At 72.3% G+C, this 213,522-nt stretch carries 164 protein-coding genes, 2 tRNA genes, 1 rRNA gene and 1 riboswitch (2 of these 168 cut by a window edge); of the genes, 99 read left to right on the top strand and 68 right to left on the bottom strand.

All coding sequences use genetic code 11. The features are described from left to right. Positions 1-47: ribosomal RNA gene (gene rrf, locus WMF27_RS19870) — 5S ribosomal RNA — on the top strand (it extends 70 nt beyond the left edge of the window). Between the two features lie 467 nt (positions 48-514). After that, the gene (locus WMF27_RS19865) at positions 515-5,410 is read left to right on the top strand and encodes an Lhr family helicase (protein WP_437767319.1); all 4,896 of its coding nucleotides are present in this window, start codon (positions 515-517) and stop codon (positions 5,408-5,410) included. Positions 5,411-5,658: 248 nt separating this feature from the next. Here the strand turns inward: WMF27_RS19865 and WMF27_RS19860 are convergent, their stop codons facing one another. Beyond that, a complete protein-coding gene (locus tag WMF27_RS19860; RefSeq protein ID WP_437767320.1) occupies positions 5,659-5,973 on the bottom strand; it encodes a KGG domain-containing protein in 315 nt (104 codons plus the stop codon). A gap of 742 nt (positions 5,974-6,715) precedes the next feature. On the opposite strand from WMF27_RS19860, the gene WMF27_RS19855 reads away from it, so the two are divergent. The 3 genes from WMF27_RS19855 to WMF27_RS19845 all read left to right on the top strand — a co-directional run bounded on the left by WMF27_RS19855 (position 6,716) and on the right by WMF27_RS19845 (position 10,539). Next, positions 6,716-8,056, top strand: a complete 1,341-nt coding sequence (locus tag WMF27_RS19855; protein ID WP_437767321.1) for a hypothetical protein — start codon at positions 6,716-6,718, stop codon at positions 8,054-8,056. 452 nt (positions 8,057-8,508) lie between these two features. After that, entirely contained in the window at positions 8,509-9,972 is a 1,464-nt protein-coding gene (locus WMF27_RS19850) for a M57 family metalloprotease (protein ID WP_437767322.1), read from the top strand. A 339-nt stretch (positions 9,973-10,311) separates the two neighbouring features. Further along, positions 10,312-10,539: a hypothetical protein gene (locus tag WMF27_RS19845; RefSeq protein ID WP_437767323.1), complete on the top strand. Its 228-nt coding sequence runs from the start codon at positions 10,312-10,314 to the stop codon at positions 10,537-10,539. An 87-nt stretch (positions 10,540-10,626) separates the two neighbouring features. Here WMF27_RS19845 and WMF27_RS19840 read toward each other — a convergent pair whose 3' ends face one another. Then, positions 10,627-11,265, bottom strand: a complete 639-nt coding sequence (locus WMF27_RS19840; RefSeq protein WP_437767324.1) for a response regulator — start codon at positions 11,263-11,265, stop codon at positions 10,627-10,629. Between the two features lie 353 nt (positions 11,266-11,618). Between WMF27_RS19840 and WMF27_RS19835 the strand changes: the two genes are divergently transcribed. Further along, positions 11,619-12,545: a lysophospholipid acyltransferase family protein gene (locus WMF27_RS19835; RefSeq protein ID WP_437767325.1), complete on the top strand. Its 927-nt coding sequence runs from the start codon at positions 11,619-11,621 to the stop codon at positions 12,543-12,545. Positions 12,546-12,722: 177 nt separating this feature from the next. On the opposite strand, the gene WMF27_RS19830 is transcribed toward WMF27_RS19835, so the two are convergent. From WMF27_RS19830 to WMF27_RS19820, 3 genes are all read right to left on the bottom strand, one after another. After that, positions 12,723-13,460 (bottom strand): ABC transporter ATP-binding protein, encoded by a 738-nt coding sequence (locus WMF27_RS19830; RefSeq protein ID WP_437767326.1) that lies wholly within the window; start codon positions 13,458-13,460, stop codon positions 12,723-12,725. Between the two features lie 77 nt (positions 13,461-13,537). Continuing rightward, the gene (locus WMF27_RS19825; protein ID WP_437767327.1) at positions 13,538-15,133 is read right to left on the bottom strand and encodes a hypothetical protein; all 1,596 of its coding nucleotides are present in this window, start codon (positions 15,131-15,133) and stop codon (positions 13,538-13,540) included. 251 nt (positions 15,134-15,384) lie between these two features. Continuing rightward, the gene (locus tag WMF27_RS19820) at positions 15,385-16,638 is read right to left on the bottom strand and encodes an alpha/beta fold hydrolase (protein ID WP_437944389.1); all 1,254 of its coding nucleotides are present in this window, start codon (positions 16,636-16,638) and stop codon (positions 15,385-15,387) included. A gap of 87 nt (positions 16,639-16,725) precedes the next feature. Between WMF27_RS19820 and WMF27_RS19815 the strand changes: the two genes are divergently transcribed. Continuing rightward, positions 16,726-16,851 (top strand): hypothetical protein, encoded by a 126-nt coding sequence (locus WMF27_RS19815; RefSeq protein ID WP_437944388.1) that lies wholly within the window; start codon positions 16,726-16,728, stop codon positions 16,849-16,851. Here the strand turns inward: WMF27_RS19815 and WMF27_RS19810 are convergent. Next, entirely contained in the window at positions 16,848-17,261 is a 414-nt protein-coding gene (locus WMF27_RS19810; RefSeq protein ID WP_437767330.1) for a type II toxin-antitoxin system VapC family toxin, read from the bottom strand. The genes WMF27_RS19815 and WMF27_RS19810 overlap by 4 nt on opposite strands. Further along, a complete protein-coding gene (locus WMF27_RS19805) occupies positions 17,258-17,728 on the bottom strand; it encodes a hypothetical protein (protein WP_437770008.1) in 471 nt (156 codons plus the stop codon). The genes WMF27_RS19810 and WMF27_RS19805 overlap by 4 nt, the downstream gene beginning before the upstream one ends. Here WMF27_RS19805 and WMF27_RS19800 point away from each other — a divergent pair. After that, a complete protein-coding gene (locus WMF27_RS19800) occupies positions 17,624-17,860 on the top strand; it encodes an addiction module protein (protein ID WP_437767331.1) in 237 nt (78 codons plus the stop codon). The two genes, WMF27_RS19805 and WMF27_RS19800, sit on opposite strands and share 105 nt — an antisense overlap. 560 nt (positions 17,861-18,420) lie before the next feature. On the opposite strand, the gene WMF27_RS19795 is transcribed toward WMF27_RS19800, so the two are convergent. After that, positions 18,421-21,186 carry a metallophosphoesterase gene (locus WMF27_RS19795; protein WP_437767332.1) on the bottom strand — a complete coding sequence of 922 codons (2,766 nt, stop codon included), beginning with the start codon at positions 21,184-21,186 and terminating at the stop codon, positions 18,421-18,423. A gap of 609 nt (positions 21,187-21,795) precedes the next feature. On the opposite strand from WMF27_RS19795, the gene WMF27_RS19790 reads away from it, so the two are divergent. From WMF27_RS19790 to WMF27_RS19765, 6 genes are all read left to right on the top strand, one after another. Beyond that, positions 21,796-22,050, top strand: coding sequence for a hypothetical protein (locus WMF27_RS19790; protein ID WP_437767333.1), 255 nt, complete (start codon positions 21,796-21,798; stop codon positions 22,048-22,050). A 208-nt stretch (positions 22,051-22,258) separates the two neighbouring features. After that, positions 22,259-24,019 carry a serine/threonine protein kinase gene (locus WMF27_RS19785; protein WP_437767334.1) on the top strand — a complete coding sequence of 587 codons (1,761 nt, stop codon included), beginning with the start codon at positions 22,259-22,261 and terminating at the stop codon, positions 24,017-24,019. Then, the gene (locus tag WMF27_RS19780; RefSeq protein ID WP_437767335.1) at positions 24,012-24,626 is read left to right on the top strand and encodes a hypothetical protein; all 615 of its coding nucleotides are present in this window, start codon (positions 24,012-24,014) and stop codon (positions 24,624-24,626) included. Before WMF27_RS19785 ends, WMF27_RS19780 begins: the two co-directional genes overlap by 8 nt. A gap of 108 nt (positions 24,627-24,734) precedes the next feature. Then, positions 24,735-26,096, top strand: coding sequence for a glutamine synthetase family protein (locus tag WMF27_RS19775; protein ID WP_437767336.1), 1,362 nt, complete (start codon positions 24,735-24,737; stop codon positions 26,094-26,096). Continuing rightward, entirely contained in the window at positions 26,093-27,247 is a 1,155-nt protein-coding gene (locus tag WMF27_RS19770) for an iron-containing alcohol dehydrogenase (protein ID WP_437767337.1), read from the top strand. Before WMF27_RS19775 ends, WMF27_RS19770 begins: the two co-directional genes overlap by 4 nt. A 195-nt stretch (positions 27,248-27,442) precedes the next feature. Next, a complete protein-coding gene (locus WMF27_RS19765; protein ID WP_437767338.1) occupies positions 27,443-28,081 on the top strand; it encodes a sterol desaturase family protein in 639 nt (212 codons plus the stop codon). A gap of 252 nt (positions 28,082-28,333) precedes the next feature. Here WMF27_RS19765 and WMF27_RS19760 read toward each other — a convergent pair whose 3' ends face one another. Continuing rightward, on the bottom strand, positions 28,334-28,654 hold the full coding sequence (locus tag WMF27_RS19760; protein WP_437767339.1) for a hypothetical protein: 321 nt from the start codon (positions 28,652-28,654) through the stop codon (positions 28,334-28,336). 278 nt (positions 28,655-28,932) lie between these two features. Here WMF27_RS19760 and WMF27_RS19755 point away from each other — a divergent pair, with 278 nt between their 5' ends. From WMF27_RS19755 to WMF27_RS19735, 5 genes are all read left to right on the top strand, one after another. After that, a complete protein-coding gene (locus WMF27_RS19755) occupies positions 28,933-29,481 on the top strand; it encodes a hypothetical protein (protein ID WP_437767340.1) in 549 nt (182 codons plus the stop codon). Positions 29,482-29,663: 182 nt separating this feature from the next. Continuing rightward, positions 29,664-29,736, top strand: a tRNA-Gly gene (locus tag WMF27_RS19750). 369 nt (positions 29,737-30,105) lie between these two features. After that, the gene (locus tag WMF27_RS19745) at positions 30,106-31,554 is read left to right on the top strand and encodes a flippase (protein WP_437767341.1); all 1,449 of its coding nucleotides are present in this window, start codon (positions 30,106-30,108) and stop codon (positions 31,552-31,554) included. A 385-nt stretch (positions 31,555-31,939) separates the two neighbouring features. After that, positions 31,940-33,316, top strand: coding sequence for a serine/threonine-protein kinase (locus tag WMF27_RS19740; RefSeq protein ID WP_437767342.1), 1,377 nt, complete (start codon positions 31,940-31,942; stop codon positions 33,314-33,316). 135 nt (positions 33,317-33,451) lie between these two features. Further along, positions 33,452-34,273, top strand: coding sequence for a hypothetical protein (locus tag WMF27_RS19735; RefSeq protein WP_437767343.1), 822 nt, complete (start codon positions 33,452-33,454; stop codon positions 34,271-34,273). On the opposite strand, the gene WMF27_RS19730 is transcribed toward WMF27_RS19735, so the two are convergent. Further along, positions 34,234-34,497, bottom strand: coding sequence for a GlsB/YeaQ/YmgE family stress response membrane protein (locus WMF27_RS19730; RefSeq protein ID WP_437300957.1), 264 nt, complete (start codon positions 34,495-34,497; stop codon positions 34,234-34,236). The genes WMF27_RS19735 and WMF27_RS19730 overlap by 40 nt on opposite strands. A 497-nt stretch (positions 34,498-34,994) precedes the next feature. Next, positions 34,995-36,839: a protein kinase domain-containing protein gene (locus WMF27_RS19725; protein WP_437767344.1), complete on the bottom strand. Its 1,845-nt coding sequence runs from the start codon at positions 36,837-36,839 to the stop codon at positions 34,995-34,997. A gap of 252 nt (positions 36,840-37,091) precedes the next feature. Here WMF27_RS19725 and WMF27_RS19720 point away from each other — a divergent pair, with 252 nt between their 5' ends. Further along, positions 37,092-38,171, top strand: coding sequence for a tetratricopeptide repeat protein (locus tag WMF27_RS19720; RefSeq protein ID WP_437767345.1), 1,080 nt, complete (start codon positions 37,092-37,094; stop codon positions 38,169-38,171). 76 nt (positions 38,172-38,247) lie between these two features. Here WMF27_RS19720 and WMF27_RS19715 read toward each other — a convergent pair whose 3' ends face one another. Beyond that, positions 38,248-39,759: a serine/threonine protein kinase gene (locus tag WMF27_RS19715; RefSeq protein WP_437767346.1), complete on the bottom strand. Its 1,512-nt coding sequence runs from the start codon at positions 39,757-39,759 to the stop codon at positions 38,248-38,250. Between the two features lie 265 nt (positions 39,760-40,024). On the opposite strand from WMF27_RS19715, the gene WMF27_RS19710 reads away from it, so the two are divergent. Continuing rightward, the gene (locus WMF27_RS19710) at positions 40,025-42,556 is read left to right on the top strand and encodes a hypothetical protein (protein ID WP_437767347.1); all 2,532 of its coding nucleotides are present in this window, start codon (positions 40,025-40,027) and stop codon (positions 42,554-42,556) included. 25 nt (positions 42,557-42,581) lie between these two features. Further along, complete coding sequence (locus tag WMF27_RS19705) at positions 42,582-44,768, top strand: ATP-binding protein (protein WP_437767348.1); 2,187 nt, start codon at positions 42,582-42,584, stop codon at positions 44,766-44,768. Positions 44,769-44,805: 37 nt separating this feature from the next. Here WMF27_RS19705 and WMF27_RS19700 read toward each other — a convergent pair whose 3' ends face one another. The 4 genes from WMF27_RS19700 to WMF27_RS19685 all read right to left on the bottom strand — a co-directional run bounded on the left by WMF27_RS19700 (position 44,806) and on the right by WMF27_RS19685 (position 48,178). Then, positions 44,806-45,996, bottom strand: a complete 1,191-nt coding sequence (locus tag WMF27_RS19700; RefSeq protein WP_437767349.1) for a phosphodiester glycosidase family protein — start codon at positions 45,994-45,996, stop codon at positions 44,806-44,808. A 159-nt stretch (positions 45,997-46,155) separates the two neighbouring features. Next, the gene (locus WMF27_RS19695) at positions 46,156-46,647 is read right to left on the bottom strand and encodes a hypothetical protein (protein ID WP_437767350.1); all 492 of its coding nucleotides are present in this window, start codon (positions 46,645-46,647) and stop codon (positions 46,156-46,158) included. Further along, complete coding sequence (locus WMF27_RS19690) at positions 46,644-47,150, bottom strand: hypothetical protein (protein ID WP_437767351.1); 507 nt, start codon at positions 47,148-47,150, stop codon at positions 46,644-46,646. The genes WMF27_RS19695 and WMF27_RS19690 overlap by 4 nt, the downstream gene beginning before the upstream one ends. 245 nt (positions 47,151-47,395) lie before the next feature. Then, positions 47,396-48,178: a hypothetical protein gene (locus WMF27_RS19685; protein WP_437767352.1), complete on the bottom strand. Its 783-nt coding sequence runs from the start codon at positions 48,176-48,178 to the stop codon at positions 47,396-47,398. 136 nt (positions 48,179-48,314) lie between these two features. Between WMF27_RS19685 and mutY the strand changes: the two genes are divergently transcribed. Both mutY and WMF27_RS19675 read left to right on the top strand, forming a co-directional pair. After that, positions 48,315-49,622 carry an A/G-specific adenine glycosylase gene (mutY, locus tag WMF27_RS19680; RefSeq protein WP_437944386.1) on the top strand — a complete coding sequence of 436 codons (1,308 nt, stop codon included), beginning with the start codon at positions 48,315-48,317 and terminating at the stop codon, positions 49,620-49,622. 381 nt (positions 49,623-50,003) lie between these two features. Next, on the top strand, positions 50,004-50,159 hold the full coding sequence (locus WMF27_RS19675) for a hypothetical protein (RefSeq protein ID WP_020736650.1): 156 nt from the start codon (positions 50,004-50,006) through the stop codon (positions 50,157-50,159). 78 nt (positions 50,160-50,237) lie between these two features. Here WMF27_RS19675 and WMF27_RS19670 read toward each other — a convergent pair whose 3' ends face one another. Beyond that, positions 50,238-50,801 (bottom strand): hypothetical protein, encoded by a 564-nt coding sequence (locus tag WMF27_RS19670; RefSeq protein ID WP_437944385.1) that lies wholly within the window; start codon positions 50,799-50,801, stop codon positions 50,238-50,240. Between the two features lie 188 nt (positions 50,802-50,989). Here WMF27_RS19670 and WMF27_RS19665 point away from each other — a divergent pair, with 188 nt between their 5' ends. The 3 genes from WMF27_RS19665 to WMF27_RS19655 are packed head-to-tail and all read left to right on the top strand — an operon-like array spanning position 50,990 to position 53,105. Further along, the gene (locus tag WMF27_RS19665; protein ID WP_437767355.1) at positions 50,990-51,667 is read left to right on the top strand and encodes a hypothetical protein; all 678 of its coding nucleotides are present in this window, start codon (positions 50,990-50,992) and stop codon (positions 51,665-51,667) included. After that, complete coding sequence (locus WMF27_RS19660; RefSeq protein WP_437944384.1) at positions 51,664-52,074, top strand: hypothetical protein; 411 nt, start codon at positions 51,664-51,666, stop codon at positions 52,072-52,074. The genes WMF27_RS19665 and WMF27_RS19660 overlap by 4 nt, the downstream gene beginning before the upstream one ends. Next, positions 52,071-53,105, top strand: a complete 1,035-nt coding sequence (locus WMF27_RS19655) for a hypothetical protein (RefSeq protein WP_437944383.1) — start codon at positions 52,071-52,073, stop codon at positions 53,103-53,105. Before WMF27_RS19660 ends, WMF27_RS19655 begins: the two co-directional genes overlap by 4 nt. Positions 53,106-53,145: 40 nt before the next feature. Here the strand turns inward: WMF27_RS19655 and WMF27_RS19650 are convergent, their stop codons facing one another. Continuing rightward, positions 53,146-54,657: a sulfatase gene (locus tag WMF27_RS19650; protein ID WP_437767357.1), complete on the bottom strand. Its 1,512-nt coding sequence runs from the start codon at positions 54,655-54,657 to the stop codon at positions 53,146-53,148. 77 nt (positions 54,658-54,734) lie between these two features. Here WMF27_RS19650 and WMF27_RS19645 point away from each other — a divergent pair, with 77 nt between their 5' ends. Further along, positions 54,735-55,832, top strand: coding sequence for a hypothetical protein (locus WMF27_RS19645; protein ID WP_437767358.1), 1,098 nt, complete (start codon positions 54,735-54,737; stop codon positions 55,830-55,832). Between the two features lie 24 nt (positions 55,833-55,856). Next, positions 55,857-57,935: a hypothetical protein gene (locus WMF27_RS19640; RefSeq protein ID WP_437767359.1), complete on the top strand. Its 2,079-nt coding sequence runs from the start codon at positions 55,857-55,859 to the stop codon at positions 57,933-57,935. An 87-nt stretch (positions 57,936-58,022) separates the two neighbouring features. Here the strand turns inward: WMF27_RS19640 and WMF27_RS19635 are convergent, their stop codons facing one another. Beyond that, positions 58,023-59,909: an aconitase family protein gene (locus WMF27_RS19635; RefSeq protein ID WP_437767360.1), complete on the bottom strand. Its 1,887-nt coding sequence runs from the start codon at positions 59,907-59,909 to the stop codon at positions 58,023-58,025. A gap of 617 nt (positions 59,910-60,526) precedes the next feature. Here WMF27_RS19635 and WMF27_RS19630 point away from each other — a divergent pair. From WMF27_RS19630 to WMF27_RS19610, 5 genes are all read left to right on the top strand, one after another. Then, entirely contained in the window at positions 60,527-60,886 is a 360-nt protein-coding gene (locus tag WMF27_RS19630; protein WP_012236555.1) for a roadblock/LC7 domain-containing protein, read from the top strand. Next, complete coding sequence (locus WMF27_RS19625) at positions 60,883-61,350, top strand: type II 3-dehydroquinate dehydratase (protein WP_437769833.1); 468 nt, start codon at positions 60,883-60,885, stop codon at positions 61,348-61,350. Before WMF27_RS19630 ends, WMF27_RS19625 begins: the two co-directional genes overlap by 4 nt. A gap of 57 nt (positions 61,351-61,407) precedes the next feature. Continuing rightward, a complete protein-coding gene (accB, locus tag WMF27_RS19620; protein ID WP_437944382.1) occupies positions 61,408-61,914 on the top strand; it encodes an acetyl-CoA carboxylase biotin carboxyl carrier protein in 507 nt (168 codons plus the stop codon). 21 nt (positions 61,915-61,935) lie between these two features. Further along, entirely contained in the window at positions 61,936-63,282 is a 1,347-nt protein-coding gene (gene accC, locus WMF27_RS19615) for an acetyl-CoA carboxylase biotin carboxylase subunit (protein WP_437767362.1), read from the top strand. 211 nt (positions 63,283-63,493) lie between these two features. Further along, the gene (locus WMF27_RS19610) at positions 63,494-67,333 is read left to right on the top strand and encodes an FAD-dependent oxidoreductase (RefSeq protein WP_437767363.1); all 3,840 of its coding nucleotides are present in this window, start codon (positions 63,494-63,496) and stop codon (positions 67,331-67,333) included. A gap of 135 nt (positions 67,334-67,468) precedes the next feature. Here WMF27_RS19610 and yhbY read toward each other — a convergent pair whose 3' ends face one another. Next, a complete protein-coding gene (yhbY, locus tag WMF27_RS19605; protein WP_012236550.1) occupies positions 67,469-67,771 on the bottom strand; it encodes a ribosome assembly RNA-binding protein YhbY in 303 nt (100 codons plus the stop codon). Between the two features lie 373 nt (positions 67,772-68,144). Between yhbY and WMF27_RS19600 the strand changes: the two genes are divergently transcribed. From WMF27_RS19600 to meaB, 3 genes are all read left to right on the top strand, one after another. Beyond that, a complete protein-coding gene (locus tag WMF27_RS19600; RefSeq protein WP_437944380.1) occupies positions 68,145-68,939 on the top strand; it encodes an arginyltransferase in 795 nt (264 codons plus the stop codon). A gap of 62 nt (positions 68,940-69,001) precedes the next feature. Continuing rightward, the gene (locus WMF27_RS19595) at positions 69,002-69,289 is read left to right on the top strand and encodes a hypothetical protein (protein WP_437944379.1); all 288 of its coding nucleotides are present in this window, start codon (positions 69,002-69,004) and stop codon (positions 69,287-69,289) included. A 68-nt stretch (positions 69,290-69,357) separates the two neighbouring features. Beyond that, complete coding sequence (gene meaB, locus WMF27_RS19590; RefSeq protein WP_437944378.1) at positions 69,358-70,434, top strand: methylmalonyl Co-A mutase-associated GTPase MeaB; 1,077 nt, start codon at positions 69,358-69,360, stop codon at positions 70,432-70,434. 41 nt (positions 70,435-70,475) lie between these two features. Here the strand turns inward: meaB and WMF27_RS19585 are convergent, their stop codons facing one another. The 3 genes from WMF27_RS19585 to WMF27_RS19575 all read right to left on the bottom strand — a co-directional run bounded on the left by WMF27_RS19585 (position 70,476) and on the right by WMF27_RS19575 (position 73,176). After that, complete coding sequence (locus tag WMF27_RS19585) at positions 70,476-70,757, bottom strand: hypothetical protein (RefSeq protein WP_437718824.1); 282 nt, start codon at positions 70,755-70,757, stop codon at positions 70,476-70,478. Positions 70,758-70,913: 156 nt separating this feature from the next. Continuing rightward, positions 70,914-71,675: an endonuclease III gene (gene nth, locus WMF27_RS19580; protein ID WP_437944377.1), complete on the bottom strand. Its 762-nt coding sequence runs from the start codon at positions 71,673-71,675 to the stop codon at positions 70,914-70,916. A gap of 160 nt (positions 71,676-71,835) precedes the next feature. Beyond that, complete coding sequence (locus tag WMF27_RS19575; protein WP_437944376.1) at positions 71,836-73,176, bottom strand: Fic family protein; 1,341 nt, start codon at positions 73,174-73,176, stop codon at positions 71,836-71,838. On the opposite strand from WMF27_RS19575, the gene WMF27_RS19570 reads away from it, so the two are divergent. Then, positions 73,142-74,056: a hypothetical protein gene (locus WMF27_RS19570; RefSeq protein WP_437767371.1), complete on the top strand. Its 915-nt coding sequence runs from the start codon at positions 73,142-73,144 to the stop codon at positions 74,054-74,056. The two genes, WMF27_RS19575 and WMF27_RS19570, sit on opposite strands and share 35 nt — an antisense overlap. Here WMF27_RS19570 and WMF27_RS19565 read toward each other — a convergent pair. Further along, on the bottom strand, positions 73,993-79,290 hold the full coding sequence (locus WMF27_RS19565) for a protein kinase domain-containing protein (protein ID WP_437944375.1): 5,298 nt from the start codon (positions 79,288-79,290) through the stop codon (positions 73,993-73,995). The two genes, WMF27_RS19570 and WMF27_RS19565, sit on opposite strands and share 64 nt — an antisense overlap. 311 nt (positions 79,291-79,601) lie before the next feature. Between WMF27_RS19565 and WMF27_RS19560 the strand changes: the two genes are divergently transcribed. The 4 genes from WMF27_RS19560 to WMF27_RS19545 all read left to right on the top strand — a co-directional run bounded on the left by WMF27_RS19560 (position 79,602) and on the right by WMF27_RS19545 (position 85,226). After that, entirely contained in the window at positions 79,602-79,901 is a 300-nt protein-coding gene (locus tag WMF27_RS19560; RefSeq protein ID WP_437944374.1) for an FtsB family cell division protein, read from the top strand. Between the two features lie 304 nt (positions 79,902-80,205). Further along, positions 80,206-81,843, top strand: a complete 1,638-nt coding sequence (locus tag WMF27_RS19555; RefSeq protein WP_437944373.1) for a hypothetical protein — start codon at positions 80,206-80,208, stop codon at positions 81,841-81,843. 489 nt (positions 81,844-82,332) lie between these two features. After that, positions 82,333-83,892 (top strand): pre-peptidase C-terminal domain-containing protein, encoded by a 1,560-nt coding sequence (locus WMF27_RS19550; RefSeq protein ID WP_437944372.1) that lies wholly within the window; start codon positions 82,333-82,335, stop codon positions 83,890-83,892. A gap of 170 nt (positions 83,893-84,062) precedes the next feature. Then, positions 84,063-85,226, top strand: a complete 1,164-nt coding sequence (locus WMF27_RS19545; protein ID WP_437767376.1) for a DUF1566 domain-containing protein — start codon at positions 84,063-84,065, stop codon at positions 85,224-85,226. Positions 85,227-85,320: 94 nt separating this feature from the next. On the opposite strand, the gene WMF27_RS19540 is transcribed toward WMF27_RS19545, so the two are convergent. The 3 genes from WMF27_RS19540 to WMF27_RS19530 all read right to left on the bottom strand — a co-directional run bounded on the left by WMF27_RS19540 (position 85,321) and on the right by WMF27_RS19530 (position 90,602). Then, positions 85,321-86,199 (bottom strand): class I SAM-dependent methyltransferase, encoded by an 879-nt coding sequence (locus WMF27_RS19540; protein WP_437767377.1) that lies wholly within the window; start codon positions 86,197-86,199, stop codon positions 85,321-85,323. Between the two features lie 45 nt (positions 86,200-86,244). Next, complete coding sequence (locus WMF27_RS19535; protein WP_437944371.1) at positions 86,245-87,831, bottom strand: protein kinase domain-containing protein; 1,587 nt, start codon at positions 87,829-87,831, stop codon at positions 86,245-86,247. Between the two features lie 368 nt (positions 87,832-88,199). Next, a complete protein-coding gene (locus tag WMF27_RS19530) occupies positions 88,200-90,602 on the bottom strand; it encodes a DEAD/DEAH box helicase (RefSeq protein WP_437767379.1) in 2,403 nt (800 codons plus the stop codon). Between the two features lie 609 nt (positions 90,603-91,211). On the opposite strand from WMF27_RS19530, the gene WMF27_RS19525 reads away from it, so the two are divergent. The 5 genes from WMF27_RS19525 (at position 91,212) to WMF27_RS19505 (ending at position 94,842) form a co-directional block, all read left to right on the top strand. After that, a complete protein-coding gene (locus tag WMF27_RS19525) occupies positions 91,212-91,565 on the top strand; it encodes a DUF4398 domain-containing protein (protein ID WP_437767380.1) in 354 nt (117 codons plus the stop codon). A 27-nt stretch (positions 91,566-91,592) separates the two neighbouring features. Continuing rightward, the gene (locus WMF27_RS19520) at positions 91,593-92,060 is read left to right on the top strand and encodes a DUF4398 domain-containing protein (protein WP_437767381.1); all 468 of its coding nucleotides are present in this window, start codon (positions 91,593-91,595) and stop codon (positions 92,058-92,060) included. A gap of 207 nt (positions 92,061-92,267) precedes the next feature. Beyond that, entirely contained in the window at positions 92,268-92,951 is a 684-nt protein-coding gene (gene lspA / locus WMF27_RS19515) for a signal peptidase II (RefSeq protein WP_437767382.1), read from the top strand. 272 nt (positions 92,952-93,223) lie between these two features. Further along, positions 93,224-93,901: a signal peptidase II gene (gene lspA / locus WMF27_RS19510; RefSeq protein ID WP_437767383.1), complete on the top strand. Its 678-nt coding sequence runs from the start codon at positions 93,224-93,226 to the stop codon at positions 93,899-93,901. A gap of 2 nt (positions 93,902-93,903) precedes the next feature. Beyond that, on the top strand, positions 93,904-94,842 hold the full coding sequence (locus tag WMF27_RS19505) for a prolipoprotein diacylglyceryl transferase (protein ID WP_437767384.1): 939 nt from the start codon (positions 93,904-93,906) through the stop codon (positions 94,840-94,842). Between the two features lie 227 nt (positions 94,843-95,069). Here WMF27_RS19505 and tatC read toward each other — a convergent pair whose 3' ends face one another. Genes tatC through rlmN form a run of 3 tightly spaced genes read right to left on the bottom strand, consistent with a single transcriptional unit; the run spans position 95,070 to position 97,962 of the window. Continuing rightward, the gene (tatC, locus tag WMF27_RS19500) at positions 95,070-95,960 is read right to left on the bottom strand and encodes a twin-arginine translocase subunit TatC (protein WP_437767385.1); all 891 of its coding nucleotides are present in this window, start codon (positions 95,958-95,960) and stop codon (positions 95,070-95,072) included. Next, a complete protein-coding gene (tatB, locus tag WMF27_RS19495) occupies positions 95,957-96,661 on the bottom strand; it encodes a Sec-independent protein translocase protein TatB (protein ID WP_437767386.1) in 705 nt (234 codons plus the stop codon). The genes tatC and tatB overlap by 4 nt, the downstream gene beginning before the upstream one ends. Before the next feature lie 44 nt (positions 96,662-96,705). Beyond that, positions 96,706-97,962 carry a 23S rRNA (adenine(2503)-C(2))-methyltransferase RlmN gene (rlmN, locus tag WMF27_RS19490; protein WP_437767387.1) on the bottom strand — a complete coding sequence of 419 codons (1,257 nt, stop codon included), beginning with the start codon at positions 97,960-97,962 and terminating at the stop codon, positions 96,706-96,708. Positions 97,963-98,579: 617 nt separating this feature from the next. On the opposite strand from rlmN, the gene WMF27_RS19485 reads away from it, so the two are divergent. After that, positions 98,580-100,043, top strand: a complete 1,464-nt coding sequence (locus WMF27_RS19485) for an alkaline phosphatase D family protein (protein WP_437767388.1) — start codon at positions 98,580-98,582, stop codon at positions 100,041-100,043. Between the two features lie 399 nt (positions 100,044-100,442). Further along, positions 100,443-101,465 (top strand): hypothetical protein, encoded by a 1,023-nt coding sequence (locus tag WMF27_RS19480; protein ID WP_437767389.1) that lies wholly within the window; start codon positions 100,443-100,445, stop codon positions 101,463-101,465. A 61-nt stretch (positions 101,466-101,526) separates the two neighbouring features. Here the strand turns inward: WMF27_RS19480 and WMF27_RS19475 are convergent, their stop codons facing one another. The 3 genes from WMF27_RS19475 to mxcG are packed head-to-tail and all read right to left on the bottom strand — an operon-like array spanning position 101,527 to position 108,595. Continuing rightward, entirely contained in the window at positions 101,527-102,780 is a 1,254-nt protein-coding gene (locus tag WMF27_RS19475) for an MFS transporter (RefSeq protein WP_437767390.1), read from the bottom strand. A 10-nt stretch (positions 102,781-102,790) separates the two neighbouring features. After that, positions 102,791-104,113 carry an aminotransferase class III-fold pyridoxal phosphate-dependent enzyme gene (locus tag WMF27_RS19470; protein WP_437767391.1) on the bottom strand — a complete coding sequence of 441 codons (1,323 nt, stop codon included), beginning with the start codon at positions 104,111-104,113 and terminating at the stop codon, positions 102,791-102,793. Positions 104,114-104,158: 45 nt separating this feature from the next. Then, entirely contained in the window at positions 104,159-108,595 is a 4,437-nt protein-coding gene (gene mxcG / locus WMF27_RS19465) for a myxochelin non-ribosomal peptide synthetase MxcG (protein ID WP_437767392.1), read from the bottom strand. Positions 108,596-109,194: 599 nt separating this feature from the next. Between mxcG and WMF27_RS19460 the strand changes: the two genes are divergently transcribed. From WMF27_RS19460 to WMF27_RS19445, 4 genes are all read left to right on the top strand, one after another. Further along, positions 109,195-109,407 carry a hypothetical protein gene (locus WMF27_RS19460; RefSeq protein WP_437944370.1) on the top strand — a complete coding sequence of 71 codons (213 nt, stop codon included), beginning with the start codon at positions 109,195-109,197 and terminating at the stop codon, positions 109,405-109,407. Positions 109,408-109,579: 172 nt separating this feature from the next. Beyond that, a complete protein-coding gene (mxcH, locus tag WMF27_RS19455; protein WP_437767394.1) occupies positions 109,580-112,180 on the top strand; it encodes a TonB-dependent siderophore myxochelin receptor MxcH in 2,601 nt (866 codons plus the stop codon). Between the two features lie 49 nt (positions 112,181-112,229). After that, positions 112,230-113,498 carry a hypothetical protein gene (locus WMF27_RS19450; protein ID WP_437767395.1) on the top strand — a complete coding sequence of 423 codons (1,269 nt, stop codon included), beginning with the start codon at positions 112,230-112,232 and terminating at the stop codon, positions 113,496-113,498. A 98-nt stretch (positions 113,499-113,596) separates the two neighbouring features. Continuing rightward, positions 113,597-114,493, top strand: coding sequence for a PepSY domain-containing protein (locus WMF27_RS19445; protein WP_437767396.1), 897 nt, complete (start codon positions 113,597-113,599; stop codon positions 114,491-114,493). Between the two features lie 144 nt (positions 114,494-114,637). Here WMF27_RS19445 and WMF27_RS19440 read toward each other — a convergent pair whose 3' ends face one another. From WMF27_RS19440 to dhbC, 5 genes are all read right to left on the bottom strand, one after another. Further along, a complete protein-coding gene (locus WMF27_RS19440; RefSeq protein ID WP_437767397.1) occupies positions 114,638-115,414 on the bottom strand; it encodes a 2,3-dihydro-2,3-dihydroxybenzoate dehydrogenase in 777 nt (258 codons plus the stop codon). Positions 115,415-115,426: 12 nt separating this feature from the next. Continuing rightward, entirely contained in the window at positions 115,427-116,272 is an 846-nt protein-coding gene (locus WMF27_RS19435) for a siderophore-interacting protein (RefSeq protein ID WP_437769834.1), read from the bottom strand. Between the two features lie 46 nt (positions 116,273-116,318). Next, positions 116,319-117,311 (bottom strand): isochorismatase family protein, encoded by a 993-nt coding sequence (locus WMF27_RS19430; protein ID WP_437767398.1) that lies wholly within the window; start codon positions 117,309-117,311, stop codon positions 116,319-116,321. A gap of 95 nt (positions 117,312-117,406) precedes the next feature. Beyond that, entirely contained in the window at positions 117,407-119,077 is a 1,671-nt protein-coding gene (locus WMF27_RS19425; RefSeq protein WP_437767399.1) for a (2,3-dihydroxybenzoyl)adenylate synthase, read from the bottom strand. Next, entirely contained in the window at positions 119,074-120,342 is a 1,269-nt protein-coding gene (gene dhbC / locus WMF27_RS19420) for an isochorismate synthase DhbC (protein ID WP_437767400.1), read from the bottom strand. Before dhbC ends, WMF27_RS19425 begins: the two co-directional genes overlap by 4 nt. Positions 120,343-120,584: 242 nt before the next feature. After that, positions 120,585-120,811, top strand: a riboswitch (cobalamin riboswitch). A gap of 157 nt (positions 120,812-120,968) precedes the next feature. Between dhbC and WMF27_RS19415 the strand changes: the two genes are divergently transcribed. From WMF27_RS19415 to WMF27_RS19405, 3 genes are all read left to right on the top strand, one after another. After that, positions 120,969-123,047, top strand: coding sequence for a TonB-dependent receptor domain-containing protein (locus tag WMF27_RS19415; protein WP_437767401.1), 2,079 nt, complete (start codon positions 120,969-120,971; stop codon positions 123,045-123,047). Then, on the top strand, positions 123,041-124,270 hold the full coding sequence (locus tag WMF27_RS19410; protein WP_437767402.1) for a hypothetical protein: 1,230 nt from the start codon (positions 123,041-123,043) through the stop codon (positions 124,268-124,270). The genes WMF27_RS19415 and WMF27_RS19410 overlap by 7 nt, the downstream gene beginning before the upstream one ends. 116 nt (positions 124,271-124,386) lie before the next feature. Beyond that, entirely contained in the window at positions 124,387-125,253 is an 867-nt protein-coding gene (locus tag WMF27_RS19405) for an NAD-dependent protein deacetylase (protein ID WP_437767403.1), read from the top strand. Positions 125,254-125,295: 42 nt separating this feature from the next. On the opposite strand, the gene WMF27_RS19400 is transcribed toward WMF27_RS19405, so the two are convergent. Then, positions 125,296-125,871, bottom strand: a complete 576-nt coding sequence (locus WMF27_RS19400) for a prolyl hydroxylase family protein (protein WP_437767404.1) — start codon at positions 125,869-125,871, stop codon at positions 125,296-125,298. A 123-nt stretch (positions 125,872-125,994) separates the two neighbouring features. Between WMF27_RS19400 and WMF27_RS19395 the strand changes: the two genes are divergently transcribed. Both WMF27_RS19395 and traA read left to right on the top strand, forming a co-directional pair. After that, positions 125,995-128,808, top strand: a complete 2,814-nt coding sequence (locus WMF27_RS19395; protein WP_437767405.1) for a helix-turn-helix domain-containing protein — start codon at positions 125,995-125,997, stop codon at positions 128,806-128,808. Between the two features lie 196 nt (positions 128,809-129,004). Further along, entirely contained in the window at positions 129,005-130,306 is a 1,302-nt protein-coding gene (gene traA / locus WMF27_RS19390; protein WP_437767406.1) for an outer membrane exchange protein TraA family protein, read from the top strand. Positions 130,307-130,362: 56 nt separating this feature from the next. On the opposite strand, the gene WMF27_RS19385 is transcribed toward traA, so the two are convergent. Further along, on the bottom strand, positions 130,363-130,851 hold the full coding sequence (locus WMF27_RS19385; RefSeq protein ID WP_437767407.1) for a type II toxin-antitoxin system RatA family toxin: 489 nt from the start codon (positions 130,849-130,851) through the stop codon (positions 130,363-130,365). A 49-nt stretch (positions 130,852-130,900) separates the two neighbouring features. Between WMF27_RS19385 and WMF27_RS19380 the strand changes: the two genes are divergently transcribed. The 6 genes from WMF27_RS19380 (at position 130,901) to WMF27_RS19355 (ending at position 139,770) form a co-directional block, all read left to right on the top strand. Beyond that, positions 130,901-131,494: a Uma2 family endonuclease gene (locus tag WMF27_RS19380; RefSeq protein WP_437767408.1), complete on the top strand. Its 594-nt coding sequence runs from the start codon at positions 130,901-130,903 to the stop codon at positions 131,492-131,494. 398 nt (positions 131,495-131,892) lie between these two features. Further along, positions 131,893-132,780 carry a hypothetical protein gene (locus tag WMF27_RS19375; RefSeq protein WP_437767409.1) on the top strand — a complete coding sequence of 296 codons (888 nt, stop codon included), beginning with the start codon at positions 131,893-131,895 and terminating at the stop codon, positions 132,778-132,780. Between the two features lie 329 nt (positions 132,781-133,109). Next, positions 133,110-134,618 carry a metallophosphoesterase gene (locus tag WMF27_RS19370; RefSeq protein ID WP_437767410.1) on the top strand — a complete coding sequence of 503 codons (1,509 nt, stop codon included), beginning with the start codon at positions 133,110-133,112 and terminating at the stop codon, positions 134,616-134,618. A 242-nt stretch (positions 134,619-134,860) separates the two neighbouring features. Beyond that, positions 134,861-136,945, top strand: coding sequence for a hypothetical protein (locus WMF27_RS19365; RefSeq protein ID WP_437767411.1), 2,085 nt, complete (start codon positions 134,861-134,863; stop codon positions 136,943-136,945). A gap of 9 nt (positions 136,946-136,954) precedes the next feature. Beyond that, the gene (locus WMF27_RS19360) at positions 136,955-137,941 is read left to right on the top strand and encodes a hypothetical protein (protein WP_437767412.1); all 987 of its coding nucleotides are present in this window, start codon (positions 136,955-136,957) and stop codon (positions 137,939-137,941) included. Continuing rightward, complete coding sequence (locus tag WMF27_RS19355; protein WP_437767413.1) at positions 137,938-139,770, top strand: ArnT family glycosyltransferase; 1,833 nt, start codon at positions 137,938-137,940, stop codon at positions 139,768-139,770. The genes WMF27_RS19360 and WMF27_RS19355 overlap by 4 nt, the downstream gene beginning before the upstream one ends. Before the next feature lie 6 nt (positions 139,771-139,776). On the opposite strand, the gene WMF27_RS19350 is transcribed toward WMF27_RS19355, so the two are convergent. From WMF27_RS19350 to WMF27_RS19335, 4 genes are all read right to left on the bottom strand, one after another. After that, positions 139,777-141,270, bottom strand: a complete 1,494-nt coding sequence (locus WMF27_RS19350; RefSeq protein WP_437767414.1) for a hypothetical protein — start codon at positions 141,268-141,270, stop codon at positions 139,777-139,779. 64 nt (positions 141,271-141,334) lie between these two features. Next, positions 141,335-141,550, bottom strand: a complete 216-nt coding sequence (locus WMF27_RS19345; protein WP_437767415.1) for a hypothetical protein — start codon at positions 141,548-141,550, stop codon at positions 141,335-141,337. Positions 141,551-141,668: 118 nt separating this feature from the next. After that, complete coding sequence (locus WMF27_RS19340; protein WP_437767416.1) at positions 141,669-142,685, bottom strand: tetratricopeptide repeat protein; 1,017 nt, start codon at positions 142,683-142,685, stop codon at positions 141,669-141,671. 163 nt (positions 142,686-142,848) lie between these two features. Then, positions 142,849-143,301, bottom strand: a complete 453-nt coding sequence (locus WMF27_RS19335) for a hypothetical protein (RefSeq protein ID WP_437767417.1) — start codon at positions 143,299-143,301, stop codon at positions 142,849-142,851. Between the two features lie 182 nt (positions 143,302-143,483). On the opposite strand from WMF27_RS19335, the gene WMF27_RS19330 reads away from it, so the two are divergent. Continuing rightward, positions 143,484-143,816 (top strand): hypothetical protein, encoded by a 333-nt coding sequence (locus WMF27_RS19330; RefSeq protein ID WP_437767418.1) that lies wholly within the window; start codon positions 143,484-143,486, stop codon positions 143,814-143,816. Positions 143,817-143,940: 124 nt separating this feature from the next. Here the strand turns inward: WMF27_RS19330 and moeB are convergent, their stop codons facing one another. Both moeB and WMF27_RS19320 read right to left on the bottom strand, forming a co-directional pair. Further along, complete coding sequence (gene moeB, locus WMF27_RS19325) at positions 143,941-145,104, bottom strand: molybdopterin-synthase adenylyltransferase MoeB (protein ID WP_437767419.1); 1,164 nt, start codon at positions 145,102-145,104, stop codon at positions 143,941-143,943. A 202-nt stretch (positions 145,105-145,306) separates the two neighbouring features. Beyond that, a complete protein-coding gene (locus WMF27_RS19320) occupies positions 145,307-146,857 on the bottom strand; it encodes a hypothetical protein (RefSeq protein ID WP_437767420.1) in 1,551 nt (516 codons plus the stop codon). Between the two features lie 97 nt (positions 146,858-146,954). Between WMF27_RS19320 and WMF27_RS19315 the strand changes: the two genes are divergently transcribed. Beyond that, positions 146,955-147,668, top strand: a complete 714-nt coding sequence (locus tag WMF27_RS19315; protein ID WP_437767421.1) for a cob(I)yrinic acid a,c-diamide adenosyltransferase — start codon at positions 146,955-146,957, stop codon at positions 147,666-147,668. Between the two features lie 19 nt (positions 147,669-147,687). On the opposite strand, the gene WMF27_RS19310 is transcribed toward WMF27_RS19315, so the two are convergent. The 3 genes from WMF27_RS19310 to WMF27_RS19300 form a co-directional block, all read right to left on the bottom strand. After that, positions 147,688-148,485, bottom strand: a complete 798-nt coding sequence (locus WMF27_RS19310) for a CDP-alcohol phosphatidyltransferase family protein (RefSeq protein WP_437767422.1) — start codon at positions 148,483-148,485, stop codon at positions 147,688-147,690. Positions 148,486-148,726: 241 nt separating this feature from the next. Further along, positions 148,727-149,893: a hypothetical protein gene (locus tag WMF27_RS19305; RefSeq protein WP_437767423.1), complete on the bottom strand. Its 1,167-nt coding sequence runs from the start codon at positions 149,891-149,893 to the stop codon at positions 148,727-148,729. Positions 149,894-150,249: 356 nt separating this feature from the next. Further along, a complete protein-coding gene (locus tag WMF27_RS19300) occupies positions 150,250-150,732 on the bottom strand; it encodes a MarR family winged helix-turn-helix transcriptional regulator (RefSeq protein ID WP_437767424.1) in 483 nt (160 codons plus the stop codon). 277 nt (positions 150,733-151,009) lie between these two features. Here WMF27_RS19300 and WMF27_RS19295 point away from each other — a divergent pair, with 277 nt between their 5' ends. Further along, positions 151,010-153,757, top strand: a complete 2,748-nt coding sequence (locus tag WMF27_RS19295; RefSeq protein ID WP_437767425.1) for a transglycosylase SLT domain-containing protein — start codon at positions 151,010-151,012, stop codon at positions 153,755-153,757. Between the two features lie 197 nt (positions 153,758-153,954). Further along, complete coding sequence (locus tag WMF27_RS19290) at positions 153,955-155,328, top strand: hypothetical protein (RefSeq protein ID WP_437767426.1); 1,374 nt, start codon at positions 153,955-153,957, stop codon at positions 155,326-155,328. A gap of 99 nt (positions 155,329-155,427) precedes the next feature. Here the strand turns inward: WMF27_RS19290 and WMF27_RS19285 are convergent, their stop codons facing one another. Beyond that, on the bottom strand, positions 155,428-159,846 hold the full coding sequence (locus WMF27_RS19285) for a protein kinase domain-containing protein (RefSeq protein WP_437767427.1): 4,419 nt from the start codon (positions 159,844-159,846) through the stop codon (positions 155,428-155,430). 258 nt (positions 159,847-160,104) lie between these two features. Here WMF27_RS19285 and WMF27_RS19280 point away from each other — a divergent pair, with 258 nt between their 5' ends. Further along, complete coding sequence (locus WMF27_RS19280; RefSeq protein ID WP_012236479.1) at positions 160,105-160,551, top strand: response regulator; 447 nt, start codon at positions 160,105-160,107, stop codon at positions 160,549-160,551. Positions 160,552-160,654: 103 nt separating this feature from the next. After that, complete coding sequence (locus tag WMF27_RS19275) at positions 160,655-161,425, top strand: carbon-nitrogen hydrolase family protein (protein WP_437767428.1); 771 nt, start codon at positions 160,655-160,657, stop codon at positions 161,423-161,425. Between the two features lie 130 nt (positions 161,426-161,555). Here WMF27_RS19275 and WMF27_RS19270 read toward each other — a convergent pair whose 3' ends face one another. Continuing rightward, positions 161,556-162,497, bottom strand: a complete 942-nt coding sequence (locus tag WMF27_RS19270; protein ID WP_437767429.1) for a pyridoxal-phosphate dependent enzyme — start codon at positions 162,495-162,497, stop codon at positions 161,556-161,558. Between the two features lie 72 nt (positions 162,498-162,569). Then, on the bottom strand, positions 162,570-163,817 hold the full coding sequence (hemW, locus tag WMF27_RS19265; RefSeq protein ID WP_437767430.1) for a radical SAM family heme chaperone HemW: 1,248 nt from the start codon (positions 163,815-163,817) through the stop codon (positions 162,570-162,572). A 269-nt stretch (positions 163,818-164,086) separates the two neighbouring features. On the opposite strand from hemW, the gene WMF27_RS19260 reads away from it, so the two are divergent. After that, positions 164,087-166,261: a RelA/SpoT family protein gene (locus WMF27_RS19260; protein WP_437767431.1), complete on the top strand. Its 2,175-nt coding sequence runs from the start codon at positions 164,087-164,089 to the stop codon at positions 166,259-166,261. A 10-nt stretch (positions 166,262-166,271) separates the two neighbouring features. Here WMF27_RS19260 and WMF27_RS19255 read toward each other — a convergent pair whose 3' ends face one another. Continuing rightward, complete coding sequence (locus WMF27_RS19255) at positions 166,272-166,874, bottom strand: YkgJ family cysteine cluster protein (RefSeq protein ID WP_437767432.1); 603 nt, start codon at positions 166,872-166,874, stop codon at positions 166,272-166,274. A 303-nt stretch (positions 166,875-167,177) separates the two neighbouring features. On the opposite strand from WMF27_RS19255, the gene amrB reads away from it, so the two are divergent. Continuing rightward, the gene (gene amrB, locus WMF27_RS19250; protein WP_437767433.1) at positions 167,178-168,446 is read left to right on the top strand and encodes an AmmeMemoRadiSam system protein B; all 1,269 of its coding nucleotides are present in this window, start codon (positions 167,178-167,180) and stop codon (positions 168,444-168,446) included. Positions 168,447-168,558: 112 nt separating this feature from the next. Here the strand turns inward: amrB and WMF27_RS19245 are convergent, their stop codons facing one another. Then, entirely contained in the window at positions 168,559-169,788 is a 1,230-nt protein-coding gene (locus WMF27_RS19245; RefSeq protein WP_437301585.1) for an FHA domain-containing protein, read from the bottom strand. Between the two features lie 412 nt (positions 169,789-170,200). Here WMF27_RS19245 and WMF27_RS19240 point away from each other — a divergent pair. Next, positions 170,201-170,275, top strand: a tRNA-Gly gene (locus WMF27_RS19240). A gap of 187 nt (positions 170,276-170,462) precedes the next feature. Further along, entirely contained in the window at positions 170,463-171,626 is a 1,164-nt protein-coding gene (locus WMF27_RS19235; protein ID WP_012236471.1) for an AAA family ATPase, read from the top strand. Here WMF27_RS19235 and WMF27_RS19230 read toward each other — a convergent pair. The 3 genes from WMF27_RS19230 to WMF27_RS19220 form a co-directional block, all read right to left on the bottom strand. Then, positions 171,538-172,677: a pseudouridine synthase gene (locus tag WMF27_RS19230; protein WP_437767434.1), complete on the bottom strand. Its 1,140-nt coding sequence runs from the start codon at positions 172,675-172,677 to the stop codon at positions 171,538-171,540. The genes WMF27_RS19235 and WMF27_RS19230 overlap by 89 nt on opposite strands. Before the next feature lie 226 nt (positions 172,678-172,903). Beyond that, positions 172,904-173,683, bottom strand: a complete 780-nt coding sequence (locus tag WMF27_RS19225) for a hypothetical protein (RefSeq protein WP_437767435.1) — start codon at positions 173,681-173,683, stop codon at positions 172,904-172,906. Between the two features lies 1 nt (position 173,684). Further along, positions 173,685-174,533, bottom strand: coding sequence for a hypothetical protein (locus WMF27_RS19220; protein ID WP_437767436.1), 849 nt, complete (start codon positions 174,531-174,533; stop codon positions 173,685-173,687). 143 nt (positions 174,534-174,676) lie between these two features. Here WMF27_RS19220 and WMF27_RS19215 point away from each other — a divergent pair, with 143 nt between their 5' ends. The 12 genes from WMF27_RS19215 (at position 174,677) to WMF27_RS19160 (ending at position 188,108) form a co-directional block, all read left to right on the top strand. After that, on the top strand, positions 174,677-174,814 hold the full coding sequence (locus WMF27_RS19215) for a hypothetical protein (RefSeq protein WP_437944368.1): 138 nt from the start codon (positions 174,677-174,679) through the stop codon (positions 174,812-174,814). A gap of 80 nt (positions 174,815-174,894) precedes the next feature. Next, positions 174,895-175,104 (top strand): ribbon-helix-helix domain-containing protein, encoded by a 210-nt coding sequence (locus tag WMF27_RS19210; RefSeq protein ID WP_437767437.1) that lies wholly within the window; start codon positions 174,895-174,897, stop codon positions 175,102-175,104. 266 nt (positions 175,105-175,370) lie between these two features. Beyond that, a complete protein-coding gene (lepA, locus tag WMF27_RS19205) occupies positions 175,371-177,173 on the top strand; it encodes a translation elongation factor 4 (RefSeq protein ID WP_437767438.1) in 1,803 nt (600 codons plus the stop codon). 80 nt (positions 177,174-177,253) lie between these two features. After that, the gene (locus tag WMF27_RS19200; protein WP_437767439.1) at positions 177,254-177,895 is read left to right on the top strand and encodes a hypothetical protein; all 642 of its coding nucleotides are present in this window, start codon (positions 177,254-177,256) and stop codon (positions 177,893-177,895) included. 23 nt (positions 177,896-177,918) lie between these two features. Further along, on the top strand, positions 177,919-179,361 hold the full coding sequence (locus WMF27_RS19195) for a M16 family metallopeptidase (protein ID WP_437767440.1): 1,443 nt from the start codon (positions 177,919-177,921) through the stop codon (positions 179,359-179,361). Next, positions 179,358-180,722, top strand: coding sequence for a M16 family metallopeptidase (locus WMF27_RS19190; RefSeq protein ID WP_437767441.1), 1,365 nt, complete (start codon positions 179,358-179,360; stop codon positions 180,720-180,722). The genes WMF27_RS19195 and WMF27_RS19190 overlap by 4 nt, the downstream gene beginning before the upstream one ends. Positions 180,723-181,056: 334 nt before the next feature. Continuing rightward, complete coding sequence (locus WMF27_RS19185) at positions 181,057-182,052, top strand: collagen-like protein (protein ID WP_437767442.1); 996 nt, start codon at positions 181,057-181,059, stop codon at positions 182,050-182,052. Between the two features lie 65 nt (positions 182,053-182,117). After that, positions 182,118-182,639 carry a hypothetical protein gene (locus WMF27_RS19180; RefSeq protein WP_437767443.1) on the top strand — a complete coding sequence of 174 codons (522 nt, stop codon included), beginning with the start codon at positions 182,118-182,120 and terminating at the stop codon, positions 182,637-182,639. Between the two features lie 100 nt (positions 182,640-182,739). Continuing rightward, positions 182,740-184,140 (top strand): tetratricopeptide repeat protein, encoded by a 1,401-nt coding sequence (locus tag WMF27_RS19175; protein ID WP_437767444.1) that lies wholly within the window; start codon positions 182,740-182,742, stop codon positions 184,138-184,140. Between the two features lie 174 nt (positions 184,141-184,314). After that, entirely contained in the window at positions 184,315-185,877 is a 1,563-nt protein-coding gene (locus tag WMF27_RS19170; RefSeq protein WP_437767445.1) for a protein kinase domain-containing protein, read from the top strand. Between the two features lie 36 nt (positions 185,878-185,913). Beyond that, positions 185,914-186,903, top strand: coding sequence for a hypothetical protein (locus WMF27_RS19165; protein WP_437767446.1), 990 nt, complete (start codon positions 185,914-185,916; stop codon positions 186,901-186,903). Next, entirely contained in the window at positions 186,903-188,108 is a 1,206-nt protein-coding gene (locus tag WMF27_RS19160; protein ID WP_437767447.1) for a lipoprotein receptor, read from the top strand. The genes WMF27_RS19165 and WMF27_RS19160 overlap by 1 nt, the downstream gene beginning before the upstream one ends. 158 nt (positions 188,109-188,266) lie before the next feature. Here WMF27_RS19160 and asnB read toward each other — a convergent pair whose 3' ends face one another. The 7 genes from asnB to WMF27_RS19125 form a co-directional block, all read right to left on the bottom strand. Further along, entirely contained in the window at positions 188,267-190,279 is a 2,013-nt protein-coding gene (asnB, locus tag WMF27_RS19155; RefSeq protein ID WP_437767448.1) for an asparagine synthase (glutamine-hydrolyzing), read from the bottom strand. Position 190,280: 1 nt separating this feature from the next. Next, positions 190,281-191,870, bottom strand: coding sequence for a class I adenylate-forming enzyme family protein (locus tag WMF27_RS19150; protein WP_437767449.1), 1,590 nt, complete (start codon positions 191,868-191,870; stop codon positions 190,281-190,283). Positions 191,871-191,889: 19 nt separating this feature from the next. After that, a complete protein-coding gene (locus WMF27_RS19145) occupies positions 191,890-192,150 on the bottom strand; it encodes an acyl carrier protein (protein WP_012236454.1) in 261 nt (86 codons plus the stop codon). Between the two features lie 351 nt (positions 192,151-192,501). Beyond that, complete coding sequence (gene nadE / locus WMF27_RS19140; RefSeq protein ID WP_437767450.1) at positions 192,502-193,476, bottom strand: NAD(+) synthase; 975 nt, start codon at positions 193,474-193,476, stop codon at positions 192,502-192,504. Between the two features lie 198 nt (positions 193,477-193,674). Beyond that, positions 193,675-194,640: an aspartate carbamoyltransferase catalytic subunit gene (locus WMF27_RS19135; protein WP_437767451.1), complete on the bottom strand. Its 966-nt coding sequence runs from the start codon at positions 194,638-194,640 to the stop codon at positions 193,675-193,677. 8 nt (positions 194,641-194,648) lie between these two features. Then, a complete protein-coding gene (pyrR, locus tag WMF27_RS19130; RefSeq protein ID WP_012236451.1) occupies positions 194,649-195,212 on the bottom strand; it encodes a bifunctional pyr operon transcriptional regulator/uracil phosphoribosyltransferase PyrR in 564 nt (187 codons plus the stop codon). Positions 195,213-195,379: 167 nt separating this feature from the next. Then, positions 195,380-196,714, bottom strand: coding sequence for a hypothetical protein (locus WMF27_RS19125; protein ID WP_437767452.1), 1,335 nt, complete (start codon positions 196,712-196,714; stop codon positions 195,380-195,382). A gap of 106 nt (positions 196,715-196,820) precedes the next feature. Here WMF27_RS19125 and WMF27_RS19120 point away from each other — a divergent pair, with 106 nt between their 5' ends. The 9 genes from WMF27_RS19120 to ribD all read left to right on the top strand — a co-directional run bounded on the left by WMF27_RS19120 (position 196,821) and on the right by ribD (position 204,118). Next, a complete protein-coding gene (locus tag WMF27_RS19120) occupies positions 196,821-197,558 on the top strand; it encodes a YceD family protein (RefSeq protein ID WP_437767453.1) in 738 nt (245 codons plus the stop codon). Positions 197,559-197,562: 4 nt separating this feature from the next. Beyond that, on the top strand, positions 197,563-197,757 hold the full coding sequence (gene rpmF, locus WMF27_RS19115; protein WP_012236448.1) for a 50S ribosomal protein L32: 195 nt from the start codon (positions 197,563-197,565) through the stop codon (positions 197,755-197,757). A gap of 91 nt (positions 197,758-197,848) precedes the next feature. Continuing rightward, positions 197,849-198,844 carry a beta-ketoacyl-ACP synthase III gene (locus tag WMF27_RS19110; RefSeq protein WP_437767454.1) on the top strand — a complete coding sequence of 332 codons (996 nt, stop codon included), beginning with the start codon at positions 197,849-197,851 and terminating at the stop codon, positions 198,842-198,844. Between the two features lie 158 nt (positions 198,845-199,002). Beyond that, positions 199,003-199,944 (top strand): ACP S-malonyltransferase, encoded by a 942-nt coding sequence (gene fabD / locus WMF27_RS19105; RefSeq protein ID WP_437767455.1) that lies wholly within the window; start codon positions 199,003-199,005, stop codon positions 199,942-199,944. Positions 199,945-199,950: 6 nt separating this feature from the next. Further along, the gene (gene fabG / locus WMF27_RS19100) at positions 199,951-200,697 is read left to right on the top strand and encodes a 3-oxoacyl-ACP reductase FabG (protein ID WP_437767456.1); all 747 of its coding nucleotides are present in this window, start codon (positions 199,951-199,953) and stop codon (positions 200,695-200,697) included. A 146-nt stretch (positions 200,698-200,843) separates the two neighbouring features. Then, a complete protein-coding gene (acpP, locus tag WMF27_RS19095; RefSeq protein WP_012236444.1) occupies positions 200,844-201,098 on the top strand; it encodes an acyl carrier protein in 255 nt (84 codons plus the stop codon). Positions 201,099-201,225: 127 nt separating this feature from the next. Continuing rightward, a complete protein-coding gene (gene fabF / locus WMF27_RS19090; RefSeq protein WP_437767457.1) occupies positions 201,226-202,470 on the top strand; it encodes a beta-ketoacyl-ACP synthase II in 1,245 nt (414 codons plus the stop codon). A 24-nt stretch (positions 202,471-202,494) separates the two neighbouring features. Beyond that, positions 202,495-202,956: a transcriptional regulator NrdR gene (gene nrdR / locus WMF27_RS19085; RefSeq protein ID WP_012236442.1), complete on the top strand. Its 462-nt coding sequence runs from the start codon at positions 202,495-202,497 to the stop codon at positions 202,954-202,956. Between the two features lie 16 nt (positions 202,957-202,972). Then, a complete protein-coding gene (ribD, locus tag WMF27_RS19080; protein WP_437767458.1) occupies positions 202,973-204,118 on the top strand; it encodes a bifunctional diaminohydroxyphosphoribosylaminopyrimidine deaminase/5-amino-6-(5-phosphoribosylamino)uracil reductase RibD in 1,146 nt (381 codons plus the stop codon). Positions 204,119-204,136: 18 nt separating this feature from the next. Here ribD and def read toward each other — a convergent pair whose 3' ends face one another. Both def and WMF27_RS19070 read right to left on the bottom strand, forming a co-directional pair. Further along, positions 204,137-204,649 (bottom strand): peptide deformylase, encoded by a 513-nt coding sequence (gene def, locus WMF27_RS19075; RefSeq protein ID WP_437300843.1) that lies wholly within the window; start codon positions 204,647-204,649, stop codon positions 204,137-204,139. Positions 204,650-204,784: 135 nt separating this feature from the next. Then, positions 204,785-206,995, bottom strand: coding sequence for an ATPase, T2SS/T4P/T4SS family (locus WMF27_RS19070; protein WP_437767459.1), 2,211 nt, complete (start codon positions 206,993-206,995; stop codon positions 204,785-204,787). Positions 206,996-207,956: 961 nt separating this feature from the next. Between WMF27_RS19070 and WMF27_RS19065 the strand changes: the two genes are divergently transcribed. Beyond that, positions 207,957-208,163, top strand: coding sequence for a cold-shock protein (locus tag WMF27_RS19065; protein WP_012236438.1), 207 nt, complete (start codon positions 207,957-207,959; stop codon positions 208,161-208,163). A gap of 176 nt (positions 208,164-208,339) precedes the next feature. On the opposite strand, the gene WMF27_RS19060 is transcribed toward WMF27_RS19065, so the two are convergent. Together WMF27_RS19060 and WMF27_RS19055 are read right to left on the bottom strand one after the other, a co-directional pair. Further along, the gene (locus WMF27_RS19060; protein ID WP_437767460.1) at positions 208,340-209,284 is read right to left on the bottom strand and encodes a metallophosphoesterase family protein; all 945 of its coding nucleotides are present in this window, start codon (positions 209,282-209,284) and stop codon (positions 208,340-208,342) included. 128 nt (positions 209,285-209,412) lie between these two features. Then, a complete protein-coding gene (locus WMF27_RS19055; protein ID WP_437767461.1) occupies positions 209,413-210,366 on the bottom strand; it encodes a formylglycine-generating enzyme family protein in 954 nt (317 codons plus the stop codon). Positions 210,367-210,603: 237 nt separating this feature from the next. Between WMF27_RS19055 and WMF27_RS19050 the strand changes: the two genes are divergently transcribed. From WMF27_RS19050 to fxsT, 3 genes are all read left to right on the top strand, one after another. After that, a complete protein-coding gene (locus WMF27_RS19050; protein WP_437767462.1) occupies positions 210,604-212,106 on the top strand; it encodes an SIR2 family protein in 1,503 nt (500 codons plus the stop codon). 26 nt (positions 212,107-212,132) lie between these two features. Then, a complete protein-coding gene (locus WMF27_RS19045) occupies positions 212,133-213,209 on the top strand; it encodes an ATP/GTP-binding protein (protein ID WP_437767463.1) in 1,077 nt (358 codons plus the stop codon). 147 nt (positions 213,210-213,356) lie between these two features. Then, positions 213,357-213,522 carry the beginning of an FxSxx-COOH system tetratricopeptide repeat protein gene (fxsT, locus tag WMF27_RS19040; protein WP_437767464.1) on the top strand. Its footprint extends 2,705 nt past the window's final position, so 166 of the gene's 2,871 nt are visible here — the first part of the coding sequence; its start codon is at positions 213,357-213,359; its stop codon lies beyond the right edge, outside the window.

Below are 213,522 nucleotides of genomic sequence, written 5' to 3'. Positions count from 1 at the left end.
ATGGTACTGCCAGGGCAACCTGGTGGGAGAGTAGGACGCCGCCGGGATTTTCTTCGAACCTGCGCATGGCGCGAGCCATGCGCAGGTTTTTTTCTTTTGTACGCCCTTTCGCCAGGCGTCCGAGCCTTGCCCAGGCGTTCCCTTGGAGCTGGCGGCGGTCGCCACGGCAGCGTTCTCCGGACCTCGGAGAGGCCGCTCCAAGCTGCGCCCGAGAGCGGATGTTCCGAGCAGCCGGGCAGCCTGACCTCCGTCGAGGCGGCGAGGGAAGCGTGAACTCCTGCTGAGCCGAACGCGTGCGGGCGGCGTTCGGAGGGGGTGGCCATCCCGCCAGACGGACGCGCTCGCCGTGCGGTCCCATCTCGATGACCCCGCCCGGAGCGAGCGGTTGCGTCGGGTTCCCCCGTGAGGGATGGCTCTTGCATCGTCGGCGGCCTCGCAAGGAGGGGCCGCGCGGCGAAAGGCGCACCGGAAGAAGCGCCGCGCACCGGCTCCACAGGCCACGGAACCGCCGCCGATGGCGAAGAGACGCCCCCCCGCATCCGATCCGCTCGACCGCTTCCACCCCGCTACCCAGGCGTGGTTCCGCGCGGCTTTCGCCGCGCCCACCCCCGCCCAGGTGCAGGGCTTCCCGCCCATCCTCGACGGCGCCTCCACCCTGCTGCTCGCCCCGACCGGCTCGGGCAAGACGCTCGCCGCCTTCCTTGCGGCCATCGACCGGCTCATGGCGTCGCCCGAGCCCGAGGCCGCCGAGCGCTGCCGCGTCCTCTACGTATCGCCCCTCAAGGCGCTCGCGATCGACGTCGAGCGCAACCTGCGCGCGCCGCTCGCCGGCATCGCCGCCGCGGCCGAGCGCCTCGGCCTGCCCTACCGCGTCCCCCAGGTCGGCGTACGCTCCGGCGATACCGCGCCCGAGGACCGCGCCCGGCTCGCCAGGAAGCCGCCGGACATCCTCATCACCACCCCGGAGTCGCTCTACCTCCTGCTCACCGCGGCCGCGCGCGATCGGCTGCGCGCCGTCGAGACCGTCATCATCGACGAGATCCACGCGCTCGTCGCGACGAAGCGCGGGGCGCACCTCGCCCTGTCCCTCGAGCGGCTCGAGGCGCTGCGATCCGCGCCGCGACCGATGCAGCGCATCGGCCTCTCCGCCACGCAGCGGCCGCTCGACGAGGTCGCGCGGCTGCTCGGCGGCGGCGAGACCGACGGCGCCGGCGGGCGCTTCGCGCCGCGGCCGGTGACCCTCGTCGACGCGAGCGCCCCGAAGGCCCTGGAGCTCCGCATCGAGGTGCCCGTCGAGGACATGACCAAGCTCGGCGAGGCCGCCCGCGCGGGCGAGGGCCCGAGGGGGGCGCCCGCCGAGCCGGCGCAGCGCTCGATCTGGCCGAGCATCCACCCGCGCCTCGTCGAGCTCGTCCACGCCCACCGCACCACGATGATCTTCGTGAACAGCCGGCGCCTCGCCGAGCGCCTCGCCGCGGCGCTCAACGACACCGCCGGCGCCGAGATCGCGCTGGCGCACCACGGATCGATCGCCCGCGAGCAGCGGCAGCAGATCGAGGAGCGGCTCAAGGCGGGCCTCCTGCCGTGCATCGTCGCGACCTCGTCGCTGGAGCTCGGCCTCGACCTCGGCTCCGTCGACCTCGTGATCCAGCTCGAGGCGCCGCCCTCGGTCGCCGCCGGGCTCCAGCGCGTCGGGCGCGCGGGGCACGAGGTCTCCGGCACGTCGCGCGGCATCGTCTTTCCGAAGCACCGCGGCGATCTGCTCGCGTGCGCCGCGGCCGCGTCCCGCATGCGCGAAGGCAAGGTCGAGGCGACCCTGTACCCGAGGAACCCGCTCGACGTCCTCGCCCAGCAGATCGTCGCCATCGCCTCGATGGACACCCTCCACGTCGACGCGCTCTTCTCGCTCGTCCGCCGGGCGGCGCCCTTCGCCGAGCTGCCCCGCGCGAGCTTCGAGGGCGTGCTCGACATGCTCTCCGGCCGCTACCCCTCCGACGAGTTCGCCGAGCTCCGGCCCCGCATCGTCTGGGACCGGGTGGGCGGCGCCGTGCGCGCCAGGAAGGGCGCGAAGCGCCTCGCCGTCGTCAACGCCGGCACCATCCCCGACCGCGGCCTCTACGGCGTCTTCCTGGACACCGGCGGCGACGCCGCGCGCCCCGGCCGGCGCGTCGGGGAGCTCGACGAGGAGATGGTCTTCGAGGCCCGCGAGGGCGAGGTCTTCCTCCTCGGCGCCTCCTCGTGGCGCATCACCGACATCACCCACGACCGCGTCCTCGTCGTCCCCGCCCCGGGCGAGCCCGGCAAGATGCCGTTCTGGCGCGGCGACCAGGCCGGGCGCAACGCCGAGCTGGGCGCCTCCATCGGCGCCCTCGCGCGGCGCCTCGCCGCGCTGCCCGACGGCGAGGCCGAGCGCGCGCTCGCGGACGAGCACGGCCTCGACGAGCGCGCTGCCTCGAACCTCGTCCGGTACGTGCGCGACCAGGCCGCGGCCACGGGCGACGTCCCGAGCGACCGCACCCTCGTGATCGAGCGGTTCGTCGACGAGGTCGGCGATCACCGCATCTGCCTCCTCTCGCCGTTCGGCGGCCGCGTCCACGCGCCGCTCGCGACCTGCATCGCCGAGCGCTGCCGCCTCGAGCTCGGCCTCGCGGTCGACACCGTGTGGACCGACGACGGCATCGTCCTGCGGCTGCCCGAGTCGGAGTCGCCCCCCGACGCGAAGCAGCTCCTGCCGCAGGCCGACCAGGTGGAGGAGCTGCTCGTCCGCGGCCTCGGCGACACCGCCCTCTTCGCCTCGCGCTTCCGCGAGTGCGCGGGCCGGGCGCTGCTCCTGCCGCGCAAGTTCCCCGGCAAGCGCTCGCCGCTCTGGGCCCAGCGCAAGCGCGCCGCCGACCTGCTCGCCGTCGCGTCGCGCTACGGCTCGTTCCCCATCCTGCTCGAGACCTACCGCGAGTGCCTGCGCGACGTCTTCGACCTCACGGCGCTCGAGGATCTCCTCCGGCAGATCGCCGCCCGAAAGGTCCGCGTCGTCACGGTCGACGTCCGCGCGCCCTCGCCGTTCGCGGCCACGCTGCTCTTCACCTACGCCGGCAACTTCATCTACGAGGGCGATCTGCCGCTCGCCGAGCGAAGGGCGCAGGTGCTCACCATCGATCACAGCCGCCTGCGCGAGCTGCTCGGCGAGGCCGAGCTGCGCGAGCTGTTCGACGCGGACGCCGTGCTGGCCCTCGAGGCGTCGCTCCAGCGCCTCGACGGCCGAGCGCCGCTCAAGCACGAGGACCAGGCGCACGATCTCCTGCTCTCGCTCGGCGATCTCACGCGCGACGAGATCGCCCGGCGCGCGGTCGCTCACGACGCCCCGCCCGAAGCGGCCCGCGAGCGCGCCGCCGCCTGGATCGACGAGCTCGTCCGGGACCGGCGCGCCATCGAGGTCCAGATCGGCGGCGAGCGCCGCGTCGCCGCCGCCGAGGACGCGGGGCGGCTGCGCGACGCCCTCGGCGTGGTGCCGCCGCTCGGCCTGCCGATCGCGTTCCTCGAGCCCGTCGCCGACCCGCTCGGCGAGCTCGTCGCCCGCTACGCGCGCACGCACGGGCCCTTCCGCGCCGACGACGCGGCCCGGCGCTTCGGCCTCGGCCCTGCGCCGGTGCTGGCCGCGCTCGCGCGCCTCGCCGAGCGAGGCCGCGTGATCGAGGGCGAGTTCCTCCCCGGCGGCCGCGGCCGGGAGTTCTGCGACGCCGAGGTGCTGCGCTCGCTGAAGCGCCGCTCGCTGGCCCGGCTGCGCGCCGAGGTCGAGCCGGTCCCGCCCGAGGCCTACGCCCGCTTCCTCGCCGACTGGCACGGCCTGCACCGCCGCCGGCGCGGCCTCGACGGCTTGCTCGCGGCGCTCGAGCAGCTCCAGGGCGCGCCCCTCTCGGCCTCCGCCCTGGAGTCCGAGATCCTGCCCGCCCGCGTCGAGGGCTACCGGCCCGGCGATCTCGACGCGCTCTGCGCGGCCGGCGAGGTCCTCTGGCGCGGCGTCGAGCCGGTCGGCGACGGCGACGGCCGCGTCGCGCTCTACCTGGCCGAGGCCTTTCCGTACCTCGCCCCGCCGCCTGGCCGCGCCGAGGGGGCCCTCGCCGAGGGCATCCGCGCCGCGCTCGCGCGCCGCGGCGCGCTCTTCTTCTCCGACCTGTCGCGCGAGACGGGCGCCTTCGGCGCGGACCTGCTCGCCGCGCTCTGGGATCTCGTGTGGGCCGGCGAGGTCACGAACGACACGCTCGCCCCGCTGCGCGCCCTGGGCCGCGCGTCCGGATCGAGCGCCCGCCGGCGCGACCGCGACCGCGACCGCGCCGCGCCCGGCCGCGGCCTCTCGGCGCAGCGGGCGCGCCGGATCGGCCCGCCGGGGAGCGAAGGGCGCTGGTCGCTGCTGTCGTCTCCCGGCGCGTCCGGCGCTGCTGGCGGCGCGTCCTCCGGCGCGCCCGGCGAGACCGAGCGACGCGCGGCGCTCGCCCGCGCGCTGCTCGAGCGCCACGGGGTGCTCACGCGCGAGGCGGCGGCGGTCGAGGGGCTCGCTGGCGGCTTCTCCGCCGTCTACGACGTGCTCCGCGCCATGGAGGAGGCCGGTCAGGCGCGGCGCGGCTATTTCGTCGCCGGGCTGGGCGCCGCGCAGTTCGCGGTGCCCGGCGCCGACGATCGCCTCCGGGCCTGCCGCGAGCCGTCCGACGATCCGCGGACGCTCGTCCTCGCGGCCACGGATCCGGCGAGCCCCTGGGGCGCCGCCGTCCGCTGGCCCGAGCTGCCCGCGCCCGCCGGCGGCGGCACCGAAGGCGCTGTCCGCGGCCCGGTCCGGCCGCAACGGGCCGCGGGCGCCCTGGTGATCCTGCGCGACGGCCGGCTGCTCGCCTGGATGGGCCGCACCGAGCGGAGCCTCACCACGTTCCTGCCGGAGGCCGAGCCGGAGCGCGGCGACGCGATCCGGGCCGTCGCGTCGGCGCTCGGGGCGCTCGTCGACGAGGGGCGGCGGCGCGCCGTGCTCGTGGCCACGATCGACGGCGAGCCTGCGCACGGCTCCCCCCTCGCGCGCGCGCTCTCTGACGTGGGCTTCACCTCCGGAGCGCACGGCTACCTCAAGCGGGCCATCACGCCCGAGGGGGGCGGGTGGCGGCCGCGGCACGTGCCGCCCGCGAACGCCCCCGACTGGGCTCGCCGCGCGGCGGCGGCGGGCCTCGATGCGCCGGAGGACGAGGCAGACGGCTTCAGGCCGCCGCCCGGGCTCCGCTCATGGCCCTCCGGGCCTCCGGCGGGTGGATGGAGGATGTCGCCCGCCGGCGCGACCGAGGGTGGCGCGCAGCCGGCGAACGAGAGCGACCTCGACGACGACGACCCGGCGATGTTCGAGGACGGCGCGGGGATCGACGACGGATCGGCGTAGCCACCGGCCGGGGGCTGGAGTGGCCCTCTCCGAACCGGTGATCCCGGGTCCTGGCGTCTGCGTTCCAGCCATCACCCACCGTCGCCCGCGCGGCGGGCGCGGCGGAGGGAGCGCTGCGGCGTCGCGCGTGTCGACAGCGCCAAAGAAGGACCGCCGAGCAGCCGTGAAAGGGCGACCTTTCGTGGTTCCTCGGCGGCTCTTCGTGGTCCTCGCGCCCTCGGGGATGCCGAGCGGCGCGCGGGGACGGTTCAGCCCTGCTGGGTGTGCTCGTCCACCTTCACATGCTGCTCATGGCTTCCGCCGCGGCCCTTCCGGCTCCGGGCCTCGCCGTTCGTCGCCAGGCTCCGCGCCTCGGCGCCCTTGCGCCCGATCTCGGCCATGTGTTCGCGGTTCTGACTCACGGCCTCGCCGCCCTTGCGGCCCGCTGCGCGCGCCTCTTCGGACGTGAACTCGTGCGCCGTGCCCTTCTCATGAGCTGCCTTGCCGCCCTGACTCGCGATCTGGCGCTGCTGCTCCGCGTTCATCGCTGCGAAGCCTCGCTTGCTCTCGCTGGTCTGTCCCATGAATCACTCCTCGGATGGATTGCCTCGTGAACGCCACTCGACGACCGTGGCTACCTGCTGCTGCTTGGCCACATCAGGCCGGCGATGCCGGCGGTGCCGGCGACGCCGGGGCCATGCTGCAACGCGGGTGCCAGGCCGGGGAGCTCGGACGAATCTGCCGATGTGTTGAGGCCGGACAATTGATTGACCATCGGGTCGCCAGGGGTGCCGCCTCGAGGGTTCACTGTGGCAAATTGTCTCACTGTGCGCTCCGCCGTGTCTGGTCGCCCCAGTCTGCGGGTTCCATCGTGACAGGCTCACTGGACGTGGCCGGTCGTCCGGATCGCCCTCTGTCTCTCTCCTCCGATCGAACGAACCAGCGAGACGACTGCCATCATCGCGCTACACAGGAGCTCACGGTGGCCCTTTCAGGGTTCACCTGCGCGGCCGCCGCTGTTCACGATCGAGCGTCCGGCATCGCCGATGGCTCCCTTGCCCTCTGTCCACTCAGGCGGCCCCTCTGGTTCTTGTGCGGTCGGTATTTTGCCGTGACATGGCTGAATCTGGATGGCCGAGGGGCCACCTTGACGGTCCTGTGACGGCAGCCTTTCGGCGGGGCGTCGGAGGGCTGCGGCGCTGGGGCGTCGCGTCTTGACAACACGACGCCGCTGCCGCTCTCGTTGCACTGCATCGTCACCTCCAGCGCTCGGCCCGACGACGAGGCTTCCGGGCGGCCGGGGTGACGACATTGCAGGAGATCCACATGGCGCTTGCGATCCAGGGGGCCCGTCTCGACGGGGGCCAGCTCTGCTCACCGAACATGACATCATGGCCGCGCCGCGCGCGCGGCCGCGCTCCGGGCCACGCGCGTGGCGCGGGCCTGGTCGCGCTCTCGCTGGCGCTCCTCGCGGGCTGCGGCGGCGCCAGCGGCGCGGCGCCCGCGGAGGGCCCTGGGCCCGCGCCGGCGCCCGCGCCCGCGGCGAAGGCGCCTTTCGACATCGAGGAGGCGCTCGCCCGCGAGGCAGGCGAGCTGCCCGCCCGGGAGCTCCGCGCCGCGGACTGGTCGGCGCGCGCGTTCGGCGCAGGGGAGGCGAAGATCGAGCCGAAGGAGAAGCTCGTCGCGATCTCCATCCCCCTCGGCACGGACACCCATGTCGAGTGCTTCGTCTACAACACGATGCTCGACTCGGGCGAGGTGATAAGGAACTTCATCGAGCTGCTCGACCCTGCGAAGGTGGAGGTCGCTCGCGTCGTCCCCTGGGAGGTGAGCGTTCACCGGGAGAGCCCCGCGGTGTTCGTGCAGGCCCTCTACCTCGTCCCGACCGCCGGCGGGAAGGCGGCCGGCCTGCTCAAGATCGCGCTGCACGCGGACAGGGCGCGCCCCATCGCCTGCCTGCATGACGAGGTCGGGTATGTCCGCACGTTCGAGCGGCTCGCGAAGGGGCTCTTCGACTCGTTCGAGTCGAAGAGCGCCGCGCCGAAGCCCGAGTACACGGACACCGTCATCCTGCGCCTCGACAAGGTCCCTGTCGGCTTCGAGACGAGCGATCTGCTCAAGGACGAGGGCGGCCAGCGACGATGGTTCTCCCGCTCGGCCACCTTCGTGCCGCGTGACCCCAGATCGCTGCACATCGAGGATGAGGCGTCGAACGTGCTCATCGACCCTCAGGGGCAGATCAAGGAGGGCGTCTGGATCGAGACGTCGGGAGGCAAGGCGAACCACCGTATCGAGCTGTCCCAGAAGAAGAACTTCGAGTACGCGTACTCGGGAGAGGTCGAGGGCAAGAAGGTCCAAGGGACGTTCACGCCGGCGGCCAAGGCGTGGCTCGCCTCGCCCGTCGCCACCGCCTCGGCGCTCGCCCGGCTCCTCAAGAAGAAAGGCTCCTTCGACCTGAAGCAGCAGGAGTACATGCCCAGCGTCGATCCGACGAAGCCCGTCGACGTCCAGTACCTCCGCGACGCCTCGGGCGCCGTCACGGTCTCTCTGAAGACGATGCGCCTCGTGGGCAGCCTCGCTCCGGACGGCCGTCCGGAAGCGTTCGAGATCTCCGCCGGTCCTCCCAAGCTGACGATCCAGCGAGCCTACGTCAGGGGCAAGCTGTAAAACCGCCCGCGGATGCGCTTCCGGGCCTGTCCGGGAGCGCCAAGGCGCTCGCCGACGGCCATGCGCGGTGGGCCTTGCTGGTCGGACACCGTCGAGCGCAATCGCCGGCCGGCACCGTCGCAGAGGCCGGTTTCTGTGAAGCTGGAAAAATTTCATGCCGACGAAATATTATCGGGGGCGCTGGATGGCTGCAGCGCTTGAGTATCGTCGTCATTTTTATTGATTCATGACGATTTGGTGATCCTGCCCCGCTCGGGTCAGGTTATATATCTTCCCGGCCGGCCGAACGACTCTTCGCTGGAACAAAGAATCATTTTTTCGAGCGGAAGGAGCTCTCAATGCGCTCTGTGAGATCGCGTGGATCGCGTGGATCGCGTGGATCGCGTGTCTGCGGCCCGGCCAGCCTCAAGCTTGGCGTAATGACCGCGGGTGTATTCGCGCTTACGGCCTGCGTGTCGAATCTCGAGGACGAACCGGTCGAGGACGTCGCCAGCAGCCAGGATAGCTTCGAGGCGTTCGAGAGGGCCGCGTTCCGCGAGCCTGGCTCTGGTGTCTACATCGTCGATGGCGACACGTCCGTCGCCGACATCAAGCATCTCCGGGAGTTCTGGGAGACGTACGTACGAGATGGCGCCCTCATCGTGCAGCGCAGCGGCGGCAGCGATGTCGTCTGGTCGGCGGTCCAGAAGAAGAGCATCACCTACTGCGTGAGCACGACCTTCGGCGCGCGCCATGCCGCCGTCGCGGCGGCCATGGCTGCCGCCACGGCTTCCTGGGAGAGCGCCGCGGATGTCGATTACGTCTACCAGAGCGCTCAGGACGCGAGCTGCACTGCCGGCAACAGCAACGTCGTCTTCGACGTGAGGCCGACGAACTCCGGCGGCCAGTACATCGCGCGGGCGTTCTTCCCCAACGACGCGCGATCGGTGCGGAACGTGCTGATCGACGTCAACGAGCTCGAGGTCTCCGGCGTCGCGCTCGAGGCAGCCCTGCGGCACGAGCTTGGCCACACGCTCGGCTTTCGGCACGAGCACACGCGCCCCGAGGCGGGCGTCTGCTTCGAGGACAACGCGTGGCGCGCGCTGACCACCTATGACTCGGACTCCGTCATGCACTATCCCCAGTGCAACGGCACCGGCGACTGGAACTTCGCGCTGACCGCAAGAGACATCCAGGGCGCCCAGGCGCTCTACGGCCCGCCTGGCGGCGGCGGCAGCGGCGGCGCTGGTGGCGGCGGCAGCGGCGGCAGCGGCGGCAGCGGCGGCAGCGGCGGCAGCACGACGGTGACCGAGAGCTTCAGCAGCAGCGTCAACGCAGGTGCGTTCGTGGACATCGGACCGAGCGCCGGTTTCGCTGTCACGCCGGGGACGGGCCTCACTGTGGTGATGACCGGCACCGGCGATCCCGACCTCTACGTGAAGTTCGGATCGGCGCCGACGACGGCCTCGTACAGCTGCCGCCCGTACCTCTCCGGGGCATCCGAGACGTGCACGTTGACCGTGCCGACAGGGCAAACCAAGGCGTACGTCAAGGTCAGAGGGTACACCGCGGCCACCTGCAACGTGGCGGTGACCTATACCCGGCCTGGCGACCCCAGCAGCAGCGGCGGCGGCACGGCCACGTCGGCCGCCTTCAGCGGCAGCCTCGCGGCGGGCGCATCGGCGTCGCACGGGCCCCTCTCGGTGGTTCCTGGCACGAGCCTCCGGCTTGTGATGACCGGCACCGGCGACCCTGATCTCTACGTGAGGTTCGGCGCCGCGCCGACCCTGACCTCGTACGACTGCCGTCCGTACCTGGACGGCGCCGCGGAGACCTGCAATCTGACGGTCCCGGCGGGGCAGACGCGGGCCTTCCTCTCGGTGAACGGCTTCGCTGCCAGCACCTATCAGCTGAGCGCGACCTACACGGCCCCTTAGCTGGAGCGGGCCCCGCTGACGCGCCGAGCCATTCGCCGGAATGGATTGGCCGGATGGTCGCCCAACCGGGTGTGTTCGCAGCCATCGAGGGCGTCATTTCGACGTGACGCGACGCGCCCCAGCGCGCGGCGACCTGGACACCACCGCGGACGAACCCTCGATACGGGGAGGTGGGTATCAGGCACAGGATGAGCAGAGTAAGGAGAGCCCATCGTCCAATCTGCGCGCGACATTTCTCGAAAAATTGTCGCCGAAAATTGGGCACCTCAAGGGAACCCTTCCTAGGGTGCTCTCATGGACAAGAAAATTTTAGCCGCAACTCTCCTGCAGGCGCTGGCCATGGCTCAACGCGAAGGGCGCTCCGAGACACTCGATACGCTGGTCGAGAGGCTGCGCGTTCGCCGCCGGGATATCCGCGGCACGCTGACCCTGCTCCACCGCCAGGGCATGCTGGACGTGCTCCACATGCGACTCACGCTCTCCGGGTTCGCCATCGGCTCGGCGCTCATCGGAAAGACGCTGCCGGCGCTCCGGGCGGCGCCGCGGGCGTCCACCGCGGCGGCGTGAGCCGGCGCCGCGCTGCACGCCGCGCGCGGTGAGGGCGGGCGCGCGAGCTCCCAGAGCTCGCCGGGCGCTCCCGCGCGACGGCGCCGCCTAGGCCTCGACGAGGCCCGCTCGCACCGCGAGGCGGGTCAGGTCGGCCACGCTGTGCGTCGCCACCTTCGCGCAGAGGCGCGCCCGGTGCGTCTCGACCGTCTTCACGCTGATCGAGAGCTGGGCGGCGACCTCCTTGGCCGAGAGGCCCATCGCGAGCAGCCGGAGCACCTGCCGCTCCCGGTCGCTCAGCGCGGCCACCATGTCGCCCCTGGCGGCGGCGTCGCGCCGCTGGAGCGCGCGCACCATCGCGGCGCTCACGTCCGGCGAGACAGCCGTGCGCCCCCGGACGACGGTGCGCAGCGCCTCCACGAGATCGGCGAGCCGGCTCTGCTTCGAGAGATATCCATCGGCGCCGGCCCGCATCGCCTCGGCTACCCGGAACTCGTCGCGGTGCATCGAGAGCACGATGACGCGGAGCTCCGCGACGCCCTTGAGCTCACGGATGAGGTCGACGCCGCTGCGGTCCGCGAGGCCGAGCTCGATCACCGCCACCTGACAGCGGTGGATCTCCTGCGCTCGGCGCGCCTCCTGCCCGCTTCCAGCCTGAACGACCGCGCTCACCCCCGGCTGCGACGTCAGCGCGTACGCCAGCGCTTCCCGGACGACGTTCTGGTCATCGACGAGCAGGATATTCATGTCGAAGGCCCCCCTGTCAAAGGGCCTTGTAACAGACTACTTTGAGCTCCATGAACCTGTTTTCTCGGTAAGGATTCGCCTGGCGACGGCGATTCGGTTCCTGTGATGCTGGACTGGGCTCCTCGCAGAGCGCCTTGGACGAGCGCAGGAGTGCAATCGACATCGGGACGATGGCCCTGGAACGTCGTTTCATCCGAGCGGGGCGTCGTGCCTCGGCGGGGGCGCATGCGCTCCAGGAGCCCGCAGCCCGCGCGTCTCGTGACGAGCCCTCGGCAGGCCTCGCCTGGGCGGCGCGGGGCCCGCGCTCGAGGGCTCTCCCTTGGCCGTTATGTTTGCGGTAGATAGGCTGCCGCATGCCTCGCCCGCGCGGAGCGCTCTTCTCCGGTCTACGCCATGACTCGGCCTTCTGGCGCCGCGCCCTCGCCGCGGGGGTCAGGCACGGGCCGGAGCCCTGGGTGCGCCATAGCCCTCCGGTCTTCGGCGTGCTCTTCGCGGCCGCGCTCCCCGAGCTGCGCCGGCGCGTCGAGCAGAACCTCCGCCGCGTCCGCGGGCCGCGCTCGCGCCTCGTCGACCTGCTCGACAGCAGCGCGGTGTTCGCCGCCTACGGAAGCTGCATCACCGAGGCGCTGCTGCTCGCGAGCGATCGCGGGTACACGGTGGTGCGGCGCTCCCGGGGCGTCGAGCACTACCACGCGTGCGCTGCAGCAGGCCGGGGGGTCATCATCGTCACCGCGCACACCGGGGGCTGGGACATCGCCGGCCAGATCCTCGGCGCGGTGCATCCGGCGGGCGTCATGCTGGCGATGCAGCGGGAACGGGACGCCGAGGCGCGCGCGATCCAGGATGCGGCGCGGCAGCGCGCGGGTGTCCAGGTGGTGCACATCGGCGATGGGCCGCTGGACGCCCTGCCGCTCCTCAAGCACCTGCAGCGAGGCGGCGCGGTCGCGATGCAGATCGATCGCGCGCCGCCCGGGATGCGCAGCCGGGAGGTCACCTTCCTCGGCGGCCGCTGGCGAGCGCCCGAGGGGCCCATCGCGCTCGCCGCGATGAGCGGCGCGCCGATCTTGCCCGTGTTCACGCACCGCCTGGGCTTCCTCGACTACGAGGCGGTCGTGGCGCCGCCGATCCGGCTCGCCCGCCGGGCGACCGAGGAGGAGCGGGACGCGGCCGCGGCCGCGATGATGGGCGCCCTGGAGCGCTTCGTCCGGGCTCACCCGACACAGTGGTTCCACTTCACCGGCGACGGCCCGGCCGCGCCGGCGGAGGGCGGGACGGGTTGAGCTGAACAGCGGAGACCGCAAATGGGCCGATCCGCGCAAAGGCGGAGAGGCCGAGAGGCGGAGAGGCGGAGGCGAGCCGGAGGAACGCCAGAGACATCGAGAGCAGAGATTTCTCTCCGTGTCCTCTTGGTGTCTTTGTTTCTTGTTCCAGGGCGCCTTGCGCGGCGCGGCGCCGCTCTACAGCGGCCCTTCGGTCAGCCCGTGGACGAACTGCCTCACGCGCGGGTCGTCGCTCGCCTTCGCTTCTGCGGTGGTGCCGTCGAAGATGAGCCGTCCGCGGTAGAGCATCCCCACCCGGTCGGTGACCGTGAGCAGCCGGTCGAGATCGCTCGAGACCATCACCACGGTCGCGTTCATCGCCCTCTGCTCGGCGCGGAGCAGGTCGAAGATGCGCTGCGACGTGACCGGGTCGAGGCCGGCCGCGGGCTCGTCGTAGAGGACGATCTCGCCGCGCGCGATCGTGGCGCGGGCGACGCCCACGCGCTTCTTCTGGCCGCCGGACAGCCCCGCCGGCGTCCGCCCCTCGAAGCCCGCGAGAGACACAGCGCGGAGCCGCTCCGCGACCCGCTCCTCGATCTCGTCCTCGCTGAGATCGTAGAGCCGGCGCAGAGGGAACGCGATGTTCTCCCCGACGGTCATGTAGTCGAACAGCGCGTTGTTCTGGAACAGCATCCCGAACTTGAGACGGAACGTCTGGAGCTCGAGCTCGCTGAGCGCGTGGACGTCCTTCCCATCGACGAGCACGCGCCCGTGATCCGGCCGCAGGAGCCCGGTGAGCATCTTGAGCAGCACGCTCTTGCCCGAGGCGCCCGGCCCGATGAGCCCGTAGAGGCAACCGGCAGGCACGTCGAGGTCGACGCCCCGGAGTACCGGCATGCCCCCGAAGCTCTTCGTCAGCTGTTCGATCTGGATCATCGGTCGGGTGGACACGGTCGCCGCGGAGGGGCGCGCCGGCCTCGTTGCTCGGCCGGGGAGGGGCGCGCCGGCCTCCTTTACTTGAACGTCGTCCGGGCGACGTCGAGCCGCGGGTGGGACGGGAACGACATCCCGCGGATTTGCCCGGAGATGCACGAAGCGACGCTCGGGTTCGACGGGCTCGTCGTGACGGTGACCCCCACGGCGCGGCCGTTCTGCACCGCGGCGCAGACGTTCACCTCCATGCTCGAGGGCACGTTGCACGCATTCAGGTACGTGCCGCGGTTCAGCACGTTGCCGTAGGCGCCCGCCGTGAGATCGGCCGGGCCGTTGTTGCCCATCTTGTACTCCTCGACATAGCGCGCCTGCGCCGCCTCACAGCTCAGGCCACCGCCGAGCGTCGGGTAGCGGCCGCCGCCGCTCGGCCGCGCCCCGCCCCCGGCGCGCCCCGTCTTGCCGCTGCCGAGGCCGGCGTCGACCTCGATCGCGACGCGGTCGGTGGCGCCCTGCACCGCGAGCTCCTGCTCCTTGTGGCTGCGCTCGCGGTACCACCAGCCCGCGCCCGCGGCGAGGATGACGCCCATCAGGGCGAGGCCGAGCAGCGCCTTGTACTGCGTGCCCTGCTTCTCGGCCGACACGACGGCGTCGAGCGCGCGCTTCTCCTGCACGATGTCCCGGTTCAGCTTGGCCTGCTCGGCGAACGGGGCGAACTCCTCCCAGTCCTGGATCGCGCGCTCCTCCGCGGAGAACGTGTCGCGCAGCACCTGATCCCCCGTGAAGGAGCCGGACGCGACCTGCTGGAGCAGCTCCACGGACGAGAACGGCCCATGGTCCATGCCGTCCTTGATGACGACGTACCGCGGCCGCGGATCGGACTCGAGCGCGGCCTTGAGATCCGCGAGCTTGCGGGTCGGATCGTTGCCGTGCAGGCGCTGCGGCTGGTTGACCGGGATGGCGACCGCGAACGGTCCGTCCCCGGAGACCGCCTGGATCCTCGGCACGGACGGCGCCGACGGGACGCGCGCCTCCTCCTGGTGCCCGGTCGGCGGCATCATCGAGAGGTTGACGTCGACCTCGAACTCGCCGTCGGCATCGAGGTGCGACGTGTCGGCGCTCGGGGGCTGCTCCGAGGCGCTGGGGACGATCTGATAGAGCGCCTGCGCGAGGGCGGCGAGATCCGCCGGGCGGTGCTTCGGATCGGCCACGAGCGACTTGCCGAGCACCGTTTCCAGCGCGGGCGGCAGGTCCGGGATCACGTCCGCCGGACGCCGCATCCCCGGGCCGACGCTGCTGTTGGTGAGCATCTCGTAGAGGATGGCCCCCACCGCGAAGACGCTCGCGCGCGCGTCGCCTTCGTTGCCCTTGCGCTCCTCGGGCGCCAGGCAGGCGCGGTCGCGCGGCAGGAGAGGAGGGGTGTGGGCGAGCTCCTCGATCAGCTGGATCGTGCCGTTCGCGCCCTGGCCGAGGCACGAGGGGTGCACGAACATGGTCCGCCCCTGCGCGTGCAGCTCGTGCAGCTGGGTGCAGAGCGGCACGGCGAGGCCGACGGCCTCACGGATGTCGAAGCGGCGACCGGTCGCGCGGCGCGACTCCATCTCGGCGCGGAGCGTGCCGGCGGGGATGGACATGCCGGCCGGCAAGGGGGTGAGCAGGGGCTGGACCTGAGCGGACATCGGGGACGAACACTACGACAACACGCCGGGTCCGCTCAACGCCGCACCGCAACGTTGCAGTGTCGACGTGCGGCGAAGCCAGGTGCACGCGTGGGACGAGCAGTGCGGGCGTGCGCTTGCGGCGTCAGCGTTCGCCGGCGCGCCTTCAGCGCGTTTGCGCTGGTCTGCGCCCTGGTGTCGATCTGCGTCCGTGCGCGTCCGCCGGCGCGCGTTCGCGCTGGTCTGCGCCCGGGTGCGTCGGCCGGCGTCCGTCAGCGCGCGCGGGTGTCGGTCTGCGTCCGGGGGCGCTCGGCGGCACCGGCTGCGGCGGCGTTCGCGCCGAGCGCCAGGACGTGCCCTGCGAAGAAGCGGAGCAGGTCGGCCTCGCGCGACTTCGGCCAGCGGGCGTGGTTGATGGCGCCCTTCTTGGCGGAGCAGCGGTTCCGGAGCGCGCAGTGGGGCTCGTCCCTGCTGGCCGCGTCGAGGCGCAGGAACGAGGTGTGCGCGGAGAGCGCGTCGCGCGCGCGCAGCCATCGCTCGACCGACTCACACGGGAACATGTCGTCGCACGCGCGGTAGACCGCCATCGCGGGCGGGGGAGGGCCGGGGCACGCCCACTCGGCGGGCGGCGCGTTGCTGCCGAAGGTGGCGAACGCCGCGACGCGGTCCGCGCGCATCATGGCGTACGTCGCCGCCATGTGGCCGCCGTAGGAGCCGCCGAGCGCGTAGATGCGCCGCCGGTCGACGAGCTTCTTCTCGAGCAGCTGGTCGACGAAGGCGTCGGTGGTCGCGACGTCGACGTTGCCCTCGCCGGTGAACTCGACGTCGAACGGCGCGGTCGGCGTGTACATCTTCGTGCCGCGCTCGCGCTCGGCCTGGCTCGGCGTCTTGAAGGCGCGGCCCTGGGGCGCGAGGACGATGAAGCCCGCGTGGGCCGGGTCGCCGGTCAGGTTCCACGTGGCGCCGAGCTTGCGCAGGCCCGTCTCCTTGTCGACGCTCGTCGGGTTGTCGCCGTCGGCGTGGAAGAAGACGATGAGCGGCAGCGGCGCGCGCGTCTCCACGCCGCTCGGCGCGATCACGCAGGCGTAGCGGGGCGACCCCTCGGCGTCGCGCGTCTCCAGCACCTGGGCGCCGCGGCACGGCGGCCTGCCGAGCGTCTTGCGGAGCTCTCGCCCGGGGCGCCCCTGCTCGGCGACGCAGCTCCCTTCGTTGGGAAGCCTGGCCTCGGGCGGCTTCGCCGGCGGCGCGGCCGCGCTGGCCGGACCGGCCGCGCGGGCGCCCGCGTCCTGCCGGGCCGCCGACGGCCGCGGCTGCCCGCCGTCGGCCGCGGCTGCGCCGGCGTCCTGCTCGAAGACGCCGAGCAGGTCGCCGCCGTCGACCCCCGACGACGGCGTGGAGCACGCGGCCGCGAGCCACGCCGCGGCGGCGGTGAGCGCCGCGGCGAGGAGGACCCGGCCGCGCAGAGGGACGGGGAGGTCGGGCGTCGAGGTGCGTCGCGGGCGGGTGCCGGGTCGAGGTCGAGGCACGCGCGCACTCTAGTACGACGTCGGCGGAGCTCCGCCCGGGATTTCTCCTTGGAGACCGCCGGTGAGCTCCGGGATCGCGCTTGCGCGATGCGCCGCGGCGCTGCCGGCGACGAGGTGCTGCCCGCTGCCGGCGGCGGGCTCGGCTGTACCGCTGGCAGCGAGTCGATCCCGCGCGTGCGGCAGTGGCGTCCCTCGGCAGCCCCGAACGGCTAGGAGTCCCAGAGGGTGGTGACGAGCGCTGACTGCCGGATCACCGAATCTTTCGAGATGAGCGGTGTCCCTCGATGGATCGCCTCGGCGACGATCAGCCGATCGAAGATGTCCGGGATCGCGCTCAACGTGTGGCTCGCGAGGACGACCTCCGGAAGCAGCGACGTCAATCTGTAGTTGTCGCTGGTGCGCATCGCCTCCAGGCGCGGCAGCAGGTGCGCCAGCGCGATTCCCGGCAGGCGTCCACGTTCGACCACCATGATCGTCTCGGCGATCACCACGGCGGGCACGTAGATGCGCGCGGAGCCGGCGTCGGTCGCCGCGAACGCCTGCTTCGCCGCGCTTCCGAGGCGGGAAGGGGCGTACATGCTCCATACGAGCGCGTGGGTGTCGGTCACATGCTCAGCGATCACGTCTCTGTCTCGGGCTCCTCGGCCGCATCGAATCGCCGAGCGCGCTCGCTGCGAAGCTCGGCGAGCGCTCCGGCGACCGGGTCATCCTCGACCGACGCTGGGGCCGCGCCGCCGAGCGACCCGAGCACCCGCACAAGCCTCCGCTCCGTGGGCGTCACGGCGAGGACGATCACCTCAGCCGGCCCCGGAGGGAAGTCTTCTGGAAGCTCGACGGCTATCCGGTGGTCATCCGCCACGTTCACGTTGAGCTTGTATGCATGCATGGCGATCCCTTCGCCGGAGCATACCACGGCCCCTCGGGGCACAGCGGCGGCTTGCGGGCGGCCAGGTTTCCGGTATGGAACGCGTCGCTGGACGCGCTCATGGCCCATCGTACCCAGGACGTCCTCGCTGCCGCTCTGTGCCTCCCCGAAGGAGAACGCCTCAAGCTCGCGTCCGAACCGCTCGCCAGCGTCGAGGAACCGCACGACGACTCCTGGAACGCTGCGTGGCTCGAGGAGATCGAGCGCCGAGAGCAGGCGGTGCGCGATGGGGGGAGCGCGGGGGACGCGTGGGCGGAGGTTCGGGCGCGGGTCGTCGCGCGATTGGGCGCTCGTTGACCCGGCCGATCATCGTTCGCGTCGATGCGCAGGCGGAGCTGGATGAAGCTGCGGGCTGGTAGGAGCGGCGCCGTGCTGGGCTCAGGATCGAGCTCGTGAGATCCATCGAGGTGGCCCTCGACGCGATCGCCGGGGCGCCCGAGTCATGGCCTCGATGGCAGACTGGCTACCCGTACCGAAAGTATGTCTTGCGTCGTTTCCCTTTTATCGTGTTCTTCACGGCCGCAGGCGCTGGGGTCCAGATCGTCGCGTTCGTTCACACGAAGTGCCGGCCCAGGTACTGGAGGCGACCGTCGAGCCAGTGAGCGGCCTCGTGATTTCCACCTGTTCGCGGCCCTATGCTCAGATGTCCCGCTGGCAGCGAGCCGAGCGCGGTGCGCCTTGAAGAGGCGTGCCTCTGATCCCCCAAACGTTCCTGCGGCTCAGCTGGGTTCGGTAGCCGCTTCCATGCCGAAGACTGGCGTCGTGGGCATCGGGGACCTGCGCGAGAGCTCCTCGGATGTGGGGGACGGGTCGCGCACGGACGCCCCGGGAGCGCTTGGATCCGGCTGGTAGCGAACTCAGGTCGGAAGGCGGTAGTGCTGCTGGATCCGGCGGATCTGGTCGGCCTCCGGAATGCGTAGGTCGAACGCGGCGGAGTACGCGAGCTCGAGGAGGGCGGTGGCATCGCCTCGGTCGCCAGGGGCGTTGCGAGCGAGGAGGTTGAGCGCAATCTTGACGCGCGCGACGAGAATGTCCCGCGTGGCCCCGAGCCGCTCGAAGACGGGAAGCTGGTCTTCTCGTCGAATGCGCAGCGCCTCGTCGAGTTGGCCTCGCACCTCAAGGATGTCGGCTCGACAGCCCTCGGCGAGCGCGGCCTCCCGCTCGTCCCCCCTGGCTCGGTCTACGGCCAACTTCTGCTCTGCCGCCGCCCAGGCAGTGTCCATGGCGCCCATTTGCCGTGCCACGGTCGCCAGAGTCCAGAGCAGTTCGGACCGTTCCTTCGGGTCGCTCCGCTCCTCGAGCCCCCGCGCGCAGAACTCCATCCACACGTGGAATGGGCCATTGTGCATGGCGTACCACGACCCTGCCCGCTCTACCCGCACCACATCCTCCCCACTCACCCGCCTGAGCCACGCCGAGAGCGCCCCCTCTTCGCGTGTCACCTCTTTCCACGGTTGCTCCGCCTCTTCTTGCAACCGTTTCACGAACCATTCTGTCATTCGACCTAGCACCGCGGTCTCCTCCGCGCCCCGTCGCAGCCACGCCGCGAGCAGCGGGTGGATCCGCCAGGCATCATCGTCCCGCTCATCCGCCGCCATCACCAGGGAGAGTTTGCCCGCCGCGTTCATCAACTTGCCAAAATCCACGGCGGAGAGCCCGGCGAGCGCCTCACCGAGGCTTCGTCCGAACCCGCCTAGCGGCGCATGCCCGAGCGCGTACAACCCCGCGACGAGCGCGTCCGCGTCAGCCTTGAGCGTTCTGCCGAGTAAGGCCAGCGACAGCGAGAACGTCCGGTGCAGGTTCGCTCGCCGCGGATCCTCCTGGAGCAGGCTGTCGTCCGGATGGTTCGGGTCGAGATCGAACCCGCTGCGCCGCAGCTCCTCGAGGAACGTCCCCACATCGTATCCGCCCTCGCGCAAGTACCCGGCTGCGAGATGCAGCGCCAGCGGCAAACGTCCGAGCTCCCGCACGAGGCGCCGGAGCTCGTCGGCCTTGCCCCGTACGCGCTCGGGTGGAAGCTCGGCCTCGAGCTGCTCCAGTGCCGTCGCCTCGTCGAGTTCCGCTACCGGAACGCGCGCCCAGCCGGCACCGTTTCCGAGCCCCGTGTAACGGCCTGTCACGATCATCGGACAGCCCCTGAGCCACTTCTCGAGCCGCACGACCGCGCCGGCCGCCGCCTCGCTGTCCACGTTGTCCACGTGCAGGAGCGTCAGCGGCGCACGCAGCCGGTCGCGCACGCGCGCAGCCATCTCCTCCGGTGGCGCGCGCAGGGACAACCGATCCGCGATCTGTCCGAGCCAAGCGACCGAGAGCGGATCCGCCGCACGGCTCTCTTCGGGCTGGAGCGCGACGAGCACCGTCCCACCCGGGAAGTCCGCGGCCCTGTCGATCCGGAACTGCTCCGCGAGGTACGACTTGCCCACGCCCGGCATCCCCTGCACCGCGCAGATCGCTGCAGGCTTGCGCTCGCCCGCGCTGGGCAGGAGCGCCTCGGCGATACGTTGCAGCTCCTCCCGCCGCCCGACGAAGACGCGGCCCCGCGCGGACGGCGGGGGCGGAGGCACGGACGGAGGGCGCAGCACCCACGTGAGGCGGCCGTGCGGCGCCTCTGCGTACAAGCCTCCATCATCGAACCAGAAGCCCGTCTGGCGATCGGAGAACCCGCGCAGCCGCACGTCATAGCGCTTCGGCCGTCGCGCTCCGTCCAGCGTCACGTCGAAGAGATGGCAGGCGTTCCGCCACGTATTCCCCTGGCTCCCCTCGTAAAGGCACCCCGCCGCGACCTGCCGCAATATCTGGCCGGGGCCCACCCATGCGGCGAGCTCTTCACGATGCAGGTGCCCGCGCAGAACCAGATCCACGTGCTCGGCAAGCAGGTCGCGGCAGCTGTCGGCGTCTCCGAGATCCGTGAGCGGATGGTGCATGAGCGCGAGGCGGAAGCCCGGCAGGGTCTTGCCGTCCGCGTCCATGACGAGACGCGCCACCTGATCCTCGGTGAGCAGGAGGTTGCCGCTATCCGCGTTGTCGCCGCAGAGCCACGCCGAGTCGAGACCGATGACCTGTACGTCGAAAGGCAAGTCAGGTACGCATACGCGGTAGCCGAGTCGCCCGTGCGGCGAGCGATCCGGCAAGAGGGCGTCACGCCCGATGGACGACAACCACGCACGGAACGCGGCCCCTCGCTCGAGGACCTGCTCGCGCTGCTCGTCCTGCAACCCGCGGGGTGTCTTGCCGCCCCCTAGCCAGCGTGACCTCTCGATCGCAGGTACGTCGGGCAGCTGGGCGCGCAGCTGCTCCCACGCAGCCTGGTTCGTCCTGCGATGGACGTCGTGGTTCCCTGGCACCACGAAGAACCGCTCTTTCGGCACGTGGAGCCGCGCGAGCGTCGCTTCCACGAACTCCGTCGCTGGCCCGTACTCCTCCGGGGTCCCGTGATCGGCGACATCGCCCGTGAAGCAGACGAGATCGATCGGGATCCCATCCTTCACGAGATCATCGAGGTTCCTCTCCCACGCCCCACCGAGCACGCGCCGCCGGCGCCAGCCCTCCGTTTCGCGCGGTCCGCGCACGTGGAGATCCGAGATGTGAAGGACCCGCAACCTGTGCTCGCGCTCGTGGACCATGCTCGCTCCGACGAGGGTATCAGGTCCGGCGGATTGGCCCCCTTGTCTGGATACGGTCGGAAGGAGCAGGCGGCGGGTCGCGGGGGGAGGCAGGAAGTGCCCCCGGAGGCGATCGGGGGTAGTTGGAATGCGCCGAGGCGCCGCCGGGCGGCGATCGAAGTAAGATGTCTTACTTCGAAGCGCCGCCGTGAGGCGATCGGGGGTAGTTGGAATGCGTCAAGGCGCCGCCAGGCGGCGATCGAAGTAAGATGTCTTACTTCGAAGCGCCGCCGTGAGGCGATCGGGGGGTAGTTGGAATGCGTCGAGGCGCCGCCAGGCGGCGATCGAAGTAAGATGTCTTACTTCGAAGCGCCGCCGTGAGGCGATCGGGGGTAGTTGGAATGCGTCGAGGCGCCGCCGGGTGGCGATTGAAGTAAGATGTCTTACTTGGAAGTGCCGCCGTGAGGCGATCGGCGCGAGCTGGAACGTGGCGAGGCGCCTTCGGGTCGGGTTGCCCGCCCGCCGGTGCGTCGGCTCCGTGCCCGCCCGTGGCCGCCGGTGCGTCGGCTCCGTGCCCGCCGGGGACGAAATCGCGACGGCAGGCCCCGCTGCCTTGCAGGGAGGCCCTTCGTGGCTAGGCTGGTCCGCGGCCCACCCATGACGCACTTCGATATCCTCGTCGGCGCCGCGATCGCGGCGGTCCTTGCTTTCCAGGTCTACGTCACCGTGCGCGTCTTCCGGAGTCGCGTCTACGAGCCCAAGCAGAAGGTCTGGCAAGCGCAGCTCGTCTGGCTCCTGCCGATCATCGGCGCCGGGCTTGTGTTCTCGATCCTCCAGGAGGAGGACCGGGCCCACCGCGACGCCTCCTCGCACCTCCGGAGCTGAGCCGGCGCCTCCGGGCCGCGCGGCCGCCTCGCGGCCACGTGCGGTCACGTTGAACGGTCGACCTCGCCCCCTTCTCCGTCCTCTACGCCCATCTGGTCACCCCGGCGCCCCTTCGCCTTCGATGGCCCGGTGGACCTGGGACGATCGAACAGGAAAAGTAGGTTTCACCCTTCGGTCCAGCGGCCCCGTGCGCTATGGCTCAGGGAGCATGGCGGACGACGTCTTCGGCATCGTCGGGACCACGCAGGCGGGTAATTTCCACGTCGAGCAGGTGGTCGCGGAGGGAGGGTTCGGCGTGGTGTACCGCGCGCTCCACGCCGGCTTCCGCGCGCCTGTCGCCTTGAAATGCCTGAAGGTGTCCGAGGCGAAGACCCCGCGCGAGCGGCAGCTCTTCCTCGAGAAGTTCCGCGAGGAGGCCCAGCTGCTCTTCCGGCTCTCGGCCTCGATCCCGGAGGTCGTCCGCCCGCTCCACGTCGACGTGCTGCACCTGAAGCGAGGGGAGTTCGTCCCCTTCCTGGCCCTCGAGTGGCTCGAGGGCGAGTCGCTCGACAAGGTCATCGATCGACGGAGGCTCAAGGGAGAGCCGCCCATCCCGCTGCACAGGCTGATGAAGATGATGCGCCCCATCGCGCAGGCGATCGCGCGCGCGCACCGCTTCCCGAGCCCGAACGGCACGGTGTCGATCATCCACCGCGACCTCAAGCCCGAGAACATCTTCATCACGACGCAGGAGGGGACGGAGCGGCTCAGGATCCTCGACTACGGCATCGCGCAGGCGAAGACGCTGGCCGAGCAGGCCGTCGGACGGGTGACGAACGGCGACCCGCTGAACGCGTTCTCCCCGGCGTACGGCGCCCCGGAGCAGTGGGCGCCGAAGCGGTTCGGACAGGCGGGAACTTGGACCGACGTCTGGGGTCTCGCGCTCACCATGGTCGAGGCGCTCGTGGGGCGGCAGGTGATCGACGGCGAGGCGCAGGCGATGATGGGGACGGCGCTCGACGTGAAGCGCCGGCCCACGCCCCGGACCGAGGGCGCCAACATCCCGCCGGAGGTCGACGCGGTGTTCGAGCGCGCGCTCGCGGTGAGCCCGCGCGACCGCACGCGCGACATCGAGGCCTTCTGGACGGAGCTGGAGGCGGCGATGGGGCTCCCGGCGACGTTCGGGCGGACCTCCGCGCAGGACGACGCGTACTCCGTTCCGCCGCCGCCGTCGTCGTCGATGCGCGCGGCCCCGCAGGTGAAGCGCGCCGCGCACGTGTGGCTCGACACGCCCAGCGACGCCGGGTCGCTCGAGCTCGATCTCGACGTGGCCCCGGCGTCGATGCGCTCGCCGAGGGGAGGGCGCCGCGAAGGTCCCGCGAGCAGCGTGCGCCCGCCGCCGCCCTCGGATTCGGCCGGGCTCGAGATGGATCTCCCCGAGGCGCCGCAGAGCCCGCACAGCAGAGGCATGGGCACGCTCGTCCCGGAGAGCGTGCCGACGAGCGCGCGAGGCCGCGCCGGCTTCGCGGAGGCGACGCCCGTGGGCGCGCTCCCGCGCGGCGGCGGGATGGAGAGCGCCCCGCCGAGCATGCTCGCGCGCGGGGGCGGGATGATGGAGAGCACGCCGCCGCTGGAGATGGCGCTCAGCGTCGCGCCGCGCACGACGTCGGTCATGCCGGCCGCGATGCGCGCGCTTTCGGACATGCCGTCGAGCAGGTACCGGCCGACGGCGCGTCCGCCGGCGGACGGGCGGCCGCGCCCGCCGGACCCGAAGCCGCTCGGCGGGCCGACGCTCGTCCAGCAGCTCGGGTTGCCCGTGGCCTGCATCGTGTTCGCGTGCGTGGTCACGGTGGCCGACCTCATCATGAAGCAATCGGGCGAGGCGCTGAGCTTCGGCCCGGTGCGCTCGTTCTGGGTCGCCGGCGTGCTGCTCCTGTTCGGCGTCGGGCTGTTCTTCTGGCGCATGCTCGGAGATGCTGGAGATGCCTGATCCGACGCACGGGGGCGCCGCCGCGGGCGAGCGCGCCGATCAGAGCGTGTCGGCCCGCTTCACGCGGCTGATGAACGCGTCGACCTCGCGGTGGGGCGTGCTCACCGATCCCCCGCTCGTGGCGCTCGCCTCCGGCGTCTTCCTGCTCGTCTTCCTCGGGGCGCTCGGCCGCGACGCGGGCCCCGAGGTCGCGCGCGCGCTCGGGGTCCTCGTGTTCGCGCCGATCTCGGTCGCGCTCGCCGTCAGCGTGGCGCTGCGCGGCGCGCGCCGCGCCGTCGTCGCGTGGCTCGCGCGCCAGCCGTTCCCGGTGGAGAACCTGAACGCCGTGCTGAACGGCCTGGGCGAGGCGCTGGAGGTCACCTTCGTCGGCGCGGCGCCGGAGGCGGCGGAGCTCAACGTCGAGCTCGACAAGGTGCACCCGGACGCGTTCGTGACGGGCGGCGTCGAGGACGCGCGCACGCTGGACATCCGCATCGGCGTCGTCGACTCGAAGCGCAATCCGGCCGCGACGAACCACCAGCGCTACGCGCGCGTCCGCGAGCTCGTCGAGCGCGTGCTCGTGCCGCTCTCGGAGCGCTATCCGATCCAGGTCGTCCGGGTGAAGTGAGCGCGCGCCGGACGCGCGCATCCAGGCGGCGGGGCGCCGTGCGGTCGTCGCGCGCCTCGCGCGGGCGGCTTGCCAGGTCGCCCGGTTCCCCTGCTATCGTCGCGGCCCATGACCGCCTCGACCCCCGAGAAGCTCCTCTCCGATCTGGAAGCGCGGGGCATCACCCGCGCGAAGATCGGCGGCTTTGACATCGACGGCATCCTCCGCGGGAAGTACGTCTCCATCGAGAAGCTGAAGAGCGCGCTCAACAGCGGCTTCGGCTTCTGCGACGTCATCTTCGGCTGGGACATCGCCGACGTCCTCTACGACAACGCCAAGGTGACCGGCTGGCACACCGGCTACCCGGACGCGCACGCCGTCCTCGATGCGAGCACGCTGCGCGACCTCCCGTGGGAGCCGGGGACGGTCGCGATGCTCGCCGACTTCCGCGACGAGCGCGGCGGCCCGCACCCCGCGTGCCCGCGCTCGCTCCTCCGGAGCGTCATCGCGAAGGGCGAGCGGATGGGGTTCTCGGCGAAGTTCTCGTGCGAGTTCGAGTTCTTCCTCTTCGAGGAGACGCCGCGCTCGCTTCACGAGAAGCGGTTCGCCGGCCTGACGCCGCTCAGCCCCGGCATGTTCGGCTACTCGTGGGTCCGCGAGGGGCAGAACAAGAAGCTCATGGCCGCCATCCTCGATCAGATGCAGGCCTTCGACGTCGAGATCGAGGGCCTGCACACCGAGACCGGCCCGGGCGTGTACGAGGCGGCGATCCGCTACGACGACGCGCTCCGCGCCGCGGACAAGGCCGCGCTCTTCAAGGTCGCCATGAAGCAGATCGCCCACGAGCACGGCCTGTCGGTCACGTTCATGGCGAAGTGGAACGCCGATCTCCCCGGATCGAGCGGCCACCTGCACCAGAGCCTCTGGAAAGACGGCCGCAACGTCTTCGAGGATGCGTCGTCGCCCGATCGGATCCCGGCCGCGCTGCGCCACTACGTCGGCGGCCAGATCGCCCTGATGCCCGAGCTCACGGCGATCTACTCGCCGACGATCAACGCCTACAAGCGGTACGTGCCCGGCGTCTGGGCCCCGCTCACCGCCAGCTGGGGCGTCGAGAACCGCACGGCCGCGATCCGCCTCATCGGCCTCGGCACGCCCGGCGCGCGCGTCGAGTACCGGCAGACGGCGGCGGACATCAACCCGTACACCGCGATGGCCGCGTGCCTCGGCGCGGGGCTCTACGGCATCGAGAACGGCGTCGAGCCGCCGGCGCAGGCCGCCGGGGACGCGTCGTCCGCCGAGTCCTCGCGCCTGTCGCTTCCCCGTACGCTCTCCGACGCGACCCGGATGCTCGCGGGCAGCAAGGGGGCCCGCGAGATCCTCGGCGAGAGGTTCGTCGAGCACTATGTCCTGACGCGCGACTGGGAGGTGCGGCAGTACGAGCGCGCGGTCACGGATTGGGAGCTGAAGCGTTACTTCGAGGCGGTGTGATCATGAGTCAGTTCACGGTTTGGAGCTTTCCCACACGCATCCTCTTCGGCGCCGGCGTCGTCGAGCAGACAGGCGCCGAGGCGCGCCGGCTCGGCGCGGCGAGGGCGCTCGTCGTCACGGACAAGGGCGTCGTCCGCTCGGGTCTGCTCGAGCCAGTCGCCGCGTCGCTGCGGAAGGAGGGCCTCGAGGTGGCCGTCTTCGACGACGTGCTCGGCAACCCGGTCGAGAAGAACGTGCACGACGGCGTCGGCGCGTTCCGCGCGGCCCGCGCCGATCTCGTCGTCGCCCTCGGGGGCGGCTCGCCGCTCGACGTCGGCAAGCTGGTGCGCCTCGGCGTGAACCACGATCGGCCGCTCGTCGACTACGACGACGCCACGGGCGGCGATCGCTTCATCACGCCCGACGTCCCGCCGATGCTCGCGATCCCCACGACGGCCGGGACCGGCAGCGAGGTCGGCCGCTCGGGCGTCGTGACGCTCGACGTGAACCACCGGAAGACGGTGATCTTCTCGCCGCACCTGCTCGCGAACGCCGCGCTGCTCGATCCGGTGATGACGCGGTCGATGCCGGCCTTCCTCACGGCGGCGACGGGCTTCGACGCGCTCACCCACTGTATCGAGGCGTACGTCGCGAAGGGCGATCACCCGATGGCCGACGGCATCGCGCTCGAGGGGATCCGCCTCGCCGCCGCGCACCTCGCGCGGGCGGTCACGCACGGCGACGATCTCGAGGCGCGCGGCGGCATGATGAAGGCGGCGATGATGGGCGCGGTCGCGTTCCAGAAGGGGCTCGGCGCGTGCCACTCGCTCGCGCACCCGCTCTCGAGCGAGTGCGGCCTGCACCACGGCCTCGCGAACGCCCTCTGCCTCCCGCCGGTCGTCGAGTTCAACGTCGCCGCGGCCGCGCCGCGCCTCGCGCGCGTCGCGGCCCTGCTCGGCGCGCCCGAGGACGCCGCCGCGTGCGCCGACGCCATCCGCGCCCTGCGCGCCCGGATCGGGCTCGCGGCCGGCCTCGAGAAGGCAGGCGTTCCCCGCGACAAGCTCGACGCGCTGGCCGACCTCGCCGCCCAGGACGCGTGTCACACGAGCAACCCGCGCCCCTGCTCGCGCGACGATCTCCGCCACCTCTACGAGGCGTCCTTCTCGAGCTGATCGCGCGCCAGCCCCGGGCGGGGCGCGGCTCGCGGTGGACGCGGGGCCGGCGCGAACGCGTCGCCGCCGCGGAAGGATCGCGCCGGCGAGCGCCTGCCGTGACGGGATCATGGTCATTTCCCGGTGTCCAGCGGGCCGCTGGGCGCCGGCCTACCGCTGGCCGACAATGGATAAATGCGGTACCAGGGGGGCACGATGACCGTCACCTCCACCGAGCGCACCGCGCGTCCAGCGACATGCCAAATGTTCGAGACGCCGCTCATCGAGCGGTTTTCGCGGATCCATCCGATCACACCGTTCGTCTTCTGGCTGCCGGTCTACGGCTATCTGGGCGTGCGCGCCGCCCGGCATGGTGTCGGCCTCCTGACCGGGCTCGGGCTCGCGCTGGTCGGCCTGTTTCTATGGACGCTCGCCGAGTATGTCCTGCACCGATACGTGTTTCACTACGTGGGGCCGCGCCTATGGCAGCGCCGGATGCATTTCGTTCTCCACGGGGTGCACCATGATTTCCCGCAGGACGCCGACCGGCTGGTGATGCCGCTCGGCGCGAGCATCCCCCTCGGCATCGCGTTCTACACGCTGTTTCGCGTCCTCTTTGGCCCTGTTCCGGCGGATCCGCTGTTCATCGGCTTCGGCCTCGGATACCTGGCGTACGACGGTACGCACTATGCCATTCATCACTTCCGGATGAGCTCGCGCTGGGCGAAGTGGATCAAGCGCCATCACATGGTCCATCACCACACGGGAGAAAATGCCCGGTGGGGCGTGTCGTCGCCGCTCTGGGACTGGGTCTTCGGCACGATGGGCACGTCGCAGGCGGGAAAAGGCAGCTGAGCGAGACAGCGGCGCGCGCCGGAGCGCGCCGGCGCTGATCGCCGACAGGGTGGGAATGGGCCCGGAGCGCGGCGGGTTGAGGGGCCATGAAGCGGTCGCGCCCGGACGCTCGCGCCTGCGCGGGAGATGCGGAGCAGCAGCGCCGCGCGGGGCCGCGCGGCCGCGATCGCACGGCGCCTGCCCAGGCTCAGGCGCGCAGCGGATGGATCGGCTCGACGCGCGGACCGAGGAGGTCGCGGCGCATCGGGGGCCTCACGGCGAGGAGGTGGTGCCGGGAGGAACGAGCCCTGCCGCAGGCGAGGCGCTCGCCGCAGGCAGCCGCCTCATGGCGCCCGCATCGAAGGTGCGGAGCGTGTTGCGCCCGCAGTAGGGGCACAACCACGCCACGTCGAACCGGTCGAGGTGAGCGTTGATGCTGTGCGCCGGCGCGATCTCCTTGTCGGCTTCACCGGCGGCCGACCGGTCGCGGGGACTCCGGGTGGCCCACCCGGCGGTGACGTGCCGGTGCTCGTCCAGGGTGGCTGACAGGCTTGCCTGGCACTCGCAAGGAGTGGAGATGAGAAACCGACTCATGCGTGACCGTCCTTCGTAGATGTTTCCGTAGACCTTGCTGGCATGCCGCGTCGCGGCGTGCTTGCGGGCGCTGCGCCTGCGAATCGAGACGCGACGAACGAGAACCGAGACGCGACGAAAATCGAGACGAATGAGAACCGAGACGAACGAGAACCGAGACGAACGAGAACCGGCGACGAGGAAAGAAGCGCGCCCTCATATAAAGGTTGGTCAGTTTGAGCTCAAGGGGTGTTAGCCTGGGGCACGGTTGCCCTGATGTAGCTGAGGAAGGGGAGTCCATGACCGTTCGACGTGCACCTCGTGAGCGCGAGACGCCGCCCTCGGGCAGGTTGCAGGTCGTCGAGGCCCGCCGGCCTGGGCCGCGCTCGGTGCGCGGGCTCAGGCTCCTGCTTGCGCACGACGCCCGCGCCGCGACCTGCGACGCGCTCGCCCGCGCGATCGAGGGGGCGCTGACGAACGTCGAGATCGTGGACGCCTCGTCGATCGACGACGCCCTGCTCGCGTCGGCGACCGAACGGTTCGACGCGTGCCTCATCTGCCTGGATCTTCCGCCGGCCCCGCTCGGCGGTGCGCGCCTCGCGAGCGAGCTCGTGGACAGCAACCACCCGGTCGTGCTCGTCACGCGGAGCCTGCGCTGGCTGCCGCCGGACAGGCCCATCCTGCACGAGCTGCCCTGGATCCCGCCGGACGCGGGCAAGATCGAGATCTCCAGAGCGATCGCGGCAGCGACCAGCGACTGCGACAGCGCCATCCGCGCGCGCTCGCCGCTGCCGGGCGAGACGCTCGGCGCGCCCACGCTCCGCGCGCGCGCGCGCCGGTACCGGTAGGCGCCGGTCGCGGCGCGGCTTGGGATGCGCGCCGAGCCCCGGCTCCGGGCGAACCCGGGCGAACCGGGGCGAACCGGGGCGAACCGGGGCGAGACATGACGACGTGGCGACGTCGGAATCGAAAACGAAATGAAGGGGTTGCTAAGCGGCCCCGGATTCGGTAGAAGCTTCCTCCACCTCGCGCGGGACTAGCTCAGTTGGTAGAGCATCAGCTTCCCAAGCTGAGGGTCGCGGGTTCGAATCCCGTGTCCCGCTCCGAGGATCGCCGACCCCCTTTTGCGCTGGCGATCCTCCTGCACCTCGGGTGCTTCGAGGTTGAAGGGCTCCTCGCGTTCTCGCGCTGGGGCGCCGTCTCAAACGGCGCTTCGTGATCGAGCCGCGCCTCGGACGGCGCTTCTTGCTGAGCTCGGGCGACGGCGCTCGCTGAGCGAGCGCCTGCGCTCGCGCCACCGGGCAGCGCTCGCGCCACCGGGCAGCGCTCGCGCACCGGGCAGCGCTCGCGCCACCGGGCAGCGCTCGCTGCGCGAGACGGACGCGCTCTGGGGGCGCACGACGCTCGAATCGGGGCCGGTACCGCTGCGCGGACAGCGGTGCCGGACAGCATGGGGACACCGGGAGGTGTTCATGAAGGATGGCCGGCGCATCGCGCTGAACGCGGCGCTGATGCTCCTGAAGCAGGCGATCATGGCCGTCCTCGGCGTCGTGTTCGTCGGCTATCTCGCGCGGAAGGTGGGCGTCGCCGCCTGGGGGGAGTTCCAGGCGTCGCTCGCGATCGCGGGGATCGTCACGATCGCCGCCGGCGTCGGGGTGAGGGGGTACCTGGCCCGGGAGGTCGCCGTGAAGCCCGAGCTCGGGCCGCGTCACCTCGGCGCGGCGCTCGCCATCCGGGGCGTGACCGGGACGGTGGTGCTCGGCGCGACCGTGGCCGTCGTGCTGGCGACGCGCTCGGGGCTCGGCGCGCAGCTCATCGTGCTCGCCGCGGCTTCCCAGCTGGCGACGCTGCTCTACTCGACCATGTGGCTCTCGTTCGAGGCCCACGAGCGGTTCCAGTACATCCTGTACGCGGAGCTCGGCGCGCGGCTGTTCGTCATCGCGCTCTCGGCGGCCTTGCTCGCGCTCGGCTTCGGCGTCGTCGCCGCGGCCGTGGCGTTCCTGCTCGGCAACGTGCTGGAGCTCGCCATCACCTCGTACTACCTCCGCGCCCGCCTCTACCGGCCCGAGCTCACGACGCCGCCCGCCGAGCTCTGGCAGATCGCGAAGCGCAGCCTGCCGATCGGCGTGCTCGGGGCGCTCTCGAGCGCGCTGCTCCAGATCGACCGCGTCATGCTCCGCGCGCTCTGCGACGAGGAAGCCGTCGGGGTGTTCAGCGCGGCCTGGGTGCTGAGCGAGAACTTCAGGATGCTCCCCGACGTCCTGCTCGGCGCTGCCTTCGCGGCGGGGATGCGCCTCTACGTCCAGGATCGCGACGCGTTCGGGCGCCTCTACGGCGGTTGCATGCTCGTCGCCGCGCTCTTCGGGCTGCCCGTCGCCGCCGGCGTCTTCCTGCTCGCGCCAGACGTCATCCAGCTCGTCTACGGAGGGACGCGCGACTACGCCCCGGCGGCGGACGTCCTCCGGGTCCTCGCGTGCGGCGTCCCCGTGACGTTCGCGTTCCAGGTCGTGACGCTGCCGCTGCTCGCGGCGAAGCGCGAGGTCGCGATGGTGAAGCTGCTCGCGCTGGCGCTCGTCGCCGACGTCGCGCTGAACCTGCTCCTCCTGCCGCGCTACCGCGCCATGGGCGCCGCGTGCGCGACGCTGGCCGTGAGCGCCGGCGCGCTGATCGCGTCGTGGGGCATCTCCGCGCGCTGGGCCCACGTCGTGGAGCTCGGCCGCATCCTCGCGGTCCTCGCCGCGACGGCGGTCATGGTCATCGCGGCGTACACCGCGCGCGTCCTCGCCGGCATGTGGGCGTCGATCGCGGTGGGCATCGCTGTCTACCCCGTCCTCCTCCTCGCGTTGCGCGTCGTCTCCTTCCGCGAGCTTCGCGCGCTGCTCGCGCGCCGCGTCCGCGCCTCACCCGCCACCGTGGCGTGACCTGCGTTCCATCGCGGGCGGGCCCGGCGCTGCGCGCTCCTCTGCGCCGCTGTGTGGAACACGGGGCCATCGAGTTTCCGCATTTTCCGCCGGGAGCAGCGCTCGCCGTGGGTCTCTGCGGCTGCCGACATGCGCTCTCATCCGGCGGGATCCACGCAGAACCGCGCGATGCCCATGGCTCGGAGGTGACGCTGCCGCGGCACTTTCCGTGGCATGCAGCGTGAATAGCGAAGGCGCGATGTGGCGGCGCGGGCAAGTCCGGGGGCTGGCCGGGGTGGGGCGACTCCGGCAGTGGATGGCGCGGCGGCCGTCCTCGCTTCGCGCGTTCGGGATGCCGGCGCGAAGCGAGGGGGGCGCGGCAGGGCTGCCGTGGAGATACCGAGAGATGGACCTGCCCATGGGCGACGGCGGCTATGCGTTGCTCGCGCGCCTGTCGGCAGGCGGCATGGCGGAGCTGTTCCTCGCGTGCCGGCGCGGGCCGGCAGGTATCGCCCACCCCGTCGTCGTGAAGCGCCTTCGCCCCGAGGCGAGGCGAGATCCGTCGATCGTGCGGATGTTCCTCTGGGAGGCCTGGATCAGCGCCCGGCTCCAGCACCCCAACGTGATCCGGTTCCACGACTTCGTCGTTCACGAAGGACGCCATCACCTCGTGATCGAGTACGTCCCGGGCTGCGATCTGGCCGCCGCCGCGCGCTCTCTCTTCGCGGAGGGGCGGTCGTTCCCGCTCGAGGCGGCCATCGAGATCGGCCTGGGCGTGCTGCGGGCGCTCGGGCACGCGCACGGGCTCCGCGACGACGGCGGGAAGCTCGTCGGCCTCGTGCACCGCGACGTGAGCCCGCAGAACGTGCTCCTCTCGCTCGAGGGGGAGATCAAGCTCATCGACTTCGGCGTCGCGCAGATGACGGGGATGAGCGGCGTGGAAGAGGCCGGCCCCTTCGGCTCTCCGTGCTCGTCCGGCGACGCGGCCCCGTCGAGCGGCGGCGGCACGGTGAAGGGAAAGCTCGGCTATGTGGCGCCCGAGCAGCTGCGCGGGCAGAGGGTCGACGCGCGGGCCGATCTCTTCGCGGTCGGCGTGATCCTCTTCGAGCTGCTGACGGCGCGTCGCCTGTTCCACCGCAAGGACGACGGCGCGACGATGGGCGCGGTGCTCTCCGGCGAGGTGCCGGCGATCGCGCCGCTCCGCCCCGCGTGCCCGGCGCTGCTCGAGGGGGCGATCCGGCGCGCGCTCGCGCGTGATCCCGAGGGCCGCTTCGAGACCGCGGCGCAGATGGAAGAGGCGCTCGCCGAGGTGCTCGCCTCGCTGCGTCGAGCGCCGAGCGGCGGCGACGAGCCGAGCTCGAGCGAGCGCGGGCTGCTCGCGGGTCAGGAGATCGCCGCGCTCGTGCGCGAGGTCGCGAGCGGGCGCGATCGGCACCGGTCGCTGCTCGTGCGGGGCTGCCGGAGATCCGCCGGGCCTCGCGGGCGCACGGGCGCGCGGCGGATCGCCGCGGGCCGCTCAGGGGACGATCGCGGCGAGGTGACGCCAACGCTGCGCGGGACGGACGCACGCCCCTCTGCGCCGGAAGAAGAGAGCGAGCGCAGCGAGGCCAGGAGCGCCGTCACGCCGGACTGGAGGGACGCGCGCCCGCTGCGGCGCGCTCGACTCCTGCCCTGGCTCGTGATCGCGGCGGTGACCTTCGCCGCAGGGGCGCTCGCGGGCAGGGCGATCGGCGCGTTCGACGGCGGCGTCGCGCCGGCGAGCCGCGGCGCGCCCCGCGACTGACGAAGCGCTCCAGCGCCGGCGCCGCGGCGCGGAGAGCCGCGAGACCTGGGAGATCTCCATTCGGCGCCGCGGCCGTGAGGCGTCGAACGCGAACGGCCGTTGGTGTTGGCGCGGATAGCGACGGGCTCGCTAGCCTTGTCCGCCCTGATGCCCGTCCGGGATCTCCTGAGCCGTTCCCTCCCGATCGCCGCGCTGGCTGTCCCCCTCCTCGCGCGCTTCGCGAGCAGCAGCGCGCTGCCGTGCCCGGTCGCCGGTGCGCCGGCGGAGCCGACGGAGCTCGGCGCGGCCATCGAGCGGCAGCCGATCTGCGTCGGATCGACGGTCGCGAGCGCGGGCGAGCTCGGCGATGTCCTGTACTACCGCAGCTCGGTCGGAGAGCGCGGCGAGGTCTCCGTCGGTTATTACGCGTTCTTCTCGGAGGAACGGCCGTGGGGCAACAACTGGCTGACCTGGACCGTGCTGCCCGCGCTCGCGGTGGACCTCGTCTACACGCACGCGTTGCTCCTCGCTCCGGGAGTCCAGCGCGCCGTCTACGGCAAGGGCGATGTCGAGGGGTTCAGGATCGTCTACAGCGTCGGGGAGGGGGGGCGGCTCACCGCCAAGCACGGCGCAGCGGACCGCGGTGATCACGGCGAGGTGCGGCTCGAGCGCTCGGATCTGCTCTCGATCGATCCCGAGCGCCCCACCGTCTACTCGCGGTGGTGGAGCCACCAGCTCGGCGGGCGGGGCGCGGGGCCGGGCGATCTCGTCGATCACCGGTGCTTCGGCGCGGGCGCCATCCGGCCGCTGCCGCCGGACGTCGCGCTCGATTTCCGCCTGGATCGGCGCGCCGCGCCGGCCCGCGTGGTGCCTGCCGCCGCGCTGCTCGGGCAGCTCTCTGCCTCGCGGCGGGGCGAGCCCGTCGATGGCGAGAGCGATCAGGGCCTCGTCGCTCGCCGGCCGATCGTCGCGTTGTAGATGGCGAGGATGACGATGGCGCCCAGGATCGACGTGAAGAAGCCGCCGCTCGACTGATACGACGGATAGAGCCCCAGCGCCCGGCCGACGAAGCCGCCGAGCAAGGAGCCGGCCACGCCCAGCAGCGCTGTGATCACGAAGCCACCCGGGTCGCGGCCAGGGGTCAGCAGCTTGGCGATGACGCCGACGATGAGGCCAAACAGGATCCACAACAGCACGGACATGGTTCGCTCCTCTCGACACCGCGTGACGCCGAGGCCCGTCCTCCCGCGTCGATGTGGAGGCCAGCGTCCAGCGTTTCGTCCGGCTCAGCGTCTGCAGACGACGTGCCGCGCGCGGTGAGCTCCGTTCGCACCGCCGTGAAGCGGAGACCCGGTGGCCAGCGTGAACTGCGTCGCCATCGGGCGCGCTGCGCTGGGCATCGGCTGTACATCGGCGCGCAGCGGCGCGGGCGAGATCGAGGATCGCGGCGCGCTCGGCGCGCTCGGGGCGCGGGGTGAGCGCTTCGTTCGCACAGCGCGCGCCTCAGCCCTCGCCGTCGGTCTGCTTCTCGTCTTCTCGTCGTTCCTCGATCGCTCCGAGCTCGATCCGGGCGTCGCGTGGGCAGGCGCCGGCGCGTCGCCCGGGCCCGCTGGCCCGCCGTGTCCCGGTGCGTATCCGCTCCCGCAACGCGCGCACACGAGCGGCGCCGCGGACCCGGCGTGCGGCCCGGCTGGGGCGTTCACCGTGGCGGTCCCGCAGGGCGGGTGGGCTCCGGCTCCGGGGCGCGCGCCGGCCATGCGCGCCCCTCGGCGGCCGGGGGCGCCTCGCCGTCGCGCTCCGGCGATGGCGAGGTGAGCGTGGCGAGCGCGGCGCTCGCAGCGTTGAAGAGCAGGCACAGCGATCCGCCGAGCACCGTGGCAGCGACGGTGCCGATCACGACCGGAGCGAGGCGCCCGCGCCGGCGTCGGCGCAGCGCGACGAGGCTCCGCGATCCGCTGGATCGGTGCGCTCGAAGCAACAAGAGCGGCTCGAGCGCCGGAGTGCGCTGGGCGCTGGCCGGAGCGTGCGCGGGAGGCGCCACCTCGGCGGGCGGGGGGGCCGCGTCCACCGGCGGCGCGCCGTCCGGCGCCGGGGGTGAGGCCGCCTCGACGAGCGCAGCCGGGGGGCAAGGCGTGGAGCGATGGCCCACCCACGTCGGGGCGGACGAGTCGTCTCGCCGCGTGGCCGGCGGAGCGCAGGGCCGATCGGGGGGCGCGCTCTCCGGCAGAGACGGCGAGCGATAGCCCACCCATGTCGAGGCTCCCGCGGAGCGCGCCGCGGCGGCGTCCTCCGCGGAGGAGCTCCAGGGCGACGAGGACGCCGTCGCCGGGCGCGCGCCCTCCGAGGGGCGCGGAGAGCGGCTGGCCGCGGCGCGCTCGTCGGCGGCGGAGCGCGCCTGGCGAAGCGCGATGTACCCGAGCGCCTCGCGCAACGCGCGCGCGCTCTGCGGGCGATCATCTGGATTTTTGCGCAGGCACTGGAGGATCAGCGCCTCCAGATCCGGATCGAACGCCGGATGGATCGCGCTCGGTCGGGGCGGCGGGGACTCGACGTGCGCGGCGGCGAGCGCGACGGGCGTCGGGCGCTCGAAGGGGAGCCGCCCCGTCGCCATCTCGAAGAGCAGCACGCCGCACGCGTAGACGTCGCTCCGCGCATCGACGCGCTGCCCTGCGGCTTGCTCCGGGCTCATGTAGGCGGGGGTTCCGATGACGAGCCTGCCGCCGTCCTCGTCGGGCACGGGGAGCAGGGGCGAGCCGCCGAACGCGCCGGAGCGGTCGCCGTGGAGCAGCTTTGCCGTCCCGAAGTCGAGGAGCTTCACCTGCTCGAACGGCGCCCCGTCGTCGTCGATGCGGGGCACCAGGCGGATGTTCTCGGGCTTGACGTCGCGGTGGATGACGCCCGCGTCGTGCGCGTGCTGCAGCGCGGAGCACAGCTGGCGCATGATCGAGGCGATGCGCTCCGGGGGCAGGATCGGCGCGGCGTTCAGGAGGTCGATGAGGTCCTCGCCGTCGAGGTGCTCGGTGACCAGGTACCAGAGGCTGGGCGGGGCCGCCTCGTGTCCGTCGGCGCTCGCGCCGAGCGCGCCGTGCAGGCTCACCGGCTCGCAGCCGAAGTCGAGGACGCGCACGATGTTCGGGTGATCGAGCCGGCTCGCCGCCAGCGCTTCGACATGGAACCTCAGCACCGCGTCTCCGGCGCGGGCGCCGCCGGAGCGCGACCTCTCGTCGGAGCACGACCTCTCGCTCACGCCGCTCGATCCTCGGTGGCCGGCGCCCTCTCCGCGCGGCGACGCCGCGACGCGCGTCGTGCAGAGGCGGTGGCTCGCTCTGCCGCCCGCGCGCGGCGCGGCGACGCGCTCGTGGATGACCTTCACCGCGCACGCGCGCCCGAGCCCGAGGTGCCGCGCGCGGTAGACCCGCCCCATCGCGCCGGCGCCGATCATCTGCTCGACGAGGTACCGCCCCCCGAGGAGGCGTCCCCTGAGGAATCGCTCCGAGGACGGGAGTCCCGCGTCGAGGGGCGCGGAGGCGCGGAGGCAATCCATGGCGCGTTCCACGCAGCAGAATGGGTGCCATCGCGCTGTGCGGACGGTTCACAGCGGCCGCGAGACGGCGCGTCGGGCGCGGCCGCGCCGCGGGCGCCCTGCGCCGGCGCTCGCGGCGCGGCTCCGAGCGGCCCGCACGCCGCGCGCATCTCGCCCGGGAAAACCCCGTCTACGCCCGGGCAGCGGCGCCGCGAGGGCTGATTTGTTCCGTTGTCGACGGCGTGTGATAGCGTGGCGCGCGAGGAGGCCTGAGTGCTCTTGAGACGATGCGTTCCGTTCGCTGCGGCGCTGTTCCTGCTGCTCCCGACAGGCGAGGCGCTTGCGCAGTCGGACCAGGACAGAGCCGCGGCCCGGTCGCTGGCCACGCAGGGCGCCGAAGCGTTCACGTCCGGCCGCTTCGAGGAGGCGATCGATCTGTTGGGTCGCGCCGAGGCGCTCGTGCACGCTCCGACACACCTCCTGCTGATCGCGCGCGCGCAGGTGCGCCTCGGTCGGCTCGTCGCCGCGAAGGAGACCTACCTGAGGATCGTCCGCGAGGAGCTCCCGCCCACCGCGCCGTCTCCCTTCAAGAGGGCGCAGCAGGACGCGAGGGAGGAGCTCGCCGCGATCGAGCCCAGGATCGCGTCGCTGCGCATCGCGCTGGAGGGCGCCGCCGGCAGGAAGATCGGCGTGAAGCTGGACGGCCAGCCGGTCGCGGACGCGCTGCTCGGCGTGCATCGCCCGATCGATCCGGGGAATCACGTGGTCACCGTGGTTCCGCCGGGCCTCGCGCCGATCGAGCAGGGGCTCACCGTCGGCGACGGGGAGCGGAAGGAGCTGAAGATCCCGGTCCCGGAAGGCCCGGCCGTGGTCCCCCCGCCGGGAGGCTCGGTCGAAGGGCAGGGCACCTGGGGCGGCGGGCAGACCGAGGTCCCCCCTGTCGCCCCGCCTGGCACCCCGGAGCGAAAGACGAACGCGGCGATGCTGGGCGGAGGCATCGCGGCCACGGCGCTCGGGCTCGGCGGTGTCGTGGTGGGCTCGGTGTTCCTGGCCAAGAGCAGCGGGACGCAGAAAGAAGCGAACGACCTCAGCGCCGCGCGTGGGTGCGAATCGCAGAGCAGCGCCGGCGCGGAGTGCGGCCCGGCGATCCAGGCCCAGATCAAATCGCTCGACGCCGATGCTGCGTCACAGCAGACGATCGGCGCGGCCGGCCTCATCGGGGGCGGCGTGCTGCTCGCCGGCGGCGTGACGCTGCTCGTACTGGAGCTGACGTCCAAGCCGGAGCCCTCGAGCTCCGCCTGGATCGCCCCCTACGTAACGCCGACCGGGCTCGGGGTGCGCGGCGCGTTCTGAGCGGCAGGCTCCGCGTGACGCGCGCGGCCTGATGCCGCCCCCAGACGAGCCCCGAGCGCCCTGCGTGGCGCCGGCGTCAGTAGCCGAAGTCGCCCGGCACCCCCGGCTTTTGCGGCTTCTGGGGCGACGTGCTCGGCTTCGTCGACGGCGGCTTCGTCTGCGGCGGCTTCGTGACGGGCAACGGCTTCGTCTGCGGAGGCTGCGGGGGCGGCTTCACCTGGGCCGAGGAGGCCGTCGGCGCCGCGACGGGCTCGGCGGTGACGAGCGGAGCAGGCGCTGCGGCCGTGGCGCTCGCGGTGACGATCGGCTCGGACGGCGGGGCGGCCGGCGGGGCGGTCGGCGGCGCGGGCGGAGGGGGCGAGGGCGACGGGATGGCCGTCGCGCTGAGCGCGCTCGGATCCGCGGTCGCCGCGCCCGTCGTCCCGCTGTGTCCGAAGGCGAGCCAGACGGCGACGCCCGCGCCGAACAAGCTGGCCGCCCCGGCGATCGCGGCGAGGAGCGGCATCCTGGACGGCGGGCGCGTCGAGCGGCCCGTGACCCCTGACGAGGCGCCCCACGAGTTCGCGGTCAGCTGCGGCGTCTGGCCCATGCCGGGCACGGCCGGCGCATTCTGGCCACCCCACGGCGGCTCGGCGCGGGTGGGCGGCGGGGTGGCCGTCTCGGGCTGGGACGGCAGCGACAGCCGGGGGAAGGACGTCCGCCCCGTGGTCAGCAAGGCCAGGCTGGGCCGCGCTGCGGCCCAGGCGAGGAGCGCGTTCTTGAACTCCGCGCAGCTCTGGAAGCGGCCCCCCGGCTCGCGCGCCATCGCCTTCTGGATGATCCCGGAGAACTCGGCGTCGAGGTCGGGCACGAGCTGCTGGGGCAGGGGGGCCGGCTCGAGCACGATCTTGAAGAGCAGCTCGTTGAAGGTCGCCGCGTCGAACGGCACCTGACCGGTCGTCGCCTGAAAGAGCAGAACGCCCATGGCGTAGATGTCGGTCCGCTGATCCACGGGGCTCGAGCCGCGCGCCTGCTCGGGCGACATGTAGTACGGCGTCCCGACCACCGCGCCCGTGCGCGTCATGCTCATCTCCGCGCCGGCGAGCGGCGAGAACTTCGAGACGCCGAAATCGAGCACCTTCACGAAGTTGCTGAGGCCGGCCTTCGACGGGACGACGAAGATGTTGTCGGGCTTCAGATCGCGGTGGATGATCCCCGCGGCGTGCGCGGCGCCGAGCGCCTCGAGCACCTGCACCATGATCGGCACGGTGATCTCGGGCCCGAGCCGCCCCATCCGCTCGATCTTGGCCCCGAGGGTCTCTCCCTCGAGGTACTCCATGACCATGTACCGCGTGCCGTCCGGCAGCACGCCGAGGTCGAGCACCTCGCAGATGTGATCGGAGCCGATGCGCGCCGCGGCCTGGGCCTCGCGCTCGAAGCGCGCGACGGACTCGGCCTGGCTCGAGATGTTCGCGTGCAGCAGCTTGATGGCGACGCGGCGCCGGATGCGCAAGTTCTCGCCTTCGAAGACCGCGCCCATGCCCCCCTGGCCGAGCAGCCGGACGATCCGGTACTTGCCGTCGATGATCTCGCCGACCAACGGATTCATGACAGCGTTCCCGGTCCGGAGAAGCAAATCACGCCGCCAGGCTAGCACGGTCGCCCGAGGCCGGCCTACGCCCTCGCAGGGCGACGACGGGCGTCGCCCTCACCCGCCGCCGTGCGGCGTGGACGCCCCACACGAGGGAGGAGCGATGGCGTGGCGCGCGGCCGCCTGAGCGCCTGAGCGCCTGAGCGCCTGACAACGAACGAACACCCCGCTCCCGCGATCCCCGGGCCGGCGCAGGGGATCTTCGTGATAATGTCGCCCACGTATGCCGGTTTACGAGCTGTCCGTCGATGGTGCGCTGGTTCGCGAGGCGGAGAAGATCGTCTCCCTCGAGGGCCGCGCGTTCCCGACGCTCGTCATGCGCTGGGAATCGCGCCTCTTCGACCAACCTTGGCTCACGACGCTGGTGCTCGATTACGTGATCGCGTTACCGCCGCTCATCGTCGGGCAGGCGACGTTCAACGAGGTCAGGATTGCCGCCTTCACCGGGGGCGCCGGAACGAAGTTCATGTACTTCGGCACCGAGATGAGCGCGAGCGTGCCTCGCATCGCGCCCGAGATGGAGAACACGATCGCCCCGACCCCGCTCTACCAGGAGTTCCGCCTGGACGAGCAGACTTGCCCGATCCCCTATCTGAAGCTGATCCAGGTCAGTCCGCGCATCTACGGTGAAGGGCTCCAGAACTACTACTCGCCGCCGATCAAGGTCGAGCGCTACGACGGGGTGGCCTCGCCGGAGCACATCGCGGACTTCTTCCCGAAGGTCGTCGCGAACCTCGATCCGGTGAAGGGGACGGCGCTGGTCGATCCCGCGCAGGGCTTCTGGACGGGCGCGCGCTTCCTCGGCGCGACGTCCATCGCCATCCTCCGACAGGGCCGCGTGGTCGGGCTGCACCGCCGCACCGGAAAGACCGACAAGGACCCGATCCCGCCCGAGGTGAAGCGGCGCGATCCCCGGCTCGACGTGCGCGCCGACTGGGTCGCCGTGGACGTCGGCGCGGCGTCGACGGTCGTCGCCGTCCGGGGCGAGCGCGGGGGCGCCGAGTTCGTCCGGATCGGCGCCGACGCGCCGCTCCGGGTGTCCGCCGACAACGAGAACCCGAGCGAGGTGGCGTTCGAGGCGCTGGCCCGGACGACGAAGGCCTGGCGCGATCGGGTGATCCTGCCCATGACGCGCTGGGGCGACGTGCTCGTCGGGCACGCAGCGCGCGACATGCGCGTCCGGCCGGGCGCCGACGTCCACGAGCGCGCCGCGGCCTCGCTGCCGGCCCTCCCGCTCCTGCGCGAGCGGACCGAGCGCGGCGAGCCGTTCCGCCTCCGGGGCAGGAGCGACCCCGACACGACGGAGGCGCTGAAGAAGCCGGCGCCGCCCATCATCGACGAGGAAGGGATCGGCGCGCACGACCCGTTCGATCCGCTGGAGCTCTACGCCTACTACGTCGGCCTGCACCTGAACCAGCGCTCGCGGGGGCTCTCCGTGCGCTACGCGATCACGATGCCGACGGGCTGGTCGCGCGAGCGCCGCGAGAGCGTGCTCGTCGCCTTCCGCCGCGGCATGTTCCGGAGCCTGCCGGCGGGCCTCTGCGAGTACCACGACCTCGACGGCCTGCAGGTCGTCGACGGGGGGCCGTCCGCGATCGCCTATGCGGTCCAGGCGTTCCGGATGTTCGGGATCCAGCCGCGGGAGGGCGGCGTCCCGTTCTGCGTCATCGACGCCGGGGCCAGCGAGGCGGGGCTCGCCTTCGGCATCCTGCGGAGCGCCAAGGGGCACGAGACCGCGCAGGGGCTGGAGCGGATGGTCGAGTACCTCGAGCCCACGGCGATCCCCTGGCTCGGGGGCGAGCGGCTCCTCCACCGGATCGCCTACAGGGTGTACTCAGCCAGCCAGGCCGCGATGCGCGATCGCAGGATCCCCTTCGAGCGCCCGCCCGAGGAGGAGCCGCTCGACGGCGCGGAAGATCTGCTCGTTCCGTCCCCTGACGGGCGCGCCAATGCGTGGGCGCTCAAGGAGCTGCTGCGGCCTCTCCTCGAGGGGGGGCCGAGCGCGACCGTCGCGGAGCAGCTCTCGCTGGTCGGGCTCGACGGGGCGCCGGTCGTCGTGCCGCTCTCGATCGATCGCGGCGCGCTGGGCGGGGCGATCGACGCGTGGTTCCGGGACGGGGTCGAGGTGGTGCGCCGGCACCTCGAGGGCGCGGTGGCGAAGATCGGGCGGGAGCCGGATCCTTACCAGGGGCTCCGGATCCTGCTCGGCGGGCGCCTCGGGATGAACCAGCGCTTCGCGGAGCTGCTCGCCGGCGTGCTGCCGGCGGGCGTGCAGGTGCACCGCTTCAAGGAGCCGGACAAGGCCAACCTGGGCGCGCCCACCGTGAAGATGGCGGCCGCGCTCGGCGCGCTGTCGCTCCGGTTCGATCGGATCGGGGCCACGCTCCGCGCGGAGAAGCGCGACGCGTTCCGCTACCGCGTCGGGCGCGCCCGCCACGGGCAGCTCGCCGACGTCCTGGATCCGTCCGTCGACTACGACGTCTGGCGGGAGGTCGGCGCTTGCTTGAAGCCCGAGGTCGAGCTCCTGTTCATGGCCGCCGACGACGAGGGGGAGGTCGCGGCGGACGATCCGCGCGTGCGCCGCGCGGTCTGCGCGCTCGGGCGCGGCGCCGTCGGACAGCGGCTCTATGTCCGGGCCGTCGGGCCGGCCCGCGCGGAGGTCAGCGTGGGGCCGCCCGGCGGTGAGCCGGCCTCCGGCGCCGTCTGCTGGACGGTCCACCTCGAGAGCGGCGCCGCAGAGAAGACCGGCGGCTGAGCGCATGGGGGCTCCGCGGCTTCACGTGCCACACGACGATCTCGATCCCGAGGGAGAGGTCCACGCCGGTGCAGCGCCGGGCGGCCCGGCCGAGGTCCATCAGGCCGAGGCCCGGCTGGCCGCGCACCTCGCGACGACGAGCGCGCTGTGCGAGGCGGCCTCGCTCGCGGAGGCCGCTCCGCGCGTGCTCGCCGCGCTGATCGAGCACCTCGGCTGGGACGTCGCCGCGCTCTGGCTCGCGGAGCCGGAGCCGAGCGCCGCGGGCGACGCGCCGCGGTCCGCGGCGAGAGCGAGCGCGCTCCGCTGCGTCGAGGCCCGGTCGGCGGCGCACGTCGATCGCGAGGCGCTCGCGGAGGTGCTCCGCCAGGGGCCGACCCTCGCCGCCGAGTCCGATCTCGTCGGCGAGGCCTTCCGGCGCGGCGCGCCGGTGTTCCGCGCCAGCGCGGGCGGGGTCGTCGACGTCGGCGAGCATGCCGCGCCCGCGCCGGGCTGGGAGCGCGCGGCGTGCGCCGTCCCGATCCCGTGCGGCCCCCGCGTCGCCGGGGTGATCGAGCTGAGGAGCCGCGCCCCGCACGGCGGCGACGAGCAGCTGCTCCGCGTCCTTGCGTCCGTGGGCAGCCAGATCGGGCAGAGCATCGAGCGGTGGCGCGCCGAGCGGGAGAGCGCGCGCGCCGCGGGCGAGCTCCGCGCGCTGTTTCACGCCATCCCCGATCTCTGCTTCCGCCTCGACGCCGAGCTGCAGATCGTCGACTACAACCAGCCGCGGCTCTCCGAGCTCCACGTCGCGGCGGAGGCGCTGCCGGGCAAGCGCATGACCGAGGTGCTCCCCCCGGAGCTCGGGCAGCGGCTCGAGCGCGCGAGCCAGGAGGCTCACGCGGCGGGCGCCGTGGTCGCGCTCGAGCACGCCGTCGCGAGCGCCGACGGAGAGCGGCACGTCGAGGCGCGGGTGATGCCGTTCCTCGAGGGGCACGTCCTTGTCCTCGTCCGCGACATCACCGAGCGGCGGCGCACCGAGGAGGCGCTCCGGCAGCGCGAGGAGCGCTCGCGCGAGTCGCAGAAGATGGAGGCGCTCGGCCGGCTGGCCGGCGGCATCGCGCACGACTTCAACAACATGCTCATGGTGATGCTCGGCTACGGCGAGCTCCTCGTTCGCCGCCTCGGGCCCGACAGCGCGCTGCGGCGCGACGCCCTCCAGGTCACGAAGGCCGGGGAGCGCGCCGCGGCGCTCACGCGGCAGCTCCTCGCGATGAGCCGCCGCAAGGCGCTGCAGCGCGAGGTGCTCGACATCAACGCGGTGGTGCTCGACCTGCAGACGATGCTGCAGCGCCTCATCGGCGAGGACATCGACCTGCAGACGAACGTCGGCCGGGATCTCGGCTCGATCAAGGTCGACAAGAGCCAGCTGGAGCAGGTCGTCCTGAACCTCGTCGTGAACGCGCGCGACGCGATGCCGAGGGGCGGCAAGCTCGTCGTCGAGACCTCCCTGGGCGAGCCTGGCGAGAGCCCAGCGGCGAGGTCCTTCGCGCCAGCGGAGCGCGACGAGGACGACGCGCCCGCCGCTGGAGGCCCCCCCTACGTCGTGCTCTCGGTGACCGACAGCGGCAACGGGATGGATCACGACACGCTCTCGCACCTGTTCGAGCCGTTCTTCACGACGAAGGCGCGAGGCAAGGGCACGGGGCTGGGCCTCGCCACGGTGTACGGGATCGTGAGCCAGAGCGGCGGGCTCATCGAGGTCGAAAGCGAGCTCGGGCGCGGCACGACGTTCCGCGTCTACCTCCCGCGCGTCGAGGAGCGCGCCGAGGTGGCGCCAGCTCGCGCGCGGCCGTCGCCCGCGGGCGGCGACGAGACGGTGCTCGTCGTCGAGGACGACGACGCCGTCCGCAAGCTCATCGTCGATGTGCTCGAGCGGCGCGGCTACGGCGTGCTCTCGGCCGCGAGCGGCGAGGAAGCGCTGGCGATGCTCGCGCGGGAGGGGGAAGGCGCGGTGGACCTCCTGCTCACCGACCTCGTGATGCCGGGCATGAACGGTCGCGAGCTCGCCGAGCGCGCCGTCGCGATCCACCCGCGCGCCCGCGTGCTGTACATCTCCGGCTACGCCGAGGACGTCCTCGCGGGCGCCGAGCCCGATCGCGAGCTCGCGCTGTTGCAGAAGCCGTTCACCCCCGAGACCCTCGCGCAGCGCCTGCGCGACCTGCTCGAGCGCCGCTAGCGGCGCGCGCCCTTCCGGGCGCGGCGAGGGCCGATGCTCACCGCCCGCCGCGGGCGAGGGCGTCGCTCTCGGGCGCCGGATCGGCGATCCCGAGCGGCGCCGACGCCCGACGGCGTCGCAGGTAGAAGAAGTCGCGCTGCGCCGGCTCCGCGACGTACTCCTCGGGCTTGAACTGCACGTCCGGGATCAGCGCCGAGCTGGCGCGCGGACCCGCGCCGTCCGCGCCGCGACCGTACAGGAGGAAGCGCGGGTAGGCGTGGTTGACGTCGAGCTCCGCCACGTCGTGCGCGCCCGCGGCCTTCATCCCGCGGGCGAGGCTGCGGGCCGTGACGGCCTCGCCGAGCCCGTAGAAGAGCAGCTTGCCCGTCGCGTCGACGCCGAGCGCCGAGCGCCGGATCACCGTCTCGCCGCTCACCGTCGCGCCCCAGTCCCGGTTCGAGTCGTACAGCGCGCTGTGGAGCTCGCCCTGCTCGACCAGGCACGGCGGCGTCTGCCGGTACGCGGCCATGCGCGCCTCGCCGTCGCGCAGCTCGGGCCAGGTGCGGATCCGCACCGCGCCGCTGCGGTAGAGCGCGATCGTGCACGCCCTGTCGCGCGGCGGAAGGAACGTGTCGCCGTCGAGCATCATCCCGTAGTGGCCGTGCATCGCCTTGAAGCCCCCGTTGAAGGCGGCGACGAGCTCCGCGGCGTGGCCTCCTGGCACGAGGCCAGGGCGCCGCTCTGCCGGGATGTCCGGCGAGAACGGCTCCTTCGTGCCCGCGACCAGACGGAGGTCGACGCGCCCGAGATCGATCGCCACCACCGCGATGGCCGCGAACACGCGCTTCGGGTCGGGGTGCACGGCGCTCTTCCAGAGCACCTGCGCCTCGCCGGGCCGGGCGGCGCTGTCGGCGATCGGCGTCCAGACGCCGTCTCCCGTGGCCGCGACCTCGGGGAAGGGCGGCTGGAACGAGGCGGGCGACGTGACCGCCTCGGCCTCCGGGCCCTCGGCGCTCTTCATGGCCTCCGCGGCGGCGGCGGGCGGGGGCTCCCAGAACGTCTTCGGGGCCGCGTCGCGGTAGATGGTCCGGTTCAGCCGATCGGCGACGCCGTAGGCCACGTCCTCGGCCCACGCGACAGGCGCAGGACCGACAACGGCGCGCACGCCGTCGGCGAGGGCCGGGCCGAAGCCGCGGACCTCGTGGATGCCGTACCAGAGCGCCTCGACGGCGATCGCGCAGATCGCCACGCAACGCAGCGCGCGCTCGGGCAAGCGAGCGCGGGATCGCCGCCTGCGCAGGGACCCGCTCGCAGAGGGGGGCGAAGGGTTGTCCAAGGCGATACCGAGGCTACCCGATCGCGCGGGCAGCCCCAAGTTTCGGGCTTCGAGCGAGCGCGGCGGTGCTCGTTACGGCTGCCCGTGCGCCATCGTCCGAGGGCCGTCCTTGAACAGGATCTCGATCTTGCCCCGATCGATGACCTTCGCGACCACGCCGTCGCCGAACTTGCTGTGGTGGATCAGCTCGCCCTCGCCGAAGGTCAGCGTGACGCGGTACGGCTTGAACGCCCCGGACGGCTGCCCGGCGATGGCGCGCTCCCACGCGAGCGTCTGATCGCGCTCGGCGCGCTGCGCGGCCGTGAGGCGCTCCGAGCCGCCGCCGCGCGGCGAGCTCGACGCCGCCCGCGGCTCGCTGCTGCTCCGAGCGGAGGCGCGCGCCGCCGCGCGGTTCTCCCGCTCGCTCTTCGGCTGGCGGTAGAGGTGGTGCGACATGCATGTCTTGCACTCGACCTTCTTCACCACGTCGCCGACCATCGCGATGATCCGATGGGTAAGATCGAGGCGGCACTTGGTGCACCAGGCGTCGACTTCGCCGCCCGTCCTAAGCTTTTTCGTCGTCACTTCTCCTCACGGCGCCGGTCTCGCCCGGTCTCTTTGCTTCGGTCTTTGACGTTCACCTGAGCGGTGACCTCCGGCTTCGGCAACCCGGTCCTCGGCTCGTCCTGGCCGTCGTCTCTCTTGGCCGCTTCGTTGGGAATGAAGCGGATCTCGGTCTTGATCTCGAAGGAGAGCTTCGTCAGCACCTTCGTGATCTCGTCCGCGAACTGGGTGTGCTCGAGCACATCCCGGATTTCCTTCGCGACGACCCGGTACAGACCGTTCTTGGTCTCGTCGATCTGGGTATAGAGGTAATGGAGGACCTCTTTGGGCAGCTTGAGGTCGCCCACGAAGTGTCGAAGGTTCTCGGGCCCCTCGCTGAGCTTGTCGATGCCGCTCTCGACGGCCCGCTCGACCACGCGCTTGAAGATCTCCGGGATAGCGCGCTCGAAGAGGCGTTTCTTCTCGCCTTCGCCTTCCACCTTGTCCCCTTCGTCCTCGCGGAGCGGCTCGGTGTCGTCGGCCATGGCTCGGGCTCCCCTAGCGGGACGGGGCGGCCACGTCAATGCAGGGGTGCGTGCAGGGTGCCGGCGTCGCGCCATGGTCCATGGATCTGCCGGATTTTGATGACGATGGGGAGCCTTTCGCGCGCGTCCGGCAGGCGGGAGAGCTCTGCCTTCGATCTCTCGGCAGCGGACACTGCAGTGACCCGGGCGGAAACCGTGGCGCCCGCGATGTCCGTGGATCGGGTGATGGTCGAGGCGGCGACAGCTCAGGGCTCCTCGTAGGCGTCCGTCTCGTTGTTCATTGGGTACGTCTCGTCCTCTCCCGCTTCCGTGCCGGCATCGCCCTGGCGCGTTCGTTTGTAGGATTTCAGCATCCAGACCTCCGCTGCGAACCGGCCACTGCCGCGGCGGGCGCTGATCTCCACGGTGGCGTTGTCGTCCTCGAGCGGGCAGAAGGGCCGATCCGGCTGGACGATCGGCCATGCGTCCTCGGTGCCGTCGCTCGCGATCATCGCCCCGCGGCTGCTCCGCACGGCGACGTCCAGGTTGAGGACCCCCGGTCCGCCGACGGCGAACACCCGGTAACACGCGCCCCGGACCGCCTGCAGCTTCTCCGTGACGATCGCGCCGCCTTCGGCCACCTGCCCTTCGATCGGCTTCGGCGAGATCCGGCGCATGCCGTTCTCCGGGCCGCAGAGCAGCGACAGGCGCGTTACGTCCTTCAGCGGATCGCCGCTGATCCTGAAGTTCCCGTAGCAGCGTACCCAGGGACCGCCGACGCGCACCGGGAGGACCGGCAGGTCGAGATCCGTGCGCGCTCCGGCGTCGCCCTCGCCCTGTCCCGCGTCGGCGTCCGCGAGCTCGTCGGTCCCGATCGTCGCGGCCGGGTGCGGCGGCGCTGCCGAGAGCACGACCGCGGGGCCTGGCTTGCCCTCCCAGGGGCGCGGCTCGTCGCGGCACCCAGGCGCGACGAGCCCGAGGAGCAGCGCGGCGCAGAGGCGCGCTGCCCGAGGGAGCAGCCGGGGTGGGCAGGGGCGCCGGGACGACACCGCGGTCGGCTCTTGCGCTAGAGTCCCGCGCGATGGAAGCGTTTTCTGAGCACCGCGAGCGGCAGCCGCGCGACCTCGGCGATCCGCGCGGCCTCGGCGATCCGCGTCGACAGCGCAGAGGCAGGGCCTTTCGCGCGTGAGCACGACGTCCCGGCCGCCCGCGCGCAAGCGCGCGGGCGCAGACCAGCGACCCGCGCGCAGCCGCGCGAGCGCGGGCGAGGATGATCAGGCGCGGCAGCGCTCCCCGCGCCGCCGCGCCTCGTCCGGCGAGCAGCGCTCCCCGCGCCGCCGCGCCTCGTCCGGCGAGCAGGGTGCCCCTCCGCCCGCAGCGCCGGACCCGGGCGAGCGCGACCGGGAGATCGCGGCCGCCCTCGAGGCCTGGTTCGGCCGCGTCGCGCGCGACCTGCCGTGGCGGAGGACGCGCGACCCCTACGCGATCTGGCTGAGCGAGGTGATGCTCCAGCAGACCCGCGTCGAGACGGTGATCCCGTACTACGAGCGCTTCCTCGCCCGCTACCCGACGGTCTTCGCCCTGGCCTCCGCCGAGATCGACGACGTGCTCTCGCTCTGGAGCGGCCTCGGTTACTACCGCCGCGCCCGCGTGCTCCACCTCGCCGCGCGCGAGGTCACCTCGCGCCACGACGGCGCGCTCCCCCGCGACGTCTCCGCGCTGCTCGCCCTGCCCGGCGTCGGCGCGTACACCGCGGGCGCGATCGCGAGCATCGCGTACGATCAGCCGGTGCCGCTCGTCGACGGCAACGTCGCCCGGGTGCTCTCCCGCATCGAGGGCATCGACGACGACATCCGCAGCGCCTCGGGAACGCGCAAGCTCTGGTCCACGGCCGAACGCCTCGTGCGGGGCTCGGCGGACAGCGTCCATCCCGGACGCTTCAACCAGGCCTTGATGGAGCTCGGCGCCACCGTGTGCACGCCCCGGAATCCCCGCTGCGACGCCTGCCCCGTCGACGGCGCGTGCGTCGCGCGCGCCGCGGGGCGGCAGGCGGAGCTGCCGGTGATCGCCCCGAAGCGCGACGTCCCGGCGGTCGCGATGGTCGCCGCGGTGGTGCGGTCAGGCGATCGCGTGCTCTTCGTCCGGCGCGCCGAGGGAGGTCTCTTCGGCGGGCTCTGGGAGCCGCCCATGGTCGAGGCGCGCTCGCTCGCGGACGCCCGCGCGCTGCTGGAGCTGGTGGGCGTCACACGTGACGCGGCGCTCCGCGAGGTCGGCCGCGTGCGCCACATCCTCACGCACCGGCGCCTCGACGTGACGGTGGCGCGCGCCGAGGTGGCGGCCCCCTGGCGCTTCCGGGCAAAGCTTGCCTCCCCCTACGAGAAGGCGGCGTGGCTCGATCCGGGCGCGCTGGATATCGGCGTTTCCAAGCTCGCGCGAAAGGTCCTGTCCGCGGCATCGGCGCCGGACGCCGGAACGGCGCGAAGGCCGCGATGACCGCGCGCGGGCGGGCTGAACGCCTGCGCGCCTCGGCCGTCGTAGAGGCCGGAGACGGCTCGAAATCGCGGTGTCGCGGCGCTCCGGGCGCGCCGCGCTCCGCCGCGGGCGGGGAGCGGCGCCGCTTGCGGCTGAGCCGCAGCGACGCAGCGGCGCGGGCCAGGGCGAACGCCATATGTCGCCGTGGAACGCCGCGGCTTCCGGCGCTGCTGCGCCAACGTCGTGGCATGGAAGGCGCTTGGTGATGTGACGGGCAGGCCCTCTAGCCTCGCGGCGCCGGCGGTGGCCGGAGCTCGATTCAAGCCTGGGAGCTCAAGCGACATGGATGCGCGACGACGGACCACAGAGACGCTGCCCACGGCGAGCGCACCTGTGCGATCCATGACGGTGATGGCGGACGACGGAGCGCTGTACGTGCTGCCGCTGTGCGAGCGGATCGTGCTCGATGTGCTGGCCTACGAGGACGAAGGCCTGCTGGCCTTCATCCGCATCGACGGCGAGGTGGTGGCGGAGCTGCCCGTGCTCGGTCAGGCGTGACCGGGCCAGGCCTCGTCGCGCGCCGTGCGCCACGGCGCGCCGCGACCTCGCGCCGTCGCGCGCGGCGCGCGCTGCCTTTCAGCCCGCGTGCCGCCGCATCCGCTGGGTCACCGGTTGCTCGTCCTCTCCTTCGGCGTCCGGTTCCACGGACTCGACGTCCTCGTCTTCCAGGAGATAGGGCAGATCGCCGTCGTCGTCGTCGTGCGACATCACGACGTCGCTGACGTCCTGGCCCCTCGTCGCGCCTTCCAGGAACTCCGCCCCGAGGTCGCTCGCCAGATCGGCGGCGGCGTCGGCGGCGTCGGGGTTCACCTCGAACTCGGTGCTGCCGGCGTCGTTCGGGTGGTGGTGGTAGCCGCGGACCTCGTCGTCGAGCGTCGGGATCACGTCGCTGATCTCGCTGCGCGGGTTCACCTTGCCCCGCAGCGGCGGCGCCGCCGCGGCGTCGAGCATGTCGACGAACGGGTCGTCCAGCTCGCTCGTGCCGCCCCACGTCGCGGCTTCATGGGCCGGCTTGCGCGGCCTTCCCGGTTCGCTGCGATCTTCTCCTTCTCGACGCCGCGTCGCGCTGGCGCGCGGCGCGCGCAGCGCCGACGGCTGTGCGGCGGTGCCTTGCCTGCCTCGGGTGCTTGAATTGCTCACGGTGGTCTCACCATGCAGGGTCCGGTCCGCAGGTGAAGCGGGCGGATGCGCAGCGGTGGCGAGCGCCGTGCCGGGGCGCGCGGCGCCGTCGCCGGGCGGCGATGCCGCGGAGAGGCTCGCGCGGCGCGCGGCCGGGACGCAATTGAGCGTGCCAGCGGGCGCTGCCTCGGGGTAGAAAGCTCGTGGCCATGCTGGAACTCCGGACCGGGCTCGCGCTGGTGGCGGTTCTGCTCGGGGCATCCTCGGGGCGCGCTGCTGCGGCCCAGCCTGCCGCGGACCGCGGCGCCGAGGGGGCCGCTGCGTCGCCGTCCGGCGAGGAGCGCGACGGCGCCGAGCTCGATGCGTACCGCGCGCTCGCGCGGCCGCCGGGGACGGCGGGGCGGGTCGTGTCGACCGTCGCGATGGGGAAGGGGATCCGGTTCAACAACCCCTACCGCCTGCAGACGCAGCTCGGCGAGACGGCGGAGTCGCTCTCGCTCACCGCGGGGTACCTCGATCTCGGGGTCGCGCTCGCGCTGGGGCCGGCCGACGGCGTTCAGCACGGCGGGGCGCTGCGCTTCTCGGTCGCCGTCGGCGGCGTCCCGCAGGAGTCGCTCACGCCGAGCTACTTCGTCGCTTACCGCGGCCTCTCGCGCGTGCTCGGGTACGGGCGGCTCGGGGCGGCGATCCTGATCGAGCCCGACGTGAACGTCGGAGGCGAGCTCGCCCTGGGGCTCGGGTATTCCCTGCTCGCGGGCGTCGCGCTCTCGGGCGAGATCGTCGGGGATCTCTTCTATGGCGCCGCGACGTACGACGCGGCGTACACCGTCTACCCCGTCGTCTCGGCGCAGCTCGGGCTCATGATCGATCACGAGCTCTTGCCATGAGCTTGCCGGAGCGCGAGCGTCGGGGCGGGCGCCCCCGGGCGAAGGAGATCGCCGGCGTGGCGGCGCTGCTGCTCTTCGTGGGCATCGCGCCGGTGGTCGGCGACATCGGCAGCTGCGGGCAGGCGCCGGAGGAGCTCGACCCGTACAAGTTCTTCGCCCTGAAGGCGCAGATCGACTGCGCCCGGTGCGACGAGTGCGGCCTGCGCACGCGCGCCTGCGACGCCGCCTGCGGCTTCGAGGCCGCGCCGGAGCTCCCGGCCGGCTGCTATCCGCTGGTCCACGACGGCGAGGTGTGCCTGCACAAGCTCAAGTTCGCGAGCTGCGACGAGTACCGCGGCCACATGGCCGACGAAGGCGCGTCGACCCCGACGGAGTGCAATTTTTGCCCACTGGAAGAGGCGCCATGAGCGGGCGTGGCGCAGTCGCTTCCCGCCGACGCCTTGCGACTTCCGCTCGGAACTTCTCGTTCGCGGCGCTCGTCGCGGTCCTGTCCGGGTGCGCCTCGAAGCCGGCGCTCCTGGCGAGCTATGACGACTACGCGGCGTACCGGGCGACGCGCGTGTCGAGGACCCTCGAGGGGCGGCTCTCGGCGGCGTCGGCCTACCTGGAGCGCCATCCGCGCGGGGCCTTCGCCGGCGAGGTGCGCGCGTACCTCGCGCGGGCCGAGCCGATCTATTACGCGGCGAAGCGCAGGACGGCCGCGGGCCTCACCGCGTACCTCGCGACGCTGCCCAGGGGCGCGTTCCGCGATGAGGCGACCCACCGGCTGCGCGAGCTCGTCCGCGAGCGCAGCGCCGGCGACGTCCTCTCGCGCGCCGCTCAGGCGACGGAGGCGCAGCTCGCGACGCAGCGCGCGGATCGCGCGCGGGTCGGCGAGGAGGTCACCGCGTGGCTGCGCCGGTTCCTGGGCAGGGGGGCCTGGGGGCGGCCCCTCGCAGAGGCGCCGGCGGAGGTGATCGTCCCGTTCAGCCTGGCGCTTCCGCCCCCCCGGTGCGCGCCCGCCGACGAGCGCGCGGGCCCGGGCGCGGCGGTCTGCGCGAAGCGGATCCCGCTCTGGTTCGTCGTGACGGCCGAGGGCGAGAGCGCGCCCCGTCAGGCGGAGATCGAGGTCGCCGTCCTCGAGGACGCGGCGGGCCGCCCGATCGAGGTCGCGATCGGCGGGCCCGCGCTCTTCACGCGCCTCGAGGAGGCGCGCTCGGCGCGCGAGGTCGCCCCGGACGACGCGATGGGCCGCATCGGAGGCATCGCCCTGGCGGTCGAGCTCGCGCGCAGCGCCTTCGCGGCGCGCGTCTCGGGCGATCCGTCGTGCGGCCGCCAGGCGGTGGCGCCCGTCGTGCTCCACCTCGAGTGCGAAGGCGCCCGCCTCGTGGCGCGCGCCGGGATCGAGGCCGGCGAGGACGACGTCGTGACGCTCACCGTCGCCCCGCCGGCGCGCTAGCGCTGGTCCTCAGCGGCGCCAGCGCGCCCCGCTCCGCGCGCTAGCACCGCTTGTTGCTCTTCTTCCCCTTGAGCTTCGCCGTGTTCTTCGGGCACACGTCCTTGATGGCCGCGGAGCGCTCCTTGTAGAGCGCCTTCATCTCCTCGAAGACCTGCGCCTGCGTTCGCTTGAGATCCTTCGTCTCCCCCGGATCCGCGACGAGATCGAAGAGGTCGAACGCGGCGTCGTCGCCGTACGCGATGAGCTTGTACTGCCCGTGGATGAGCGCCCTGCGCCGGTCGTTGTCGCTCGTGCGCGGAAGATCGACGATGACGTCGCGCGGCTCCGGCGTCGCGCCGTGGAGCTCGGGCACCAGGCTCTTGCCCGGGAAGGACGGCTCCGCCGGCGCGCCGGTCAGCTCCAGGATCGTCGGCGCCAGGTCGATCGAGCTGCGAGGCACGTCGATCCGGCGCGGGGTGATCCCGGGCGCCTGGATCATCAGCGGCACGTGGGTGAGCACGTCCCACACCTCGAAGCCGTGGCGGAACATCTTGTGCTCGCCGAACGCCTCGCCGTGGTCCGCGGTCACGATGATCGCCGTGTCCTTGGCCCACGGCTGCTGCGCGACGAAGTCCAGCAGCTTGCCCACGTGCATGTCGGTGAACCTGATCTCCCCGTCGTACTTGTCGCGGGCGCGCTTGCCGAACGGCGGGATCCCCTCGTGCGTCATGTAGACGTCGTGCGGATCGAGGAAATGGAAGTACGCGAAGAAGGTGCCCGAGGTGTTCGCCTTGTCGGAGAGCATCTTCATCGCGAGCTCGAGGTGCCCCGGGCTCGTGACGTTCCGGTCGGTCGTGTTGTCGGCCGAGAGCCCCGGCACGATCTCGTACACGTCGAAGCCCTGACGGAAGCCCGCCTTCTGGTCGAAGTAGAAGTGCGCGTGCGCGCTCATCGTCCGCACCCCGGCCTTCTGCAGGAGCTCCGGGAACATGAGGACGCTGTCGGGGTAGTTGCCGAAGAAGTAGCCGCTGCGATCGACCTCGCTCGGGTACCGGCCGGCGAGGAAGCCGCCGACGCTCATCGAGGTGTACGACGAGATCGCGTAGTGGCGCGTGTAGCTGACGGACTTCTTCTCGAACGCGGTGAGCACGGGCGCGATGTCGCGCTCGTAACCGTTCCACGGCATGTCCGCGCGCATGCTGTCGATCGAGACCACGAGGACGTTCAACCGATCGCGCTGCCCTGCCGGCGCCCCGTCGGTGCCGTCCTTCCTGTCCGTCCTGTCCGTCGCGGCGGTCGTCCCGGCGCTCTCTGCGGTGGCGGCCGGCGCCGCCGCCGCGGGCTCCTGCCGTGCCGCGGGCTCCGGCGTGCGCGCGGGCGGCGGCTGGCCGTCGCCGTCGCGGGAGCAGCCCGCCCCGGCGCTGGCGAGCGTGAGCGCGAGCGCCGCCGCGAGGCGCCGGCGGGCCAGGCGCGGGGGCGCCGTGGACGAGAGGGCCGGTGAGGACGGCGCCCGTGGGCCTTCCGGTCCCCAGGCGCACATGGGTGAAGCGAGCGTGTGCATGGCCGCGTGCATGGCCGCCGTCTTACTCCGACTCGCGCCGCTCCGCCAAAACCGCACACCTCGAGCGAGTTCCGCTATGCTGTCGGGTCATGGCCCCGGTCCCTCGGAACCCTCCGCCGCTGCCGCCCTCGGGCCGATCGCAACCGGGGGGGAGGCCGGCGCACGAGCCGCCGAGGCCGCTGCCGCCCGACGCGCCGCGGCGCGTCGGCGAGCACGTCAGCCAGGCGCTGAAGGACCACATCACCGAGATGGCGCTCGGCCTGCTCGAGGAGCAGATGCAGGCCCGCATCGTCCACTACCGCGCCGATCTCGAGACCAACCCCGAGCTCGACGCGGTCACCGCGCAGGTCGTCGCCCAGCTGAAGGTGATCCAGGCGTCGGCGGGCGCCGCGGATCGCGGGGCGAAGAACCGCGACGCGATCCGCGACGCGCACGAGAAGACGCTCTGCGCCCTGCTCGAGCGGGTCATCCGCGAGGACGGCATCTCGCTGCTCGTCGAGCGGCGGCTCAAGAAGATCCACAGGAACCTCGCCCGCCTGTTCTTCCAGTCCGAGCTCCACGAGAAGACGCGCGGCCGCGACGGCGCGCCGAAGGTGATCCACCACGGCGAGCAGGCGCTCTTCTACGTGCTGACCCGCTACAAGAACCGGATCGAGGCCGAGCTCGACGGCTTCGAGTTCGCGTCCGAGGACGCGCGGGAGCAGTCGTTCGAGCTGCTCGCGAAGCTGACGAAGGACATGCAGGACGCCTTCCTCTCGCGCCGGTCCAGCGAGCTCAGGCGCATCGTCTCGGTGGTCCACGCCGTGCTCGTCGACTTCTTCAGCGTGCAGCTCGCCCAGAGCCTCGGCGAGATCTCCGCGCGGGTCGTGCAGGACGCGCGGACGTTCGAGGGCAGGGCGTACGCGTACAAGCTGACGAGCGAGGCGTTCCCCCGCTTCCGCGCCGCGTTCGAGCGCCACCTCATGGTGATGCTCGTCGGCTTCGCCGAGGACGAGCTGGTCGCCCAGCTCGCCGACACGGCGGGCGCCGAGCGCGACGAGACGATCCTCTTCATCACCGATCCCCACCTCTTCAGCATGATCTGCGGCGAGGTCTGCGAGGGGCTCTACGAGTTCCTCTGCAACGAGGGTTTTCTCGACCTGCCGCCCGACTGGCGCCGCGCCTCGGCGGCGCCCTCCGACAGCTGACGCAAGCGAAACCCAGGGACATTCATGAGACGGAACGACGTCGCGCGGGCGGGATCCGGCCTGCTCCTCGCTCTCACGCTGCTCGCCGGCTGCGCGCGCGGCCCCGATGTGGACGCCTCGGGGCTCGCGCTGCGGCGCGTGGTCATCTACAGGAACGGCGTCGCGTATTTCGAGCGCCGAGGGCTCGTCGACGCCGATCAGGTGACCTTCCGTGTCCGCAAGGAGAAGGTCGGCGACTTCCTCGCGACGCTCGCGGTCATCGAGGCCGGCGGCAGCAGCGTCCGGAGCGCGTCGTTTCCGGTCGAGGTCGACGACGGATCCGGCGAGGACGAGGCGCCGGATGCGCTCGGGCCCGAGGTGACGCCGACGCCGAAGGACAAGGGCGCGGCGGCGCGGGCGAAGCAGCGCGACGACGAGCACGAGAAGGTGAAGCTCACCCTCGACGGGCGGGAGCACGATCTCGTGATCGGCTACGTGGCGGAGACGCCGGTGTGGAGGCCGTCGTACCGGCTCGTGATGGGGGTGGGCGGGGCGCAGGGCGCCGCGCCGCGCGCGGACTCCAAGCAGGCGCACCTCCAGGCGTGGGGCATCGTGCAGAACCTCTCGGGCGAGGACTGGAAGGGGGTGAAGCTGTCGCTCGTGGCGGGCGCGCCGCTCGCGTTCCAGGCGACGCTCGACCAGGCGGCGATCCCGCCGCGCCCTGTCGTCAGCGATCAGGGCGAGGTGATCGCGTCCGTGCCGACGAGCGAGACGACGCTGGCCGCCGAGGCCGCGCCGCCGCCACCGCCGCCCGTCGAGCCGGCGCCGGGCGACGCCGGCGAGGGGTACGCGTACGCGTTCGCAGACGAGGCCGAGCCCGAAATGGCGAAGGGCGGCGGCAAGATGCGGTCCGCGAGGCCGAGCGCGGCTGCCACGGCGCCCGCCGCGAAGCCGAGCGTGAGGCTGAGCGACCGCGACGACGCGCGCGCCGGCGGGCAACACGCGGGGCCGCAGTTGAAGCGGTCAGCGGCGGCGCCGGCGCCGCCGCCCATGGCGATGAACCCCTCGCCGCCGCGCAACATGAGCGCCCTCGCCGCGGTCGCGATGGAGGCGGGCACGACCCGCTACGACATCCCGTTCCCTGTCGACATCCCCGACAAGAGCGCGACGATGGTCCTGCTCCTGGCCCGGCAGGTCCCCGGCGAGTCGATCTTCCTGTTCGCGCCCGACGGCGGCGTGCCCGCGTCGAGCTCTCACCCGTTCCGGGTGGCGCGCTTCACGAACGACACGAAGGGGCTGCTGGAGCGCGGCCCCATCGCCGTCTTCGAGAACGGCGCGTTCCTGGGCCAGGGCATGGTCGAGCCGCTGCCGCCGGGGGCCACGACGACGGTGCCGTTCGCGCTGGAGCGGGGCCTCGCCGTCGACACGACGCGCGAGGAGAGCGCGGAGGGCGCGCGCATCGCGAAGATCGAGGGCGGCGCGCTCGAGATCGAGCGCGACTGGGTCACGCACACGAAGTACGCCGTCCGCAACGGCGCCGACCTCGCGGCGAGGACGCTCGTGAAGCACCCCCGCTTGCACGGGACGCGCCTGCACGCGCCCCCGAAGGGCACGGAGGACAACGTCGGCACGGGCAGCGCGCTCGTGCCGATCGACGTGCCGCGGCGGGGGACGGCGGTGCTCGACGTCGACGAGCGGCGGCTCTTCCGGCAGCAGATCGACTGGCTCGACCAGCTCGCCGACGACGCGGTGCAAGGCTACCTGAAGGACCCGCGCGCCGACGCGGCCGTGGCCAAGCAGCTCGGTCAGGCCTGGGACATCCGGGGCAAGCTCCGCCCGGCGATCGACGAGCGCGACAGGATCCTCGCCGAGCAGCAGCGCCTCGAGCAGCAGAGCCACGAGCTCCGCCAGAACCTCAGGGCCATCGAGAAGAACAAGACCGCCGACGAGCTCCGCCGCGACCTCACGGATCGGCTCGCGAAGGCGTCGGCGCGCCTCGACGAGATCACGAAGCGCGTCATCGTCCTCGAGATGCAGATCAACGAGCAGCAGATCCGCTTCCGCGATCTCACGAACGAGATCAAGCTCCTCGCCCCGCTGGCCCCCGTGCGCGCGGCTCCCTGAGCGCTGCTGTCCGGCTCCCCGGTCCCCGGTGGAAGGCGGCTCCCCGCTCCTGTGGGGGGCGGCCCCGCCACCGGGATCTCGGCCCGGCTACCTCGCTGGTTTGCCCGCGCTGGGCGGCTGCCGCACGGTGCCTGCGTGGGTCCAGCTCCGCTCCATGCCGGTCGCGAGCCAGGCCACCTCGACGCGCTCGCTCCCGAAGATCGCCGCGACGCGATCGCCCCACTGCGCGGGGGCGGGGAGCTCCACGCTCTTCTGGTCCTTGATGCTGCCGAGGGCCTCCGTGCCGACGAGGAACGTGGCGATCCCCTCGCTCGCGAACGCCGACACCGCGGTGCTCGGGACGAAGGGCGCGACCACCGCGCGCACCGTCGAGAGATCGGTCGCGCGCTCCGCGACCGCCCGCACCTCGTCGAGCGTCGACAGGACGAGCGCCACGCCGCCGGCCGGGTTGCCCTCCGCGGGCGCGGCCTGCCCCTGCTGGTCCGCGGCGGCCGCCGCGGGCGCCTCGGCCGGCGCAGGGGCGGCGCGCCCGCGCGCCCCGACCGCCGCGTGCCCGTTCACCTTCGGCACGCCGGCGAGCACGTCGAGCGTCAGCGGCCCCTTCCACGGCACCGCAGCGGGCGCCGGCGGCGGCTTCTTCGTGCTCACCTGCTCCCCCTTCTTGTCGCGGAGGATCAGCACGTCGTCGGTCGGCAGCGCCCGCGGCACGGTCACCCGCACCGGCCGCTTGAACGACCGCGGATCGCCGACCGCGCCCGTGGCCACCGCGTAGGCCAGGGTCTCCGCCGAGGCCACGACGAACGACGGCGCCCCGGCGATGCGCGGCTCCGGATCCGCGGTGCGCAGCGACAGGCTGCCGGGCGGCGGCGGGTAGATCTCCGACGTGACGACGCGCCTGTCCGGCTCGACGATGCGCGCGCCCGTCGCGACGAGATCGACGAGCGCGCCCGACTGCGCGAGCACCTCGAGCACCTGCCGCGACGGCGGCGCGACGAGCAGGTCGAGCCGCGACGGGACGCGCTTCGACTTGAGCAGCAGCGCCGCCGCGAGCATGTCGCGCAACGTCACGCCGGAGTCGCCTCCGAGGACGACCTGCGCCACGGGCTTGCCGGCGAGATCGCGGACGGGCCGGACCACGCCCTCCTCGTCCATGAGGAGCGGATCGACCGTGCCGAGATCGATCGAGACGACCTCCTCGCACGGCGCGCCCGGGTCCGGCACGAGCGCGCGGTGGGCCTTCGACCTGCGCTGATCGCGGAGGAAGACCTCCGTCTTCTCGTCGCTCACGAACAGCGCCGCCGCCGCGCCGACCTGCGGCGCGATGCCGCAGAGCACCGCGCGGTCGCCCACGGAGAGGAGCCGCGCGCTCGGCCCGGCGAACTCGAGGATCACCGGCGCGTGGTGCTCGCCTTCGATGCGGCGCACCACCTCGTCGAGGTTCCTGCGGAGCAGCTCGAGGGCGACGTCCCGCGCGCAGACGAAGGGCCGCACCCTGCCCGAGAGGTGGATCTGCACGCTGCGGGGCGGCCGGAGCCAGACCGAGCCCGTGGCGAGCGCCTGCCCGAGCTGGCTCGGCGAGACGACGAGCGACAGCATGCCGATGCCGCCGACGGTCGTGAGGCGCGGGTCGTCCGTGAGGGCGAGCCGCGCCGGCGCCGCGAAGCGCTCCAGGTGAACGGGCGCAGGGAAGCCGATGCCTGGCCGCGCGATCGGGATGTTGTACGTCGGGAACTCGGGCGACACCGAGTGCGGGCTGCCCTCGTCGATATCCGCGAGCGAGCTCGCGTCGGCCACGCAGGTGCCGTCGTAAGCGACGGCGACCTCGACCGGCGTCTTCTTCATGCCCGTGGCGATGGCCTCGGCCAGCGCGCGCGACGGCGCCCTGGAGAGGATCACCTGGTCGACCTTGACCTGGACGAGATCACCGCGCAGCTGAGGATCCGTCGCCCGCCCGGCGAGGATCTTCTGGGGCATCGTGCGGGGGGGATCCCCGGCTCGAGCACGCATAGATGTTGGGCCGTCCTTGTTTTTCTTGATGAGATGGCGGGTACGGCGCACGCCGCTCCCGACCACGTTTGACGTCGGCCCCCCGGCGAGACGCGCCGGTGGGATCCGCCTCCGGACCTTGCCGCGAGGCGAAAGAACGGCCGCACGTTAGCCGCTCGCCTGGACGAGGGTCAAGGCGTGCTTTGGAGCGGGCCCCCAGGGGCGGGAATCGCCCGGCTGGGACCAGGATGCAAGAGGCAAAGCGCCCGCCCGGTCCAACGTTTCGCCGCGCTTCGTCTGTCGTGTCGGGTTGCGTCTGTTGCGTCGGGTTGCGTCGGTTGCGTCTGTTGCGCTGCTCCACGATGGCAGGCGGCCGGTACGAGCTTTCGCGTCGCCGCCGCGCAGCATCCTCTGTCGTCAACGCCGCGCGCGGCCGTCTGCCATCGACCTGGCCGCGCGCGCCCGGCCGCCATCGGACTGGCCGCGCGCGGCCGAGCGGGGCGGGGCGACCATGAGGAGCGCCGGCTCTGCCGGGCTGCGGCGCGAGATGCCGGGCCAGGTTCGTTTGTTTTCCCGATCGTGCCGCGCTTGGGTAATCTCGGCGCATGTTCCAGGCCGTGCTGAAGGAAGTCGTAGAGAACACCGAGGGCGGCATCGCGACCCTTCTCATGGATTTCGAGGGGATCCCGGTCGACAGCTACTCCAAGCCGGGGGCCGCGTTCGACATCACCACCATCGGCGCGGAGTTCAGCGTCGTGTTGAAGTCGATCCAGCGCGCCGCCGAGATGCTCGACGCGGGCAACGCCGCCGAGATCGCGATCCAGGCGGAGAAGGTCACCACCCTGATCCGCGTCGTGAACAACTCGTACTTCGTGGCCTTCTCGATGACGCCCGACGCGAACATCGGCAAGGCCCGGTACCTCCTGCGCACCAAGGTGCCGGTGCTGCTGAAGGAGCTCGCCTGAGCGGCTTCAGCATCTCGGTCATCTCCGGGCCGAACCTCGATCGACTGGGCAAGCGCGAGCCAGCGATCTACGGCACGGCCACGCTGGATGACGTTCACCGCGCCGTCGAGGAGGCCGCGAAGGCCCGTGGCGCCTCGGTGTCGTGCATGCAATCGAACTGCGAGGGAGAGCTCGTGACCGCGATCAGCCACGCCGGCGATCGCGGCTTCCACGGCATCGTCCTCAACGCCGGTGCCTACACGCACACCTCCATCGCGCTCTATGACGCGATCCGCGCGAGCGCGCTTCCTACCGTCGAGGTGCACATCTCCAACCCGGACGGGCGTGAGCCGTTCCGCCGTCGCTCCCGCATCGCGCCTGCGTGCATGGCGCGCGTCGCGGGCTTCGGTCCGAGCTCGTACGTCCTCGGGCTGATCGGGCTGATCGGGCATCTGGAGAAGCTGCGATCCGACGAAAGAGGTTGAACATGCGCCGTCACTCTGGTTGAAAGGCGGCAAACATCGATGGCCGAACGTCCTTCCATGAACATCAACCTCAAGCAGTTGCGGGCGCTGGTACGCATCTTAGAGAAGCGCAACGTGAGCGACTTCGAGTTCGAGGACGAACACGTTCGCATTCGCCTCACGCGCGGAGGCCTCATCCCGCAGGGCGCGGCGCCGCATCTCGCGCCCGCCGCCTTCCAGATCCACGGCGCGCCGGTCGCGCCGCCGGCGGCGCCGCCCGCGGCGGCACCTGCGCCGGCCGCCGCGGCCGCTGCCGCGCCCGCGGAGGCGGCGAGCGACGAGGGGATCTCCTATGTGACGTCGCCGTTCGTCGGCACGTTCTACCGATCGCCGTCGCCCGATGCGCCCCCGTTCGTCGATGTGGGCAGCGCGATCCGCGTGGGTCAGGCGCTCTGCATCATCGAGGCGATGAAGCTGATGAACGAGATCGAGGCGGACTCTCCGGGCACGATCGTCGAGATCCTCGTCGACAATGGCAAGCCGGTCGAGTTCGGGCAGCGTCTCTTCAAGGTGCGGCGCAGCTAGCGCTGCCCGGGCGAGGGTGCCGTGTTCCAGAAGATCCTGATCGCCAATCGCGGCGAGATCGCGATGCGTGTCATCCGCGCCTGCCGTCTGCTCGGCATCCGCACGGTGGCCATCCACTCCGAGGCGGACGCCGCGGCGCTGCACGTCCGGTTCGCGGACGAGGCCGTGTGCGTCGGTCCGGCCGAGGCGTCGAAGAGCTACCTCAACATCCCGCAGATCATCGCGGCGGCGGAGGTCACGGGCGCCGACGCGATCCACCCAGGGTACGGGTTCCTCTCGGAGAACGCGAAGTTCGCCGAGCTTTGCAAGAAGTGCCGCCTCACGTTCATCGGGCCGACCGCGGAGGCGATGCGGACCTGGGGCGACAAGGTGTCCGCGCGCGAGGTCGCCAAGCGCTTCGGCATCCCCATGCTCAGCGGCACGGGCGTGCTCAAGAGCGCGGCGGACGCCGCCGAGCAGGCCGAGCGCGTCGGCTATCCGGTGATCCTGAAGGCCTCCGGCGGCGGCGGCGGCAGGGGCATGCGCATCGTCCGCGAGGCCGGCGAGGTGCAGCGCTCGTTCGAGATCGCGACGCAGGAGGCCCTGAGCGGCTTCAAGAACCCGGACGTCTACCTCGAGCGCTACGTCGAGGCGCCGCGCCACATCGAGTTCCAGGTGCTCGCGGATCAGCACGGGGGCGTGTGGACGCTCGGCGAGCGCGAGTGCTCGCTCCAGCGCCGGCACCAGAAGGTGATGGAGGAGTCGCCCAGCCCGGCGATGGACAACGAGAAGCGCTCCCGGATGGGCGACATCCTCCGGGCTGCGATCCTCGAGACCGGCTACACCGGCCTGGGCACGCTCGAGTTCCTGATGGATGAGCGAGGCGAGCTCTTCTTCATGGAGATGAACACCCGGGTCCAGGTCGAGCACCCCGTCACCGAGATGGTGACCGGCGTCGATCTGGTCGCGCAGCAGATCCTCGCCGCTGCAGGCGAGCGCCTCTCGCTCCCCGACACGCGGCCCTGGAGCTTCCGGGGCCACGCCATCGAGTGCCGGATCAACGCCGAGGATGCGCGCTCGTTCGTGCCGTGGCCGGGCCTCATCACGGAGTACCACTCGCCCGGCGGCGTCGGGATCCGCGTCGATTCGGGCGTGTACGGCGGTTTCCGCGTTCCCAGCTCCTACGATTCGCTCGTGGCCAAGGTGATCGCGCACGGCGCGAACCGGGCCGAGGCGATCGCCAGGCTCCGGTGCGCGCTCGACGAGTTCATCATCGGCGGCATCCGCACGAACATCCCGCTGCACCAGGCGCTGCTGCGAGATCCGGAGGTCGTCGCGGGCAACATCTCCACGCATACGATCGAGCGCGTCGTCTCGCAGGGGTTCTGACGCGACGCGCCGGCGCGGTTGACGTGTCGATGAGCGCGCAGCCGTTGCGTGCTTGACGCGCTGACCAGCGCAGGGCGCGCTCGAGTGAATGTTGCTCGAGCACCAGGTCGAAAGTGCGACCTGGTGCTATTTTACGTCGCTCTCGAGGCTGCGTGGGCAAGCCCTCGTCGGGTGAGCGAACCCCTTGAACTAGAAAGCATTTGCCGCGGGTATGGAAGCGAACGCTGGAGTGCAGGCTGACTTCTCTTCGTGGGTGCAGGCGACCTCCGATGCCTCCGAGCTCGAGCTCGGGCTCCCTGGTCTCGGCTACGCCGATCTCTTCGACCCTGCGAAGCTCGCCGAGCTGACGGAGCGGTTCGAGGAGTATTTCCACGCAGCAGACGAAGGTGCCTACGCGCGCTTCGACGCGTACCGGGCCTCGCTGCGCGCGGCGCAGGCGGAGGCCTCCGGCGCCGAGGGCGGCGGCGCGGGCCGGCCCGCGCTCACGCCGGAGCAGGTCTCTGAGGCGCTCCTCGCGGCGGCGCCCCACGTCGGCCGGTTCGTGGCGATGCTCTTCCGGGTCGAGCGGGAGACGCAGGCGCAGATCGACGCGACCCTCGAGCGGAGCGCGCTGTGGGACTTCAAGCGCGAGTTCTCGAAGAAGCGCCTGTTCAAGCCGAACCCGGGGAAGGCGTGGCGGGGCACGCACGTCGAGGCGGCGCACGCGGCGCGGCGGTCGCTCGCGGCCATGGGCGCGCCTGCGAGCGCGCTCGACGGCGGCTCCGCCGCGGAGGAGCTCGCGATCGCGCGCGCGACGCTCGCCCTGATCGAGGTCGACGAGATCGCGCGCAAGGCCGCGAAGGCCGGCGGCGCGAAGTGGACGGACGAGCTCCGCGAGCGGGCGGCGAGGGTGCGCGCGGCGTTGCGGGAGGACCCGGCGCTCGCCGAGGGCGTGGCGCCGGCGGCGGCCGTCGCCGGCGCGGAGCCGACGGAGGCCGAGGACGGGGCGGTCGTGGCGCTCGCGCTCGACGCCGTCGAGGCGTGGCTCGCGGCGCGCCGCGCGGACGAGCACGATCCGGCGCGGCGGTGGCCGACGCTGAAGGCGCCGCGCACGCTCGACTACCAGGAGCTCGTCCAGCTGCAGAGGAAGGGCGCGAACGGCGGCCCGGGCTCCGCCGAGCTCCTCGTCGGCCCCGAGCACGAGCGGAGGGACCGCGACGGCTTCGCGCTGACCGACCGTCGCGCGCCGCCCCGCGAGGTCGAGAGCCAGGTCGACTACTGCCTCTTCTGCCACGATCGCGACAAGGACTCGTGCTCGAAGGGCCTGCGCGACAACAAGACGGGGGCGATCAAGGCGAACCCGCTCGGCGTCGAGCTGAACGGCTGCCCGCTCGACGAGAAGATCAGCGAGATGCACACCATGCGGGGGCGGGGCGAGTCGATCGCCGCGCTCGCGCTCGTCTGCGTCGACAACCCGATGTGCCCCGGCACCGGTCACCGCATCTGCAACGACTGCATGAAGGCGTGCGTCTTCCAGAAGCAGGAGCCGGTGGACATCCCGCAGATCGAGACCGCGGCGCTCACGGACGTGCTGTCGCTCCCGTGGGGCCTCGAGATCTACGGGCTCCTCACGCGCTGGAACCCGCTCGACGCGCTGCGGCCGCACGCGCTCCCGTACAACGGCAAGAACGTGCTCGTCGTCGGCCTCGGCCCGGCCGGCTACACGCTGTCGCACCACCTCACGCGGCAGGGCTTCGCGTGCGTGGCGATCGACGGGCTGAAGATCGAGCCGCTGCCGGTCGAGCTCACGGGCGACGAGTCGCGCCCGCCGCGTCCGGTCAAGGATTTCAAGCGGCTCTACACCGAGCTCGACGAGCGCGTCCTCCTCGGCTTCGGCGGGGTGAGCGAGTACGGGATCACGGTGCGATGGGACAAGAACTTCCTCACCGTCCTGTACGTCACGCTCGCCCGGCAGCGGCTGCTCCGGATCTACGGCGGCGTGCGGTTCGGCGGGACGATCGATCTCGACGACGCCTTCCGGCTCGGGTTCCACCACGTCGCGATCGCGGCGGGCGCGGGGCGCCCGACGATCATCCCGCTCAAGAACAACCTCGCGCGCGGCATCCGCAAGGCGTCGGACTTCCTGATGGCGCTCCAGCTGGCCGGGGCCTACAAGCGCTCGGCGCTCGCGAACCTCCAGGTGCGCCTGCCGGCGGTGGTGATCGGCGGCGGCCTCACGGCGATCGACACCGCGACGGAGCTCGCCGCGTACTACGTCGTGCAGGCCGAGAAGACGGCCGACCGGCTCGACGCGCTGGTCGCGGAGCGCGGAGAGGCCGCCGTCCTCGCGATGTTCGACGAGGAGGAGCGGGAGTTCCTGGTCGAGCAGCGGCGCCACGCGGAGGAGATCCGCGACGAGCGCGCGCGCGCCGCGCGCGAGGGGCGCCCACCGCGCTTCCAGGGCCTGATCGACGCGTGGGGAGGCGTCTCGCTGGTCTACCGGAAGCGGCTCATCGACTCGCCGGCGTACCGGCTGAACCACGAGGAGGTCGCCAAGTCGCTCGAGGAAGGCATCCGCTACGTCGAGAACCTCGCCCCGGTCGAGGCGGTGCTCGACGAGCGCGGGTGCGTCTCCTCGCTCGTCTTCGACCGGCAGGAGATCGTGGACGGCAAGTGGCGGAGCGCGGGGCAGGCGGTCTCGATCCCCGCCCGCACCGTGTGCGTCGCGGCCGGGACGAGCCCCAACGTCACGTACGAGAAGGAGCGCCCGGGCTCGTTCGTGTTCGACAAGTGGCGGCAGTTCTTCCAGGCGCACCGCGCCTACGTCGACGAGGGCGGCGCGCTCAAGGTGGAGCCGGCCAAGCCGCGGGAGGGCTTCTTCACGAGCTACAACGACGGCGAGCACGCGGTGAGCTTCTACGGCGACAACCACCCCCACTACGCGGGGAGCGTCGTGAAGGCGATGGCGAGCGCCAAGGACGCGTACCCGTCCGTCGTCGCGCTGTTCCGCCACGACATCGCCCGGCTCGGCGAGGAGCCGCAGGCCGCGCGCGACGCGCGGCGGCGCGACCTCTTCGCCCGCCTCGATCACGACCTCGGCGCGGTGGTCGAGCGGGTCGAGCGGCTCACGCCGACGATCGTCGAGGTGGTCGTGCGCGCGCCCGCGGCGGCGCGGAAGTTCGAGCCCGGGCAGTTCTACCGGCTGCAGAACTACGAGGTGCGCTCGCCCGTGATCCGCGGCACGCGGCTCGCGATGGAGGGCCTCGCGCTCACGGGCGCGTGGGTCGACAAGGAGAAGGGGCTGCTGTCGCTCATCGCGCTCGAGATGGGCGCGTCCTCCCGCCTGCTCGCCGCGCTGCGCCCGGGCGAGGAGGTCGTCGTGATGGGGCCGACCGGGACGCCCACGGACATCCCCGAGGGGGAGACCGTGCTGCTCGCCGGCGGCGGGCTCGGCAACGCCGTGCTGTTCTCGATCGCGAAGGCCCTGAAGGCGCGCGGCGACCGCGTGATCTACTTCGCCGGCTACCGGCGGGGCGAGGATCTCTTCAAGCAGGACGAGATCGAGGTCGCGACCGACCAGGTCGTCTGGTGCACGGACGGCGGCGCCGAGATCCCCCCGCGGCGCGCGACCGACCGCCACTTCCGCGGCAACATCGTCCAGGCGATGAGGGCCTACGCCGAGCGCCAGCTCGGCGGCGAGCTGGCGGCCCTCTCGGAGGTCCGTCGCATCATCGCGATCGGCTCGGACAAGATGATGAACGCCGTGCGCGAGGCGCGGCACGGCGTGCTGGCGCCGCACCTGGATCCGAAGCACGTGGGCATCGCGAGCATCAACTCGCCGATGCAGTGCATGATGAAGGAGGTCTGCGCGCAGTGCCTCCAGCGGCACGTGGACCCCGAGACGGGCAAGGAGACGCTGGTCTTCTCGTGCTTCAACCAGGACCAGCTCATCGACCACGTCGACTTCAAGAACCTCGCCGCGAGGCTCCGGGCCAACACGGTGCAGGAGAAGCTGTCGAACGCCTGGCTCGATCACCTGCTGGCCGAGCGCCCCACGCTCCGGCACGTGTGACGCCGGCTCGGGGCCTCGGCGTTCCGAGGCCTCGCCGCCGCGCAACGCGGGAAGGCGGCCTCGACAGCGTCTCGTCGGCTCGAGGCGCGCGCGGCCGCGCATGGTGGGGGCGCGGCCGCGCGCGGGCGTCCCCGGTCAGCTGCCCGCGGGCAGCTTGATCTTCGGCTCCTTGGGGTGGCGCCGGTACAGCAGGATCGTCCGCCCCAGCGTCTGCGCGACGGCGGCGCGGAGCCGCTCGGAGAGCGTGTCGGCGACGTCGTCCAGCTCGTCCGGGCACTCGGTGCCCAGGCGTACCTTCACGAGCTCGTGCCGCTCCAGGGCGGCGTCGACGGCCGCGACGACGCCGTCGGTCAGGCCGGCCTTGCCGAGCTGCACGACCGGGTCGAGGTGATGCCCCAGCGCGCGGAGATGGCGGCGCTGCTTTCCTGTCAGATCCAAAGCGTTCGGCCTTTCTTGAGGCGGTCGCGCGATTCGGGCGCTCGATGGTCGAGGGGACGTCCCTGTCGCGGTCGCGCGCGAGGTCATACTGGCCTCCGGGCCAAGCGAAAAGGGCGCGCCGCTCGGACTCTTCGCGCGACGCGCGAATCGCTCAAGCACCAGCGCCGGTAAACCGGGGCATGCAGCATGGGTGGGGTAAACGTGGGTTTTGTGGGTATATGTGCGATGAAAGCCGGCGCGGCGCAAGCGGGCGGCGCTCACCAGGGGTCCCGGGCGCTCTGGGTTTTTCTTGACGTGGCCGTGCAACAGGCATCCCCTTGATCTGGCGGCCGGCAGCTCGACGGGGGGCTCGAGCGCTCGGATCGACACCGACATGGGCTCATCGAGCGACCGAGATGCGGTAGCGGGGCAGGACGCCGAGCTCCCTCGGCTGGACGAGGGGTCGGACCCGATCGAGCTCACGGTCCATGACGAGGTGAGCCCCTGTCCGTACCTGCCTGAAGCCGAGGCGCGGATGCCGCTGCGCGTGCCCATCCGTCCGCTCACGCGTGCGGAGTTCGACCATCGGCTCGTCGCGGGCAACCGCCGTCATGGCAAGCTGCTCTACCGCACCCAGTGCCCCTCCTGCCGCGCGTGCGAGCCGATCCGGATCGTCGTTCGCGACTTCGTCCCCGGCCGCACGCAGCGCCGGGTGCTCCGCCGTGGAGAGCGGGTGGTGGACGTCGAGATCGGCCCGCCCGTGACCACGCGCGAGAAGATCATCCTGTACAACCGGCACAAGCACGGCCGGGGGTTGATGCGCGATGACGGTCCGCTCGGCGCCGAGGGGTACGAGGCGTTCCTCGTGGACAGCTGCTGCGAGACGTTCGAGATGCGCTATCGCGTCGGCGGCCGCCTCGTCGGGGTCGCCGTCGTGGATCGGGGGCAGGATTCGCTGTCCGCTGTCTACTCCTTCTATGAGCCCGAGCTGGAGCCGCTGAGCCCCGGTGTCTTCTCGATCCTGAAGCAGCTCGAGCTGTGCCGTTCCTGGGGCCTCCGGTACCTGTACCTCGGCCTTTACGTCGAGCGCTGCTCGCGGCTGGTCTACAAGGCCCAGTACCTGCCGCACGAGCGGCTCATCGATGGCCGCTGGCGGCGCTTCGAGCGGCAGGCGCCTGCGGCGCCATGACAGGAGCACGCCGCTGGATTTCGCGAGCGCGCCGCTCGGCGTCTCGTGGCAAGGACGTACCCATGTGGAATCGCGCTCTCGCTTTCACCTCGTGCGCTGTGCTCTGGGCTCTGCTCGTCGTTGCGTGCGGCGACACGAGGCCGATCTTCGACACCGCCGCCGGCGGCGCCGGGGGCGCCGGCTCGTCGGCAGGCGGGGAGGGCGGAGCAGGCGGCGGTGAGGCCGGCGGCGACGGCACGGCCGGCGGCGACGGTACGGCCGGCGGCGACGGTACGGCCGGCGACGACGGTACGGCCGGCGGTGGCGGCACCGGCGGCGGTGACGGCACCGCGGGTGGCGGGGCAGGCTAGGCAGGCCGGCGCCGCGTTGCCCGCGGGGCCGGTTGTGTTCCGGAATCGCCGGGCCTAAGCACGCTCGCGTGCATCCGCTCGCAGACAAGGTCCTCGCCCGCGACACGCGCGCGACGGCGCGGGCCTGCCGGCTCGTCGACGATCGCGTCGGCGACTATGCCGCGATCCTGAAGGATCTCTTCCCCCATACCGGCCGCGCCTGGGTCCTCGGCGTGACGGGGAACCCGGGGGCAGGCAAGAGCACGCTCACCGATCGGCTGATCAGCGTGTTCCGGGGGCAGGGGCGCCGCGTCGCCGTGGTGGCGGTCGATCCCACGAGCCCGTTCACCGGCGGCGCGATCCTCGGCGACCGCATCCGCATGCAGGCCCATTTCGGCGATCCCGACGTGTTCATCCGGTCGATGGCGACCCGGGGCGCGCTCGGCGGGCTGTCGCGCTCGGTGGTGGACGTCGTGCGGGTGCTCGACGCCTGGGGCGCGGACGTCGTGGTGGTCGAGACCGTCGGCGTCGGGCAGGACGAGCTCGAGATCACCCGGATGGCGCACACCACCCTGGTCGTCGCCGCGCCGGGGATGGGCGACGAGGTGCAGGCGATCAAGGCGGGCATCCTGGAGTGCGCCGACGTCTTCGCCCTGAACAAGGCCGACCGGGACGGGGCCGACGCGGCGGTGCGCGATCTGGAGCTCATGATCGCGCTCGGCGGCGAGGTGGCCGCGGCCTCCGGACGGGCGCGTGGGCACAGCGCCGCGGCGCTCCACGCCCGCGCGCAGAGGGCGCCCTCTCCAGGTGGCGAGCCCGTCGAAGGCCCGTGGGAGCCCGTGATCGCGCGGACCGTGGCCACACGTAACGAGGGCGTGGCGGCGCTCGTGGACAAGCTGGAGGGGCACCGGGCATGGCTGTTCGGGACCGAGGCCGGCGCTGCGCGCCGAGAGGAACGCCTGCGCGAGGCGATGCACGTGCAGCTCCGCGACGCGCTCACCGACGCCGCCGTCGCCGCGCTCGGCCCCGCGCTCGAGGCCGCCGTGCATTCCGTCGCGCGGCGCGAGGTCGACCCCTACACGGCGTCGGAGCGGCTCGTCGCCGCCTTCCGCAGCGCCGGCGCCGTCACGCCTGGCGCCGCCGTCGCGCCCGGCGGCGGGACCTGAGCGGCGGCCAGGAGCCGGCTCATGTCGACCGCGCGGCAGCGCTAGTCGATGCAGCGATCCAGCGCGTCTTTCTCGGGTTTACAGGACGTACTCCACTTATCGTCGCGGTTGCAGATCCCTGTGTCGTCCTCGCACTCCAGGAGCGCGTCGTACTGGTCGACGCAGCCGCGGCGGTCGGCGTCCACGTACCTGTCATCGTAGCGATCGAGGCAGTCGCCGTACTCGCGGTCGCTGCACCCCTCGCAGTCGCACTTGTAGTCGCAGAGATCGTCCTCCAGAGGGCTGCACGCCGCGGTGAAGAGGCAGGCAAGGGTGAGGATCATGTGCGAAGCCTTCATTGGCCCAAGGTTATCCCGCGTCCTCGGCCCCAGCGCGATAAACAGCGCGCCGGGCGCCGAGCGACGATGAGCCGCGTTCGCCTGCTTCCCACCTTCCGCCGGTGCGCTCGACACCCACTTTGCGCGCAGCGCGGCCGGCGCTCACGGCGCGGCGCCGCGGCGCCGTGGGGGCTTGCGCCCCACGTTCTCTGCGCGGAACGCGCTCGGGCACGCGTCGCTGATCCCGCAGCCTCCGCACGCTGGCTTCCTCGCGAAGCAGATCCGGCGGCCGTGGAAGATCAGCGTGTGGGACAGCATATCCCAGTCGCGCCGCGGGAAGAGCGCCACGAGGTCGCGCTCGATCTGCTCTGGCTTGTCGCTGGTCGTCCACCCGAGCCGCTGCGACACGCGCTGCACGTGGGTATCGACCACGACGCCCTCCGGCGCTCCGAAGGCGACGCCGAGCACCACATTCGCCGTCTTGCGCCCGACGCCAGGCAGCTTCACGAGCTCGGCGAGCGTCCTCGGCACCTCGCCGCCGTGCCGCTCGATGAGGCCTCGCGCGAGCCCCACGATGTTCTTCCCCTTCTGGTTGAACATGCCCATCCCGAGCCGCTTGAGGAGCGCGCTCACCTCGGCGGCATCGGCGCTGGCGAGGGCGCGGGCGTCGGGATACGCGCCGAACAGGTGGGGGGTCACCTTGTTGACCAGCACGTCCATCGTCTGGGCGCTGAGCACCGTCGCGACGAGGAGCTCGAACGAGGATCGATGATCCAGCTCGCAGTGGGCGTCCGGGTGCAGCGCCCGCAGCCGCGCGAACGTGGCCGGAGGCGCGCTCGGCGCTGCGCGTGCCGGCGCCGGCCGAGCCGCGTCGGCGAGCGCTGTCGCCTTCTTGGGCCGCGGCCCGCGCGTCGTCGCCGCCATGGAAGCACCCCCGCGAGCCGCCTTGCCCGGCCGCTTCGCCGGTGGTGCGACGCCCTCGCCTCGATGTTGGCTCGCGGGACCGACAGCGGTGGACGCGGGCGGCCGGCGCGCGCCTCGCCCAGTCGGGACGAGGTCTCGCGCGCGACCGCCCTCCGCCGTTTCAGCTGACGAAGGCGCGCTTCCGCGTCTCATGCTCATCGAGGAGCTTCTCGACGCTCGCGAGCGCGTTCTCCACCGACTCTTGCACCATCTGCAGCACCGTCGTCGCCGAGCCCTTCAGCGCCTCGTAATAGCGCTGCCGCTCGGTCGAGTGGATGATCGACGGAGGCAGGCCCGTGCGGAGCAGCAGCATGTTCATGAACAGCCTCGCGACCTTGCCGCTGTCGTTCGGGAACGGGTAGACCCGCAGCAGATCGTAGTGCGCGCGCGCTGCGATCCGGATGCCGTTCCGCGTCTTCCGCGTCTCGGGGTCGTTCAGCCAGTCGATGATCTGACGCACCTTGTAGGCGATCTTGTCCGGCGGAGCGTACTCGTGGAAGTAGAGCCGGTGCTGGGGGATGTCCTTGCGGTATTTCACCGTCTTGAGGTCCCCCTCCTCCGGATGGAGGATCAGGTACAGCTTCTTCATGCAGTCGAGCGTGAGCGGGGCCCGCTTGTTCTCGCCCTGCTCGCGCACGTACGCGATGGCCTCCTTGTGCCGCCGGATGTCATCGTACGTCGGCTGAAGGCTCGAGTCCGCCACGAGCGGCGCCGGGCCGGCGAGGGCCGCGCGCAGCTCGTCGAACGTGTAGACCACCCCTTCGAGCGCGCTGTCGTGGTAAATCCACGACATATCGAGGCTGTCGATGTAGCGCCGCCGGAAGTCCTCCGACTGCGCGCTCAACCGCTGCTCGATGATCGCGCTGCGCTCCTCGATGGTGGCGCGCCGAGGCGGCGGCAGCATCGGCAGCGGCAGGGTGACCACCCGCGGCGCCTCCCGGAGCGGGGCGCGACCCGGACGGCGCTCGATCGACGCCCCGGCGCTCTTCCCCTTCGCCACGCCCGGCCGCGCGCTCTTCTTGTCGACGACCGGCCTGTCGCTCGTGCGCGACGGCCTGTCGCTCGCCCGGCGCGGTCGCTCGGCCTCGCCCGGCGCTGCCTGCTCCCTCACGTCCTTGAGCTTTAGCTTCTCCTTGAGCTTCGGCTTCTCCTTGGGCGTCGGCTGGTCGTCGAGCCTCAGCTTCAGCTTCTTGCGGAGCTTCGTCGGCTCCGCCGCCGGCGCCGCGAGCGCCCGCTCGGAGCGCGCCGCGATCTTTTTCCGGACGAGCCTCGGCTTGGCGGCCTTGACCCGCGCGAGCCTCGGCTTGGTGGCCTTGACCCGCGCGAGCCTCGGCTTGGTGGCCTTGACCCGCGCGACCTTCGTCTTCGCGGCCTTCGCCTTCCGCGCCCGCCCGGCGACCGCCCTGGTCTTCGCGGCCCTGGCCTTCGTGGCCCTCGGCTTCGCGACCCTGGCGCGGGTCACCCTGGCCTTCGTGGCCTTGGCCCTCGCCGTCTTCGCCCGCGTCGCCTTGGTCTTCGCCGCCCTCGCCTTGACCTTCGTCGCCCTGGCCTTCGCCCTGGCCTTGGTGGTCCTGAGCTTGGCTGCGGTGCGCGTCGACCTGGCCTTCGTCCTGGCCGCGGCCTTCTTCGCCTTGGAAGCGCTCGTTCGCTTCGCGGCCGCGCGGGTGGCCTTCTTCGCCCTCCCGACCGCCGCTTTTTTCCTCACGCCCGTACGGGTTGCCCGCGCCGGCGCGCGCGCCGCCTTGCGCCGCGCCGGGGCCGCCGACTTGCGGGCGGTCGCCCGTTTTGTCGTGGTTTTCCGGCGCTTTGCCGCCTTCACGGCAGCGGTGCGTCGCGCAGCAGGACGAGAGGACGCGGCCTTCCGCTTCGGCTTGCGCGCGGCTGAGCGGGCGGCAGGCTTTGCCTTCCGCGTCCGCGCTGTCGAGGCTGCTCGCCTCGAGCTTGCCGCGCTGGCCTTGGTCGCTCTCTTCCGGTCTTTTTTCGAAGTTTTTCGGGTCTTCTTTGCCGCCATGGGCGTGCTTTCACACAATCGCTCAGGCTGCCCGCTGCCACGCTGCGGCGAGCTAACATACGATCGAAAAGGCCTAATGCCGGCCAGCAGCCTAGCAATTTGGGGATTTATCCGTCAACCAGTCCGGTGCAGAAGTGGGCAGGAAGCGACATCCCACAGCTGGATCGTCGGTGATCCAGTTGACCCGCCCTGCCAGTTTGCGCCCGCGGTCCTGGCAGGCGCAGCTCGAGGCCGGGCGCGAGCGCTCCGCGACCGAGGGGCCGGCCCTCAGCTGTCGATGTTGATGCCGAGCCGCTGCCGGATGGCGAAATACTCCTCGCTGGCCGCGTAGAGCGTGAGCTCCTTGAGCCTCTCCTTGTGGGGGAGGGCGGCGCTCGCCTCGTCGGTCGCCTTGATCATCTCCTGCGCCAGCTCGAGGTCGTTGGCGAGGAGGAAGCCCGCGCGGTCGGCCGTCAGGTCGACGCCGGACACCCAGCGCTTCAGGTCGATGGCGCCGGCCTGGAGCAGCTTCGTCACGGCGCTCGCGAGCTGATCGCGCGCAGGCCCGACGAGGATGGGCTCCAGGACCGCCAGGTCGTCCATCACCGGCCCCTCGAGCTCCTTCGTGATCGGGAACGTGGGCGAGATCAGCTTGATCGCCGCGAACAGCCAGGCGCGCAGGCCGGTGCCCGTCGGCACCAGGTGCCGGAGGTACATGCCCGGCCGGTAGTAGGTGAGGTGGCGGGCCGCGATGAACGCGGCGGCCTGCGTGGGCAGGTCCATCTGGAGCGCCGCGGCGCCGAGCACGATCGCCGGGACGTGCGCGTGGAGGAACGAGACGCCGCCGCCGTCGTTCGGATCCTGGAACGTGAGCGGCGGCGCGAGGCCCAGGACGCCCGCCGCGTAGTAGAGCGTCTGCGACATCGGGTAGGGGTGGCGCGAGAGATCGAGCTGGTAGGCGAGCTGGTAACCGAGCTCCTCCAGCGGCTGCCCGTTCTTCCTGAGCACGGCCGGCTCGATGACGCCGAAGACCGCGGTCAGGAGCGGATCCGCGTCGGGGTGGACGAGCGCCGCCGCCCACGCGCGGTCGTCGAGCGGCTGCTGCGCCGCCGCGGCCGTGTCGGGGCGCAGGCGCCGGAAGAAGCGCTCCTCGTCCGGCTCGGCGGCGCTGAGGCAGCAGAGCACCTGGCACAGACAGAACGCCGCGTCGGCGCGCTTCGCCTCGGTGTACATCTTCCGGAGCAGCCGGTACGCGTCCGGCTTGTACGGGTTGCGCCGCAGGATCGGGGCCTGCGCGGCCACCGCCTTGTCCAGGTACTCCGCCGGGTTGCTCGCGTAGAGGTTCGCCAGGAGCTCGTTCCGCGCCTCGCTGTCCGGATCGAGCGTCTGCGCCGCCTCGTAGGCGTCGATCGCCTCGCTCATCCAGCCGAGCTTGTCCTTGTAGAGGGCGCCCAGCCGGTCGAACGTCTCGAGCATCCTCGCCGTGTCGTTCTCCTCGGTCGCCCGGTCGAGCTCGACCTTCAGCAGGCGCTCCACCTCCTCGTGGTCACCCTTCTCGCCGCGGAGGTCGATCGCCTCCGCGAGCGCCCGGGTGAGCGACGGGTCGAGCGCCAGCACCTCGTCGTAGAACGTGGCGGCCCGGTCGAGATCGCCGAGCTGACGCGCGCTCACGATCGCCGCCGTGTGCAGGTACTTCGCCTTCTGCCGGCTGTCGTCGATCTTGGCGGCGAGCTTGAGGACGATGTCGACGAGCTTCGACCAGTCCTTCTCCTCGCTGTAGAGCTGCATCAGCTTCGTGAGGATCTTCCGGTCGTCCGGGCGCTCGTCCAGCGCCGCAACGTAGCTCTTCGCGGCGCGCGCCCGGTCGTGGAGGTGCGCCGCGAGCAGGTCGCCGATCTCGAGCAGGAGCGCGCTCCGGTCCTCGCCGGCCACCATGTCGAGCCGCCGTTGCTTGACGCGCACGACCTCCTCCCAGTCCCCCTTGGCCTCGAAGGCCCTGGAGAGCAGGGCGAGCGGGGCAGGGGACTCCGGGAGGAGATCGGCGGCGCCGTTCAGCGCGGCCACCGCGCCGTCCGGGTCGCCGGCCGCGAGCCTCGCCTCGCCGAGCCCGAGGAGCGCCTCCGCCCGATCGCGCTCCGGCAGGCCGGCGCCGAAGCGGTCCACGAGGCGGCCGTAGAGCTCCGCGGCCTCCTTCGCCCTGCCCGCGTCGAGGTTGACCCTGGCGGCCCGCGAGAGCGCCGCCGGATCGTCCGGCGCGAGCGCGAGCAGCGCCTTCACCGTGCCGATCGCCTTGCCGCTCGAGCCGCTCTTGCCGAGCGCGTCGACGTAGCGGAGCAGCAGCTTGAGCCCCTGCTCCTTCGGCAGGACGTCGAGCCGGCTCGCCAGGAGCTCGTAGTGCCGCGCCGCCTCGAGGAAGCGGCCCGCCTCGAACGCGAGATCGCCCGAGATCATGAGCCCGAGCACGCTCGTCGGATCGAGGTCGACCGCCCTCGTCGCCGCCTCGGCGGCGCGCTCGTCGTCCTTGAGGCGCTCGCGGAGGAGCAGCGCCATCTCGCCGTACAGGCGGCCCTTGGCGAGGTTGCCATCCGCGACCTCGGCCTCGCGCGCGATGAGCTCGACGGCGCTCGTCGCGTCGCCCCGGGCGAGGTAGGCCGCGCGCAGCGCCGAGGACGCGCCCGCGTTCTGCGGCTGCGCGTCGAGGGCCATCTTGTAGCGCTCGATCGCCCCGTCCCGATCGCCCTTCTCCTCGAGCATCTTCGCCGCGCGGATCCAGAGATCGGCCCTGCTCTCCGCGGTCTTCGCCGTCGCCGCGAGCGACTCGATCGCGCTCAGCGCCGCCGCGGCGTCGCCCGTCGCGGCCCGCACGTGCGCGAGCGACTCCAGCGCCCCGGCGTGGTGGGGATCGATCGCGAGCACCCGCTCGTACGCCTTGCGGGCGCGCTCGGGCGAGCCGACCTGATCGAGGAGCACGCGCCCCATCGCGAGCAGCAGCTCCTCCCGGCGCTTGTCGTCGGGCACGATGCCGAGCTGCCGCTCGTACAGCGACACCACGTCCTCCCAGCGATCGAGGGCGCGGTAGTGCCGCCCGAGCGCGGCGAGCGAGCCCTCGTGCGCGCTGTCGATCCTGAGGATCGCCTCGAGGGCCTCGGCCGCCTTCGCGTGGTCGAGGAACTCCTCGTCGTGGATGCCGGCGATCCGCTCGTAGAGGTTGATCTTCTGGCGCGGCGTCGCGCTGACGTCGATCTGTCGCGCCAGGTTCTGGAGCAGCGCCGCGTAGCTGCCGGCGCGGCTGTGGATGCGATCGAGCCCGCGCAGGGCGGTCAGGCTGGCCGGATCGAGCTCGAGCGCCGCCTCGTAGCGGCGCGTCGCCTCGCCCAGGTCGCCGAGCCGGTCCTCGTAGAGCTCGGCGAGCTTGCACATCGTGTCGACGCGCTCCTCGCCTCGCAGCGCCTCCGCGCGCCGCTCGAGGATCTTCGCGTAGCCCGCGTGATCCTCGGCGCGCCGGTAAATCCGGAGCAGCGCCTCGCACGTCCTCGTGTGCCCGGGGTCCTCGGTGAAGATCTGCTCGTACAGGTCGCGCGCGCGGCCCGCGTCGCTCAGCTTCGTCTCGAGGAGCTCGGCGGCCGCGGCGCGGAGGTCGCGCGCCTCGCCCGGGGTCGCGGCGCGATCGGCCCGCGAGAGCAGCACCTGGACGAGCTCCTGCCACTGCTGGGCGCGGCGGTAGACCTGCGAGAGGCCCTCCAGCGCCTCCTCGTTCGCGGGGTCGAGCCCGAGCACGAACTGGAAGCACGGGATCCCGAGGTCCGCCCGCGCGACCTTCTCCGCATACCAGGGCCCGAGCCGGTTGAAGAGCGCGAGCTTCGCCTCGGCCGGCATCGCCTCGTCGGTGCTCGCCTGGCTCAGGATCTGGAGCGCCTCGGACCAGATCTTCACGTCGTTGCCGGCCGCGCGCTCCAGGTCGACGGCGTACGCGTCCTGCTCCGGATCCTGGGCGAGCGCCTGGGCGAAGGCGAACACCCCCTGGTCCTTGTCGTCGAGCTCCCGCACGTAGAGGTGCCCGATCTCGTTGAGCGCCCGGGCGCGCTCGCCGGCGGTCTCGGCGCGCTCGCTCCGCTGGAGGAGCATCTCCACGAGCTCCTCGTGCTTGCCCAGCGCCTTGCGGAGCTCCTCGAGCGCGGTGAAGGCGATGTCGTCGCCCGGGGCGAGCTCGAGGAGGCGCAGGTAGACCGCCTCCGCCTTGTCGTGCAGCCGCCCCTTCTCGTAGATCCTGGCCGCCCGGAAGTGCAGGAGCTTCTTCGCCGCGACCGCCGGGTCGTCGCCCTGACCGGGCGCCGAGCCCGCGTCGATCTGCTCCGAGGCCATCACGAGCGCCTCGGCCACGCGCCCCGGGTCCGCTCCCCGATCGACGGCCGCCTCGACGGCGAGCGCGAGCTCCGTGTCCGTGGGGCTCGCGACGAGCCGATCGATGAGGTCGTTCAGCTGCGCGCCCTCGATCGCCGCCTCCTGCTGCTGCGGCTTGCCGAGCGGCTCGATCGCGTCGAGCACCGCGCGCGTCCCCCTCGGCCGGGCGTCCTGCGCTTTCGCGAGCAGGCGCCCCGAGAGCTCGTCGATGTCCTTGCCCACCCAGCCGCGCGGCGCGACCGCGCTCGGCGGCGGCGGCGGCTCGATGAGGTGGGCGACGGCGACGTCGACCGCGGCGGCGCCCGAGAACACGGGCTTGCCCGTGAGGAGCTCGAAGAGCAGCGCGCCGAAGGCGTAGAGATCGCTCGCGGGGCCGACGCCCTCGCCGCGCAGCTGCTCGGGGCTGGCCGCCTCGACGAGCTCCGGGCTGGACCACCCGGCGCCGAGCCGGTCGCCGCCGACGTCGACGAGGACCGGGAGCGGCTCCCCGTCCTCGCCGCGGGCCACGACGACGTTCTCGAGCTTGAGCGCGCCGTGGACGAGGCGCTGCTCGTGGAGCGCGGCGAGGCCGCTGAGGATCCCGCGGAGCAGCGGCTTCGCCTCGTTGATGTGGATCGGCCCCGAGCGCGCGAGGCGCGCCGAGAGCGGCAGCCCGTCGATGTGCGCGTACGCCACGAACGCCCGGCCGCCCACGATCCCCGCGTCGATGCCGCTCGCCAGGTTCTCGTGGTGCACCTGCGCGGCCAGGCGGACGTGGGTGAGGTACCTGCGCACCGCCCGGCTGTCCCGGGTCGCCTCGCGCCGGAGCACCTTGAGCGTCCGCGGCTCGGTCCCCCGGGTCGCCGCGTAGACCAGGGCCCGGGGGCCCTCGCCGATTTTTCTCGTGACGATGTAGTCGCCGAACGCCTCGCCGGGCCCGATCTCCTCGAGCAGGCCGAGCCCATGGGCGCCGAGGGCGCGGACGCGCGCGTCGACCTCTGCGCGCGAGGCGATGACGGCATCGATCAACGCATCGATGGCGTCGCGCTCCACGCAATGATCCGTGAGGGCGCGCGCGAAGGAGGCCTTGGAGGCGCTGCCCCCGATCTCGGCCGGGCTGAAGCCGAGGAGGTCGGACGACAGGGCCATCATTTCATCGAGCGAGAAGAGGCGCTCGAGCTCGCCTCGGACGATATCAAGGGACATGGGACTCCTCGGGCCGACCCCTCGTGCCGGCGTCGCGCGCGCAGCGGACCTGCCGGACGGCGGGGGACGTGGGTCATGCTAGCGAAGCTTGGGGCTCCATGCGACATCCGACGAACGCCTGTTTTGCAGGGCGATTCGGCGGCGCGCGGCGCGACGGCGGCGCTCGACGTGGGCGCAATCGACGTCGATCGACGTGGCGCGCGGGGTCGTGCTCACCGCGCCTGCCGCGCCGAGAGGCCGGGTAACAGGTAACGCGGAGTTGCAGGAACCCTGGAGGAAAGTTGACAGGAGCGCGGAGGACGTGCGAGCGGATGTCTGTGCGTCGACTAGCGCAGTTCCTGGAGCGGACCCTCCCCATCGCGGTGCTCATCGTCGCCGTCGTGGGCGCACCGATCATGATCTTCTCGCCGCAGGGGCTGCCTCGCCTGCGGGAGCTCGAGAGAGAGCTCGCCGACGTCGAGGAGGAGAATGCCGAGCTCGGGCGGCACATCGAGGCGCTCCGCGGCAAGGTGGCGCGCCTGCGCGACGACCCGACCGCCGTGGAGAGGATCGCGCGCGACAACCTGGGTCTCGTGCGGCAGAGCGAGGTGGTCTTTCAGTTCTCCCGCTGAGGACTCCGGGTCTCTCGGCCCTCCCGAGGCCTGTTGTCCTGTCGGCCACAGGGCTCCGCCGCGGAAGCGCTCGACGTGACCACGTGAGCCGCGCTCGGCGCCAGGACGTGGGCCAGCGCGCGGCGCGAGCGCATGAGCTCGCCTGGCTCTCTCCCTCGCCCAGCGCGCGCCACGCCGCCGCCTGGGGTGGCGTGGCGCGCGGGCCCGCTGGCCGCTCGCCGCCCGTCCAGAAGGAGCGGCATCCGTCGTGACCGGATGCGGGGCGCTGCACGCTGGCAGCGTCCTTTCTGGTATTGTGCAGCGAGTGTCGCTAGACCTGGGCCGCCTCCTCATCGCCGCCGGCGCCGTCTCCAAGGCTGAGGTCGAAGCCGCCCTCTTCGTGGCGGTCCTGCGGGGCATCCCGTTCCCTCGCGCCCTCATCGACCGCGCCGCCCTCAGCGAGCGCGCCCTGGAGGAGGAGCTCGATCGCCACGGCGGCCTCGCGCTCCGGCAGGTCGTCGGCGCCCGCGATCTCGTCGCGCGCTTGCCGCGCGCCATGTGCCGCCGCCTCGGCGCCGTCCCGATCCGCATCGATCCCGGCGTCGGCACCATCGACGTCGCGGCGTCCGATCCGCTCGATCGCCACATCGCCGACGAGTTCAGCTTCCACCTCGGCGCGCCGGTGCGCATCTTCCGCGCGCCGATCACGGCGATCGAGGAGGCCATCCGCGCCCTCGATCTCGACGAGCGGGAGCAGCTCCCCTCCCGCGCGCGGCGCGCGACCCCGGCGTTTCCGCACGGCGCGCCCCAGTCGACCATCCCGCCGCCGCCGTCGTCCGAGGTGCCCATCCCGCTGATCCGCCGCGCCTCGGTGCCCTCGTTCGACGAGGTGAGCCTGGTCGAGGCGCCGAGCGGCAAGCATGGCCACCGCGGAGCGGCGCACAACGGTCGCGCTCAGCGCGCGGACACGCCGGCGGCGCACGAGGAGGCGATCCTGCCGCTCCGCCACGCCAAGGCGGCCCCCGGCGCGCGCGGCTCTCCCGCGAGCGCTCGCCGCTCAGCGGACGCCGAACGCGGCGCCGGCGGGAGGGCGACCGGGCGCCAGGCGGCCCTGCGCGCGCCGGCGGTCGAGCCGCCGGCCGTCTCCTTTCCGCCGCCGCCGCCCGTGGAGATCTCGCCGCCCTTCAAGCTGCTCGCCTCGATCCTGCCCCAGGCCTCGCCTGGCCCCGACCGCGCGCCGGACAGCGCCGGGCGGGAGCCGGCCCCCTCGACGCGGCGCCTCGGCCGCCTGCAGCTCGACGCGCCCTCCGGCCTCGCGCCGCGCTCGCGCCGCCGCTCCGCCGATGCGGAGGTCCCGCCGCCTGGAAGCGGCAGGGCTCGCCCGGAGAGCGCCGCGCCGCCGTCGAGCAGGCGCTCCGGGCGGCTCCCGGCGCTGCCCCCCGCGCCCGAGCCAGAGCTCGGCGATCCCCTCGACGACGATCCGCCGCCGCAGCCCTTCGTCGATCTGAGCGACGTCATCGACGCGCTTTACCTCGCGCGCACGCGCGACGACGTCATCCGGCTCGCGCTCCGGGGGCTGCGGCTGTTCGCCGGGCGTGTCGCCATCTTCGCCGCGCACCGCGGGGTCTTTCGTGGGTTCGCGTGCAACGCGGAGTTCGGCGACCAGGAGGCGCTGCGCAAGCTCTCCCTCCCGATGGATCAGCCGAGCGTGCTCGCCACGGCCGTGGCGACCCACCTCTACGTCGGCCCGATCCCCGGCACCCCCACCCACGCGCCGCTGCTCGACGTCATGGTCAACCCGAGCCTCGACGTCGCCGCCGTCGCCGTGCAGGTCGTCGGCCGGCCCGCGATGATCCTGGTCGCCGATCGGATCCTCGACACATCGAGCGGCTCGCGCCGGATGGTCGAGCTCGCGCGCGCCGTCGGCGAGGCCTTCAGCCGGATCCTGTCGGCGCGCGGGTGAGCGCCCGCGGTCGTCCCGCGCGGCGAGCGCTGCGCGCCGTCCCGACGCTGCCCTGAAGGATCGCGCCGCGCTCGGCGCCCGCGGAGGTGCCCGCGCGCTGTCGGCTGCCGCGGCGCCCGCAGCTGCGCCCGCGCGCGCCGCGTTGCAGCCGTCGCGTTGCATGCGTGCGTTCCGCGCCTTTCATCGGCGCAACGGAAGCAGGAGGATCCCGATGCCGCCCTGGTGCAAGTGCGCGTCGCCCGATCTCAAGATGTGTTGTTTTCCAATGTGTCTGTCCGACCCGATCTGTTCGCTTCGCGTGTTACGGGAATTTTCTTGTGACAAGCGAACCGTGTCCGCTCTCTTCGAAATTTTTTACAATCCTGAACGCTTTTTATGAACGGCGGTCAGATTTGGCTATCCGACTGCGGGTCAAATCAGGTTAAGGCATTTGGGTCTCATCGAGTTCGCGTGGACAGCGTGATTCGCCTCCCCCGAAAGGAGCTCCAAATGCATCCTGCAAAGCCGCAAGAGAGCAATGTGATCGCCCGTAAGCTCGTTCTGGTGATCGCTGGTTTGACCGCTGCCGCGGCCGGTTGCTCGGCAGACGTCGGCAGCGCCGACACCGAGGAAATCGGCGCGAATCAGCTGGGATTTGAGCGATTCGAGCGGACGGTGTTCCGGGAGTCTGACACCGGCATCTACATTGTTAACGGGGACACGCCGGTCGTGGATATCAAGCATCTGCGCGAGTTCTGGGAGGCGCATGTGCGTGATGGTGCGCTGATCGTCAACCAGGAACGCGGGCAAGACCTCATCTGGACGGCGGAGCAGCGGCACAACCTCTCGTACTGCGTGAGCACGAGATTCGGGGACAGGTACGAGGAGGTCGTGACGGCGATGGCGGATGCCGTCAAGGCGTGGGAGGACGTCGCGGACGTCGACTTCATCCACGTCGAGTCTGTCGACTCGCGCTGCACATCGAGCACCAGCGAGGTCCTGTTCGACGTGAACCCCGTCAACGCCGGCGGCCAGTACCTGGCGCGCGCCTTCTTCCCCGGCCAGTCGAGGTACTCGCGGAACGTGCTGATCGACAGGACCGCTTTCGGCAGCACGCGGCCCACGATGACGGGCATTCTCCGCCACGAGCTGGGGCACACCCTTGGCTTCCGTCACGAGCACACCCGTCCTGAGTCGGGCACCTGCTTCGAGGACGACAACTGGCGTGCTCTCACCGAGTACGACGGCGCGTCCGTCATGCACTATCCCCAGTGCAACGGCACAGGCGACAGCACGCTCGTCCTCACGACGAAGGACATCGCGGGCGTCCGGTCGCTCTATGGCACGCCGAGCGGTGACGGCGGAGGGGATGGCGGGGATGGCGGAGGCGGCGGGGAGCCGCCGACCGGGGAGCCGCCGGCCGGGGAGCCGACCACCGAGAACTTCAGCGGCCGCCTCGCCCGCGGAGCCTTCGATGCGGTCGGGCCCGCCGAGGGGTTCGAGGTCGTGGCCGGGACGACCCTCACCGTCGTCATGACCGGGACCGGAGACCCGGATCTCTTCGTGAAATTCGGTGATGCGCCGACGGCGAGATCGTTCGATTGCCGGCCCTACCTCAGCGACGCCAACGAGACCTGCACGCTCGATGTGCCCCAGGGCCAGACGAGGGCCTTCGTCAAGGTGCACGGCTTCACGGCCTCGACCTACGACATCGAGGTGCGCTACTCCGCGCCGAAGGCGCCCGGAGGTGAGCCCGGAGGCGGCGGCACCGAGACGTCGACGAGCTTCGACGGCAGCGTCTCGCGGCGCGAGACGGCGTCCCACGGGCCGATCTCGGTGGTCGCTGGCACGACCTTGCGGGCCGTGATGAGCGGCACCGGGGATCCCGATCTCTACGTGCGGTTCGGCGAGCAGCCCACCCTGGGCGCCTTCGACTGCCGGCCTTACCTCGACGGCGCGGACGAGACGTGCGAGCTGACGGTCCCGGAAGGGCAGTCCGAGGCCTTCCTCCTCGTGCAGGGATACACGGAGAGCACGTACACGGTGAAGGTCGACTACACGGCGCCGTGACGCGGCGGACCCTCGGTCCGCAAAGGCGGAGACTCCGCCTCTCATGGGCCGACCGGCCCGCGCGGGCGCGGGGGGGGAGCGGGGGGGGGAACGAAGCGGCGGGCGGCAGGCGGCGGTGATGCGCGCCTGCAGCGCGAGGCGCCTGCGAGGAAGTCGACCCCCGCGCCCCGGTGAATGATAGGCTGCTGGCCCGGATCCTCTCCTGGCGCCGCCGCTTGCCCATGCCGAACGAGACCCCTCACGCCCTTCGCTTCACCTGGCTGTTGGCCGCGCTGCTCGTGGAGTGCGTCACGCTCGCCGGATGCATCGGAGAGCCCTTTCAGATCGGCGGCGGCACCGTCGGCTCGACCGGCGGCGGCGGCAGCGAGCCGATCGGCGGCGGCGGCAGCGAGCCGATCGGCGGCGGGGGCGCCGGGGGAGGGACCGGCGGCGGAGGGTCGCCGCCCGTGCCGGTGACATGGCCGGACTCGCCGACCACGCGCTGCTCGAACGGGACCACCGTGCTGGAGGCGTGCCCAGGGCCCTCGGCGCCCTTCTTCGGGCAGGACGGGAACTACGAGATCGCCGTCCCCTCCTACACAGAAACCGACGGCGCGGTGAAAGACTCGGTGACCGGGCTCACCTGGGAAAAGGTGGCGGAGAACGGGATATTCACGCTGGTCGGCGCGCAGGAGCACTGCGCGGCGCTCAGCGCGCAGCGCATCGGCGGCCTCTCGGACTGGCGCCTGCCGGCGCGGATCGAGCTCGTCTCCATCGTGGATTTCGGCCATGCCACGGCGTTTCCCGATATCTTCTTCACGTCCACCCAGGACAGCTTCTACTGGTCCGCGACCGACGTCGCCGCGGACAGCTCGTTCGCCTGGGGGGTGATGGCCAGCGATGCGTCCCTCGGCTTCTTCCCGAAGGACGACACGGCCGGCGCGCGGGCGCTGTGCGTCGGAGGCGCGAAGGGGATCGCGCCGGCCGATCTCTCGCCCGGCGAGGACTGGGTGCTCGATCGCTCGACGGGGCTCGTCTGGCAGCGCCACGCCTCCCAGACCCGGTTCATCTGGAGCGACGCGCTCGCGCACTGCGAGGACCTCGACCTCGCCGAGAAGGGCGACTGGCGGCTGCCGAGCGCGAAGGAGCTGCTCTCGATCGTCGATGATCGGCGGTCCGGGCCGGCGATCGACCTGGAGGCCTTCCCGGGGACGCCGCCCGACGTCTTCTGGTCGTCGACGCCCGCCATCGGCAGCGCGGAGAAGGCCGTCCTCGTCAACTTCACGAACGGCGCATCGCAGGACCACACGGTCCGCGATCGGCGGCTCGCGCGCTGCGTTCGCTCCGACGGGTGAGCGCCGCCCATGCGCCGGGGGGCGGCTCCGACGGCGCATGGCATGCGCCGCCGCCCACCCGCCGCCAGCGATGAGCGGAGGCCGCCGCGGCGGCTCAGCCCCCGGGCTTGACGAACTTCAGGACGAAGCGGTCGCTCGTGCCCCGCTTGTCGCCTGCCACCATCGGCGAGGCGTTCCAGTCGCGCGTGTCCGCGGGGCTCCGGAGGAAGGTCGCCTCGGCCGCGAGCCGGAAGCCGGCCCGCTCGATCTCCTCGCGCACGATCTTCTCCTCGATGCGGTGGAGCGTCTTCACCTCGGTGACGCCCGTCCCCGCGCGCCCGGCATGATCGATGATCGCGAACACGCCGCCGGGCTTGAGCGCGCGGAAGACCGCGCTGTTCATCGCGGCCCGGTCCGTCTCCATCCACACCGTGTCGTGGTAGAAGAGCACGAGGAACACGGCGTCGAGATCCCGCGCCTCGGGCGGCAACGGGTCGTCGAGCTCGCGATCGACCCGGACCACCGGCTTCATCACGGGCTTCTTGAGCCGCTCGCCCCACGGCTTCTCGGCGAAGCGCTCGAGGACGAAGCGGTTGTTCTGCGCATAGACGACCCCTCCCGGCCCGACCGCCCGCGCCAGGAGCTCGGCCGAGTAGCCGCCCCCCGCCTCGAGCTCCGCGACCTTCATCCCCGGCTGAATGCCGAAAAATGCGAGCGTCTCCGCTGGCTTACGGCCGGCGTCGAGCGCCCGGTCGGCGTCCGCGCGATCGGCGGCGTCGACGACGGCGCGCAGGGCAGCAGGCACCTCCACCGAGGCGACCGACAACGGCGCCGAGGCGACCGCGTCGCCCGGGGCGGGGGCCGCCGCAGCGGGTGGCGCGTCGGGCTGAGCCGGAGGCGCGGCCGTCGGAGGCGGCGGAGCTGCGGGCGGCGAGGCGCTACACCCGGCGAGCGCGGTCAGGGCGAGGGCGAGGAGGACGTGAGGGCGTCGCATGCCGCGCTGCTAACCGAGCGGACCGAGCGCCGCAAGCGCTGCGACTCACGGGGTATCCGCGGCGGGGGCGGTGACCGCGGCCGGCGCGGCGCCCGCGGCAGAGCCCGCGGCCGGCGCGGCGCCTGCGGCAGAGCCCGCGGCCGGCGCGGCGCCTGCGGCGGGGCTCGCAGGGGAAGGAGCTCTTCGCAGGGGCAACAGCGCGGCCTGCACGGCGGCGGTGATCTGCGGCTGCACTGCCCGGACGGCGCGCTGCACGGCCGCGGGGGAGGCTGCGCTCGGTCCGCCGCGGCTGACGCGCACGCTGACCACCGCGATCCCCGCCAGCGCGGCGCAGGCGATCGCCCCCGCGAGCAGGCGCTGCCGCGTCGCCCCGGCCGGCGGGAGGACCGCGCCCGGCGCCGACGACGGCGGCCGCGCCTCGTCGCGCGGCCTCGGCGCCAGGGAGACCGCCCCCCTCGGGCTCGACGCCTGGACCGGATCGATCGCGCTCTCCTCGCCGGACGCCGGCGCCACGGCGTGGAACCCGCCGCTCATCGGGGCGCTCGACGGCGCCGGGAGCGCCGCGTCGATGCCATCGAGCGCGTCGAGCGCCTCGGCCTCGCCGCCGAGCCCCTGCGACGATGGGCCGGGGCGTCGCGTCGCGCGCAGGGTGAAGGGGCTGCCCGCGTCGGCGCGCGTCAGCTCGCCCCCCTCCAGGTCGTCTTCGTCCTCGGGGAGCTCGGGCGTGTGGGGGCCCGGCGGACGCGACTCCGGCGACTCCTTCAGCGCCGCGCTCACGAGCGCCCCGAGGTCCTCCGGCGTGCCGATCTCGTGGCCTGCCTCGCGCAGCGCCTCGATCGCCTCCAGCATCGCGCGCGCGTCGGGGAAGCGGTCGTCCCGGCGCGGCGCGAGCGCGCGCGAGAGGATCGCCTCCAGCGCGGGGCTCACCTCGGCGCGAAGCTCGCTCGCCCGCAACATCTGCCCCTCACGCGCCGCCTCCATCCGCGAGGCGGCGCTGCTCCCGGGGAAGGGCCGCGTCCCGGTGAGCATCTGGAACAGGACCACCCCGAGGGCGAACACGTCGGCGCGCGCGTCGACGCGCTCGCCGTCGAACTGCTCGGGCGGCATGTAGCTCGGCTTCCCGACCAGGTCGCGCCGGGCGGTGTCCCCCCCGTCGCCCCGCGTGGCGATCGCCACGCCGAAGTCCGCGATCTTCACGACGCCGCTCAGCGAGATGAGCACGTTTCCAGGGCTCACGTCGCGGTGCACCATCAGCTGCCCCTCGGCGGCCGAGCGCTCGTGCGCGTAGCCCAGCCCCTCGAGCACCTGGGCGGCGACGAAGAGCGCGATCGGCACCGGGACGCTCTCCCCGCGCGCCCAGAGCCCCTTGCAGAGTCGCCCGAGATCCGTTCCGGAGACGAGCTCGAGCACGAGGTAGAAGTCGCCCGCTTCATCGACGCCGAAGTCGAGCACCTCATCGATGTTGGGGTGCTTGAGGCGGGTCATCATGCTCGCCTCGGCGATGAAGAGCTGCCTGAGATCGTCGCTGCCGGCGTGCATCGGGACGATTCGCTTGATGGCGACCGGGACCTCCTCGCCGTCCGGCCCGAGCGCGACCGCGCGAAACACCTCGCCCATCCCGCCGCGCGCCATCCGCGGTCCAATGGCGTAACGCCCCAGAACAACCCCCCTCGATGGCGCGCTCTCCACGGTGCCCCCGACTCTAGAGTGCACCGAGGGGCGGGGTAAAGGGGCGACAGCGCTCGATCTCCAGAGATGCTGCGGTCGATTGCACAAATCGACTCGTGGTGTTCCCCTCTGCGCCGAAACATGGCTGTCACGAGCGCCAGCGCGGGCGGCGGCGACACGTCCACGACGAGCGCCCATCGCGAGCGTGGCAGGGGCTCAGGGGCGCGGAGCGAGGTGGATGTCGCTGGATCTGCGTGGGCCTGGTGCCCGTCCGCTCAGGACATGATGCGCGGCGCGCCGCTGCGAGCGCCCGGATGCGCTCGCTGTCGGGCTCACGCCTGGTGGAGCAAGATCGCGAGGAGCCCGAGCGACGCGCGCTTGCGCTTCGCGTCGATGGTCTCCGTGGCGCCGACGCAGAGCGGACAGCCGGCCTCGTCGCAGCGGCAGCCGGCGATGAGCTGCCGCGTGCGCGCGAGGAGCTCGTCGCGCTGCTCGTAGATGCGCTCGGAGAGCCCGACGCCGCCTGGCACGTTGTCGAACAGGAACAGCGTCGGATCGAAGACCCCGGCCGCCTCTCTGCCGGCCGGGACCTCCCGCGCCTCGCTCCCGTCCTCGAGCGTCTGGCCGATGTCGCGCGGATCGCACATGAGCGAGAGCGTCGCGACCGTCTCCAGCGCCCGCGCGATCCCGCGCAGGCCGTCGATGGCGGTCGCGCGGCCGAGGCCGAGCTCCTCGCAGAGCGGCTCGGGCACGGTGAGCCAGAACGAGGTCGTGTGCATCTGGATGTCGGGCAGCCGCACGTCGCCGTACCCCGCGTTCTCGTGCGTGTAGAACTTGATCTTCTTGTACCCGACCACCTTCTCCACGATGCTCACCTCGCCGAAGGCGGCGGTCGCCCGGCCGAGCGGGGCGGCCGCGCTCTCGTCGAGGATGCTCACCTTCCGGTGGGTGAGCGCGGTCGTGAAATAGTCGGGGACGACCTTCGTCACGAAGGCTTTGTGGTTCTCGTAATCGAGCCGCTCGACCTGGTACTGCTCGCCGTCGTGCTGGTAGATGGCCTGTTCGTGGAGCATCGTCGGCGCCGCGCGCCAGTCGAGCTCCGCGAGCGTCTTGCCGAGGGCCTTGTCGATGATGACGAAGTTGTCCCAGCCCACCGAGCGCAGGCTCACGTGGTTCGCCGGATACGCGTCGGCCGCCCAGTGGAAGCGATCGTTCGACTCGTGCACGACCCCGTTGTCCTGCAGGAAGCGGAGCGCCGCCACGGTGTCGTCCGGCGGCATCGCCGCGTAGGGCTCGCCCTTGAGGAACGGCAGCTCGAACGCCGCGCACTTGAGGTGCTGCACGAGGATCTCGGTGTTCTGCGGATCGATCCGGGCCGACTCGGCCCCGCGCTCCAGCAGGTAACCCGGGTTCCTCGCGAGGTACTGGTCGAGCGCCGCGCTGGTGGCGCACAGGACCGCGATGCTCGTCTTGCCGCGCCGGCCCGCCCGGCCGAAGCGCTGCCACGTCTCGGCGACCGACCCGGGGTAGCCGGCGCAGATCACCGCGTCGAGCTCGCCGACGTCGATGCCGAGCTCGAGCGCGTTCGTGGCCACGACGCACAGGATCTCGCCCTCGCGCAGCCCCCGCTCGACCCGCCGGCGCGTCTCCGGGAGGTAGCCGCCGCGGTACGCCATGATCGCGTCCTCCGCCCCGATCTCCTTGCCGACGCCCTCGCGCAGGTACTTCAGCATGATCTCGACCGAGTTGCGCGACTGGCCGAACACCAGCGTCGGCACGCGGGCGCGGGCGAGATCCCCGGCGAGGCGGACCGCGCTCTTCAGGGTGCTGGCGCGCACCCCGAGCTCCGCGTTCACCACCGGCGGGTTGTACAGGAAGAAGCGCCGCGGCCCCCGCGGGGCGCCTGACTCGTCGATGAGCTCGAGCTCGTCCTCGGCGACGCCCAGCAGGCGCGCGGCGTGCGCCCGCGGGTTGCCGATCGTCGCCGTCGCGCAGAGGAAGGTCGGGCTCGACCCGTGGAACGCGGCGACCCGGCGCAGCCGGGCGAGGACGTGGGCGACGTGCGACCCGAACACGCCGCGGTACGTGTGGAGCTCGTCCAGCACGACGTAGCGCAGGCGCTGGAACGTCCGCGCCCAGTGCGCGTGGTGCGGCAGGATCCCCGCGTGGAGCATGTCGGGGTTGGTCATCACGATGGGGCTGCGCTCGCGCGCCGCCCGCCGGGCGTCGCCCGGCGTGTCCCCGTCGTACACGATCGCCGGGATCGTGAGCCCCGCCTCGCGGATGAGCGCGTGCAGGCCGGCCTCCTGGTCCCGGGCGAGCGCCTTGGTGGGGTACAGGTAGATCGCGCTGCCGCCCTGGCCCGACGCGGCGCCCTCGGCGAGCGCGTCGAGCACCGGGAGATGGAAGCAGAGGCTCTTGCCGCTGGCGGTGGGCGTCGCGACGACCACGTGCCGCCCCGCCCGCGCCGGCTCCGCCGCGGCGCGCGGGCCTGCCGGCGTCGCGCGGGCCGCCGCGAAGGCCCGCGCCTGGTGCTCGTAGAGCCGATCGATGCCGCGCCGCTCCAGGGCGCCGCGGAGCGCCGGCGAGAGCGCGTCGGGCATCGGCGCGGTGCGCGCGTCGGCCGGCGGAAGCTCGCGATCCGCGGTGAAACAAGGGCGGACGTAGCCGGAGGCAAGCCACGACGAGATGACGGTCTCGACGCCGGTCTCGATCTTCCAGGGGGGCGACGGCATGACGCAGGTATACTAAACAGATGCGCCGTGTCACTCAACCGGATCGGGCGCGACGCCCACGTCGGCCGCCCTGACGCTGCGCTGGCCTGCGCGGCCAGGATCTCGGAGGGCGGCGCGCGGGCGAGGGGAGGGCGGCGCGCGGGCGAAGCGCTGACGCGGCGGATCGGCGCGGCAGGCGGGCGTCCCGGGCCGGCGCGGGACGCGGTCGCGGCGGGCTGCCGCGGCAGGCGGGCGTACAGCGGAGAGCTGGCCTCTCCCGTCCTCGAACGAGATCCGGTGTCAGGGGCTCTCCTGGGGTCCAGTTGCCGCACGCGCCGCACACGGGCGCTCCGGCGAATGGCTCGTTTGCGCGCAACGGATGGGAAGCGCGGATACGGCGCGTGAGGCGATGTCTCAGTGTCGTCGTGATTCCTCCTGCACCGACGGACGCAGGGCGGCGCTTCTCGCGTGCGCGCTCAGGCGCCGCCCCGAGGCCGTCGGCCCTGGTGTGCTGGTTGCCTGAGGACGAGCCGATCGACGACGGAGATCCGGAGTCGATGATCCCATCCGCTCTTTCACCCGCCTTCTCCGGGCGACCTCTCGTCCGGGGCTGGCAACGAGGTGTCGCACATGAAAAACGCAGTGTTCTTGACGCTCTTCGGCGCGTCGATGGCGGGGTGCGCCGCGTACGCTCCGAGCTTCGGCGAGCGGCTCGGCGCGTCGGAGGCGATGATCCGAGCCGCCGAGGAGGTCGGAGCCGACGAGGATCCGCGGGCGGAAGCCCACCTCCGCCTCGCCCGGGAGCAGATGCAGCGGGCGACGAGGCTGTCGGCCGACGGCGTGCCCGATCGGGCGCAGCGCATGCTCCTGCGCGCGCAGGCGGACGCGGAGCTCGCGCTCGCCCTCCTGCGGGAGGCGCAGGCCCAGGCCCGCACGCACGAGGCGCTCGAGGAGGTCGGATCCATCCATCGGCAGCTCCGCTAGGGGCTCGCGGACAGGAGGCGCGGAATCATGCGAACCAATCACGGGACAGTGGCCATTCTGCTCGTCGGCGGTCTCCTGGGGTGCGCGAGCGCCCCGCTCCCGCCGAAGGAGCTCATCGAGGCGAGGAAGAGCTACGAGCGCGCCCGGGCGAGCGCGGCGCCAGAGCTCGCGCCCGCGGACCTGCGCGGCGCCACCGAGGCGATGGAGCGCGCGGAGCAGGCGTTCGCCGGGGGGAGCGAGCTCGCCGAGGCGAGGGATCTCGCGTACCTCGCGGGGCGCCGGGCGCAGCTGGCCGAGTCGCTGGGGCGCGCGGCGGCCGCGGAGCGGCAGCGCGGCGCGGCCCTCCAGGCGTACGGCGAGGTGCACCTCGCGCTGCGAAGGAGGGGGGCGCCGGCGGTCGACCCGGCCGGTCCGACCGATCCTCCCGGACGGGAAAAGGCGCCGGTGCGATCGCGCGCCCCGGAGCGTCCGGTGGTGATCCTGAACCAGCGCTGAACCGGCGCGGCGATCGGCGGGGGAGTGGTCAACTTTGCCCAGAGAGAGTCCACATGAAGGCGGGAAAGTGGGAAGGCGGGAAGATCATGAAGGTTTTCTTCCCGCCTTCCCGCCTTCATGTTCCAACTTGACCACCACCCGCCGCCGGGCATCGCCCTGCTCGAGGCTGTTTGCTCCGTGCCACGCCATCGCGTAGAAGCGAAGACGATGTCCTCGGACGCACCGCAAGCGTCGCCCGTCGCGCACCTTCCCGACGACCTCCCCAGCGAGGAGCGCGCCTCGCTCCGCTTCTTGGCCGTCGTGGCGCTCGTCTCGTGCGCCGCCGACCTGGTGACGAAGGGGTGGGCGCACGCGCGCCTCACCGGGTTCGACCCGAAGCGGTCGGGCGCGAAGGTCCTCACGATCATCCCGGACCACCTCGATTTCATCTTCGCGCAGAACCCCGGCGGCGCCTGGAGCTTCCTGCGCGGCCTCCCGGACGGCCTGCGGCGGCCGTTCTTCCTGTTCGTCTCCGCCGCGGCGATGGTCTTCATCTTCTCGATTTACCGGCGCGTCCACAGGGACCAGACGGGGATGATGTGGGGGCTCGCGCTGGCGCTCGGCGGCGCGATGGGCAACCTGGTCGACCGGATCCGCTACGGCTGGGTCATCGACTTCATCGACATGTACGTGATCCGCGGCGGTCGGGAGTATCACTGGCCGACGTTCAACGTGGCCGACATCGCGATCGTCGCGGGGGTCATCCTGATGTCCAAGGACATGATCGTCGCGACCCGCAGGCCGAGCGCGCCGTCCCCGGACGCTCGCGGCGCCTCGGAGGGCCCGGCAGGCGGCGACCCCACCCCTCCGCTATCGACGGAAGCGCCTCCGCCTGTGCCGCCGGCCAGCTGAGGGACGCGATCGGGCGCCTCGGCCGGAGCAGACGGCGCGCGGTGCGGCGCCGGGGCGCGGCGCGGCGCGGCGCGGCGCGTGCAAATCACGCACGTCACGTGACACGCGCGAGGCGTGAAAGACGCGCGCGGCGGCGCCCGCGGAGGGAAGCCTTTGCCGGAGCGCTCGGTTTGTCGTAGAGGAACGCGCTCCGCATGACTGAAGACGCGACGCCGCGAGACGCTCCTGTTGAGACCGAAGGTGCCCATGCGGAGTCGCATCGCTCCGCGCCCGTGAACGCGCCGGCCGGCGAGCCGCCGGCCTCTGCCGGCGAACGCGACCGTGAGGGGCGCGGCGCCTCGCAGGAGGGGGACGACGACGTGGTCGCGCCGGCGAGGCCCGCCTACCGGCCGTCGTACGTGTTCCTGATCGCCGTCTCGGCCGTCACCCTGGCCGCCGATCTCGGCACGAAGTGGTGGGCCAAGGACCGGCTGGAGCCGCAGGCGCTCACGGACCTCACCGCCGCGCCGCGGCCGCTCTCGTTCCGGAAGATCGAGGTGATCAAGGATCACCTGAACATGATCTTCGCGAAGAACCACGGCGGGGCGTGGGGCATCCTGGGCGACGAGAGCGAGGCGATCCGCCGCCCGTTCTTCCTGCTGGTCTCGCTCGCGGCGATCGTCTTCATCGTCTCGCTGTACCGCAAGCTCCACCCCTCCCAGACCGCGCTCAGGTGGGGGCTGCCGCTCGTGCTCGGCGGTGCGCTCGGGAACCTGGTCGACCGCATCCGCTACGGGTACGTCATCGACTTCATCCAGGTCCGGCTCACCTCGACGTTCGTGTGGCCGACGTTCAACGTGGCCGACATCGCGATCGTCGTGGGCGTCGGGCTGATGGCGATCGACATGTTCTCCCCCCACCGCCCCGAGGTCGCAGGGAAGGCGTCCGGCGCGAAGGCGTCCGCGGGCTGATCATGCGGCCCGAGCTGTTCCGCCTGCTCGACGTCGCGTTCCCCGCCTACTTCCTGCTGCTGCTGAGCGGCTTCCTCTTCGCGACGGCCATCGGCGCGCTGTGGGCGCGGCGGATCGGCGAGGACCCGGATGTGATCGTCGACCTGGGGCTCGCCTGCCTGCTCGCGGGCGTCGTCGGCGGCAGGCTCCTCCACGTCGTCGCCGACGGATACTTCTGGGATTACGTGCACCTGTGCACCGACCCGTCGCTCGTCGACTGGAAGGTCGAGCAGGCGCTCTGCGTGTCGCGGTACCACGGCGTGTGGGACGCGGCGAAGGGGGTCTGCCACCCGGTCGAGCGCGATTGCCTGGCGTGGGCGAAGTTCTGGGCGGGCGGCCTGACGTACTACGGCGGCTTCGTGGGCGCGTCGGCGATGGCGTTCTGGCTGCTCAAGCGCGATCGGTTCCCGTTCTGGAAGGCGGCGGACATGGCGGGCTTCGCCGTCCCGCTGGGCCTCGGCTTCGGCCGGATGGGCTGCCTGCTCGCCGGCTGCTGCTTCGGGCAGCGCACCGACGGGGCCTTCGGGCTCTCGTTCCCGCCGAACAGCCCCGCGAGCGAGGCGCAGTTCAAGCTGCTCGAGCTCACGAGCCCGCGCCTGCCGTCGCACCCGGTGCACCCGACGCAGATCTACGAGTCGGCGATGTCGTTCGCCATCGCGGCGATCTGCCTGCTCTACGTGCACGGGCGGAAGCGGTACGACGGGCAGGTATTCGCGACGTTCCTCGGCCTCTACGCGCTCGGGCGCTTCGTGCTCGAGTTCGCGCGCGCCGACGACCGCGGGGGCCTCGTTGGCCTGTCCACGTCGCAGCTCATCGGGCTCGCGATGGCCGGCGCCGCGGTCGCGATCCACGTGGCGCGTAGCCGGAAGGCAGCGCCCGCGGCGGCCGCGCCCGCCGCCTGACCTGCGCCGCCGCCGCGGAGGGCGGCGCGCGGAGGACGCAGCGCAGGCGGCCCGGGCTGCGCCGCGCCGCCGGTGGTGGGGGGACTTTGGCCGAAGGTGGGGTCGTTTGAACCGCCACGTCGCCATAGGACGCCAAGAAAACTCAATCGTCCTGGCGTCTTGTGGCGTCTTGGCGGTTGCATCGTTCCGGCAGGGTGGGGGGATTCACCCCACCACGGCGCCGCCCGTCAGCCCTTGGTGACTTCCTTCTCCTTGCGCGCCTTGTACGCCGCGCGCTGGGCGTCGGTCGGCGGCTTGCCGAAGACGTACGCGAGGCCGATCGAGAGCACGTAGAGCAGGCACATCGGCACGGCCATGACGAGCTGGCTCGTGATGTCCGGCGGCGTCAGGACGGCCGCCAGGATGAAGGCGCCGAACACGAACCAGCGGCCGAACAGGATGAGCTGGATGTAGTTGACGATGCCGGCGATGGAGAGGAAGAGCACGATGAGCGGGATCTCGAAGATGATCCCGAAGCCGAGCAGGAGCTGGGCGACGAAGTCGAGGTAGTCGCCCATCATCACGGTCGGCGTGATCGTCACCCCGTCGCCGCCGACCGTGCCGGCCAGGCTGAGGAAGTAACCGAACGAGATCGGGAAGGCCGCTCGCCAGCCGAACCAGCCGCCGCCGACGAACAGGATCGTCGAGAACAGGACGAACGGGATGACGTAACGCTTCTCTTTGGCGTAGAGGCCGGGCGCGACGAACGACCACAGCTGGTAGAAGATGAACGGCGAGGCCATCGCCGCGCCGCCGATCATCGACAGCTTGAAGTAAGCGACGAACGCGGCCGCGGGCGCGCCGAAGTGGAGCGAGGGGTTGCCCGCCAGGCTCTGCTCCCGCCACGCCTGCACGAACGGGACGGTCAGGAAGTGCAAGAGCTCCTCGCGTACCTCCCACCCCACGATGCAGGCCGCGAAGAAGACAAGGATGCTCCGGACGAGCCGCTTTCTCAGCTCGTCGAGGTGCTCCCAGAACGACATCGGCTTGTCTTCGCCCGGATCCTCCGCGGCGTCGCTCGGCGCGCCCTCCGTCCCCGGGGAGCCGCTCTTCACCGCCGCCGCCTGCTCCTGGCTCATGACGTCGCTCCGTTTCCGGTCGCCACGCCCTGCGTCGCCGCGGCGGTCTCTGCGGCCGCGGGCGCTGTCGCCGCGGCGGTCTGTGCGGCCGCGGGCGCTGTCGCCGCGGTGGTCTCTGCGGCCGCAGGCGCTGTCGCCGCGGCGGTCTCTGCGGCCACGGGCGCTGTCGCCGCGGCGGTCTCTGCGGCCACGGGCGCTGTCGCCGCGGCGGGCTCGACGCCGGCCGTGGCGTCCGCGGTCTCCGTGGGGGCCGCGCTTTCCGGCGCGACCGGCAGGCCGGTGACGCCGTCCGGGGCCCCGTCCAGCGTCACTCCGTAGGCGTCGCAGCCGAGGACGGGGTACTCGCGCTCGCGGGGCGGCTGCACGACGGGCGGCGGCGGCGGCTCGGGATCCGGCGGCCTCACGCGCGACGTGGACGAGGCGATCGTACCGGCGGTCACGGCGCTGACGACGGGGTTCACCAGCGTCTCGATCACGTTGACCCGCGACAGGGCGCGGAGCTCGCGGAGCTCACGCTCGAGCCCCTCCTGGCGGATCAGATCGTCGATGCCGCTCTGCGTCCGGAGATCCGTGCTCAAGCGGCGGAGCTTGGCGATCCAGCTCCCCGCCGACCGCATCATCGCAGGCAACCGCCGGGGACCGACCACGATGATGCCCACGATGGCGAGCACCATGATTTCGCCGAAGCTGAAGCCGAACACGCGCGCAAGCTAGCGCGCGTGGGAGCAGGGATCCATAGCGACGCTCACGCTGGCCTGGGCGGCGGGCTCGGCTCGACCTCGGCAGCGCCCGCGCCCGCGGTCGCCCCGGCGCGGGGCGGCGCCCGGCGGCCGCCCGGCCGCTGCGCCTCCGCCGAAGGCCGCGCGAGCTGCCCGCACGCCGCGCCGACGTCGCCCCCGCCCGAATAGCGCACGATCGAGCCGACGCCGGCGGCGGAGAGGACCGCGCGGAAAGCGTCGAGCCGCGCCGAGCGCACGAACGGATCGGCCGACGCGCCGCGTTCATCGCCGCCGTCCTGCGAGGGCAGCGGATCGCCGGGCGCGCCGATCGCGTTGTAGGGGATGAGGCTGAGCCGGGGAGAGATGCCGTGCTGCGCCGCGAAGCCGCGGGCGAGCGCGGCCAGGCACGCGGCGTCCTCGTCCGTGTCGTTCTGGTCCGCGAGGAGCGTGTACGCCCACATCGGCGCGTGCCCGCTCGCGCGCGCGTGCTCGCCCACGGCCGCGAGGACCTCCTCGAGCGGGTGCGCGCCGTCGATCGGCATGAGCAGGCGCCGCTTGCCGGGGCGCACCGAGCCGAGCGACAGGCCGAGCCGGACCGCGGGGACCTCGGCCGCGAGCCGCCGGATGCCGGACGGGAGCCCCGCCGTGCAGACGGTGATGTTGCGCATGTCGATGGCCTGCGCGCTCGGCTCGGAGAGCACCCGGATCGCCTGGATGACCCGGTCGGCGTTGGCGAGCGGCTCGCCCATGCCCTGGAACAGCACTCCATGGACGCGCGCGCCGCCCCCGACGTGCGCCGTGGAGGCGTCGAGATCGCGGCGGATGAGCCGCACCTGCTCGACGATCTCCCAGGCCTCCAGGTTGCGCGTGAGGCCCATGCGCCCGGTGGCGCAGAAGGCGCACGCGAGCGCGCAGCCGACCTGCGAGCTCACGCACGCCGAGTACCGGCCCGGCCGCTCGAGCGGGATGCGCACCGACTCGACCGTCGCGCCGTCCTCGAGGCGGAAGGCGTACTTCACGAACGGATCCTCGGCGCTCGCGCGCCGCTCGACGAGCGCGAGCGTCCTGATCTCGCCCGCCGAGCGAGCCGCGTCGAGCGCGGCGCGCCGGACGGTCGCGGGCGCGCGGGCGGGCAGCTCGCCGAGGCGGTGCGCCAGGGAGACGATGCGGCGCGCGTCGGTGAGGTCGATGCCGCACGCGCCGGCGAGCTCCTCCGGCAGCACGGCCTGGAGCGCGAGGCGGGGGCGGCGTTCGTCCGGGCTGCTTCGAGGGCTGGGATCCACGGCGGATACCGACTAGCGCGCCAGGGCGGCCCAGTCTACGGCCGCGCGCGCAGGTTACGCCGGATCCGCCGGGGGGCGCGGGTTCGCGCCGCTCCTTGCGGCGGGCTCGCGGAGGAGCTGCCAGGGGCGCTCCGGATCGACCTGCACGGGCAGCTATCGGTGCTGCCGGAGGTGGTGGTCGAGAAGGACAATCCAGCGGATTTCGTGGGGCAGATCTGTAAACGTCGGGGCACACGTAGTGTCATTTCGCATGCAGATCTGTAAACGTCGGGGCACACGTAGTGTCATTTTGCATGCAGATCTGTAAACGTCGGGGCACACGTAGTGTCATTTCGCATGCAGATCTGTAAACGTTGGGACACACGGGCGGCATCGGCTCGCGCGCAGCGCCGATGGGCTCACCTTCACGCGCGCGCCGGCGCCGCGCTCCCGCCCCACACGCGGTGAGCGCGAGCGGAGAGCGCCTCTGGACCGACGCCTTGCCCCTCTCGCGAGCGCCTCGAGCTGGCCGAAAAACTTGCGCCCGGCCGCCCGCGACGAAACATAGGGGAGAGTGCCCGCCAGGACCACGACGCCTCTTCCCTCGGCCTGACGAGCTCTCGCCAGCGAGGCAAACCATGGCGTTCAAAAGCGCGGTCATCGGACACACGACGCAGACAACCAGCAGGATCTTGGCCGTCTTCGAGAGGCCCAAGGGGAGGGCGAGACTGGCGTTCGCGGACGACAACGGCGTTCGCACGCTCGACGTGCCGATCAACAGCGCGCCGCCCTTCGGGCTCGCCACGTTCGAGCTGAGCGGGCTGAGCGGCGAGAGGGTTCGTTATGGCATCGTGGAGCACGACGCAGGAGATCCGCTCCCCACACCCGCCGATAACCTGAACATCAACGGCTCCGCCTTCCGCACCGTCACGAACGGGCCGATCCGGATCGGCCTCGTGAGCTGCAACGACATCGACAACCACGAGTTTCCCAAGGAGCGGCGCGGGGCGATGTGGCGGGCGCTCAAGGCGCTCGTGGACGAAGGCAAGGTGAACCTCCTGGTTCACGCTGGAGACCAGATCTACGGCGACGGCGATCCCACGGGCTGGTCGCCCTCGGAGGGGCGCACGGCCGCGTACCGCAGGCACTACGTGCAGACGTGGTCGCACCCCGACGTGGCGGCGGTCCTCGGGAGCTGCCCGAACGTCATGATGTGGGACGACCACGAGATCTACGATGGCTGGGGGTCGAACAACAACGACGGCACCCCGCAGGCCGTGGAGCGCTACAGGGCCGCGGAGCAGGCGTTCAAGGAGTTTCAGGTGGCGCTGAGCCCAAGGGACCGCCTGAGCAGCGCGGGGTTCGGCTGGATCGCGAAGCACGGCGACGTCGCCATCCTCGCGGTCGATGGGCGATCGCAGCGCTCGTGGAAGAGCGGGACGATCCTCGGCAAGCAACAGCTCGACGACCTCGAGCTCAGGCTCAACGAGCTCGCGGCGCTCGATCTCAGGCACCTCTTCGTCGTGGTCGGCACGCCCGTCGTCTACCTGCCGCTCGCGGCCGCCGAGGCGCTCACGAACGCGTTCAACATGGCCTCCGTCGACGACATCCGGGACGGCTGGGCGGCCTCCAACAACCAGAACGAATGCAGGCGTTTTCTGATGTCTCTCATGAATTTCGCCGGCTTCAGCCCTCGCACCCAGGTGACGCTCATGGGCGGCGACATCCACGTGGGCACGATGGCGCACATCGACACGGTCCTCGGATTCGGGCAGCCGCGCTCGCGACCGCGCCTCTATCAGGTGACCGCATCCGGCATCGCGCGCCCTGCTCCCAGGGGGATGTCGCGCATGATCCTCTCGCTGCTGACGAACGGCGGTAGTCAGAACCTGTTCAACGGCGACATCAAGGGGTTCCTCCGGGAGATCTCGGGGTCCGATCACAGGTACTGCGTCACGCATCGCAACTTTGCGATCCTCGATCCGAGCGACGGCGCAGACGACTGGGACAGGAACAACAACCTGGTGGTTCGCTTCCACGTGGAGAAGGACAGCGGCGCCATCGGCGTCCTCGAGCAGGTCCTCCCGAGAGTGCACGCGTAAGAGCCGAGCGGCCACGCGATGGCCTCTTGCCGGCGCCGGTACCTTGCTCCTGGCACCCGCGATGGATTGTCGTCCCTATCGAGGGGAATCAGAGATGGAAACCAGGCCGGCCCGATGAGCGGTGCCCGGCCAGACACGCGTTCTCCGGACGCTCACGCTCGTCCCCCGCGATTGCGGATCGGCGAGCGATCGGGACAGGCGCCTGCGTCGGCCCGCCGCTCCTCGAGGGGGCAGACCCTGGCGAAGAAGCCGAGCATCCGACGGGGGACGGTCCGCAAGCTTGGCCCGGTGAGGCGCCCCGGAGACAATGCACGGCGAGCTATCTCACGCGGAGGGGCAGCACGGTGCCGGCCGCTGCCGGCGTGAGTGTCTCGAATCGCCTCTGGCGGAATCACGAGCATGCCTTCCTACGACGAACTCGACCTGCTCAAGAAGCCCACGCGCGATCTCGACCTCGACCGCGCCACGAACCACCATATCGGGGAGCTGCAGAATCGCATCGCCACGACGCCGCGCCGGAACATGGTGCGGCTGCTGGAGGCCGGCGCCTCGCCGCTCCAGAACCGGCCCCAGGCGCTGCTCGGGTTCTGCATGCTGAGCAGGTCGATCCTCCGGCGCTACGGCAAGGAGACGCTGTTCGTCTGCCTCGGGCGTAGCCCGACCCCGATCGCGGCCTGGCTGATGAGTCACACCCCGTATATCTGTATTCTACCGTTCTCGTCGGCGCGGCTGGCCGGAAATGCGGCGACGGCGCAGGAGAGCGTGCGCACCGGCACCCACTTCCGGAACGTGCTCCTGCCCTACGTGCAGAACGCAGGCGGCATCACCTCGATCGTGCTGATCGACTATTCGACGTCGGGCGAGAGCCTGCTCACGACGTACCGGCTGGTCTACGACTTCCTGATCGCCCGGTACGCCCCCCTCGTGAACGGCCGCGTTCGCCTGCGAGCGCTCTCGATCTGGGCACGAAAGAACACCCACGAGGCGGCGGCGCCGCAGTTCGATAGCCATGTACGGCGGCTCAACCTCACGTCGGCCGCCACCCAGAGCTGGACCGACTTTTTCCTCCGCCGGCGAGCCTTGATCGAGCACCTGTATCTCCACGAGGCCATCGAGGATCAGTTCGGCTTCGCCTTCACCTACACGACGCGGCTCAGCCAGCCCGTCAGAGCGGCGATGTTCCGCGGGATGATGGACATGTTCGACAATCAGAGCTTCGACTTCCTGTCGCCGTACGCGAAGGCTCCCATCCTGGTCAACCCCGACCCGCGCAACTACATGACGGCGGATGGCTGGAGCCGATTCCTGCGCCTCCAGCAGGATCTCCAGGAGGCGGAAGCACAGCACGCCGAGCTGCAGGACCTGGTCTTCAGGGCGTACGATCACCGCCCCGTGAGGGTCGACACCCCCAATCAACGCTGACGCGCTATAGGGCGAGGAGGCGTCCGCGGCTTGATCCCGCCAGGGATCGCGACAGGCGGAGCTAGCCCCGGCCCTCCAGCGCGCGCGCGGCGCCGGCGCTGCTCGACGCGCCGAGGGCGAGGTGTCGCTCGATCAGGAAGATCAAGCACGACGACGCGAGCGTGAAGGCGATCGCCAGCGCGGCCACGGCGCCCATGCCGTCGAGGCGCTGGTCGGGGAGCTCGTGCAGCATCCTGGCCGCGAGGAACGCGGCGAGCGCCGACGAGAGGTGATCCACGGCCGACTGGATGGAGCCGAAGCGCGCCCGCTCGGAGGGGAGCGGCACCTTCGAGGCGAGCGTGCCGTGGGCGATGTTGCGGATCGCCGTCCCGGTCATGAAGGCGACGAAGACGACGAGCACGGGCAGCCCCGGCACGTACGCGTGGAACCCGGCATAGAGGACGGCCACGAGCATCGCGGCCCCGACCAGGCTCGTGCGGAACGCGCCGATGCGATCGATCAGCGCGCCCGCGGTGCGCATCACGACGAAGGTGAGCGCGCCGCCCGCGAGGTAGAGCAGGCCGAGCCGCTCGCGCGGATAGCCGAGGTTATTCTGCACGTAGGCCGAGATGTTCGGGATGACGAGGAACGACGCCATCGTCATGACCGCCGTCGTCGAGCACGAGAGCAGCACGAGCGGGCGGCCGGCGAGCGCGCGGAGCTCGCGCAGGGCGTCCTCCTCGGCGCGCGCCCGCGCCCCGGCGAGGTGGCCGCGCATCGAGGGGAGCAGCAGCAGCGCGAGCCCCGCGACGGCGAGCCCGAGCGCCGCGACGGCGAAGAAGGGCGCCTGGAAGCCGCCGCGCCGCGCGAGCTCGAGGCCGGCCGGCACCCCGAGCACCGCGGCCAGGGAGTAGGCGCCCATCACGACGCCCATGGCCTTGCCGCGCCGCTCCGGCGGGATCGCGTCCGCGACGATGGAGAACGCGATCGAGGTCGCGGGCCCCCCGAAGGCCCCGGCGAGCACGCGCGCCGCGAGGAGGCTCGGCAAGCCCGTGGCGAGGCCGCCCGCGGCCGTGCCGAGGACGAGGCCGAGCATCGCGACGGCGAGCGCGCTGCGCCGGTCGAAGCGGTCCAGGAAGAACGCGCCGGCCACCCCCGAGACCGCCGCCGCCGCGGTGTAGCTGCCGCCGATCAGGCCGATGTCGGACATCGGGATGCCGAGCGCGACCGCGAAGTCCGGCCCGAGCGGCATGACGACCATGAAGTCGAGCAGGTTGACGAACTGGACCGCGGCGATGAGGAAGAGGAGGGTCCGTTCGGAGCGAGCGTTCTGCACGACGGCGGGCTCAGCTCCGGGCCTTCGCGCCCGCGCCGCGCTCGATCACGCCGCGGCTCGCCAGCTCGAGCAGCGCGTCGTGCGCCGCGTCGATCGTGTGATCGATCTGCGCCTCGGTGTGCGCGCCGCAGAGGAAGTTGACGTCGCGCCGCAGCAGGACGCCGCGCCTCGCCATCGCGCCGACGAACGGCTCCATGCGCTTCGTGTGGACGGCCAGATCCTCGGCCATGAGGAAGAAGGGGATCGCGTCGTACCCCACGACGCGCAGCGGGAAGCCGCCCTGCTCCGCGCGCCGGTTGACGCCCTCGCGGAGCCGCCTCCCGAGCGCGGCGACCTTCGCGACGTAGTCGGTCTCGCGGTACTCGCGCAGCGCCGCCCTGCAGACCTCGAGCGAGAGCATCTCGCCGCCGAACGTCGTCGACACCTGGAGCTCCGAGAGCCGGCTCATCACCCGGCGCGGCCCGGCGATCGCCGACAGCGGCATGCCCGCGGCGATGCCCTTCGAGAGGCACACGAAATCGGCCTCGATCCGGTGGTACTCCTGCGCGCCGCCGCGCGCGAGCCGGAAGCCGGTGACGACCTCGTCGAGGACGAACAGCACGCCGTGGGCGCGGCACGCCTCGCGCACCTCGCGCAGGTACTCCGCCGAGACGCACCGCTTGTAGGGCAGCGAGAGCAGCACGAGCGCGAGCTCCGGGCCCTTGCTCGCGATGAGATCGAGCAGCGGCTGCTCGTCGGCCTCGGCCATGAGCGGCATGCGGTGGGTGTACTCGCGCAGCACCGCCGGGACGCCGGGGGTGTCGAACATGAAGTGGTCGTGCCAGCCGTTGTAGCCGATGGTGACGACCTTCTCCCTGCCGGTCACGTGGCGGGCGAGCCGGATGGCCGCGGACGTCGCGTCGGCGCCGGTCTTGAAGAAGCGCGCCATCTCGGCGCCCGGGGTCAGCGCGACGAGGTCCTGCGTGGCGGTGACCTCGACCTCCGTCGGCAGCGAGTGGAGGATGCCCCTGTCGAGCCGCCGCCGGATGGCGTCGACGACCGCAGGGTGGTTGTGCCCCAGCGTGTTCGCCCCGAGGCCGCAGATGTAGTCGATGTACTGGTTGCCGTCGACGTCGCGCACCAGCGCGCCCTCGCCGCCCTCGAGGTACACGGGGAACGAGCCGAGCGCGAACATCTCCGGCCGCTTCATGAGCGACTGCGTGACGCCGGGGATGAGCCGGCGCGCCTCGGCGAGCAGCGCGTTCGAGCGGTCGAGCCGGAGCCCGTCCGCGGCGCCTTGCGGCGCGCCGCCGCCCTGCTTCCTGTCCCGTGGGTCGATCGTCTGTGTGGTCATCGTGGTCGTTCTCTCTGGCTGGAGGTCCTCGTCCGTGAGCCGGTGTCATGCGGGGCGCGGCGCTCGCCGCGCCGCGCCGGAAGGGGGCGGCAGGAGGCCTTCCTCGACGCAGCGATCGAGGTAGCGGTAGAGGAGCGCGCGATCGATCGGCGGGCACGTGATGCCGGTGCCGGCCAGGCCGCGCTCCAGGTTGTCGCAGCGCACGCGCCCGATGCCGAAGGTCGCCTCTCCGTCGGCCGGGGCCGACTGCAGGTCGAAGAACGCGAGCGTGGCGCTGTCCGCGGCGTCGGCGCCGTCCTTCAGCCGCGCGCGCCACGCCGCGACAGGGCGCCGCTCGACCGGGTAGCCGTAGTCGCGCGTCCAGTCGAAGAGCTCCGTCAGCCGGACCTCGGGCGCAGGGGCGACGTTGACCACGGCGCCCGCGGCCTGCGCGGTGAGGGAGAGATGCACGATCGCGCGCCCGACGTAGTCGACGGGCGTCCACACCTCCCTCACGTCGAGATCGGGCAGGACGCCGGCGGGGATGCCGGCCCGCAGCAGGCGGAAGACCAGATCCTGCTCGTTGACGACGCCGGTGTCGGGCGCGCCGACGACGCGGCCCAGGCGGTACACGGCGACCGGCAGCCCGCGCTCCGCGGCCTGCTGCACCAGGCGCTCGGCCGCCCACTTGCTCTGCTGGTAGCCGTCGCGCAGGCCGGGGTGCGCCGGCACGAACGCCTCCGCGACCTCGGGGCTCGCCGCGATGCCCGGGGCCACGGCGAGCGTCGACACGTGGTGCAGCGGCTTGGGGCGCCCAGCCGCGGCCAGGCGGAGCGCCTCGCGGGTGCCGATCACGTTGGCGGCGCGCAGGCTGCGGTAGTCGCGCACGAGGCTGACCACCGCGGCGTTGTGGTAGATGGCGTCGCACTCCACGGCGAGCTGGTCGAACCGCGCGGCGCTCAGGCCGAGGCGGGGCTGCGTCAGGTCGGCGGGCACGGCGAGCACCCGCGCGTCGATGCCGCCCACCGGCAGGCGCTGCTTCGAGAGCGCCTGCAGGATCCGCTCCGCTGCGTGCGCCTCGCTCGCGGCGCGCACCAGGCAGACCACGGTCGCGTCGGTCTGCGTCAGGAGCTCGTGGAGCAGGTGCGCGCCGACGAAGCCGCTCGCGCCGGTGAGCACGACCTGCCGCGGGCGACCGCCGGCGCCGGACCACGCGAGCGATCGGGGGACGACGTCCTCGGGGAGCTCGGCGTCGGCGAGCATGGCGCCGGGGGGCTCGCCGCTCGTCTGCGCCGCCGCCGCCGCCGCCGCCGCCGCCGCCGCCGCGCCCTGCGCCTCGTCGAGGGCGCGCGCGAGCGCCGCGACGGTCGGGTGGCGGAAGACCATCGCGACGGGGATCTCCCGCCCGAGATCGACGCTGAGCCGGTTGGCGACCTGGATCGTCTGCAGCGACTGGCCGCCGCGCTCGAAGAAATCGTCGTGCGCCGACAGGCCGCTCACGCCGAGCACCTGCTCCCAGACCTGCAGCAGCTGCCGCTCGAGCGCCGTCGCGGCGGCCGGCGGCTCCGCCGCCGCGGCGATCGGCGCCTCCCGCAGCGCCTTGCGGTCGATCTTGCCGGAGCTCGTCCTCGGCAGCCGATCGGTGAGCACGAAGGCCGAGGGGACGGCGGCCGCGGGGAGCAGCGAGCGCGCGTGCCGGCGGAGCTCGGCCGGCGACGGGGCGGGGTCCCCGGCGACGAGGAACGCGGACAGGCGCTTGCCGCCGCCGGCCGAGGCGTGCCCGATCACGGCCGCCTCCCGCACGGAAGGGTGGCGCAGGAGCGCGGCCTCGATCTCGAGCGGATCGACGCGGTGGCCGCTGATCTTGAGCTCGTCGTCGACGCGCCCGACGAAGACCATCTGCCCGTCGTCCCGCTGGAGGACCAGGTCGCCGGTGCGGTACGCGCGCGGGCGGCCCTCCAGCTGGTCGAGCACGACGAAGCGCGCGGCGTCGAGGTCCGGCCGCCCGAGGTACCCCCTCGCCAGCCCGGGCCCGATGAGGTGGAGCTCGCCCACGGCGCCCCGCGGGACCAGCCGGCCGCGCGCGGACGTGTCGACGATGGCCGCGCGGACGCCGGGCAGCGGCGTGCCGATCGGCGCCCCGTGTCGGTCGTCTGGCGCCCCGTCCAGCGCGTCGCCGCCGCTCAGCGTGGCGGCCGAGGCGACGACGGTCGCCTCGGTGGGGCCGTAGGTGTTGAGCAGCCGCGCGCGCCGGCCGACGGCGCGGCGGAAGCGCTCGACGCGCTCGGGCAGCGCCGCCTCGCCGCCGATGATGACGGTGCGGACGCCCTCGGGGAGCGACGCCGCGCCGGTCGAGAGGCCGTAGGCGAGCTCGTGCCAGAACGCGGTCGGCAGATCCAGGACGGTGATCCGGTGCCGTTCGCAGGCGTCGAGCAGCCGCGGCACGGATTGCAGCATCTCGTCCGTGCGCAGCACCAGGGCGGCGCCCGCGCACAGGGTCAGGAAGATCTCCTCGACGCTGGCGTCGAAGTGCAGCGGCGCGAACTGCAGCACCCGGTCGTCGCGGCGCAGATCGTAGCGGTGGGTCGCGGCAGCGACGAAGTGGGCCAGCGCGCCGCGCTCGATCATGACGCCGTTCGGGCGGCCGGTGGAGCCGGACGTGTAGATGACGTACGCCAGGTGCTCCTCCGCGCCCTGGACCGGCGCCCGCGCGGGCGCGCCGTGGGTCGCCTCGTCCAGGAGCACGAGGCGCGCCGCGCGATCGCTCCCCACCTTCGCGGCGTGCTGCGACGTCGTGACGACGATCGCCGGTTTTGCGTCGTCGAGGATCGCCGCCGTCCTCGGCTGCGGCCCGTCCGGATCGAGGGGGAGGTAGCCCGCGCCGGCGTAGAGCGCGCCGAGGATCGCGGTGATGGCGCCGACGCTGCGCGGAAGGAGCACCGCGACCAGCGTGTCCGGCCCGGCGCCGAGCGCGACGAGCCGGGCGGCGAGCCGCCGGGCGGCGAGGTCGAGCTCGCCGTAGGTCACGCGCTCGAGACCGTGGTGGACGGCGGTCGCGTCCGGCCGTTCGCGCGCGCGCAGGGCGATCTGCTCGACGACGGGGCGCGCCGGCGCGGGCAGCGGGCCCCCGTCGAGCAGCGCGCCGGGCTGCCCGGCCGCCTGCGCGCCGGGCGCGCGCGCCGGGGCCCGGGGGAGGTCGATCTCGGCGCGATCGAGGGCCTGCTCGGGGGCGGCGGCGACCTCCTCCAGGAACGCGAGGAAGCGCCGCTGGTGCGCCGAGAGATCCTCCTCGCCGTAGCAGGCCGGGTTGGCGTCGAGGTCGAGCCGCGGCCCGCGCCCGTCCGACCTCGCGTAGATGCCGAACGACAGATCCTCGACCGGGCCGGCGGAGATGTTGTGCGCGACGCCGCGATGCCCCGCGAAGCGCAGGTCGTAATCGAACGGCATGATGTTGACGACCGGGCCGAACAGCCGGCGGCCGCCGCCGATCAGCCTGAGATCCCGGCGGAGCTGCTCGTAGCGGTAACGCAGGTGGGGCCGGATGGCCGCGAGCTCGGACGCGACCTGCCGGGCGACATCGACGAGGCGCGCGCCCTCCGCGACAGGCACCCGGAGCGGGACGATGTTCATGACCATGCCCGGGATGCGCAGCGACACCGAGCCGAGGCGCCCCATCACGGGCAGCCCCAGGACGATCTCGGGCGCGCCGGTGAGCCGGTGCGCGTACGCCGCGGTCGCGGCGATCACGACGTCCGGCCAGGTCGCCTTCGTCCGGCGCGCCACGTCCTTCAGCCGGTCGACGGTGGACGGCGCGAGCGACGCCGTCCGGCGCAGGCAGGCGCGCGACGCGGGCGCCGGCTCGTCGCCGAGGCTCACCGGCTCGGGCCGGTCGGCGAAGCGCTGCGTCCAGAAGGCGCGATCGCGCTCCAGATCGGGGGAGGCGCGGTAGGCCAGATCCTCGTCGACGACCCGGCGCAGCGACCCGAAGGCGCCGCTCTCGCTCGAGCGGCCCTCGGCGCGCGCGGTGGTGATCTCGGCCACCCGCCGCGCGATCAGCGAGAAGCCGTAGCCGTCCAGCGCGATGTGGTGCGCGCGCTGGTACCAGAAGAGCCGCTCGGGCCCCGCCGTGAACAGCGCCTCCGTGAAGAGGGGCCCGCGCGCGAGATCCACCGGCCTCGCGAGATCCTCGCGCATCCACGCCTCGGCCGCGGCGAACGCGTCCGGCGCCGCGCTGACGTCGACGCGGTGTACAGGGAAGTCAGGGGACGGGTCGAGGCGCTGGCGCGGCCCATCCGCCTCGCTCGTGAAGCGCACGTGCAGCGCCTCTGCCTCCGAGACGGCCTGACGTATCGCGGCCTCGAGGGTCGCGCGATCGATGGCCCCGCAGATCTCGACGCACTCGCCCGCGTTGTACACCGGGCTCGCGGGATCGAGCTGCTGGCCTAGCCAGATACCGTGCTGCGCGGCCGACAGCGGCCAGCGCGCGTCCTCGGGAGCGACCATGACGACAACCCTCCTGGTTCAACCGGTGCGCGACGGGACAGCCGCCAGAGGCACGCTCGCGGCAGGCGATCCGCGGCCCGCGACGACGGCGCAGAGGCGGCCGTGACGCCCGAGCCAGCGCCGTTGGAACGAAAGCGGAGCCCGCCGGCGCAACGGGGCCCGAGCCCCGCGAGCACGCAGGGCAGGGGCGCCGGACGTCGTCCCGACAGCCCGACAGCGGACCCGGCTCGATGACGCCGCGATGGGCGTGGCCACCTCGGCATCGACGAGCGAATGAAAATGAAAGCTACTTTCAAGTTCGTTTATGGTGAGGTAGGGTGGGCATTGTCAAGCGAATTCATTGGGACCCTCCCCGCGGGCCACCGTCCCGCGGGGACCTGTCCGCGCCAGCGAGGCACGGCGCCGGCGACCCGAGCGAGCGCGCGGATCGCGCCGGTTTCGGCCGCGATCTCGCGCTGCTCGGGCCTGCGGACGCCGCGACGGTTCGCGGACGCCGGAGACGCTCTCCGACCGCTTTCGCTTGACAACGCCGTTGGTAGCATGGCAGGTTCCGGTTTGAAAGTGAAAGTGACTTTCATTATTGAAAATGGGGTTCCACGATGGACAACCTGATGTCGAAGGCGACTGCTCCGCTCGACAGCCGGTGTGATCACTGCGGCGTCGCTGGACGTGCCGAGCCCGACGCCGTGCGCTGCGACTGCGGCAGCCTCCTCGCCCGGTATGTGCCCGGCGGCGTCGAGCTGAAGTGCCGGCGGTGCAAGCGCGTCGTCGTCGTCGTCCCGGTCCCGGCGGCGGAGGACGTGAGCGGTTGAATCGCCCAGCGCGCTGACATGACAGCTCGCGGCGGCGGCCCCTGGCCAGCGCGGTCTGCGCCGTCCGAAGAGGCCTGAAGGGCCGGCGAGCGAGACCCCACGACAACCAGCTTGCGCAGAGCCGGCCAGAGCGCCGCTTCGTCACGCTCCGGTGAGCATGCCCGGTGATCTCATGATTCGATTACAGCCCTTGCGTTGCGCCGCGCTGGCCGGGACTCTGGTCCTCGCCCCCTGCGGCGCCCTGTTGGCCTTCGCGGCGGACGCGCGGGCGAGCGAAGAGGCCCCTGCCGGAGAGGTCGGCGAGGGAGCGGCACCCGGGGCCGAGACAGCGCCGGCGGCGCGCGCCCCGGGCGACGGCGTCCCGCCCGCGGTGCGCCCGCCCGAGCTCACGGGCGCGGTCGAGGCGGCGTATCCCGAGGCGGCGCGCGAGGCGGGGGTGGAGGGGAGCGTCGTGCTGCGGCTGACGATCGACGCGGAAGGGCGCGTCACCAGCGCAGAGATCGCCGAGCCCGCGGGCCACGGGTTCGACGAGGCCGCGCAGCAAGCGGCGCTGCGCTTCCGCTTCACGCCGGCCCGGCGGGGCGACCGGAGCGTCGCGTCGCGCATCCTCTACCGCCACGACTTCCGGCTGCCTGCGCCGCCCCCCGCGGCCGCGCCGGTCGCGGGCGTCACCGGTGCCGCGCCCGTCACAGGACCCGCCGGTGCCGCGCCGGTCGCTGGCGCCTCGGGGCCAGCGCTGCCCGCGATCGAGGTGAGCGTGCGGGGGGCCTCCGAGGCCGAGCGGCTCCGGACCTCCGCGCAGGCGGTCCAGGTGATCGAGACCGTCGAGGCCAAGCGGCAGGCCGCGGATCTCGGCCAGGTGCTGGCGCGCGCCGAGGGCGTGAGCGTGCGCCGCCTCGGCGGGCTCGGCTCCGACGCGCGCTTCTCGCTGAACGGCCTCACCGACGACCGGATCCGCTTCTTCCTCGACGGCGTGCCGCTCGACCTCGCCGGGCACTCCTTCGGGGTCGCCAACGTGCCGGTCAACCTCGTCGAGCGCGCCGAGATCTACCGCGGCGTCGTCCCGCTGCGCTTCGGCACGGACGCGCTCGGCGGCGCGGTGAACCTGGTGACCGATCAGGACACGCGCGGCACGGGCGCGTCGGCGTCCTACCAGGTCGGCTCCTTCGGCACGTACCGGCTGACCCTCGGCGCGCGCCACGCGCACGCGCCGAGCGGCCTCTTCGCCCGCGCGAGCGGGTTCGTCGATCGCGCGCGGAACGACACCCCGATCGACGTCATGGCGTTCGACGAGAGCGGGCGCCTCTCGCCCGCGCGCGCCCGGCGGTTCCACGACGGCTACGTCGCGGCCGGCGGCGCGGCCGAGGTGGGGGTCGCCCGGCGGCCGTGGGCCGACCGCCTGCTCCTCCGCGCCTTCTTCACCTCGCACGACAAGGAGCTGCAGCACGGCCTGCTCGTCGACATGCTCGACGGCAGGGTCAAGTCGCCGCCCTTCGGAGAGGTCACCTTCGGCAGGCAGACCGGCGGCGCGCTGCTGCGGTATGCGCAGCCGTTCTTCGGGAGGGCGCGGCTCGACGCCCTCGCGGGGTACGCGTACGCGCGCACGACCTTCGTCGACGTGGCCACGTGCACCTACGGCTGGTCGGGCGGCTGCGTGGAGCGCCCGTATCGGGGGGAGGTCGGGGACGACGCGAACGACCAGCAAGTCCGCCAGCACACCACCTTCGCCCGCGTCAACCTGGCCTGGCACCCCGCGACCGAGCACCGCCTGCGCTTCGGGCTCTCGCCGAGCCACGTGACGCGCACCGGGAGGAACCTTGTCGTGGCCGAGCCCGAGAAGGACCCGCTGACCGCGGAGCGGGAGCTGTGGAGCGGCGTGGCAGGCGTCGAGTACGAGGCGAGGCCGTTCGAAGACCGGCTCGCGAACATCACCTTCGCCAAGCTCTACCTCCAGGGCGTCCGCACCCGGGAGCACCTGCCGAGCGGCCGGATCGGCGACGTCGATCGAACGAGCCACCGGGCGGGGGCAGGGGACAGCCTGCGCTTCCGCTTCACCGACGCCCTCTACGCCAAGGCCTCGTACGAATACGCCACCCGCCTGCCGACGCCGGAGGAGCTGTTCGGCGACGGAGGGCTCATCGTCAGGAACGTCCACCTGGAGCCGGAGGCGAGCCACAACGTCAACGTCGGCGTGACCCTGGAGCGCGCGGAGACCGGCGCGGGACAGCTCCGGTTCAGCGCCAACGGCTTCGGTCGCTTCACCGAGGATCTGATCACGCTGCGGAGGCACCTGGGCTACTCGGAGTACGGAAACACGCTGTCGGCGCGATCCATCGGTATCGAGTCGACCGCCGGGTGGACCTCTCCGGGCGACTGGCTGTCGGTCGACGGTCACGTCACATGGCAGGACTTCCGGGACGGCTCGACCGGCGTTCGCATCCAGAACCTCCCGTACCTCTTCGGCGGGGTCGCGGCGCGCGCGCGGTGGCCCGAGATCGCGGCGCGGCGTGATGTCCTGTCGCTGACCTGGCACGCCGATTACGTACACGCCTTCTTCGTCGGCCCGGAAGGCCGCGGCGCAGCCGGCTCCAAGGCGGAGATCCCGTCGCAGCTCGTGCACACGCTCGCGCTCACGTACCTGGTCGAGCGCGGCGGATGGACGGTGAGCTCGACCGTCGAGGTGCAGAACCTCACCGACGAGAAGGCCTTCAGCTTCTACGGCGTCCAGCGCCCCGGGCGAGCGACCTACGCCAAGCTCGCCTTGAGCCTGTGAGCCGATGTTCGTGCGACGGCAGTCGAAACCCGACACAAGGAGATCCTTCATGTTATTTCGTGCGCGCTACGCGAATGCCCTCCTCTTGAGCCTGCTCCTCCCGTGCTTCGTCGCCTGCGGCGACGACACGAGCGATGGCACGAGCAGCGCCGGCGGCGAAGGCACCGGAGCCACCGGCGGCACGGGGGGGACGCCCGACGCTGGGCCGGCGTACGCCCTCACGGTCCAGGTGTTCGGGCCGGACGGCGGCGACACCCAGAGCTACATCATCGTGACGGACGACATCGACTCCGATGAGACGCTGTCGCTGGACGACGCCATCGAGGTGCAGGGGCGCGCCCTCGGCGTCGGGCGGGACGGCGGAGGCGCGGTGTTCGTGGCGAGCGACGCCGCGGCGACCGTGACCCGCTACGACCTGCAGGCGGACGGCAGCCTCGAGGAAGGCGATACCGTGAGCTTCCAGGGCAAGGGCCTCGCGAAGCTCGGCGAGTACGGCGCCCAGTTCCACTTCGTCTCGGAGACCAAGGCGTACTTCTTCGATGGTCCCACCGCCCAGGTGGTCGTCTGGAACCCTCAGGAAATGACGGTCACCGGCGACATCCCGCTCCAGGATCTCGTGATCCAGGACGCCACCCTCACGTACTCCTCGTCGTCGCCGCTGGTCCAGGGCGACGACGTGATCACCTTCGGCGGCTGGCGGATCGGCCCGGAGGTCCCGAGCGTGGCCGCGGTCGTCGTCGTGGACGGCGCGACGGACGAGGCGACCGTCGTCACCGACGATCGCTGCGGTTACGTGCGCGATGGGGTCGCGGGGCCCGACGGCATGATCTACGTGGCCACCGAGGCGTACGGCGCGGCGGTGCACCGGCTCAACCCCGACAACGCGGCCGCCCCCTGCATGCTGCGCTTCGACCCCGAGACGAGGCAGTTCGACCCCGAGTTCCACGTCGAGCTGAGCACGCTGTTCGACGGCGACGCCGCCGGCTCGCTCTTCGGCGGTCCGGACGGCAAGGCGTTCCTGCGGGTGCTCGACGAGAGCCTCTTCGCGATCGCGGACGACACCCACCCGCGCGTGCTGGCGAGCGCCGCGGCGTGGCGGTGGGCGAGCGTGACGCTCGGCGATACGCCGACCGCCACGGTGCTCGACGCCGCGCCCGGCGGCGGCAGCGTCCTGAGCGTCGCGCTCGGCGACCGCACCTTCCTGCTGGAGTTCCAGGGCCAGGAGTCGACGACGCTCCGCGAGATCGGCGAGGACGGGCCCGGCGAGGCGGGCGTGAGCGCGCCTGGGCTCACCTTCTCCGTCGCGAAGATCCGATGACGCTCGCGCCCGATCGCGAAGGAGCGACGAGGGACGACGCCGCGCGAGGGCCCCGTTCGCCGCGGGGCCCACGCGGGCGGCCGCGTTACGGCGCGATCATGAAGGTCGTGCGGCGCGTGCACATGTACCTGGGCTTGCTGCTGTTCCCCTGGATACTGCTGTTCGGGATCAGCGGCACGCTGTTCAATCACCCGCAGATCGGGCGAGACATCGACAGCCGGTCGCTCTCGGGAGAGCGGCTGTCGGCGCTCACCGGGTTCCAGCCCTGGGATCCCGGCGAGCTCGCGCGCCAGGTCGTCGAGCAGCTCAACGCCGGCTCGCCCTCGCGCTACACGCTCGATCCGGGGACCCCGGGCGCGTTCTCCGGGTGGCCCCTGCTCGCGGCGCCGCGCGCCGACGGGGGACGCCAGGTGGTGATCCTGCGCCTCGACGACGGGAGCGCGACCGTCTCCAGCCACCCTCCCGAGCCCGAGGCCCCCGCGCCCCCGTTTGCCGGCGTCGCGATCGACCTGCCTGGACACAGGATGGCGGCGGTGCAGGAGCAGATGAAGGATCTCCTGCCCAGCATCGGCGTCGACGCCGCGGGGCCGCTGCGCGCCCACCCGAAGATCAGCCCCGAGCTGCGCTTCGGCATGCGGGACGCGGACGGCCGCGCCTGGAACGTCGCGTACAACCTGGGCACGGGGCGGCTCGACGGGCGCCCGGCCGGCGCGCGGGGGTGGCCTCGCTTCGTCGAGGTGCTCGAGACGCTCCACAAGACGCACCACTTCCCCGTGCACGGCGGCGCGGCGTGGCTCTGGGCGCTCTTCGCGGACATCACCGGGATCACGCTGGTCGTGTGGGCGCTCAGCGGCCTCGCCATGTGGTGGCAGATGAAGCCCTCGCGGGTCCTCGGCGCCCTCGCGATCGCCGCCGCCGTGGCGCTCGCCGCGGCGGTGATGGTCGGCACGGCGTCGGACGCGCTGTTCGGACACGTCGCGAAGGAAGGCCCCTAGAATACCGATCGGCTCGGAAACCAGAGAGATGAACCGCCAAGGACGCCAAGACGCCAAGAAGACAATGAATTTAAAATCTTGGCGTCCTTGGCGTCCTTGGCGCCTTGGCGGCTCATTCCTTGCTCGAACGAAGCCAGACGAGGATCAGGCGCCCAGCGTGGCGCCGCCGTCGACGCAGAGGTCGTGCATCGTGATGTGCCGCGCCTCGTCCGAGAGCAGGAACAGCACCGCGCTGGCGACGTCGTCCGTCGTGGCGATCCGGCGCAGCGGGACGCCCAGCCGGAACGCCTCGGGGGCGCCGGCGATGACCGCCTGAGCGCCGCGATCGTCCGCCCAGAGCGCGCGCTGCATCGGCGTGTCCGTCGAGCCAGGGGACACCACGTTGCACCGGATGTCGTGCTGCGCGAGCTCCAGGCCGAGGCACTTCGTCCACTGGGCCGCGGCGGCCTTCGAGGCCGCGTAAGCGCCCATGTTCATCCGCGGCGTGCGCGCGGCGTTGGACCCGACCGTCACGATCGACCCCGATCGGCGCGGCACCATGCGGCGCGCCACGGCCCGGCTCACGTTGAACACCCCCCGGGTGTTGACAGCGAAGGTGCGCTCCCAGTCGTCGTCGCTCAGCGAGAGGGCGCCGCCCACGCGCAGCACGCCGGCCACGTTGACGAGCATCTCGAGGGGGCCGAGCTCGCGCTCGATCCGCTCCACCGCGCCGTCGACCGCCTCGCCGTCGGCCACGTCCACCGCGAACGCCGCGGCGCGATGGCCGCTCGCCCGGAGAGCGGCGACGACGGCGCCCAGGCGCTCCCGGTTCGCGTCCACCGCCGCCACCGCGGCGCCCCGCGCGGCGAGCCTCCGGGCGACGGCCTCGCCGATCCCCTGGGCGGCGCCCGTGACGAGCGCCGCCTTGTGCTTGAACTCCATCGATCGCTCCCGTCAGGCCCTGTCGAGCCCGTCCATGATCCGGTGCCGCTCCGCGTGGTACGCCTCCTCGGACTGGCTCGCCTTCCAGTAGGGGATCGCGTACAGCGCCTCGCGCCCGAGCCCGCGCTCGTCGAGCAGGTGATCGCGGATCGCGACGACGGACGACGACTCGCCCGCCGCCCAGGCGAAGACGCGGCCCGCTGGCCACTCCAGGGCGCGGACGGCCGCCTCGAGCCGGGGGCCCGGGGCGTGCTCGCCCTGCAGGTCGATCCAGGTCAGCGCCACGTGCGGCGGGCGATCGATCTCCTGCACGTCCGCCGCGTCGGGGACCGCAACGAGGGCGTGGCCGCGCGCCGTCTTCGGCAGGGCCTCGAGCAGCGCGCCGATGGCCGGCAGCGCGCAGAGATCGCCGGCCAAGAGGTACCAGTCCGCGGGACCGAGCATCGGATCGGGGCCGCCCGGCCCGGCGATGCCGATGCGGTCGCCCGGCCTGGCGCGCTGGGCCCACCGCGACGCGGGGCCGTCGTCCCCGTGCAGGACGAAGTCCACGTCCAGCTCGCCGGCCTGCGCGTCGAACCTGCGCACCGAGTACGTGCGCGTGATCGGCCGCCGCGGCATCGGAGGCCAGACGGGGCCGTCCGGGCCCAGCGTGGGCAGCTCCGGCGCCGCCTGGTCGCCGCGCGGGAAGAAGACCTTGATGTGCGCGCCGCCCGAGCGCGCGGGGAACCCCGCGATCGCCGCGCCGCCCAGCGTGATCCGCCGCATGCGGGGGGAGATCGCGGTCGTGCGCAGCACCTCGAGGAGGCGCGGCGGGGTGCGCGCCACCGTCCTGGGTGGGGATGTCGCGACCTGATTCATGGTGACCTGTGCCATGGGGAAGCCGTCCTGGGGCAAGCTCGGCCTGTCAGCGGGCGGCTTCCTGGAGGGGCGCCTCCGCGCGGTGCCGGGGCGCTGACCTCGCCTCGCGCGGCAGCCGGGCCGACAGCAGCTCCCACCAGTGCCCGAGCGTCGGCAGCTCGGCGAGGTCCACGAACGCGACGTCGATCCCCGCGGCGCGCCACCGCTCGACGAGCGTCATGAGCCGTATCGAGTCGAGCCCCAGATCGAGGATGCCGTCGCGATCGGAGATCGCCGAGGGGAGCTGGTCGAGGACCTCGGCCACGTCGCCGCGCAGGCGCTCGACCCACGGCGCCCGGTCCTGCGCCGCCCCGAGCTGCGCCGGCGCCGCCGCGTCGCGCTGCGAGGCGCTCGCCCGCTCGCGGGGCGCGAGCGCGGCCAGGACGTCGCTCGCCGGCAGCGCCACGCCGCACCGCTGCGCCACGTAGGCGATGGCCATGTCGTGCTGCTGCCGCGAGAAATCGGCGGTCCCGTCGGTCACGAGGAACGGCTGGACGTCGTTCATGAACGCTTCGCACGCGGTCAGCAGGCACCCGATGTGCGCGTACACGCCGCACACGATCAGCTGATCGCGGCCCCACCGGCGCAGGAGATCCAGGAGCTCCGTTCGCTGGAAGGCGCTGTAACGCCACTTGGTGAGCACGGTGTCGGCGCTTCCCGGCGCGAGCTCGCGCACGATCTCGTGTTTGTCGGGCTGCTGCGTCAGCCCGGGCCCCCAGAGATCCGTCAGCAGGCCGCGCTGGGCCCTCGTCTGCTCGGCGGGCTGCTTCGTGTAGACGACCGGGATCCCGCTCGCCGCGCACCGCTCCCGGAGCAGGCGGACACTCTCGATCAGCTCGACCATCGGGGACGCGCTCGCGTCGTAGAAGCCGAGGAAATACTCCTGCATATCGTGGATCAAGAGGACGGAGCGCCCCGGGTCCGGCCGCCATGACACCCGGCTCTCCGGGAGCTCCTCGGCGCGTGGCATGCGGTAGGTCTGGATGCGGGGGATGGCCATGGTCGTTCCTCTCTTCTCTCTCTTCTGGTCGCAGCGCTCCTGTCGATGGAACGGGCCGCGGGCGCCGCTGCGCCGCCTGGGCCCGCGCTGTCCTCTCAGGCGCGCGCGCCCTGCGCGAGCCTGTCGGCGATCCACCGGCGGAGCGTCTTCTTGTCCACCTTGCCGACGCTCGTCGTCGGGAGGGCGTCGAGCCACTCGATGCGATCGGGCACCTTGAACTGGGCGACGCCGCGCTCGCGCAGGAAGGCGTTGATCTCCCTCGCCGGCGGCGGCTGCCCGCGGGCCACGAGGAACGCGCACGAACGCTCGCCGAGGTGGGCGTCCGGCATGGCGACGAGCGCCGCGTCGCGCACCGCCGGGTGGGCGAGGACGTGGTTCTCGACCTCCTCGGCCGCGATCTTCTCGCCGCCGCGGTTGATCTGATCCTTGGCGCGGCCCTCCACGACGAGGTAGCCCTCTCGGGTCCGCCGCACGAGATCGCCCGTGCGGTAGAAGCCGTCGCGCGTGAACGCCTTCTCGTTGTGCGCGTCGGCCCTGTAATAGCCGCGGATCGTGTAGGGCCCTCGCGTGAGCAGGTGACCGACCTGCCCGGGCTCGACGTCGCGGTCGTCGTCGTCCACGACGCGGACCTCGTCGTGGGGCGAGATGGGCCGGCCCTGCGTCTCGAGCGCGATGGCGTCGGGGTCGTCGAGGCGGGTGTAGTTGACGAGCCCCTCCGCCATCCCGAACACCTGCTGCACCTTGCAGCCCAGGGTCGGCCCCACGCGGCGCGCGACCTCCGCGGGGAGCCTGGCGCCGCCCACCTGGAGCACCTTCAAGCTCGACAGGTCGTGCCGCGCCGCCCGGGCCGACTCCAGCCAGACCGAGGCCAGCGGCGGCACGAGCGCCGTCATCGTGACCCGCTCCCGCTCGATCCACGGGAACGCCTCGTCCGGGCTGGGCCGGCGGCAGAGCACCACCCGGCCGCCGGCGTGGAGCACGCCCAGGCTCCCGGGCGAGCTGAGCGTGAAGTTGTGCGCGACGGGGAGGACCGCGAGGTAGACGCTGCCCTCGTCGAGCCCGCAGATCTCCGCGCTGGCCCGCACGCTGTAGAGGTAGTCGTCGTGCGTCCGCGGGATGAGCTTCGGTACGCCGGTGCTCCCGCCCGACAGCTGGAAGAAGGCGACGTCCCCCGCGGCGGGCTCCGGGAGCTCGACGGGCTCCCGGTCCAGGCCGGAGAGCGCCGTGTGCTCGCCCGGCTCGCCGGCCACGAGCACGTGCCGCAAGGTCCCGACGTCGCGCCGGATCTGGCTCGCCAGCGCGCGGTAATCGAACCCGCCGTCCCGGTCGGCGATGACGTACGCGGCCGCCTCGGTGTGCTCGCAGAAAACCGCGATCTCGGCGCGGCGGTGCGCGGGCAGGGCCAGCACGGGGAGCGCCCCGAGCCGGAACAGCGCGAAGCACACCTCGAAGAACTCCGCGATGTTCGGGAGCTGGACGACGACGCGATCCCCCGGCCGGAGCCCGAGGTGCAGGAGGCCCGCGGCGAGGCGATCGGCGCGCCGATCGAGCTCACCGTAGCTCAGCCGGCGATCGCCGCTGACGAGCGCGATCCGATCCGGGTGCCGCGCGGCCCGCTCGCGGAGCAGGCGCCCGAAGGTCTCGCCGCGCCAGTAGCCGGCGCGCCGGTAGAGATCGGCCAGCTCGGCCGGCCACGGAGTCCAGCCGTCGAGCGCCTGCGGTCGCGCCTGCGCGGGCGCCTGCCGGCGCTCCTCCGGAGCGCTCACGCCCGCTCCGGCGCCTGGTCGAGGCCGAGCGCGTTCAGCATGGTCCCGAGCTTGGCGGTGGTCTCGGCGAGCTCGTGCTCGCCGCTCGATCCGAGGACGATCCCGGCCCCGGCATAGAGGCGGAGCGCCCGGCCGGCGACGTCGGCGCAGCGGATGACGACCGCCCACTCGCCGTCGCCGCTGGCGTCGGACCAGCCCACGAGCCCCGTGAAGAACCCGCGATCGAACCGCTCGATCGCCTCGATGGCGTCGCGGGCGCGCTCCGTGGGGTAGCCGCACACCGCGGGCGTCGGGTGCAGCGCGGTGGCCAGCTTCATCGAGGAGATCGAGAGATCGCGCAGCTCCCCGGTGAGCCGGCTCGACAGGTGCCACAGCGTCGGGGTCTGCGTGAGCGACGGCTCGTCGGGGACGCTCAGGCGCCGGCAGAACGGCCGGAGCGCGGCGGCGACGGCGTCGACGACGATCGCGTGCTCGTGCCGGTCCTTCTCGGACGCGAGCAGCGCGATCGCCCGCCGGCGGTCCTCGTCGGGGTCCGGGCTGCGGACCGCGGAGCCGGCGAGCGGATTGGCGATCACCCGGAGCCCGGAGCGGGACAGGAGCAGCTCCGGGCTCGCGCCGAGGAGCGTCCGCGCGCGCGAGGTCGGGACGCCGCGCTCGGAGCTGGACAGCCCCGCGGTCGGATCCGAGAGGTTGGCCGCGAAGGTGTAGCCGCTCCGGTTCTGCTGCGAGAGGCGCTGGAGGACGAGGCGGAGATCGACCGGCTCTCGCAGGACCATCTCCAGCATCCTGGACAGGACCACCTTGCTCAGCGCCCCGGACCGCATCAGGCCCACCGCCGTCTCGACGCCGCGCACGTAGTCGCGGGGCTCGGGGATCTGGCGCAGCTCCTGGATGGTGATCGGCAGCTGCGACCGCGGCGACTCCGACGTGGGGTTGAGCGGGCCCGCGCTCTGGATCGCCCTCGGCACGATGAGGTGCGCCGGCGACGTGCTGTTGAACGGCACCGCGCCGACCACCACGGGGAAGCTCTGGCCGGCGCCGGCCCTCGACGCCGCCGCGAGCACCCTCGTGACGCGGTCCGCGAGGCGGTCGCCCTGATCCGCGCCGTTCGGCTCGAGGATCATGTCGTGTACGCCCTGCGCGAGGAGGGTGCGTGTCGGCGACGCGAAGAAGAACGCCGACTCAGGGGTGTATTGCTTCAACAGCTGCCCTGCGTTGACCGCGGGCAGCGCGACAGAGGCCGGTATCGAGATGGAACTCGTCACATTCAGCTCCGATGGGCGTCGAGAGCCACGTGGGCTCAGGTCATCGGGCGCTGGACGTCAGGTCTCGGGCCGCTCGTTTCCGATAACTGATAAAGAAAATCAGTTTCAAGTGACTCATGACACGTGCGTGCAAGACTGTCAAGGGACTCCCGGTTCTGTCTCGGGTGTGCGTCGCCGGTGGGCCCGTGGGCGGGGCGCTCTGGACCTTCGCTTCTGCGTTGACATCCTGCGTGACGGGTGCGACGAGTCGCCCCGCCATCGGTGCTCGTCCGGCCATCGCCTGGCGAGCTGAAAAGGGAACCCGGTGAGAATCCGGGACTGCCCCCGCAGCGGTGAACGGGAACGACCATCACCAAGAAGCACTGGGCATGCACCCGAGCAGCCTGGGAAGCGGTGATGTGTAGGAGAGCGACCGGCGACGGCCGCAGCGCCCGTGAGTCCGAAGACCTGCCGAGGTGCGCGCGCCGGTTCGCTGGCGCGCGCTGACCTGAGCCTTCGAGGGGAAGGCGCCCAGGCTCTCGACCACCTCGCTCGCGCGCGGTGCCGTGGCCCGTCACGCAGCCCCTCGCTTCGGCTCTCGGCTCACCCGGAGCAGCGCTGGGTCGACGCGGGCAGGCGGCGCGTGAATGGTTGATTCTTCTGATCGTCGGTCGCGTCGGCGCCGGAGCGCCGGCGCGGCGTGCTGGCTCGCGCTCGCCGCCTGCGGCGCCGTGGCGGCCCTGCCGGCCGCCCGCGCCGACGAGCCGCGCAGGCCGGAGGCCGAGCAGGAGGGCGGTCGCGCCGCCGCCCCGCCGGGGACGGCCCCGCTGGAGGTGCGCGTCGAGGGGGATCGCATGCGCGCGCCTGCGCCGCCCAAGGACAGGTCCGTCGCGGGGTCGGTGCTGGGCCGCGAGCGCCTCACCGGCGCGGGGCTCGGGGCGGCGGACGTGCTCCGCACGCAGCCGGGCGTCCTCATCGTCGAGTCGGGCGGCTTCGGCGGGCCGGCGACCGCGGCCCTCCGGGGAGCGACAGCAACGCAGACGCCGGTGTACCTCGCCGGCGTCCGCCTGAACGACGACGTCGTGGGCACGGCGGATCTCTCCCTCGTGCCCCTCTGGCTCATCGAGCGCGTCGAGATCTACCGTGGCCACGCGCCCATCGAGGCGGACCGCCTCGGCCCCGGCGGCGCGATCTTCTTCGAGCCGCGGCGGCCTTCCCGGACGACCGCCGGCGTCGGCGTCATGGCGGGCTCGCTCGGCGCGCGGCGCGGGTGGGCGTTTGCCGGCGCCAGCGCGGGCCCGGTGAGCTCGATCGTCGGGGTGAGCGCCGAGGCCGCGGAGAACCGCTACGCCTTCGTCGACGATCGCGGGACGCTCTTCGACGAGAGCGACGACACCGTGGAGCGCCGGCAGAACGCCGACGTGCGCACGATCGACGCCTGGGCGCTCGCGCGCGTCGAGCTCGGGGGCGGCGCGATCGTCGACGTGATCGCGAACGGCACCGATCGCGAGCAGGGCGTGCCGAGGCTCGCGCTCCTGCCGTCCCGGGAGGCGCGGGGGGAGTCGCGGCGCGCGCTGACGTCCGTCGCGGCGCGGGTGCCGTTCGGCGGAGAGGCGCAGCACACGCTCGAGGCGCGCACCTCGTTCATCGAGGCGCGGTCGGAGGTCCACGACCCGCTCTTCGAGCTCGCCCTGCTCACGCCGGAGCTCCGGCTCGCCGGCCGCCGCCTGGAGCAGACGCTCGGGGCGACGCTCTCCTTCGCCGACCGGCTCCGGGTGCGGCCCGTGCTCTCGGTCGCGCGCGAGGGCATCTCGCGCGCGCCGGACGACGTCCCGCTCGCGCGGGCGCGGCGCTCGTTCGCGCGCGGCGCCGTCAGCGCGGAGGCGCGCCTCGGCGAGGGGCTCGCGCTGCACGCCCTCGCGAGCGGGGAGTGCCACGCCACCGGCGCGGACCGGGAGCGCCCTTGCGACGTGCTCGTCCCGACCGGGCGGGTCGGCGTGGAGGTGGGGAGCGACCGGCTCCGGCTCCTCGCGACCGTGGGCCGCTACGTCCGCGTCCCGACGCTCGGCGAGGTGTACGGCGTCTCCGGCGTCGTCCACGGCAACGCGGCGCTCGAGCCGGAGTCGGGCGCCACGATCGAGGCCGGGATCCGGGCGCAGACGGGGCGCGGCGCCGTGCTGCGCGGCGCCTTCGTCGACGTGTTCGCGTTCGGGAGCGCGGTCTCCGGGCTCGTCGCGTACGAGAAGTCCGGCCAGGGCTACGTGAACCCGTACAACGTCGGCCGCGCCCGCGTCGTGGGCGCGGAGCTCCTGGCCGGGGTCGAGGTGACCCGGTTCCTCCGCGCCGAGATCGCGGCGACGCTGCTCGATCCGCGGGACACGACGCCGGGGCGGACGACCAGGAACGACCTCCTCCCGTTCCGCTCGCGCCTCGTCGTCGCGCCGCGCCTGCACGCCGAGTGGAAGCGCCCGGGCGGCGCCGTGTTCTCGGGCGCGTCGGGCGAGCTCCGGGCCGTGTACCAGTCGAGCCGGTACGCCGATCCCGCCGGGCTCGGCGTGATCGCGGAGCAAGCGACCCTCGACCTCGACGCGGAGGCGAGGTGGCTCGACGGGCACCTCACGGCGAGAGGTCGCGTCGCGGACCTCCTGGACGCGCGGCGTACGGATGTCGTCGGGTTTCCGCTCCCGGGACGGAGCGTGTTTTTCACACTGGAGTCAACATGGTGAAGATCAGTCTGTTTGCGATCGCGATCTCGGTTCCGCTCCTCGGGTGCAACGTGGATTCGCCGCCGCCGTCGACGGGCGGCGTCCACGGCGGCGGCGACGGCGACGCGTGCGAGCGCGGCGTCGTCATCGTGACGAGCGACTACCAGTCGACGAACATCGCTGTGTCGGCGCTCGACGGGACCACCCTGTCGCCCTCCTTCGTGTCGAGCGGCGCGGCGAAGCCGGGGCTCAGCCTCGCGCTGTCCGGCGACGTCGACGTCCCGACGGCGGCGCCGCCGTCCGGCCGCGTGGTCCTGCTCGATCGGTTCGGCACGAACGTGATCACCTGGATGGATCTCGAGACCGCCGAGGCCCTGGCGCAGCTCCCGGTCGGGCAGGGGTTCGAGTCGAACCCTCAGGACTACATCGAGGTGGGCGCGGACCGCGCGCTCGTGTCGCGCTACGGGAGCAACCCGAGCCCGGGCGTGGAGCCGTTCGACGAGGGCGGCGATCTCCTGATCCTCGACACGAAGGAGTACTCCGTCGCGGGGCGCATCGCCCTGCCGGAGGAAGAAGGGCTCCTGCCGCGCCCGTCGGGGATGGCGCGCCTCGGCGACGAGGTGGTCGTGGCCCTCGGCCGGCTCGCCGCGGACCTCTCGACCACGGGTGAAGGGCGCTTCGTCGGCGTCTCGCCGGAGCAGGGCGCCGTCACATGGACGGTCGACGTGCAGGGGCTCTACGGCTGCGGGCGTCTCGCCGTGTCGCCCTCGGGAGAGCGGCTGGCGGTCGCCTGCTCGAGCCGCTTCGACGCCGAGACGATGGAGTACGATCCGGCGACGAGCGACATCGTGATCTACGACGCTCGCACCTCGCCCCCGGAGGAGATCGAGCGGCTCGGCGTGGCGAAGGCGCTCGGCGCCGCGGTCCAGCCGACGCTCACGTTCGCCTCCGAGGACGTCCTCCTCGGGACGGCCTACGCGGGCAGCGCGTCCGCCGGGGACCGCGCCTTCTCCGTGAGCATCGCCACGGGCGAGGTCACGACGCTCGCCCAGGCGACCCAGTCCTACGCCTTCGGCGGCGTCCACTGCTCGCCCGGCTGCGGCGACGTCTGCCTGCTGAGCGACGCGGAGAGGAGCAAGCTCCGGCGCTGGAAGGTGGCGGCGAACGGCGCGCTCGAGCCGCTGGAGGACGCGACCGTCGACACCGAGATCGGGCTCCCGCCGCGAGGGATCGGCGGGCTCTGATCGGCCCCGCGGGCGGTGCGGTGGGCCGGTCGAGCGAGATGTCGTGGTGAGCTCGTTTGCATGAACGCGCGGCCGACGCTGGCGGTGCGCGCCGTCGCGGGCCACAACCCGGGCCTATGCCGCTCAGCGAAGCGCGTCCGGCCGATCCGCTCGACGACCTCGTCGCGCTCCTGCGCGGCAAGCGGATCGTGGCGCTGACGGGCGCGGGGTGCAGCACCGAGTCCGGCATCCCCGATTATCGAGGCCCCGAGACGCGGCGCCGCGCGCGGAACCCGATCCAGGGGCGGGAGTTCTCCTGCTCGGCCGAGATCCGGCAGCGCTACTGGGCGCGCGCCGTGATCGGCTGGGAGCGGTTCTCCAGGGCCGAGCCCAACCCCGCCCACCGCGCCCTCGCGCGGATCGAGCAGGCGGGGCAGCTCGAGGGCCTCATCACGCAGAACGTCGACGGCCTCCACCAGGCCGCGGGCAGCCGCCGCGTCATCGAGCTGCACGGGACGCTCGCCGAGGTCGCCTGCCTCGCGTGCGGCGCGATGGAGCGGCGCGCCGCCCTCCAGGAGCGGCTCCTCGCGCAGAACCCCGGCTGGCTGCGCCTCGCGGCCGACCTCGCCCCCGACGGCGACGCCGACCTGCCCGCCGAGCGCGTGGCGGGCTTCCGTGCGCCGCCGTGCCTCCGCTGCGATGGGCCGCTCAAGCCGCGCGTCGTCTTCTTCGGCGAGAACGTGGCCCGGCCGATCGTCGATGCGGCGTTCGCGCTGGTGGACGCCGCGGACGCGCTGCTCGTCGTCGGCTCGTCGCTGGCGGTCTTCTCGGGCTACCGCTTCGTGCTGCGCGCCGCGCAGCGAGGCACCCCGATCGCCATGATCAACCTCGGCTCCGCGCGCGGCGAGGAGCTCGGCGCGCTGAAGATCGAGGCCCGCGCCGGCGAGGTGCTGCCGCGCCTCGCCGAGGCGCTCGGCGCCGGCGCGACCGCGGCGCCCCGCTGAGGCGTCGAGGCGCCGAGCGCCGGCGCGCGCGCGGCGCCGGCGTCACCCGCGCCGGTACATCACGTCGCTGCGGAGGACGTACTTGCTCCCCCGTGTCACGGCGGCGCCGCGGTGGAGCCGGCGGTGCTCGAACAGGAGCGCCATCCCGCGCCGCGGGGCGATGCTCCGGCCGCCCCAGAAATCGGTCGTGCCGCCCTCGAAGTCGTCGTTCAGGTAGATCATCGCGGTGAACAGGCTCCGCTCGCCGTCGGATCGCACGAACGACCCGTCGCCGTGCCAGTTGAAATATTCGCCCTTGGTATACCGATAGTAGCGGAAGCGCTCGTTCAGCCCGACGGCGCGGTGGAGGCCGAAGCTCGGCGGCATCCACCGCGCGAGCCGCTCCCAGAGGCTCGCGGCGAGGTCCGGATCGTCGAGGATGACGCGGCCGTTGTTGCGCACCTCGAGGTTGATGACCTCGGTGCCTCCGATCGGCGCCTGCTCGAAGCCTCGCGCCTCGGCGAGCGCGATGAAGCCCTCGCACTCCTCGGGCGACAGGACGTTCGTCACCGTGAAGATGCGGAGATCGTCGGTGGGGTCGGTGCACTGGGCGGTGCGTTCGGCGTGCGGGGTGCTCATGCGGGAAGCGTGGGTCCGGGCGGACCGGATCCGGAAGGGCGGGACCCGGGCAGGACCGGGCAGGACCGGGCAGCGCGGTGGACAGGAGAGCGCCGCATCGCCGATGATCGAGCGCTCGCACCGATGGCACGGGTCTCCAGGGCGGGCCGCGGCGCGGAGCCCGCGGTCCGCTTCAACCACACGCTCCTCCAGCGGGCGCGGCTCGATCTCGACCTGACGCAGGAGCAGGTCGCCGCGTCGATCGGCGTCGACGTGCGGACCTACCGCCGCTACGAGTCGGGCGCCGTCAACGATCCGCGGCTCGGCTTCTCGGTCCGGAGCCCGTCCCGGCGGCGCATCCTCGAGCGGCTCGGCGCCGAGCTCGGCCTCGCCGAGGCGGAGCTGCTCGTCGTCGAGGCCGAGGCCGAGGCCGCGCCGGCGGCGGATCCCGTCGCAGAGCGAGCGGGTGCGGCGAGCCAGGCCGCGGAGACGCCCGCCGGGGCGTGGCGCCCGCTGCACGCGCACACGCTCCAGCGAGCGCGGCACTTCGTCGGGCGCGCCGAGATCGTCGATCGGCTCGCCGCGTGGGCCGACGGTTCGCCGCCGTCCCCCCGGGTGATCGCGCTCCTCGGCGTGGGCGGCGCGGGCAAGACCGCGATCGCCGAGCGCTTCCTCCAGGGGCTCGGCGACGCCCCGCGGCCCGGCGGGGTGCTCGTCTGGAGCTTCTACGACGACCCCAGGACCGAGGCGTTCCTCGACCAGGCGGCGGCCTACTTCGCGGCGGGCGCGGGCGCCCCGGGCCCTGCGGCGCCGTCGCAGCAGGCCGCGCCCGGAGAGCAGCTCGCGCGGCTGAAGGAGGCGCTGGGGCAGGGGCCGCCGCACCTGCTCGTGCTCGACGGGCTCGAGACCGTGCAGGCCGAGGGGGGCGCAGGGCGCGCGCACGGCGAGCTCCACGACGCGCTCCTCCGGCGGCTGCTCTGCGCGATCGCGTCCGGGCTCGGCGGCGCGCGGGCGCTCGTCACGTCGCGCTTCGAGCTCGCGGATCTGTCCGCCTGGGCCGAGGGCGGGCTCGCGGCGATCCGGCCGGAGCCGCTCTGCGAGGGCGACGCCGCGTCGCTCCTGCGCCGCTGGGGCATCCGCGGCGACGACGGCGCCCTCGGCGCGCTGTTCGAGACGACGGGCGGCCACGCGCTGTCGGTCGCCGTCCTCGGCTCCTACGTGGGCGCGTTCCTCGGCGGCGACGCGGGCCGCCTCTCCGCGGCGCGAGCGGCGCACCTCGCCGAGGCCGAGCACGACGACGTCCTCGCCCGCCGCCTGAGCGCGGTGCTGTCGGCGTACGCGCGCGCGCTGCCGCCGGGCGAGCGGGACCTGCTCGCGCGCCTCTCGGTGTTCCCCGGCGGCGCGGGCGAGGGCGCGCTGCTCCAGCTGATCCGGGCCGGCGGCGAGATCGCGGGCGCCATGGCGGGGTGGGGCGCCGCGGAGCTCGCGCGCGGGCTCGCCCGGCTGGAGCGGCTGGGGCTCGTGTTCGCGGCGCGCCCGGGCGAGCGCTGCTACTCGACGCACCCCTTCGTGCGGCAGCACTTCAAGTCGCTGCTCTGCGTGCCGCCGGAGCGCGTCCACGCCGCGGGGAGCGCCGCGCCGCCGCCGCGCCTCGACGAGGCGCCGCGCCGGGCGCCGCGGGAGCGCGAGGCGGTCGACGCGTACGAGGCCATCCTCACCGAGCTGCTCGGCGCCGGGCGGGCGGGCGAGGCGTACGACATCTACGCGCTCGCCCTCGGCGGCTTCGCGCACCTCGGGCTCAAGCTCGGCGACATGGCCCGCGGCGCCCGCATCCTGCGCGCGTTCGCCGGCGGCGACGACCCCCGCGGCATGCCGGCCTCGCTGCCCGCGCGGGTGCGCGCGTCGCTCGCGTACGACGCGGGGCTCTACGCCGGCGCGCTCGGCGACCTCGCGTTCGCCTGCGCCTGCTACGAGGCGCACAACGAGATCGCCGGGGCGCTCGCCGACCCGGCCCCGATCGCGACCGGCCTGCGCACGCTGGCGTACACGGAGCGGCTGCGGGGCGACCTGACCGGCGCGCGCCGCCTGCTCGAGCGGTCGGCGGAGATCGCCGGCGGCGCCGCGGGGAGCGCCCGTCGCGCCGCGGCCCACGTGGACCAAGTCCACGCCGTGCGCGCGCTGGCGCTCCTGGCCGCGGTGCTGCACGACCTCGGCGAGGTCGACGCGGCGGGCGAGCGCTTCGCGCGCCTGCGGGCGCTGGGCGACGCGCCGGTGGCGCGCCGCGCGCTCTGGGAGGCGGAGCACGCGCTCGCGCTCGGGCGCCGCGACGAGGCGCGCGAGGCCACGGAGCGGAACATCGCCGAGTGCAGGCGGCGGGGCTGGGAGGGGCACGTCGCGCACGGCCACACGCTGCTCGGCCTCGCGCTGCTCGAGCGTGGCGACGGCGACGGCGACGACGGCGATGTCGCGTCGGCCGGCGACGTCGCGTCGGCCGAGGCGCACCTCGTCGAGGCGCGCCGCTGGGCTGCCGCGACGGGCGAGGTGGAGGTCGCGCTGCGGTGCCACGAGCTCGCGGCGCGGATCGCGCTCGCCGCTGGCCGGCTCGACGACGGCGCGCGGCAGGCGCTGGAGGGGCTGCACGTCGCGGAGGCGTGCGGGTTCGGCCCGTTCCGCGCCCGGCTCGCGGTCGTCGCCGCGCGGTGCGCGCTGGCCCGCGGCGCGGGGGCGGCGGCGTCCGCGACGGCGCTCGCCGACTCGGCGGTCGCGTGGGCGGGCGAGGACGCGTGGGCGAGGGCGGACGCGCTGCACTGGGCGGGCGTGGCGCGCGCGGCGGCGGCGCGCGGCGAGGAGCGCGCGCGAGGGCGGGAGCTGCTCGCCGAGGCGGCGGCGCTGCGGGCGCGCCTGCGCCACCCCGGGGCCGGAGCGTCGCGGGAGGCGCTCGCGCGGCTAGGCGGATGAGGGCGTGGCCCGCTGCGCGCGCGCCGGCGACGAACGGAGCGCCGCGGGCGGACATTCCGCTGCTCGCCGTCGGGATCGTGCCCGCGAAGGGGATTTCCGGGCTCCGCGTTACGAGCGCGGGATAACGTGGCGTGCCGTGCATCGCGGGTCCCATGCGAGCGGCCGCGCCGTTGTGCTGTTTTCCTTGCCAGGAGCGATGATGTTCCACCGACGTCCCAAGCTGACGATCTCTTTCGTGCTCGCCCTCTCCACGGCGCTGGGAGCACCGGGCTCCGCGAACGCCGAGCCAGTGATCATCGAAGGAGGTCCTGTAGCGCCGCTCCCCGCCGAGGGAGGAACGGGCCTGTGCGGCGCGCAAAGGTCATCGTCCGAGCCAGATGTCGACTTCTGGGTTCCGGCGAGCGACAGGGCGGGCTTCATCGAGAAGATGAACACGTTCTTCGACGCGGGGCAGGAAGAACTCGTGAGCTCCGTGGTGCGCACACCGCTCGATCTCTCGAACAGGTACGACGCCGGGAGCGAGGCGAGCTTCGGCGACTTTCTGGACGCTGTCTCCGACTGCCCGGCAGGAGGGTGCGACTTCGTCGCGAACGAGCCCGACGTGGCGTTCGGCATGCGCCTGCGCGGCTACCTGGCCGTGCCGCCCGACTACGTCGAGCAGCCGGTCCACTTTGGCATTTACGCCGACGACGCCGTGGCCCTCGTGATCTACGACTCGGCGCAGGCCGCCTATCCGGTGCTGGTGCAGCCACCCGCGCTCGGCGCACCCAGCTGGCGAATGACGAATACCGTCACGTTCGCCGAGGAGGGCCTGTACCCCGTCGAGATCCTCTATGCCGCGATCGCCGAGCATTCAGAGCTCGAGGTGTCGCTTCTGGTAGGCGAGTTCGAGGATTTTCAGCTCAAGGCCGGCGAGGCCGGCAGCACGAACCTCGCCGCGTCCAGCTTCACGCTCCTCGAGCCGGCGGCGTTCCATCGGAGCGTGGCGGGCGACGCCTCCGCGTCGGACGAGGACGCCTGTGCGCAGTGCGGCCGCGAGTTCAGCGGCCAGAGCGGAAACACCGGCTGCGAGGCGGGCTCCTACTGCAACGACGCCGCGCTGTGCGCGCCGTGCGTCGTCGACGCCTTCTGCGGGCCTTCGTGCAACCCGTGCAGCGCGGCGGCGCCGCGCTGCGCCCTCGTGGAGGGGACGCCGGCGTGTGTCGTGTGCGTGAGCGATGCGGACTGCGATGACGGCGAGGTCTGCGACCTCGAGGCGCACGCCTGCGTGGCGCCGCCCGGCCCCGACGCGGGCGCCGGCGGGACCGGCGCGGGTGGGGGCGGCGCGGGTGGCGGGGGCGGCGCGGCGTCCGAGCCAGACGCGGAGGACGACGACGGCGGCTGCGGGTGCCGGGTCGGCGGCGAGGGGCGGCAGGGCGGCGGGCTCGCCTTCGCGCTCGCGGGGCTCGGGCTCGCGCTCGCGGGCGCTCGTCGCCGGACGCGCGCGGCCTCGCGGTGAGCGGGTCCACGGAGCGCGGATCGCGCTGAGCTCCCGCGGCGCGGCGTCGCCGCGCGTCAGACGGCTGCCGGGCCGCGCCTCGGCAGCCGCTGCAGGATGTCCGTCGTCTCGGCGCTCCGCTTGAGCCCGGCGAGGCGCTGCTCGATGTCGCGCTTCAGCACGGCCGCCATCACCGGCTCCAGCACCGGGGCGAGGGCCTGCGGGCGCGCGGTGAAGTTGTAGCGGAACGTGACGCGGGTCCGCCGCGGCGACAGCGCCTTGAAGAGCCACGCGCCCGAGAACTGGCGGAAGATCCGCGGCCCCTCGACCATGGTGATGGCCACCTGCTCCGGCGGGTTCAGGGTGATGTAACGGGCCTCCATGGACAGCCCGTTCTTCGCCCGCACCCACACCCGCACGCCGACCGCGGGCTCGGCCGCGCCGTCGCGGTAGCGCATCTCGCGGAGGAACGGGTCCCACTCGAGCCGGAGAGCGTAGTCCTGGGACAGCGCGAAGAGCTCGTCCGAGGCGGCGTCGATCTCGGCGGTGCTCTGGATCGTGGGCATGGCGCCGAGGATAGGGTCGCGACGCGCTGACGTGGCATACTGCCGGACCATGAACGAGCCGGCGCGCAGGATCGTCTGGACATACGCCGAGTATCTCGATCAGGAGCGGGCGAGCCCGACGAGGCACGAGTTCTTGAACGGCGAGATCTTCGCGATGGCTGGCGGGACGCCGGAGCACGCGCGCCTGTGCCTGAGCGTCGGCGCCGAGCTCCGGGCGCAGCTCCGCGGGCGGCCCTGCGCGGTCTACTCCGCCGATCTGCGCGTCCGCGTGCAGGCGACCGGGCTCGCCACGTACCCTGACGTCAGCGTCGTCTGCGGGAGGCTCGAGCGTGATCTCGAGGACAAGGACGCAGCGCTCAACCCGATCGTCCTGGTCGAGGTCCTCTCCGAGAGCTCGGAGGCCTACGACCGTGGGCAGAAGTTCGCGCACTACCGGCGGATCCCCTCGCTCCGGGAGTACGTGCTCGTCTCGCAGCACGAGCAGCGCATCGAGGTGTTTCACCGCAACGAGGACGACTCGTGGACGCTCCGGGAGGCCCGCGCCGGACAGGGCGCGCACCTGGAGGTGATCGGGTGCGCGCTGTCGGTCGACGAGATTTACCGAGACCCGTTCTCCCAGGTCGCGACGGCGGCAGAGGGGTGACTCCGTTGTCGCGGTGATGAGCTCCCAGCCATCTGCCGGAGGATGGCGGAGGGCGCGCCAGCGGAGGCGACATGGCCGCTTCCACCGCAGCAGCGTCGTACCGAGCGACGCTACGCATGTCCGATCGTAGGCCGCAGGGCCTGCCGCGTGACACGACGTGTGTCCCGTCGTTTACAGATCGGCCTGCGAAATGACACGACGTGTGTCCAACCGTTTACAGATCGGCCTGCGAAATGACACTATGTGACACTATCCACACCCGCCCCGGGTCCGCGGCCACGGGGTGCGCCTCCCCCCGCAGGCACATCCCCCTCGCGTCGAGATCCTGCGCCCCTCCGAGCACACATCCGACGGAGGTGTGACCTACCGTCGCGCTCGCCTGGACGTAGGTTCCCAAGATGGCCAAAGCCAAGACCCAACAAGCACACACCGGGAAGGCGCCCACGGCGACTCCCACGGCAAAAACAACCTACCTCGCCTGCTACGAGCGCTTTGCCCCGCAGGCCGCGGCGCTCCCGGACCGCGACGTCGAGGTCTGTCGGGCGGATGTGCGGATCGCCTTCGCCAACGTGAAGCGCGGCGTCCAGGCCGCCTGCGCGGATCCAGCCCAGATCCGGAAGGCGCTGCCCGCGCTGCCGCTCGACGACGTGCTCGCGCTTCCGGACCTCGGCCGGGCCCTGGTCTTCGCCGCCACGCGCGTCACGGCGAAGCCGGCCAGCTCCGGTGAGATCGAGGCCAAGCTGAAGGTCGTGATCGAGCTGCGCGAGCCGATGCTCACGCTCGCCGAGACCCTGGCCAAGCGGGGGCTCCTGCCGAAGGACGTCGTGGCCGAGATCCGGGCCGGCAGCGGCAAGTACGACCTCGCCAGCGACGGGATGGCGCTGGCCCACCTCTACGAGGAGCACGCGGTCGCGCTCCGAGGAAAGCACCCGTTCAGCCAGGAGGAGTTCGAGCAGCTGCGGGAAGCGAGCGAGTGGCTGCTCGACACCCTCACCCCCGAGGGGGCCCGCCGGCCCGCGGCAAAGCAGCGCGGCGAGGCCGAGGCGATGCGCGACCGGCTCTGGACCCTCCTGGTCCGTCGCTACGCCGACCTCCGGAAGATCGCCTATTATTTCCACGGCGACGCGTTCGAGGACGTGGCCCCGAAGCTCCTGTCGCGGCTGTCGAGCACCGCTGTCGGCGACGTGAGCGAAGAGGTCGAGGCAGAAGCGGGCGGCGGCGAGGACGCGGGCGAGGGCGGTAGCCACGGCGCCGTCTCGCAACCCGCCGTCGCGGCGTCGCCGTGAACGGCGCGCAGCCTACCGCGCCGCGCGCGGCCGAAAGCGCGCGTGCGGCGCGGCACGGAACACCAACCAGATCCTGACAGCCCGCCTCACGAACGGGCGTTGACGAGCTCGTCGATACCGCACCGCCCTGTGCGAGTGACGGCCCGGGGGCGCTCGCGCGCTCCGAGCGGCGGCGAGCCGGCGGGCGCGTCGATGCCATCCGCGCCGTCCGCTCGCCCGGCGCTCGCCCTCCTGCGCATCGTCGCTCGCGGCACGCGGCTTGCGACGCACGCGGGGTGGGGGACGCGGCCGCCGCTCATGGCGGGATCGCGCCACCCTGGAGCAGGGCAATGGATGGCGCAGCCAGGGATATCTTCGTCATCAGCGATCTGCACATCGGTGACGGCGGCGCGCGCGACAACTTCGAGGCAGGCAGGAAGACGTCGCAGCTGCGTGCATTCCTCGACCACGTGGGCAGCGAGGGGGGCGAGCTCTTCATCCTCGGCGACCTCTTCGAGCTCTGGCAGATGAACCTCAGCCTCCTGTTCGTGAAGCGGCGGGCGCTCCTCGACCAGCTCGCCGCGCTGAGGCTCGTCTACGTGCCCGGCAACCACGACGTCGACCTCGTGCACTTCATCGAGACCGACCTCCTCAATCACCCCTTCTTCGCGTGCATGCGCGCGCCGTTCACCCGGGTGCTCGGCGGCAAGCGGTTCCGCTTCTGCCACGGGCACGAGACCGATCCGTTCAACGCCGGGGACGAACCCGGCTTCGGCCGCATGTTCTCCATCCTCGCCGGCGTCGCCGAGGACGAGAACGGCTCTCCTCACCTCAAGGGCGGCGAGAGCGTGGAGGACGTCCTCGAGAAATTCGGCGACTCGATACTGACGATCTGGAAACGCACCGTGGCGACGATGAGCCAGCGCGCGACGGAGAGGGACCCGTCCCCCAGCGGGGCATTGACGCCGGCGCAGAACCCGGACCGGCTCGGCGAGCACGTGGTCGGGGTCCGCGCGGAGCTCGACACGGGCGCATACGACGTGGCCGTCCTCGGGCACACCCACAAGGCAGGATCCATCGGTGACTGGTACTTCAACAGCGGTTCATGGGCCGGGCCTCTCAACTCGTTCCTTCGCATCTCACCGGACGGACATGTCCGCTATCTGGAGTGGAAAGGCGGTCGCGCCGTCGAGCGCGGGATGCCCCTCGTGCTCCCGGATGCGAAGCCCGATCGCGCACGCTCGGCGACGAAGAGCCCGGTCGCCGCGGCCCTCTCCGCCGCGAGGACGATCTTCCCGAAGCCGACACGTCCGGAGCGCTCCCGATGGATCCTCATCGCGCAAGGCGCCCTCGCGCTCTCCGTGGGCGCCGGCGCGCTGACGATCTCCGTCGGTCAGGGGTCCTCCGCGGGGTGGCGCCTGCTCGTCTCGGCCTTCGCTGCCTACGCGCTCGTCGATGGCGCCCTGTCGCTCGTCGGCGCGCTGCGGGAGCCGCCGATCCGACGCCTCCTCTCCCGCGTGCGCGGCGTGGTGAGCCTCCTCCTCGGCCTCGTCGTGCTCCGTCACGGTCACGTGGTCGAGATGTTCGTGGTCCTCGTGGGGTTCTTTGCGTTCATCTCCGGCGCGCTGCGCGTCGCGGCGTCGATCGTGCTCAAGGGAATGGTGGAGTCGAGGTGGCTCTTCATCGTGGGCGCTGGCTCGACGCTCGCCGGCCTCGTCCTGCTGCTCTTGCCCGCGTCGGCGGTGCCGCTCAAGTTCGTGCTGTCCGGCTATCTCTGTTACTACGGGGCAGGGGAGCTCCTGGCCGGCGTCTTCGGGCAGCGGCTGCCCAGGGCGGCGGGCGTCCGTCCGTCCGCATGAGGCCGCTCCCGCGCCGCTGGACAACGCTCCTTGCCTAACCCGCGCGTAGAATCACCCCCTCTCCGGGCGTCCTTGATCTACGCTCCTGCGCGTCTGGCAGTCCGGCGGCCGATCGCGCGGGGAGGCGTTCTCGCGGCGCGACCAGGGTGCCGGGCGCTCTCGCGGCGCGGCCTCCGCGCTCTCGTGGGCCTCCCGGCCGTCTCGCGCGCCTCGCAGGGCAAGGGCCCCTCGGAGCTCCAGCCATGAAGATCCCCGTCTCGATCCCGCCGTCCCGCCGCGCCCCGCTCGCCGCCCTCGCCGGGCTCGCCGCCCTCGCCGCGGGCGCAGCCTGCTCGGCTCCGCACCTCCCTCCGCCGGCCGAGCCGCCGCCGGCCGCGCCACCTGCGCCCACGCCCACCCAGGCCGCGCCCCAGGCCCCGCGCTTCGATCGGATCCCCCGGCTCGAGCTCAACCGCATCGCCGTGGAGCTCGATCTCCCGCTGTTCTGGATCGCCGACCACAACGGCTCGGGCGCCGTCGACCCCGACGAGGTCTCCGCCCTCTGGTATCACACCCCGGCGCCGGCCTGGGTCGCCACCGGGGCCTTCACCCCGGCGTTCACGTCGGCGTATGCCGCGATGACCAGGGTCAAGGCCGAGGGCCACCTGCGCGCTGGCCTCGACGAGGCCGAGGTGCGCCGCCGCGATGCCGTCCTCGCGGAGCTCGCGGCCGGCCGCCCCTCGCTCCTCCGGTCCGACTTCCGCGGCGCGCCCGCCGAGGATCGCGCCATCGTCGGCCACCTGCTCAGGGTGGCCGAGCTCATCGAGCAGATCCACGCGAAGCAGCTCGGCTCCGCCGGCATGGCCGACGAGATCCCGGCCGACGACCCCGCCAGCCGGGCGCTGTTCTGGCGCAACCAGGGGCCCTGGTGCCAGCAACCCAGGACGCGCGACGATCCGAACTGCAGCGCGCTGCCGAGCAGGCCGCCCCGCGTCACCGGCGTCTATCCGGCGCGCCTCCAGCAGGACAAGAAGTTCTGCGCCGCGCTCGAGGCGCGCCCGGATCAGAAGGCGCTCCTCTCTCCCTTCACCGTCGTGGTCGAGGAGCGCGGCGCCCTCAAGGCCGTGCCTTACAGCGAGGCCTACAAGCCCGAGATGGAGGCGGTGAGCCGGGAGCTCAAGGCGGCGGCCGAGGCGGTCCAGAGCCCGAGCGAGGCCGCCTTCAAGGCCTACCTGCTCGCGGCGTCGCAGGCGTTCCTCGACAACCGCTGGGAGGCCGCGGACGAGCCCTGGGCGAAGATGAACGCCGAGAACTCGGCGTGGTACCTGCGCGTGGGGCCGGACGAGACCTACTGGGAGCCGTGCAGCCGCAAGGCGGGCTTTCACGTGAGCTTCGCGCGGATCAACCAGGAGTCGCTGACCTGGCAGAAGAAGCTCGATCCGGTGAAGTCCGACATGGAGACGGCGTTCGCGGGCCTCGCGGGCGCGCCGTACAGGGCGCGCAGGGTCGCTTTCCACCTGCCCGATTTCATCGACGTCCTCTTGAACGCCGGCGAGTCGCGCGCCGCGACCGGCGGGACGTCAGGGCAGAGCCTGCCGAACTGGGGGCCGGTCGCGACCGAAGGCCGCGGCCGCACCGTGGTCATGGTGAACCTCCTGCAGGACGACGACAGCCGCGCCGCGCTCCGGGAGGTCGCCGCGTCGCTCCTCTGCAAGACCACGATGGAGAGCGTGTCCCTCGAGCGCCCCGTGGCCGCGCTCGGGACGGTGCTGCACGAGGCGGCCCACAACCTGGGCCCGGCGCAGGGCTACAAGGTGCAGGGCAAGACCGACGACGAGATCTTCGGCGGGCCGCTCGCCGTGATGCTCGAGGAGCTCAAGGCCCAGACCGGCGCGCTCTTCTTCACCGGCTGGCTCGCGCAGAAGGGCGTCCTCGACCCGGCGCTCGCCCGCATGTCCGAGGTGAGGGACGTGATCTGGGCGCTCGGGCAGACGGGGCAGGGCATGTACACCGCGGGCGGCGAGCCGCGGCCGTACGGTCACCTCGCCGCGATCCAGCTCGGCAGCCTGCTCGACGCGGGGGCGATCGGCTTTTACCGCGGCGAGATCGCGGCGAACGGCGCGGACAAGGGGTGCTTCTCGATCCAGTCGGACAAGCTGCCCGCCGCGGCGGAGGCGCTCGCGAGGACGGTGCTCGGGATCAAGGCGCGCGGCGACAAGGCCGGCGCGCTGCGCCTCCGCGAGACGTACGTCGAGAAGGCCGGCGCCTGGAAGGCGCTCCGCGGCGTGATCGAGGAGCGCATGCAGCGCATGCCGCTCGGCAGCGTCGTCTACGCGATCGAGCTGTAGGGTTGCGCCGTGATCCCGGCGCAACCCCGCGAGACCCCCTCGCCCGCGGGCGAAGCGGCGAGCGCGCGCGGCCGGCGCCGCGCCCTCGGCCTGCTCGCCCTCCTCGGCCTGCCGGCGCTCGGCCTCGGAGAGCTCGTGGCGCACGTGTACTTCAGCGAAAGAGCTCCGGATTTCGACGCCTGGCGCGAGGTGGGGGCGCCCCTCGCGGCGATGAAGCGGCCGGGGGATCTCGTGGTCGTCGCGCCCGGGTGGGCCGATCCGGCCGCGCGCCGCGCGCTCGGGGACGAGCTGATGCCTTTGCGCGACGCCGCCCGGCCCGACGAGAGCCGCTACGCGGCCGCGGTCGAGATCAGCGTCCTCGGCCAGCGCGCCGAGGAGCTCGCGGGCTTCCGCGAGGAGGCGCGGCAGGAGCGCGGCCCCTTCGTGCTCCGGCGCCTCGTGAACCCGTCGCCCGTGCGCGTCGCCTACGACTTCGTCGACAACGTCGCGCCGGCGTCGGCCGACGTGCGCGTGACGGATCCTCCGGCCGCGTGCCGCTGGAACCCGCGCGCGCGGATCGCCGCCGGCGGGCTCGGCGGGAACCCGACGTTCCCCGCGGAGCGCTTCGAGTGCCCCGGCGGCCCGTTCTTCAACGTGGGCGTCACGGTGATCGCGGACGAGGAGTTCCGCCCTCGCCGGTGCATCTGGTCGCACCCGCCGAGGGACGGCGAGATCGTCACGCGCTTCCGCGGCGTCCCGCTCGGCTCGGTGATCCGAGGGCACGTGGGTATGTACTGGATCATCGAGCGGGAGCGGCGGGGCGCGCCGGTCACGCTGTCCGTGCGCGTGAACGGCGAGGCCGTGGGCGAGGCGACGCACGCCGACGGCGACGGGTGGGCGGCGTTCGAGTTCCCGCTCGGCGCCCACGCGGGCGCGGCCGAGGCCGAGGTGGAGTTCGCCGTGAGATCCGCCGACTACACCCACCGCCACACCTGCTTCGAGGCGGACACCCGATGAAGCGCCCGGCGCCCCTCGCGCCCGCCGACGGCCTGATCGCGCTCGCGCTCGCGGCGGCGTACGTCGCCCTCCTGCTCGCGACGGCGGGCGATCTCGGCTACGCGCGCGACGAGGGCTTCTACTTCTTCGCCGCGGACCGCTACGGGGCGTGGTTCCAGGCGCTCCTGGATTCGCCGCGCGGGGCGCTCGATCCGCGGAGCATCGACGCCGCCTGGTCGGTGAACCACGAGCACCCCGGCCTCATCAAGTCGCTCTTCGCGCTCTCCAACCTCGTCCTGCAGAAGCGGCTCGGGCTCTTCGCCATGGAGGGCACGAGCTACAGGTTCCCCGCGATGGTCCTGTCGGGCGTGGGCGTGGCGCTCGTGTACCTCTGGGGCACCCAGGCGCGCGATCGGCTCGCCGGCGCGTCCGCGGCCGCGCTCTTCGCGATGCTGCCGCGGTACTTCTACCAGGCGCACCTCGCGTGCTTCGACGCGCCGATCGTGACCGTCTGGGCCCTGTGCGCCTACGCCTACTGGCGCTCGCTGCGCGACGGCGGGGCGCTGTGGCCCGTGCTCACCGGGGTCGCCTTCGGCCTCGCGCTCGACACGAAGCACAACTCCTGGTTCCTGCCGATCGTCTGCGTCTCGCACGCCGTCGGCATGGAGCTCAGGGACCGGATCGCCCTGCGCGCGAGCGCGGCGAGGGCGTCGCCCGCGGCGTCGCCCGCGCGGCCCGGCGGCGCCCGGCGAGCGCTCGCCGCGCTCGCCGCGATGGCGGCGATCGGCCCGCTCGTCTTCTACGCGCTCTGGCCGTGGATCTGGCGCGACACGCTCCCGCGCCTCCGCGAGTACGCGTCGTTTCACCTGAACCACGAGTACTACAACATGGAGTTCCTCGGCCGGAACTACTGGACGCCTCCGATGCCGAGGGCCTACGCGCCCGTGATGACGGCGGCGACGGTCCCCGTCGTGACGCTGGGCCTCTTCGCCGCGGGGCTCTGCGCGGCAGCGCGCGAGCGCCTCCTGTACCCGCTCGCGTGCGCGGCGGCGCGGCTCGCCCCGGAAGGCGGGAGGCTCGCGCTCGCCGCGGAGCGGGCGCTCGCCGCGCGGCTCCGTCCGCCCGCGGACGACCCCGGCGGCACGGCGCTCCTCTGGTTCCTCGCCATCGCCGCTGTGTACGGCGCCTGGCTCTCCCCGAGCACGCCGATCTTCGGCGGCACGAAGCACTGGATGACGGCCTACCCGTTCATCGCCCTGTTCGCCGGCGCCGCGTTCTCCGCCGCCGTGCGGCGCGCGCGCGCCGGTCTACGCGCGCTGCTGCTTTCCCGACGCGCGCGCGGCTCCCGCGCGTGGGCCGGCGCGGACACCGCGCGCGCGGCCGCGCTCGCGCGCGGCCCGCTGGTCCCGGCGCTGCTCGGGGCGGCGGTGGTCGCGGCGCCCATCGCCGAGACGCTGCACGCGCACCCGTGGGCGCTCTCGAGCTACACGCCGCTGGTCGGCGGCGCGCCCGGCGCGGCGAACCTCGGGCTGAACCGCACGTTCTGGGGGTACACCACGGGCGCTGTCGTCGCGTACCTCAACGAGCACGTCCCACCCCGAGGGACGGTGTACATCCACGACACCGCTGGCCCGGCGTGGGAGATGTTGCTGCGCGACGGGCGCCTGCGAGCGGACATCCGCGGCGTGGGGGCGGTCGCGGGCGCGGACTTCGCCCTCTACCACCACGAGAAGCACATGCTGGGGCAGGCGTACCAGGCGTGGGTCGCGTTCGGGACCACGAGCCCGGATCACATCGCCGGACCCGATGGCGTGCCGGTGATCCTGGTCTACCGCAACCGCGCCCGCTGAGCGCGATCAGCGCTTCTTCGCCGCCGCCTTCTTGGCGGGCGCCTTCGCCGCCTTCTTGGCAGGCGCCTTCGCCGCCTTCTTGGCGGGCGCCTTCGCCGCCTTCTTCACGGAGGCCGGCGCCGCGGCCTTCCCGGTCGCCGCCTTCTCCGCCGGCGCGCTCGCCTTCTTGGTCGCGGCCGCCGGCTTCTTCTTCGCGCCTCGGACCGCCGCGGCCCTGGGCTTGCTCGCCGCGGGCTGCTCCGTCGCCGGCTCGGCCGGCTTGCGGGGCCTCTCACGCGGAGCGGCCTTCTTCGAGGGCGCCTCCTCCTCGAGGTCCTCGTCCTCGTCCTCGTCCTCGTCGAGGTCCTCGTCCTCGTCGAGGTCTCCGTCCTCGTCCTCGTCGAGGTCCTCGCCCTCGCTCTCCTCGTCGAGGTCCTCGCCCTCGCCCTCCTCGTCGAGGTCCTCGCCCTCGCTCTCCTCGTCGAGGTCCTCGCCCTCGTCCTCCTCGTCGAGGTCTTCGTCCTCCACCGCCGCCGCGGCCGGAGCAGGCTCGCGGCGTAACGGCGGCGGGGCGTCGTTGCGCAGGGGAGCGGCGGCCGGCTTCCGGGCAACGTCGAGCTCGTCGAGCTCGTCGAGCGGGTCGCCGAGGACCGCCGCGATCTCACGCTTGAAGTCGGTCATGTGGCTGTCGATCTCGAGCGCATCCTGCTCGGACAGCGGCGTGAGCTTGAGCTTGAGGACCCGGTCGCCCGCGAGCTCCCACGACGCGGCACAGCCGCCCTCGCGCAGCATCCTCGATGCGATGGAGTCGATCCGCTGACGCAGACCGCCGCGCGCCCCGGCCTCGATCTTGCGCTGCAGCTCGAAGCGGCGCTCCATCATCGGGAGCGTCACCACCTTCGACTCGACGAGATCGGAGAGCTCGTCGGCCACCGCCTCCTCGATCTCGAGCCGCGCGTCGGGGTCGCTGCTCTCGAGCGAGAAGATCGCCTCGCGGAGCTCGGGATCGTAGCCCGTCAGCTTGCCGCCGGCGCTCTCGGCCGCGCGCGTCAGCGACTCGCGCAGCACCTGCGCCGGCGCGCGCTTGCCGACCGTCGAGGCGACGTACCCGAGCGTGTCCAGGCGCACGTGCACAGGGCCGTCGTCCTCGAGGCCGAGCTCGGGCCGCGGCCCGAGCAGCGCGTCGCGCATCACGCGGAAGACATCGCGCTTGATCACGTTGTCCTCGGTGAAGATGTCCTCGACGTGCTCGGACTCCATCAACGTGCTCGTGAGGCTCGCCACGAGCTCCTCGACCTGGTCGTCGATCTCGTCGGTGCCGAACGTGGTCGTGGGCTCTCCGTCGACGAGGGCCCACGGCTCGAGCCGAGGCGTGATGGTCGCGATGTCCGCAGCCATCTTGTCCTCCAGCTCGCGCGCGAGCGCCGTCGAGCCCCCCCTGGCCACGAGGATGTGCCCGTGCGCCTTCAACGCGTCAACGATGCTCGTGGAAAGTCGGCGGGAGAGATTGCGCTCGTTCACGAGGCGCGCAGCTTACACGGTTTGCGCGGCCTGGCGATATTTGAAGACCGCGGATCGGCCGTGCTCAGGGGTCGTTCTCGATCACCTTGATCCGCACGCCGCCGACGCGCTCCGGGATGACCGCGCGCGCCGCGTCGGCTCCTCCGGACCGGATGCTGACGCGGACGATGAAGCCGACCCCGTCCTCCCGCTCGACCCCGATGCCGACACACCACGGCTCGCCGCTGATCTTGGCCTTGAGCTCGTCCTTGGCCCGCCGGGCCGATCCCACGTCGCTCATCTCGTTCACCTCTCCTGAATTGGAGCGCGCTCTAGCAACCTCTCGCGCTCACTCGCTGGTTCCGACCGCCAAGACCTGCCACGTCGCGGGCGCGTCGGCGACGCCCGCGGCGCCCGCCTCAGAGGTGCCTGCGCGCGATCTCGGCCCACGTGCCGGTCGGCTCGATCTCGAGGTACCTGCGCCAGCACGGGCGCGCCTTCGTCGGATCACCGATCTGCTCGTAGGCCATCGCGAGGTTGTAATAGGCGTCCGCGAAGCGCGGATCGCTCCCGATCGCACCCTGGAAATAGCGGATGGCGTCGGCCGCCTGGCCGCGCTCGAGCATCACGTAGCCGAGGTTGTACTGCGCCTCCGGCTGGGACGCGTCGAGATCGAGCGCCTTCATGTAGAGCGCCTCCGCCTGCTCCTCGGCGTTGCGCCGGAAGCAGATGTTGCCGAGGTTCGTGTAGGCGATGGCCAGCCACGGGTCGATCTCGAGCGCGCGACGGTAGAGCGCCTCGGCCTCGTCCATCGTCGCCGGATCCTCATCGAGCTGGCTGGCCTGCATGTAGAGCTCGTAGGCCGTGCGCGCGCGCTCCCGACCCACCCTCGGGCGGAGCACCCGCACGACGTCGTCGCGCAGCTCCTTCACCTCGAAGTCGAGCACCATCTGCCCCGTGAGCGGCTCGAACGCGCCCGACGCGCCCCGGACCACGACCGCCTTGCCGTCGAAGGCGACGCGGAGCTCGGCGAGGGGGCGCGTCACCTTGGGGAGCGCGGTCCGGATGTTGTCGATCGCCCGCGCGACGTCGCGCAGGCGCACCTTGCGGGCGATCATGTCCCGCGCGGCGCGCAGCGCGATCAGGTCCGAGAAGGTGTACGCGCGCCGCCCCCGCCGCCTGCCGCTCGGCGCCGCGATGCCGGCGCGATCGAGCGAGCGCAGTCGCCCGGGCGAGATGCCGAGCAGCCGCGCGACCTCGGTGCCGGTGAACATGTCGGTGACCGGCTCGCGCGCGCCCGGCGCAGGGAGCGGCGCCTCCGTCGCGCCCGCCCGCGGCGCCGGCGGGGGCTGCGACACCCGCCCGCCACCAGGGCCGAACACGACGTGGATCACCTTGTCGGAATTTCCGGAGGCGGAACGGTCCTTCTTGCTCATCGCAGCGTCACCGGCTCCGCGCCGAGGATCGGCGGAGGCAGAGCGCGTCGTGGGGAGCGTACCCCGCCGCGCGCCGGAGTGCTCCCGTTCTCCACGTGGACACGCGCGTCAAGGGGGCACGGCCCGCGGTCGCGCTCTCGTCGGGAAGGTCCTTGCATCGCCATCACGCGCGCGCCGTCCTGCCCGTCGTTATCAGCACGCGCGCCGTGACGTCCACGGTCAGCGCGAACGAGACCGCCGCGGCGTGCGGCGCGAAGCCGCAGCGGATCTCGGCCTGCATCGGCCCGAGCGGGCCCCCCGCGCGCGCGGCGGCTTCCCGGTGCGCCACGCGGAGCGCGCGCAGCCTGAGGTGAGGGTCGAGCGCGAGCGCCCGATCGAGCGGCGCCGCCAGCGGCGCGTCCGGCGGCAGCGCGAGGTGCAGGCTGGTCGACCCGTAGTAGACGAGCGCGCCCCCCTCGTCGCGGGTGCCGCCCTCGCTCAGCACGTCGGCGCCGTCGAACAGCGCGTGGAGGCGCCCCGTCGAGCAGGTCACGAGCTCGACGTGCCTCCGCTGGAGGAGCGGTGGACGCTGGACCTTCGCCAGACCGGGACCGGGTAGACGCTCGCTGCGCGACATGGCGATCGCGATCGTGGCACCGCTGCGCGCTGCGTCCCAAAAGCGCGCGGAGATTCGCACAAAGTTGCTGCGGCACCTGATTTCGTGCGGGACGCCGGGGCCGCGCGGCCGCGACGAATTTGGCCACGCGCGGCGCGCCTTGCCACGATGCGTGCCGCGCCGAAGGGCGCGAAGGAGCGAGCATGGACTACACCGGCATGGAGCGCCGCAAGCACCGGGTCTTCGTCACCCGCAACACGGAGTATCACGTCCGCGACGACATCTGCGTCGCGGTCCGCGATCGGGCCGCGCGCAAGTTCAGGTCAGCCCACCTCGCGCTGCACCTGAAGCTCCAGGGCGCGGTCCGGATCAACCCGAACGGCGTCGTGATCCCGGAGCCGCAGAACGCGCGCGTCGGCAGCCCCATCTATTTCACGCAGATGGATCAGGACGGGATGGAGCGTCAGATCGTGACGAGCCGCGTGGAGGCGATCGAGCGGCCCGAGAAGGCCACGGTGCTCCAGTACCCCTCGTGACACGGTGGGGCGCCCGGCCGCGCGGCGCGGGCGCTCGTCGTCGTGGACGGGGGTCTGGTCGCCGTCGCGCACGCCCCGCCGCGCGGGCGCTCGTCGTCGAGCGCGCCGCGCGTGGCGTGTCCGCTCAGCCGAGCGTGCAGAAGCCTTCGTAGTCGATGTAGCTCGTGATGGTCGGCGACTCGCCGCAGACGGGGCAGTTCTTGTCGCGGCGCAGCTTGAGCTCGCCGAACTTCATCCGCAGCGAGTCGTAGGTGAGGAGCCGGCCGATGAGGGGCGCCCCGATGCCGAGGATCAGCTTGATCGCCTCGGTCGCCTGGATCATGCCGACGGTCCCCGGCAGGATCCCGAGCACGCCCGCTTCCTGGCAGCTCGGCGCGAGGTGGGGGGGCGGCGGCTCGGGGTAGAGGCACCGGTAGCAGGGGCCGACGCCCGGCATGAACGTCGTCACCTGGCCCTCGAAGCGGAAGATCGAGCCGTGCACGACCGGCTTCTTCGTGAAGACCGAGGCGTCGTTCACGAGGTAGCGCGTCGGGAAATTGTCGCACCCGTCGACGATGATGTCGAACTGCTCGAAGATGCGGTCGACGTTGCCGCTGTCGACGCGCTCCTGGAACTTCACGACCTTCACGTCGGGGTTCAGGTCGCGGATCGCGATCTCGGCGCTGTCGACCTTGGGCTTGCCCACCCGCGAGGTCGCGTGGAGGATCTGCCGCTGGAGGTTCGAGTTGTCGACGACGTCGGCGTCGACGAGGCCGATCGTCCCCACGCCGGCGGCGGCCAGGTAGAGGGCCGCCGGGCTGCCGAGGCCGCCGGCGCCGAGCAGGAGCACCTTGGAGGCGAGCAGCTTGGCCTGCCCCGCCTCGCCGACCTCGGGCAGGAGCAGGTGCCGGGAGTACCGATCCCGCTGCGCGTCCGTGAGGTTGGGCGGCATCTCGACCGGGTAGGCCATGTCCTTCCAGCGGGAGAAGCCCGGGTTGGCGCTCTCCACGTTGGTGTAGCCGAGCTCCTGGAGCGTCTTCGCGGCGAGCGCCGAGCGCGTGCCGCCGGCGCAATAGGCCACGATGGGGGCCGACTTGTCCGGCAGCTTCTGCTCGACTTGGATCTCCAGAAAGCCTCGTGGGATCGAGATGGCGCCCGGGATGAAGCCGGCGCGGTACTCCTCCTTCTCACGCACATCCAGGAGCACCATCGGGACCTTGTCGTCGAGGCGGCGCTTGAGCTCAGTCAGCGAGAGCTCGCGGATGGACTTGCGGACGTAGGAGATGAGGTCGCTATAGGTCGTAGGCATCGTGGCTCCTCAGGGATGGAGAGACTTAGGTGCTCGGCGCTACGAGTCAACGACGGACGGCCGGCGGTCGAGAATTGTGGCCACGCGGGCAGAGCGAGCGCCGCGCCTGTCGGCGGGGGCGCGGCGCGTCGGCTCGGTCTGCCGGCGCGGCGCAGCCAGCCGCCCGGCGGCGGCCGGAGGGCTGGGCTCCGCCGGGGCGGCGCTAGCGGCTGCGGGGCAAGAGATCGGGCCGCGATCGGAGCGAGGCGAGGGGCTCCTCCTTCTGCATGCCCCCCTCGCACTCGATGCGCGCGACGCGGCCCGCGGGCGGCACGTCGATGATCGTCGCCGGTTCGTTCTCCGACTTGCAGAGCGCGAGCACCTTGGTGCCCGGGGCGAGGCGCCCGCTGCGGAGCTGCTTGCGCGGCAGCTTGATCTCGGCGTCGTCGGCGAGCCGCCGGACGGTGATGTCGGCGCCCTGGACGTCGCTCACCACGCCGAGCTCGAGCGTCGGCTGCTTCTCCCGGAGCGGGCCCCACACGCGCTCGCCCTTCAGCTGGTCGTCCGGCGGCAGCCAGTTGACGGTCGGCTCCTGGGCGAGGCGCGGCAGCGGCACCCACCCGATCGCGAGGTCGAACGCCGCCGTGATCACGGCCGTGCCGGGGTCGACCTCGGTCACCAGCGCGCGATCCTTGGTCTGGCCGATGACCCACACGGGCGTCGAGGGCAGGAGGCTGCGCGTCGGCTCGCCGTCGCTGTCCGACGCGGGCGAGACCGCGACGGTGCCGTGAGACCAGCGCTTTCCCGGCTTCTTCATGGGCTTCATCCGGACCTTTCGCGCCTCGACCCACGCCGCGAGGGCGGCGCGCTTCCGCGCGAGCAGCTCGGGCAGCGCGCCGCTCCCCGGCAGCTCGGCCGCGTCGGGCGCGAGCGCCTCCCAGCGCAGGAGCGCGATGGTGGCGTCGAGCTGCTCGAGCGTGGCTGTCGCGTCCTGGGTGCCGAGCGCCCTGCCGGCGAGCTCGGCCAGCCGTGGCGCCGCGGCCGCGCGGACCCGCCCGAGGATCGCGCGCCCTTGCTCCTCGGAGGTGTCTCCGCGCTTCACGGCGGCGTCGAGCTTCTCGACCACGCTCGCCCAGCGTCCGGCCGAGACGTCCGCCTCGACCTGGCCATAGAGGACCTCGGCGATGGTGGCGTCGAGCTCCGCGGTGAGCCGGTCCGTGGCGGCGTCGCCGAGGACCGCCCTCGTCGGCGGGGCCGCGAGGAACGCGCGCGCCTCCGCGAGCTTGCCGGCGATGGTCGCGTCGTCGACCTTCCTGCTCGCGCACGCCGCGGCCTGCGACGCCACGAGCCGCCGGACCTCGTGGGTGAACGCCTCGCTCTTCAGCTCGTCGATCCGCGCCGACAGCTTGTGGAACGCGGCCTCGCACTCCTTCTGGTCGAGCAGCTCGGCGGCGTCGTCGGCCCAGACCTTCGCCTCGCGCCTGTCGACCTTCTCGCGCAGCTCGCCGATCTGGTACCGGTGCGAGTCGACGCCGAGCCCGCTCGCCTTGTCGAGCAGCCCGCGGGCGTCGTCGTACCGCTTGTCGGACAGCGCGCGGCTCGCCTCGTCGACGCGGCGCTGGCTCTCCGCGATGCGCGCCATCTCCGCCGTGACGGCGGGCTTCGGCGCCGGTCGCGCGGCCGGCTCGGCGGCGCAGCCCGCCGCGACGGGGATCGCGGCGAGGACGAGAACGATGGAGACGGGATGACGGAGCAGCGGCCCTGCTGAGCGCATAGGGGCAGGACTCTTCCACTTCCCCCGGAGGATCGTCAACATCGCCTCCGGCGGCGTTTCTTGACCCTCGTGCGCTGCGGCCTTACGTGAGCTCCCCGTGAGCGACGACGATACGCGCGGGACGGGCGACCACGAGCCGGACGGCGGGGAGCGCGGCGGCGCGCGGGTCTTCAAGGAGCCGAAGATCACGATCAACCGCGTCTACACGCGGCAGGGGGACGGCGGGCTGACCCGGCTCGTCGGCGGGCAGCTCGTCCCGAAGGACGACGCGCGGATCGAGACCTACGGCACCGTCGACGAGCTCAACGCGCTCGTCGGCGCCGCGCGGCAGACGTTGATCGAGCTGCTCCCGGGGGCGCCGGGCGAGGGCGCCCAGCGCCTCGTGGAGCTCGGGCGCACGCTGCTCCGCGTCCAGCACGAGCTCTTCAACCTCGGGTCGATCCTCGCGACGCTCCCGGAGGACGTCCACCCGAAGCAGCCGCGCGTGACGCAGGCCGAGATCGATCTCCTCGAGGCCGAGATGGACCGCTGCCAGGCCGATCTGCCGCCGCTGCGCTCGTTCGTCCTCCCCGGCGGCTCGCGGCTCAACACGGACCTCCACGTGGCGCGGACGGTGTGCCGCCGGGCGGAGCGCTGCTGCGTGCGCCTCGCCCAGGCCGGCCACGCCGATCCGCACGCGGTCCGCTACCTGAACCGCCTGAGCGACGCGCTCTTCGTCTGGAGCCGCTGGGCGGCCGCGCTCCTCGGAACGCCGGAGCTCCTCTGGGAGCCCGACGCCTCGGCGAGCGGCGGCAAGGCGCCGCCCGCCTGACCGCGCCGCCCTGGCCGGCTCACAGCGGCGCGCTCGTGGCCTTGCCGCCGCGGAGCAGGCGCGGGTGCTCTCCACCGGAGCGCGCGGTCGTTCTCGGCTCGCGCAGCGCCGTCGCGTCGGCCGCCGCGAGGGCGGCGCGCGTGCGCTGCACGAGCCGCAGGCCCGCGGCGAGGCCGACGCCTGCCACGAGGGCGAGGCAGGCGATCGTGATCGGGAAGGGGAGGGCGCCGGTCAGCCGCGTGGTCGGCACGGCCGGACCGAAGACGAGCGCCGCGACGAGGTAGGCGACCCGCTCGTGCCGGCGCATGAGCCCGTCGGGCAGCGAGATCCGGTAGGCGTCGGCCTTGGCGCGCGCGTAGCTCACGAGCGACGAGGCGACCATCGCGACGAGCGGGATCGCGAGCGCCGCGGGGTGCTCTCGGTAGAAGACGGCGAGGCCGATGAGCGGCGCGGCGTCGGACAGGCGGTCGAGGCACGAGTCGAGCACCGCGCCGGCGCGCGACGCCGTGCCGCCTTCGCGCGCCACCATGCCGTCGAGCGCGTCGAGGACGGCGCCGGCGATGAGCAGCGCGGCGCCGGACCGGAAGCGGCCGGCCGCGAGCAGCGGCGCGCAGGCGAGCGACAGGCCGAGCGAGAGGTAGGTGAGCGCGTCCGGCGAGACGCCGAGGCGCACGAGCGCGCGCGCGGGGGCGTGGAACGACCAGTAGAAGGCCTCGACCACCGGCCTGGGGAGCAGCGCGCTCCCAGGCGAGGCGCCGAGCCGCGGCATCGCGGGTCGGCCGCGGCGCGCGACGCGCACGGCGTAGGCGCCGAGCACGGCTGTGCAGATTAGGATCGCAAAGGCGCAGGGGAGGACGGCCACGCCGAGGGCGATTGCAGGGTTCGATCCGGGGCCGCGGCGGCGACGCGGGCGCATCGCCGCGGGCGATCGGGCTGCGCCGCTGCGAGCGACGACCTCGCGCCGTCGCGGGCGGCCTGGCCGTGTCCCCGCGCGCGGGATGGATGATGGATGAGGTGAACGGCCGCGGAGGATCGCGCCGCCGCGTGGGCGGGCGGAGCTAGGGGCAACGGGCGCGCGAGAGCCGGATGCCCTGGTCTTGCTCCGTGTAGGCGATACCGAGCTCCTGGCCTGTCCAGGCCAGCGCCGGGTACCGGGCGGTCGCGCCGCCGCTCGCCTCGATCTCGTCGCCCATGGGCTCGAGGTCCCGGCTCAGCAGCGTGACGAAGACGCCCGGGGGACCGTCGCGGAACTGGTAGTACGCGACGGCAAGGCCGTGCCCCGTCCACGCGAGCGCCGGCCAGTTGGCGCTGTCTTCGCCGCGCGAGACGATGGCCTCGGGCGACACCTCGTCCTGCGCGGAGATCCGGAGCCCGCGGATCTGCTCCGCGCCGCTGCGGGTGTCCTCCCAGACGAGGAAGGCGTCGTCTCCGCCGAGCACGACGCGCGGCACCTTCGCGTCGACGCCCTGGTGCGCGATCGGATCGAGCGGAGCGCTCTCCTGGCCCGGCCTGGCGAAGCCGAGCGCGTCGCCCTGGCTCCAGACCAGCGCGGTCCTCTCGCCGTCCGAAGCGACGGCCGGAAATTGCGCCTGATCCAGCGGCATCGAGCTGCTCAGCGCGCCGCTGTCGAGGTGGCCGAGCCGCGATCCTCCCGCGTCCATCCACGCGATGAGCGTCCCGTCCTGGCTCGCCGCCGCGGTGGGCCAGGACTCGGCCGCTCCGCTCCTGGCCAGATCGAAGGCCGCGCCTTCGGCGACGCCTTGCAGCGTCGCGCGGCGGCCGCGCACGACGCTGCCCGCGCCGTCCTGATCCTGCCAGAGGACGAGCAGGCCCTGCCCGTCGCGGTGGACGCTCGGGTGGCTGGAGACGCCCGGCCCGTCATCGATCACCTCCTCCCGCAGCTTGTTGCCCTCCGCGTCGACCGTGGCGAGGAGGATGTCGCCCTCGTCGGCCGCGCGCTCCTGCCACGCGATGGCGAAGCCCGCCCCGGTCCACGCGATCGAGGGCGTGACCCCGCGGCCGCTGCTCACCTTCAGGCCCTCGGCCGCGATCGTGCAGGCCGCGGCATGGCTCCCGGTCCCGCCGCCTCCCGCCGCGTGCCCACCGCCTCCCGCTGCGTGCCCGCCGCCCCCCGACTCTGCTTTCCCGACTCGTTCTTCGGAGCCGCAGCCCCACGCCGCGGCGATGATCGCCGCGCTGATGGAGCCAAGAACCCAGTGCCTCATTGTTCCCCCGTCGTGGTGATGGGAGGCGCTCGGCGCGGCGCGCGCCGCGCGGAGATCGCGCCGAGTGCCTCGATTCACGGGTCCGGCGCGGCGACGTCCTCCGTCTCGGAGACGGCGAGGCGCGGATCGCCGCGCGGGACGACCGCCGTTTCTCTGTTCGATGTCCGGAGGGGCCGCGGGTCGCGGCCCGGCCCTGCGCTTCACGCAGATCACGCAGCGCGCGCCGAGCTTCGGGGAGCGGAGCGCCGTTCGCCCGGCGCGCTTCGGCGCAAGCGCCGCGCGCGCCTGCGGGCATTCTCCGATCGGCGCTGCCCTGGCTGGATCGCGCGCCGCGCGCGCGGATCCGACCGGCGGCGCTACGCGCCGCCCTGCTGCGGTTGCAGCGCCTCGGCGACGGCCGCGAGCACGTCCTGCGCGGCGTCGAGCTTGCGTCGCGGCACCGACTTCAGCGCCTGTCGCACGGCCGCCTCCACCGTGCCGGTGCGGAGGCTGTCGAGCTCGCGCCCGCGCGCGGTGAGGCCCAGGAGCGCGCGGCGCCCGTCGTTCGGGTCGACCCGGCGCTCGATGATCCCGCGCTCTTGAAGCCGCTTCAGCACCCCCGTGAGGGTGCTCGGGTGCAGCTGCATGATCTCGGCGAGCCGCCCGGCGGAGATCCCCGGGTAGCGCCCGACGATGCGGATGACGAGCCGCTGCGGGCCCGTCACGCCCATCTTCGCCTCCATGCGCTTCGACGTCGACTGCAGGCCGTGATCGACGGCCCACAGGAGCTTCATGAAGTCGAGCACCTCGCCCAGCCGAGGGCTCTTCTCTGAAGGGGGTCTCGCTGGAGACGAGCGCATCGCCGACGCGTGCTAGCTCGCCCGGGCGCGGGCGGCTAGTGCTGGTCGCAGCGAGGGCCGTCGGCCCCGGGCAGGCGCGGGGCGCGGCGCCGGGGCAGATCGCCGGGGAATTCGCCGGGGAATTCGCCGGGGAATTCGGGCGGGAACATCGCGGGAAGCCGCGGGCGCGCCGGGGCGCACCGGGAAGCGCGGCGATGTCGAGCAACCCACGGCGCCGCCGTTGTCTTCGCGCTTTGCCGTAGCGCTGGCGGGCGGTTTCGGAGCAAGATCCACGTCGATGAGCTGGGCACGGCGAGCCGCTCTGTGGACCGGGCTCGGCGCGTTGCTCTGCGTCTCGGGCGCGGCCGTCGGCCAGGCGCCATCGGTGCGCGCGTCCTTCTCGGCGGCGTACCGCGCCTTCCGTGATCCCAGCCTCCTCGATCGCGCGCCCGCCCTCGCGCCGACGGTCGACGCCTGCCCTCCGCCCGCCGGCGACGCGCCGCCCGCCCTCACGGCGCTCCTCGTGCACGAGTTCCAGCCCGCGGCGGACGAGGATCTCGAGGACCCCGACGGGGCGGTGCTGGCCACGCTGGCGATGCCGGACCTCGACGTGCCCCTCACGCGCCGCACGATGCGGTTCGTCCGCTTCTTCGCCCAGTCCGACGAGGGGCGCGCCCTCTTCCAGCGGCGCTTCCGGCGCGCTGGCGCGTACCGCGAGATCATCGAGCGCTCGCTCCGCGAGGCGGGCCTCCCGGAGGATCTGCTCTGGGTCGCGGCGATCGAGAGCGGCTTCGACCCGCGGGCGGTCTCGCCGGCCGGCGCGGCGGGGCTCTGGCAGTTCATGCCGAGGACGGGCGAGGCCTACGGCCTGGAGCAGTCCGAGTGGATCGACGCCCGCATGGGCATCACGCGGGCCACGGACGCCGCGACGGCGCACCTGCGCGACCTGTACGAGCGCTTTGGCCGCTGGGACCTCGCGCTGGCGGCGTACAACCTCGGCCACGAGGGGGTCCTCCGCGCGCTGTCGAAGGTCGCGGCGGCGCGCGATCCCGAGGCCCGCGGGCCCGTCGGGCTCGCGGAGCTCTCGCAGGCCGGCGCCATCCCCAAGGAGACCGCGGACTACGTTCCGCAGATCATCGCCTTCGCGATCGTCGCGGCGAACCGCGGCCGCTTCGGGCTGGACCTGCCCGACGTCGCGCCTCTCCCGCCGCTCGACCTCGGCGAGGTCGCGGTGCCGCCGGGGACGCGCCTCCGCACGATCGCGCGCGCCGCGGGCATCTCGACGGCCGTGCTGCGCGAGCACAACCCCGAGCTCCTGCGCGACCGTGTCCCGCCCGGCCGTGTCGACCACCTGATCTCGCTGCCCGCCGATCGCGTCGCGCGCGCCATGGCCCTCTTCCCCGCCTACCTCGACCACGAGGAGCTCGACGAGGACGAGGGCGACGGCGCGAGCGCTGGGCTGCCGCGGCGCGCCGCGATCGGCGAGCTCGCGCTGGACGGCGCGTCGCTGCCGCCTCGCCCCGTGTCGCTCGGTCGGAACCGGCTCCCCCTCTTCACCCCGCCCGGCCAGGCGCCGGCGCCCATGCCGCTCCTCGGCAACCCGGAGGCGCTCGACGCGAGGCTCCCGATCGTGATGATCGGCGACGGCGTCGGCTTTCGCCCTGCCTTCGAGGACGACCCGCTCGGCATCCGGAGCGGGCGCCTCGTCCCGGCGTCGCCCTTCGACGACGTCGGGGCCCCGAGCGCGCGCCGCGCCCTCAAGGGGCGCGAGGCGGCGATCGAGAAGCAGATCGGGCTCCTCGCGGGCCTCGGCCAGGAGCAGGTGCAGCGCTTCCGCCTCCCGAACGGCATCGCGGTCGACTTCCGGGAAGACCCCGCGGCGCCGCTCGTCTCGATCAGCGCGGCCGTCGCCGTCCCGGCGCGGCCCGCGGGCGACGCCGGCGCGGCGGGGCCCGCGCTCGCCAGCGAGGCGCGCGTCGCGATCACCGTGCCTCCGCGGGATCTCGACGTCGGCGTCGACCTGGTCGCCGCGCGGCTCAGGATGCTGCTCGGCGAGGCGAGCGACGCGCGCGTGGCCGAGCTCAGGCGGCAGGCCAGCGCGGCCTCGCGGCGCGCGCTCGAGCGGGCGCCGTACGGCCCCTCGTGGCTGGCGCTCGGGGACGCGCTGTTCCCCGCCGGTCACCCGCTGGAGGGCACCTTGATAGGGGCGCGCGGCGACGCGGGCGCGGCGAGCGAGCTCCTGCTCACCGAGTCGCTCCGGCGCGAGCGCGCCGCGGCCCAGGCGACGATCGCGCTCTCGGGCGACGTCTCTCGCGCGGCGGTCGAGCGGGCGCTCGCGCGCTCGCTCCAGCGCGCCGTCGAGGAGCCGGAGCGGCCCGTCGGGCCGCATCCGCGCGAGGAGCGGATCGTCATCGAGGACGCGGTGCCGGCGCCGCGGCTGCTCTATGGCTGGATCGCGCCGCCGGAGGGAAGCACGGACGAGGCGCCGCTCCGGGTGGCGATGGAGATCCTCGTCAGCCCGCGCGTCGCGCGGCTCGCGAAGGCCCTCGTGGCCGAGGGGCAGCTCGCGTCGGAGGTGACGGGGCGCCTGTCGCTCGGCGCGCAGGCGAGCGTCGCGGCGGTGGAGCTCACGCCCGCGCCGTCGCGCAGCGCCGCCGAGCTGGAGCAGCGCCTCGACGCCGAGCTCGCGTCGCTCGCGACGTCCGGGCCCACCTGGAAGGAGCTGGCCCTCGCGAAGGCCTTGCTCAAGCTGGATCTCGAGCGAGCGCTCACCCGGCGCGCGACGGTCGCGCCGCCGCCCGCGTCTCCTCGGCCGATCACCGATCTGCGGCTGCGGGCTGCGCTCGACCCAGGCAGCCTGCCGAGGCTGCTCCGCGCGCTCGAGGAGGTCGAGCCGGCCGATGTGCGCGCCGTGGTCGCGCGGACCTTCGGCCGAGAGCGTCGGGTGAGCGTCACGACCTGGCCACGTAACGAAAGCGGCGGAAGCGCCGTGGCGGCCGGGGCCCCCTCGACGCTCCCGCCGCTCGCTCCACCGCAGCCGCCGTGAGGCCGCTGGCGCGTGTTCAATCGGCCGAGCGCGGCCGAGCGCGGCCGAGGGGGCCCGAGCGTGGCCAGGCGCCGCTGAACATGCCGGCGTGTAACCGGCGTCACATGTTCAGCTCGCCGCGTGCCAGCCGGCATTTTTCATCTTGAACTTATGGACAGGTATGGACAGCTGGTAGCGATCGGAGATAGCACGGGAGAATGACGACCCCTGTGAAGCCGCTGATGGCTGCGGCACCGGCGAGCGAGCGTTCCGGCAATTTCCAGGACGGTGTCTATCGGCCCTCCCTCTCGTCGCCCGCGGAGGCGCAGGCGCTCCGGGGGACGCGAAGCGGCGTCGTGGAGCGCGCGCCGCGGACCACCGCGAGGACGCACTCCGGCGTGCGGTTCTCGGAGGTGTCCGAGCTGCCTTCGCTGCTCGAGCACGTGCCCGCGGTCATCGGGCTGGAGCGGCAGCCGGTGCTGCGCAACCTGCTCATCACCCAGTGCTACTACGAGATCTCCGCGGAGCTCGTGAAGCTGCTCGGCGGCCGCAACGCCCACTGGTGCACCTTCGCCACGTGGGCCTCGAAGACCGCGGGGCGGTTCATCCGCAACGAGGAGGTGCCGGCGGTGCTCCGGCAGCTGATCCTCTCGGACGAGGACGAGCGGGAGGTGATCTCGCAGCGCGCGGGCGTCACGACGGGGCGCGGCAAGGGCGAGCCCCAGCGCTCGCCGCTCGTCAGCGGCGTCAACCTGCTCACGCCCTGGTGGGGTCATGGCCTCGATCTGATGGAGATCCCAGAGCGGATCTTGCGCGAGCTGAGCTCGGACATCGCCCTCGGCAACCTCAAGGTCTTCGAGGAGCTCGGACCCCTGTTCGTCCGCATGATCCACCTCTATCGCGAGTGCCCGCGGCCCGGCGACGCGCAGCTCGCCGCGCTGCTCGACGGGCTGCAGACAGGGCAGTCTCGGGAGGGCGGGCAGGGGCTGCTCCGCAGCGCCGTGGCGCGCTACCACGAGGCGATGCTCACGGAGGACAAGGACAGGAAGGCGGAGCTGGTCCTCCTCGCCAACGCGCTCGTCGGGCTGCACGAGCAGGTGCGGCTCCAGCCGTACATCGCGCGGGCGCTCAACGCGCCCGTCCGCTGCGTGCGCGACTCGATCGGCGTCCCCGGACGGCTCCTGCCCGAGCCGCTGAGGTCCGTCATCCGGGAGCAGGCCGAGAAGGTGCAGGAGCTCTGGCGTCTGCTGGCCACGAAGGAAATGATGACCATGCGCCTGCCGGACGAGCTCCTCGATCTCGGCCACGACCTGCCCCCGCCGCCCGGCTTGCCGCTCCACTGCGCGGAGCTCGCGACCATCGAGGATCGCGAGCTCTTCGACCTCCTGAGCGAGTACAACGCGCACGACCAGACGACGCACGGCTGCGGCGCAGAGGACTGGGCGTCGCTGCCCGAGCGCATGGGCTACATCCTCGAGCTGTTCCGCTCACGGCAGTCGTGCACGCGGCTCCTCGAGCGGCCCTTCAGCCGCGAGCAGCACGCCGAGATCGTCGCCTGGCGGGTGCCGATGCCCATCCACGGCGAGCTCTAGCGCCGCGCTCCGGAGCTCCTGCGGCGTCTCCCGCGGTCGCCTCGCCGCCGGACGCGCCGCGCGCGCCGCTTCTTACTCTTCCAGCGCGCCGCGCTCCGCTCAGGGGCCGGCCGCGCGGCGCGCGGAGAGCTGCGCCAGAAGGCCGAGCGCGCCCTGACCCTCCGCGATCTCGCGCCCGCGCCGGAAGGCCGCCTCGGCCCGATCTCGCGCCTCCGCGGCCGTCGGCGCGCCGCGCACGAGGGCGATCTCGCCCTCGAGGCGGTAGAGCTCTGGCTCGAAGTAGCGTTCGTCGCTCTTCTCGACGAAGGCCAGCGTGTCGGCGAGCAGCGCGCTCGCCTCGTCGACGTTGCCCGCGCCGAGCTCCGCCTCGATGAGCGCTGACCGCCAGTAGGTGAGCGACACGCGGCTGCCGACGCCCGTCAGCATCGCCAGGCCTCCACGGATGCGCGCGGCGCCCTCGGCATACCGCGCGCGCGCCGCCTCGCCGGCCGGCCCCTCGGCCGCGCGCGCCGCCGTCGCCCAGCCGAGGTCGATCTGGCTGAGCGCCGCCCAGTGGGGCATGCCCACCTCCTCGGAGAGCTTGCCGAGCGCGTGCGCGTGCGCCTCCGCGCCCGCGAGATCGCCGAGCAGGCAGCACAGCACGGCCGCGAAGTGCTCGACGAAGCCGCGGCTCACGGGCTGGTTCAGCTCGTCGCACAGCGCGATCGCCTCGTCGACCGAGGCCCTGGCGCGCTCCGGCTCGCCGAGGTGGAACGCGATCCAGGCGAGGTGAGACAGGGAGAACGCCGCGGCGTCCTGGCCGAAGAGGAAGGCGAGCGGCAGGTGGCGCGCGGGATCGTAGAGCGCGAGCACCTTGTTGAAGTGCTCGCGGGCCTTGCGGAGGTGCCCTCGGAGGAAGCGCGTCGCGCCGAGCGCCTGGTGGGCGCCCAGCGTGATGCCGGCGTCGCCCGTGCTCTCGGCGAGCGCGAGCAGCTGCTCGCCGTGCTGCTCCGCCAGCGCGTAGTCGCCGCGGACGTGGAAGAAGATCCAGAGCCCCCACAGCGCGGGGAAGAGCTGCGGCGAGGAGCCCGCCTCGCGGCAGAGCGCGTGCGCGCGCGCATACGTCGCCTCGACCTCCGGGGCGGCGTAGCCGCGCGTGATCATCAGCGGGACGCCGAGCGTGGTCTGCAGCGTGATCTCGTCGCGCGTCCGCTCGCTGGTCTCCGGGAGCTGCTTGAGGAGCTCCAGCCCGCGGCTGAGCTGGCTGATCGCCTCGGCGTGCGCGGACGAGAACAGCGAGGCCTCGCCCGCGCGCTGCCACGCCGCGACGGCGGGGCCGAGCAGCGCGGCCTCGGTGTAGTGCCGCGCGAGCAGCTCGGGCGGCGTGTCCGTGGAGCGCTCGGCGAGGACGGCGGCGATGCGCGCGTGGTACACCTGCCGGGTGCTGCGGAGCAGCGACTGGTAGGCGGCGTCCTGCACCAGCGCGTGCTTGAACGTGTACGTCGAGCGCGGGGGGCGCCCCCGCTGGAAGAGCAGCTCGGCGTCGACGAGCTGCGCGAGCGCCTCGCGCAGCGACTCGGGGCTCGACGCCATGAGCAGCGGCTCCGCGCCCGCGCTGCCCGCCGCGCACAGCTCGAGCGCCTCGTAGCCGAACGATCGGCCGAACACCGCGGCGAGCTGCGCGACCTCCTTGGCAGGGCCCAGGCGATCGAGGCGCGACATCAGCGAGTGCTGGAGGGTGGTCGGGATCTCGGGCGCGCCCACCGCCTGGCGCGCGGCGCTCGGCGCGCCGGTCGACTCCTCTGCGGCGGCCTGCGCGGCGGCCGACTCGACCACCATGCGCGTGAGCTCCTCGGCGAACAGCGGGACGCCATCGCTGCGCTCCGCGAGCGTCCGGATCACCTCGTCTGGCAGCGACGCCTTCATGCCCGGCGCGCCGCTCGTCGCGTATTTGCCGGCCAGCTGCTGGACGAGCGCCCGCATCCGCTCGGCGCTGAGCGGGGCGAGGTAGATCTGGGTGAAGTGCGAACGCACCGGCCACGGCGGCGCGAACGTCGGGCGCGCGGTCAGGAGCAGCAGCAGCGGAGACGGCCGCCCCTCGTCGATGAGCCGGCCGAGCAGCTCCAGGGTCGACGGGTCGGCCCAGTGCAGGTCCTCGGCCGTGAGCACGAGCGGCTGCCGATCGGCGAGCCCGAGGAAGAGCTGCAGGAGCGAGGAGATGGTCTCCTGCCGCTGGCGCTGCGGGGTGAGCGCCGGCATGGGGTGGCGTCCCTCGGTCGGGATCGACAGCAGCGCGGCGAGCAGCGGCACGGCGAGCGGCCCCGCCTCCGCCTCGGCGAGCAGCTTCTCCAGCCGCGCGAGCCGGTCTTCGCGCGGCTCGAGCCCCGCGCCGCGCTCCGTCGGCGGCGCGGCGCCGCTCAGCGTGCTCGCGCGCTCGCGATCGCCCGCGAGCAGCGCGTTGAGCAGCTCGATCACCGGATAGAAGGCGCTGTTCTGGAGCTGCGGCGAGCAGCGCGCCTCGAGCCACAGGTGCGGCGTCCCGGCCAGCCGGTCGCGGAACGCGCGCACGCTCCGCGACTTGCCGATCCCCGCCTCGCCCGTCATCAGCACGACCTGTCCCGCGCCGCCCGCGGCCCGCGTCCACCGGGCCGCGATCTCGTCGAGCTCGCTGTCTCTCCCGACGAGCGGCGTGAGCCCGTGCTGCATCCTCGCGTCCAGCCGGTCCCGCGCGGTCGTGCGCCCGTGCACCGCGAAGACCTCGATCGGCTGGCGCGCCTCCTTCGGGCTGATCTCGCCGAGCGCGTCCACGTGGTAATAGCCCTCGACGAGCTTCAGCGTCGCGCGGCTCACGAGCACCGTGCCCGGCTCCGCGTGGGCCTTCAGCTGCGTCGCGGCGTTCAAGGTCGGGCCTGCGAGCGATGGCGCGGCGTCGCTGTCCGCCACGACGACGATCCCGGTGTGCACGCCGACCTGCACGGACAGCGGCACGGACACGAGCTCGCGCGCGTTCAGGCGGGACATGTGCTCGACCAGATCGAGCGCCGCCTGCACGGCGCGGAGGGCGTCGTCCTCCCGCGCGACGGGGTGGCCGAAATACGCGATCGTCTCTTCGCCCGGGGAGCGGAGGAACACCCCCTCCTGCGCGCCGATCACCTGAGCGCACACCGCCTGGTACATCTGGACGAGCTCGTGGAACGCCTCGCTGTCGACCGTGTCCGCGATGCGCTCGGCGCCGGCGAGCCCGCAGACCAGCACGGTGAGCTGGCGGCGCTCGCCGCGGCCGGTGGTGGACACCGGCCGCGTCCCGGGCGCGACGCTGGGGCGGGACGTGAAGCTCGTCGTCGGCGCCGTCGGCGGGCTCTCCGAGGCGCCGAGGTGGATCGACGCGTTGCGGATCGGCCTCGCCGGCGCCGCGGCGGGCGCGACATTGCGGCCTGGGATCGCGAGCGTCGGCGCGGCGCCGAGCCGCTCGTCCTGCCGCTGCTGCTCGGGGGATTTGCGCACCGTGCCCGGCGGCTGCTCGGAGGGCACGAGCTGGGTCTCCTGCTCGGCTTCGAGCTGCCGCGCCGGTCGCGTGGCGATCGCCCGCTGCGCCAGGGCGCCGCCGCGCTCCTTCAGCGAGGCGGCGTGCCCAGGATCGGACGGCAGCGGCCACGGGATCCCCGACACGTCGCACTCCTCCAGCAGCTCGTAGGCGTCGCGGGCGGACCGGAAGCGGTGCGCCGGCGACTTGGCGGTCGCTTGCTCGAGCAGCGCGCCGAGGGGGTGGCCGCGGAGGGCGCGGGGGATCGGCACCGGCTCGGGGCTCAGCTGCCGGAAGATGACCTCGGCGATCGTCGCCTCGTGCATCACGGGCGCGCCGATCAGGCACTCGAGAAAGGTGAGCCCCCATGCATAGATGTCCGCCGCTGTGGTCGGGGTGGACTGCACGAGCTGCTCCGGGGCCATGTAGGCCGGGGTCCCGTTGAACTCCCCGGTGGGGGTGAGCGCGCGGTAGTCGGCGGAGCGGGCCTCGCCGATGAGCGCGGCGATGCCGAAATCCAGCACCTTGGCGTGCGTCCGTTTGCCCGTCCCGGCGACCATGATGTTGTGCGGCTTGAGGTCGCGGTGAACGACGCCGCGCTCGTGGGCGAAGCCGATGGCGTCGAGCACCTGCAGCATCAGCCGCTTCGCCTCGTTCGGCTCGACCCCCCTCGTGCGCTGGCAGCGCGCGGTCAGCGTCTCGCCGTCGACGTACTCGAGCGCCAGGTAGAGCTCGCCCTCGGGCAGGCGCCCGGCGTCGAGCAGGCGAACGATGTTCGGGTGGCTCAGCTGGGCGATGACCTGCATCTCCCGCTCGAAGCGCGCTTCCTGGGAGCTCGACTCGCGCGAGCGCCGCAGCACCTCGGGCCGAAGCAGCTTGAGCGCCACGCGCTGGGTGGTCACGATCTGGCGCGCATCGTAGACGACGCTATGGCCGCCGCTCCCGAGGTGGCCGAGCACCTGATACCGGCCGTCCACGAGCGCGCCGACCTCGAGCAATCCATCGCGAGCGGGCATCCCCTGATCTCTTACCGCCGAACGCCGCCGGAGTGGATCGTGAACGCCGCTGCCGGTCCAGGTTGATCGCTCGCGGCGCCACGAGTCCCGCTGAAGCGACGCGAGACAGGGCGCCGGAGCGAAGCGGCGCCCACATCTGCCGGCCTTCCCGCTGTGTCGCGCGCCTGGCTGCCCTTCGCTGAGCGTGATGCAGGCAACCAGATCGCCTCGGCTTGAGCGCGTGGTGCAGGAGAACGAGGTCTGATACCCTCGCGCTTGATGGGCAATGCCCCGCACTCCGGCAGCATGCCGCCACCTTCGAGTGGTCGGGGCCAAGGAGCCCTCCTTTACGCCGTCGACGATGAGGAGCTCAACCTGGACCTCATGGATCGGGCGCTCCGCTCCGGCTACCAGGTCCGCACCTTCGGGGACCCTCGCCGCGCGCTGGCGGCCGCGGTGAAGGAGCCGCCCGCCGTGGTCGTCGCCGACTACCGGATGCCTCATTTCAGCGGGCTCGCGCTGCTGCGCGAGCTGCGCCGGCAGGGGCTGAGCTACGTCCCGGTGCTGGTCTGCGCCCCGACGGACGTCGAGCAGATCCAGAAGATCTCCCGGGAGAGCGCGGCTTTCCGGATCATCACGAAGCCCTGGATCGCCTCGGATCTTCGCCGCCAGGTCGACCTGGCGGTGAGCCTCCACCAGCTCCAGGTCGCGCGGAACCACCGCTGAGCCGAAGGCGCCCCGTGGCTTCGCCGTGCGCCGTCCGGGGCGATGCGAACGGATCGCCCGCGGGCGGCGCGGGAGCGTGCTCGCGGCGCGGGGGCGTCCGGTGGTGTCCTTGAGCGATCGCTCCCTCGACGTGGTCGCGCTCGAGCTGCCGCAGCGCTTCGGCGACCGAGCGGGCGCGCTTGCCGAGATCGACGGCCTCCTCGGCTCGCCAGCGCTCGCGGGGGCAGACCTGGTGCTGCTGTCCGAGCTCATCCTCACGGGCTATGTCTCCCCGCGGGGCGACAGCGATCTGCGCCGCTTCGCGGAGCCGATCGACGGGGAGTCGGCGGAGCGGCTCGCCGGGCTCGCGCGAAGGCACGGGATCGCGCTGGCCGGCCCCCTCGTCGAGGCGAGCGGGGGCCGCATTTACAACAGCTTGCTCGTCTTCGACGGCGACGGACGGCGCGTGGGCCAGTACCGCAAGCGTCATCCGTGGTTCCCGGAGCGCTGGGCGGCGCCCGGGGATCTCGGGACGCCGGTCCTCGAGCTGCGCGGCGTCAAGATCACCGTCGCGATCTGCTTCGATGTTCACTTCCTCTCCGAGGACGCGGGCGATGCGCTCGATGAGGCCGATCTGCTGCTCTTCCCCACGGCGTGGGTCGACTCGCCCGGGGAAGGGGACATGCGCGCCGATCTCCTGCCCGTGCTCGCCCGGCGCCATCGCATCGCGATCGTGAACGCCAACTGGGGGCCCTCCCGCCCTGCGCTCGACGGCCAGGGGGGCTCGCGCATCCTCGACGCGCAAGGGCGATCGGTCGCTGCGGCGCCGCCCGGCCCGGGGCCGAGCGCTGTACGCGCCGCCTTGCGCTTCGCGCGAGAGCGGCGCGGCACGTGAGCGTGGGCGCGGGGAGCGCCAGCGCGCCCTCGCCGGTAGGCTCGAGCGCTCGATCGCGCTCGGGTGAAGGTCGAGCTTCCCCGCGCGGGCGCGGCGAGGCCGGGCGCCGGCGTGGCTCCCGCGATCGCGCTCAGGTGAACGGGAGCCGGGTCAAATCGACGTTGCCTCCGCTCACGATGACGCCGATCCGCGCCCCCTGGACCAAGCGCCGCAGGACCGCCGCCACCGGGACGGCCGCGCTCGGCTCGATGACGAGCTTCATCCGCTCCCAGACGACGCGCATCGCCTTGGCGATGTCGTCTTCGCTCACGGTGACGATCTCGACCCCGCGCTCGCGCAGGACCGCGAAGGTGAGCTCGCCCAGCGATGCGCGAAGGCCGTCGGCGATCGTGACCGGGTCGTTCGAGGGGACGATCCTCCCTTCGCGCATCGATCGCGCCGCGTCGTCCGCGGCCTCGGGCTCGGCGCCGATCGTGCGCGCGCGCGACAGCGCGCCGGTGGCGATGGCGGTCCCGGAGAGCAGCCCGCCGCCGCCCACGGGCGCGACCACGGCGTCGAGATCGTCCACCTGGGCCGCGAGCTCCAGCGCGGCCGTGCCCTGGCCGGCGATGATGCGCGGGTCGTTGTAAGGATGGACGAAGATCGCGCCTGTCTCGGAGATCACGCGGGCGATCGTCTCCTCGCGCGAGCGGAGCGTGGGGGCGCAGCTCACGACCCGGGCGCCGTAGCCCTCCACGGCGGCGCGCTTCACGGCGGGCGCGGTCTCGGGCATGACGACATACGCGGCGACGCCGCGGATGCGGGCCGCGAGCGCGAGCGCGGCGGCGTGGTTGCCCGAGGAGTGGGTCGCGACGCCGCGCCGCGCCTCCTCGTCCGAGAGGGACAGGACCGCGTTGCACGCGCCGCGGAATTTGAACGCCCCGACCCGCTGCAGGTTCTCGCACTTGAAGAAGACGCGCGCTCCCGCGATGCCGTCGATCGTGCGGCTGGTCATGACGGGCGTCACATGGGCGTGGGGCGCGATGCGCGCGGCGGCGCCGCGGATGTCCTCGACGGTAGGCGAACGGCTCATGGGGCGCTCATCGGAGCGCGCTCCCGGCCCGGCGTCCACCGCGCGCCCACGTGACGTCCTCGCGGCGCTGCTTCAGAACAGGTCGGCCGCGATGCCGTCGGCGAAGACCCAGGCGGCTCGCGGGACGCGGACCCGCCCGCCGGCCACCTCCAGGCGGCCGGCGCGCTCCAGCCGCTCCGCGGCCCGCCGCCGCGAGGGCGGCCACGCCGGCACCCCGAGCGCCGCCGCGGCGGCCTCGAGATCGAGCCCCTCGCGCAGCCGCAGCCCGAGCATGATCCGCTCGGACAGCCGCGTCTCCGGGTCGAGCCGCTCCTCGCTCTCCACGGCGATCGCCTCGCCGCCCTCGGCCATCGCAGCCATGTACCGTTCCGGACTCACGATGTTCCGGTACCGGACCGCGGACGCTTCTCCATCATGGCCCTCCGCGCCGGCCGAGCGCAGGCCCCAGCGCGGATCCGGGCGCGACACCGTCCCGTAGGCGGCGCACCCGAGGCCGACGTAGTCGATGCCTTGCCAGTAACCCAGGTTGTGGCGCGCCTCGTGACCCGGCCTCGCGTAGTTCGACACCTCGTAATGGGCGAGCCCCTCGGCCTCGAGGGCCTCGTCGATGGCGAAGAACGTGTCCGCGACGCCATCGTCTCCGGCGAGCGGCAGGCGACCGCGCCGCGCGAGCTCTCCGAACGAGGTGCCGGGCTCGACCGTCAGGCTGTACGCCGAGACATGGGTCACCCCCGTCGAGGCCACGGCGCGCGCCTCGGCGGCGGCGTGCTCGGGGCGTTGCTCCCGCGCCGCCTCGACCGTTCCGACCGCGACACCGTAGATGAGATCGCCGCTCACGCGCGGCATCCCGGATCGGAGCGCCGCCGAGAGCGCGCCGAGCCCGCCGTCTGGGTCGTGCAGGCGCCCGAGGAACCGGAGGCGCTCGACGTCGAGGCCCTGAACTCCGATGCTGAGCCGGTTCACTCCGATCGCTCGGAACGCTCGGGCCCGCTGCTCATCGAGCGAGGTCGGGTTGCACTCCACGGTCACCTCGAGGTCCGGCGAGCGCCGGCGGGCGGCCGCGGTGATGGCCGACAGCACCCTGCCCATCTCGTCCGGCTCCCAGAGGGATGGCGTCCCGCCGCCGAAGAAGATGCTCTGGAGCTCGCGCTCGCCCAGCACATCCTCCCGCTTCCGGAGCTCGGCCAGCACGGCGTCGGCATAGCCGCGGTGGTCGATCGCCTCCCGCGCCTTCGCGAAAGACACGAAGTCGCAGTAGGGACACTTCTTGAGGCACCAGGGGAAGTGGACGTAGACGGTGATCGGCTCCATGGTTTTCATGAATCCGCGACAACATTCGACCCGCAAGCGGGCGAAGCGGAAACTCCTAGATGAACCGAGATGCGGAAGAGGACGACGTGGATGGCGTGGATGGCGTGGATGGCGACGAGGACGCGCGGCGGAGCGCGCGTGCCCTGCGCCGGGCAACGCGCCTGGGCGCCTTACTCCGCGCGCGCGCGCGCGTCGCGCATGGTGACACAATTGCGAGGTCTAGATCGCGGTGTTAGCGTGCGAAAGGGAGGGGGCGCATTGCGCCCACCGAACTCTTCATGCTGACGTTGACGGAGCTTGTCGATCGCGTCCGGACCTATCAGCCGGCTGCAGACGTCGATCTCATCGCCCGGGCCTACGCCTACAGCTCTGATGCTCACAAGGGGCAGACCCGCAAGAGCGGTGACCCTTACTTTTCCCACCCGGCGAGCGTCGCCGCGATCATCACCGAGCTCAAGCTGGACACGGCGAGCGTCTGCGCCGGGCTCTTGCACGATGTCGTCGAGGACACGCTCGCGACGACCACCGACATCGAGAACAGCTTCGGCCAGGAGGTGGCGTTCCTCGTCGACGGCGTGACGAAGCTCTCGAAGATCAACTTCGCTTCCAAGGAAGATCGGCAAGCCGAGAACTTCCGCAAGATGCTGGTGGCGATGGCGCGGGACATCCGCGTGCTCCTCGTGAAGCTGTGCGACCGCCTCGACAACATGCGGACGCTCGAGTTCATGAAGCCCGAGGCGCAGGACCGGATCGCCCGGGAGACGATGGAGATCTACGCGCCGCTCGCGAACCGCCTCGGCATCGCGCGCTTCAAGAGCGAGCTCGAGGACCTGTCGTTCAGGTACATCGAGCCGGAAGCCTGGTCGGACCTCTCGCAGAAGGTCAAGACGACCGCGAAGGAGCGGGACAAGTACATCCACGAGGTCTCGAAGGTGCTCGCGGGCAAGCTCGCGGAGCAGGGCTTCGCGGTCGACGTCACCGGCCGAGCGAAGCACCTCTACTCGATCTGGCGCAAGATGCAGGCGCAGCAGTGCGATTTCGACCAGGTCTATGACGTCATCGCGTTCCGCGTCCTCGTCGAGTCGGTGGCCGACTGCTACGCGACGCTCGGCGTGATCCACTCGCAGTGGACCCCGGTCCCCGGCCGCTTCAAGGACTACGTCGCGCTGCCCAAGCCGAACATGTACCAGTCGCTGCACACGACGGTCATCGGACCCGGGCGCGAGCGGATCGAGATCCAGATCCGCACCCATGAGATGCACCGCGTCGCGGAGCAGGGCATCGCGGCGCACTGGAAGTACAAGGAGAACAACTCCGGCGGCATCGACCCGAAGGACGCCGCGCGGTTCGGCTGGCTCCGCCAGCTGATGGAGTTCCAGAAGGAGCTCAAGGATCCGGCCGAGTTCCTGGAGAGCGTCAAGGTCGACCTGTTCCAGGACGAGGTGTACGTCTTCACGCCGAAGGGCGACGTGCGCGTCTTCCCCCGCGGCTCGACGCCCATCGACTTCGCGTACGCGATCCACACGCAGGTCGGCGAGCACTGCTCCGGGGCGCGGGTCAACGGCGCCATCGTCCCGCTCCGATCGAAGCTCCGGAACGGCGACGTGGTGGAGGTGATGACCAACCCGAGCCAGCACCCTTCGAAGGACTGGCTCGATTACGTCTCGACCAGCCGCGCACGCTCGAAGATCCGCAACTTCCTGCGCACGGAGCAGAGGGAGAAGTCGCTCAAGCTCGGTCGTGAGCTCCTCGAGAAGGAGATGCACCAGCGCAGCATGAGCCTGAGTCGCCTCACGAAGCACGAGGGCGAGCTGCGAAAGGTCATGGAGCGCTTCGGGGTCACCTCGGCGGACGAGCTCTTCATCGCGGTCGGCTATGGCAAGGTGAGCGTCCGGGCGGTGTGCGAGTTCCTCGCGCCCACGCCCAAGGAGAACGAGAAGGGCACGCCGACCCCGCCGCCCGAGTCGATCAAGGAGGGGCGCATCGAGTCGCTCGTCCGCAAGGTCACCGGGCGCGACAGCCATGGCATCCGGCTGAACGGCATCGACGACGTCCTCGTCCGCTACACGAAGTGCTGTAACCCGCTCCCAGGCGACGAGATCGTCGGCTTCATCACGCGCGGCCGCGGCATCACCGTCCACCGCCGCAACTGCGCCAAGGCGTTCGACACGGACCCGGAGCGCCGCGTGGAGATCTCCTGGGACTCGCGCGCGAAGATCAACCGCCCCGTGCAGATCAAGGTGATGACGGCGAACCGGCCGGGCATCCTCGCGACGGTCGGCCACACGTTCCACGAGCAGGGCATCAACATCAGCGAGGCGACCTGTCGCGCGGGCGACGACGGTCGGGCGATGAACACGTTCACGTTCCTGTGCGCCGACCTCGCGCAGCTGAAGAGCGTGATCCGGCGGCTGCAGCGGATCCCCGGCGTGATGGCCGTCGAGCGGACCTGAGCGGCGGGCCTCAGCGGCCACGGCGAGCGCGCGCCGCGGTGCTCGTCCTGGGCGGCGCGCCCGCGGCGCTCGGTCCAGCCTCCGCCAGGGCGCGGGTGAGCGGACGGCCGAGGTCGCCCCCCGGCTCGTGCCGCGCGGCGATCTCCTGCACCTTGCGGACGAGCCGGGTCACGTCGTGGTGGCGGACCGGGGATCCAGCGGAGGCGCGATCACAGAAGAACGTGCGGCACCCGAGGGGCCTCGCGGCGTAGATCGCGCAGCGGCCGGCGTCGGTGAGCATCGGGCATCGCCGCTCCGACGCCTGCGGCAGCGCGCGTCGCCGGCTCGGGCCGCCGGCGGACGCTCCCGGCTCGGGCGCTCCCGCCCCGCTCGCTCGCACGATCCCCTCGAGCGCTCGGCGGCCCCCGCGAGCCGCGATCGCGCGCCGGACGGCGGCGAGCTCGACGGACGTCACGTACGGTTCGCGGCCCGTGATCCCGAACCGACAGCACTCGGTCGAGGCCTCGCACGTCCAGCCGCTGAAGACCTCCTCCGCCTCGCGGTACACGGCCGAGAGCTCGGTGAGCAGATCGGCTTCACGGACGGGTGGATCGAGGGGCGTGGTTCGACGCATTCGTTCGGAGGCGCTCTCGTGGTGATCCGACGTGACGTACTGCCAGCCCGAAGCGACCGCGATGGAAGGGGAGGGGATGGGGAGGGGGCAGAGCAGGGCGGAGCTTCAGGCCGCGACCCTAGTGCCACGCAGCGCTGCTGCGAAGCAGCAATCCACCATCCTGACGGGCGCTCTGACGCAGGGCACCAGCGCCGTCCGTTCTGGAGCGAGCTGCCGCTGCGACCGCGGGGGCGTCGGCGCTGTTCCCGGACGCGCGAGGCCGCGCGCTGGGCGGCGAGCGCGCACGCGCTATCCTCGCGCTGGATGCCGGTGCTGCACCCGAAGCTTCGAGCCCTCGAGATCGTCGTCATCCAGGATGAGCGCCATGGCCGCGCGTTGATGCTGCGCGACACCGAGGGCATCGCGCCGTCTCCGGTCGTCGTTCCCGCCGCGAGCGCCGCCGTGCTCGCGCGCTTCGACGGGAGGCGATCGATCGACGAGATCGCGCGTGACGCCGCCCGGTCGGCGGGCCAGCCCGTGGACGCCGCCCACGTGTCGCAGCTGGCCGACGAGCTGGAACGCGCCTGGATGCTCGACAGCCCGCGATTCCACGCGCGCCGGCGGAGCGTCGTGCAATCGTTCGACGCGGCGCCGATCCGGGCGGCCGCGCACGCGGGCGGCGCGTACCACGGCGATCGACGGAAGCTCGCCGACTTCATCGAGCGAAAGTGCCTCCAGATCGCGCGGCCGCAGGGCGGAGCGACGCGCGCTGCGGCGCCGCAAAGCGCGCCAGCGCGCATGGTCGGGCTCTGCGCGCCGCACATGGATCTCTGGCGCGCCGCGGCGGGCTACGGGCATGCCTATGCCGCGCTGGAGCAGGCGCTGGCAGGTCCAGGGCTCGAGCAGGTCGACACGTTCGTTCTGCTCGGGACATCGCACGCCGCGATGCGCCGTCCGTACGCCGTCTGCGAGAAGACGTTCGCGACGCCGCTCGGTCCTCTCGACCCGGATCGAGAGATGATCGCGGAGCTCGCGGCGGCGAGCCGCTTCGACGTGCGCGAGGACCAGTACCTGCACAAGAACGAGCACTCGATCGAGTTTCAGGCCGTGTTTGTGCGGCACCTCCTCGGCGGCCGCGCGGCGTCGATCGTACCCATCCTCTGCGGCCTCTCGGAGTGTCAGGCGCGGCGTCGCGACCCCGCGCAAGACGATGGCGCCGAGTCGTTCCTGCGGGCGCTCCGCGACGCCCTGGCGAAGCGCCCCGGTCGCGTCCTCGTCATCGCAGGAGCGGACCTCGCCCACGTCGGCCCGCGCTTCGGTGATCCCGCGCCCCTGGACGAGCGGCAGCGGACGGCGCTGCGCGACCGCGATCTCGCCTCGATCGAGCGCGCGACGTCGATCGACGCGCCGGGCTTCTTCGTCGACGTCGCTCGGGACCTCGCCAGCCGTCGCGTCTGCGGCCTCGGCCCCATCTACACGTTGCTCCGCGCGCTCCCGCCGTCGTCGCGCGGCGAGATGCTGCACTACGAGCAGTGCGTCGACCCCGAGGAGGGATCGATCGTCAGCCATACGTCTCTCGGATTCTACGGTTGAAGATCCGCGCCGGAACGTCCGCCGAGCGCGCGCCGGCGCTGCGTCATCGAGCGCGCCGAGAGCCCCCTGCGCTGGCGCGTCGCGAGGCTCCCGGGCATGAAACGGGCGTCACTCAGCCGCGCGGGACCCTGCGGCGCGCGATGTCGAGGCCGAGCCGGTCGGCCTCACGGTAGATCGCCTGCCGTGACATGCCCAGGGCACGCGCAGCCGACGCGACGGAGCCGTTGGCCCGGGCGAGGGCGTCCTCGAGGCGGGCGCGCGCGAGCGAAGGATCCGTCGCGGGCGGGAGGTTCGGCTTCACCCGCGGGCCGCGCGCGAGCGATCCCGCGATCGGCGTGACGGAGAGCGGACCGTCCGGCGCAGCCTGGGCTGCGGTCACGATGGCCGACTCGAGCTGCGGCACGCCGCCCGGCCAGCCGGCGCGGACGAGCGCCTCCAGGAGCTGCGGGGTGAAGCGGTCGAGGCCGATCGCGTTGCGCTCCGCGATGTCGCGCACGATGAGCGGCACGTCCTCGCGCCGCATCTCGAGCGTCGGGATCGTGATCCGCTTGCCGGAGAAGAGCGAAGCGAACCACGGCGCGACGCGCCCGTCGCCGGCGGCACGGTCGAGCGGCTGTCCGGTCGTCGCGATGATGCTGACGCCGTTCGAGCGACCGACCGAGTGCGCGATCTCCAGCTGCTGCGGGCGCGGCAGGCGATCGGCGTCGAGGACGAGCCATGTCATCGGTCGCGCGCCCGGCGGAATGGCCGGCTTCGTCTCGGCGCTGCCGTCGACGACCAGCGTCTCACCCAGGCCCTCGCGCACCGCTGCGGCGAGGCGGGCCAGCGTCCGCTTCCCGACCCCGGGCGCGCCCTCGATGCAGACGCTGGAGCCCGACTGCACGAGCTTCATCACCGGGTCGATCCAGTCCTTGCGCTGCTTCGAGCCGAACACCAGCGGCCCGAGCCGAGACGGCGCGCCGTCGTACAGCGCGAGGTGCCGCTCGACGAAGACCCCGAGCTGATGCCCGAGGCGAACCACGTCGCCGTGCATCACGCCGATGCGCCGGGCGCGGACGCCGTTCACCCACGTGCCGTCGTGGGTGTCCATGTCCTCGATGTAGCAACCGTCCGAACGCACGCTGATCTTCGCGTGCTCCGGCGCGATCCCGTGGCCCTCGATGCGCCCGTCGCGCGCGGCGCTGCCGATCACGGCGCCGTCCATGAGGCTCACGATCCGCGGCGGAGCGTCGAGCCCGATCAGGACGAGCCCCCACCCGCCGTCGTCATCCTGTCGCTTGGCGTGGACTCCGGACCGGTACTCTTTCTGGAGGACCGGCGCCGTTGTCTCCGCAACGTCCACTCGCAAAGCAGTCTGTTCGTTCATGCTCCCCCCAAGTCCAAAGGACCTGCCTGGTCGACCCAGGCCAACCAAGAGCGCGCCGAGTGGCGGGCACCCTTATGATGTAAGAGCCCCCCACACGGTGCCGCTGTCGCGAACGCGAAGGCTTTTGTGAGCGGCACCGTTCACGGTGCTGCTTGGCGAGCCCCCTCGCTCGCAATGGCCACACAATACTCGACCAGAGCGGCCGTGCAACCTGCCGGCGACGGAAGTTTTGAGGTTTTGTTGTTGAGAGCTTGACTCCCACCACGCCGATTGGTACTCATCCGCCACGCATCGACGGAGCGAACCTCCGGTGATGACCCGGCGCGAATCAGGATTTTTCTGACAAACGCCATTAGAAGTGGTTTCCTGAATTAAGTGATTGACATCTGCGGGAGTAACTCAGTGGTAGAGTGCAACCTTGCCAAGGTTGACGTCGCGGGTTCAAATCCCGTCTCCCGCTCCACGACATAGGCTCTGCGGCAGCGAGCAGACCCTGCGAGGCCGGTGTGACCCACCGGCCTCTGTGTTTTGTTCAACGTTTCGCTCAACGTTTTGCTCAACCGCTCGGCGCGCCGGCGTCGTGGGAACGCACAGGGCGATGCGCCGAACGGTGCGCCAGGCGGCGGGCCTGTGATACGAGGATTCGCCTCATGTCCGCTCCGCTCCACGAGCGCCTGCGCCTGCTTGCCCATAGCCTCGAGCGGCAGTTCCTAGGCAAGGACGAGATCATCCGCCTGCTCATGATCGCGGTCGTCGCGGGCGAGCACTGCGTGCTCCTCGGCCCGCCGGGGACCGCGAAGAGCGCGCTCATCCGCACGCTCGCCGAGCTGATGCAGGCGCGGTACTTCGAGTACCTGCTCACGCGCTTCACCGAGCCGAACGAGATCTTCGGCCCGGTCGACATCGGTGCTTTTCGCGAGGGCGTCTACCGCCGGAACACCTCGGGGATGCTCCCCGAGGCGGAGATCGTCTTCCTCGACGAGGTCTTCAAGTCGAACAGCGCCATCCTGAACGCGCTGCTCACGCTGCTGAACGAGCGCAAGTTCGCGAGCGGCGGCCAGGTGCTCCGCTGCCCGCTCATCAGCGTCTTCGCTGCCTCGAACGAGGTGCCCGGCGACGAGACGCTGACCGCGATCTTCGACCGCTTCCTCCTGCGGGTGCAGTCCGACAACCTCGACGCCTACCACTTCAGCGAGCTGCTCCAGCGCGGCATCCAGCAGGAGATCCGGCACATGGCCGGCGAGCCGCTTCGCCCGCTCGTCGCGGCGCGCGAGCTGGCCGAGCTCGGCCGAGGGTTCGGCGCGCGGATGAACTTCGGCGATGCGTTCCTATCGGCCTACAAGGGGCTGGTGTTCCAGATCCGCGCCGAAGGGATATCGCTCTCGGATCGTCGTGTCGTGAAGATGCTCAAGCTCTTCGCGGCGAGCGCTTACCTCGATGGCCGCCAGACGACCGACGCGAGCGACTTCTTCGTGCTCAAGCACATCTGGAACAACCAGGATCAGGCGGCGATCCTCGAGGGCATCGTGCAGCCGGTGCTCGAGGCCTTCTTTCGCGAGCACCCGGATCGCCGCCGCGTCGGCGCGCTCGGCGTCGGCGTGGAGGCGCTCGCCGCGGAGATCGATCGGATCCGGCAGATCCTCACGGGCGGCGCCTCGCTCGGCGACGTCCAGCTGTTCAGTCAGCTGAAGGCGCTCGGCGAGATCAAACAGGCGCTCGCCGGCATCAACGACGCTCGCGCCCGCGAGCTCGAGGCGCGCGTGTCTCAGCTGCTCGAGGCTTCGTTTCGGAGCGGACGCTTCGCGCAGATCTAGCGGCGCCCGGTCCGGGCGTCGCCGGCGCGGCGGCGTCCGTCCTGGAGCGAGCCGTCCGCCCTGCCGGGCTCCGGGCGGGCGTGCTCGGAGCGGCGTCGGTCCTGGAGCGAGCCATCCGCCCGGCCGGGCCCTGACCAGGTGCGCTCGGGGCGACGGCGTTGGCCCTGGAGCGGCCCCTCGGCTGCGCCGGTCCCCGGCTGCGCGCGGCAGCACCAGTGGCTTCCTGTGTAGGCCGAGGTGACGCCTTCGCGCCTGACCGGGCCGAGCTGGCCGTGCGGCGGTGGTCGACCGGACCCGACGACGCGCCCATCCTCGCGCCGCGGATCCGCTTGGGCACGCCGAACGCCTCGCGGATGTGGAGGAGCTCGTCCACCGTCAAGGCGCGCCACTCTCCCGGCCGGAGGCCTTCCGAGCTCACGCCGGCGAACGTCGTCCGGGCCAGGCGCATCACGGGCCAGCCGGTCGCCTCGCCCATGCGCCGGATCTGCTGGTTGCGGCCCTCGCGGAGGGTCACCTCGAGCCACGTCTTGTCGCCCTCGTGGCGGAGCCGCCGCGCCTCGGCCGGCAGCGTGACGCCATCCTCGAGGCGGATCCCTTCGCGCCACGGCGTGAGATCGTCGTCGCTCATGACGCCCTGGACCTTCAGGACGTAGGTCTTCGGCACGCCGCCGCGCGGATGGAGCAGCGCGTTGGCGAAGTCGCCGTCGTTCGTCATGAGGAGGATGCCGCTCGTCGCGAAGTCGAGCCGACCCACGGGGTAGAGCCGCGCGCCCGTGCCGCGCACGTGGTCGGCGACCGTCGGGCGCCCCTCGGGATCGCGCAGCGTCGAGACGACGTTCCGCGGCTTGTGCAGCGCGACATAGACCGGCGCCTCGGAGACGAGGCGCTTGCCGTCGACCTCGATGCGGTCCTTTTGCCGGTCGGCCTTCAAGCCGAGCTCGGTCACGACGCGTCCGTTCACGCGCACCCGCCCGGCGAGGATGAGCTCCTCCGATGCGCGGCGCGAGGCGACGCCGGCGCGCGCGATGATCTTCTGCAGACGTTCTTCCATGGTGTGCTCGGGCCCTACGCCGACGCGATGGTGTCGGCCGACGGCACTGATAAGCACGCCCCTCGCGCCGCGTCGACCGACCTGGGCGGTACGCTGCTGGGATCCGAGGCCGACGCCGGCGCGCCTGCCCTGGCGAACGCCTGTGGCGGCACGAGCACCTGGGCGCGCTCGCGCCGTCAGGGCAGGGGGCGAATTTGACCCCACCTCGGCTCGAAGGAGGCGCGCTCTATTTTTTCTTGTCGCTGGAGGGCGCCGCGCTCCCGCTGTCGCCCACGGCCTCGTTTGCCTCGTCCGCGGCCGCTTGATCGTCCGCAGCCTTCTTCGCGGCTGCAGCGGTGGCCTCCTCTTCCTTCTTGCGCTCGTCGTCCTCGATGCGGCGCTTCAGCTCGTTGTCGTGATCCCACCGATCGACCCGCTCGTCGGCGTCGATGTCCACGCCCATCCGCTCGAGCCGCCCCATGCGGTAGATCTCCCAGACATCCGGCTTGCCGTCGCGGTTCGTGTCGCGCTTGATGCGCGCGAGCTTGCCGCCGCTGTAGTACTTCCACTCGTCGGGGTTGCCGTCGTGATCGGAGTCGACCTTCACCTCGGCCAGCCTTCCGCCGGCGAACGTGAGCCATGTGTCGATCCGGCCGTCGTAGTTCGAGTCGGACTCCTCGTGAAGGCTCTCGCCCTTGTCGTTGTACTTGCGGACGACGTCCTTCACCCCGTCGAAGTTGGTGTCGATCTCGCGGCAGACGAGCGCCCTCTGGCGGTCCTCGCCGGTGCCCACGATCTGCCAGACGCGCCTCACGTTGGGCTGGATCGCGCCTGGCCCGGCGGTCTCGCTCGTCTCGCGATCTTCTTTGCCCTTCCAGTCGCACATCGAGCGATCGTCGATGCTGCCGTCGGCGTTGCGAGCCGCCTCGACCCTCGGCGCCTTCGCGCCTTCGAACCCTGGATCCGAGCCGCACGCCGCGGCGAGCAGGCTGAGCGTGGCCAGCGCGATGAGCGCTTGTCTCCTCATGTCATGGTCCCTTCTTGGCGGCCGGCTGGCCGGGCGCGGAGCCCGCGGGCGCGGCGCTCGCCGCCGTGGCCGCGCCCGCGACGGGGGCCGATGGGGGCGCGGCGGTCGTCGATGCAGCCGCGCCCGCGGCGGGGGCAGCTGTGGGCGCGGCGCCTGGCGCCCCTGCGCCCGCCCCTTGCTCCGTGGGCGCGGCGCCGCCCGGCGGGGGCAGGGGCGCTCTCGGCGCGCCGTACGACTCGGCGCAGAGATCCACCACGCTTCCGGGATCGGCCTTGCCGTCGGCGTTCTGATCGCTCGCCACGACCGCGCACTTCGCGTCGTTCGGGTTGTTGAAATGCCACCACTGGTCGACGATCCCATCGCCGTCGGAGTCGCGCTCGCGGCGCGCGAGGCGCGGACCCTCGTAGTAGTCCCAGGTGTCGAGCTTGTCGTCGAAGTTGGTCTCGCGCTCCTTCAGCACGACGGCGCCGCGCTCGTAGTGAGCGATCTCGTCGGCCCGCCCGTCGCGGTCGAAGTCCGATTCGCGCCGCCGCTCCACCCCGTTGCCGTCGTAGTAGATGAAGGCGTCGATCGCGCCGTCCAGGTTCAGGTCGACGACCCGGCAGACCTCCCGGCCGTCTTGCTTCACGTGGATGATGTCGGGTATCCGGTCGCCGTTCACATCGACCTTCTCCGCAGAGGCGGAGTCCTTGTCGCAGGGCTCGTGGACGATCGCCGTGTCCCGTTCGTTGGTGGAGCCCTTCGCGCTCGAGGGCTCCGGCGTCGAGGACGCGCAGGAGGCGACCGAAATGGTGATCAGGGCCACAAGCGAGCACCTGGACGACCGCCAGGTGAGCGGGAATCGCGTCATCAAGAGATTCCTCCGGCCGGCCCGGAACCCTCGGGACAGAAGCTCGACGCGCCGGGCGAGCCGTCCCGACGCGGACCAGCTTCAAGCCGCAGTCTAGACCGCGGCCCGCGCCCACATCAAGAAGCCCACTGGACGCGACGGACGTGACGGACGTGACGGACGTGACCCACGTGACGGACGCAACCGACGTGACCGACGTGACCGACGTGACCGACGCGGCCCGCGGCCCAGACCGGCCGATCCCCGAACCCCGGCGAGCGCGGTGGCGCCATTCCGATTGACATCATACGTACCGGCATCTAGGGTAACGTCTTGTCAGTCGTACCCTTCGAGACTGGCGGGTTACCCTCCCGGGCGTGACATGTCGCGGAAGAAAGTCTCGACGACCATCTACATCACGCCCGAGCAGGCCGAGCGGCTGAAGATGCTGCACGAACGCACCAAGGTCCCGATCGCCGTCTACATCCGCGAAGGGATAGATATGGTCCTCAAGCACTACGAGCACGTGCTGCCAGGGCAGATGTCCCTGGAGAGCCCGCCGGTCGCCGCGCCGCCGATCCCGAAGAAATGACCGGCGCCAGGGGCCGCAAGGCTCTGGGCCCGGGGTGCCGGACGCCTGGGCGCCGGTCGCTCGGGGTGGATAGCTTCGCGGCGCGGGTCGCGCTAGGAGCAGGCGCGCCGCGGTCCACCATTTCCCGCGGTGCTCGTAGAGCCGCGCGCCGCGGCTCGCTCCCCCCGGAGGGGCCCGGACGTTCCCGTCCGCTCCCTCGCACCTCGGTCGAGGCCGCGTGCTGCGGCCGCTAACGCTGGTCAGGTCGCCGCGCCCTGAAGCTCGCTATGCCCGTTGATTCCAAGCTCATCCGCAACTTCTCGATCATCGCCCACATCGACCACGGCAAGTCCACGCTCGCCGACCGCATCCTCGACGTGACCGGGGCGCTCACCGCCCGCGAGCAGAAGGAGCAGTTCCTCGACAAGATGGACATCGAGCGCGAGCGGGGGATCACGATCAAGGCCCAGACCGTTCGCCTGGATTACACAGCGAAGGACGGCCAGACGTACCGGCTGCACCTCATCGATACACCCGGGCACGTCGACTTCAACTACGAGGTCTCGCGCAGCCTCCAGGCGTGCGAGGGCGCGCTGCTCGTCGTCGATGCTACCCAGGGCGTCGAGGCGCAGACCCTCGCGAACGTCTTCCTCGCCCTGGACAACAACCTCGCGATCCTCCCGGTCCTCAACAAGATCGACCTCCCCTCGGCCGACGTCGAGCGGACGACGCGCGAGATCGAGGACGTCATCGGCCTCGACTGCTCCGGCGCCATCCCCGCCAGCGCCAAGACGGGGATCGGCATCGCGGAGATCCTCGAGGCGGTGGTCGAGCGCATCCCGGCGCCGAAGGGCGATCTGAACGCGGCGCCCCGCGCCCTCATCTTCGACAGCTGGTACGACAGCTACCGCGGCGCGGTCGTCATGGTGCGCGTCGTCGACGGCATCATCCGGAAGGGCCAGAAGGTCCGCTTCATGGCGACCGGCCGCGACTACGAGGTCACGGAGATGGGCGTGTTCACGCCCCACGCGACCGCCATCACCGAGCTCGGGCCAGGGGAGGTCGGCTTCCTCGTCGGCAACATCAAGAGCGTCGTCGACACGAAGATCGGCGACACGGTGACCGACGCCGTCCACCCCGCGACGACGCCGCTCCCCGGCTTCAAGGAGGTCAAGCCGATGGTCTTCGCCGGGATCTTCCCGACGGACTCGGCCCAGTACGAGGACCTCCGCGACGCCCTGTCGAAGCTCCACATGAACGACGCCGCGTTCGTCTTCGAGCCCGACACCTCCGAGGCGCTCGGGTTCGGCTTCCGGTGCGGCTTCCTGGGCCTGCTCCACATGGAGATCATCCAGGAGCGGCTGGAGCGCGAGTACAACCTCGACCTCATCACGACCGCGCCGAGCGTCGTCTACCACTGCTACCTGAACGACGGCTCGATGAAGTCGATCGAGAACCCCGCGAAGCTCCCGCCGCCGAACCTCACCGATCGCATCGAGGAGCCGATCTTCCGGATGACCGTCCACGTGCCGTCGACGTACGTCGGCGCGGTCCTCGCCCTGTGCCAGGAGCGGCGCGGGGAGCAGAAGTCGATCCAGTACGCCTCGTCCGACCGCGTGATCATCACCTACGACATGCCCCTCAGCGAGGTGCTCTTCGACTTCCACGACAAGCTGAAGAGCGTGTCGCGCGGCTACGCGTCGATGGACTACGAGCTCGTCGGGTACCGCGCCGACGATCTCATCAAGCTGGACATGCTGGTGAACGGCGACCCGCTCGACGCCCTCAGCGTCATCGTGCACCGGGACAAGGCGTACGCCAGGGGCCGGGACCTCGCGGTGAAGCTCAAGGACATCGTGCCGCGCCAGCAGTACGAGGTCGCGATCCAGGCGGCGATCGGGTCGAAGGTCATCGCGCGGACGACCGTGAAGGCGATGCGCAAGGACGTGACCGCCAAGTGCTATGGCGGCGACATCAGCCGCAAGCGCAAGCTCCTCGAGAAGCAGAAGGAGGGCAAGAAGCGGATGAAGATGGTCGGGAGCGTCGAGATCCCGCAGGAGGCGTTCCTCGCCATCCTGAAGATCGACTGACGCGCGGGGGCGCTGGTCACCGCGCGCCGCGCGGCCACGCGAGCGTGGCGGCGCGCGGCGCGCGCTCGTATAAGCCGCCCATGCAGCCCGCCCCCGTCCGGCCGCGCGAGCTCCGCGCGGCGTTCCCTGCCCTCGCCCTCGGCCTCGCCGTCCTCGCGTGCGACGATCAGCGCGCCGCGGCGCCTCAAGCGTCCACCTCAGCCTCCGCGCCGCCGGTCGCGGACAGCGCGGCGCCGGCCCCGAGCGCCGCGGCGGCCCCCGCGGCCACGGAGGCCGCGAAGCGAGAGATGCCGCCGCGGCCGATCCCGATCGGGTCGAGCGGGCCGATCCAGCCGAGCGCGCCGGCGGAGCAGCAGATGATGGCGATCCAGTACACGCTCGCCATGGTGTCGCCGCGGTCGACCGACCCGCTCGTCGACAAGCCCTACCTCGAGGGCATCCTGCCGAAGCTCGCCGCGGCGGTGCGCACCGCCGACAAGGGCAAGACCCCGCCGAACCCCGCCAAGGCGACCAAGGGGAACAGGAAGATCGAGGTCGACATGGGCAAGGGGTGCACCGAGCGCACCCCGTCCAACCTGCTCGCGCAGCGGGCAGGCTCCTCCCTGAGGGAGGCGTACGACGCGGGGATCCTCGTCATCTCCTGCCACGACGACCGATGGGAGTGCCACCAGTCGACGCGGGATCCGAGCGACGTCCTGTGCCACGCAGCGCCGCGGCGCTGAGCGTGGTATGGGCTGCGCCTGCCATGCAGGAGACGCTTGCCTACTCGGTCCCCGGCGCCGACGCCCTCCCTCGAACGGATCCGCTCGCCGAGATGCTCGTCGAGCTGAACCGCGAACGCCCGCCGCTCGCCCGGCTGCGCCACGACGCCACCGTCGCGTTCGGTCCGACGATGCGCGTCGAGCGCTTCGCCCTCGGGAACGGGCTCAAGGTGCTCGTGCTCGTCGACCCCACGGCGCCCGTGGTCTGCCTGCAGACCTGGTTCGGCGTCGGCTCGCGCCATGAGCGCGTGGGCAAGACCGGCATCGCCCACCTCTTCGAGCACCTCATGTTCGGCGAGACGGAGAGCGTCGCCCACGGCGCGTTCGACCGGATGCTCGAGGAGGCCGGCGCCGAGACGAACGCGGCGACGTTCCTCGACTGGACCTACTACCACACGAACCTGCCGAAGGACGCGCTCGCGCTCACCCTCCGCCTCGAGGCGGAGCGCATGGCGCGGCTCGTCCTCCGCGATCCGCAGGTGTCGAGCGAGAAGGAGGTCGTCGCCAACGAGCGGAGGCAGCGGGTCGACGACGACGTCGACGGGGCGGTGAGCGAGCTGCTCTACAAGGCGGCGTTCACCAAGCACGCCTACGGGTGGCCGACCATCGGCTGGATGGAGGACATCAAGGGCTTCACGACCGAGGACTGCGTCGAGTTCTACCGGACGTACTACGCCCCCAACAACGCGGCGCTGGTCATCGTCGGCGACGTCGCGCTCGACGAGGCGCTGCGCGGGGTGCAGGACCACTACGGCGCGCAGGAGCCCTCGAAGATCCCGGTCGAGGAGGTGTGCCCCGAGCCGCCGCAGATCGCGGAGCGCCGCGCCGAGGTGGTGAAGCCGACCGCCACGCACAAGGTCGCGATCGGCTACCGCGCGCCGGCGCTCGGGGACTTCGACCACGCGCCCCTCGCCCTGCTGAACGAGATCCTCTTCTCCGGGCGGTCGTCGCGCGTGCACCGCGCGCTCGTTCAGGAGCAGGAGATCGCGAGCGAGATCCGGGGCTGGGTCGGCTCGTTCCGCGATCCTTCGCTCTATGACATCTATCTCTCGGCCCGCGGCGAGCACACGGGCGAGGCGCTGCTCGCGGCCCTCGATCCGCTCCTCGAGGCGGTGCGCCGCGCCCCGGTCACCGAGGCGGAGCTCGATCGCGCGAAGGCGCGCATCGAGCTCTCGGTCCTGCAAGGGCTCGAGACCGTCGCCGGCAAGGCAGAGCAGATCGGCTTCTACGAGACGGTGCTCGGCGATCCCGCGGCCCTGTTCGAGCGGCTCTCCGCCTACCGGCGGGCGACGGTGGGGGATCTGCTGCGTGTGGCGCGGCGCTACCTGGTGAGCTCGGCGCGGACGGTGATCCACGTGATCCCGGACGGGACGAGCGACGAGGACGACGAGGACGGGACGGACGCGGAGAGCGAGGAGGCATCGTGAGCCAGAGCGTGAAGAGCGGCCTCGCCTGGGGCGCCGAGGGGCAGGGCAGGGGAGCGACGGGCGGTCGCGTGGCGCCCCGCGGCGGCGCGGTGCTCGTGGAGACGAGCCACGCGCTCCCCATCGTCAGCATCGTCGTCGCGTTCCCCTCCGGCTCGGCGCACGATCCGGCAGGGCGCGAGGGGCTCGCGCGCATCACGGCGCGCATGCTCCGCCGCGGCGCGGAGGGCTACAGCGCGAACGAGATCGAGGAGACGATCGACGCGCTCGGCGGGGAGTTCGGCACCGACGTGGCGACGAGCGCGACGACGGTGCATTTCGAGGTGATCAAGCGCTCGCTCGATCGGTTCGTCGAGCTCGGGGCCACGCTCCTCGCCCGCCCGACGTTCTCGCCGCCGGAGCTCGCGCGGCTCCTGCGCGAGGCCGAGGCCGAGCTCATCGAGGCGCGCGACAGCGATCGCTCGCTCTGCAGCCGCGCCTTCCGGCGGACCCTGTTCGCCGGGCACCCCTACGGCCGCCGCGTCGCGGGCACCATCCCGACGCTGCGGGAGATCACGCGCGACGACGTCGCCGCGTTCTATGCGCGGCACTACAGCCGGCGCAACGCGATCGTCGCCATCTCGGGCGACATCGAGCCCGGCGAGGCGCACGGGGTCGCCGAGCGCCTCCTGTCCGGCCTGCCCGAGGGCGAGGCGATCCCGGATCCGGTGACGGATCCCGGGGCGAGGCCGGGGCGTTGCCTCGTGTTCGTCGACAAACCCGAGCGGACGCAGACGCAGATGGTCATCGGCGGGCTCGGCACCGACGCCCACGACCCCGATCACATGGCGCTCCTGGTCGCGAACACCGTCTTCGGAGGCACCTTCTCGTCGCGGCTGATGCAGGAGGTCCGCGCGAAGCGTGGCTGGTCCTACGGCGCCTCGTCGCGCGCGGGCTTCGATCGGCACCGCGACGCGTTCACCATGTGGACCGCGCCCGCGGCGCAGGACGCCGCCGCCTGTCTCTCCCTGCAGCTCGGGCTGCTCGAGGCGCTGCGGCGCGACGGGATCACCGAGGACGAGCTCACGTTCGTGAAGCGCTACCTCGTCCGCTCGCACGCGTTCGAGATCGACACCGCGAGGAAGCGCGTGCACCAGAAGCTCGACGAGCTCCTGTACGATCTGCCGGACGGGTACCACGAGACCTACCTGAAGCGGATCGAGGACGTCACGCTCGAGGAGGCGAACGCCGCCGTGCGGCGCCGGATCTCCGAGGACGATCTGGTGATCGGCGTCGTCGGCACGCACGAGGAGATCGGCGAGGCGATCGCCGCGGCCGTCCCGAAGCTGGCCGAGGTGAAGGTCGAGCCGTACGATCTCGAGTAGCCGGCGCCGCGCCGAGGGCGATCACGTCGCGGCGCGCAGGCCGCGAGACCCGGGCGCGCGCCGTCTCGGGCGATCTCGCCCCGCGGCGGCGAGGCCCCGGCGCAGGCGACGCCGGCGGCCTGTCCGAGCGGCGTCGAACGACCGGCAGCGCGATCGGAACCGCCCGTCGGCCGCCGGCATCCAAGGCGCTGCTCCTTCGCGAGATCGTGGCAGGGCTCGCGGCCCGCTCCAGGATCACCGGCGCCTCCGGCCGCGATCGCTCAGCGCGCGCCGCGCGATGCCTGCCACGGCGCACCTGGCGCCGGCTCGCGAGGGCGAACGAGGGGAGCTCGCGATGAAGGCACGAACCATCCACGCGCCGGTCCTTGCCGCGGTGACCGCGCTGTCCGGGCCCGCTGCCGCGGCGGTCCCCGTCACGATCACCCACCAGGGACGCCTCTTCGATTCGGTGGGCCAGCCCATCGACGACACGCTCGACGTGGTGTTCGCGTTCTACGACGCGCCCGACGCGCCCGTGCCCGTCTGGAGCGAGCTCCACACCATCACGTTCGACCAGGGTTATTTCTCGGTCGACCTCGGCGAGCTCGCGCCCGTCGACAAGCCGGTCTTCGACGGCGCGGCGCGCTACCTCGGGATCACCGTGGGGGACGACCCCGAGATGGTGCCCCGCGCCAGGATCGCGAGCGTCCCGTACGCGCTCCAGGCCAGCAACGTCGCGGGGGACATCACGCCGAACTCGATCTCCATCGGCGGTCGCCTCGTCATCGACAGCAGCGGCGTGTGGGTCGGCGATCCGATCGGCCTGCAGGGCGCGCCGGGGCCCGCGGGCCCTCCCGGCGCGGCCGGTCCGGTCGGGCCGAGCGGTCCGGCTGGGCCGCCTGGCGCTGCCGGGCCCCCGGGTGCGCCGGGGGCGGAGGGGCCGCAGGGGCCTCCTGGTGTCATCTCGAGCACCTATGTTTCCGGCGCGGGCGCCGCCCCTCAGAAATCGCTGCAGTTCCTGGCTGCGCCCGCGACCGTGAGCGTGACCGCCTCGGGGCAGCGCGTCGTGGTCGTCTCCAACAAGGCGCTCGGCGCCGCGTCGACCGCCGCGGACCAGCTCCACCTCTGGATCTGCTCTCAGCAGCTCTCGCCTCTCGGGGAACTCAGCCCAGAAGGGACGGGCGTCTATGCGGTCCAGGTCCCGGCGCACACCCGCATCGCCATGGGGCTGAGCGCAGTGCTGTCGCCGCCCCCGGGCCAGTACAGCGTCGGCCTCTGCGGGAAGTCCGATAGCCCCTTCTGGACCAACAACGACTACTCGTACACCTCCGCTGTCGTCTCGATGCAGTAAGGTCGGCCTGGGCGGCCAACCTCGCGCGCCGCGAGGCGCGCGGCGCCTGCCCTCCGATCGCCACCATGCAGAAGGAGCTGATGACCCCCGCGGCGATCCTGCTCGGCAGCCTCTTCATCGCAGCAGGGCTCTACCTCGGGCTGCAGCGTCCGCCGCCACCTGCGCTTCCGTCGGCCAGCGTGGAGACCTCGGCAGCACGTGCGGGCGCGCTGCCTGCGACCGCGGGCGCGCCCGCCCCTTCACTGCCTGTGCCTCGCCCCGCGCCGGCGGGGGCCTCGCCGCTGACGAGCGAGCTCTACAAGCGTGTCGAGGGGGATGCCGCCAGGGAGCTCGAAGCGCGCCGGTCGCTCTTCGTGAAGCAGTGCTGGGAGCCTTCGCTCAGGAAGAACCCGGCTCCCGCGCGCGCCAGGTACATCTTCAACATGACCTTCGATGCGTCCGGGAACGAGATCGCCCGCGGCATCAGCGAGGTGCGGGGGATGGATCGTCCCGACGCGGCGCAATGCCTCCGGATGATGCCGCTCGAGCTCATCGTGCCGCCGCCCGGAACGCGCGTCTCCGTCGAGATCGAGATGACCCTGCCGTGAGCGCGCCGTGGCTGTGGGGGCGCCCTCGCCACGGAGGCCGTGACGCAACGATGCCTCTCCGCCGTTTGGTCCGCGATGGGCGGTGGGCTAAGGTCACGCCGTGCCTTGGCTTGCTGAGCTCGCCCTGCACCTCTGCCGCGCGCTGCACCTCGTGGTCCTGGCGATCGCGCCCACGTGGCTCTCGCCTGAGCCGCTCCCGGCCGGCGCGCTCGCCCTCTCGGGATCGCTCGCGGCGGCCGCGCTCGCCGCGGCGCTCGGCCTGTCGGCGTGGCTCGCCGCGCGGCTCGATACACGGCTCGCCAGGAACGGCGCGGCGCTGCTGTGGATCGCGATCGCCGCGGCGCTCGCGGCCACGCTCTACTACCGCGGGCCTCGCGCGCCGCTCGCGCAGGGGGTCGTGTTCGTCGCCGTTCCCCTGTGGGCGGCGCTCGCGACCCTCGCCGCCGCCGCCGCGGAGCGCTGGCTCGGATCGAGCTTCAAGCACCGGCGCATGGGGGCCGCGATCGTCGTGATCGGCCTCGGCGTCGTCCAGGTGAACGGGGCAGCGCCCCTGCTCGGGTCGCGCGAGCGGATGTGGTGGGCGGCGCTGCGCCGCGACGGCGCGCACCTGCGCGCGATCGACGAGCTCACGAGGCCGCTCCGCGAGCGGCGCAAGCTCGACGAGCTCGACGGCGTCGCGGCGCGCTGCCTGAGGATGCACCCCGCCGCCGCCGCGCCCGCCGCGCCGGCCACGTGCGCCTGCCTCGCGCTGCGCGCCGAGGCGAGGCTGCACGCCCGCAACGCTGGCGCCGCCCTCCGCGACGCGGAGTCCGCGCGCGCGCGGTGCCCGGAGCAGAGCGGCACGCGCGCGGTCCTGGCCGAGGCGCTCGCCGTCGCCGGCCGCCCCGAGCGCGCCGAGGCCGAGGCGCGGGCCGCGCTGGAGGAGGGCGGCGACCCGTCGCGGCTCCGCTATGCGCTCGCGCTCGCGCTCGAGCGCGCGGGTCGCCTGGCCGAGGCCAGGGCCGAGGCGGATCGCGCGATCGACGCCGGCGCCGGCCGGAAGGCGCAGCTCCTCGCGGGAGCGCTCGCGATCCTGGCCGGAGATCTCGACGGGGCGAAGGCGCGCCTCACGCCGCTCGCCGAGCAGGATCCCTCGGACGCCGAGGTGCTCTACAACCTCGCGCTCATCGCCGACAAGCGCGGCGACTACAACGGCGCACGTCAAGGCTACCTCGCCACCCTGAAGGCCGAGCCCAGGAGCGCCGATGCGCGCTACAACCTCGCGCTCCTGACGTTCCGCGCGGGCATCGCCGAGGAGTCGCGCCACCACGTCCGCAAGTTCCTCGATGCGTTCCCTGACGATCCGCGGGGCAGCCAGCTCGCGCAGGCGACGGGCACGCCGCTCGGCAAGACGTACAAGACCGACAAGACCGACAAGACCGACGCCGGCGCGCTCCCGGGCCGGCCCGCCGAGCGGCGGTCTCTGCAAGAGCCCGCCGCCGCAAGCTCGGGTTCTCGTTAGCTTCCGCCGCGAAGCGTCGTAAACGTCGTCAACGTCGCAAACGGCGCAAATCCACGGCGGGGGATGGCGGGGCTTCTGCGCCATTTCACGCTGTCGGTCCCAGTTCACTTTTGCATGGCGCGAACGTGACCCTGGATGACGACCTGTGTTATTCCAGAAGGTCTGGGAGGCTGCGTGACACCCGCCGCGGGGAACACCGTTGCCGATCGCTTTCGCCTGGTGCGTCCGCTCAGGCAAGGCGGGATGGGCTCGGTGTGGCTCGCCCAGCACCTCGGCCTCGACATCCCGTGCGCGATCAAGTTCATGAACGCGCAGGGCGTCTCCAAGGAGGTGCGGCACCGGTTCGAGCGGGAGGCGAAGGTCGCCGCGCAGATCCGCAGCCCGCACGTCGTGCAGATCCTCGACCACGGCGTCTGGCAGGGGACGCCGTACATCGCGATGGAGTACCTCGAGGGGGAGGACCTCGACACCCGCATCCAGCGCGTGGGGCGGCTCGACCCGCACGACACCATGGCGATCACGGCGCAGGTGGCGCGCGCCCTCACCAAGGCGCACGCGAGCGGCCTGGTCCATCGCGACCTCAAGCCGGCCAACATCTTCCTCGTCCGGGACGACGACAGGGAGATCGCCAAGGTGCTCGATTTCGGCATCGCGAAGGACAGCACGCCGCAGGTCACCTCCACCACGAAGACCGGCTCGCTGCTCGGGACGCCCGCGTACATGAGCCCGGAGCAGGCGCAGGGCACCAAGAGCATCGATCATCGCTCGGATCTCTGGTCGCTGGCCGTCGTCGTGTTCGAGTGCCTCACCGGCAAGCTCCCGTTCAACAGCGAGGCGTTCGGCGATCTGCTCCTCAAGATCATGGTCAAGCCGCTGCCCGTGCCGTCGCAATTCGCCCCCGTGCCGCCCGGCTTCGACGCCTGGTGGGCCCGCGCGGCGTCGCGCGAGCCGGACGCGCGATTCCAGAGCGCGAAGGAGTTCTGCGACGCGCTCGCGCTCGCGCTCGACATCGCGAGCGAGAGCTTCGAGCCCAGGACGAGCATCGTCGGCCCGTTCCGCGTGTCCGGCGAGCGCATCTCGGTGGAGCTCGGGTTCGCGCCACGCTCGAGGGAGAGCGCGGCGCTCCCCGACGCGGGGCCCGACAGCGCGGCGCCTTCGTTCGGGGACGCGGTCACGCTGATCGCCTCGGCGGACGGCGACGCTGCGCGGATCTCGGCTGGGTCCGGCGCGACGGTGGCCTCGCCAGGAGCAGCGGTGGGCACGTCCGCGATGTCCGGCCGCCAGATGCGGTCGCAGACCACGAGCGCGCTGGTCTCGGTGGTATCTCCCCCGGTCCGGCGGCCTGTCGTCGGGCGCGCGCTCGCCGCCGCGGCGGCCGGCGCGGTCGTTCTCGTGGCGGTCGCGTTCTTCGCCCTGCGCGGCGGGAGCCCTGACGCGACCGGGCAGCCGCTCGCGCAGCCGGCCCCCACGGCGTCGGTGTCCGGTGCGCCGCGGGGGCTCGACGGGGTGGCGCCGGCCACCGCCTCCGCCCAGGCGCCGGAGCCGCCACCCTCGGTGGCCCTGACGCCCGCGGCCTCTGCGACGACGTCGCCGGTCTCGACGACGGCGCCCTCGGCCTCGGCGACGGCGGGCGGCTCGCGTGTGCCATCGGCTCAGCCCGCTCAGGCGAAGCCGCGCTCCCCCGCGCCGCCGGGGAGCGTCCGCCGCAAGCCGAAGCCGACGGACTTCGGCATCTGACGTTCACCTGCAGCACCTCGCACGGACCTCTTTCGTATGGCTCGTCGACTCGGGATCGCTTCCTTGCTGCTCGCCCTGACCCTCACGCCCGCCGCGCTGGCGCAGGTATCGGACGCCGATCGCGCGACCGCGCGCTCGCTCGCCGTCGAGGGGCAGGAGGCCCTCGAACGAAAGGACTTCGCGGCCGCGCTCGATCGGTTCGGCCGCGCGGACGCCATCATCCACGCGCCGACCCTGCTGCTCGGCGTCGCCCGCGCCCAGGTGGGCGTAGGCCAGTGGATCGCGGCCCAGGAGTCGTACAGCCGCATCCTCCGCGAGGGGGTGCCGGAGAGGTCGCCCGAGCAGTTCTTCGAGGCGATCGCGGCCGCTCAACGCGAGCTCGACGCGCTCGCGCCCCGGATCCCGCAGGTGCTCATCTCGGTGAGCGGGCCGGACACCACCGCGGTCACGATCGACGACGCGCCGGTGCCGCGCGCCGCGCTCGGGGTCCGGAGGCCGGTCGATCCAGGCGACCACGTCGTCCGGGCGTCGGCCGCGGGGTTCGCTCCGATCGAGGTGAAGGTGACGCTCGCCGAGGGCGCCAGCGAGACCGTCGCGCTCCAGCTCAAGCCGGTGGCGCCGCCGCCTCCGGTCAAGCCGCGTCCACCGGTGGCGCCGGGGCCAGACCCACGCGCTCCTGCTCCCGGTTCCGGCGGCAGCAGCCGCACGGTGCTGGCGATCGCCGCGTTCGGGCTCGGCGGCGCCGGGCTCGCGGCCGGCGCCATCGGCGGCGTGCTCGCGCTCGGCAAGCACGGCGATCTCTCGGCGCGCTGCCCCGGCGACCGGTGCGCCCCGTCGCTCAGGGGCGAGGTCGACAGCTACCACGCGATGGGCACCCTCTCGACGATCGGGTTCGCGATCGGCGCGGTGGGCGTCGGCGCGGGGGCGTTCCTGCTGCTCACAGCGCCGAGATCGCCGGAGCGCGCCGGGATATCGATCACGCCCGTGATCGGGCTCGGCTCCGCGGGAGCGAAGGGGAGTTTCTGATGCGCCAGGCGTTCGGAATCGGCTCGATGGTCTGCGTTGCCATCATGACCGCCGCGGCATGCACCAGCGTGCTCGGGGACTTCACGGTGAGCGAAGCCGACGCGAGCTCGACCGGTGGACCCGATGCGTGCGCGACCGGCACGGCGGACTGCGACGGCAACCCCGACGACTGCGAGGTGAACCTGCTCGACGACCCCCAGAACTGCGGCGCTTGCGGCGCGGTGTGCCTGGACGGCGGGATGTGCAGGGCGACCGGCTGCAGCGGGGCCACGGAGATCGCGCGCGGGTTTCCGAGCATCGAGGCTCCGAACGCGAACCTCCTCACCGTCTACCAGGGCGAGGTCTACTGGACCGCCGGTGAAGGCACGGAGGGGAGCGTGCAAAAAGTGTCGGTCCTCGGCGGAGCCGTCACGACGCTCGCCGTCGGCCAGAACGCTCCCTACGGGATCGCCGTCAACCAGCACGGCGTCTTCTGGTCCAACCTCAACAACAAGGACGTCCTGGTGGTGGACCGCAATGGAGCACGCGCGCCACAGGTGCTCTTCGACTCGCATTTCGCGACCCTCGGCGTCGCCGCGGACGACACCGCGGTGTTCTGGGCGCAGCGCGCGGCCGGCATCGGCACGCCGGGTGAAGGGAGCCTCATCGGCCAGATCCTGATGCCCGGCGAATGGGCGGACGACGAGTTCCTCGAGGTCAGCAACGCTTCGCCGCACCTCATCGCGCTCGACCAAGAGCACGTGTACTGGGTCGACAGGAGCCCGCGCGGCACGGTGAACCAGACGCATCGGCAGACCCGCGACACGAAGCGGCTGGCCGACGAGCAGCCGTTTCCGTACGCCATCGCCGTGGACGGCGACCACGTCTACTGGACCAACAGCCCGCGCCGGGATCTCAGCAGCGAGCAGTCTGCCGTGATGAGGGCGCCAAAGGACGGCTCGGAGGACGCGGTGGCTGTCTGGACGGCCGTCGAGGATGATGACGTGGCGCATGCGTCCCCCGACTGCATCGCCGTGGATGGGCTCGATGAGTTCGTCTACTGGACCGATCAGGGATCGCCCCGCGTGATGCGGAAGCACAAGGACGGCACCGGCAGGGCTCGGCCGCTGTACGAGGGCGGCACTCCGCGCGGGATCGCGCTCGCCGGCGGGTTCGTGTACTGGGCGGACGAGAGCAGCGGCACGATACGCAAGCTCCCGCGCTGAGGGGTGGTGCTGTCATTTGCCCAGAGAGGGTTCACATGAAGGCGGTAAGGCGGGAAGATCATTGAGATTTTCTTCCCGCCTTACCGCCTTCATGTTCAAATGACAGCACTACCCGCTGAGGGGCGGCGCACGTGCGCCCCGCGGCGTCACGCCGCCGCTCAGCCTGCGGCGTCGCGCACCCGATCGACGTCGACGCCCAGCCGGCCCGACGTGTCGTCGGCGGCCGAGACGACGCGCGCGCCCTGGAGGATGTCGCGCGCCATGAGCTGCGTGGAGAGGATCGCGCAGAACGCCATGTCGTCGGTGTTGCTCATCGACTTGCCGCCGGTCTTGCGGCACTTCGCGACGAGCGACGCGACGGGCTGCGCCTGCCAGATGCCGGCGTCCTTGATGGCGTCCGGCGACAGGCACGCCTCGACATAGTCCGGCGTCCCGCTCCCGAAGAAGGGCTGCACCACGGGCGCGCGGTACGGCTGCTTCTTCCGCTCGAGGACGCCGGGCGGCAGGAGATCGCCCATCGCGCGCTTCAGCACGTGCTTCTCGTCGAGGGTGCGGAGCTTGAGCGCGTCCGGCAGCGCGTCCGCCACGTCCATCACGTTGGGATCGAGGAACGGGAAGCGCCCCTCGACCGAGTTCGCCATCATCATGCGCTCGCCCTGGGAGGAGAGCAGGTAGCCGGAGAGCAGCGTCGTGATCTCCAGGTACTGCGCGCGCGCGAGCGGCGTCCAGCGCATGAAGTCGCGCGGCAGCTGCTCCCTCAGGCGATCGGCCGCGGCGGTGTCGCCGACGCCCTCGCGCATCGCGGGATCGAGCATCAGCTTGATGCGGCTCGTGGCGTCCCAGCGCGGGCGGTGGGAGTAGAACGGGTCGCTCGTCTGCGCGAGGTTCCGCCCGAAGAAGGCCTTGGCCATCTCGACCTGCGCGACCGGCGACCGCTGCAGGTAGGGGTAGAGCCGGAGGAGGAGCTGCGGCCTGAGCTTGCTGTCCGGGTGGCGCGCCCAGAAGCGCCGCACCCGGTCCTCGCGGAAGATGTCGTAGCCGGCGAAGAACTCGTCGGCGCCCTCGCCCGTCAGCACCACGCGGTAGCCGCTCTGCCGGACGAGGCGCGCCAGGATGAACAGCGGCGCCGGGGCGGTGCGCAGGAGCGGGGCCTCGGCGTGGTAGACGACCTCCGGGAAGACGCCGGCGATGTCGGCGTCGCTGCACTGGATCGACGCGTGCGACGTGCCGAGGTGCGCTACGGCGGCGCGCTGGTACTCGGCCTCGTCGAACTCGCGCTCGGCGAACTCGACCGAGAACGTGCGCAGCGGCACCTCGCGGTTCGAGGCGATGAGCGCCGCGACGATCGTGGAGTCGAGCCCGCCGCTCAGGTAGCTGCCGACGGGGACGTCGGCGCGCAGGCGGATCGTCGAGCCGCCGCGGACCGCCTCGCGCACGCTGGACACGAGCCCCGCCTCGTCGCCGCCGGGCGCGCGCCCGACGGGGAACTCGGGGCGGAAGCGGACCGAGACGCGCGGCGCCACGTCGCGATCGAGGTCGAGCGTCGCCACCGCGCCCGGCGGGATCTGCTGGATGCCCTCGTACGGCGTGAGCGGGGCGATCGGCGCCCAGAACGTCAGCGCCTCGTCGAGGCCCTCGCGGGAGATCGCGCGGGGGATGGTGGGGTCCTGGAAGAGCGACTTCACCTCGCTGGCGAACCGGAGGACGCCGCGGTGGACCGTCCAGAAGAGGGGGTTGATGCCGACGCGGTCGCGCGAGAAGAACGCGCGCCTCCGCTGGACGTCCCAGATGACGAACGCCCACTGGCCGTTCAGCCGATCGACCATGGCCTCGCCGTACTCGGCGTAGGCGTGGATCAGCGCCTCGGTGTCGCTCTTGGTCCGGAAGTGATGGCCCTTCGCCGTGAGCTCCTCGCGGAGCTCGATGTAGTTGAAGATCTCGCCGTTGAAGCAGACCCAGAGCGTCTCGTCGGCGTTGGCCATCGGCTGCCAGCCGCCGTCGAGGTCGATGATCGACAGGCGCGAGTGGGCCAGCGCGACGTGGCGATCGCGGTAGATGCCGAAGCCGTCAGGGCCGCGGTGGCGGAGCGCCCGCGCCATCTTGAGGGCCAGCTCGCGGTCGGGGTTCGGCGCGTCGGTGCGTAGGTTGATGAGGCCGGCGATACCGCACATATCAGATGAGCTCGCTCTTCTTGACTTTGCCGCTCGCCGTCTTGGGGAGCGAATCCATGAACTCGACGAACTTGGGCACGGCGACTTCGTCGAGCTCGGACCGCACCTTCTTGCGGACGTCGTCGGCGGTCACCGCGGCGTCAGGGGCCTTCACCACGGCGGCCTTCACCGCGACCCCGAGCACCTGATCCGGCACGCCGACGACCGCCACCTCGACGACGCCCGGGACCTTGCAGATCACCGACTCGACCTCGAGGGGGCTCACCTTCTCGCCGCGGGTCTTGATGATGTCGTCCTTGCGCGCGACGAAGTAGAGGTACCGGTCCTCGTCCATCTTGAAGAGGTCGCCGGTGTGGAGCACGACCTCGCCCGGGAGGGGCCCCGGCCGGAGCGCGCGTGCGGTCGCGTCGGGGTTCCTCCAGTAGCCGCGCATCACGTTCGGCCCGCGCACGACGAGCTCGCCCACCTCGCCCGGCTCCGCGTGCGTGCCGTCCTCTCGCTCGATCCAGAGCTCCTCGTTCGGCATCGCGATGCCCACGGAGGACGGTCGCTCGAGCGCCAGGGAGGGTGGCAGGTAGCAGACGCGCGTGCACTCGGTCTGGCCGTACATCGCGAAGAACGAGACGTTGGGCAGGAGCTCGCGCAGGCGCAGGAGCTGCGGCGCCGGGAGCCCGTACGCGGCGTTCGTCAGGTACCGGAGCGCCGAGAGATCGGCCTTCGCGAAGTTCTTCAGCGAGAGCATCGACGCGAAGATCGTCGGCACGCCGGCGAAGCCGGTCGCCCGCTCCTCGGCCATCCGCTGGACGATGGGCCACGGCATGGAGAAGCCCTTCTCGAGCACGACCGTCCCGCCGAACGTGTGGGTCACGAGCAGCTGGAAGAGCCCGTAGGTGTGCGACAGCGGCAGCACGCAGAGGATCACGTCGTCCGCCGTGTGCTCGAGGTACACGCCGATGGCCGCGGTGCTGTTGCGGAGGTTCTGGTGCGTCAGCATGACCCCCTTCGACTCGCCCGTGCTGCCGCTCGTCCAGCAGAGCGTCGCCAGATCGAGCTCGATCGCGCGGCGCGCAGGGGGCTCGCCGGGCGCGCCGGCCAGGGCCTCCTGGAAGTCGCGCCCGTCGCGCGGGGGCCCGGCCGCGGCCGGGGGAGCCGCGCCGCTCACGAACGTCGCCGCCGGCCTCGCGCCGGGCGGGAGCTCGGCCACGGCGGCGAGGCCCTCGCGCATGCCGCGCGCCGCCACGAGCACGCGGGGGCCCGCGAGCTCCATCACCTGGCCGAGGCGCCGCGGTCGCATCGCGGTGCCGAGCAGCGACGGCACGCCGTCGGCCCGGAGCGCTCCGTAGTATGCGACGACCGCGTCCACGCTGTTGTCGAGCGCGACCATGACGCGATCGCCGCGCTGCACGCCTGCCTCGCAGAACAGGGCGGCGCAGCGATCGGCCAGCGCGTCCAGCTCCCGGTACGTGATCCGCCGTCCCTCGCAGACCAGCGCGACGTGGTCGGGGCGAGCGGCGGCGAACGATCGCAGCGCGGAGTCGATGAGGAAGCGATCCGAGCGCGGATCGCGACGAGCGGTGTGCTGCGTGCTCATGCGCCCCCCGGGGTTCGGGCTAGTTGCTGCTCTTCTTCCCGCTCACGTAGGTGACGAGCCGGGCGATCGAGCCGAAATTCTCCGGCACCATCTCCTCGTCGGCGACCTGGATGCCGAGATCCTGCTCGAGGAACTGAACGATCTCGAGGACGGCGGTCGAGTCCAGGATCCCCTGATCGAGCAAAGCGACCTCGGACCCGAGATCGGCGGTAGCGCCCCGGTATCCGAACGAGGTGACCAGGAAGTTGCGAATCGTCGATTCGATGCTGGAAGTGCTCATGGAGGTAGTCTCCACGTCTATCACCCCCCCGGCTTTCCTGTCGAGAACACTCCGCGGAGCGGCGGCCAACGCGCGGATCGCGGCAGGACGCGGTTGCGATTGCGGCCATCCTCCATCCTTCGCGCGCGGTGCTCCGCGTGCGTCCGCGTCCGAAAGCCGCCGCCAGGGCGCGCCGCGGAGGTGGGATTGGCGACTGACGATCTCGCTGCGAGCCCGTCCGTCACCGTCGTCAACGTGAGTGAATGCCAGCGATGCTCCGCGCTGTTTCCGGCGGGTTTCACGGCCGGGGAGCGGCGTACCAGGCCGTGAATGCCGTTGACAGCGGCGCGCGTCGTCCGGCGGCGCGGCTCGTCAGGCGTGGCCCTGATCGCGGACGAGCTGCGGCTGCGCGTGGAGGTACTGCGCTACCCGGCGCTTCGCTTCGATGTCCTTGAACACGCGCTCGACCTGCTGCGGCGTGATGCCGACGGCAGACGCCGCGTCCGCGGCCGGGACGTTGTTGTTGTAGGCGTACAGGCAGAGGTCCATCTTGTCGTAGGGGAGCGCGAAGTAGAACTCGTCCTGCCCCTGCGGCATCGAGAACGTGTCCGTCGTCGGCGCGCGCCTGCGGATGTCGGCAGGGACGCCGATGTACTCGGCGAGCGCGTAGACCTGGCTCTTGTACAGGTGCGCGATCGGCTTGAAGTCCGCGGCGCCGTCGCCTTGCTTGACGAAGAAGCCCTGATCGTACTCGAGCAGGTTCGGCGTGCCGGCGACGGCGTAATTGAGCCTGTCCGCGTGGTAGTACTCCATCATCTTGCGGATGCGCTGCTTGAAGTTCGTCGCGGCGACGAGCTGCAGGTACGCGTTCAGGGGCATCCGCTTCACGCGCGGCTCCTCGCCGGGCGGCTGCGCCGTCAGCTGCGAGACGTTCAGCCTGTCGCTCTCGAGGATCGAGGGGAGCGTGATCTTGAACTTCCAGCTCTCGTTGTAGTCCGGGTAGACCATCCGGATCGCCTCGTCCTGCCGCTCGTAGCAGCGCAGGCCGGTCAACGCGGGCTTGATGTTCTCGAGGACCGCCTCGATGCCGAGCCCCTCGGCGAGCAACTTGCCGAGGCGGAGCGCGTCATCGGAGGTGTCGCGCTCGGGCATGAAGATGCCCAGCACCTTGTCCTTGCCGAGCGCGCGGACGCACAGCGTCGAGACGACGGAGCTGTCGATCCCGCCCGAGATGCCGACCACGGCCCCGCGCCGCCGCAGCGTACCGAACACCTGATCCCGGATGGCCTGCTCGATCTCTTGCGCTACAGCCGGGGCATCGATCCTGAGGACGTCTCGCGAAAACATGGTTGGCTCCACCCTTTCAAAAAGATGGACCAGCCTATTAAAACGGGGCGCGACAGGGAACCCTGTTCGCTGCGAGCGGGCGTATGCCAGGGGGAGCCGCGCGCGGGGGCCGCGTCTGTCATGGTTCCGTGGGTTCCATGGGCGAGGGCGTCCGTCTGCCCCGGCTGCGCCGCCGCGCCCGGACGGCGTGGGCGGTTGTCAGGGCGCGGGCCGTGGCTCGCCGGTCGCGGAGAACTCGTTGGCCTCCGCGGCCAGGATCCAGAGCACGGCCATCCTGACCGCGACGCCGGCCTCGACCTGGTCGAGGATCACGCTCTGTGCGCCGTCCGCGACGCGCGGATCGATCTCCACGCCGCGGTTCATCGGCCCCGGGTGCATCACGATCGCGTCCGGCTTGGCGAGCGCGAGCCGGGCCGCGTTCAGCCCGAACGTGCGGCTGTACTCGCGCGTGCTGGGCAGGAAGCTGCCGCTCAGCCGCTCGCGCTGCACGCGCAGCATCATCACCACGTCGGCCCCTTCGAGGGCGGGCTCGATCCGATCGTAGACCGTCGCGCCGAGCGACTCGCCCGCGATCGGCAGGAGCGTGCGCGGGCCGGCGAAGCGGACCCGCGCGCCCATCGTCGTGAGCAGGTGCGCGTTCGAGCGGGCCACGCGGCTGTGGACGATGTCGCCGCAGATGGCGACCTCCAGCCCATCGAGCCGGCCCTTGGCGCGCCGGATCGTGAACGCGTCGAGCAGCGCCTGCGTCGGGTGCTCGTGCGTGCCGTCCCCCGCGTTGACGACCGCGGCGCGCGTGTTCGCGGCGACGTGGTGCGGCGCGCCCGAGGCGGCGTGCCGGATGACCAGCACGTCCGGCTGCATCGCCTGGAGGTTCTGCACCGTGTCGAGCAGCGATTCCCCCTTGACCGCGCTCGAGGTGGAGACGCTGATGTTGATGACGTCGGCGCTGAGCCGCTTGCCCGCGAGCTCGAACGACGTCCGCGTGCGCGTCGACGGCTCGTAGAAGAGGTTCACGACCGTCTTGCCGCGGAGCGTGGGCACCTTGCGCACGCTCCGCCGGGAGACGTCGAAGAGCGACTCCGCGGCGTCCAGGAGGGCCACGATCTCGGTACGCGAGAGACCCTCGATGCCGAGCAGGTGTCGGTGCGGGTAGATCCTCCTCATGCGCTGGTTTACGTTCCTTCCGGTGGCGGGGGGGGCTCCGAGAGCTTCGTGCCGGCGGCGGTGACGAGAGCCCAGAGCTCGCCCGCGCGCTCCACGACGTCGATGCGCTGCCCGGGGGCGAGCTCGACCGCGCGGACGATGTAGTCGGGGTGAATCGGCAGCTCCCTGCCGCCGCGATCGACGAGCGCGACGAGCTCGATCCGCTGCGGTCGCCCGTAGTCGAGCACCGCGTCGAGCGCCGCGCGGATGGTGCGACCGGTGTAGATCACGTCGTCGATCAGCACGATGCGCCGGCCGTCGACGGGGAAGGAGATGTGACTCGGGCCGATGCGCGGGTTCGGCAGGGCGGTCGCGGCGTCGTCGCGGTAGAGCGTGATGTCGACGGCGCCGACCGGGGGCGCGTGCCCCTCGATCTCGAGGAGCAGCGCGGCCAGCCGCTTGGCCAGCGGCTCGCCGCCCCGTCGGATCCCGATGAGCGCCAGATCTTCCACGCCGCGGCCGCGCTCGGCGATCTGGAGCGCGATGCGCCGCAGGCCGCGCCCGATGGCGGCCGGGTCGAGCAGAGCTTCCATGGCGCGGCGAGGGCTAGCACGGCGAGCGCCCTGCGCCCAAGGCCCGCGTGCGCCGCCCGCCGGATCGCCCGCGCGCCCGAGGGAGCGCGGGCGATCCGGTCGTGCTGGGGAGGAGAGGGGCGTCCTCGGCGCGGCGTCGCGGCGGCGGCGCGGAGGCGCGGCCTGCCTCAGTCGGGCTGGTGCAGGACCCGCTGGGTGCGCTCGACGAAGTAGAACCGCTCGAAGCCCGCGCGCTGGAACGTGAGCGCACCGAACCCGTTGATGGCGATCGCGGCCGCGCCGAGGGCGTAGAACGGCGCGCCGAAGCGGCGGCCGGAGACGGCGATCATCGCGAAGAGAAACGGGGCGAAATCGTTGGAGAAGCGGTAGCCGAACTGGAGCCAGCCGGTGTTCTGGTAGAGGAGGCTCGGCAGCGCGACCGCGGACACCGTGACGGCGAGCGCCCAGAACGGGGGCGGCGTGCGTCGAGGCCAGAGGGCCCACGCGTAGATCGGCGTGGTCACCCAGAGCGCGAGCCCGTGAGCGTTGATCTGGAACGGGGCGCCCTGCACGTCGGTGTACGGCAGGCCGGTGAGCACCACCGCGAGGTTGCGCGGCAGGTAGTGGTACGAGAAGAGCCCCCACTTCTCGATCCGCGCGCGCCACGCGATGTGGAGGTACCGGTGGCCGAACTCGGTCGCGTCGCCGAAGCGCGCGTGGTTGTGCCAGAGCAGCGCCGAGAGCACGAGCGCCGCCGGCGCGGCGAACAGGGCGAGCCGGCGCAGGAGGGCGCGCGGGTCCGAGCGGTCCACGCGGAGCGCCTCGAACAAGAACAGCGGCAGGGCGAAGCCGAGCGGCGTGCGGGTCGCGAAGCCGAGGCCCAGGGCGAGGCCCGCCGCGAGCGGATGGGCGGCTTCGAGCGCGCAGTAGAGATAGACGCACGCCAGCGCGACGCCGACGACGTGCGCCGCGAACCACACCGTCCCTTGCACCGCGCTGAACCAGTAGACGCTCCCGAGCGCGAAGAGCAGCGAGAGCGCGACGTTCTCGGCCTGCATGCGGTGGCTGCGGCGCGAGGCCGAGAGCTTCTCCAGCGCGAGGAAGAGGACAGCCGGCCCGACGCCGGCGAACGCCAGGAAGAACTGCCCGTCGCGCACGCGCTCTGCGCTGCCGGCGAGCTTGACGAGCGGCGCGATGAGGACCGCGGGGAAGGGGGGGAAGCTGACGTAGTAGCGGTCGCCGAACACGGCGAAGTCGTTGCCGCCCGCGTGCGCCGGCGGCGGTCCGCCGAGATCGAGGCGGCCGTGGAGCCACGCCTCCGCGAGCAGCGCGTAGTGGTTGTAGGGCGTGTGGGCCGCGAAGATGTCGCGGGAGGAGCTCGCGGCGTACGCGAGCGTCACGAGCGCGTAGAGGGCGATCGCGACCGCTGCTCGGCGGCCTGCGCGGCGTGCTTCCCCTGAAGGTTCCGGCCGCCGATCGGCGGCGCCCGCGGCGCGGGGCTCGGGCGTGGCGCTACGGTCCATGCGCGGCCGACGCTACCATGCAGCCTGATGTGACGGCGGCCGCGGGTCGTTCTTGCGAGCCAACGCACCCCGCGCTAAACGCTCCGCTTTCACTGGCCCGGAACCCATGTCCCAGATTGCCGTCTCTGCCAATGACATCGACATCTCCGGTATTTCGCTGGACATGCCGCTGCCGCTCGACTGGATGAACGCGGCGCTCGCTGACGTCGACGTCACCGGGCGCGCGCCAGGCCACCTCTCGGCCCGCCTCTCGCGGACGGGGAACGAGATCGTCGTGCGCGGCCGCGTCAAGGCGCCCGTCGCAACGCCCTGCGCGCGGTGCCTTGCCCCTGCCGCGCTGGACATCGACGCCGAGCTCGCGCTCCTCCTGCGTCCTGCCCCGAAGGCGGACGGCCACGGCCACGGCCATGGCCACCGGCGGGACGACGCTGCCCGCAACGGCGCGGCGAAGCCTGGGGCCAGCAAGGTCAAGGAGCCGGAGTACGAGTTCACGGCGGACGAGGCCGACGTCGACACGTACGACGGCGAGACGGTCGAGCTCGATCCGTTCATCCGCGAGGCCATTCTCCTCGAGATGCCGAACTTCCCCTTGTGCTCGGAGGCTTGCCCGGGTATCGGTCCTGCCGCGTCCCGAGAGGACCGCGAAGGCGGCTCCTCGGCCCTCGTCCGCGGGGCGGCGGAGGAGGATGAGGCCGCTCCAGGCCTCGACCCGCGGCTCGCGCCGCTCAGCGCGCTCCGAGAGAAGCTCGGACAGAAGCCCAGCGGCTCTGACAGGCGCGCGCAACCTGCATCGACCCCCCCGGCCAAGGCCGGGACACCGAAGAAGAAGACCAAGAAGGAGTAGCTCCGTGGCCGTCCCCAAGAGGAAAACCACCCCCAGCAAGCGCGACATGCGGCGCGCCAACCACGACAAGGTGACCCCCGTCCAGCTCGTCTCCTGCGAGAACTGCGGGGAAGCCCGGCTCCCGCACCGCGCCTGTGGCGCCTGCGGGCACTACAACGGGCGCAAGGCGAAGGCGACCAAGGCGACCGCGGCCTCATGACGGGCGCGGGTGCGTCGGCGCGCGCGAACGCTGCGCCCGCGCACCTGGGCGCGGCGGCGCCGGCTCGCGCGGATGCGCGAGGGGCCATCGAATGAGCTCCCCGCAGCCGAGGAGCCGCATCCTCGGGACGGGCAGCTACACGCCCGCCCGAGTCCTGCACAACACCGATCTCGAGAAGATCGTCGACACCTCCGACAGCTGGATCAGCGAGCGGACGGGGATCCGTCGACGTCATATCGCTGCCGAGGGAGAGCTCACGAGCGACATGGCCGCCGCGGCCGGCCGCTCTGCGCTGGACGCCGCCGGGCTCTCGGCGGCTGACCTCGACATGATCATCGTCGGGACGATCAGCGGCGACACCCCGATGCCCTCCTGCGCCGTGTACGTGCAGCAGAAGCTCGGCGCTCAGGAGATCCCCGCGTTCGACATCTCGGCGGCCTGCGCCGGCTTCGTCTACGGCCTCACGATCGCCGATCAGTTCATCGCGAACGGAGTGGCCCGGCACGTCCTCGTGATCGGCGTCGAGCTGCTCTCCCGCATCCTGAACTGGAAGGATCGCACGACGTGCGTCCTGTTCGGCGACGGCGCGGGCGCGGTCGTGCTCGGGCCTGCGTCGGGCGACGGCAGGGGCATCGTCTCGACGCGGATCTTCAGCGACGGCACGCTCGCGAACTCGCTGGTCATCCCGGGCGGCGGCACGGCCGAGCCGCTGACGCCCGAGGGCATCGAGCAGAGCCGCAACAAGGTCCACATGGTGGGGCAGGACATCTTCAAGGTCGCCGTGAAGAACCTCTCCAGCGCCTCGCTGATCGCGCTCGAGACGGCGGGCATGGCGGCCGGCGACCTGGACTGGGTCGTCGCCCATCAGGCGAACCTGCGGATCATCAGCCAGGTCGCCGCGCGGCTCAGCCTCCCTCTGGAGCGGTTCGTGCTCAACATCGAGGAGTACGGCAACACGTCGAGCGCATCGATCCCCATCGCCCTCGACGAGGCGGTGCGCGACGGGCGCATCAAGCCGGGGCAAAACGTCCTGTTCTGCGCGCTCGGCGCCGGCATCTCCTGGGGCGCGTCCGTCATCCGGATGTGAGCGGGCCATGCGCGTGTGCCGGCGTCGGGGTCGAGGTCTGCGCGTCCGCTTGAGCTCGCAGGGCGATCCGGCCTGAGGTAGTCTCGCGCGCGCTGGCCGCATGACTGGTCCGGGGAACGGACGACGTCCGCCTCCCTGGCTTGGAATTGAGGGCAAACGTGAAAATCGCTTGGCTGTTTCCAGGGCAAGGGGCGCAAGAGGTGGGGATGGGCAAGGCCCTCGCGGAGGTCTCGGCGGCCGCGCGCGGCGCGTTCGCGCGAGCGGACGCGGCGCTCGGCGAGCCGATCTCGCGGCTTTGCTTCGAGGGGCCGATGGAGGCGCTGACGCAGACGAGCAACACCCAGCCCGCCATCGTCGCGACGAGCTGCGCCGTGGCCGCGGCCCTCATCGAGCAGCTGCCCAACCTCGATCCGCCGCTGTACGCGGCCGGCCACTCGCTCGGCGAGTACAGCGCGCTGGTCGCTGCCGGCGCGCTCGAGATCGAGGATGCGGTGAGGCTCTGCCGGATCCGGGGCAGCGCCATGCAGGAGGCCGTACCGGCGGGCGAGGGGGCCATGGCGGCGCTCATCGCGCTCGACCAGGAGGTGGTGCTCGCGATCTGCGCCGAGGCGGCGCAGGGCGAGGTGGTCGCTCCGGCGAACTACAACGGGCCGGGGCAGATCGTGATCGCCGGGCACGCCGGCGCGGTCGCGCGCGCGGGCGAGCTCGCCGTCGCCCGCGGCGGCAAGGCCATCCCGCTCAAGGTGAGCGCTCCCTTCCACTGCGCGCTGATGCGGCCTGCGGCCGAACGCTTGCGTCCCGAGCTGGAGCGCACGCAGCTGATGCCGCTCGCCTTCCCCGTGATCGCGAACGTCGACGCCGCGCCGAACGCCGATCCGGAGCGGGTGCGGTCGCTCCTCCTGCGCCAGATCGATGGCACCGTGCAGTGGATGCGGACGATCGAGCGCATGGCGGAGGACGGCGTGACGCACGCCCTCGAGATCGGCCCTGGCAAGGTGCTGGCCGGGCTGGTGAAGCGGATCACGAAGCAGATCAAGGTGCTCAGCGTGAGCGACATGGCGGGGATTGAGCGCGTGAGCGCGTTCCTTTCGGAGGCATAGGCATCGATGTTCGACCTTACGGGCAAAGTTGCGATCGTCACGGGTGGATCGCGGGGGATCGGGCGTGCCGCGTCGGAGGCGCTCGCGGCGCAGGGCGCGCACGTCATCGTCAACTACGTGCGCGGAGAGGCCGAGGCGCGCGCGGTCGTCGACGCGATCACCGCGCGCGGAGGGAAGGCGGAGGCGCTCGGCTTCGACGTCACGGACATGCAGGCGACCGAGGCCGCCATCGCCGAGGCGGCGAAGCGCCTTGGCCGGCTGGACATCCTCGTCGCGAACGCGGGGATTGCGATCGACGGCCTGCTCCTGAGGATCAAGGAGGAAGACCTCGATCGCCTCTTCGCCGTGAACGTCAAGGGTTCGATCGCGTCCGCGCGCGCGGCGACCAAGGTCATGATGCGCGCGCGCACGGGCCGCATCGTCTTCCTCTCCAGCGTCGTGGCGGAGATGGGCAACGTCGGCCAGGCGGCGTATGCCGCGACGAAGGCGGCCCTGCTCGGCGTGACGAAGTCGCTCGCCCGCGAGTACGCGGGGCGCGGCATCACGGTCAACGCCGTGGCGCCCGGGTTCATCGACACCGACATGACGACGACGATCAGCGCGGAGATGAAAGAGGGGCTGACGAAGATGGTCCCGCTCGGGCGCACGGGCCGAGCGGAAGAGGTCGCCGCGGCGATCGCATTCCTATGCTCCGACGAGGCGAGCTACGTGACGGGCGAGACGCTGCGCGTCAACGGCGGGATGTACGTGTGAGAGCGCTGGCTTGAGGGCCCCGGCTGTCAGGCGTCACGCACAGCGGCAAACCAGGCGCACACGAAAAAAGCGGTCGCAGGTAATTCGATGGTGCAACGCTGATGGCGATGGGCTACTAGGGGTTCCGTTTTCCCGGGAGGAATACCATGGCTGAAGGTCGCGACATCACGGCCGAAGTAAAGCGGATCATCAAGGAACAGCTCGACGTCGACGAGAAGGACATCAAGCCTGAGGCGAGTTTCATCGACGATCTGGGCGCCGATTCGCTGGGCCTGGTGGAGCTTGTCCTCGCGTTTGAGGAGGCGTTCGAGATCGACATTCCGGACGAGGACACGGAGAAGATCCGGACTGTCCAGGACGCGATTGACTACATCGAAAGGAATGCCAAGGACAAGAAGTAGCGTCCCCACCGCCCTACCGGACGCGGCGTCACCATGGAGGTGGGTTGGCGCGTGAGCCAGCGAAGGCTCTGCTCTTCGCCGATGCACGCGCTCTCACCTCTGTGGTGGCGCTAGGGCAAGAAGAGCCATGGAACGCGTTGTCATCACCGGTATCGGGCTCGTCACGCCCAATGGCCTCGGCACCCAGGCCACCTGGCAATCTTTGCTGGCTGGTCAGTCTGGTATCGCACCCATCACCCTCTTCGACGCGAGCACGTTTCCTACGCGCTTCGCCGGCGAGGTGAAGGGCTTCGTGCCCGAGGAGTTCATCCCCAAGAAGAAGGTGAAGGAGATGGGCCGCTTCGCCCACCTCTCCATCGCTGCATCGCAGATGTGCATGCAGGACGCGGGGATCGAGCTCACCGACGAGGACCGCGATCAGTGCGGCACGTTCATCGGTGTCGGCCTCGGGGGCCTCGAGTACCTGTTCCAGCACTCGATCACGCTGCACGAGAAGGGGCCTCACAAGGTCAGCCCCTACTTCATCCCGACGGTCATCGCCAACCTCGCCGCAGGGCAGGTTGCGCTGGCGCTCGACCTGCGGGGCGCGAGCTACTGCAACACGAGCGCGTGCTCGTCGAGCGCGCACTCGCTCGGCGAGGCGTTCGAGTGGATCCGCCGAGGTCGCTCGCACGTCATGCTCACGGGCGGCGCGGAGGCGACGATCACCGGCCTTGGCATCGGCGGCTTCTGCGCGATGTTCGCCCTCTCGCGGCGCAACGACGAGCCGCAGCGGGCGAGCCGGCCCTGGGACAAGGGACGCGACGGCTTCGTCTGCTCCGAGGGCGCCGGGTCGCTGCTGCTCGAGTCGCTCTCCCACGCGAAGAAGCGCGGCGCGAAGATCTACGCAGAGGTCGTCGGGTACGGCGCCTCGTGCGACGCGTACCACATCACGAAGCCGGCGCCCGACGGCGCCGGGGCGCAGCGAGCGATGAAGATGGCGCTCGACGACGCCAAGCTCGCGCCGGACGCGATCGACTACATCAACGCTCACGGCACCTCGACCCCGCAGGGGGATATCGAGGAGACCCGGGCGATCCTCAAGACCTTCGGCGATCACGCGGCGTCGAAGCGCCTCTGGGTGAGCTCGACGAAGTCCGCGATGGGCCACCTGCTCGGGGGCGCAGGTGGGGTCGAGGCGGCGCTCTGCGCGCTCGCGCTGCGCCACGGCGCGGTGCCGCCGACGCTCAACCTGGACGATCCGGACCCCGAGTGCGTCCTCGACTACATCCCGTTCACCTCTCGCGAGCGCCGCCTGAAGCACGTGATGTCGAACTCCTTCGGCTTCGGTGGCACCAACGTGTCGCTCGTGTTCTCCCAGTTCGACGGCTGATCGCGCGCCGCGCTGGATGGCTCGATGAAGTGCCCATTTTGCGGCCATCTCGAGGACCGGGTCATCGACTCCCGCGCTGGCGGCGCGGGTGAGGTGATCCGGCGTCGGCGCGAGTGCGCCTCGTGCGAGCGCCGGTTCACGACGTACGAGCGCGTCGAGGACATCCTGCCGACGGTCGTCAAGAAGGACGGTCGGCGCGAGTCGTTCGACCGACAGAAGCTCGTGCGAGGGCTCCGGATCGCATGCAACAAGCGGCCCGTGTCCACCGACCAGATCGAGGCCATCGCCGACGCGATCGAGCGCGAGGCGCAGGAGTCCGAGCGGCGGGAGATCTTGTCGACCGAGCTGGGCGAGCGGGTGATGAACCACCTGCGTACCCTTGATGAGGTCGCCTATGTCCGGTTCGCAAGCGTTTATCGTTCCTTTCGGGACATTGACCAGTTCATGGTCGAGCTTGGCAAGCTTGTGAAGGCCAAGGCGCCCTAGTAGATCCGGCACTTCGATGTCTGCGAAGCCCCCCAGCCCAGATCCCGAGCTCGACGCCGCGATGATGCGCCTCGCCATCGAGGAGGCGCACAAGGCGATGCCGTCGCCGAACCCCCCGGTCGGCGCGGTGGTGCTGAACGCCGCGGGGGAGGTCGTCGCCGTCGCGCACCACGCGCGCGCCGGCGAGGAGCACGCCGAGGGGCTGGCGCTCGCGGCCGCCGGCGACGCGGCGCGCGGAGGGACGCTCTACGTGACGCTGGAGCCCTGCAACCACGAGGGGCGCACGCCGCCCTGCGTGGACGCGGTTCTGAGCGCCGGCATCAAGCGCATCGTCGTCGGCGCGCCCGATCCGAACCCCGCGGTGGTCGGCGGCGGGGCGCAGCGGCTCAGCGACGCCGGGCTCGCCGTGGAGGTCGGCGTCGCCGGCGCCGAGGCGCGGGCGCTGATCGCGCCCTGGACCAAGTTCATCACGACGGGCATCCCCCACATCGCGCTCAAGCTCGCCCTGTCGCTGGACGGCCGCATCGCGACCCGCACAGGCGCCTCGAAGTGGGTCACCGGCCCCGAGGCGCGCGCCAAGGTCCAGGAGCTCCGCTCGCGGCACGACGCGGTGGCGATCGGGATCGGCACGGCGCTCGCCGACGACCCTCGGCTCACCCTGCGCGAGCCTGCGCTCGCGCCCGGGGGGCGGAACCCCATCCGGCTCGTCTTCGACACGCGGCTCAGGCTGCCGCTCCACACGCGCCTCGCCCAGACGGCGCGGGAGGTGCCGACCTGGGTGCTCACGGGCGCCGATGCGCCCGAGGAGGCGGAGCAGGTGCTCGTCGACGCTGGCTGCGTCGTCCTGCGCGCCCCAACCTCGGCCGAGGGCCGGGTCGACGTGACCGCCGCGATGCGCCTCTGCGCCTCGCAGGGGATCGTCTCCATCCTGGTCGAAGGAGGCGCCGAGCTCGCCGGCAGCCTGCTCGCGTCGCGCCTGCCCGACGAGCTGCATGCCTTCGTCGCGCCGATCCTGCTCGGCCCCCGCGGCCGGCCGGGCGCGGTCGACTGGGCGGGCCCGGACACGCCAGGCGACGCGCCCCGGATCGTCGATCCGCGCTGGGAGCTCTGCGGCCGCGACGCGTACGTCAGCGGCCCTCTCGCCTTCCCGGCGCGCAGCTGATCGGGCGCGGCCGGCAGGTCAGCTCGCGGCTTCTGCGCCGCGCTTCTGCATCTTCCGCTGGACGATGCGCTTCTTGAGCGTGCCCATCCGGTCGATCATCAGCACGCCGTCGAGGTGATCGAGCTCATGCTGGATGGCCACGGCGAGCAGGCCGTCGGCCGCGATCTCGAACGTCGCGCCGTCGCGCCCGCGGGCGCGGACGGTGACGCGCTCGGCCCGCTTGATGTCCTCGCTGATGCCAGGGAACGAGAGGCACCCTTCGGGGCCGGTCAGCTGCCCCTCTTGCCGCACGATCTCCGGGTTGATGAACACGAGGAGGTTGCTCGGCTCGTTGTCCGCGGCGATGTCAACGAGGAAGACGCGGTGTGGCTCCCCGATCTGCGTGGCCGCAAGGCCGACGCCGGGCGCCGCGTACATGGTCTCGGCCATGTCGTCGATAAGCTTCGTGATTTCGGGCGTGATGTCCCCGACCGGCTGTGCCTTCTGACGCAGGCGCGGGTCGGGATAGTGGAGGATGGTGCGGATGGCCATGGCTACTGACCATCATAACCTCCGTTCCTAGCTGGCGCCCGTCAAGACGCTCTCAGCTCGCGTGTTGCGTGGATCGCGCGTGGGTCGCGCGTGCTTGGCGCTGGCCACGCTGGCCAGCCTTCGCGCGGACAGCCGCTAGCGATTTCGCCGGAACGAGGTCGACGTATCGACGCTGACCCCGCGGGACTGAAGATCTTCCACGATGTCCGGCACCAGCCCGGAGGGGTGAAACGTCCCCTCGAGCGCGCCGCCGGCGGCCGTCCGCTCGACCACGAACGTGAAGACGTCGCGAATGGCGATCTGCCCGCCCTCCACCGCGAGCTCCGCGATGCGGAGCACCCGGTGGCGACCGTCGCGGAGCAGCGCGATCTCGATCGCGAGGTCGAAGGACGAGGCGAGCCACTCGCGCGCCGTCTCCGGCGTGATCCCGGGGCGGGTCGCGGCGATGTCGGCGGGGAGCCTCGTCACTGCCTGCCGCAGCGTCGGCGCCCGGGAGGCCGCGAGCACGCCGTCCATGCCGCCGCCGATGGCGTCCACGATTTCGGCCGCGACGTGGCCCGAGAACGAGCTCACCACGACCCGCTCGGGCCGGATGCGTACGGCCGCCCGCACGGCCCGGGTGCGTTCGTCCGTCGTGGCCCCGAGCGCGATGGACAGCGTGTTCGGCTGATCGAGGGCGAGCTCGTCCTCCTCCTGGAGCACCACGAACCGGTCGTCTGGCTGCGCCGCGGCAGCGAGCGCGCCGAGCAGCCAGCCCGTCCCGGCGTCCCGCGTCCCGGTGACGAGGAGGTTGCCGCGACCGAGCACGCACTGGGCGAGCAGCCCGGCCATCGCGCGCGAGATCGTCCCGTTGCGCACCAGGTCGTCCAGCGTGACGTCGGGGCGCTGCGGCTTCCGGATCACCAGGGTGGAGGTCGCGGCCGGCGGCAGCACCGCGAACAGGCGGCGCCCCTCCGGCAGGGTCCGCTCGACGAAGCTCGCGCCCGCCTCGATCGGCTGGCCGGCCGCCATGCAGAGCCGGCGGATGGCCCGGCCGACCGCGCGCTCGCTGCTGAACCCGACCTCCGCGATGACGCGCCTGCGCCCGTGCATCGCGATCACGTGGTCGTAGCGGAACACCTGGATCTCGCTCACCTCGGCGTCGTCGAGCAAGCGGTCGAGCGGGCCGAGCGACAGGAGCTCTCGCTGCGCGTCGGCCACGAGCGCCTCGACGTCGACCTCGGGGGGGAGCTCGCCCGCCGCGCGCAGCGCCTCCGCGCCCGCGGCGATCGCCTGCGCGATGCGCTGGGCGAGCGCGCTGTCCGGCGGCGCGCCGCTGTCGAGCGGCGTGAGGTCGAGCGCGTCGGCGAGCCGATCCATGAGGCGCCCGAGCGCCCGGCGGTGCGCCACGGCATGCGCCGAGTCGCCCTGTCCCCGGTCGACCCGATCCGAGACGGGCGGGATGGCGCGCCGGCTCGGGATGGGGACCACGCTCGGATGGACGGCGACGTTCGAGGCGCCCTGCGGCGACACCGCGGCGGTGCTCGTTGCGCTCTGTGCAGGCAGCGGGGTCGCGGTCGCGTACGGGCGCGGCGCCTGGGGGGGCGCGGTGGCGGCGCCGACGGCGCGGCCGTCGCGCGCCGGCGGTGCGGTGGTCATCGCCGGGTGCGCAGGCAGCGGCGGGACGGACGCACCGCCCTGCGAGCCCGGCGTGAGGGGCGGACGAGGCGAGGGGATGCGCGGCGGCCCGGGCATGGGGATGGCCGCGGCCGCGTCGACCGACTCGTCCGGATCGTTCTCGAGGGGGAAGTGGCTGATCACGCCCTGGCTGGTGCGCGACGGCTCGCCCCGCTCGTTGATCAGCGGCAACGGCGCCGACCGGTGCAGCCCCTTCTCGGCGGACGGCGGCGGCCCGCGATCGGGCAGAGGTCCCGGCTCGCCGGACATCTCTTCCGGCGCGCGCGGAGGCGCCGTGCTGTCCGGAGGGGCCGTTCCGGCCGCCGCCGTCTCGATCCGCAGCACGAAGTCGCCGATGTAGATCTTGTCGCCTTCGCGAACGATCGTCGCCTGAGCGATCTTCCGGCCGTTGACGTACGTGCCGTTCGTGCTCTTGAGATCGGTGACGATGAAGCGCCCGTCGCGGAAGAGCAGCCGAGCGTGTCGCTTCGACACGTTGCCCTTCGGCAGCATCAGGTCGTTGCCCTGCACGCGGCCGACGTTGATCTCTGTCCGGTCGAAGGTTTCGCGGCGCTCCGCGCCCCCTTTCTCGCTGATGATCACCGAGAACATCTCGTCGCCTCGCGGGGCCAGGGCGGAGGTGAGACCCGATGCCCTCGCCACGCCATACGAGCAAGCTCGAACAGACATGTCAACGAGATGCCTTCGATTCCTGCTCCAGGGCAGCGAGCGGGCTCGAGCCCGGGACTGCGCCGCCTGCGCCCGCTGAGCGCGCGGGGCGCGCGGGGCGCGCGGGACGCGGCGCAGGGCGAGCGCGCGGGGCGCGGCGCAGGGCGAGCGCGCGATGCCGGTCCGGGGATCGATCCGCCGAGCTGTCGCGCCAGCGCGCGCAGGGGGAACGTCGGCGAACAGGCTGAGCCGGCGCCGCCAGGTGCGCGATGTCCTCCGAGCAGGGCGCCTGCTCCGCCGCGACGCTCGATCGAGGTTCTCGGCAAAGCTCCGCAGGCGCCTGGCCTGCGCTCGGAAAGCGCCCGGAGCGCGCTGCGTCGCTCGCCCCCACGACGCGCGCAGAACGAGGAGCGCGCCCGAGTCGCCGCGCCATTGCGGCGGAGGCCAGGAGATCGCTGCCCGACGTGCGAGGCACGTTGCGTGACATGGCGAAGCCCTCACGGACCACGACGCCCTGCGCGGGCCGAAGGACAAGGTTCTTCGATAAGAGCGCAAATCTTGACGGCTGCGCGAATTCTGCTTCGCACCCCACGGCGCGTCGTCACCGCGCGTGCTCGTGGACTCGCCGTCAGGCTCCGCTGTACGGCGCGAAATCCTCATCGGCGGCTGCTGCAACCGGAGACTGCCGGTGAAGCGGTACTGCCTCGCGCAAGCGCTCGCCGAACCATCATCGCTGCTTGACCTTGGCGCATCGAGCCGTTTACGTTGGCGCCCGCTCGGACCGGGGAGAATCGTCGAAGTCGCCGCGCATGCACATCAACCAGCGGCTGGGCAGCCGCCCTGCGCAAGCTGGATCTGTCTACGAGGGGGGTTTGCTGCATGCAGCCAAGCCCGCATCGGAATCAGGGACCGCAGCCGTGGTCACCTCCCGACTGCCAGCTTGCGCGCCTCGGGTATCGACGAGCTCTGAAGTGGAGGAAATATGGCAGTTGGCAAGGTTAAGTGGTTCAACGACGAGAAGGGTTGGGGCTTCATCAAGCAAGAGACTGGCCCCGACGTCTTCGTTCACTATTCGCAGATCAACGGGGAGGGGCGCCGCCGTCTGTTCGAGGACGAGACCGTTGAATTTGAGATCAAAGAAGGTCCCAAAGGTCTGCAGGCGGTCAACGTGATCCGCGCCACCGCCTGACTTTCCTCCTGACCAGAGCCCCACCGGATTGCCGGCGCAGCGCCTCCGCTGCGCTCGAGTCACGGCATTGCCGAGCCCCGAACATCGCGCGCCCGCCTGGCGGGTCCTGCGTGCGGCGGTTGGATTGCGCGCGGCTCCGGTGGGGCGCTCGGCGGAGCGCCGAGCGCGCGGCGAGCTCATCGCTCGGGGACCGGGACCTCGCGGAACGCGTCTTGACCCGGGACGAAGCGGTGCGACGTGATGCCCCCGATCGTCCCCGCGTCGTCGATCTCGTAGACATTGAACCCGGCCATCCGTTCGTCGCTGTCGTGAAGGAGCGAAGCGCTGGTGGCGCCCACGGCGTCGATGTGACCCCGCTCGGTGTGCAGCTTGCGGTGAATGCGCCGGTGCAGGTGCCCATGCAGCAGCAAGCCGCGGCGCACCTGCCGCAGCAGTAGCCCCTCTGCCGCTGCATCACCCAGGCCTTCCAGCAACGTCTTCGCCCGGCTCGCCGGGTTGTGGAAGGGGTGGTGCTGGAGCACGACCGGCGTTCGCCGCCGCACCTCCGGGTGTTCCAGCGCTCGCTCGAGCGCGCGCAGCTGGGCCGGGCCGAGCCGCCCCGAGGCCACCAGCGGGGGACGCGGCCAGGCGGTAGAGAGGCCGATGATCGCGACGGGCCCGCGCAGGTGCACGAAGGGGAACGCCGAGCCTCCGCCATCGCGGGTGGCACCGCCGTCGTCGCTCCTCCCAGGCGCGTCGAGGACGAGGTCGGAGCGCAGGTACGGCGCGAAGTACTGAGAGAAGCGCTGCGAGCGGTGCGCGCCCTTCGTGTACGCGTCGTGGTTCCCCGGGACGATGCTCACCTGCTCGGGCGGAAGACCGAGAACGCTCTGCAAGAAGTCGCGGACCAGGACGAACTCTCGCTCGAGCGCGAGGTTCGAGACATCGCCGGTGATGACGACGTGGTCCACGCCGAGCCGCCGTATCTCCCGCGCCGCTGCGTGCACCGCGTGCGGCTTGTGGATGGCGTGGCGCCGGAAGCGGAGGTTGAGGTAGCCCGTGAGACGCTTGTTCAGGAGCCGGAACGGGATGGCCCCCTCGAGGGAGAGGAGGTGCAGGTCAGAGAGGTGCGCGATCCTCACGGGCGCAGTATGGGCTCTTCCGGCGCGGCGGCCAACCGCCGCGCGCCTCGGCCTGCGCGACGGCCAACCGCCGCGCGCCTCGATCGCTCGCCGCGCGCGCCTCGGATCGAGCGTCGCCCGCCCGCGGCTCAGGCGTCGCGCGCGCAGCGGAAGCCGCGCCACGCGCGGCGGCTGGTCGGCGAGTCGTGCCCCCGCGCGGCGCCACGCAGCCAGGGCCGACCCAGGATGTAGCTGCCGCCGCGCAGCACGCGCTCCTCCCCCATGTCGGGCCCACGCGGGTTCTTCGCGCTGCCGCTTGGATACTCGGGATGGTAGTAGTCGGCGACCCACTCCTCGACGTTGCCGGCGAGGTCGTCGATGCCGTCGGGGGTGCGGCCGGCCACGAGCGAGCCGACGGGCGCGAGCTCGAGGAAGCCGTCGCCGTCGTCGAGCTCGTCGAACGACAGCCTCCCGTGGTTCGCGTGGAACGGGTTGTAGACATGGCCCCAGGGGTAGCGCCGCCCTGCCACGCCCCGCGCCGCCCGCTCCCATTCGGCCTCGGTCGGCAGGCGACCGCCGGCCCAGACGCAGTAGCGCTGCGCGTCGCTCCACGAGACGAGCACCACCGGAACCTCGGGCCGATCGAACCGCTGGCCGCCGGAGGCATACGGAGGTTCGGCGCAGACGCCGGCCGAGACGCACCGGCGGTAGCTCGCGACGGTCACCTCGGTTCGGTCGATCCAGAAATCCGACAGGTACACCTCATGGGGCACGAGCTCGTTCGCGAAGCTCGCCTCGGTCTCGTCGACGCACAGCTCACCGGCCGGCTCGAGCTTGCACAGCGTCACCGCGTGCGCGATCTCGACCTCGCTCGATCCCATCGTGAAGCTCCCCGCGCGCACGAGGACGGCGGGCGGACCGGGCGCGCGCAGCGCGACGACGCTCGCGGGCTCGCCCGCGGCGGCCGCCGAGAGCGCGGCCCCCGCGCGCGCCGGGAGGCGCGGGGCGCGCCGCGCGCGGGGCGGTGGAGCGGCCACGCCGGCCAGGGAGAACGCGACGAGCGAGGCCACCGTGGCCAGCGTGAAGAGGGCCGCCGGACGCATGTCGGAGACGTAGCATGCTCCAGCCTCGCGGACCGTTTCCGCCTCTTCCGACTTCGCTCGAGGCGGCGTTGGTCGTCTCGGACGTCATGACCGCAGCGGGCCGCCTGGTCGAGCGTTCGACCCTGCGCCGCGCGGCGCACTTTTGCGGCGCGTCGCGCGACGCGCGGCGAAGGCGCACCGCGCTGCGCGCCGCAAAAGTGCGCTGCGCGCCGAGGAGCGATAGACTCGAGGGGCTCGATGTCAACCCTTATGGACAACGCGAACACGGTGAGCGCGGAGGTCGACGCCGCGGTGATCGAAGCGCTGCATGAGGCGCTCGAGAGCGGAGAGCTCGTGCTCTTCGTCGGGGGAGGCATCTCGGCCGCGGCCGGGCTGCCGACGTGGCGTCAGCTCGTCGACCTGCTCGTCGAGAGGGTGCGCGAGCAGACCGGCGACGAGGTCGCGATCGCCGAGGTCGCGGCCCTCGCGCGATCGCAGCGCTACAGCGAGGCGCTGGGCGCGGCGGAGCAGGCGCTCGGCCCAGCGGAGTTCAACGCGTTCGTCGAGGATGCGCTCGACGACGAGGGGCTCGATCCGCCGCGGATCGCGATCGCGATCGCCGCGCTGCGAGACAAGCTGCGCGCCGTGCTCACCACGAACCTGAACCACCTGCTCGAGCGCGCCTTCGGCGTCGAGTGGGACGCCATGTGGCGCGTCACCGACGAGGTCGCGTGGCGGCGGCGGTTCATCCTCAAGCTGCACGGCACGCTGAAGGAGCCGCGCAGCTGGGTGTTCGCGCGCGAGCGCTTCCTCGCGTCGATCGCGCCGCCCGACGTGCGCAAGTCGCTCACGACCGTGCTCTCGCGGTGCCCCGTGCTCTTCATCGGCTTCGGGCGCGCCGACGGCAACTTCGACGAGATGCTGGCGGACATCCACGCGCTCTCGGGCGCCTCGCCGCCGCCCCGCTTCGTCATCGCCCCGGGCTCGAGCCTGACGCCGCTCCGCCGCAAGGCGCTCGCGGACATGGGGATCCTGCTCCTGCCCTACGACACCCCCGACGGCAGCCACGACCGGGTGCTCGCGATCCTCGAGCGCACGTGCGCTCCCCGGCCGCGCGCGATCACGTCGCGCGGTCGCTCGATCGTTCCGCCCCCGATCCCCGATCTCGAGCTCCCGCCCTCGTCGTCGTCGCCGCTCGGCCCGCTGCACGACCTCCCGCCGGACTCGGCCGCGTACGACGACACGGCCGCGATGACGGGGGCGCTCGAGGCGTCGCGGCGCGAGCGCGTCTCCGAGCCCCCGGCGAGCCCGATCGAGGTGTTCTTCTCGTACTCGGAGAGCAACCGCGAGCTGCGCGACAAGCTCGAGACGCACCTCGCCATCCTCAAGCGGAAGGGCGTCATCCGCGGCTGGCACGACGGCGAGATCGGCGCTGGCGAGGAGCGCGACACGGCGCTGGCCGAGCACCTCGAGACCGCGAAGGTCATCCTCCTGCTCATCAGCGCGGACTTCCTCGCGTCGGACTTCTGCTACGACGTCGAGATGCAGAAGGCGATCGCGCGCCACGAACGGGGTGAGGCGCGCGTCATCCCCGTCATCCTCGACGCCTGCGACTGGGAGGGCGCGCCCTTCGGCAGGCTGGCCAGCTTGCCGCGGGGCGGGCGCCCGGTGACGAGCTGGGTCAACCAGAGCGAGGCGTTCACCGACATCGCAAAGGGCATCCGAAAGCAGGTCGAGCAGCTCACCCAAAACCCCTCCTGAGCTCACCGAGCGCCGGCGCCCAGCCGGTGAGCCATTCAGAGGTGCCACCGCCGCCCGGGATCTGGAGCGTCCCCGCGTCGACCAGCCGGAACCTGGCCGCGCGCGACGATCTGCTCGCCGAGATCGGCGCCGCGCTCGCCAGGCGCGGCGTGGCGCCGCTCTGCGGGCTCGGCGGCACCGGCAAGACCAAGCTCGCGATCGAGTACGCGTACCGCAACGCCGGCGCCTACGACACCGTCTTCCTGATCGACGGTCAGAGCCAGGCGACGATGGACGCCTCCTTCGTCACGCTCGCCGCGGAGATGAGGCTGCCCGAGCACGAGCAGCTGGATCCCGCTCGCGCGGTCGGCGTGGTGCGCAGCAAGCTCGGGCGCCGCGGTCGCTGGCTCCTCCTCTTCGATGGCGTGCGCGACCCGATCGAGGTCGAGCCCTACATCCCGAGCGTCTCCCACGGCGGCCACATCCTCACGACGTCGCAGAACCCTATCTGGCGCGGTCTCACGACGGTGAACGTCCGTGGCATCGAGCGCGCCGAGTCGGTGCGCTTCCTGCTCCAGCGCACGGGCGAGACCGACGCGGAGTCGGCCGACGCGCTCGCAGAGGAGCTCGGCGATCTGCCGCTCGCCCTGGCGCAGGCCGGCGCTTACATCGAGGAGACCGGACGCCCTCTCGCGGAGTACCTCGCCCTGTTCCGGCAGCGGCCGGCCGCGCTCCTGGAGCGCCCCGTCAGCTTCCCGGTGACGGTCGCGACCGCCTGGGAGAGCTCGCTCGCGGCCGTGTTCAGCCACCAGGCAGCGGCGGAGCTCCTCAGCTTGTGCTCGTTCCTGCCGATGGACGCGATCCCTCGGCGGTCGCTCAGCGAATACGACCCGCTCGCGCTCGACGACGCCATCGCGATGCTGCGGCTGCACTCGCTGATCGAGGTGCGGCCGCACGCGCTCAGCGTCCACCGCCTCGTGAAGATCGTCGTCCGCAACCAGTTGCGGCGGGACGATCGGCGGCGATGGATGGAAGCGGCGCGCCGCATCGTTCAGGCTTCCGGCCGGATCTCCCCGAGCACGGAAGAGGAGCGCGAAGGTAGGACGGAGCCGGAGTCGGGGTAAGGCAAGCCCCCCACGAGACGATGGAGGTTCGACCCGCATGTATCCGCCTGGAGCGTCAACTACCGTCTCTTCCTGGGTCTTTTCCGACCGCGTATTCTCGTTGCGCGTCAGGTCCGTCGTGAGACTTTAAGGCCCGCGAGAGGAACTATGGTTGCCTTGGCGACGAGCCCCGCCGATGTGTTCTTCTCCTACTCTCCGAGGGACGAGGACCTGCGGCCCAAGATCGAGACCCACCTCGACGCGCTGAAACGGCAGGGGGTCATCCGGAATTACCAGGGCTTCGCGCTCGGCGGAGGGAGGGAGCGGCGAGAGG

This window comes from Sorangium sp. So ce281 (genome assembly GCF_051527395.1).
Classification (GTDB): Bacteria; Myxococcota_A; Polyangia; order Polyangiales; family Polyangiaceae; genus Sorangium; species Sorangium cellulosum_B.
This window is presented reverse-complemented; position numbering and strand designations above follow the sequence as displayed.

Coding starts and splice junctions, on each gene's coding strand:
- WMF27_RS19185 (WP_437767442.1), top strand. CDS start 181,057: ATGAAGGCACGAACCATCCACGCGCCGGTCCTTGCCGCGGTGACCGCG.
- amrB (WP_437767433.1), top strand. CDS start 167,178: ATGCCGGTGCTGCACCCGAAGCTTCGAGCCCTCGAGATCGTCGTCATC.
- WMF27_RS19210 (WP_437767437.1), top strand. CDS start 174,895: ATGTCGCGGAAGAAAGTCTCGACGACCATCTACATCACGCCCGAGCAG.
- WMF27_RS19760 (WP_437767339.1), bottom strand. CDS start 28,654: ATGAGTCGGTTTCTCATCTCCACTCCTTGCGAGTGCCAGGCAAGCCTG.
- WMF27_RS19435 (WP_437769834.1), bottom strand. CDS start 116,272: ATGAATCAGGTCGCGACATCCCCACCCAGGACGGTGGCGCGCACCCCG.
- nth (WP_437944377.1), bottom strand. CDS start 71,675: ATGGCGGCGACGACGCGCGGGCCGCGGCCCAAGAAGGCGACAGCGCTC.
- nrdR (WP_012236442.1), top strand. CDS start 202,495: ATGAAGTGCCCATTTTGCGGCCATCTCGAGGACCGGGTCATCGACTCC.
- lspA (WP_437767382.1), top strand. CDS start 92,268: ATGTCCTCGGACGCACCGCAAGCGTCGCCCGTCGCGCACCTTCCCGAC.
- WMF27_RS19630 (WP_012236555.1), top strand. CDS start 60,527: ATGTTCCAGGCCGTGCTGAAGGAAGTCGTAGAGAACACCGAGGGCGGC.
- WMF27_RS19725 (WP_437767344.1), bottom strand. CDS start 36,839: ATGGATTGCCTCCGCGCCTCCGCGCCCCTCGACGCGGGACTCCCGTCC.
- mxcG (WP_437767392.1), bottom strand. CDS start 108,595: ATGGTCGCTCCCGAGGACGCGCGCTGGCCGCTGTCGGCCGCGCAGCAC.
- def (WP_437300843.1), bottom strand. CDS start 204,649: ATGGCCATCCGCACCATCCTCCACTATCCCGACCCGCGCCTGCGTCAG.
- WMF27_RS19365 (WP_437767411.1), top strand. CDS start 134,861: ATGAAGATCCCCGTCTCGATCCCGCCGTCCCGCCGCGCCCCGCTCGCC.
- WMF27_RS19400 (WP_437767404.1), bottom strand. CDS start 125,871: ATGAGCACCCCGCACGCCGAACGCACCGCCCAGTGCACCGACCCCACC.
- WMF27_RS19595 (WP_437944379.1), top strand. CDS start 69,002: ATGTGGAATCGCGCTCTCGCTTTCACCTCGTGCGCTGTGCTCTGGGCT.
- WMF27_RS19825 (WP_437767327.1), bottom strand. CDS start 15,133: ATGTCCGCTCAGGTCCAGCCCCTGCTCACCCCCTTGCCGGCCGGCATG.
- WMF27_RS19470 (WP_437767391.1), bottom strand. CDS start 104,113: ATGACCACACAGACGATCGACCCACGGGACAGGAAGCAGGGCGGCGGC.
- WMF27_RS19180 (WP_437767443.1), top strand. CDS start 182,118: ATGCAGAAGGAGCTGATGACCCCCGCGGCGATCCTGCTCGGCAGCCTC.
- WMF27_RS19795 (WP_437767332.1), bottom strand. CDS start 21,186: ATGGTCCACGAGCGCGAGCACAGGTTGCGGGTCCTTCACATCTCGGAT.
- WMF27_RS19410 (WP_437767402.1), top strand. CDS start 123,041: ATGGTGAAGATCAGTCTGTTTGCGATCGCGATCTCGGTTCCGCTCCTC.
- WMF27_RS19745 (WP_437767341.1), top strand. CDS start 30,106: ATGAAGGATGGCCGGCGCATCGCGCTGAACGCGGCGCTGATGCTCCTG.
- WMF27_RS19505 (WP_437767384.1), top strand. CDS start 93,904: ATGCGGCCCGAGCTGTTCCGCCTGCTCGACGTCGCGTTCCCCGCCTAC.
- WMF27_RS19585 (WP_437718824.1), bottom strand. CDS start 70,757: ATGATCCTCACCCTTGCCTGCCTCTTCACCGCGGCGTGCAGCCCTCTG.
- WMF27_RS19335 (WP_437767417.1), bottom strand. CDS start 143,301: ATGTCGCGCAGCGAGCGTCTACCCGGTCCCGGTCTGGCGAAGGTCCAG.
- WMF27_RS19635 (WP_437767360.1), bottom strand. CDS start 59,909: ATGCCCCAGAAGATCCTCGCCGGGCGGGCGACGGATCCTCAGCTGCGC.
- WMF27_RS19295 (WP_437767425.1), top strand. CDS start 151,010: ATGAGCTGGGCACGGCGAGCCGCTCTGTGGACCGGGCTCGGCGCGTTG.
- WMF27_RS19300 (WP_437767424.1), bottom strand. CDS start 150,732: ATGCGCTCGTCTCCAGCGAGACCCCCTTCAGAGAAGAGCCCTCGGCTG.
- WMF27_RS19800 (WP_437767331.1), top strand. CDS start 17,624: ATGGCCCATCGTACCCAGGACGTCCTCGCTGCCGCTCTGTGCCTCCCC.
- WMF27_RS19225 (WP_437767435.1), bottom strand. CDS start 173,683: ATGAGGAGACAAGCGCTCATCGCGCTGGCCACGCTCAGCCTGCTCGCC.
- WMF27_RS19345 (WP_437767415.1), bottom strand. CDS start 141,550: ATGAGCGACGTGGGATCGGCCCGGCGGGCCAAGGACGAGCTCAAGGCC.
- WMF27_RS19440 (WP_437767397.1), bottom strand. CDS start 115,414: ATGGAGTTCAAGCACAAGGCGGCGCTCGTCACGGGCGCCGCCCAGGGG.
- WMF27_RS19290 (WP_437767426.1), top strand. CDS start 153,955: ATGACGACCCCTGTGAAGCCGCTGATGGCTGCGGCACCGGCGAGCGAG.
- WMF27_RS19305 (WP_437767423.1), bottom strand. CDS start 149,893: ATGAGGCACTGGGTTCTTGGCTCCATCAGCGCGGCGATCATCGCCGCG.
- WMF27_RS19530 (WP_437767379.1), bottom strand. CDS start 90,602: ATGCCGTCGCCCCCCTGGAAGATCGAGACCGGCGTCGAGACCGTCATC.
- WMF27_RS19540 (WP_437767377.1), bottom strand. CDS start 86,199: ATGCGACGCCCTCACGTCCTCCTCGCCCTCGCCCTGACCGCGCTCGCC.
- WMF27_RS19070 (WP_437767459.1), bottom strand. CDS start 206,995: ATGTCTGTTCGAGCTTGCTCGTATGGCGTGGCGAGGGCATCGGGTCTC.
- WMF27_RS19280 (WP_012236479.1), top strand. CDS start 160,105: ATGGGCAATGCCCCGCACTCCGGCAGCATGCCGCCACCTTCGAGTGGT.
- WMF27_RS19740 (WP_437767342.1), top strand. CDS start 31,940: ATGGACCTGCCCATGGGCGACGGCGGCTATGCGTTGCTCGCGCGCCTG.
- WMF27_RS19055 (WP_437767461.1), bottom strand. CDS start 210,366: ATGCGTCCGGCGGCCCTCTTCACGCTGGCCACGGTGGCCTCGCTCGTC.
- WMF27_RS19660 (WP_437944384.1), top strand. CDS start 51,664: ATGAGCTTGCCGGAGCGCGAGCGTCGGGGCGGGCGCCCCCGGGCGAAG.
- WMF27_RS19065 (WP_012236438.1), top strand. CDS start 207,957: ATGGCAGTTGGCAAGGTTAAGTGGTTCAACGACGAGAAGGGTTGGGGC.
- fabF (WP_437767457.1), top strand. CDS start 201,226: ATGGAACGCGTTGTCATCACCGGTATCGGGCTCGTCACGCCCAATGGC.
- accB (WP_437944382.1), top strand. CDS start 61,408: ATGAACATCAACCTCAAGCAGTTGCGGGCGCTGGTACGCATCTTAGAG.
- WMF27_RS19195 (WP_437767440.1), top strand. CDS start 177,919: ATGCAGGAGACGCTTGCCTACTCGGTCCCCGGCGCCGACGCCCTCCCT.
- WMF27_RS19285 (WP_437767427.1), bottom strand. CDS start 159,846: ATGCCCGCTCGCGATGGATTGCTCGAGGTCGGCGCGCTCGTGGACGGC.
- WMF27_RS19460 (WP_437944370.1), top strand. CDS start 109,195: ATGGACAACCTGATGTCGAAGGCGACTGCTCCGCTCGACAGCCGGTGT.
- WMF27_RS19815 (WP_437944388.1), top strand. CDS start 16,726: ATGCGCCGCGGCGCTGCCGGCGACGAGGTGCTGCCCGCTGCCGGCGGC.
- WMF27_RS19405 (WP_437767403.1), top strand. CDS start 124,387: ATGCCGCTCAGCGAAGCGCGTCCGGCCGATCCGCTCGACGACCTCGTC.
- WMF27_RS19830 (WP_437767326.1), bottom strand. CDS start 13,460: ATGATCCAGATCGAACAGCTGACGAAGAGCTTCGGGGGCATGCCGGTA.
- mxcH (WP_437767394.1), top strand. CDS start 109,580: ATGATTCGATTACAGCCCTTGCGTTGCGCCGCGCTGGCCGGGACTCTG.
- WMF27_RS19355 (WP_437767413.1), top strand. CDS start 137,938: ATGAAGCGCCCGGCGCCCCTCGCGCCCGCCGACGGCCTGATCGCGCTC.
- WMF27_RS19430 (WP_437767398.1), bottom strand. CDS start 117,311: ATGGCCATCCCCCGCATCCAGACCTACCGCATGCCACGCGCCGAGGAG.
- WMF27_RS19160 (WP_437767447.1), top strand. CDS start 186,903: ATGCGCCAGGCGTTCGGAATCGGCTCGATGGTCTGCGTTGCCATCATG.
- WMF27_RS19600 (WP_437944380.1), top strand. CDS start 68,145: ATGGGCTCATCGAGCGACCGAGATGCGGTAGCGGGGCAGGACGCCGAG.
- WMF27_RS19415 (WP_437767401.1), top strand. CDS start 120,969: ATGGTTGATTCTTCTGATCGTCGGTCGCGTCGGCGCCGGAGCGCCGGC.
- WMF27_RS19755 (WP_437767340.1), top strand. CDS start 28,933: ATGACCGTTCGACGTGCACCTCGTGAGCGCGAGACGCCGCCCTCGGGC.
- WMF27_RS19610 (WP_437767363.1), top strand. CDS start 63,494: ATGGAAGCGAACGCTGGAGTGCAGGCTGACTTCTCTTCGTGGGTGCAG.
- WMF27_RS19340 (WP_437767416.1), bottom strand. CDS start 142,685: ATGAGCAAGAAGGACCGTTCCGCCTCCGGAAATTCCGACAAGGTGATC.
- WMF27_RS19125 (WP_437767452.1), bottom strand. CDS start 196,714: ATGGACCGTAGCGCCACGCCCGAGCCCCGCGCCGCGGGCGCCGCCGAT.
- WMF27_RS19485 (WP_437767388.1), top strand. CDS start 98,580: ATGGCGTTCAAAAGCGCGGTCATCGGACACACGACGCAGACAACCAGC.
- WMF27_RS19260 (WP_437767431.1), top strand. CDS start 164,087: ATGCTGACGTTGACGGAGCTTGTCGATCGCGTCCGGACCTATCAGCCG.
- WMF27_RS19690 (WP_437767351.1), bottom strand. CDS start 47,150: ATGGCCGACGACACCGAGCCGCTCCGCGAGGACGAAGGGGACAAGGTG.
- WMF27_RS19200 (WP_437767439.1), top strand. CDS start 177,254: ATGCAGCCCGCCCCCGTCCGGCCGCGCGAGCTCCGCGCGGCGTTCCCT.
- WMF27_RS19550 (WP_437944372.1), top strand. CDS start 82,333: ATGCATCCTGCAAAGCCGCAAGAGAGCAATGTGATCGCCCGTAAGCTC.
- WMF27_RS19860 (WP_437767320.1), bottom strand. CDS start 5,973: ATGGGACAGACCAGCGAGAGCAAGCGAGGCTTCGCAGCGATGAACGCG.
- hemW (WP_437767430.1), bottom strand. CDS start 163,817: ATGAAAACCATGGAGCCGATCACCGTCTACGTCCACTTCCCCTGGTGC.
- WMF27_RS19395 (WP_437767405.1), top strand. CDS start 125,995: ATGGCACGGGTCTCCAGGGCGGGCCGCGGCGCGGAGCCCGCGGTCCGC.
- WMF27_RS19370 (WP_437767410.1), top strand. CDS start 133,110: ATGGATGGCGCAGCCAGGGATATCTTCGTCATCAGCGATCTGCACATC.
- WMF27_RS19270 (WP_437767429.1), bottom strand. CDS start 162,497: ATGAGCCGTTCGCCTACCGTCGAGGACATCCGCGGCGCCGCCGCGCGC.
- moeB (WP_437767419.1), bottom strand. CDS start 145,104: ATGCCTACGACCTATAGCGACCTCATCTCCTACGTCCGCAAGTCCATC.
- WMF27_RS19525 (WP_437767380.1), top strand. CDS start 91,212: ATGAAAAACGCAGTGTTCTTGACGCTCTTCGGCGCGTCGATGGCGGGG.
- WMF27_RS19450 (WP_437767395.1), top strand. CDS start 112,230: ATGTTATTTCGTGCGCGCTACGCGAATGCCCTCCTCTTGAGCCTGCTC.
- WMF27_RS19120 (WP_437767453.1), top strand. CDS start 196,821: ATGTCCCAGATTGCCGTCTCTGCCAATGACATCGACATCTCCGGTATT.
- WMF27_RS19775 (WP_437767336.1), top strand. CDS start 24,735: ATGACCGCCTCGACCCCCGAGAAGCTCCTCTCCGATCTGGAAGCGCGG.
- WMF27_RS19840 (WP_437767324.1), bottom strand. CDS start 11,265: ATGAATATCCTGCTCGTCGATGACCAGAACGTCGTCCGGGAAGCGCTG.
- WMF27_RS19110 (WP_437767454.1), top strand. CDS start 197,849: ATGAGCTCCCCGCAGCCGAGGAGCCGCATCCTCGGGACGGGCAGCTAC.
- WMF27_RS19230 (WP_437767434.1), bottom strand. CDS start 172,677: ATGGAAGAACGTCTGCAGAAGATCATCGCGCGCGCCGGCGTCGCCTCG.
- WMF27_RS19445 (WP_437767396.1), top strand. CDS start 113,597: ATGAAGGTCGTGCGGCGCGTGCACATGTACCTGGGCTTGCTGCTGTTC.
- WMF27_RS19640 (WP_437767359.1), top strand. CDS start 55,857: ATGAGACGGAACGACGTCGCGCGGGCGGGATCCGGCCTGCTCCTCGCT.
- WMF27_RS19765 (WP_437767338.1), top strand. CDS start 27,443: ATGACCGTCACCTCCACCGAGCGCACCGCGCGTCCAGCGACATGCCAA.
- WMF27_RS19050 (WP_437767462.1), top strand. CDS start 210,604: ATGTCAACCCTTATGGACAACGCGAACACGGTGAGCGCGGAGGTCGAC.
- WMF27_RS19780 (WP_437767335.1), top strand. CDS start 24,012: ATGCCTGATCCGACGCACGGGGGCGCCGCCGCGGGCGAGCGCGCCGAT.
- WMF27_RS19145 (WP_012236454.1), bottom strand. CDS start 192,150: ATGAGCACTTCCAGCATCGAATCGACGATTCGCAACTTCCTGGTCACC.
- WMF27_RS19480 (WP_437767389.1), top strand. CDS start 100,443: ATGCCTTCCTACGACGAACTCGACCTGCTCAAGAAGCCCACGCGCGAT.
- WMF27_RS19220 (WP_437767436.1), bottom strand. CDS start 174,533: ATGACGCGATTCCCGCTCACCTGGCGGTCGTCCAGGTGCTCGCTTGTG.
- WMF27_RS19380 (WP_437767408.1), top strand. CDS start 130,901: ATGAACGAGCCGGCGCGCAGGATCGTCTGGACATACGCCGAGTATCTC.
- WMF27_RS19255 (WP_437767432.1), bottom strand. CDS start 166,874: ATGCGTCGAACCACGCCCCTCGATCCACCCGTCCGTGAAGCCGATCTG.
- WMF27_RS19665 (WP_437767355.1), top strand. CDS start 50,990: ATGCTGGAACTCCGGACCGGGCTCGCGCTGGTGGCGGTTCTGCTCGGG.
- WMF27_RS19235 (WP_012236471.1), top strand. CDS start 170,463: ATGTCCGCTCCGCTCCACGAGCGCCTGCGCCTGCTTGCCCATAGCCTC.
- ribD (WP_437767458.1), top strand. CDS start 202,973: ATGTCTGCGAAGCCCCCCAGCCCAGATCCCGAGCTCGACGCCGCGATG.
- WMF27_RS19520 (WP_437767381.1), top strand. CDS start 91,593: ATGCGAACCAATCACGGGACAGTGGCCATTCTGCTCGTCGGCGGTCTC.
- WMF27_RS19785 (WP_437767334.1), top strand. CDS start 22,259: ATGGCGGACGACGTCTTCGGCATCGTCGGGACCACGCAGGCGGGTAAT.
- WMF27_RS19150 (WP_437767449.1), bottom strand. CDS start 191,870: ATGAGCACGCAGCACACCGCTCGTCGCGATCCGCGCTCGGATCGCTTC.
- acpP (WP_012236444.1), top strand. CDS start 200,844: ATGGCTGAAGGTCGCGACATCACGGCCGAAGTAAAGCGGATCATCAAG.
- WMF27_RS19560 (WP_437944374.1), top strand. CDS start 79,602: ATGTCTGTGCGTCGACTAGCGCAGTTCCTGGAGCGGACCCTCCCCATC.
- asnB (WP_437767448.1), bottom strand. CDS start 190,279: ATGTGCGGTATCGCCGGCCTCATCAACCTACGCACCGACGCGCCGAAC.
- WMF27_RS19535 (WP_437944371.1), bottom strand. CDS start 87,831: ATGGCGCGCGGCGGGATGGGCGAGGTGTTTCGCGCGGTCGCGCTCGGG.
- WMF27_RS19565 (WP_437944375.1), bottom strand. CDS start 79,290: ATGTCCCTTGATATCGTCCGAGGCGAGCTCGAGCGCCTCTTCTCGCTC.
- traA (WP_437767406.1), top strand. CDS start 129,005: ATGATGTTCCACCGACGTCCCAAGCTGACGATCTCTTTCGTGCTCGCC.
- WMF27_RS19385 (WP_437767407.1), bottom strand. CDS start 130,851: ATGCCCACGATCCAGAGCACCGCCGAGATCGACGCCGCCTCGGACGAG.
- lepA (WP_437767438.1), top strand. CDS start 175,371: ATGCCCGTTGATTCCAAGCTCATCCGCAACTTCTCGATCATCGCCCAC.
- WMF27_RS19650 (WP_437767357.1), bottom strand. CDS start 54,657: ATGCACGCGGCCATGCACACGCTCGCTTCACCCATGTGCGCCTGGGGA.
- nadE (WP_437767450.1), bottom strand. CDS start 193,476: ATGTTTTCGCGAGACGTCCTCAGGATCGATGCCCCGGCTGTAGCGCAA.
- WMF27_RS19845 (WP_437767323.1), top strand. CDS start 10,312: ATGGCTCAACGCGAAGGGCGCTCCGAGACACTCGATACGCTGGTCGAG.
- WMF27_RS19375 (WP_437767409.1), top strand. CDS start 131,893: ATGGCCAAAGCCAAGACCCAACAAGCACACACCGGGAAGGCGCCCACG.
- WMF27_RS19675 (WP_020736650.1), top strand. CDS start 50,004: ATGACGGTGATGGCGGACGACGGAGCGCTGTACGTGCTGCCGCTGTGC.
- WMF27_RS19710 (WP_437767347.1), top strand. CDS start 40,025: ATGCCGGTTTACGAGCTGTCCGTCGATGGTGCGCTGGTTCGCGAGGCG.
- WMF27_RS19855 (WP_437767321.1), top strand. CDS start 6,716: ATGGCGCTTGCGATCCAGGGGGCCCGTCTCGACGGGGGCCAGCTCTGC.
- WMF27_RS19135 (WP_437767451.1), bottom strand. CDS start 194,640: ATGAGGAGGATCTACCCGCACCGACACCTGCTCGGCATCGAGGGTCTC.
- WMF27_RS19715 (WP_437767346.1), bottom strand. CDS start 39,759: ATGAATCCGTTGGTCGGCGAGATCATCGACGGCAAGTACCGGATCGTC.
- WMF27_RS19865 (WP_437767319.1), top strand. CDS start 515: ATGGCGAAGAGACGCCCCCCCGCATCCGATCCGCTCGACCGCTTCCAC.
- WMF27_RS19645 (WP_437767358.1), top strand. CDS start 54,735: ATGGCCCCGGTCCCTCGGAACCCTCCGCCGCTGCCGCCCTCGGGCCGA.
- WMF27_RS19655 (WP_437944383.1), top strand. CDS start 52,071: ATGAGCGGGCGTGGCGCAGTCGCTTCCCGCCGACGCCTTGCGACTTCC.
- WMF27_RS19730 (WP_437300957.1), bottom strand. CDS start 34,497: ATGTCCGTGCTGTTGTGGATCCTGTTTGGCCTCATCGTCGGCGTCATC.
- WMF27_RS19330 (WP_437767418.1), top strand. CDS start 143,484: ATGGACTACACCGGCATGGAGCGCCGCAAGCACCGGGTCTTCGTCACC.
- WMF27_RS19320 (WP_437767420.1), bottom strand. CDS start 146,857: ATGCGCTCAGCAGGGCCGCTGCTCCGTCATCCCGTCTCCATCGTTCTC.
- pyrR (WP_012236451.1), bottom strand. CDS start 195,212: ATGGAAGCTCTGCTCGACCCGGCCGCCATCGGGCGCGGCCTGCGGCGC.
- fabG (WP_437767456.1), top strand. CDS start 199,951: ATGTTCGACCTTACGGGCAAAGTTGCGATCGTCACGGGTGGATCGCGG.
- tatC (WP_437767385.1), bottom strand. CDS start 95,960: ATGAGCCAGGAGCAGGCGGCGGCGGTGAAGAGCGGCTCCCCGGGGACG.
- WMF27_RS19165 (WP_437767446.1), top strand. CDS start 185,914: ATGGCTCGTCGACTCGGGATCGCTTCCTTGCTGCTCGCCCTGACCCTC.
- WMF27_RS19835 (WP_437767325.1), top strand. CDS start 11,619: ATGCCTCGCCCGCGCGGAGCGCTCTTCTCCGGTCTACGCCATGACTCG.